This window comes from Methylobacter marinus A45 (assembly GCF_000383855.1).
GTDB classification, from domain to species: Bacteria; Pseudomonadota; Gammaproteobacteria; order Methylococcales; family Methylomonadaceae; genus Methylobacter; species Methylobacter marinus.
Genome location: NZ_KB912877.1, coordinates 403,701 through 634,386, shown reverse-complemented (window position 1 = coordinate 634,386; position 230,686 = coordinate 403,701). Strand labels below are relative to the sequence as shown.

The window sequence follows — 230,686 nt, the reverse complement described above, 5'->3', positions numbered from 1 at the left end:
CGTGCCTGGAACGGCACAGTGGTTTAAAGGCAGGGGTAGACTTCCATGTGGCCTACAGTCCGGAACGCGTGAAGGCAAACCATGTGCTGGCGCGACTGGAGACCACGCCCAAAATTGTCGGCGGTCTGGACTCTGATTCATGCGCAAAGGCGGTGGCATTTTATCAGCGCTATCTGGGGGCGCCGGTTGACGATGTGGGCACTATCGAAGCGGCGGAGATGGCCAAATTGCTGGGCATGCTCTACCGGGACGTGAACATTGCCTTGTCCAATGAGTTTGCGGCTTTTTGCGAAATCGCCGGCGTTGATTTCGAGCGGGTGCGCTTGGCCGCCAATACTGACGGCGAGGCAAATCTGCTGTTGCCGGGCATTGGTGTAGGCGGTCATTGCGTGCCGGTCTATCCGTATTTCCTGACCCGGGAATCGCGGCGCTTGGGCCTGCCTCAACGTATTTCAGAAGCCGCCCGCGAAATCAACGATTCCCAGCCCGCCAGGCAATTGAAACGGATTGAAGCAAGATGGAAGAACCTGAATGGCAAAAACGTGCACATCCTGGGGCTGGGCTTCCGGCCTGGCGTCAAGGTGGACACCTTCAGCCCAACCTATGCACTGCGCGACGAACTCCAGCGATTGGGCGCGCGCGTGACGATCGAGGATCCCCATTACACCGATGAAGAAGTTCGCGATGCCGGGTTTGAACCGGGCACGATAGAGGCTGCATGCGTCGTCGTTCTGAGCACGGCCCACGCTCAATTCGCTGATCCTGATTTTATTGCGTGGCGAAAGCAAGGGGTGGAAGTGGTGCTGGATGGCCGTAATTTCTGGAACCAGCAGGACGCCGAAGCGGCCGGCGTGCTTTACTTCGGAATCGGGCGATCTTCGCGCGCGGAACGCACTGTCCTGGAAACGATCTCTACGGTGAACCCGCCGCATGGGCTTGGCTGAGGAGGCTATTGTCCAATGAGGCGTTCTACAAGATCGGTATAGACCTTTTTGTGCGCGCTCCAGTGGTAAACCTTTGCGAAGCGTTCGGTCGCGTTACGGGACAGAGCGCTTCGTTTACCGGCGTCCCGATAAAGCGTAATCATTGCCTCGGCGAGGGAGCCGGCGTTTTCCGCCGCGAAGAACTGCACCATTTCCTCATCGAAATAGCGGCTGATCGTGCCTGTTTCAGGCACGATGCAGGGGATTCCCATCGTGACGTATTCGAGCAACTTGGTGGGCAGCATGATGTCCGTGCCGCTGCTGATGCGCAAAGGAATCAGGCCGACATCCGCGTCGTGGATCATCGAGGGAATCTTTTCCACCGGCACGAAGCCGTCGCTGAACTTGACCGTATCCTGCAGGCCGAGCCGATCGCTCAACGCCAGTAAGTGCTCCCGTTCCTCGCCCGCGCCGATAATGCGGAGCTCCATGCGCGGTATCGCGTCTTGAGCTTTCGATACCGCCTCTAAGGCGATATCCAGTCCGAGTCGGCGGGCAAGGGTGCCATGGTAAACCATCACGAACGGCGCGTTTTCGGGCTTGGCGGGCAATTGTCCGCGCGCCGCGAAAATGCGGTCATCGGGCAGATTCATCAGTATGTGGATTTTCTCGCGCGGGATGCCTCTTGCGGACAGAATATCCTTCAGGCGATCCTCGACAGTAATCACGGCCGAGGCGAATTTTCCGGCCCAGCGTTCCTGCAGTTTCAGTGCCCTGACGATCCAGTGCTGTTCTCCGGAAGAAAACTTCTCCAGATAGAGTTCGGGCATTAAATCGTGTACGTCATGAATTACCGGGACGCCGAGCAGACGCGGCAGGCAGGTTGCGAATACCAAAAAATCAGGCATGTTGTTGATATGAATCAGCTGATAGCGCAACGGGCGCAGCGATAAATGCGCGAATATCATTAAAAAGAATACAAGGTAATCGATCATGTATTCGAGAAATGAAGTGCACTTGTTCTTCAAGCCGATGGTTTTGATGATATCCACGCCGGCGATGGTTTCACGGTGCGGTTCCCCGTGCTGGCGCCGCGCCAGAAACACGACATGATGACCGCGCTCCACCAGGGCCTCTGCCTCGCGTTTCACTCTGGGATCCCGGCGGTAATTGGTATAGGCCGCCATGAAAACACATGCCATAGGCTATTTCCTCATTGATCAATATTGGCAATCCCGCGCCATTGCGCGGCTAACATTCATCACGCTTCATGTACCTTCAACCATCTTCTTTATAGCCTTCGCCGAAGCTTATGTAATTTTTCGCTTGCCGGCGCCAGAAATCATTGATGGTTCTGCCATCTGTAGCGAGACCGTTCGTCTCAAGCGTATAGCCGACCATTTTCCAGAACAAATGGTCATAACCGGGGTCGCGCGCGCCTTTGAAAACGATCGGATGCCATACGATCGAGACGCAACCCCGCTTGCGGCGCAGGGTGTCGAGCGTAGTCCGGATGACCTCCCACGCGCGTGCGCCTTTCAACCCCAGATAGCCCCGCAAGGTAACGTCCATCAGGAACAGGTTGAGCTGAAGCACGTTATAAGGACGATCCTCGGCGAGGCAGTAAGGGAAATAAGGATAGGAAAATCCGGCACGCGGCCCCGTGCGGTCCGGGAATCCCATGGACATGTCATACTGGATGCCTGCCTGTTCCTGCGCGCTAAATAAGGCGTCATAGTGGAATGAAAGAAAGTGCTGGCGCGAGCCGGACGGCCGGCCCAGGCGCCGCGCCAGAAGTGCCGCTTCCTCTACATACCAGACGGGGTTTTCGGTGGACCGGTAGCTGCCGTGCAGACACAGGTCGAAACCGGCATCGGGAATCGCGCGCAAATAGTCGCGGATGCGGTCGTCCTCGATGCGATAGTTGACGTCGTTGGGATGCCTGTGACCGACGGCTACCTGGAACGATGCACGCACCCCCAGTTCTGTCTCCCGCTCAATGATATCGGGCACGCAGCCATAAGGATCGTCTCTATGCATCAGCGCGCGTGCCAGTCCTGCCGCAGCCCGCCAGGCGTCAGCCGGATCGCGGTGGCGGACGAGGTGGCGCAGCACCGTTTTCGCGCCCTGTTTGACGATATCGATGAGATTGGCCGGAATGAAATCGATATCATGCGACAGGATGAGCGCATAGGCGGCATCTTGCGGCCATGCGAGCGCGTGCCATGGTTCTGTTTCAAGCCTGCCGCAGAGCGCATGCAGCTGTGTCATGAGCGCATCAAGGTACTGATCGACGATATCTTGCGGCACGCCCAAACGGGCAAAGATACTGTTCGAGTACAGGCTTCGCGTTTCATCCTTGTCCGGCCCGAGACGTTCGGACCAGGCGCTCAAGAAATAAAAGGCATTGGCGGCGAGATCGAAAGGGATGTTCAGTGCGGTCTCGAAACCGGCGGCTGTTTTTGGGAACAGGACGATCGATCCATCGACGGCGACAGCGGCCTCGATAGCGGCATGGCTTTCGAGAAATAGCCAGGATTCCGGACAATGGGCAACAGCCAGACATCGTTCGAGCGGCCATGAAGGCTCCTTGGAAGAACTATACAAGAGCCAGGGACCGTGCGCCGGCGGCAAAGCGGAATACACCACCGGAATCCCCCGCGCCATGAATAATGTATCAAACACATAACGGACTTTGGGCAGTAATGGGGCATTACAGCGCAATACGATATGAAGTGGTTCGCTCATGTCAGGGTGTTTCCCTCCGCGCGGTGAAAGCATTCATTTTTTGTCCAAATGAATAACCACAGAGAGCACAGAGTTTACTCGTTTCCACGCTCCTGAGGCTGTGAAAGTATTCAATTTAAAGGATTTAACCACGAAGGACACGAAGAGCACGAAGTTTTAAGTTTTTGATTAACTTAATTTTTTTCTTCGTGTCCTTCGTGATCTTCGTGGTAAATAAGGCTTTTTATGATGTTTTTACTAATTCTTTCACACTCTCTCCTGCGTGGGAATGCATAAGGGCACAAGTACCCATAGGGCATAAATGAATTCGCACCTACAATTTACCCGCCATAATGAAATTGACTGACTATAGACACATCATATTGCTTAACCGTAGCCAGATCATTAAGTGCTATTGCTTAGGTGTTTATACCAACTTTAACGTTGTGCTAAACCAGAGGACAATAATCCCTAAGGATTTGGTCGTAAATAATTTCCCTGTTTAAACATAGGATGCGCCGACGCCAGGAGGCGCATCGTTCGCGAGCGATGCGCTTCACTGCGCCGCCTGGAGCGCCTACTTTTGGTCAGCGCATCCTATGCAAGGTTCCAGTCTCAGGAAGTCTTTTTAGCCAGATCATAAGTCAACGAAAATAAAGCGGATAACAGTTCGCGCACAATATCTGCAACGTCAGCCGCTGGGCATTTCAACAACCTGGGGTGCATCCGCAACTACTACAGAATAAAGGGGCAGGTTCACGCGCACGCGCGTGAATTAACAGAGACTTAACGCAGGTATTCGCATGAATGGCATTGTTGCTAAACAGCAAAGTTCGGCTGACCGCACGGTTGCTCTCAACAGGAAAGCTGGTGCGATGAGTTCTATCGACGTAATGGTGCCATGTTATAACTATGGTCGCTTTCTGCGGGAATGCGTCGAAAGTATCCTAAGCCAATCGGGGGTTGATATCCGGGTTCTGATCATCGATGACGCCTCCCCCGATAACACGGCGGAAATCGGGGCTCAGCTGGCGCGAGAGGACGCGCGCGTCAGCTTTTATCGACATTCCGGCAACAAAGGACATATCTCAACCTTTAACGAAGGCGTCGATTGGGCTTCCGCCGACTACTTTTTGCTTATCTCAGCGGATGATTTCTTGTTTCCCGACGCCTTAGGCCGGGCGGTTGGGCTAATGAACAGACATCCGGAAGTGGGTTTTATTTTTGGTAAAGCGGTTGATTTCATTCTCACTGACGGCGATTACATCAGTCAACCGCAAACCTTCGTTAATAAGGTCATCACACAAATCACTGATAATTTGGAGTCCCGCACTCTGAGTGGGGTCGAATTTCTTAAGCTTATCGAGACCAGTCGATCGGTAAATATTGTGAGGACTCCTACCGCAGTGGTTCGGACAGAACTACAGAAGCGTGTGGGGGGATACCTTTCTGAGCTACCGCATAGTGCCGATATGGAGATGTGGTTGCGTTTGTCCGCGCATGCTTCGGTAGGGATTTTGAACGAATACCAGGCGGCGACCCGTTACCATGGCGGCAACATGCAGTTTAACTACTACAAGGCGAAAGGTTTGGCGGATCTTGAGCAACGGAAAGAGGCTTTCGAGTGCTTCTTCAAGGCCTATAGTCATACCTTGCCTGAAGCTCAACAACTACACGGCAGATTACTCAGCCATCTTGGCTTGCAGGCGGTTAGACAAGCAAGCCATGCGTTCAGCGATAAAGAGGTGGCACTCAGCGAGCAGCTCGCTGAGTTCGCGCTCAATAGTTATCCGGAAGTCAAGAAATCACTGCCTTGGGCTATTTTGACGTGCAAACGAATGATGGGTGTTGAATTATCCAGTTGCTTGGCCCCTGTTATCAGACGGATCCGCCAAGTGGCGCCGGCATTGTTGAGGCGCGACTCGTAAAGCGAGCAGAGGGCTGTAATGGCCTTGTTTTTCACCTTGCAATTGGCTTAATCGAGAACGGGTTAGCGGGTATGGGCCGTATAAAATACTCTACTGTTATCAGGACCTTTAATTCTGAAAAAACCCTGGCTATTACTTTAGATTCATTGCAGCGCCAAACACTGGCGCCTAGCGAATATATCTTTGTCGATTCAGGTTCGACTGACGGCACGCTTGATTTGTTGCCGGCTGATTCCGTGATCCATAATTTTGTGGGGACTGAGTTCAATTACGCCGAAGCCCTGAACCAGGGCATCAGTCACGTTTCCACGGCGTATGTATTAATCATCAGTTCTCATACCGCGCTAGGGGTGGATAATTCGATCGAGTTCGCGCTTGACTTGCTGCGTTTGAATGAAAATATAGGAGCGGCATATTTTGATACCTATAATCAAGAGGATCTTGGCGCCTTAAGGTATGAGCTGATAGATGAAAGCAATTTCGATGGATTTTGCGGGCTTTCGAACACCTGCTCGATCATCAAGGTTCCGCTGTTGCGGAAACGAGGATTCAGGCCCGAGGTATTCACGGCGGAAGATCAGGAATGGGCAAAGTGGCTGTTTTTCAGCGAAAAAAAGGCAGTTGCCCGGATTTTAGGGTCCGGAGCGCTAAATCACAATCCTAGAAAGGACTCGCTGAGAAAACGGCTCAATGAATATGTGAGCGTAGCTTATTATACGAATAGGGATTTGCTTGGTTTTCATAATATTGCAAAGCTCGCTTTAGGTGTCCTTAGACAGCCCGGTCCCCGGCCAAGACTAAGGCTAAGGCTATTCAATCTTGTACTTTGCTTTCGTCTGATTGCCTGTCATTTCGTCAAGCCAACTCCGAAATCCAGATATTTTTAGCTGATGTGCGAAACAGCACGGTTTTTAGTCATATCGATTTTGGAATCATTCTGGCGACATGCCTGGCTTTGTCTTTCACCTTGCAATTGACTTAATCGAGAACGGGTTAGCGGGTATGGGCGGTATAAAATATTCTACTGTTATCAGGACCTTTAATTCTGAAAAAACCCTGGCTATTACTTTAGATTCATTGCAGCGCCAAACACTGGCGCCTAGCGAATATATCTTTGTCGATTCAGGTTCGACTGACGGCACGCTTGATTTGTTGCCGGCTGATTCCGTGATCCATAATTTTGTCGGGGCTGAGTTCAATTACGCCGAAGCCCTGAACCAGGGCATCAGTTACGTTTCCACGGCGTATGTGTTGATTATCAGTTCTCATACCGCGCTAGGGGTGGATAATTCGATCGAGTTCGCTCTTGACTTGCTGCGTTTGAATGAAAATATAGGGGCGGTATATTTTGATACCTATAATCAAGGAGAAGATTTCGGTGTCTTAAGGTATGAGCTGATTGATGAAAGTAATTTCGATGGATTTTGCGGACTTTCGAACACCTGCTCGATCATCAAGGTTCCGCTCTTGCGGAAACGGGGATTTAAGCCCGAGGTATTCACGGCGGAAGATCAGGAATGGGCAAAGTGGCTGTTTTTCAGTGAAAAAAAGGCAGTTGCCCGCATTTCAGGTTCTGGAGCACTATATAACAACCCTAGAAAAGGCTCGCTGAGAAAGCGGCTCAATGAATATGTGAGCATAGCTTATTATACGAACAGGGATTTGCTTGGCTGTCATAATATTGCAAAGCTCGCTTTATGTATCTTTAAACAGCCCGAGCCCCGGCCATGGTTAAGGTTAAGATTATTCCATCTTGTACTGTGTTTTCGTCTGATTGGCTGTCATTTTGTCAAGCCGACTTCAAAGTCCAGATATTTTTAACCGGCTTCGGGCGCCCTGATTATGAGTCGCAGGATTAGCCGTTCTCATAGGTATGACAACGTGGCTAGCGTGTTTTTAACAATGTTTCCCCGGAGGCAGAGCATGGTTTCCATAAACACAATCGGGTTGCAACCGCCATATCGGGATAAGCAGTGTTTAGCGGCGGCTAATGGAACGTAATTGAGTGAATAACTCGATGATGACTCCACGGGTCTCAGTCGTGATGCCTGTCTACAATGGCGAGCGCTTCTTGAGCGAAGCTGTCGAGAGTATTCTCGACCAAAGCTTTCAGGAGTTCGAGTTCATCATCATTGACGACGGTTCCACCGACTCCACTGCCTCTATACTTGACAGCTACCATAAGCAGGATGCGCGGGTACGCGTTTACCGCCAGGAGAACAAGGGCTTAGTGGCGTCTTTAAACTACGGTTGCGAGCTCGCACGGGGCAAGTATATTGCACGGATGGATGCCGATGACATCGCTATTGGAAACCGCCTGATGTGGCAGGTGGAGTTCATGGAAAAACATCCAGAGGTCGGGATTCTGGGCGGTGCCGTCGAAATAATCGACACAATAGGCAACTCCTTGAGGATTTCCGGCAATCCGGTTGCGGATCACGAACTCAGACGGGCCTTCCTTGAATATTGCGCGTTTTGGCATCCCACCATTCTTATGCGAAAAGACATCCTTGCTTTAACCGGTGGTTACCGAAAAGCTTTTTTCGGCGCTGAAGACTACGAATTGTGGTTGAGAATCGCGGATCATTCCCAATTGGCCAATCTTGACGCAGTGCTGCTGAAGTACCGGCTCCATCTTTACCAGGTCACGGTTGGCAAGGTCAGGCAGATGGCTTTTAGCACCCTTGCCGCCCAGGCGGCCGCGGCGCTCAGGAAAAAAGGACTCCCCGATCCATTAAGTTCGGTTGAGGAAATTACCCCGGCGGTGCTGGCCGGGCTTGGTGTGAGCGAGGCCGCGCAGCAGGCCGCCCTCGCCCGGAGATACCTGTGGAGTATCGGCACGCTATACGACAATGGCGAGTACGCCCGCGCTTTCGATGTGCTGAATGAAATGTTAAGGCATTGTGACTGGAAACAGGCGGAGAAGCGGATAATTGCCGACCTTCGCCTGCTGGAAGCACGGCTATACTGGAGGCAAGGACGGTTCGCGAGGAGCATTGCGAGCGCCGGTCGCGCGGCCGGCATCCGGCCGATCATATTGACACGCCCGCTCAAGCCATTGTTGCGCCGGCGTTGACATTTTTCGATTAATCAAACTGGAAGGCATCAAGGAACGTGCCCGTTTATTTGAAAAATATAATTTATGAACTCAAAAATACCGAAACGAATCATTCAGATATGGGGTGGAAGTCCCGATTTGCCGTTGTTAGCGAAGGCCTCTGCTGCCAATGTGAGACTGCTCAATCCTGAATTCGAGTACTTGCTTTTTGATGATGATCGCATCGAGAGCTTTATCAATGAACAATTCCCTGAATATCGAGGCGTATTTGAGTCGTTCCGGTATCCTATCCAACGGTACGATTTTCTCAGGTACTTAATTATTTATCGTTATGGCGGCTTTTACTTCGATCTGGACGTCTTCCTCGCGTTTAACCTGTCAGAGCTATTGGATTTTGGTTGCGTATTTCCTTTCGAACGGCTGACCTGGAGCGACTTTTTACGCAACGAGTATGGGATGGACTGGGAAGTCGGCAACTATGGGTTTGGAGCGGCGGCAGGGCACCCTTTTCTGCGGGCGATCATTGAAAATTGCGTGAGAGCGCAACATGACAGGAAATGGAGCGAAGCCATGACGCATTCCCTTCCGCGCCTGCTCCGGCAAGAATTGTTTGTTATCTACACAACCGGGCCGGGATTGGTATCCAGGACGCTGGCAGAATACCCTGATGCCGCCAGCCAGGTAGAAGTGCTTTTTCCGGATAATGTTTGCGACAAAAAAAATTGTTGGAATCTGTTTGGAAAATATGGAATCCATTTGGGAGGCGGCAGCTGGCGTACTCAACATGGCTTCTTGGGAAAACGCCTGATCAATTTTTGGGCGGGACGGAATGAAAAACGGGCCATAGCATACGCCCGCGGGCTCGGCGGGAGCAGGTCCCTGGAACATAACACCATGACCAGCGGTTGATGGCATTGCCAGGCCGTTAATGTCAGTTCATGCCTCTCAGCCTTGTTCTGACGAGTAAAAATCTGCAACTTATTCAAAGTGTGCAAATAGTGCGAATAAATTCGCACCTACAAATTAACCTTCATGATTAAACTGGCTGACAATGTAGGTATGTATATGAAATGTATGGTAATAACAACGTGAAAAACGCCTATATCTATCCCATCAGCGCCAGAGCCGAAAAGGTTGCCACACATAACCCTTATCTTGACGACTTTGTTGAAGCCATGGGAACGCAGTTCAATTTTGTCAATAAGGACAATCCGTCGGCATCTGGCATCTTCGGCATGCTCAAATATTTATTCCAGATCGATTATGTTTTTTTTAATTGGATTGAAGATGTTCCGGACAAAAAAGCCGGATTGGCTCAGGCAATCTTTCTGCTCTTTTTTCTGCACATTTCGAGCTCATTGAAAATTAAAGTGATCTGGACGATGCACAATAAGCTTTCTCACTCCAATGAGCATTTTTTGCTGAAAAAAATAATATTCCGAACTTTGCTGCGCAGAGCGGACGGGATACTTACCCATTCGAATGAAGGCGTCCGATACGCGGAAAGCATGGTGCCCGGCAGCCGGGAAAGAATCATCTACTTGCCGCACCCGGTAAAAAACAGAATAAGCCAGCGAGACAGTCAGAAAAAATTCGATCTGTTGATCTGGGGGACAATAACCCCCTATAAAGGCATAGTCGAATTTCTTGAATATCTTTACAGGAACAATTATCAAAATAAATACGAAATCTTGATAACCGGTAAAGTGGCCTCAGAAAAACTACTGGATCTATTACTCGGCTGCTCCAATCAGAATATAGTTATCAAGGATGAATGGACGGACAATGAAGCCTTGCAGTCTTTAATCGGCCAGTCAAGGCTTGTTCTTTTTACTTATGCCAAGTCCAGCGTTTTGAGTTCAGGCGCGCTAATGGATTCGCTTGGATTCGGGGCCCGGGTCATTGGACCGGATGTAGGAGCATTTGCCGATCTCGAAAAAGAAGGCCTGATAAGGACTTTCAATGATTTCGATGATTTAGTTGCAATATTGGATGATGAACTACATAACGCAAGCGGCATTTGCAACGACAAGCTGACGTTTTTTTTGGGCGATAATTCATGGTTTAGATATGCCGAGAAATTAGGGAGTTTGCCCCTCTTCAGTTAATTTCCGGAGCTATTCGATAGAACGCTTGTACAATGCTAAGCCGGCGTTAAACACGCCACGTTTTTGACGCATCGTCTCTGTTTGGTTGAGTTGTTTTATCAATCTATCGCCTGTCCACTTGATTGGATAAGCCATCAACAGATCATTAGTAATATTGCTTAGGTGTTTGTACCAACTTTTATGTTGGGGTAAAACTGGAGACAATAACCTCTCAAGCACACAAAATGCGGGGCGATTAAGGCGGGCAGCTAGTAGTCAGTCAATTTAATTATGACGGGTAAATTGTAGGTGCGAATTCATTCGCACTATCCGCAAGCTATGAATGCTCTGCAAATTTTACTCGTCAGAACAAGGCTGACTGAGTACTAGAGTGCCGGGCGCTAAAGATGAAGGGGACGAAAGATTCCTGAAATTTCAAATGCTGTCATTTGATTCGACAAGGATGAAGAATGCAAGCGATGCATTAACAGGGTAAACGGATATCTCAGGCGCTTGAAACGCCAAAAACACCTTGAGATAGAACGTCGACCTAACTGTGGGTCTTTTTGAATGGTTCCCCCCTTTAAAAGTCCAGTGAAAAAACAGGACGGCGATGTAAGTGAAGTTGGCGTGCCCCGCTTATCAGATCTTTAAAACCGAGTTTGGCTCAACCATGCATCGTTCGAATGCAGATATTTGGAGACATTTATGGCGCTTAGGAGCGATATCCGTAAGTTGGTTAATCGGGTAAGTCTTCCTGTTTTTCGGCTCAGAAATTCAAATAAAGAAAAATTTGAGTGCCCGGTCTGTAAATATTATGGCCCGTTTATGGATGTCAAGCCTGCGACAGGCATGAGAAAGCATGCGAAATGCCCTAATTGCGATGCCTTGGAACGGCACAGACTGCAATACCTGGTACTAAACAGGCTTTTACTCGACTTGCATGCAGAAGAGCTAAAGATACTGCATTTTGCCCCGGAGGCTTTCTTCAGGCACTTTTTTGCTGAACGCTTCGGCCAATATCATACGGCGGATCTGGATATGGAAGATGTGGATTTCAACGTTGATCTGCAAGCGCTCCCGTTTGAGGATGCAGCCTATGATTTCGTCTTTGCCTCGCATGTCCTGGAACATATCCCGAATGACAAGAAGGCCATCTCGGAAATAAGGAGAATTCTGAAACCGAACGGTATAGCCATTCTGCCCCTGCCGTTAGTTGCAGAAACAACGGTTGAGTATCCTGAGGCCAATCCAAAAGAGTTCTATCATATACGCGCGCCCGGATACGACTACTTCGACCGATTCGAGCCTTATTTCTCCAGGGTGGAGAAAGTTTATTCCTATTCACTACCGGCTATACACCAATTATTTATTTATGAGGATAGAAGCCAATGGCCAACGGAGGAATGTCCTTTGCGGCCTTCGATGCAGGGCGAAAAACATCCGGATATAGTGCCTGTCTGCTATGTTTGACCCGCCAGGTTTCCACCGAATCTCGCATCTTGCGTGGAGGGGTACTGGTACCCGGCTTTATGCGCAAGGCCCTTTGGCGGGTCGATTGCGCTCATGAACTCTCGTTACGCTGAGCCAGTGCATCTGGCGGCAAATACAAGCTTCCTTCTCATGAAAACTATTGCAGAAGCAGACGCAGGCAACGCATGAAGAGTCAGTCAATCGATACCATTCATTCAGCCCTTCACCGTTTCATGGACTGGCTCGATGATTACGGGGAGACCTCGCATGATCACCAGAGTTTCTTCGCAGGCCCCGTCGGCGGCGGAGCGAAAGCGCTGTACTACCGCAAACCGGCGCTAGGGACCCTGGCTGTGGCGCCGATTATTTTCTGTGAGGCCTTTATTCCGTCGGCACGGCGGTTTTTTTGGAAAAAACAGCGCTTTCCCATTGCCGATGCCCACTACGCCATGGGCTTCGCATTGCTGGCACGGTTGACAGGGCAGCAAGCATACTATGATCGTGCGGTCCATTTTTTACATGTACTCGAACAGACAAGGTCTCCGGGATTCAGCCATTTTGGCTGGGGATACCCCTTCGATTGGGTCACAAGGACCGGCGTGATGGCGACCGGCACGCCGCTGATCACAACGACCCCGTATGTGTACGAAGCTTTCTCTTACGTGCATGAGATAGATGGCGAGGACCGGTGGCTTGAGACCATGTATTCCGCGGCGGAGCATGCGGCCAACGACATAACGGACAGGGAAATCTCCGTGGACGTTGCCACGGCGGGTTATAACCCGTTCGATTCGGAAGGCGGAGTAATCAACGCCAGCGCTTACCGGGCTTTTTTGCTCATCAGCGCGGCGCTGCAATTCGGGCGCGATGACTATCGGCGCATTGCCGAGCGCAATCTTAACTTCGTTCTTGAAGCACAGCAGCCCGACGGCTCCTGGTATTACTCCGTCGACGGGGTCAGGGATTTCGTCGATCACTTCCACACCTGTTTCGTGCTCAAGGCTCTGGCCAAGATCGAACAATTGACCAGCCACGAAGGCTGCCGCAAGGCGATCAAGGCGGGTACGGATTACTACGTGCGCCACCTGTTCGACCAAAACGGATTGCCAAAACCATTCTCGCGCGCGCCGCGATTGACGGTGTATCGCCAGGAGCTTTATGACTACGCCGAGTGCATAAACCTGGGCGTTCTGCTGAAAGGCCAATCCGCTGAACTCGACGATCGTGTGCAGGCTGCCGTGAATGACTTGCTGGATAATTGGCAAAAGCCCGACGGTTCCTTCCGGTCGAGGCGACTGCTGCTCGGCTGGGACGATGTCCCCATGCACCGCTGGGCGCAATCTCAGTTATTCAGGAGTCTCTGTTTTCTGCTTTATTCCCTGAAGGAAGGAGAGCGGGCGGCATGATTGATTTTTATAAGGGTTGGGCAGTTTGCCGCGTTCCGCCGGCGCGTATGCTGCATTCCGACTCATGGCATCTGTGGATTTCCTGATATGTGCGGTATCTGCGGTCAATATAATTTCATCGATCAGCAACCGGTCATGCCGGCCAGGATCAAGGACATGGCCAGAACCCTGACGCCCAGAGGGCCGGACGACGAGGGGTATCTGTTTTCCGGTCCGCTGGGCCTGGGTTTCAGGCGCCTGTCGATTATCGACCTTGAAGGCGGGCATCAGCCCATGTCCGACCAGGATGAATCGGTCTGGGTGGTGTTCAACGGCGAAATCTATAATTTCCCCGAACTGCGCCGTGAATTGCAGGGGGTTGGCCACATCTTTCGCACACGCTGCGATACGGAAGTGATCATACATGGCTACAAACAGTGGGGTACCGATGTCTTCAATCATCTCAACGGCATGTTCGGCCTTGCCATCTGGGATGACCGGCGCAAGCGGCTGATTCTCTCCCGCGACGCCATGGGCATCAAGCTCGTGTACTACCGCGTCGATGCCGCAACCGTCCTGTTCGGATCGGAGCTTAGAGCCATCCTCGCCGCATTGCCGGAACGGCCTGACGTGGACATGACGGCCCTGAACCTCTTCCTTCGGTATCGTTACACGCCTTCGCCGATGACGCTTTACAAGGGAATCCGCAAGCTTGCGCCGGGCACGATGGCGATCTTCGAGAATCAATCATGGCGCGTTGAGCGCTGGTATCAAACCAGGCCGCGGCATTTTTCGCCGGCGAAATCGGATGCGGAAGCGAAAGAGGAACTGCTCGATATCTACAAGCGGGCGCTAAAGCGGCACCTCATCAGTGACGTGCCCTTGGGCCTCCTGTTGAGCGGCGGTATGGATTCGGGACTGCTGCTGGGCTTGATGTGCCTCTATGGCGATGCCTGGCCTACCTATACCGTCGGTTACGGAAAATCCGCCTATAAAGACGATGAACTGACCGATGCCGCGGAGACGGCGCAGCTCTTTTCCGCCAGGAATATATCGGTAGAGCTTGGCAGGGCGAGTTTCGAACAGTCGCTCTCCAGGATCGTTTCCATCCTCGAGGAGCCCGTCGCCGCATCCTCCATCGTACCCATGTATTTCGTCTGCGAGCGCGCGCGTCAGGACGTCAAGGTTGCGCTCATGGGGCAGGGGCCGGATGAACTGTTCGGCGGCTATAAGCGTCACCTCGGCGTTCACTATGGCGGCTATTGGAGAGGTTTCCCAAGCTGGTTGAGAAAAAGCATGGCCGCGAGCATCACGCATCTGCCGCGGAATGAAACCCTCAAGAGGGGCGTTTATTCATTAGGCATTGAAGATCGAATGCAACGGTATCGGCAGGTATTCTCGATCATGCCGGGCAGCACCGTTGACAGCCTGTTCAGAGAGGGCGTGCTTCCCGACAGGGCAGGGGACAGTATCCGCGGGTTCTGGAAAGATCTGGAGCCGGAAATGGAGGGTCTCGATGAACTCGGCGGCTTCCAGGTTCTGGAGGTCAGATCATCCCTGCCCGATGAACTGCTCATGTACGCGGACAAACTGTCCATGGCGCACGGCCTTGAAGTGCGCGTGCCTTTTCTCGACCGGGAGATCGTCGAGTACGCCGAGCGGCTGCCTGCCGTCTTCAAAGTCCGGCATGGCCAGAGAAAGTGGCTGCACCGCAAGGTCAGCGAAGGTTTTCTGCCGCATGCGATCCTGAAAAGGAAGAAGCGGGGCTTTGCTGTGAATGTCGTTGACGAGTGGTTCCATCATTCTCTCAGCCATAATATGGAAGGTCATTTGCTGGACGACAGTTCGCGGATGTTTCAGTTTTTGAGCCCGCAAGCCGTACACCGTCTTCTGGACGATCACCGCTCGGGCAGGTCAGACAATCACAAGATGCTGTTCAGCCTGGTGGTTTTCGAGGAATGGCTGCGCGCGAATTAAACGGCGGACTGTCATGTTCGCGGCATAAAGGGCCGTGCGGCAAAGCCGACGATACTGGAACAGGAGGCAACATTTATGACGATTGAATATGTATTGATTACACCGGCCCACAACGAAGCCGCTTTTATCGAAAAGACAATCCAATCCGTCATTCAGCAGACGGTGCCGCCCAAGCGCTGGGTGATCGTGAGCGACGGTTCCACGGACGCTACGGATGAGATCGTCAAAAAATACCTGGACGGCAGAAAATGGCTGGAACTGGTCAGGCTTCCGGAGCGGAAGGAGCGCAACTTCGCCGCCAAAGTGCAGGCGTTCAATGCCGGCTATGAACGGGTCAAAGACCTGTCATTCGATGTCATCGGCAACATTGATGCGGACATTTCCTTCGACAATGACTTCTTCGCCTATCTCCTGGGGAAGTTTGAGGAGATGCCCAACCTGGGCGTCGCCGGAACCCATTACATCGAAGGCGGTTTTCATTCCTATGCGGACAGCTATATCAATGTTCATCATGTCAACGGGCAGTGTCAGCTTTTCCGCAGGGCCTGTTTCGAGGATATCGGCGGCTACGTGCCGATAAAAGGCGGCGGTATCGATTGGGTGGCGGTAACGACGGCGCGCATGAAGGGGTGGATGACTTACTCCTTCGCGGACCGGGTCTTCCATCACCATCGAAAAATGGGAACAGCCGGCAGCAACGAGCTTATGTCCCGCTTTAATTACGGGAAAAAAGATTATTTCCTCGGCGGTCATCCGCTTTGGGAACTCTTTCGGGGGGCTTTTCAAACTCTTAAGAAACCCTACCTGGTCGGCGGCATGGCGTTGCTGTGCGGCTATTTCTGGTGTTGGCTGACCCGCTTTGAAAGACCGGTTTCCGAGGAACTCATGAAATTCCATCGACAAGAGCAGCTCGGCAGACTTCGGCAGCTTCTCTCGGCGCCCTTGAACCTGCGCGGCAGGTGATCGGTGCGCAGCCAGGGCTGCGTTTTTCACGGTTTAACAGGAGGATTGAATGTCAAAAAACATGGCCGCATCCCTGCCGTCCGCAAGCCGGATTTTCACCAAAGAGACGCTGATAAACGGCAGACCCGCTCAGACTGAGCACATTAAAATCGGCAAGCAGACGTTTTCGATCGAGCGAGGCCTGCTCACTGTCGTCCGTCTCGAGGATGAGTGGTATGAGGATATTGACGAGCCGCAAGCAGTGGCCAGGGCGTTACAGGAAAATCCCGGCTTCAAACCCGATCTTTTCACTTTTTGGCAACGGATGCCGGATGTCGAGCCCAGGTACGCCTATTATCAGGAATCGGAAGATTTGGCCGTGATCCCGATTACGACTTATGACCACTGGTGGAGCCATCAAATCAAGTCGCGAGTGCGCAGTCAGATCAGAAAAGCCGAAAAGGATGGCGTGGTGGTCAGGGAAACAGTGTATGACGACGACTTCGTGCATGGCATGACCGCTATCTTTAACGAAGCGCCGATCCGTCAAGGCCGGAAATTCTGGCATTACGGCAAGGACTTCGAAACGGTCAAGCGCCAGTTTTCCCGCTACCTGTTCCGGGAACACATGATCGGCGCCTATTATCAAGGTGAAATGATCGGGTTCATGATGCTGGGCGATGCCGGCCGGTTCGGCCTCACGGGGCAAATCATCTCCAGCCTCAAGCATCGCGACAAATCACCCAATAACGCTCTGATTGCCAAAGCCGTGGAAGTATGCGCGGCGCGAAAGCTGGATTATTTGATCTATGTTTTCTGGAGTGATGATTCGCTCGCCGAATTCAAGCGGCGCTGCGGTTTTCAAAAAGTGAGCATGCCTCGCTACTACATTCCGTTGACCTGGAAGGGTGAGTTCGTGTTGAAGTGCGGCGCGCATCGCGGATGGCGGGCGATGTTGCCGCAATCCGTCAAAAAACCGCTCAAGCAGCTCAGAGGAATATGGAACGGATTGCGCCAGAAATGAGCAGGCTGCGCGATTTTGTATCCGGCCGGCTTCGCGGACCCAACCTTTGGTTTTTTAATTAAACAAGCACGGGGAATACAATGCCTGGAATAGCCGGAATAGTCAGTCGTCGACCCGCCGAGGAGTGTCAGCGCCTTGTGGACGCGATGATCAAAAGCATGAAATATGAGCCGTTTTACGCATCGGGGACCTGCTTCGCGCCGGAAATCGGCGTCTATGGCGGCTGGGTGGCGCATGACGGTTCCTTCGCTGCCCGTCAGTCCGCGCACGGTGATCGCGACGCTGTAACCCTGCTGTTTTCCGGCGAGTGCTTCTTTCCCTCTCCGGACACGCGGGCCGGGGCCGATGTGGATCGGTTGCCGCGCCGGTATGAGGCCGAGGGTGAGCGCTTTGTCGAGCAGCTCAACGGGCTTTTCAGCGGTTTGCTGATAGACCGTCAACAGAAGCGTGCCTTGCTTTTCAATGATCGTTACGGCATCGAACGGATATACGTTTATGAAGACGGTGACGGCACGGTTTTTTTCGCCAGCGAGGCGAAGGCGCTGCTGCGGGTTGTGCCTGCGCTGCGGGCCTTCGACGATGAAGGGGTGGCACAGTTCCTGACGTTTGGCTGCACCCTCGCCGGACGAACGTTGTTTAGCGATCTGCGCTTTCTGCCCGGCGGTTCCGTTTGGACTTTTGGCAAACATACCGGCAATCGTAAAGAGCAATATTTCCGCCCCGAACAATGGGAATCGCAAGCGGCTTTAACTGAGGAGGCTTTCGAACGGGCGTTTTTGGAGACCTTCGCCCGGATACTGCCTCAATACGTGTCCTCGGATTCCCTGACCGGCATATCGCTCACCGGCGGGCTGGATACCCGAATGATCATGGCCGGCATCCACGGGAATGCGTTCAAGCCGACCTGTTACACGTTTTCAGGCTTAACGGAAGACACGCTGGATGTTCGGCTGGCGGCCCGCGTGGCTCAGGTTTGCGGTCTCGAACACCGCGTTCTGCGCATCGGCACGGATTTTTTAACCGACTTCGGGCGCCATGTCGACCGGACGGTGTTCGTGACGGACGGCTGTGCCGGCGCTTTGACGGCTCACGAAATCTACTTCAATGAACAGGGCCGGGCGCTGTCTCCGATTCGCCTGACCGGAAATTTCGGCAGCGAAATTCTCAGAAGCATGTCGACGTTCAAACCGGCCAATTTTCCGGCGGCACTGATCGATGCGGACTTTAACCGACTCATTGAGTCATCCGTGCAGCGCGTGTTTGATAAGCAAAAAGCGCATCCGGTCGCCTTTGCGGCTTTTCAGGAAATCCCCTGGAACCTGTTCGGCACGCTTGCCGCCGGCAGGTCTCAAATGACTTTTCGCACTCCTTATCTTGATAACGAAGTCGTCGCGCTCGCGTTTCGAGCGCCGGCAAGCGCCCGCCTGTCTCCCCGGTCCGCCTTGCGCTTCGTGCATGAGAACAACCCGGCGCTTGGCGGAATCCCCACTGATCGGGGGGTAATATGGGGCGGCCGCGGTCCTTCTTTCATGGCAAGGCGGCTTTTTTCCGAATTTACCTTCAAACTCGATTATCTGCACAAGGAAGGGCTGCCGCATACTCTCTCACCATTGGACCCGCTCATTGGGGCTCTTTCGAAATTCGGGCTGCTCGGGCTGCATAAGTTTCTGCCTTACAGAAGCTGGTTCAGGCGAGAGTTGGCCGCCTATATCGGTGAGGTGTTAAACGCTGCACAGACGCGGCAGTCGCCCTATTGGAATGCTCAATTCCTGGCATCGATTGCCGCGGACCATAGCGGCGGGGCGAAAAAACTACATCAGGGAGATTCATGCCATACTGACGCTGGAAGCGACCGAGCGCCTTCTGATTCGGGGTTCTTCGGAGCCTTCCGGAACAGCCGCTGACAGGGGCAATTGAAAAAACCGGACGCCTTTGCATTGGGATTATTGAACTTCATATTCATAGATTATGCCGCCATCCTTAGCCACTTTATTGACAGTCTCATTCATTTTCGTTCTCTTTCGCCGGGATTTTCACAGGCAGGGCGAAGTCAGTGCGGCATTGTGGCTGCCGGTGTCATGGATGACGATTACGACAACGCGGTTCGTCTCTCAGTGGATCAACCTCGGGTCAGGGCAAAGCGTCAGCATGGCCGAAGGAAGTCCTGTCGATGCGCTCTATTTTTCAATACTGATCATGGCGGGCATTCGCATCCTCGCTCTCCGGCGTGTGGTCGTCGGCGATATCCTGCGAAACAATCCCTGGTTGGCGGCATTTTTTATTTATAGTTTTCTTGCCATCGCATGGTCTGATTTTCCGTTTGTCGCCTTCAAGCGCTATATCAAAATCCTCGGCCATCCGGTGATGGCCTTGATCATTCTCTCCGATCCCGATCCTGTTAATGCTTTCAGGACGGTTATGAAGCGATGCGCTTATATCATCATGCCGCTCTCGGTTCTGCTCATCAAATATTACCCTCAGTACGGCAGAGGCTTTGACGCCTGGGTGGGCGGGGCCACCAACAACGGGGCCATGCTTACCAAGAGCGAACTCGGCTTAGGGTGCATGTTATTTGGCTTGTTCTTCTTGTGGAATTTGTTAACGGCGCGACGCATTGAGGATTCCCGTATCAGGCGAGAGGAACTCCTTCTCAGCACCGGGTTTCTCTGCATAATCGGATGGCTGTTGCACATGGCCCAAAGTTCAACTTCTCTCGTCACCCTCCTGATCGGGGCGGCCACGATCAGTATGATAGGCATGCCGATCATCAACAAGCGATTTATTGGAACCTATGTGGTTGTCGCGGGCCTCGTGGCTGTCTGGGCTGAGTTTACCTTCGATGTGTATGATACTGTCGTGAAGTTGCTAGGGAAGAATCCGACGTTGACCGACCGGACCGAGGTTTGGGAGGATTGCCTGGCCCTGGCTAGTCATCCCCTGTTCGGCGAGGGGTTTGAAAGCTTCTGGTTGGGTGAGCGACTCGATATTCTCTGGGCGAAATGGTGGTGGCAGCCAAATCAGGCGCATAACGGCTATATTGAAACGTACCTGAACACGGGAATCATCGGGGTGTTTCTATTGGTCGGACTGCTCATATCGACTTTCCGCAAGATCCGTATCGATCTGTTGAGTGATTTCGACTTTGCCCGCCTGCGGCTCGCCTTTTTGTTTGCCATTATTTTCTATAACTATACCGAAGCCACTTTTAAAGGCGTTTCCATTGTCTGGACGGTTTTCCATATAATCGCCATTGAGTACCCAAGGCCGCTGCAAACGCGTACCGAGCAAGTCGTTCAGCATCAGAGACGATTCCGCTACAGTCAATTCCGCTATAAAAAAACGTCGTGACAAAGAGCGGTAGGCTATTTGATTTGTCTGGCAAGCGGGGAGGTTAGCCTCTTGTGCCGGGTTTCCGCAAAGCTCCAACCCAGCCTACCCGCTGTCTCTGATGGGTGCCTATTGGCTGGATGACATTAAATCGGTTAGGGAATAATTCGAAGATTCGGTGGCGGAGCCATCGGCATTGCCCCGGCGGAACCGTATTCATAAGCCCCTATATCCCAGGCCGCCCCTTGCGGGCGTGGAATGCTATTGATGCTGTCAGCGAAGGCGCCGGCAAGGGCTGTTCCTCCGTCTATCGCGCTGCTTCCGGCATTCAATGACAAGCCATCGGTGTTGGGGCGAAGATCTGTCCCGTAATCGCCGATGAAGCCGGTGGGTTTTTTGCTCGTATCCTTAAAGCCGGGGTCGGCGCTGACCAGTAAGTTGTTCGACCGGCTCTGTATGGCGCTAGCATTCCGTAGCGGGTTGCCGGCATATTGCACAATGTTATTCCTGAACTCGAAGGTGTTCACTGTTGACGAATGTCTGCCCAGATCGATGAAGGTATTGACGAACGTGTTGTTGTAGACGAGGAGGTCGAGGGTTCCGGCATTTTCGCTTAAATTGAAGGCGCCGCTGGTGTTGTTGTCGTATAGGATATTGCCATGAAATTTCAGCTGCTTGGCGCCATTTTTGTAGAGTCGGACAATGCCGTTATTGGACGGGGTCGTAAGAATATTGTTTTTGACGGTAACATTATCAGCGCCACGCTGTTTGCCATTATTTTCAGGTCCGCTGACAAATATGGCCGACGAGTTCACATTGTGGACATAGTTGTTCTCTATCGTCGAGTTATAGACCCAGCCCTTGATGACGAATCCATGGCCTCCATTTCCCGCGGCATAATCCCGGTCTAGTCCGGTGTTATATACGTTACATCCCCGGACGGTAATGTTTCCTATTCTTGAATTCGGATCGTCGTTAGGATATAGGACGATGGCGTCTCTGCCGATGTCATGAACCGAGCAATTGATGATTTCGACATTCTCGAGAATGCCGCCGCTGCCGCCGAAATTACTCATCGCGATGCCATATTTATATTCTCCTTTCGACTGCTCAGTGAAAACATGATGGACTTCGACGTTTTCAACCTTCTTTGTTGCTCCGTTCATCAAGCTCCAAAAACCATGATTGATGTCGATACCATTCGCGGACATGTTATTCACATCCACTTCAAATCCCTTGAAGAGAGTCTGAATAGTGGGATGATCTCTAAATCTGATAACGCCATTATCGTTGAAATCATGGCCCGCCGTTATTTTTGCCCTGTATCCGGTCGTCCCGGAATCGGCTTCCCATTGGTCGCCGATATAACTGACGCCGCCTGCCAGAAAAAGTCCCTGGGGACTGCCGGTAACCGTCCAGTTGTCGTCCCTGTCAAAGTAGACAGTATCGCCCGCTTTTAACTGGCCTGATCCGGTGTATGCCGCCATTCCCGGAGAATGCTTCCAGGGACTGCTTGGGCTGGTGCCGCTATTGCCGTCGTTTCCGCCTGTCTGATCAATATAGTAAACAGCGGCATTGGCGGCTGGATCATAGGTTAACAGTATGAATGCCAGTAAGGTTTTGGATGCGGTCATTTTGTCGATCCCTCCAATTCAGGGCGTAACGCGCTGAATCGGCTAAGCCCGGCAGGTACAGAAATCCGGGCCAGGGAAGCCGCCGGCTTTCCTGGCTCCTAAAGGCTGGAATTTATAAGGATCTGGCTAGAGCGGCTTCCTGAAATGAGGGCCTGGCATAGGTTGTGCCGGCCAGGAGCAGGCGCTCCAGGCGGCACAACCTGTGTTTAAACAGGAACTGATTGACGGCCAAATCCTAAGGAACGTGAATTTTATAACTCCCGCAGTTGACTTGTCTTTCTGTCCCTCTTCAGCGTTGCGCAAACAGTTACATAGCTTGCTATGCGCCTGTTTGCGCGCCTTGAACAGGAACAGAAATCCTGCCTCAATCGCGGGTTTTATTTCATTCCCGTTCCTAAACGCTTATTGGATGCGCAGATTGGACGGAGGTTGCATTTCGTTCGTCGGTCCCGTTGTTGGCCCCGTTGTCGAGCCCGTTGTTTGGGTCAACGGATGAGGGTAGGTGTAAGGAGTGTAGCCGGGCTTGCTCGAGCCATTGACGGCATCGCGTCCCCACTTGAAATAGGTCTCCCAGTTGTGTCCGCAAGGGTTTCCCCATCTCCATCCGTCCTGAATTGCTACCGTTCCCGTATTACCCCATATATAAATAGGGTCGGTAAAATACTTGCTTCCATCATAGTTCTGGCCAAGCTGCCGTGGAACCGGATATTTTACATTCTCGCAACTGCCTTGCGGCCTGGCATCTTCCGCTCCGCGAATAGAGAAGTGAAGCTCTGCTTTATTGCCCCAGTAAGACCCGGCAAGATTTGCTATCTGATTATTAAAAATAACGCCGGTCCCGCCGCGAATCCAGACAGCCCAGTTCTGATTGGCGATCTGGCTGGTGCCGCCGTCATGTTTCCAGGTATTGTTATAAACCTCGAAATGCCTGACGCCTTGAGAAGATGTTGCCAACCCGTGGCTGTTAAACGATGAATACGTCAGGGTGTTGTATCTATAAACGCAGCGAGTGGAATCATCGCAATCAATGCCTTGGTTTGCGCCGCCATAAAAAGTATTGTTTTCGATATAGTGATTCCGCTTTCCTGTCGTATCCTTACTCCCCATGGTATCGGCCGTGCCCCACGAATTTCCGGAATCCTGGGAGTCTTTGGGCTGAATAAAAGAATCATCCTGCTCGCCGGTAAATGAGTTTCCGGCGATAATGACCCCGCCGGCCACATTCAGGCTGAACAAACCGGAGTTGCTTATCGTAAAGGCATTGTCCTGGATGACCACGGGTTCAGTATTTTGCCATGAACCGCCGATCGTCCAGCCCTTGCTCCCATTGCCGCCGCCGCTTTTTGAAAAGCTGAATCCGGAAACACGGATAGTCCCCGCGGCCTGTTTGGTAATTGTATTGTTGCCGGTCAATGTGATTTTTGTCTGGCCAACGCCAGCCCCTTTAAGATGGATTGCCTTGCTGATCGACAAACCGGACCATGAGCACGAACCGGCGGGTACTTGCACCGTGTCGCCGGCAGTCGCCGATGAAATTGCACTGGATACATGGGTTTGCGAGCAACTTTCGGCACTGACAGTTGCCGCCCATGATTGATTGGTTACACCTGCCATACCTATTGCTAATACAGTAAGGCAGCGGATTCGAAAGATTGACATATTCACAGAATTTTTCCTGGCTCTTTGTTGCACGAGCTCGTTTGTTTATTACTTACAACGGTTGATCATGAAACGGCAATAATGCGCTATTCATGATCACGTCGGTAGTTGATTGAAAGTTAGGGAGTTGATAATGCAGGATCATCGCGCTTTCCTTGATTATTAGCCTTTGGCTTTTAGTGAATCCGGACCGATAAAGCGATAAAAATCAGCTCCATTACCGGTTAAGTGGTCTTGGAAATGGCAAGCGCAAATGGTTATCCGCGTATTCATTGGGTTCATCTCGATGTGCGTGTCAATGATGCTGAGACAGAGAATGCTGACTTCTTCATGCTAAACGTTAAACCGGCATGCACCCGACTTCGGGCGGCAGACGGAACGGACATCGCACCGGGCGATGCACGCTCCATCATTATGCCACTTAAGCCGTCAGTGATTCAGTCAATAGCCATTCCCATAGACCGACATCGACGCATTGGCTTTATAGCCATCGCCCGAACCAGTCCATGTGCCGGGCAAGTCTCTCAGACTGCGGCCGGAACTCTGCTCTATCACGCCTGTTCCTGAACCCACTTGGTTCAGAAATCCGATTTCTCCATTCAGCCCCAGTATCGCAATCCAATAAGGCTGGTTCGCGGTAACAGAGGCGCTGGCAATGGATACCGAGTTCCATGCATCAGGTTTAAGCGTTTTCAATGTACCTCTGCCGATAAGCTTTCCGGGATGGCCATTATTATCGGAATAAATACCGGCAGCCAACTGTGTCGCGGTTGTGCTGGCATCCAGATAGACCTGTACATCCGTTACCATGCCGGCCTTCTCGGGTACCGTTTGGTAAGCTTGTGCAACGCCTTGCGGTCTGTTTTCGACCCAAGGTTCTTCATTCCGGTCGCCCATGACAAACTGAGGCGGATTGGAAACGCTGATTGCGGTTGTTTTGTTGCTATTGATTTCCGTTGCGGTCAAGGCTCGATTATAGATCCGCATCTCATCAATATAGCCTTTGAAGTACTCGCCCCAGATGCTGTTTCCACCGATGCGTAACACGCCGCCGGATTGGCGAATCAGGCCTTTTTGTTCCTGCTGGGCCACTTCGGCGCCGTTCACATAAAGCCGTTGATATTGGCCGTCGTAGGTCGCCACAAGATGCGTCCACTGATTCGCCGGCAACTGGTTGGGGCCGGAGATAATACGGTAATCTCCATTATTGATATAAGAAACAGGCAGATTGGCATCTTCATTGGCATAGAGGCTGTAATCATCGCTACCGCCAGCTATTTCTTTAAAGAATACCGTTTTTCCGCCAATTGTCAGCGATTGCGGGTATACCCATGCTTCGAGGGTCATGCCGGTTGAAAGTGCCAGCGATGCGCTGTTTTCGATAGTGACCCAATCGTTTACGCCATCAAACTTCAGGGCTTTCCCATACCGGCCGCTGAAGATTCTGACGGCCTCCTTGATAGTGCCGTGGTTGCCATTGCCCGAGGCATCGACAACAGTTTTGCCATTGGTTTCCTCAAATCCATAGGCTGCCACCAAGCCGTCATTGCCGGAATCTGTACCGGCATTTTCGCCAGTAGACCCGCCGGGGCTTTCGGTAGTGCCGCCCGTTCCAACGCCAGTTCCTCCGTCGGTTCTTCCATCTGTTCCTCCGCCGGTTCCGTCTTCATTTTCATTGTCGGTTCCGCCGGTCGTTGTGGTGACCGGCACCGTCATACTGACTTCATTGGAATAGCCGCTTTCGGTGGATCGGGCCGAATCGTAGGCCTTCACTCCGAAAAAATATTGAGTACCCTCTTGCAGTCCCGATACCGTGAGGGTGTTTTTGTTACCGACATCGATGCTTGAGTCGTAATGGCCGCTGCTTTGACCGTAAGACACTATATAACCGCCGATATCGGGCGAAGTGCTGGCGTCCCAGGCGAGGTTTGTGCTTCCTGCGAATGAATGGCCACTGAATGAGAACAGGGCAAGCCCGATCGACCCAAAGCGCCTGCACAATCCGCTCAAGGAAGTATTTGTAAAATAGTTGTTCATAATAATTTTTATGGCCCTCTTATATTGTAGGAATTGGGCTTAAGATTAGTAGATGACTTTGCAACAGGTTGTGATGAAGTTCATCAAACAGAAGGTGGGCTAGTATTGTTTTGCGTTTGGAGATTGAGGTGAAAAATTGAAATAGCACAATTTCCGGTGAGCTATTCAAAAGCGCCTGTCAATTTAATGAGCATCAGACACATCATAAGTATTCGTGCTAATAGGCATTTGCATTAAACAGCAAGATAATTGGGCAAAATTCTTTTCTTCTTATGGCGCAATACAATAGCTAGCTGGGATTGATAAAAAGTTTACGCACTCAATCTCAACTGACCACGATCTCCAGTGAACCCAGCATGTAAAAACCGTTTGTTAAAAGTACTGAATAAATTAAAAAGACCTTGAAGTACGTATTCCCCCGTAAAACTAAAGCACAGCCATGGTAAGGCGCATTAATTAAAAACGTCTTAACTACGTAAAATTACTTAGATTGAGTAAGGATTAATCAAGCGATTATGGTTGGACTTAAGCAGTGGATCCTAAACAGGCGTTCTGGCAGTCAATTCCCTTGGTACGGGCCATGGAATGCAATTCCAATCAGGACTGCTGGAATGAAAAAATTGACCTTCAGGTCATCTGCGGGAAACAGCGGCTAAGCCGCGCGATTAGTGTTTTTTGGATAGTGAAAATAAATGCAGGCAGTGTGTGAACGATAATCAGAAGAATTTATCTAAAAAACACAGGATTATGATAGGCGAAAGCTAACCACCATGGCGTTAAATTGCGTTTAGTGGTTAGGCTTTTATCTGTAAACGAAGAGGACGCGTAAGGAGGACCAATGAATATTCAGCAACTGATATTGGCGGGTGTAATGGTTATGTTCCTGGCCGCAGGCAATGCTTGGGCAGAAGATAACGAAAACAGCCGGAATACGTCGATTTCATCCTCTCAATCAACATCACGCCAGGTATCTCAAACAATACCTATACAGTCATGGCTAGATCAGCTAGACGCCTGGAGGGAGCAACTGGCTGCCTGGAGGGAGCAGTTGGCTGTTTGGCGTTATCAATTATCGCAAATTGATCCTGACCGGTCAGGTGTGGGTTCCGGACCTGTACCGGGTGGAGTTCGTGATGTCGTTCCCGAAATTGATGCCGCATCTGGAACCAGTGCGATAGCTCTGCTGGTAGGCGCTTTACTGCTGGCAGGCGAAAGGTCCCGGTCTCGACGCTCTTAGCATTCCCTGGCGTTGACCATTAAAACCGGAGCAGAACACTGTTTTCTGATTCGGTTTTCTTTGTTGAGCGGATAATGCTTGAATATGTGGTGTAATTTCGCCGGTCCGCCGCTTCAAATCAGGTCCGCTGCCGCAAAGCAGTTAGCGGTTCGCTGGCTATTGCTGTTAGAACTCATGGCATTTGAGCTCGTGGCGATAACAGCCCGCTATGAGGCACCGCGTTTCCTGGCAGAGGATGCCGATTGGTCAGCGAAGCTGTTTCATTCTTCGAAAGGGATTTGGCATGCGGGCCTTTGGGTTGCCTGCGCTTGTCTCCTGATGCTCAGTCCGCGGCTTAAGGCTATTCTTGTCAAGGCACGTGAACAGTCAAAAGAATACCACTGGTTGGTTTGGTTGGCGGTTCACGTACTCGCTTTCGCCGTATTCGCGTTTGCCACGGAGCTCATATTTGAAGACCCCCTCAATCCCTCGCGTCTTTCGGGGCCCTGGTTTATCAGCTGGATTGTGCTGGCCGGCACAAAATTGTTGTCATGGCTCTTGGCTTTAGCCCCAGGATATTTCTGGTTGCGATTGATTCGCCAGGAATATGCGGCATTATTCATGGGCTGCTTGTTAGGATTAGGCGCCTGGATACTCGTAGCGACCCTTAGCCGTTACGACACCTCTCTGTTGGGTCAGGAAAATTTTTGGAATTTCCTGGCCGTGCCTACTTTGCAGCTCGTCTATTCCATGCTTGGCTGGGTATATTCCGACCTTGTCTACCAGCCAGAAGAATTCCTGTTAGGCACGTCTGTTTTCCAGGTTGAAATCACGCATTTTTGTTCGGGTATCGAAGGTATTTCCCTGATCACTATATTTCTTGCCGTTTATCTTTGGCTGTTTCGTAAAGAATTACGTTTTCCGCATTCCTTCTGGCTTTTTCCGCTCGGTATAACCGTGATTTGGTTAGCCAACGCCGTGCGCATCGCCCTTTTGATCGCGATCGGCACGTCCATGTCGCCCGAAATAGCCTTGCAAGGCTTTCATGCGCAAGCCGGCTGGATAGCGTTTACCGTAATTGCGCTAAGCGTAATTGCCCTGTCGAATAAGATGCGGTTTTTTGCCGTTGCCGGGCCAGACTTGCCGGTTGCTACAACCGGTAAATCTCTCGCCGCCGCCTTGCTCGTGCCTTTATTGGTTATGATGGCAGCCACGATGATGACCTCGGCTTCCTCCAGCGGCTTTGACGTCCTCTATCCCATGCGTATTGTGGCTGTCGCTGGCATGCTTTGGTATTTCCGCAAGGCTTATAATGGCCTGGGTTGGCGGTGGACCTGGCAGGCTCCGGCCATCGGGGGCGCGGTGTTCATGATCTGGATGCTGCTGGAGCCAAATGTCGACAGCAGCAAGACGGCGTTATCACAAGGTTTGGCGGCACTTGCCGATGAGATGGCAGCGGTCTGGCTGCTGTTCCGTGTATTCGGGTCGGTCATCATCGTGCCTCTGGCCGAGGAACTGGCCTTCCGCGGTTACTTGATCCGCAAGTTGATTTCGAAAGATTTCGAAAATGTACCACTCGGGCGGTTCTCATGGTTTTCGTTCATACTTTCATCTATATTGTTCGGGCTATTGCATGAACGCTGGATTGCGGGGACTTTAGCGGGAATGGGATATGCCCTGGCTCTTTACCGCCAAGGGCGGCTGGCCGATGCCGTCATTGCGCATATGACGACTAACGCATTGATTGCTATTTGGGTTTTGGCGCAGGCGCGATGGTCTTTATGGTCATGACCAAGGATGCAAGGTGATAGTTAGTTAATAAGTATAAGTCCTGTTTTACGGCCTTCTTTCAATAAGAATAAATCTATGATAAGAATAAGGCCGTGATTAAAAATCATGTTGAGAAATTTGCTCCGTTCCACAACCAAAGCCAGCGATGCCGCCCCTCGATAGCGTTCTTTAGGATGCGGGCTTGCAGCATCGATTTTTTTTCATCTTGAATCAGTAGAAATCGACATCTTGCATATTCAGCTTGTTGGTGAATATATTAATGAATTAACGCGACGGTTCCGGATAACTAGCGAATGAATACATTCATCTTGAAGAGATTGACACTCCCGTATTTTAAAGGCCGTCATTTAGTGCTGTTCCTCGGCTGCTTACTTTGGTTGTCAGCTCAGCCTTTTGCCCTGGCAAACGCGATTTACCACCTCAATCCAGGCGATAAACTGGAAATTACCGTTTGGGAAGAGGATAAGCTAAAACAGGATGTTGTGGTGCTGCCGGATGGCACCATCTCTTTTCCCCTGATCGGACACGTGGCCGCCGCCGGCAAAACGACCGAGGATCTGGCCAGCTTGCTGCGAAAGCGTCTTAGTCAGTATATTCCTGACTCTGAAGTAAACGTCAGGCTGCTTGCCGCGGACGGCAATATGATTTATGTCACTGGCGAGGTTGCCCATCCGGGGGCGTTTGTGATGGCAAGACCTACGGATGTGATGCAAGCTTTGGGCATGGCCGGCGGTTTAACGGAGTTCGCTGAAAAAAACAGCATACTGGTCCTGAGGCGTGAAGCAGACGGTCGGCTCAAATCCTTGCCTTTCAAGTACGGTGAAGTTGAGGATGGTGAGAATATAGAATCGAATATATTGTTGCAAAGCGGCGACACTATCGTTGTGCCTTGAGTTTTTTTCAAAAAACATGTGTCGCGGCCGGAAAATCATATTAGTTGTTATGGCCTGCATTGGTTTCGGGAAGGACGCGGCAGCAGTCGAATGGATGCTGAAAGGTTCCTTGAACCAACAGGTGGAATACAATGACAACATTTCGATGAATCCTGTTCGTAATGATTCTGTTGTCGGATACGTTTTGACGCCAACCTTACAAGCCAGCCGAAAAACCAGGGTATTGGATATCGCTTTCGAAGGCCAAGGGGACATTCGTCGCTATGATGATTCGCTTTGGGATTGTGATAAATACAATCTAAGACTGAACAGCGATTATCGGACCAAACGCAGTGTTTTCAGTTTAAAAGGCGAGTACGCCGTTAGTTGTACCTATGCCCAACAAATCCTGGATACAGGACTGCTTTTACCCAACAGCCAGACTGATAACTATCAGCTGGCACCTTCATGGGTCTGGCAGTGGACTCCTCGTGATCAATTGATCCTGGATGCTTCGTATTCCAGGACAAGTTACAGCATTCCACTTGACGGTATCGATGCAAGTGTTAGTAATGATTTCTTGAATTTCAGTGGCAATGAGACCTATACCGTCAATCTGGGTGGGAATCATGAATGGAGTCGACGTCTTTCTTTAAATGGAAAATTTTATTTTTCTCACATCCGATATACCGGGGGGGTGGACGCCTCGGCTCAAAACCTGTTTGGCTTTCAACTGGGCGCGAATTATACAATCAATCGCAGCTGGACAGTGAGTGCCGCTGGAGGGCCGATATGGATTGATGAAACCAGAAGCAACTCGGCTGACGTTCCGTCTGGGCAGAGTCCTTCATTGTCCTTGGGAAGTGCTGCCAACATCACTTTAAGCTATGATGATCGGCTGAGCCAATTCTCCGCCGGTTTCTCCAATGCTGTTAACCCAAGCGCCATCGGCCAAACGCTGCAAACCAACTCAATCTTCGCTAATTATTCGTACCATTTAACCCGGCATCTTGTGCTGGATTTCACGAGTAATTTTACCCGTAGTGAATCGATCGAAGGCCAGCCGAGTGGAGATCTGACCGGTCAATTTGATCGCAGTTATTTTTCCGTAGCCGCGGGTATTGCCTGGGAGTTCGCGAAAAACTGGCGGCTCAAAGGCAGCTACATTTACAGTTGGCAGGATTTTCAGCAGGACAATCAGGATTTTCAGTCGGACCTTCAGGCGCGGAACTTATTTGTGGGAACGAGTGATTCTAACGCCGTGACGGTTTTTCTGAATTATTCCTGGGATGGAATCCGGCATTCGCGTTAGCGGTACTGAAAATCAGCTTCGTTTGCTTGCCGGGCGTCAATGCAGGCATTTTGCGGAATTTGCAGGATTAATCGCCTGCACAATGACTCTGTGATAGCCCAGTGTTCATGCCAGTTTAAGTTGGTGTGCCTGAAGATCAGGCACATAACCCTAACAGGGTAAGCTTCTTATCAAAGCCAATCTGTCGGGTTGTTCTGAAGGACCAATGAAGACCTGGTAACGGTAATCATTCAAAATCAAGTCCGGCTTTTCTCCAGGCGTTTGCGCCGCCTTCAAGATTGGTCAAGTCATGGTAACCCAGTTTATATAAAGACTGGGCCGCCGCATTGCCCATGGGACCGCCTTCGCAATAGAGGTAGATAGCGGTATTTTTATCTTTGGGCAGCAGGTCTTTGTATTTCTCTACTTCGTCGTAAGGAATAAACAGGTCGGTTCCTTTTATATGCCGCTGTTTGGGGGTGTGAACATCAACAAGAAATATGTCCTGCTGCTGCATGATCCGGTTTAACTCCGCCGGGGTTACAACTTTCACATAGTCCGGCTTTTGAAATGTACAGCCGGAAACGAGAATAATAAAAGCGATGATGAGATGGTATTTTTTCATAACGACGGGATTGGGCTTCATTAAGACAAATAATACAGGGATGCCGGTCGATGAGTATATTGGCTTTGGCACTGGCCCACAACTTTATCTAAACCGGCCGACCAAAAACGATCAGACGCTATCCTGTCGCGCCAGGGCTTTACCAATTTATTTGAGAGAAGTACCGCCGTATTGGTTTGCACGCTATAGTTTATCTACGCTTCGCTTAATCCCATCTTACTGCCAGCGGGCACGCTTGCGGCTGTGAAGACGCATTAATTACACTCTTTGCCAATTTTCACTGATTATTCCGTTTTTAATCGTTGATGATTAACAGGGATAGCGATTTCATGCTAGGCTAAACCGATACGAATCCATACAGAGATGCCTGCAAATTTGATCAGTGTTGATTACCGACAGACTTAATCCCTTACTTTGCCGGGCAAATCCAAATTCAGAAAAATCACGCAATGTCCCCTATTATCCGATTCGACCAGGTATCGGTCAGCGTCCATGAAAAAATGTTGCTGTCCGATGTCAGTTTTGATCTTTTCGCCGGCGAGAAAGCCGTGCTATGCGGCAAGTCCGGTTCCGGTAAGAGCAGTGTGCTAAGGACTTTGCTAGGCCTGCATCCATTAAGCGGGGGCATGGTTTACTTTCAGGGGGAACCTCTTGACCCCGCTTCGATTTTGACTATCCGAAACCATACCGCTTATGTCGGGCAAGAGCCGATACTGGGGGCTGAAAGCGTGCGGGAAGCTCTGCTATTGCCCTTTGGGTTCAAAGCGCATCAGAGCCATAAGCCCCGGGAAGATCAGATCATTGAGGTATTGCGGCGCTTGCACTTGCCGGCGGATATTCTGCATCAGGAAAGCAGCCGTATTTCCGGCGGGGAAAAACAGCGAATTGCCTTGGCACGCAGCCTGCTGCTGGGCAAAAATCTCTATCTGCTGGACGAGGTTACCAGTGCGCTGGATACGGCAAGCAAACAAGCCGTGTTCGATGTTTTCTCCGATTCCAGTCTGACGGTTTTGTCAGTAGCCCACGACCCCGATTGGATGGCGCGGTGTGATCTCGTTTTTGAGCTTGAAGAAGGGCGTCTGACAAAACGTAGCGGGCGGTCCGGTAAAGTGTCCAATATGCAGGATACCGGTGTATAGCAACTTTTAGATTCGTTACAGGCAAAAGGCAATGGAAACACTCGATATCGCGCTACCCCGGATGGCGATGCTGTATGGACTCTGTTTGTTACCCTGGCTGCTGCTCTGGCTGACGGGCCTGCGTTTGAGCCGCGATATCGGTATCGGCATCCTGCGCATGAGTATCCAGTTGGTGCTGGTTGGCATCTATCTGAAAGCGCTGTTCGACCTTAACAATCCCTGGCTGAATGGGTTATGGATATTGCTGATGCTGCTGGTCGCTGATTGGAGCATTCTGCGCCGGGCAGGGCTTAAAGCCCGTTATTTTTTTCTCGCTACCTTTATGGCTGTGGCCTCCAGCATAATATTTTCCACCGCCTATCTGGTGGTTCTGGTCATTCAGCCGGAGCATTATTACGATGCCCGGTATATTGTGCCTTTGGCCGGCATGATTCTCGGCAACTGTCTGCAAGGAAACGTTATCGCCTTGGAACGGTTTTATTACGCCCTGCGAAAAAACCAGCTGGAATATGAGACCTTCCTGATGCTGGGAGCGACTCGTTGGGAGGCGGTGCGCCCTTACTATCGCGCCGCGATCAAAGCGGCAATCAACCCGGCCATTGCCAGTATGGCTACCATGGGACTGGTATCACTGCCCGGCATGATGACCGGCCAGATTTTGGGCGGTAGCGATCCCTGGATAGCCGTGAAATACCAGATCGCCATCATGATCTGTATTTTCACCAGTACTGTCATCGCCTGTATTTTCAACCTGAAGCTCAGCTTGAATATTGCGTTTGACGCGTTTGATGTCTTAAGGACTGAAATGGTTGACAAGCATTGACCGAGGCCGGAGGCATTATGCAGTGGTCGAGTTATTTTATCGACATCACGAGATGCCTGCTTTTGTCAGGGCGTTTGATGATAATGAAAAGGTGGCGCTGAGCCGTGCCGGAGAACGGATGGAAATGCTGAAAGGATGAGGTGTTGTGGAAAAGGAGAGCCTATAAACAAAAAACTTCCAAGGCCGTGAAGCCTTGGAAGTCATTAAGTTGCTACATGAAAAATTGATCCGGGCAGCATATCAGGCAAGATGGTCATTCGCATTGCATGTGTCCTGCATGGGCCCGTTTACGGTTCAGGTTGACGTTGCTGGCAATGGCTGCCGCCGCGAACAGGGTGGACGAGATGATAAATTCTCCTGAAACAAAACCCAGCAGGCCGGTAACAAATACCACGCCAGTCAAAATATCTTTATAAAAGTCACTCATGTGTAAATCCTCAATCAAGTAAAAAGGTTGCTTAAATTGCAGCTTAAATATACGTTAGACTTTTATAGGTAACAATAGCGCAAAAATTATATTAATTGTTTCTTATTTGTATGCAATAAATTAATAGTCTTTTAATAGAGGCAGGGTAAAGTAGTCAAGGATTGCCATGACTCGTTCAACGCCATGCTTTTATGGCAACTGGCCCGAAAACGGCAGTCATGGCTGCTTCTGTTTATATTTGGTCTTAGTATGCTGGCGATTGCCTAAAGAACGCGCATAAAATAACTTCCTCAAGTGCGCGGACGAATTTCCGGTGTAGGTGCGAATTCATTCGCACCTACAATTCCCTGATTTATTCCATGCCCATTACTAAGGCTTTTTACCTGGGCGAAATGCCGGCCAGGCTGGCGTGCCAATTAATCCTGACGGGCCGCCCCGAAACGGGACCATCTTTAGCTTTTCCTTATACATCTCTATCGAGCTACCTGCTGCTCTGGGGAACGCTTGCCGTTATAGGCGAACCGATATCGCTGAGATGAAAAAGTGCATCCGCCGCTATCTTTATAAAACCCGGACAAGTTTCTAATCCCCAGCTTCAGTTCAATCCTCGGCAGAGTCATTACTGGTAAAGGCATTGTGCGTTTTATTATCAAACCGGTACTCACCGGCTTTTTTCTTCAATCTCCATAAATGACGCAAAAAAAGACTATCGCATAAAGCGGTTGGAAAATATATTTTAGAAAATAATAAAATGCTAATATACTATGAAAAAGAGAGCCGGGTCTGTTGCCAGGCAATCTTGGGGCTTTTAACCTCGCTTTCAACACTAATCGGCGAATCGGTTAAGGATTGATAAAGTCCCGTATTCTGCTTTAATGGTTAATTTAGGGGAGCCTCAATGGCAAACTCAGCCAAGATAAATCGGATTCTGCCGCATCCCGGATTGCTGCGATGGGAAATCGGCATTGCGTTATTGATCAAAATCATTTTGTTGACGGGGCTTTGGTTCCTGATTTTTCGCTGGGAAGGCCAACCGGCGCCGGCAAAACCCGATATTGCGCAGCACTTTGCGTTGCCCGCCAAACACGCGGCAATCACCTCCGGTCTTTCATCTCAATCTTATAAGGAGTCCAGCCATGTTCGGTGAAGATGTTGTCATGCTGTCGAGAATGCAATTCGGTCTGACGGCGCTTTACCACTTTCTGTTCGTGCCGCTAACCCTGGGCATGACATTTATCCTCGGTATTATGGAATCGGTCTATGTCATGACCGGTCGCGAGGTCTACAAGGACATGACCAAATTCTGGGGCAAGCTGTTCGGCATCAACTTTGCCATGGGCGTGACCACCGGTTTGACGCTGGAATTCCAATTCGGCACCAATTGGGCCTATTATTCGCATTACGTTGGTGATATTTTCGGTCCGCTGCTGGCAAGTGAAGGGTGGATGGCGTTTTTCCTGGAATCAACGTTCGTAGGGCTGTTTTTTTTCGGCTGGGACAAACTCACCAAGGTGCAGCATTTGGTCGTGACCTGGCTGCTGGCGGTAGGCACCAGCCTGTCGGCGTTATGGATTCTGATCGCCAACGGCTGGATGCAGCACCCCGTGGGGGCTGAATTCAATTATGAAACCCTGCGCATGGAAATGACCAGTTTTGCCGATGTGTTTTTCAATCCGGTCGCCCAGGTCAAGTTTGTTCACACCGTCGCCGCGGGCTATGTGACCGGCTCGATGTTCGTGTTGGGCATCAGCTCCTGGTACTTATTGAACAAGCGCGATATCGGCTTTGCCCGCCGGTCGTTTTCGATCGCGTCAGCGTTCGGACTGGCTTCGGTCCTGTCGGTGATCGTGCTCGGCGACGAAAGCGGCTATACCTCCGGCGAAACGCAAAAGATCAAGCTGGCGGCAATCGAAGCGGAGTGGGAAACCACGCCGGCGCCAGCCAGTTTTACGGTATTCGGTTTTCCCGATCAGGATAATGAAAAAACCGATTTCGCGATCAAAGTGCCTTATCTGCTGGGGTTGATAGCGACCCGTTCAGTCGATGAAGATGTGAAAGGCTTGAAAGATTTGCGTAATGAGAGCGCCGAACGCATCAAGCGCGGCATGGTGGCTTACGCCGAGCTGCAAAAACTGCGCAGCGGCGACAGCAGCGAGCAGACCCGCCAGCGCTTTGATGCGTATAAAAATGACCTGGGCTATGGATTGCTGCTGAAGAAATATACCGACCGAGTCGTGGATGCCGATGCGGAGATGATTCAAAAAGCGGCCAATGACACGATTCCGAAGGTGGCGTTGCTGTTTTGGTCGTTCCGCATCATGGTGGCCTGCGGATTTACCATGCTGTTTATTTTTGCCATCGCCTTTTACCACTGCGCCGTGCGCAATGCCGACCAGAAACCCTGGTTGATGCGGATGGCGGTTTGGGGCATCCCATTGCCCTGGATCGCCGCGGAAACGGGCTGGTTTGTCGCTGAATACGGCCGTCAGCCATGGACCATTTCCGGCATTTTGCCGACCCATATGAGCGTTTCCAGTCTCAGTAGCGAGCAGCTCTGGTTCAGCATAGGCGGCTTCGCGTTGTTTTACACGGTGCTATTGGTTATCGAGCTATACCTGATGTTCAAGTATGTGCGCCTGGGCCCCAGCAGTCTTCATACCGGACGGTATTACCATGAACTGCAAGCCGGCCAGGCCCACTAGTACGACAAGCTTCAATCATTCAATAAGGGTCACATTATGTTCGATTATGAAACCATCCGCCTGATCTGGTGGCTGTTTATCGGTGTCGTCGCCATCGCCTTTGCGCTGACCGAAGGCTTCGATTTCGGCGTTTGTACGTTACTGCCGCTGCTGGGCAAGAGCGATGTCGAGCGCCGCGTTATCATTAATACGGTAGGCGCCACCTGGGAAGGCAATCAGGTTTGGCTGGTGCTGCTGGGCGGGGCTATCTTCGCGATCTGGCCCGCCGTGTATGCGACGCTGTTCTCGGGGCTGTATGTTGCGATGCTGCTGGTATTGTTTTCCTTGTTCTTCAGGCCGGCAGGCTTTGATTATCGCGGCAAAATCGAGAATCCGGTCTGGCGCAACGCCTGGGATTGGGGGCTGTTTATCGGCGGAACGCTGCCGCCGGTGCTGTTGGGCGTTTTGATCGGCAATTTGCTGCTGGGTCTGCCGTTCCACCTCGATCAGGATTTGCGCGCTTTTTACGACGGCTCGTTCTGGGACTTGTTAAGTCCGTTCGCCTTGCTATGCGGAGTGGTCGGCTTGCTGGCCACGACATTTCATGGCGCGCTGTTTCTGAAATGGCGCACGGAAGGTGTCATCCATAACCGTGCCAGAACGGCCGTGGCCGTGCTCGGCCCATTGCTGCTGGTCAGCCTGGCAATGGCGATGTCATGGATGTTGACGGCAGTCGACCGTCCTGAAATTACGCACATGGCGGGCACGTCCGCGGCTTCAAATCCGCTCAACAAGACCGTTGTCGCGGCCGGCGCCGGCTGGCTGAGTCATTTTCTTGCCGAACCCTGGATGCTGCTGGCGCCCATGCTGGGGTTTGCTGGACTGGTCCTGGCCTGGCTGCTGGGCAAAGGGCGATCCACGGCCGGAGCTTTTCTGATGAGCAGCCTCGGCATCGCCGGCGTATTGTTGACGGTGGGGTTTGGACTGTTCCCGTTTCTGCTGATTTCTACCACGGATCCGCGTTCCAGCCTGACCTTATGGGATGCCAGCGCCAGCCATGCCACATTATTGCTGGGGTTCTGGATTACCGTGGTGTTTTTGCCGATTGTGCTGCTTTATACGCGTTGGGTTTACAAGGTGATTTGGGGCAGCGTCACTGAAGCCGGCGTGCTGAAAGATTCACACACACTTTATTAATTGGGAGATACAAATGTGGTACTTCACCTGGATACTGGGCGTCGGTTTCGCGGCCACTTTCGCCATCATTAATGCCATGTGGCTGGAATCGAACTGCGATATCGATAACCAGGGTATTGATCCGACTTGCGACACGCCGCATAAAAACGATGCGTAACCGAATATAAAGGGCCGGACCTGGCCCTTTTTTTATGTCCGAAACCAGAAAACGGCCAATGGCTTCCAAGGAACTTCTCGGGTCGGGCGTAAGTCATTTTGTCATGGATTAGAGACAACGGTTTGACGACGGTTATTGCTAAATCCTGATTAACCCATGGCAGGAGACCAACATGAAGCAGCGGGAAGTCTACGTGCATAAATTGCAAACACAGCTGGATGAATGGAATGCCGCGATTGATCAGCTGAAAGTCAGGGCGGATCAGGCCGAAGCCGATGTCAAAGCTGAATATGACAAGCACATTGATGAGTTACGGCAAAAGCAGCAGAGCGCATGGAGCAAGCTGGAGGAGCTCCGGCAGGCCGGCGATGAAGCCTGGGAAAATTTAAAGGCTGATGTCGAAGCCGCTTCGAATAGTCTGGGCGAATCGGTAAATCTGGCGACGACCAGGTTTAAATAAGGAGCGGTGGCCGGAATTTATCATCGAATTCTTGATTCGGGAGGAGAACATGCCTTACAAGCGTTTAAGTGATTTGCCGGACAATGTCAGGAATCATTTGCCCACGCATGGCCAGGAGATCTATCTGGCGGCCTATAACAATGCTTGGGACGAGTATAAGGATCCCGAGGACCGTTACGGTGATGATGACCGGGAGACCGTTGCCCATAAAGTGGCTTGGGCGGCCGTCAAAAACAAATACGAAAAGCGCGGCGATGAGTGGGTCGAAAAAGAGGATTAGCCTCGTCAAAACCTATACGCAAACAACAATCGCTTCAAACGACACATCAATTCAGTTTTCTCTTTTTTGCCTTTTACCGCCGGACCTCATCAAAATCAGGCATTGACAGGCACTTTCATTTTTTCTGATTGCCCGGCACAGTAAACCATAAAAAATCTCACCGGCATCCTATCGGTTATATAATGCCGAGCTGGCTAACCGCAACCGCGTTGGCATCTTAGGAACGTGAATTTTATAATTCCCGCAAATGACTTGTCTTTCCGTCCCTCTTCGGCGTTGCGCAAACAGTTACATGGCTTGCCATGCGCCTGTTTGCGCGCCTTGAATATGAACAGAAATCCTGCCTCATTTGCGGGTCTTATTTCATTCCCGTTCCTTAGATTCCGGAGCGGCTCAGTCGGCTCGCGTTCCCTGCGAATATTTCTTTAATCGATCAACAGGATCAAATGGGCATTATAAGAAAACTGGCATCCCAAACCGCAATCTATGGCTTGAGCAGTATTTTCGGGCGCTTTCTCAACTATTTGCTGGTGCCGCTGTACACCTATTATTTTTCGGCGGCGGAATATGGTGTGGTGTCGGAGTTTTACGCCTATGCGGGATTTTTTTCCGTGCTGTTGCTGTTCGGGTTCGAAACAGGCTTTTTTCGTTTCCGCGACAAGGAATCGCCCGGCCGCGATGTGGCTTATTCAACGGCGCTGATTTTTGTCGTCCTGGTCAATCTGGGCTTTTTTCTGCTGATTCGGTGGCTCAATGCTCCGCTGTCGGCGGCACTGCATTATGCCGATCATCCGGAGTACGTGCTGTGGTTTGCGACTATACTGACGCTGGATGCGATGACGGCTATTCCGTTCGCCCGATTGCGGGCCGAGAACAAGGCGCTGCGTTTCGCCAGCATCAAGGTGATCGAGATCATGATAACGATCTTGCTAAGCCTGTTTTTCATCGTTTATTGCCCCAAGGCGCTCGAACAGAATCCCGAATCCTGGATAGGGCGGGTTTACGATCCGGCTGTCGGCATAGGATATATCTTCATTGCCAATTTACTGGCCAGCCTGTTTAAGTTTTTACTGTTGACGCCGCAGCTGAAAGGACTGGCCTGGGGCTTCGATTGGCAATTGTTTAAGCGCATGCTGCGCTATTCGCTGCCGATGGTCGTGATTGGCTTCGCCGGTATTGTCAATGAAATGCTTGATCGCGCCCTGCTCAAATACCTGCTGCCCTATGACGAAGTCACTAATTTGAAAATGCTCGGCATTTACAGCGCCTGCTACAAGCTCTCTGTTCTGATGTCATTGTTCATTCAGGCTTTCCGTTATGCTGCCGAACCGTTTTTCTTCGCCTATGCGGACAATAAGGATGCGCGCAAGGTCTATGCCGATGTGCTCAAGTTTTTTGTGATTTTCTGCGTGTTCATTTTTCTGATGGTGACGCTGTTTATCGATTTCTTTAAATATTTTATCGGCGAGGAGTTTCGCGCCGGGCTCGATGTCGTGCCGATTCTGTTGCTGGCCAATCTGTGCCTGGGCATTTATGTCAATCTGTCGATCTGGTACAAGTTGACTGATCGCACCGTGATGGGGGCTTTTGTCTCGTTTGCCGGCGCGGCCTTGACGGTCGTGCTTAACGTCTGGTGGATTCCGACTCTGGGTTATGTGGGGTCGGCATGGGCGACTCTGGCCTGTTATGGCATGATGGTCGTTATCTCTTATCTGTTGGGCAGGAAATATTATCCGGTGGCTTATGATGTCAAGCGCGTGATCGGCTATGCCGGCCTCGGCATTGCCCTGTATCTGGCGCATGACCGGTTGCCGGTCAATGCCGGTCAGCCGGCATGGCTGTCCGGCATAGGATTGATGCTGGTTTATATTTTAAGCGTCGTGCTTTTTGAAGGGCGCCGGATAGCGGTCAGGCCTGCTTGAAATAGAACCTCCGACCAAAAGCGGTGTCGTAAATTGTAAACGGCTGGTTTGCGGTTTGTTGGCAAGAAGGGGATGGCATGGCTTATCGTGGAATTCGGAATTACGGACTTTTGGCGTTATTGGCCGGCTGTTTGCTGGCCGGCTGCAGCACGTATAAAGAACGAGTATCGCCTGTGCTCTTGCCATCGGCTTCCGTCGGCCATATCAATATCAGAGGCGCCAGGATTGCGGCAACCTCCTATGTCGATGAAAAAAAGGCTAAATCGGTATTCGGGTATGACGTCAGAGGGATGGGCTTGCTGCCCGTCCGTCTGGTCATCGATAACCAAAGCAGGGAAGAAGTCAATTTACAACCGCAGCAAACTTTTCTGATCGATAATCTGGGCCAGGCATGGCCGTTGTTGACGATCGATCAGGCCTACCGGCGGGTTAGCGAGGATGTAGAGTTTGGCGAAACCTTGAAGGGTACTATAAGACCGTCGGTCTTGATGGGCGCGGCCGGCGCGCTGGCAGGACTGGCAATCGGCATCATTAGCGGCAGCAATATCGGCGATACGACCGGCAAGGGCGCCATGGCAGGAGCCGCGGCCGGCGCGTTGTACGGCGGAGCCACTACGCATGACGAATACGGCCAGCAAATTCTCAATGATCTGGCACGCTATTCCCTGCGGACCGAACGCGTATCGCCCGGCGAGCTGGCCTACGGTTATTTGTTTTTTCCGGGCCGCGATGAAGCCCGGTCGGCCAAGGCATTGCGCCTGGGCGTCATGTTCGGAAAGGACATGCAAGTCGTGACCATTCCGTTGTTTGAACAATAAACACTTCGCTGCAACATGCGTTTCTGCTAATGGCTCGTGTGTTTTCCATCGGTGCCGGTCTTATTTATTGGCCCGATGATCGATAATGTCGGTAACGACGGAGGGGTCGGCCAGCGTTGACGTATCGCCCAGGCTGCTGATGTCGTTAGAGGCCACTTTGCGTAAAATGCGGCGCATGATCTTGCCCGAACGCGTTTTCGGCAGTCCCGGCGCCCATTGAATCACATCAGGATGGGCAATGGCGCCGATTTCCTGTCTGACCAATTCGATCAGTTCCTGTCTGAGTTCTTCCGTTGGTTCCACGCCGACATTTAACGTCACATAAGCATAAATGCCCTGGCCCTTGATATCGTGCGGATAACCGACCACGGCCGCTTCGGCGACGTCTTCGTGCAGCACCAGCGCGCTTTCGATTTCCGCCGTGCCCATCCGGTGACCGGAGACATTGATGACGTCGTCGACGCGGCCGGTAATCCAGTAATAGCCGTCCTGGTCGCGGCGAGCGCCGTCGCCGGCAAAGTAATAGCCGGGATAATTTTTAAAATAGGTATCGATAAAACGTTGATGATCGCCGTAAATCGTCCGGGCCTGGCCGGGCCATGAGCGGCTGATGACCAGAATGCCTTCGGAGACGCCTTCCTGCAGGCGGCCTTCATTATCCAGAATCTCGGGCTTGACGCCGAAAAACGGCAAAGTGGCGGAGCCCGGTTTTAGTGCGATGGCGCCGGGCAGGGGTGTGATCATGATGCCCCCGGTTTCGGTTTGCCACCAGGTATCCATGATTGGGCACCGGCCATTGCCGACCACGTGATAGAACCATTCCCAGGCTTCCGGATTGATCGGTTCGCCGACGCTGCCGAGAATTCTGAGGCTGCCGCGGTCGGTGCGTGTGACAAAATCGTCGCCCTGCGCCATCAGGGCGCGGATAGCGGTCGGCGCGGTATAGAAGATACTGACCTGATGCTTGTCGACGACGCGCCAGAAGCGGTCGGCTTCCGGATACGTCGGCACGCCTTCGAACAGCAGCGTCGTGGCGCCATTGCATAAAGGGCCGTATATGCTGTAGGAGTGGCCGGTTACCCAGCCTATGTCGGCCGTGCACCAGTAAATATCGCCGTCCTGGTAATCGAAAACATATTTGTGGGTCATGGCCGCATACAGCAGGTAACCGCCGGTCGTATGCAGAACGCCTTTAGGCTTGCCGGTGGAGCCTGAGGTGTACAGGATGAACAGCGGATCTTCCGCGTCCATGGATTCGGCCGGGCATTCGGGTGACGCCTCGGCCATGGCTTCGTGATACCAGAGGTCGCGGTGTTCATGCCAGTCTATGGCGGCGCCGGTATTCTTGATGACGATGACTTTTTTAAGCCCGGGGCAATGCGCGGCTGCGTTATCGACATTGACTTTCAGAGGTGTGGCCTTGCCGCCGCGGTTGCCTTCGTCGGCGCAGACCAGGTATTGGCAATCCGCATCGAGTATGCGGTCTCGCAACGCATCGGCGGAAAAACCGCCGAACACGATCGAATGCACGGCGCCGATGCGCGTACAAGCCAGCATGACGGTGGCCGCCTCGGCGATCATGGGTAGATAAATGCAGATGCGGTCACCTTTCTTGACGCCTTGCGCTTTTAAAACATTGGCAAATTTACAGACCTGCTCATGAAGCTCGCGGTAAGTGATTTTTTTATCCTGAGCCGGATCGTCGCCTTCCCAGATAATGGCTGTCTGATCTCCGCGCGTCGGCAGGTGGCGGTCCAGGCAGTTGACGCTGACGTTGAGCTTTCCACCTTCGAACCAGCGTATATAGCCTTTAAGATAATTGCATTCCATGACCTTATCCCAGCGCTGATTCCAGTCCAGAAACAGCTCTGCCTGCTCGGCCCAGAAGGCTTCGGGGTCATCAATAGAGCGTTGATAAAGCGTTTTGTACGTTTCGGCGGAGATATGGGCGCGAGCGGCGATTTCCGGTTTTATGTCGTAAATTTTAACGTCTGTCATGTTTTAATCCTTATCCGGCAAACGAGTGGCGACTGGTGTGTGGGGAATGAAGTACCTTAATTAATTCATCGGCTGATTGCACGTAATTTCTCCAGAGGGGTTGGGTCCCAATGCGCTATGGCCCAGTCAAGAAGTTCGATGGCTTCGACGCCCTTAAGCTCGTCCGGGGGCTGTTGCTTTAGTAAAGTCAACAGCTCAAAAATCAGTTTGTGCGGAGCCTTTAAATCAACTGCTTGAGCCAGGGTTTGCTTGCTGAGTTTATAGCCCTGGGTATCGATAATGATCGGTACATGCATGTATTGAAGGGAGGGCAGTCCCAACTGCTGTTGCAGATAGATTTGCTTGGGCGTCGAGTCGAGCAGATCAAAGCCGCGTACGATGTGATTGATGTATTGCCTGCAATCGTCAATCACGACAGCAAACTGGTAGGCGATAATGCCGTCTTTTCTTTTCAGGATGAAATCGCCATGCTGATCGGCCAGGTTTTGCGAGATCAGGCCTTGCAACTCATCCTGAAACGAAATGATGCGATTGTCGGTTTTGATGCGCAAGGAATGCGGTGTGCGCGGCGGAGGCATTTTATCCCGGCAGATGCCGGGATAAATATCGGGCCGCGTCTGGGCCGGATTGGCTTCGGCCAGCGTTTTTCGGCTGCAGGTGCAGGCGTAAACAAGCCGGTTTTCCATCAGCTCATGGAGCGTATCTTTGTAAACGTCGAGGTGCTGGCTTTGATAGTAAACGGTGTCATCCCAATGCAGGCCGAAAATCTCCAGCGTTTTCAGGATATGGTCTATCGAACCCTGGGCATTTCGCGGCGTGTCGAGATCGTCGATGCGCAACAGCCATTTTCCCTGTTGCGAGCGGGCTTGAAGAAAACCGGCCAGGGCCGTATATAGAGATCCAAAATGAAGGGGGCCGGTAGGTGAAGGCGCAAACCGGCCGATATAGGGTTGTTTGTCCTGAGACAGGCTCACCCCATCTGTTTTTCCCGAATTTCGTCCAGGGTTTTGCAGTCTATGCACAGGGTAGCCGTCGGCCTGGCTTCCAAGCGGCGTACGCCGATTTCGATGCCGCACGATTCGCAATAACCGTAATCACCTGATTCAATATCTTTCAGGGATTCATCAATTTTCTTGATCAGTTTCCGTTCGCGGTCGCGGGTTCTTAATTCCAGACTGAATTCCGACTCCTGGGTGGCCCGGTCATTAGGATCAGGGAAATTAGCTGCATCGTCTTGCATGTGATGTACGGTACGATCCACTTCCTGCATTAATTCAGCTTTCCAGTTTCTTAGAATGGTCTCAAAATGTTTTAATTGAGCCTCATTCATGTACTCCTCGCCTTCTTTTTCTTTGTAAGGCGTAAAACTGAAAGGTGATGCATCAGTTTTAGAACTATCGGTCATCCGTTAACTCCTAAAGACAAGATAAATAAAAAACTGCGCATTTTTAGCAGAATCATAATAAGATGGCAAGGATTATCAGCAATATTAAACATTTTAACGGGTGGTTAAGATTATGGGCAAAAGGCTGGCAGCGCGGATTCAGACTATTTCTCCGTTTTATGTCATGGAATTGTTGCGGCGCGCCAGGCAAATGGAAGGCGAAGGCAGGGATATCATTCATATGGAAATTGGCGAACCCGATTTTACTACGCCGCGGACTATCATTGAAGCTGCTGTCAAACACATTCAGACCGGGGAGATTAAGTATACGCCGGCAGCGGGCCTGCCTGAATTACGCGAAAGAATAGCCGATTTTTACCGGCTGCGTTACGGGGTATCCGTAGCGCCAGAGCGAATTTTTATCACGCCCGGCGCTTCCGGTGCTTTTCTACTGGCGCTGGGCACCAGTTTGAATCCGGGCGAAGAACTGCTGATGGCTGATCCTTGTTATCCCTGTAACCGTAATTTCGTCAAGGTGTTTGAGGGCAAAACCCGAGCCGTGCCCGTGGATTCGACCACCCGTTATCAGCTAACCGCTGAATTGATAAGAGAGAACTGGACGGAAGCGACCAAGGGCGCGTTGATTGCCTCGCCATCCAATCCAACCGGCACGGTTATCGACCCGGCGGTATTGAACTCAGCCATTCAAACCGTTGGTCAGCTGGGCGGGTGTTTTTACTCCGATGAAATTTATCATGGCCTGGTTTATGGCAGCAGAGCGCCGACGGCTCTGGTATTCAACGATGATGTGTTCGTCATCAACAGTTTTTCCAAATACTTTGGTATGACCGGCTGGCGGGTCGGGTGGATGGTTGTACCTGATGAGTTTGTTGAAGCCACGGAGAAACTGGCGCAGAATATTTTTATTTCCACTCCCACGCATTCTCAATATGCCGCACTGGCCGCTTTTGACGAACGTACGCTTGACGAACTTGAACTCAGGCGGGCGGAGTTTGCCGCCCGGCGCGATTTTCTTTACGACACGCTATTGCAAATAGGTTTTGATATCCCGAGCAAGCCGGAAGGGGCTTTTTATGTGTATGCCAATTGTGCGAAATTTACCGATGACAGCTATCAATTCGCGCTGGATTTTCTGGAGGCCGAAGGCGTGGCAGTCACACCGGGCAAGGATTTTGGCGAATATGAATCAAATCATTACATTCGTTTTGCTTATACGACTTCCATAGATAGAATGGCTATCGCCATGCAGCGTTTAGAAAGATTTATCAATAAAGGTTAACAATGTCAGTCAAACAAATTTCAGCGACAGAATTGAACAATAAAATTCAAAATGAAGAGGCTTTATTTTTGCTGGATGTCAGAGAGCCGAATGAATTTCAATATGCCCGTATCGATAAGAGCGTGTTAATACCGCTCAATCAAATTCCTCAAAGAATCGGTGAGTTAGACCCGCAGCAAAATATTGTTGTGATTTGCCATCACGGTGTGCGCAGTCAGCAGGCCGCAAATTATCTGGTCCATTGCGGCTTTGAAAAAATTTCCAATTTGACAGGCGGTATCGATGCCTGGTCCCGCGAGTGCGACAGCTCGGTGCCTCGCTATTAACGGTCCTGTAGCAATAGACTGAACGGTTCGACGACCACTGGCGCGCCGGCTTCCACGCCCGTGCAGTCGGCTGGTAATACGATATAGCAGTTGGCCCGGCTGATTGATCCGAGCAGATGCGAGCCCTGTTTGCCCGATGAGCTTACAAACAATTCCCCGTTGTCGTTTTGCGTCAGTATGCCGCGCTGGAACTCCTGCCTGCCTGGCGTTTTTTTCAACGGACTGGTGCAGATAGCCGTTAACCGCAAAGGTTTTGCAACAGGTTCGCCGGTCAACTGTTGAAGTGCCGGCTTGACTAGCTGGTCAAAGGTCGCGATGACGGAGACCGGGTTGCCGGGCAGGCCGAATACATAACAGTGGCCGATTGTACCGAATATCAGCGGTTTTCCGGGCTTCATGGCAATTTTCCAGAAATTGACCTGGCCGCGGCTTGTCAATATATCTTTGATGAAATCGGCTTCGCCTACCGAAGCGCCGCCTGTGGTAATGATGACATCGTGGTTTTCGGCGGCCTCGATCAGGCTGTTTTCCAGCTTGTCACGGTCATCGGCTATCACGCCTTTATCCGTTATGCCATAGCCCGGACCGCTCAACAAGCCATTCAGTATATAGCGGTTGCTGTCATATATTTTGCCGGGTTTCAGCGTCTGTCCTATGGCCGCCAGTTCATCGCCGGTAGAAAAGAAAACAATGTTTAAGCGCCGCCTGACGGTAATCTCATGAATACCGGCGGAGGCCAGCAATCCCAGATCCGCGGCAGTCAGTTTTTTGGGGGGCGAAATCAGGCAGGCACCTTGCTGCATGTCTTCGCCGATTTCACGGACATGCCGATAAGGACGTACATGTGCCGGAAAATGAACGGTTTGTCCGTCGGCTTGCACGTGCTCTTGCATAATGACAGTATCAGCTCGCTCCGGCAATATCGCGCCGGTGAAGATCCGGATGCATTGGCCCGGTTGCATCTTTCCCTGGAATGGTCTTCCGGCCCAGGATGTGCCCGCCAGATTCAGAGAAAAAGCCTGATCCGGCACGATATCCCTGGCGGCCAGGGCGTAGCCATCCATGGCAGCGTTTCGATCATGCGGTATATTGACCGGAGAATATACCGGTTGCGCCAGCACGCGGCCCAAGGCACTTTTCAACGCCACTATTTCAGTGCCGGCGACAGGCAGCAGGGCGGCTTTAATTCTGGCCTGGGCTTCCTCGAGCGAGAGGACAGAGGTTGCGTCTTCGCTGCAGGGGTCAATCATGGGGTTTTCCTCATGACTTGGTTCAGGATAAACTCGGCAATCATTTCAGGCTGGTTGATATCGAGCCGGGCCAGATGCGGCGGCGTCTCCAGGGCGCAATCCGAGGCTATGGCGATGATGTGCGGATCATCGGGATAAAGCAGCGGTTTGTTGAGCGCGGGGCGGTGCAATTCAATTTTGGGAAAGGCTTCGGCCTTAAAGCCCTCAACCAGAATGAGATCCAGTCCGGACTGATCAAATATTTTCAGCTGATCATCGAGCCGTGGTTCTTGCTCGGGCGTGATTTCGGTAATGATGGCGCGTCGGGACTTTGATATCAGCATGACCGGCGAAGCGCCGGCTGCCCGCAAGCGGAAGCTGTCCTTGCCCGGTTTGTCTATTTCAAAATTATGATGGCTGTGTTTGATTAAACCTATGCGCAGGCCATGCAATTTAAGGATCGGGATCAATTGCGCCAGTAACGTTGTTTTGCCGGTGCCGCTAAAAGCGGCGAAACCTAGAATTGGAATTTTGGCATTCTGCATGAAATCAAATAGTCAGGCTGTTATCGTGAGAAGGCCTATTCTAAGGTATTATTCATTTAACCACTAAGAAATAGCGGTTTGATAACGGATATAAATCCCGGAGATAACATTGATTCGAATTTATCTGGTTTTATTGCTGATCATTATTTCATTTTTTGTCCTGCGTAAGTTTTTAAAAACGCCGCCCGCCCAAGTAGCCCGTTACATTAAGCTTTCCGCTCTCGGCGTTATCGGCATGTTCTTGCTTTATTTAGGCGCGACCGGTCGTTTAACCTGGCTTTTTGCGTTGTTAGGCGTCGCCATTGCCTTCATGTTCAGGTTGATGCCGGTGCTGCTGCATTATGCCCCTCAACTGCACAGGCTATGGGCCGAGTTTAATGCCGCCAGGCAAGGCACATCGCAACGCCAGCGGCCTTCAAGCGCTCCCGGGAGAATGTCGATTGAGGAGGCCTATGAAGTGCTGGGCCTGAAAATGGGGGCCTCCAAGCAGGAAATCATCGCCGCTCACCGCAAATTGATGCAGAAACTGCACCCCGATCGGGGCGGTTCCGATTACCTGGCGGCGAAAATAAACCAGGCAAAAAAGATTTTGCTGGCCCGATAACGCATGCATTCCCGTCGTACCCGGCCGATTCATATCGTAAAACTGATGCTGGTGTCTTTATTGAGCGCCTGTTCGGAATATGAAAATTTTGCGCCGGTTAAATCCCATGGTATCGATTCTTCTGAAAACCAGACCAAGTCCGCGGCAAGCAAGGCCGAGGCGAAAGCTAAGGTAAAATCCATCCCCGCCGGCACAAATTACTATGTGGTACAAAAGGGCGATACGCTGTATTCGATCGGCTTGCGTTCCGGCCATGGCTATCAGCGTCTGGCGCGCTGGAATTACTTGGTGCCGCCCTATACCATACTGGTTGGCCAAAAACTAAAGCTATTCAATTCCGATCAGGTAGATAAGGTGCCGGTTGAAAAGGTGTCGAATAAGAAACCTGTCAAAAAAACAGGACGTAGTTCACAAAAAAAGCCTATTTTTTCAAACGATAAGAAAATAGTGTTAAAGTTGAACTGGCAGTGGCCGATTGAGGGAAGGATCATAAGGAACTTTACTCAGTCGGGTAACAAAGGAATTGATATCAATGGAAAAACAGGACAGAAAGTCAGTGCTGCCGAAGCTGGAAAAGTTGTGTATAGCGGAAAGGGCCTGATTGGCTATGGTAATCTACTGATTATCAAGCACAATGAAATGTACTTAAGTGCTTATGCCAATAATAGCCGTTTGCTGGTTTCGGAAGGACAAGCCATAAAAAAAGGCCAGGCTATCGCCTATGTCGGAAAAACCGGAGCCGAGCAAGCTTCGCTGCATTTTGAAATAAGAAAAAATGGAAAATCCGTAAATCCATTAAATTATTTACCAAAAAAATAATGGTACTTCGGCTTAGGTCGACTAGCCAAAAAGGGGGGTATATGCAGGAAGAAATGTGTGATGTATTGGACGACGAAATCTGTATAGCATTTGAAGACGAGCTGGAGGCAGATCCAGTGCTTGACGAGGTCATGGGGAATGAAGAATCCATTTCCATGGAGGCTCATAATGATAATAGTTTCGATGCGACGCGATTCTATTTGAATGAACTGGGTAAATCGCAATTACTGACCGCGGATCAAGAAAAATACTATGGAAAGAAAGCGTTGCGGGGGGATGAACAAGCTCGCAATATCATGATCGAAAGCAATTTGCGCCTTGTGGTCAAAATCTCCCGTCGCTATCTGAATAGAGGTTTGCCGTTACTGGACTTGATAGAGGAAGGTAATCTGGGGCTAATCCGAGCCGTTGAGAAATTTGATCCTGACAGAGGCTTCAGATTCTCAACATACGCCACCTGGTGGATCCGGCAGACCATCGAGCGGGCCATCATGAATCAGACTCGCACGATCCGCTTGCCGATTCATATCGTTAAGGAAATGAATGTTTACCTCAAGGCACAGCATCATTTGACTCAGGTGATGGATCATGAACCGAGAGCCGAGGATATTGCCGAGCACCTCGACAAGCCGGTCAGTCTGGTTAAAAAAATGCTCAAACTCAATGAGCGGGTGACTTCGGTGGACATGCCCTACGGTAAGGATTTCGATAAACCTTTGGTGGAATCGATTTCAGATGCCGAAAGCCTGTCGCCGACCGAAAAATTACAGGAAGACGGCATCAAGCAGAATATTGCCCATTGGGTGTTCCAACTGCCCGAAAAGCAGCGTGAGGTGATCTGTCGCCGGTACGGCCTTTGCGGCTATGAAAACGCAACTCTTGAGCAGGTCGCTCAAGAGCTGGGCGTGACACGGGAGCGGGTCAGACAAATTCAAATGGATTCCTTGAAAAGGCTGAAAGAAATCCTGGAATTAAACGGCTATTCTTTCGAAGCGATTTTTTAATCAGCTGAATGCTTTTTGCGATGGCCAGTCCCGGTAATTAAAGACTTGACCTTGTTGCCGGACGGTCTCGCAGGCATTGAGAGAAATATCAGCCATGACCCATTGGGGTTTGTTGAGTTTACCGATGGCCAGAATGCCATTATCAGGGAAACCACGGTCCACGGGAGTATAAACTGCCGCCGCGCCGATATTGACATCGACCGCCTCGGACCAGGGCGCCTCGCCTACTGTCGGGGATTGCACGACATAGCACTGATTTTCCAGGGCTCTTGCCTGGCAGCCGATTTTGACTCGATGGTAGCCGGCAAGCGTGTCCGTGCAGCTGGGCACCAGTATCAGATTGGCTCCGGCTTCGACCTGTTTGCGCGCCAGCATCGGAAATTCGCTGTCATAACAGACATTGATCGCGATTTTTCCGTATTCGGTATCGAAACACTTTAGCTCTTCGCCGCTATTGATCAACCATTGCTCGTTTTCGAAGCGAGTCATCATCAATTTGTCCTGGTAATCGAACCGGCCGTCGGGCATGAACAGATAAGCCCGGTTGCGATAAGCGCCGGATTCGATTCTCACCGGAAAAGTACCGGACTGGATATAGCAGCCATGCTTTTGGGCCAATGTCCGAAACAGGCCGATATAATCGTCCAGCAAGGATTGCATGGATGCCAATTGCTTGTTGAGCGATGAGTAGATCTCCTTTGAAAACAGCGATGCCAGTTCCATGCTGCCATACTCGGGGAAGAGCAGAATCTTCGCGCCTTGCCCGGCGGCTTCGGCCACCCAGCGCTCAATCTTGGCTTGATAATTCCGCCAGTTCTCCAGAAAACTGATGTCGTATTGGGCGGTAGCGATCTTAACTTTCATGTTTCAGCCAGAATGTCATCGGTTTAGGGGTTTCTTCGACGTCGTCCAGATCCTTCCAGCTGTAGGTCGTCGTTAATTCTGGATGTTTGACATAGCCGCGTTTGTTCCAGAATTTATCAAGCGGCACATGATCGGCCGGACGGCGAGGATGGTCGGCCGGCCGTTCCACGCAGCAAAAACAGATATGCTTGAAGCCGCCGAGTTCCCGTGCATGCGCCTCCCTTTCCTCGAAAAAGCGCACGCCGATGCCGAGGCCGCGATAATTCTTGTTCAGCACTGATTCACTGCAATAGAACACTTCGTCCAGATTGTAGCCATGCTCGATAAACGGTTTTTTAAGTTCATCCGTTTCGTATTTCATCGGAATCGCGGTAGATGCACCGACCACTTTATCGCCGTCAAATGCGATCACGATGACGCTCTCCGGGCAGTTGATATAAGTCTGCAGGTACTTTTCTTCATATTCGTAAGTACCGTCATACAAATAGGGGAAATCCCGAAACACTTCAATTCTTAACCGGGCCAGTTCGGGAATATAGCGTTCCAGGGCTTTGCCGCTACATCTTTCAATGCGAATGTTTTTAGACATGGAAATATAAACGTGGATAAAAAATCAATATTTTAGCCGAACTCATGTCAGTATGCGTAGTTTATAGAGTAAAAATATAGCCATGGCCGCGCCAGTGGTATCGGCGATCCAGTCCACGATGTCCGACGTTCGACCTTTGACAAAAGACTGATGCCACTCGTCGTGTAGGCCGTACAAACTGCAGAAGGCAACTACCAGAACAGCCAGTATAATAGGGTGCCCGACCCAGTGTCTGAGGCTGCGCCATGCCAGCAGGGACATGACGAAATAGGCGACGGCATGATGGAGCTTATCCTGATGGGCAAACCACTGGGGCGTGTGCAGAGAGGGGCGATCGGACAGCCAGTAAATAAGCAGGCAATACGCTACCAACAAAGTGAAATCTAAAATTTTAATCATTCTTTCGCTGCCATTTAATGAGAAACATATTTGAGTTTGCCGAAGCATGCTTGCATCGGACCAATATTGACGAAAAGTTAATGCTTACGCATGAAGCCTGGCAATTATTACAAGCAGGACGATTAAGTGTCAGCCCGGACCGGCCGGTGTTGCCTATAGCCAATGTAAAATTTCCGGAACGGCCGCGTTTGCTGGCGCCACGCAATATGCCACAACGAAAATTGACTAATGCCGATGGCATTATGGCTTTTTTTCATGCCATCGCGCATGTCGAATTCGTCGCTATTTATCTGGCCTGGGATATGCTTTATCGTTTCCGTGGCTTGCCGGAACAATTCTATCAGGACTGGCTGCGCGTTGCCGATGAGGAGGCGCAACACTTCGCGTTGATTCGGGCTCATCTCCGGGACATGCGCATCGATTACGGCGATCTGCCGGCGCATAGCGGCCTATGGGAGCATGCCACGGATACGGCCGATAATTTACTGGCCAGACTGGCCATGGTCCCTCGCTGCATGGAAGCGCGCGGCTTGGATGTCACCCCGGCCATCATCGAAAAGTTCAATAAAATGGGGGATGACAACAGCGTGGCGATTTTAACGCGGATTCTAACTGATGAAGTGGGGCATGTGCGGTTGGGTTCTTACTGGTTCAAGTTTGTCTGCCGGCAACAGGGCTTTGAACCCGAGGCGAAATATCGGGAATTAATCGGCCAATACTATAAAGGTGGCAAACCAAAAGGCCCATTTAACCGAGAAATGCGTATAATTGCGGGTTTCTCGAATGCTGAACTGGACTGGTTGGAAAATTGATCAACATGAAATCACCTGCTATCTTCGATTATCCCCTGTTTGCCTTGGGATTTAGGGCTTTCTTCGGCTTGGCCGGTTTATCGGCGCTGCTTCTGATCGTGCTCTGGAATGCCATTTTCAAAGGCGAATTAACGCTGGATAATTATTTTGCTAACACTTATTGGCATGCGCATGAAATGCTGCTCGGTTATTCCGTCGCCGTGATTGCCGGGTTTTTATTGACGGCCGTCAGAAACTGGACAGGCCGGCCGACATCGACCGGCGACCAATTGGCCGGCTTGTGTCTGTTGTGGCTATACGGGCGCATCGTGCCGTTTTATGCCGGCCTGTTGCCGGATGCGTTAATTGCCTTGATCGATTTTTCCTTTCTGCCGGCTCTCGCGTACCAGGTCAGCAAGCCGATCTTGCAGGTCGGGCAATACAGGAACCTGATTTTTATCGGGCTTTTGCTGCTGTTGACGCTGGGTAACGGCTTGATGCATGCGGAGGTTCTTGGTCTGATGAGCGGCAGTGCATGGCTGGGTATTCAGATAGTCGTCGCGACTATCATTATCATGATTCTGGTTATTGCCGGCCGCGTTTTTCCTTTTTTCACGGAGCGCGGCTTGCCGGGAACGTTGGCTTTAAGAAATCCGGTAATGGATGCGCTGTCGATTGGGATGGCGGCGCTGGTATTCGGCTTGCAGTTGTTTAATATTTCGGGCGCGGTATTGGCATCGACAGCAGTGCTGGCCGCGGTTATCAACATTGCCAGGGTATCGGGCTGGTACGTGCGGCGCATCTGGTATGTGCCGTTATTGTGGGTGCTTTATATAGGTTATGGCTGGATTATTTTAGGCTTTGTGCTGATGGCGTTTTCCGCTTACGGGCTGGTTGCGCCGACTTTGGCCTTGCACGCCTTTACCGTCGGTGGCATCGGGGTATTGACGTTGGGTATGATGGCGCGGGTATCGCTAGGTCATACCGGCCGGGCGCTTCGCGTTTCCAATGCCATGGCGATCGGATTTGTGCTAATCAATCTGGCGGCCTTGTTCAGGGTTTTATTGCCGATAGCATTGCCGGATTGGTACGGCATCCTGGTGTACGCATCGACGCTAGCCTGGCTGGCGGCGTTTTCGCTGTTCGTATTCGTTTACGCACCGATCCTGACTACGGCCCGGATCGACGGTCAGGAAGGTTGATTAATGACACCGGCTGAACCTATTATTCAGCCGGTGAACGACGCGTCTCAGGCGCTGTAATGCGATTCGATGTAACGTTGCACTATTTCCTGAAATTCTTCAGCAATCCGGTCGCCTTTCAGGGTGACTGTCTTTACGCCGTCCTCATAAACAGGCGCTACCGGTGATTCGCCGGTGCCGGGCAGGCTGATGCCGATATTGGCGTTCTTGCTTTCGCCGGGACCGTTGACCACGCAGCCCATGACCGCGACTTCCATGGTTTCAACGCCCGGGTATTGATTGCGCCAGACCGGCATGCTTTCCCGCAGGTAGGTTTGAATTTCCAGCGCCAGCTTCTGAAAATAATCGCTGGTGGTGCGGCCGCAGCCGGGGCAGGAAATGACCAGCGGCGTAAACGAGCGAAAGCCCATCGTCTGCAGGATCTCCTGGGCGACAATGACTTCCTGGGTTCTTGCCGAGCCGGGCTCAGGTGTCAGGGAGATGCGAATGGTATCGCCGATACCCTGCTGCATCAGCACCGATAACGCGGCGGACGAAGAGACGATGCCTTTCGAGCCCATGCCGGCTTCGGTCAGGCCCAGATGCAGGGCGTAATCGCAGCGTTTGGACAGTTCCTGATAGATGCTGATCAATTCCTGCACATTGCTGATTTTACAGGACAGGATGATTTTGTCTTTGCCAAGGCCGAGTTCTTCGGCCTTGGCCGCGCTTTCCAGTGCCGAGATGATGATCGCTTCGCGAGTGATGGCCGGCAATTCTTCCGGATTCGGTTTGTTTCTGTTTTCATCCAGCAAGCGGGTAAGGACCGATTGGTCGAGACTGCCGCCGTTGACGCCGATGCGGACCGGTTTGTTGTAGCGGCAGGCAAACTCGATCATTTGCTGGAATTGCGGGTCGCGGCTTTTTCCGCGGCCGACGTTGCCGGGATTGATGCGGTATTTGCTTAATGCTTCAGCGCAGTCCGGGTACTTTTCCAGTAATTTGTGGCCGTTGAAATGGAAATCCCCGATAAGCGGTACGTCACAGCCTTTCCGGTCCAGTTGATTGCGAATTTCAGCGACGGCTTTAGCCGCTTCTTCTGAATTAACCGTAATGCGGACCAGTTCGGAACCCGCCGTGGCCAGTTCGATAATTTGATTAACGGTAGAGGAAACATCGGCCGTATCGGTATTGGTCATCGATTGAACCACAATAGGCGCGCCGCCGCCGACTTTAACATTGCCGATTAAAACTTGCTTGGTGATTTTTCTAGGGCTAATAGACATATAAAATCTTTATGGAAAAGGTTACGGTTATCTGAAAGAATAACCGTAAATTATACTCTTATACAGGATATTGAGCAGATTAAATCGTGAGGATAAATTATTTTTCTGATATACATTTGGAATTCGGGGCATTACGAGCGCCGGTTAATGATGCCGATATTATCATTGCCGCGGGGGATATCGGAGTTTATACGCAAGGCCTGGAATGGCTGAAATCCTTCAAAAAACCGGTGATTTACATTGCCGGTAATCATGAATTTTATGGTCATGATCATCAGGAAACGCTGCAAATGCTTAAAGAGCAATGCCAGGGCAGCAACGTGCAGTTTCTCGAGAATAACCGGCTTTTATTTCAGGGCGTGCGTTTTTTAGGCTGTACAATGTGGACCGATCTGTTTGTCGAAGGTGAGGAAAAAGCAGGGCTTTTAGGCGAAACGCTCAACGATTTCAGGAAAATCAGGTTTACTGAAAAACCATTTGACAGCACCGTTTTTACGCAATTGCATCAAAAGTCCAGAACCTGGCTGGAGCGCGAATTAGCCAAGCCGTTTTCAGGCAAAACCGTTATCATAACGCATCATGCGCCGTCCCAATGGAGTTGGAATGATTCACCGAATGCCGTGAGAAAACTGGCTTATTGCAATGACTTAAAGCCCTTATTGTATGAATACGAGATTGCCGCCTGGATTCATGGGCACGTTCACAGTACGTCGGATTATCGAATAGCCGACGCCAGAATATTATGTAACCCCAGAGGTTATGCCGGAAAAAAAACGGTGCCGGATTTTGATTTGAACAGGACCGTGGTTATTTAAAACCGCCCGATAGAGTGGGCTGTTATCCGGTCACGCATTGCCAAATACGGCGCGCCAGAAATTTATAGAGAACCTGACATCAATTAGAGAACCACATCGATGATAGTGATGCCTGAAATTATTGGCTATATTGCTGCAACACTGACTACGGCTTCATTTTTGCCGCAGGCCATTTTGACGATAAGAACCAGAGACACGGAGTCGCTGTCTTTGAGCATGTACAGTATCTTTACGTTAGGCGTGCTGTGCTGGCTCATCTACGGCGTTTATATTGCCGACTCGGCTATCATATTCGCTAACGCGATAACGCTGCTGCTGGCCGCCTCGATACTGTCCTTCAAGATCTACAATACGGTCTGCAAGAAAAGTTAAGTCCTTGTTTCTGTTTTGCCAATGCTTGCGGCCGCCCCGGGCCGCGTTCTGTTTGTTGTTGAAATTCAAAACACGGCAGATATCATATAATAGCTTTATTTGCCTTGATTGCTCTGGATGTCCACTCTCGATCTGATTAAACAACTCATCTCCCGATTACCTCAGTGCCTGAGCCAGGACAGGCATGGATTCAAGCGGCAACTGGACCGGTTGCGCAGTGACTGCCAGAAAGGCAAGGACCCGCTTGAACCCGTTAGTGCGCTGAAAAACCGTATTGACAGATCAATAGCCCTGAGCAACAAGCGACTGGCCAGTATTCCGGCGATCAATTTTCCCGATCTGCCGGTCACGGGTAAGAAAGACGATATCGCCGAGTTGATCAAAGCCAATCAGGTTGTGATCGTCTGCGGCGAAACCGGCTCGGGCAAGACCACGCAATTGCCGAAGATCTGCCTGTCGATCGGGCGCGGCGCTTCCGGCTTTATCGGCCACACGCAGCCCCGGCGCATCGCCGCGCGCACCGTCGCCGACCGGATCGCCGAAGAGCTGGGCGAGCCGATCGGCAAATCCGTTGGCTACAAGGTCCGCTTCAACGACAAGAGCCATGCCGAGTCATTGGTCAAACTCATGACCGACGGTATTTTGCTGGCCGAATCGCAAAACGATCCCTACCTGACTCAATACGATACGATCATCATCGACGAAGCGCACGAGCGCAGCCTGAACATCGATTTCCTGTTGGGCTACATGAAATGGCTGCTGCCCAAGCGCCCCGATCTGAAACTGGTCATTACCTCGGCCACGATCGATCCGCAGCGTTTCGCCAACCATTTCAACAATGCGCCGATCATCGAAGTATCGGGGCGTACCTATCCGGTCGAGATTCGCTACCGCCCGATCGAGCAGCGGGAAGAGGATGATGAAACCAGCGACGATCTGCAGCAGGCCATCCTCGATGCCGTCGATGAACTGCAGCGCGATATCCGCGGCGATATCCTGATCTTCCTGAGCGGCGAGCGCGAAATCCGCGAGACGGCCGATTCACTGAAAAAGCATCATCCGACCCAGTATGAAATCCTGCCGCTGTATTCGAAGCTCAGCGTCAGCGAACAGGAGCGCGTGTTCAAGCCCAAAGGCGGCAAGATCCGCATCGTGCTGGCGACCAATGTCGCCGAAACGTCGCTGACCGTGCCGGGTATCCGCTCTGTGATCGACACCGGCCATGCCCGCATCAGCCGTTACAGCCACCGCAGCAAGATCCAGCGCCTGCCGATAGAGAAAGTCTCGCAGGCCAGCGCCAACCAGCGCGCGGGCCGTTGCGGCCGTGTCGCCGAGGGTATCTGTATCCGGCTGTACTCGAAGGACGATTATCTGGCTCGGCCCCTGTTCACTGAGCCGGAAATCATGCGCACAAACCTGTCGTCGGTCATTCTGCAGATGACGTCGCTGAATCTGGGCGATATCGAGAAATTCCCGTTCGTCGAGCCGCCTGAAGACAAAATGATCCGCGACGGCAAGAATGCGCTGCATGAAGTCAACGCGCTCGACAAGCAGGGCAAGCTGACCGAGATCGGCAGGCAACTGGCCAAATTCCCGACCGACCCGAAACTGGCGCGCATGCTGATCGCGGCCGAAAAGCAGCATTGTCTGACCGAAGTGGCCATTATCGTGTCGGCCCTCAGCATTCAGGACCCGCGCGAAAAGCCGGCCGATAAAATGCATCAGGCCGAAGCCAAGCACGCGGCCTTTCGCAAGGAGGATTCGGACTTTCTGACGATCCTGAATATCTGGAATACCTTCGAAGAGCAGAAGAAGCATTTGTCCAATAATAAATTGCGCAAATACTGCACCGAGAACTTCCTGTCCTATATCCGCATGCGCGAATGGTACGACATCCATGCGCAGATCATGCAGGTGATCAAGGGCGAACTGAAAATGAAGCCGAATATGGTCGAAGCCAGCTATGAGGAAATTCATCGCGCGTTATTGCCGGGACTGTTGTCGAATATCGGTTTCCGCCACGAGCAATACGAATATCTGGGCGCCAGAGGTCTCAAGTTCTTCATTTTTCCGGGCTCGGGCCTGCATAAAGCCAGGCCGAAGTGGATCATGGCGGCCGAGCAGGTCGAAACCAGCAAGGTCTACGCGCGCAATGTCGCCAAAATCGAGCCGGAATGGATAGAACAGTGCGCCGAGCATCTGATCAAGCGTAACTATTACGATCCGCACTGGGAAAAGAAAGCCGGGCGCAGCGCCGTCTATGAGCGTACCCTGTTGTTCGGCCTGACCTTGCAGGCCGGCCGCAAAGTGCCGTACGAGCGCGTCGACCCCAAGGCCGCGCGCGAGATCTTTATCCGCTCGGCATTGGTCGACCAGGATTACCATAGCAATGCGCCGTTCTTTGTCGCCAACCAGAAACTGCTCGAAGAGGTCGGTTACATCCAGCATAAAGGCCGCCGCGTCGATCTGATCGAGGATGAAGAATGGCTGTATCAGTTCTACGACAAGAAGCTGCCGCCCGATATCGTCAGCGGCATCGCGCTCGATCAATGGCGTAAAACCGTCGAACGGGAGAATCCGAAAATCCTGTTTCTGACCCGGGAGGACCTGACCCGCGGGCAGGACAATCAGGTCAGCGAGTGGGATTTTCCCGACAGCAAAAAAGTGGGCAACCTGACGATCGCGCTGCAATACCGGTTTGAGCCGGGTCATGACGAAGACGGCGTCACGGCCGTCATTCCCGTGCATCAGCTGAATCAGGTCTCGCAAGCGCCGTTCGACTGGCTGGTGCCGGGCATGCTGGAAGAAAAACTGGTCGCATTGATCAAATCGCTGCCTAAAAACCTGAGAAAACATTTCGTGCCGGTGCCGGAAACCGTCAAGCAGTGCCTGGAAATCGAGCCCGATTTTAAAGGCTCGCTGTATGAGTGGCTGAGTACCCGGCTCAGAAAGCTGACTGGCGAAGCGATACCGCTCAATGCCTGGAATTCGGACATGTTGCCCGAGCACCTGAAAATGAATTTCAGAGTCATCGATGAGGAAGGCAAACTGCTCGACTACGGCCGCGATCTGAAAAAATTGCAAGGCAAGTACACGCAGACGGCCGGCGAAAGCTTCGATCAGCTGGCCGCCGACGAACTGAATTATACCGGCTGCATACAATGGGCATTCGACGATCTGCCCGAGACCTGGCAATTCATGCAGAAAGGGCAGGCATTTGTCGGCTATCCGGCCATTGTCGATGAAGGCGATGCCGTCGGCGTACGCATTTTCGATACCGAGTCAAAAGCCGCGCGCCAGCACCAGGCAGGGCTCATGCGCCTGTTCCAGCTTTATCTGCGCAAGGAGTGCACTTATGTCGTCAAAAACCTGCCCAAGTCCGCGGCTGCGGAGTTAACTTATAACCAGTTGCCCAAGCATCCGATCGTAGAGGCAGAGGCGGCGGCTTCCTATAAAGACGATATGCTCTATCTGATCCTGTACACGGCATTTGTCGAAGGCAGGACGATACGCGCACAGCAGGCTTTCGAGCAAAGCTTAACACAGCACAAGGGCGAGTTGGTTGGAATTGCCAATGAGGCCGGCAAAATCGTTATGGAGATCATGGAGTTGTACGGTGCTGTCAAAGCACAGCTAAAACGCTTCAACGCCAATGATCCGATGGTTCAGGATATCAATGAGCAATTGAGGTTTATGATTTATGCGGGCTTTGTACGTCATACGCCGTTCCAGCAGCTTAAAGCCATGCCCCGCTATCTAAAGGCAATCCTCTATCGCATCGATAAACGCGATAACAGTGCGCAAAAGCTGCAGGAGATCAGCCGCTACTGGACGCGTTACTGGAAAGACGTCGAGAAGAAAGCCAAGAAAGAACCCGTCATTCCGGAGCAGGATAATTACCGCTGGATGCTGGAAGAATTCAGGGTTTCGCTGTTTGCGCAGCAGCTCAAGACGGCTTATCCCGTTTCAGCAAAACGTATGGACAAAGCTTGGGATGAACGAGGGTAAAACCGGCCGATGATGAAAATGGTTTGGACTCAACATTAGTTGCCCACAGGCTGAATCAATGACTTAGAGCTTGCGCTTATCTAGATTTCAACATGTTTGGAATTGGCCTGTAAGTTATTGATAACAATAAAATTAGCGGATTGTTTTATTTTTGTACAATTTAACAAAACTGTAATAAAAACGGTAATTAAGCGACAAATAAAACAATCAATCCACAGAGTTATCCACAGGTTTTGTGAATAACTGGAAAAGCGGTCGACCGGATGTTGACTGACGGAGTTTCGCCCAGGAAAGGCCGCATCCGCCCATCTTACCTGAGACGCTGTAATAAAACCGAATTCACTTTATACAGAGCACCGCTTGATCAGCATCAGCATGGTTTTGAGTCAATATCAGTTGCCCACAGGCTGAATCAATGACTTAGCGCGTGCCTGTCTAGGCGCCAGCATATGGGGAATTGATCTGTAAGTCATTGATAAAAATAAGATTACCGCATTGTTTTATTTTTATACAATTTAACAAAACTGTAATAAAAACGGTAATTAAGCGACAAATAAAACAATCAATCCACAGAGTTATCCACAGGTTTTGTGAATAACTCTGCAGTATGCTCGGTGCGGCTATTTTGTCCGGTTGTTGCTGAAACTGAAGGCTTCCATAGGCCCGAAAGTGTATAATACCCGGCTGCAAAAAGGCATGCCTGCCGCCGGCTTTAAGTCAGCTAAACAACTTCGCGCATTTCGTGGTAACAAAAAATGATGTTCTGCTGTTCAAGATTTTTGTCTGTCTAGCCTCGCTTTACGGCTTTGACATACTTTCTACTTACACCTGATTCTGACAAAACCATCCATGCAACCTGCATTTGTTCATTTAAGGCTCCATACCGAATTTTCCCTGGTTGACGGCATCGTCAAAATCAAGCCATTGGTCAAGCGTCTGGCCGAATTGAACATGCCGGCCGCCGCTGTGACCGAACACACCAATCTGTTCTCGCTGGTCAAATTTTATAAGGCGGCGCTGGGGCAGGGAATCAAACCGATTGCAGGTTCGGACGTACTGATATTCAATCCGGAAGAGCCTGCCACGCCTTACCGGCTGACCTTGCTGGTCAACAATCACGCAGGCTACATCACGTTGACCGAACTCATTTCCAAAGCCTATCAGGAAGGGCAGCACCAGGGCGTGCCGATGCTGAGACAGGAGTGGATAGAAGCCAATCATGCCGGCTTGATTGCCTTGTCGGGAGCCATGAGCGGCGACATCGGCAAGGCCTTGCTGGCGGAAAACAAGGATCTGGCCAGACGCTTGGCCGAGCAGTGGAGAGCGTTGTTCGACCAGTGCTTTTATCTGGAATTGCAGCGCGTCGGCAAGCCCGATGAGGAGCGTTACATCGCCGCGGCCGTCGAGCTGGCTCTGGCCGCCGATCTGCCGGTCGTGGCGACCAATGACGTCAGATTCATACACCCGGAGGATTTCGAGGCACATGAAGTCAGGGTCTGCATCAACCAGGGGCGCGTGCTCGATGATGCCCGCCGGCCTCGGGATTATACCGATCAGCAATACCTGCGCAGCAGTGAGGAAATGCAGGCGCTGTTTGCCGATATTCCCGAGGCGCTGGAAAACACGGTCGAAATCGCCAAGCGCTGCAATTTGCAGCTGACGCTGGGCAAGAACTTTTTGCCCGATTTTCCGGTACCGGCCGGCGTATCGCTGGGCGATCATCTGATCGATTCAGCCAAGAAGGGATTGGAGGAACGCCTGGTGCAATACCCGGCCGTCGGCAAGGGCACGGATGAGGAAAACCGCCAGGTCTATTACGACCGCCTGGACATTGAGCTGAAGGTGATCGTCCAGATGGGGTTCCCTGGCTATTTCATGATCGTTGCCGATTTTATCCAGTGGGCGAAAAACAATCAGATTCCGGTCGGGCCGGGTCGTGGATCGGGGGCCGGCTCATTGGTGGCGTACGCGCTTAAAATCACCGACCTCGATCCCATTGAGTTCGATCTGCTGTTCGAGCGTTTCTTGAATCCGGAACGTATCTCCATGCCCGACTTCGACGTCGATTTCTGCATGGACCGGCGCGATGAGGTGATCGATTACGTGGCGCGTCATTACGGCCGCGATCACGTCGCGCAGATCATTACCTACGGTTCGATGGCGGCCAAGGCGGTTATCCGCGATGTCGGGCGCGTGCTGGGCTTTTCCTACGGCTTCGTCGACCGGTTGGCCAAGCTGATCCCATTCGAGATCGGCATGACGCTGGAAAAGGCGCTGAAAGACAGCCCCGACCTGAAGCAGTTGTACGACACAGAAGAAGAAGTCAAAACGCTGATCGACATGGCGCGCGCCCTGGAAGGAACATCCAGAAACGCGGGCAAGCACGCGGGCGGCGTGGTGATCTCGCCGACCAAGCTGACCGATTTTACGCCGCTGTATTGCGAGCAGGGCGGCGGCAATCTGGTCACGCAGTTTGACAAGGATGACGTGGAAGCGGTTGGTCTGGTTAAGTTCGACTTTCTGGGGTTGCGCACGCTGACGATTATCGACTGGGCGCTGCAGACGATTAATCAGAAGAAACAGCAGGCCGGCGAACCGTTGGTCGATATCACGACCATTCCGAGGGATGATTCGGCATCCTACGAGTTGTTGAAAAATGCCCAGACGACGGCCGTGTTCCAGCTCGAATCCCGAGGTATGAAAGAGCTGATCAAGAAGCTCAAGCCGGACTGTTTCGACGACATTATCGCGCTGGTGGCGCTGTTTAGGCCGGGACCTCTGGAATCGGGCATGGTGGACGATTACATCAACGTCAAGCACGGAGCCAAGGCCGAATACGCGCATCCCTTGCTGATACCGATCCTGAAGCCGACCAACGGCGTTATCCTGTATCAGGAGCAGGTGATGCAGATTGCGCGGGAAATGGCGCAATACACTCTGGGCGGCGCCGATATGCTGCGGCGCGCGATGGGTAAGAAAAAGCCCGAAGAGATGGCCAAGCAGCGCGAAGTGTTCACGCAGGGCGCCGTCGCTAACCAGATCGACGAAAGTATCGCAACCTATATCTTCGATTTGATGGAAAAATTCGCCGGTTACGGTTTCAACAAATCGCACTCGGCCGCCTATGCGCTGGTGGCGTATCAGACGGCCTGGCTGAAAGCGCATTACCCGGCTGCTTTCATGGCGGCGGTATTGTCCTCGGATATGGACAATACCGACAAGGTGGTGGTGCTGATCGAAGAATGCCGGCAGATGAAGCTGACCATCTGTCCGCCTAACATCAACGTGTCCAATTTCCGTTTTACCGTCAACGACAAGGGGCACATCGTCTACGGTATCGGCGCCATCAAGGGCGTCGGCCAGGCGGCCATTGACGATATGCTGAAGGAACGGGACGAAAACGGCCCGTTTACCGGCCTGTATGATCTATGCAAGCGCGTCGATTTAAGAAAAGTCAATCGGCGCGTGCTGGAAGCGCTGATTCGCGCCGGGGCGTTCGATGAGTTCGACGATAACCGGGCCGGCCATCTGGCAGAACTGTCCACGGCTTTAAGAGTGGCCGAGCAGCACGGCAAAATGGCGCAAACGGGTCAGAATGATCTATTCGGTTTGATGGTCAATGCCGAGGATAATGTCGAGGAAACCGAAGCTTATTCCACCACTGTCGAGCCATGGTCCGAAAAGGATCGGCTGGCTGCGGAAAAATTAACCCTGGGTCTGTTCCTGACAGGGCATCCGATTGATCAGTATGAGTCGGAATTGAGGGAGTTCACGCATGGGAAAATAGCCAGTCTGGTTGAGAAAGTCGAACGTTCCGGTTCCCAGCGAGGCATGAGAGGCAAGATGGAGGCGCGTGTCGCCGGGTTGGTCGTGGAAATCAGAACCCGTCAGACCAAGCAGGGGAAAATGATGGGCTTTGCGACGCTTGACGACAGATCCGGCCGGCTCGAAATTGCCGCGTTTAATGATATTTACGAAAAATACCGCGATATTTTTGCGCGCGATACGCTGCTGGTTGCCGAAGGCCCGTTGGCGATTGATGATTATCTGGGAACATTGCGCCTGACAGTAGAAAAACTTTACAGCATGGATCAGGCCAGGGATGCCTTCGCCAGAGGGATTCAGCTAACATGGCAGGCAGAGGAAAATGATGGCGTCTTCATCCGAAGCTTAGGAGAGGTATTGACGCCTTTCAAGGGCGGCGCCTGTCCGGTGCTGATCAATTATAGATCACGTTATGCTCAGTCGACGTTGCGCCTCGGTGACGAATGGCGCGTGCAGGCAACGGATGAACTGCTTTTGCGCCTGAAGCGGTTGCAATGCGCTAGCGCGGTAGAGGTGAAATACAGATAGTATCTGCCGTGGAGCTTCAATGTTTAAGCTCCACGGCAGCGTAATATTGCTGGAATGAATTAAGAGTCGGTTCCGGACTCTTGCGTTACGGGTTTGGCCGGTTTTGCCGCCGGTTCAGCGGCCGGTTTCGGAGTCTCTGAAACCGGTTTAGCGGGATTTTCAGCATTATGCGTTTGAGATTCGGGACGCTCTGCTTTCTCGTTTCTCTCGGCAAAGTCATGATCATAAGGCCGCGACTCGCTTTTGGCTTCTTTAGGCATCTCGTCTGAAGAGGCACTGGCGTCGCCATTGCCATTGGATTCAGGTCGTTTGTAGTTAGGATTGCGCGGCCTTCTGCGATTAGGGCCTCTCCTGCTTCTGCCATTGGATGGCTTTTGCGGTTGCTGTTCCATAACCGGCGTAGTGGCCTCAACGGGCTGGTCTGCGATTTCCGGTTCGGCGACAGACTCACTGTTAACCGGTTCAATTTTTGTCTCAACCGAGGGCGGTGCGGTATCGGGACCGCGCTTGCCGTTTCTGCCTTGTCCAGCGCGCCCATTCCGGGTGGGACGGGGCGCGCGCCTGGCGTCACGGCTTCTACTTGGCTGGGCTTCGTCGGAACCTCTAGTTTTTTCAGGGGCTGCCGTTGAGGTTTCTTTTTTCTCGGGTTCTATGCCTGGACCAATCAGTTTATACCAGAAGCGCTTGATCAGGCTGGCGGACGAATTTTTGTTTTGCATCGGAGCGGGTGAGTCCGGCAGGAATTCTTTAATCGCCGCCCGCTCAACCTTTGGCTTCAATTGTTGGGCAAATTCCGGAATCGTGATTTCTTCTTCTTTTATTTGCTGATAGCTGGGTTTTTCTTCGGGGGCATCTTTTTCCTTGATCCGCTCGATGTCATAAGCCGGTGTTTCCAGGTGTTTGCTGGGCAGAATCACAATGCCGACTTTCAGTCTCGATTCAACTTGCTCAATGGCATGGCGTTTTTCGTTCAGCAGAAATGTGGCGCACTCGATCGGCAGGTGAGCGATGACTTTTTCCGTGCCTTTTTTCATGGCTTCTTCTTCAAGAATACGCAGCACGGACAGCGCTACCGATTCCACATTGCGGATAGTGCCTTGGCCTTTACAGCGGGGGCAGGGCAGTTGCGTGGAATCGCCCAGAGATGGGCGCATTCTCTGCCGGGACATTTCCAACAGGCCAAAGCGCGAGATACGGCTGGTCTGAATCCGCGCACGATCAATTTTCAGCGCATCGCGCAGACGGTTTTCTACTAATCTCTGATTTTTATTCGACATCATGTCGATGAAGTCGATGACGAACAGACCGCCCAGGTCGCGCAATCTGAGCTGGCGGGCAATTTCATCAGCCGCCTCGAGGTTGGTGTTGAGCGCGGTTTCTTCAATATCGCTGCCTTTGGTGGCGCGCGCCGAGTTGATATCGATAGAGGTCAGGGCTTCGGTATGGTCGATTACCAGCGAGCCCCCGGAAGGTAAAGGTACTTCGCGGCCGTAGGCCATTTCGATCTGCGATTCGATCTGATAGCGGCTGAATAAGGGGACAGAGTCCTGATACAGTTTCGCTTTCGGCAAAAAGTGCGGCATGACCTGTTTCAGGAACTTCTGCACCAGCTTGAACGAGGATTCGTTGTCTATCAGGATCTCGTCAATATTGCCGCGCAAATGATCACGCAATGCGCGAATGATGACATTGCTTTCCTGGAATACCAGAAACGGCGCCGTTTGTTCGCCGGAAGTACGTTCTATGGCCTCCCATAACTGCAACAGGTAATTTAGATCCCATTGCAGCTCTTCGGCATTTTTGCCGCACCCGGCCGTACGTACGATCAGGCCCATGCCGTCCGGAATGTCCAGCGCCGCCATGACTTCGCGCAGTTCGCTGCGGGTATCGCCTTCAATGCGGCGCGAAATGCCGCCGGCTTTCGGATTATTGGGCATCAGTACCAGATAGGTGCCGGCCAGACTGATATAGGTTGTCAGGGCGGCGCCTTTATTGCCGCGTTCTTCTTTTTCAATCTGAACCAGAATTTCCTGGCCTTCTTTAATCAAGTCTTTAATGGCTGGGCGGCGACCTTCGGTTTCCGCGCCGTCGCGGGGTTGGCGGTAGGCGGGAGAAATTTCCTTAAAGGGTAAAAAGCCGTGTTTTTCAGCGCCGTAATTAACAAATACTGCTTCGAGGCTGGGTTCTACTCGAGTAATGATACCTTTGTAAATATTGGACTTTTTTTGTTCTTTAGAAGGAACTTCTATGTCAAAATCATAGAGTTTTTGACCGTCTACCAAAGCAACTCGCAGTTCTTCTGCCTGCGTGGCATTGATAAGCATTCTTTTCATTCAATTATCCTTGTGGTTTCCTGCTCCATTATCAGATTTTACTGATCAGACTGGGTTCGGGTCATAGCGCTAAGTAGGTTTGTAAAGTCAAACTAGAGTGATCATTCTGCCAATAACGCGTCAAACTTGTTTTTTTACGGTTTTGTTTTCCGTTATCTGGGCGTTGCTACTGGTATCTTGACCTTCAAGATGTGAAGGCAACGATAATTGGCACGGACAACTACTAAGCAAACAAATATTCTTTTTTTCAGTCTTGCTGTAAATTCTGTCTTAAACAGGAGTTATAAATCGTTCGTCATGGGTCGAACGCTACCCGAAAATCTTATTCGAAGACTCAGCATTGTAAACGGCTGTTTAATCTTCAGTTTGGGTTGCCGGCTTAGTTGCATTTTGAAAAATACGCCTGGCAAAAGTATGTTTTTTATATTAAAACTTGCTTAATATAGCAACCTTATCGTTCTACATCAATTTAAAGAATCAATCATAACGAGATGCTGGTATCATCTATATCATGAATACTGAAGAACAAAGCGCGCCAAAAGTTCAATTTGTCGAAATTACAGAAGAAAATAGCGATCAACGATTGGATAATTTTTTAATTGCCCGCTTGAAAGGAGTGCCTAAAAGCCGCATTTATCGGATTGTTCGTAAAGGTGAAGTCAGGGTCAATAAAGGGCGCGTGGACGTTAAGTATCGCCTGGAAGCTGGCGATATCATCAGGATTCCGCCGGTTCGGGTCGCGGAAAAGGCCGAGGAAATGTTTGTCGGGCAGAATCTGAAGGATGCCTTGCAAAAAAATATCTTGTTTGAAGACGATGCCTTCCTAATCTTGAACAAGCCCTCGGGCTTTGCCGTTCATGGTGGCAGCGGCGTTAATTCGGGGATTATCGAAGGTCTCAGGCAGATCAGGCCGGAGGCTCATTTTCTGGAGTTGGTGCATCGACTGGACAGGGATACTTCCGGCTGCCTGTTGATAGCGAAAAAACGTAGTGCTTTGCGTAAGTTACATGAACTTTTTCGTGATGATAAGGTTCATAAAACCTATGTGGCGTTATTGGCTGGCCAATGGGCCAAAAAACAGGCCGTGGTTACGGCGCCTTTGCAAAAAAATGTCAACAAAGGCGGCGAACGCATGGTAGTCGTCAGTCAGTCCGGCAAGCAGGCCGAAACGGTTTTCAAACGTCTGAAATTATTCCGAAATGCGACATTGGTTGAGGCCTCGCCGAAAACGGGGCGTACTCATCAGATACGGGTTCATGCCGTCTGGTTGGGACATCCTATTGTCGGTGACGAGCGTTATGGCCTGGATGAGGTGAACAAGGCATTTAAAGGCAGGGGCTATAAGCGTCTGTTTCTTCATGCGCAAAAGTTGAAATTCCAGCATCCGGTCAGTGGTGAATTGCTCAAAATTTTTGCTCCTCTGCCGCAAAATCTGGAGGAATTGTTAAGCCATGAAGAACAGGTTTGATTTGATTATATTTGACTGGGATGGCACTTTGGTCGATTCCATTGATTGGATCGTCAATTGTCTGCAAAAGGCCGCGGAGCGTTGTAATTGCACTATTCCGGAACGGCAAGCGGCAAGGGATGTGATTGGCTTAAGCATTAAAAATGCAATACAGACCCTGTTTCCGGGAACCGATGAGCAAACCCGCAATCAATTAATGGCCTGCTACAGTCAGGCGTTTTTCACCAGACAGATCGGCCGCGATGATTTATTTGCAGGCGTTTACGAGATGCTGGTGCAGTTGAAACGGATGGGCTTTCAACTGGCCGTGGCCACCGGAAAAAGCCGCGCCGGGCTGGAGCGGGCTCTGCAGGCGACAGGAACCGAAGATTTGTTCCATATCACACGCTGTGCCGATGAAACGGCTTCAAAACCCGATCCTGCCATGGTGTTGGACATTATCCGGCACATGGAAGCGGCCAATGAACGGACGTTAATGGTGGGCGATTCAATTCACGATATGCAAATGGCGCTCAATGCGCGGATTTCTTCAATTGCCGTATCGTGCGGAGCGCATTCAAAAACCATATTGCAACAATATCAGCCGTTGACATGCTTACGACAGCCGGCGGAATTACTAGCTATTATTGGAGGTTAATAAAGTAATGGAAAATCAACAAGTCAATGAAATTGAAACGGGCGCTAAACAAGAGGCCGGCTGGGAGCGTGAAGTCCTTGAAAAAGTAGCTTTAGCTGCCGTAACGGAACAAACAAGAGCCAGACGCTGGAGTATTTTTTTCAAGTCACTGGTGTTTTTGTATCTGTGCGCCATATTAGTCATGTTCATGTATCCGAACCTCAAACAGGATATGGGCGGTGACGGCAAGGAGCATACGGCCGTGATTGATGTAGTCGGCATCATTGCGGAAGGTAAGGACGTCGATGCCGATAGCATTATCAAAAGTTTAAGAAATGCGGTAAAAGATAAAAATACCAAAGGCATTATTTTGCATGCCAATTCGCCTGGCGGCAGCCCGGTGCAATCATCTTATGTTTACGAAGAAATCAGAAAGATAAAGAAAGATCATCCCGACCTGCCGGTTTATACCGTTGTCAGTGATATTTGCGCCTCGGGTTGCTACTATATCGCCTCCGCAAGCGACAAGATTTTTGTCAATCAGGCCAGCCTGGTGGGTTCCATAGGTGTGCTCATGGATGGCTTCGGGTTTGTTAACGTTATGGAGAAACTGGGCGTCGAGCGCCGACTGTTGACGGCAGGCACGCATAAAGCCATGCTTGATCCGTTTTCGCCGCCCAAGGAAGACGAGACACGCTATATGCAGAGTTTGTTGGATCAGGTTCATCAGCAATTTATCAGCGCGGTTAAAGCCGGTCGCGGCGACCGGTTGAAAGATACGCCTGAACTTTTCTCTGGCCTGGTCTGGACTGGCGAGGAAGGCGTCAGACTGGGCGTCGTCGATGCATTTGGCAGTGATGATTATGTTGCCAAGGAAATTATCGGTGTCGAGCATAAGGTTGATTTTACGCAGCCGGATCGCTTGCTTGACAGGATTGCGGGTAAACTGGGGGCTTCTTTCGGGCAGGCTATTGGCAGTATGGTTCAAGGAATATCATTACAGTAACGGGTTCAGTTCGGATTCAGCATAGTCATTTAAACTTCATTTTCGTTCTATATATTTTCCCGATTGTAAAAGTCCGGGCACGGTTACTTTTAACAATGGTTTAAATAATAACTTAAGCTCTGGATCGCCCATGAGAAATTTGATTAAACTGCTTGTACTGGTCTTGTCGTTTTCCAATATCTGTTATGCGGAAAGCGCTGTCATGCTGGCGCGCGTCAGTCTGGACCAGGCTACCAAACAAATCATTAAAAAGGGCGATAAAAGAGTGCTTGGGGCTCAAACTGAAATAATCAACGGAAGGGAAGTGCATGTGATTAAAGTTTTAACGCCTGACGGACGTATTCAGCATTATCTGATCGACGCCGAAACCGGTCAATTGGTTGGTTGATTGCACGTTAAGTAAAAAGAAGAAAAATATGCGTATTCTTGTTGTCGAAGATGAAGTAACGCTTTGCAAGCAAATCCAAGCGTTCCTGGCGGATAAAGGTTTTGCCGTCGATATCGCCCATTCGGGTAGCGACGGCTTGTACATGGGCAAGGAATATCCGCTTGACGCGGCTGTGATTGATCTTGGGCTTCCCGATTTTTCCGGTATTGAGTTAATTAAGCGTTTGCGTAAAAACCATATCAAGGTCCCCATTCTGATCTTGACGGCCAGAAGCCGATGGCAGGAGAAGGTGGAAGGATTGGAGGCCGGCGCGGATGATTATCTGGTCAAGCCTTTTCATTATGAGGAGTTGCTTGCCAGGGTCAATGCCTTGATCAGACGTTCCGCCGGGCTGGCGCATCCAGTTTTAACCCATGGCAATATCGAGCTGGATACGGTGGCCCAGGAAGTCACCGTATCCGGGGTAAAACTGGAATTGACGGCTTATGAGTACAAGGTGCTGGAATACTTGATGTTCCGTAAAGGCGAAGTCGTCTCGAAATCCGTTCTGACGGCGCATATTTATGATGAAGACTTCGAACGCGACAGCAATGTTATTGAAGTCTTCATTGGCCGCTTGCGAAAAAAACTCGATCCCGACGGCACGTTAAAACCCATTGAGACCCTGCGTGGACGGGGTTATCGCGTGCCGGTTATTTCCTCTTAGATTTCATCTTGCAGCAAAGGCGCCTAATGCGCTGTCGCCTCTTATTTTTTGTTCAAAGGCATTGAGTGCAAACTAGATCTTTAAGCTTTCGATTGCTGGTTTCCGCCGGATTGGTGCTGGCCGCCTTCTTTGCACTGGTGGCTATCGTCCTTGAACAGAGCTTTCGCGAAAGCGCCGAACAGGTATTAAAAGAAAGGTTACAGGTTCAGGTTTATTCACTTTTATCCGCTGCCGATCTTAAAAATTCCGGAGCACTGGTGATGCCGCCGGATTTGCCCGAACCGCGCTTTACCAATCCGGGTTCGGGTCTTTATGGATTTATTCATCAAATAAAAAAGAAAAAGCCCGCGCCGGTTTGGCATTCGGCATCGGCAATCGGCCTGGATCCCGTTGTGCCGCCAGCTGAGTTAAGCGCGGGTGAGTCGGCTTTTTTATTGGATGAACAGGGGCGTTACTACGCGCTTCATTATGATGTGATTTGGGAAAGTCGGGCTCATGTCGAGCGCGAATTTACCTTCACGGTCGCTGAGGATGCCGAGTTTGTCAGCGGCCAGGTGGACCGTTTTAAAGCGGCTTTGAGATTCTGGCTGCTGGCGATAGGATTGGTCCTGATTTTTATCCAGTTTGCCGTATTGCGCTGGAGTTTGAAACCGCTGCGCGTTATCGTCAGGGATCTTGAGGCGATAGAAAAAGGCAAAAAAAACCGCCTGGATGGCCGTTATGCGACTGAATTGCAGGGGCTGGCCGGTAATCTGAATGCTCTGATCAGCAGTGAGCGGGCGCATTTGGAGCGTTATCGCAATACCTTGGCCGATTTGGCGCATAGCTTGAAAACGCCGTTGGCTATACTACGGGGCTGCACTGAATCTTTCAATGATAATAAGGAGACCGTGCAAGAGCAGATTTTCCGCATGAACGAGATTGTCGAATATCAGTTGCAACGGGCTGCCGCGAAAGGCGAGCGTAAAATCACGCGTACAGTGGATGTCGGGGTCATTATTAAAAAAATCATCGCTTCACTAGGCAAGGTTTATATCGATAAAGGCATAACTTTCGATGTTGACGTGCCTGAGCCTTGCCGGATTTATTGCGAAGAGGGCGATCTTTACGAGATAGCGGGCAACCTGATGGATAACGCCTGTAAATGGTGCCGCCAGAAGGTCAGTATCCATGTTTCCCTCAATAATCCGAAAGTCAGTGCCGACTTTTCGGTGCTGCTGCGGGTTGAGGATGACGGCCCCGGCATTCCGCCCGATAAGCTTAAGGACATCCTGAAAAGAGGAGTCCGGGCCGATGAGAACATTCATGGTCACGGCATCGGCATGGCGGTCGTCTATGAATTAACAGGATTGCTGGGCGGCAAGCTGGAAGGAGGTCGGAGCGAAACCTTGGATGGTATGAGTTGGCGGGTTTATTTGCCGTAAGGTTTTAATTCTGAGCTATATGCCTTTGCTCCGGTTCTCCATGCGCCTTAGGAATTCGCTCAGAATCAACACATAGAGTTCGTCCCCGAGGTATTTGTCTTCAATGCCGCTGTCGATATTCGGATTGTCATTAACTTCGATTACGTAGCCCTTGCCGTCTTTTTCCTTGACATCCACGCCATACAAACCGTTGCCTATCGGCTGCGTGGCTTTCAACGCCGCGTCCAATACGGCTTTGGGTACTTCAAAAGTCGGCAAGGTATCAAAATTTCCACTATCGGTCCGACTGCTGCCATGGCGGTAAATCTGCCAGTGGTTTTTGACCATATAGTAACGGCAGGCGTATAAGGCCTTGTTGTTGAATATGCCGATGCGCCAGTCAAAATCCGTATATAAAAACTCCTGGGCCAAAAGCAGCGCCGATTTTTGGAATAATTCATCGACTTTAAGCTCCAGTTCCGGGCGACTATGAACTTTAACAATGCCGCGGGAAAAAGAGCCGTCCGGTATCTTGATGACAACCGGAAAGCCGGCTTCGACTTCCAGTTTATCCAGGTGTCCGGTATTGCCTTTATGCAACAGCCAGGTTCTGGGTGATGGCACGCGATGCGTGCGAAATAAATCGGCAAGATATACTTTGTTTGTACAGCGCAGTATGGAGGTCGGATCATCGATCACCACCAGGCCTTCGGCCTCGGCTTTCTTGGCGAAACGGTAGGTATGGTGATCTATGGCGGTGGTTTCGCGAATAAACAGGCCGTCAAACTCTGACAGACGGATATAATGCTGCTGCGATATCAGTTCCACGTCAATGCCCAGTTGTCTGCCGATTTTGATGAATTTTTTGAGGGCGGCGCGGTTGCTGGGGGGTAATTTTTCCTCCGGGTTGATCAGGATGGCGAGGTCGTAGCGCGCGGCTTTGCGGGCACGTCCTTTGCGCCAGACTTTTTTGCTGAATTGGTCCAGCGCTTCGGCAAAAAACGTTTCCAACTCGTCATTCAGGCCACGGTGCGAGATGGCTTTTAAAGCAGTGATTTCCCATTGCTGTCGAAAGCGCAGCGTGACTTCCAGAATCGGGCAGGGAAAACGTTCAAACAAGAGTCTGGCCAATTCTTGAAAAGCCGGGTCGCGGGTTGTGCCAAAATAACTCAACAAGGTTATTTCGTTCTCTTTGCTGTAGCTTTTAAAAGCACGGGTCAATGTCGGAGACAGGTCTTCAAGCTGTAGCCGGTATAAGGACTTCTTGCCCAGATCGTTCAGGACTTTGACGGAAGGGATTACGTGATGCCCCCTGGCTTCGGCCAGCAGGGAACAGTAATAGCCGTCCGAAAGATAGCGATAGCTGCTGCAGAGGTTGATGACGCGGGTGCGTTGCTGCGTGTCGCTTTGTTCGGTCGCCAGATAGCTTTCAAAGGCCATCACTTGATCACTGGGATAATAAGGTCCCCAGTCGGAAAGATGATCGACAACCAGAATGGTACGCGCCATAGCGAATAAAAGCCTCAAGCAAAATAAATGATAATTTTGGAACCAGACCTATTTTTCTACAAGGTGTTTTTTTGAGCCTGGAAAAATATTTCATATTGGTCTGACTGGCGCTATGCTAGAGAAAAATTATTAGGAAATTATTATGTCTTCTTATCTTCCTGTCGCCGCTCTTGATACAGACGTTTTTCCTGTCAGCTATGCGATTGCCAGGCAACGCTGGCGGATTGAACTGGCTGCATTATCGTGTTCTAAAAAACATACGGCTTATCCCTGTGCCGGGGCCGGACCTGAAGGTGAGGCGTTGTTTACCGATGCGGTCTGGCTTGGTCCGGAAGATGCTTGCAGGGTGCTGGTGCTGATTAGTGGTACACATGGCATTGAAGGCTTTGCCGGGACGGCGGTGGAGATCGATTATTTGCGCTTGCTCGCTGCCGGACATGTTACGCTGCCAGCCAATACTGCCGTGTTAATGATTCATGCCCTGACGCCATGGGGCTATGCCTGGCAGCGCCGCTGTGATGCCGATGGCGTTGATCTTAATCGGAATATGGTCGATTTTTCCAAGCCATTGCCTGAAAATCCCGGCTATGAATCGCTACGTTACGCCTTGTTTTTATCCGATGCCGGAGAAAGACGAGCGGCTTTTGCCGACTGGGAGCATAAGCATGGGCGCGAATCGCTTGAAAGCGCCATCAGTGCCGGACAGTATGTCGATGCGGACGGCCCTTTCTATGGCGGGCGGGCGCCTGCGCATGGCAGGCGGGTCGTTGAGGATCTTATCGATAAATATGGCCTGCGACAGCGCGATCTGGCCGTTATCGACTTGCATACCGGTCTTGGGCCTTATGGCTACGGTGAAATTATTTGCGACCATGAGCCGGATAGTCCCGGAACAAGCGTGGCTTGCCGTTGGTACGGCGATTCCGTGACCTTGCCTGCCTTGGGTACATCCAGTTCCGTGCCCAAACTAGGTTTGCTCGATTATGCCTGGCATGCCGTTATGAACGAAAGAAGTTGTTATATCACCCTGGAATTCGGTACGTTCAAAACCGATCAGCTATTTGAAGTCCTGCTGCTCGATCATCAGCTGTGGGCGCAGTCGGATAACCGGCAGGCCCGGTTAGGGCACGGCAAGCTTATGCGTCATCATTTCTGTCCCAATGATCAGGCCTGGAAAGAAATGGTGCTGTTCCGGGCCAGGCAGGTCATTGCGCAGGCATTGCAGGGTGTATCAGCCTGATGACTATCGATAATATTGTAATCCGTCATGCCGGATTGGATGATCTGGATCAATTGGTAACGCTTGAAAATGCCAGCTTTGAGACCGACAGACTGAGCCGACGCAGTTTCCGGCACTGGATAACCACGGAGCATCGCGCTTTGCTGGTTGCGGAAGTGGCCGGCAAGATCGTGGGTTATATTCTCATTATTTATCATCCCGGTACCCGCCTGGCCCGCATTTATTCGCTTGCCGTGGCGCACCAGCAACGAGGCTCCGGCATTGCCAAGTTGCTCATGGCGGCGGGCGAACAGGAGGCCATCGAGGATGGACGGTTGTACCTGCGTCTCGAGGTCGGCACCGACAATATAGCGGCGATTAATTTATATGAATCGTTGGGCTTCCAGAAATTCGGTGTTTACCATGATTACTATGAAGACCACAAGGATGCTTTGCGTTACCAGAAGCGCATCCGCCGTTATCGGGAAATACTGGAGCATAGGCCTGTGCACTGGATGAGGCAAACAACGCCGTTTACCTGTGGACCGGCCTCGCTGATGATGGCCATGCATGGACTTAACAAATCCTATGCGCCGTCTCAGGAGGAGGAGCTGAATTTATGGCGCGAAGCGACGACTATTTTCATGACTTCCGGTCACGGCGGATGCCATCCGGTTGGCTTGGCGCTGGCGGCGAAGCGCCGGCATTTTGCCGTTGAGGTCTGGATTAATCAGGCAGGGACGTTGTTTATTGACGGTGTGCGCAGTGAGGAAAAAAAACGGGTCGTCGAATTGGTGGATCATTGTTTTAAGCGCGAAGCCGAAGAGCAGGGCGTGAAAATACATTACGCCAATATCACCCAGACCGACCTGATCGATGCCTTTAATGCCGGAGCCATACCGTTGGTACTGATCAGTACCTTCCGCATGGACCGCAAGAAAGCACCGCACTGGGTGGTCATGAGCGGTTTCGATGAAGATTGCCTGTATATGCATGATCCAGACCCGGAAGAAGGGCGCCAAAATGAGCTCGACTGCCAATATATTCCAGTGGCTCGAGAAGATTTTGACCGCATGTCCTGCTTCGGTAAAAACCGTTTGCGTGCAGCCGTCATACTCTGGTCGGCCTAGTTTATTAAAAAAATATTGTCCAGGGCTTGTATTATTGGATGAATTCAAACATAATGTCACCTCTTTAGCCGCTACGGCTGATTGTTTCATGGTAACCGTGTCGGTCCTCTCGCAACGATACGCTGTAAACCCCGCCAGGCCCGGAAGGGAGCAACGGTAGCAGCAGATTCGTGTGCCGGGATGTGGCTGGCATGGTTGCCGCCCAACTCTATAATCATCTTTCGAGCCTGCAATGAATTACCAGGTTCTCGCCAGAAAATGGCGTCCTCATAATTTCACAGAAGTTGTCGGACAAGAACATGTTGTCAAATCGTTGATGAACGCTTTGCAGCATGACAGACTTCATCATGCCTATTTGTTTACCGGAACCCGGGGCGTCGGCAAGACCACAATCGCCAGAATCCTGGCCAAAGCCATCAATTGCCTGAATCTGCAGGGGTTTAATCCTTGCGGAGAATGTAGTGTCTGTCGCGATCTTGATGAAGGCCGGTTTCTGGATTTAATCGAGGTGGATGCGGCATCCCGTACCAAAGTCGAAGATACGCGGGATTTACTGGATAACGTCCAGTATGCACCCAATCAAGGCCGCTATAAGGTCTATCTGATCGACGAGGTGCATATGTTGTCGGGGCATAGCTTTAATGCCTTGCTCAAAACCCTGGAAGAACCGCCTCCGCATGTCAAATTCCTGTTGGCGACCACGGACCCGCATAAAATTCCCGTCACCGTACTGTCGCGCTGTCTGCAGTTTAATCTGAAGCGCTTGCTCCCGACCCAGATCTTGCAACAGATGGAGTTTATACTCCAGCAAGAGAAAATCGAATCTGAAGACGCGGCTCTGAAATTACTGGCACGCGCCGCCGATGGCAGTATGCGTGACGGATTGAGCCTGCTGGATCAGGCCATCGTCTTCGGTAACGGTAGAGTGAGTGCGGAACAAGTTAGCGCCATGCTGGGCACCGTTGCCCAGCAGCCCGTGGACGATCTGTTAACAGCCCTGGCCGACGATGACGCTGCGGCTATTCTTGATAAAATCGATGAAATCGCCAATTTAACCCCTGATTTCAGTGATGTTTTGCAACAAATCCTGCAGTTTCTGCACCGCATAGCCATGGTTCAGCAAGTGCCTGGAGTCATCAATCATGAATTTGATGCCGACATGATTGCGGCGCTGGCCTCACGGTTCACGCCTGAAGATGTTCAGCTTTATTACCAGATTGGCTTGATAGGACAAAGAGATCTGGATTTGGCGCCCGATCCGCGCAGTGGCTTCGAAATGGTTATGTTGCGCATGCTGACGTTCAGGCCGGCAGCGCAGGAGCCGAATCCCGTCAAGCCGACCCAGTCTCCCCGAACTGTCCTCAAGCAGGAGACCAAGCCGCAGCAACCGCCTGTCACAGCAGTTAATCAGACTGAGCCAGTGCAAGCGTCAGTGAATGGCAAAGGCGACAATGACTGGGCTGAAATGATTGTTGCCATGAGGATTGGCGGCATGACCCGGGAGCTGGCCAATAACTGTATTCTGGAAAATATAGATGATAAAGTGTGCACATTAATATTGGATCCAGGGCACAAACAACTGCGTAGTGCGGTCACAGAAGAAAAATTGCAAAACGCCCTGCGGCGTTACCGCGGCACATCACTGAAACTGGTGATTAATACCGAAAAAACCGTAATCGATACACCGGCGGTACAATTGATTAAGGCGCGGGAAGACAGGCAGCAGGCGGCTGTTGATGCTATTAATTCAGACGAGAATATTCAGGCTTTGAAAGAACATTTTGATGCCAGGGTGCTGCCCGGTACGATAGAGCCTGTTTAACAATATATTAGGAGTGAAACAATGAAGAATGCGCTGGGTAATCTCATGCAGCAAGCCCAAAAAATGCAGGAAGATATCAAGAAAGCTCAAGAAGAACTTGCATCCATGCAGGTGATGGGTGAAGCCGGTGGCGGCCTGGTGACTATCTTGATGACCGGCAAGCGGGAAGCCAGAAAGGTTACGATCGATGATTCTTTGCTGGCTGAAGACAAGGATATGCTGGAAGATATGGTTGCGGCCGCTATTAATGATGCCGTCAATAAAGTGTCAAAAATGAAAAAAGAAAAAATGGCTGATATAACAGCCGGCATTCCGTTGCCGCCCGGGTTCCAGATGCCTTTCTAGACATGCAGAAAAATGGCTTATTGGGCCAGTTGATACAGAGCTTGTGCTGTCTGCCCGGCGTAGGTCCCAAAACCGCTCAACGCATGGCTTTTCAATTACTCCAGCATAACCGCAACGGCGCCAGATTGCTGGCTGAAACACTGTTGCGGGCTATTGATGAAATCGGCTACTGCCGTGAGTGCCGCACGTTGACCGAAGATAGCCTATGCGGAATCTGCGCTGACAATTCACGCGACAGTTCCCTGATTTGTATCGTTGAGAATCCGGCTGATGTCTGGATTATTGATCAGGCCGCTGTGTTTAAAGGGCGTTACTTTGTCTTGCACGGACGACTGTCGCCGTTAGACGGCATCGGGCCGGATGAACTCGGCCTGGATATACTGGAACAGCGCCTGGCGACAGGCAGCGTAAATGAATTGATATTGGCCACGAGTTCAACGGTAGAGGGTGAGGCAACCGCATACTTCATTGGAGAACTGGCCGGAAAATATCATGTGCAAGCCAGCAGAATCGCCCACGGCGTACCGATGGGCGGCGAATTGGAGTTTATCGACAGCGGCACGTTATCTCATGCATTTAACGGAAGAAAACAAATTTAGATCCAAAACTCAAGGTGAAAACTATGGCTGATTGTTTGTTTTGCAAAATGGTTGCCGGCGAAATTAAACCGGATGTGGTTTTTGAAGATGATCGTATATTGGCATTCAGGGATATTAATCCGCAGGCTCCTGTGCATATTCTGGTTATCCCTAAAGTCCATGTCCCGACATTGAATGACTTGGATGATACCGAATTGGCCGGCCGACTGTTACAGACCGTCGTGAAACTGGCAAAGCAGGAAGGGTTGGCTGAAGACGGCTATAGAACGGCAATCAGTTGCAACAAGCGAGGCGGGCAGGAAGTCTATCACTTGCATCTGCATCTGCTGGGCGGCCGCCAAATGAAATGGCCGCCGGGCTGATCCTGGTTGCAACTATTAACGACAGGCCGTAATCCGGCAATTCCCCCGCTTTTATTACAGCACAGTTTATTATGAAACAAGGCGGCTCACTCATTGATGCGTGCCTGATTTTCCAGATACCTGACTTCTACCTCGGCCTGGCCTCGCAAGCCGATTTTTTTGGCGGCTCCTTCAGATAAATCAATCAATCTGCCCTTTTTAAACGGACCGCGATCATTTACCAGGACATCAACGTAAAGGCCATTACGCAAATTAGTGACGCGTACTCGGCTTGGTAGTGGCAGCGTTTTATGTGCGGCTGACAGGCCGCCTGGTTTGAAACGGGTTCCCATGGCGGTACGGTTGCCGGATTCCGATCCATACCAGCTGGCGATGCCCCGTTCTCTGTAACCTTCCGCGGAATGCAATGGATAGTAGGTCTTGCCTCTTACTTTATAAGGACGGTTATAAGGCGCCTTGTGAGAATTAAGGGCGCCTTTATAAGCGGGAGGCGGTTGGTGGAATGGCTGAAATGGTGGTTCCGATGCGCAGCCATTGATTAAGCCGGCAAGCAGCAACGTCAGCCCGATATATCCATGTTGTAAATATGTTCTGCTAAAGCTGAAAACGGTTACTTGCCTATGCATAAATCTTCCTGTCAATCATAGTAATCTGTTGGGCTTTTATCTTTTTTCTTAGTGCTCAGACGGGAATGATTGTAACGGCCATTCTGATCTTTCCGGTGTTCGGCTAAAGCTATAGTTTAAGCTTTGATTTTTAAACAGCCCTTAAGAAATTCCGCCGACCCTTGATAAGAATCAGTTATTTCTAATGCTTGCCTGCATGTTTCATGACAAAATATGATTTAACTTATATGTGAGGAATTACTCTTTTATGAAAATTGCTATTTTGTCTCGTAACTCTAAATTATATTCAACCGCTCGATTGGTTGAAGCCGCCGAAGCACGCGGACATGAGGTACGGGTTTTGGATGTTTTGCGCTGTTATATGAATATCACGTCGCATAATCCGTCCATCCATTATCGGGGCGAGGATCTGACAGGATTTGATGCCGTGATTCCCCGTATTGGCGCTTCGGTCACTTTTTACGGTACTGCGGTGTTAAGGCAATTTGAAATGATGAATGTATTTCCATTGAATGAGTCTGTGGCTATCTCACGTTCGCGCGATAAATTACGCTCAATACAATTGTTGGCGCGTAAAGGTATCGGCCTGCCGGTAACCGGTTTTGCCAATAATCCGGATGACATTGAAGATCTGATCTCTCAAGTAGGCGGTGCGCCGTTAGTCATTAAATTATTGGAAGGCACGCAAGGGATAGGCGTAGTGTTGGCGGAAACGCATAACGCGGCCGAAAGTGTTATTCAGGCTTTTATGGGGCTTAAAGCCAATATTATGGTGCAGGAGTTTATCAAGGAAGCCGAAGGCAGCGATATTCGCTGTTTTGTCGTTGGCGATAAAGTAGTGGCTGCCATGAGGCGCCAGAGTGCGGCGGGCGAGTTTCGCTCTAATTTACATCGCGGCGGAACAGCTACGCTGGTCAGATTGACTCCGGAAGAGCGCTCTACTGCTGTAAGGGCCGCAAAAATCATGGGGCTCAATGTTTGTGGCGTGGATATGCTGCGCTCCAATCATGGCTCCGTCATTATGGAAGTCAATTCATCACCAGGGCTGCGGGGTATCGAACAAACCAGCGGCAAGGATATTGCCGATCTGATTATTCAATTTATTGAAAAACGTTTTGAAGCGCTGGGGGCGGCCAAGGATAAATCACTAGGCAGTAACCACCGTACACGTACACGGGGCAAAGGTTAGTTTTATTAGGTCGCTGAAGGTCGGTCCAACCGCCGGCCATGGGTATTTGCCCTTTAGGCGCGGGCAAAAAATCAAGTTGAGGTAATGCTAAACTTATTCTTAACTACGATGTCTTTGTAGCGATAATTAAAAAAATCTTAACGGAGATTGATAAAAATATAAGCGGGTTCTTTATTGAGTTAAAGTTAAAATTTTAATGGTAATGTTTTTATTCTTTGCATGTTTTCATGGCAAGAATTAATAAGAAAAATTCTTTAATGTGAGTTTAAAAAATGTCTAAAACATCTTCTAAATCAGTTATCAAAACCAGTTCAAGAAGAAATGGCGCAGAAATTGAGCATGATGACAACGATCTGTTTGAAGATAACGAATATGCTTCATTTTCTGATGGTATTAAAAATGAGACTATAAAAAGGGATGCCCGAAGGAAGATTGAAATCTATTGGGAAAAGAAGCGGTTGAAGGAACAGTTGGATGATTTCGATGAGTCTGAATTCGATTTCTAATGATTTCGCTGATGCTGGATTGAAATTAAAAAAATATTAGAAACATTTAATTTTCAGAAGGGCGACCGGTTGGGTTGGTCGCCCAGTATTGGCTGTTATCAAGCGCAATAAGGTTTCGCGTAACCGTCTGTGTGCTTGATAGCCAGACATGGAAGCGCAAGGAGAAAATCAAGTATCAGCATCTTGCAGGCATAGGCGTGCCTGATCCTCTATCCATAAATCCGGCAGACCGTGTGTATCGATCGCTGGCGTTCTGTCGCTAAATCCGTTTTTGCATTGCGCTTCGGCAGATAATCGAATTCTTGCGCTATTAAACGCATTATTTATTAGAAGATCGCTCGCTTATATTGCAGTAATGCCGTATGGGTTCGCCGACATAGATCTGACGGGGGCGATAAATAGCAACGCGCTCACCATGGATCATTTCTCGCCAATGAGCTAGCCACCCTGGCATGCGGCCAATAGCAAACAGGACGGTAAACATATTGGTAGGAATGCCGGCTGCGCGCAATATCAGGCCGGAATAGAAATCCACATTCGGATACAGCTTGCGTGAAATGAAATAGTCGTCTTTCAGCGCGACTTCTTCAATTCGTCTGGCAATATCAAGCAGAGGGTCTTTGATGCCTGGCTTGTTGAGTAATATGTCGCAATGTTTTTTCAATACAATGGCCCGAGGATCATAATTCTTATAAACCCTGTGACCGAAGCCCATCAGGCGCTTGGCCGAGTTCTTGTTTTTGGCCTCGTTGATGAATTCAGTGCCATCGCCACCCTCCGCATGTATTTGTTCCAGCATCTTAATCACTTCCTGGTTGGCACCGCCATGACGAGGCCCCCAGAGTGCGGAAATACCGGCGGAAATAACGGCATAGACATTGGCCATGCTGGAGCCTGCGGTGCGGACAGAAGAGGTGCTGCAGTTTTGTTCGTGGTCGGCATGTAATATCAGCAGCATATCTATCGCGCGCACGATATCATCGTCCAGTTGATAATCGCGTACCGGTGACGAGAACATCATGTTCAGAAAGTTGCGCACATAGGTGAACTTGATGGAGGGATAAACCAGCGGTTCGCCTATCGATTTTTTATAGGAAAACGCCGCAATGGTGCGTACCTGCGAAACCAGGTTCGCTACAATTTGTATTTCAGATGCTTCATCGAGGCGATCAAACACCGGATAAAAAGTCGATAACGACGCGACCATCGTTGCCAGAATCCCCATGGGATGCGAGCCGCGCGGAAAACCGTTGAAAAAATGGTGCATGTCTTCATGAATGATCGAAGAATCATTCAATGCAGTCGAGAAGTGCCGCAGCTGATCCACGGTCGGCAATTCGCCATACAGCAATAGGTAGGCGACTTCGACAAAACCTGAATGCTCGGCCAATTCTTCGATAGGATAGCCCCGGTAACGCAGAATACCTTTTTCGCCGTCAATAAAAGTGATGGCGCTTTCGCAAGCGCCTGTATTTCCATAACCGTCATCAAGTGTCACATAACCGGTCTGGCTGCGAAGTTTGGAAATATCAATCGCTTTCTCACCTTCAACCCCTATATAAGTGGGCAATGTGTAGGTCTTGTCGTCCAGGGTCAATATAGCCGGGGTTAGCGGCCTTAATCTATCGGTCATATATACTAAATCTCCAAAAACTAATGGGTAACCTGGTAATTGAAAATTATCTTGGTTACTGCAAGCTACTCACTTACTAATTGTCCATTATATCCGGTTCTTTCTTTCAACTTTCAGTTTTCGTTAGCCCTTTGCCGAGAAAATAGGCCTTTCGCATGAAAGTAAGGTAATCTATTTTTCATGATCGTTGTGCTAAAGGAACCCAGCGCTTAAGCGTTACAAGTCATGTCAGTCATATGACAGGGAAATAAAGGTTTTCAACAATTCGGCGGCATCAGCCATGCCTTTATGCAGATGTTGCTCAATTTCCGCCATGGTAATTTCGCCGTCGGTTTTGCCGGCAGCCCAGTTCGCCACAACGGCAATCGTGGCATAATCCATATTCAGTTCTTTGGCCAAAGCCGCTTCCGGCATGCCGGTCATGCCCACCAGGTCGCAGCCGTCACGCTCCATGCGCCGTATTTCCGCGGCTGATTCCAGTCGCGGGCCCTGTTTGCAGCCATAGGTGCCCAATGGGGTTATTTTGAGGTGGGCTTGGGCCGCGGCGGTGATTAAACGGGAGCGCAGCTTTTGACTGTAGGGATAAGTAAAGTCTATATGAGTCACCTCATTGTCGTCTTCGAAAAAAGTATGCTTGCGGTCATAAGTGTAATCGATAATCTGATCCGGAATGGCGATATGCGCGGGCTCCATTTCAGAAGTAATGCCGCCGACCGCGGCCACGGCAATGATTTGTTCGACGCCCAGTTCCTTAAGTCCCCAGATATTGGCGCGATAATTGATTTTATGAGGCGGTATGCGGTGGGGATTGCCATGTCTGGCCAGAAATATCACTTCAGTATGGCTCAGCTCGCCGGTAATGTATTCGGCCGAAGGCAAGCCGTAAGGCGTGGTGACGCGATCCCGCCTGATGATTTTCAGGTCATGCATTTGGGTGAGCCCCGTGCCGCCGATGATGGCCAGTTTGGTCATGATGTCATTTCCTCATTTTGTTCTTTGCAGGCATAAATGCCGGCTGCATTGCGTAAGTAGCCCTTGTAGTCCATGCCGTAGCCGAACAGGTAACGGTTCTCAACTTTCAGGCCGACAAAGTCTGCCGTTATCGGTTTTTCATGGTCGAGAATTTTATCAACCAGCACGGCGGTGAAGACCTCCGTAGCGCCCTGTTCCAGGCAATATTGGTAGACTGCCTGCAACGTGATGCCTTCGTCGAGGATATCATCGACCAACAGTACCGTTCTGCCTTTAAGCGGTGTGTCCGGTTTAAGAACCCATTTAATGTGGCCGCCCGAAGTCTGGTTTTGATAGCGGCTGGCATTGATGGCGTCCAGGGTAAGCGATATCTGCAAGCGGGTCATCAATTTGCCCGCCGTGACCAGGCCGCCGTTCATGACACAGAGGAATAACGGATTGCGCTCGGCCAGCCGGGCATTGATTTCTTGAGCCATTCTGTCCAGGGCGGCCTCAACTTCCTGTTCGCTATACAGTAAATCAGCGGTGGCTTGTACGTGTTTGATTTCTTCAAGCATGATTATAAATTTGATTGATTTGAGCTGAAATTTTTTGCCATTTCTCACAGTTGATTAACTGCTCGCGGTTCATTTGCGGTTTACCACGCATGTTGTTGAGCCGTTGCTCCCTGAGCGGGTCCTGGGTGATGGGCAGCGTATCGAGCACTTGTTCCGCGGCGTGCGGATTATTACAGATCAGTATCATATCGCAACCGGCTTGCTGTGCCAGCCTTGCGCGTTCAGGGAAATCGCCGACTGATGCGGCCCCTTCCATGCTTAAGTCATCACTGAAAACCGTGCCGTTAAAGTTAAGTTCCCTGCGCAAAATCTGCCGTATCCAAAACGGCGAAAAACCGGCCGGGCTGGCATCAATGTTCGGATAAAGCACATGTGCGGGCATAATGCCTTCCAGTCCTTCGGCGATGAGCTGCTTGAACGGCATTAGGTCTTTGTTCCGGATACTGTCCAGGTCTCTTTCATCGACAGGAAGGGTAAGATGAGAATCCAGCGCTACGGCACCGTGGCCCGGAAAATGCTTTCCCGTGGCTGCCATGCCGGCGGCATTCATGCCTTTTCTAAAGGCGCTTGACAGCCGCGTCGCCAGTTCATGGTCTGTGGAAAACGAGCGGTTACCGATAATTTCGCTGATGCGGCAATCGATATCAAGCACCGGCGCAAAGCTGAAATCGACGCCGACGGCCAATAATTCGGCGGCCATGAGCCAGCCGGCCGGCTCGGCCAGTTCAGGCGCCTGTGCATAACAGGCTGCTGGCGGCAGGCGGGTGAAGCCGTTTTGGAAACGCTGCACTCTGCCGCCCTCCTGGTCAACGGCAATCAGTATATTACCCTGACGCGCCGCGCGAATGCTCGCGATCAGTTCAGTGACTTGCTCGGGGCTTTCATAATTGCGTGAAAAAAGTATAACCGCTCCGGTATTCGGATGGTTTATTATTTCTGTTTCATGCGGAGCGAGAGTCAAACCCTCAACATCCAGCATGATGGGGCCGATAGGATAGTTACGTGTCATTGCCTGGTATTATTTTGAAAAGGTCTATAAGGCCTGATATTTAAGTTAAACGGAGTTGGATGTGCGTTTGTTTGTTTTATTATTAAGCCTTTTATTCATCCCTGCTTATACCGCTGCCGGAGATGAAGAAAAAATAGGGGCAATTATAGAATATTTGGAGATGAATCCTAAATTTACTGTTAATTTGGCCGAGCCGAGAAAATATCTTCAGGTAAACATCCAGTTAATGGTCGAGGGTGAAAAAGCGCTGGCAAGCATAAAAAAACATCTGCCGGCATTAAGACATGAGTTGATCATGCTCTACAGCGGCCGGTCTTTTGATACCTTGCAAACGATGGAGCAGCGTGAAGGGTTGCGGCAGGAAAGTATTGTCGCGATACGCGAGACATTGGAAAGACATGGAAGCAGCGAAGGGTTTAAGGACGTGTTTTTTACCGAATTTTTGGTTAATTAAGCCAGTCTAACCGGTCCCTAAGGCGCATGAGATTTTCCGTGATCTGCTGTTGCGTATAGGGAACGGCATCAAATTTTCCCCAGACCGGTGCCGGCCAGGCTTTATCGGTCTGGTAGCGGACGATGTGATGAATGTGCAGTTGCGGCACCTGATTGCCGATAGAGGCGATATTCATCTTGTCGGCTTTGTAAAGCGCGGCCAGGTTTTCCGCCAGATAACTGGATTCGTCAAGCAACAGTCCCCGCTCGGGTTTTGTCAGTTGATAAATCTCGCGCAGCCCCGCTTTTTCGGGCACCAGGATAAACCAGGGATACTGGCTGTCGTTCATCATCAGCAAGCGACTCAGTTGAAATCGGCCGACTTCGACGCAGTCTTGCTGGAGGCGAGGGTGCAGCTCAAATGCCATGGTTTTTATAACGATGCTTGAATTAATCGGAAAATTGGGGTTAATTTACTATTTTTAAAAAATTATAACAAACAGTAAAAAGGTCGTTCCATGTCCGCGCCAACCATTCCAATTCAAGACCTGCCTTCTGAGAATAAGCTGGCCGTATCGTTCCGGCTGCTATTGGGATTGTATGCCATTATTCCCGCTTGTTTACTGCTTCAGTTGCTTGATGTCGGATTTTGGCAAGGTTTTCTGCAGCGCTATTTGCCAAGCAGTCCCCACCATTTCATATTGTTTCAAATCGTTTTTGGCACGCCTCACATTATCGCCAGCGCCATTGTCATGGCAAGCAATAAGGAGTATCTGAAGTTTTATAAGCTGAAAATCATTTTAATGACTGTCGCGATAGCGGCTTTCTTCGGCATCGGTAGCCTGTTTATTCCCTATCTGGTTTTTTATGTGCTTGTGGCCTGCTGGACCGTTTACCATGTGCTTAAGCAGCAGCACGGCGTGGCCCGAGGCGTTTGTCATCTGCCGTCATGGGCGTTTTACCTGTTGTTGTGGCTGAGTGTGGCGGCCGGTATATTTGTTTATGTCGGCATATTCCTGAAAAACACCCTGGATGCACAGCAAACCGAATGGGTCAAGCATGCGGCGGCCGGCTTGTGCATCGGCCTGGCGCTAAGTACGGTGTTGTGTCAGCGCTATGCCACCACTCTATTTGGCAAGCTGTTTCTATGGGCCAATACCTTGCTTGTACTGAGCAGTTTTTATTTTTACAGCCAGCAGTATTATTTTCTCGCTATTCTGGTGCCAAGACTGGTTCACGATGCGACGGCTTATGTCTTCTATGTGACGCATGACTACAACAAGCATCATTCGCATCCCGGGAATTTTATCTACCGTTATGCCGCGCGCTGCAACGTACATGTTTTTGTCGTGCTGCCGGTGCTCTCCTTTGCGCTGGCGTTTACCTTGCAGAACTACGGAGATGATGCGGTGAATTTAATAACCATCTACCTTTTTGATGTGGAATTTCGTAAGGTCATTACCGTGGGTTTATTGGGCTACCTGGCGTTAATGCATTATTACACGGAGGCTTTTACCTGGAAGCAGGGTTCGCCTTATCGGCGGTTTATCGCTTTTACAAAATGAATGAAGGGGTAAATAACAATTAAAAACTGATGTTACGCATGGTCGGTTTTTATTCCCGTTTGCCGCGCTGGGCGCCGCGGCTTTTGGACGTGTATTGCGGGTAATCGGCGGGGGCATGTCTGTGATGGATGCGAATTCACTTGAGCCCTATAGTTCGCATAGTGCGAATAGTGCGAATAGTGCGAATAGTGCGAATAAATTCGCACCTACATTGGAATCCAGAGGCATAGCGCCGTAGTGTAAAAGCCCTGCATGGGATTTTAGCTGGAAACAGGGCTGCCGCTTCGGCGTTTTATGGCCTGTTCTAAATGGACGGCGGGTGAGAGAGAGGCGGTGTCGATGCCTCTCTGAAGATTTCTTATTCGGTCAGTGAAAACCCGACTTTTATCGTTACTTGCCAGTGAGCAATTTTACCGTTTTCTATATTTCCACGGGTTTCGACAACTTCAAACCAGCGCAGATCATGAAGGGTTTTTGCGGCCTTGCTGACGGCATTTTCGATGGCTTCCTGCATGCTGACGGTTGAGGAACCAGTCAGTTCTATTTTTTTATAGATATGGTCAGTCATGATTGCTCTCTCTTTGCTTGTAGTAAAGGTCCAGTTCTTTTAGGCGCTGCGGAGTGCCTATGTCCATCCAGAAACCATCGAATTTTTGTCCCGATATTCTGCGTTCCCGGATGGCCGTCCGCAGCAACGGCGCTAGTTTAATTTTTCCGACCGGTGTATTGCCAAATAGTTCAGGACGGTAGAGTCCGATTCCGCTAAAGGTGAATTTTTCCAAGCCGTTTTCAATGACCTTGCCGGTCTTATCAAGGCCGAAATCGCCCTGTCTATTGTGCTCCGGATTGCCGACTAATACCAGATGCGCCAGATCAATATTGAGGTTTTTCAGTTCTGCAAACGGGAAGTCCGTGGCAATATCGCCATTGACGACCAAGAATGCCTCCTTGCCCAACAAGGGCAGGGCATTGATAATGCCGCCGGCCGTTTCCAGTCCCTGCTCGCCTTCGGGCGAGTAGCGAATTTCGGCGCCGAACCGTTCGCCATTGCCAATCCGCTGTTCAATTTGCTGGCCCAGATGGGCGTGATTGATGATGATTTCATGGAAACCCGCCGCGACCAGTTGCGTGATCGTGTGTTCGATAAGCGCTTTTCCAGCAGCGGGCAGCAAGGGTTTGGGGGTGTGATCGGTCAAGGGGCGCATTCTCTCACCGCGTCCTGCCGCTAAAATCATGGCTTTCATAGTCTGGGCAAGACCTGTTCGTGTAGAAACCGGCCAAAATCGGCTAATTCAGGGTAGCTAGCGCAAACGGCAGTGACGTAATTCAGCGTGCGAGGTATGTCTTTCAGATAGCCGGGTTTGTTATCCCGGATATGCAGGCGTGAAAAAATGCCGATGGCTTTCAGGTGCCGCTGCATGCCCATCAGGTCGAACCAGCGTTTAAAGCGAGGCGGATCGCAATCGATCAGGCCTGCCTGCAGGAGGCGGTGATAATACCGCGTCATCCACTGGTCGACCTGCTGTTCGGGCCAAGCTATATAACAGTCGCGCAGCAGCGACACCAGATCATAGGTGATAGGCCCGATAACGGCATCCTGAAAATCGATCACGCCGGGTGAATCGGCTTCCAGCACCATCAGATTGCGCGAGTGAAAATCGCGATGCACGCAAGTAGTCGGCTGCTCCAGCGCCGAGGCGATCAGTATTTCATGCACCGCGTTTCGCAGTTGCTCCGGCATGGCGATGTCCAGCGATCGCTCTAGAAACCAGTCATCGAAAATAGCCAGTTCCCTTTTCAGTAACGGCTCGTCGTAGGCGGGCAGGTCGCTGCCGATTTGCGGCGTTTTGGTTTGCAGCTTAAACAAGCTGTCAAAGGCGCTTTGATATAAATCGGCGGCGGTATGCTCATTCAATTGATCCAGTAAGCACTGGGAACCGAAATCTTCCAGCAATAAAAATCCGTCGCCGGGGTTTTGTTGGAAAATAGTCGGTACATTGACTTCAGAACGCGCCAGCAAACCAGCGATTCTTATGAAGGGTTCGGTGTTTTCTTGGGGCGGAGGCGCATCCATAACGATAAATTGGCCTTGCGGCGCCTTGATTCTGAAGTAGCGCCTGAAACTGGCGTCACTGGAAGCAGATTCACAAGAGCGAATATCCAATAATAAATCGTTTTCGAGCCAGTCGAGCATGGATAATGCTCTTAAGTCTTCGGGCATCATGAGGAATAGAAGAGTTTAGTTATAATGCTGCAGTAAATAAGGTAAAATGCTGAATTCAGCATTTTATCGATTTGTGATTCTTTAAGCTACTAAACTTCTATCCTCTATGCGGCGCCGCTTATTTCTGGTTTTCTTACCCTCTTTTTACGCATCTCTCGGTTTTGCCAATGAAGCAGTTTGGAATTGCGAGCAAAACAAGGACAGCAAGGAGTGGGTTTGCGTTGGCGAAGCGAAGCCAGCCGGGAAAACCGATGAGGCACAAGCGGCAACTCAACCCGCACCGGTTGAAGAAACGCAGCCACCGGTTGTTCCTGAACCTGTTCAAGCCGCACAGCCAGCAGTTCCCGAGCCTGTTGAAGAGACCGAACCGGTTTTGGCCAAACCTGTAGAAGACCTCGAGTCAGCCGCCACTGAGGTAGTGGAAAACGAAACACCGGTTGTAGTCGATCCTGAAGATAAGCGGCGGGTAGTTGTCAAACGCCCCGTCGTTATCGATCCGAATGAACCGGTTCCGGTTGATCTGGGAAGCACCAAAACCGTCAGCGTTGCAAAAGCACAGCGGCGTCCGGGATGGAGTTGCGCGCCCGGTGAGGAAAACCAGAACTGGAGTTGCAAGCTGGAGGGTAATGATCCGAAAGGCCAGGCGCAGATTGTTGCCACGGATGAGACTAAACCGGGGCTGCTGCTGGATCCGGCATTTGATTGGCAACAGGAACAAATCTTTACCACCTTGCACTCGCAGTTGAAATATGATCCGTGGGAAAATTGCATGGTGGATACCCCGGTATCGCCGACGTTTGTGCCGGAAAAACACTTGCGGGAGACTTCGCCGCTGGAGGTTCGGTCGGACTATTCGGAACTTTTCGATACCGAAATCAGCAGCTATTTCGGCAATGTCCAAATTAATCGTGCCGATCAGCACATTCTGTCGGATATGGCTAATTATGATACGGTTTCGGAAACGCTCGATCTGCAGGGCGATGTTTATTACAGCGAAGATGAACTGGCCTTGTACAGCGATACGGCCGTACTTAATTTGGCCACTGATCAGGGCAGGCTGAGGGATACGATGTTTATAGCGCCGGCGGCACCGATCAGAGGGCGGGCGCAAGTCGTTTACCGCGACAGCAAGACCCTGTCCCGCTATAAAGAGGTCGCCTATACCAGCTGTCGTCCCGGCAACCAGGATTGGGTGGTCCATGCCTCCGAATTGAAACTGAATGATATAACCGGCCAGGGCTCGGCCAGAAATGCCTGGCTGGAGTTTAAAGGCACGCCTGTATTCTATTCGCCTTATCTTTCGTTTCCTATCGATGACAGAAGGTTGTCCGGTTTCCTGGCGCCTTCTTTCGGCAATACGCAACGCGGGGGATTCAATGTATCCGTGCCTTACTACTGGAATATCGCCCCTAACTACGATGCGACTTTAAGACCTCGTTACCTGTCAAAAAGAGGCATTTTACTGGGCGGCGAGTTTCGTTATCTGACCAAGATGACAGAAGGCAAGTTAAATCTCGAATTCATGCCCGACGACAGGTTGCGGGATCAATCACGGTATTTTGCCAAGATTTTAAACAGCACCCGGTTCACGCCGCATATCAGTTCATATCTGGATCTCAGTTATGTATCTGATAAGGACTATTTCAATGACCTTGGAAATGCGCTGAGCCTGACTAATTTAAGCTATTTGCACAGCCAGGCGAATGTCAGTTATGTCAACAAGGGCGTTTCATTTATTAACCGGGTTGAGAATTATCAGGCGATTGACAAGGCAATACGGCCGCAAAACCGCCCTTATCGGAGATTGCCGCAAAGTATTTTGAATCTGAACCACAGCTTCGATTTCATGCCGCTCGATGCTGCCATGAACACTGAATATGTCAATTTTCAGCATGATCATCTGGTAAATGGCCAGAGGATCAATGTCAAGCCATCAGTCAGTTTCCCGCTGGAAACGGCCGGTGCTTTTTTAAGGCCGAAATTTTCCCTGCAGCATACCCAATACCTGTTAAGCAAGCAGGAAACAAGAAATTTAGGGCAACCGGATTCCATTTCCAGAACCCTGCCTATCGCATCCGTCGACGGCGGCCTGTTTTTTGAGCGTGAATTCGACTTTGGCGAGAATTCCTTCAGGCATACGATAGAGCCGAGGTTATTCTACCTGTATATTCCCAAAGACGATCAGGACGACATACCGTTGTTCGATACCTCGCTCTATGATTTCAACTTCAGCAGTTTGTTCAGGGAAAACCGCTTCAGCGGCAACGACAGGGTACAGGATGCAAACCAGATCACGGCCGCCCTTACTTCGCGTCTGGTCGATTCTGAGACCGGCAGGGAAAGACTCAGATTCGATATCGGTGAGATTTTCTATTTCCGGGATAGGGAAGTCGGTTTATGCGGCAGCTATTACTCACCGTTATGCACAGTTAACCGGCCGCTTGAAACCAGCCGTTTTTCCAACCTGGTGAGTGAACTAAATGTCCGGTTAACGGATCATTTATCGGTTGACAGCGGTCTACAATGGAGCCCGGATGTCAATGACATCGTCCGAGGTGATGTCATGCTGCATTATATTAATCATCCCGGTGAAATTATCAATATCGGTTACCGGTATAGAAAAAATACGGTCGTGACTTTCCCTGACCGGCGCAATGATATTATCCAAAGCGATATTTCATTCCATTGGCCCATATACAACAACTGGTATGCGGTGGGGCGCTGGCAGTACTCCTTGCTCAATAATGCCACGCGGGAAAGCTTTTTCGGCTTTGAAAAAGAGAACTGCTGCTGGCGTTTCCGCGTGATCGGCCGGCGCTGGGTGAACACTGCCGTCCTTAATGTGTTTGGCGATACCGCTATCTCTAATGTCGATTTCGCTAATCTCGATCCGGAAGGCGAAAGCCAGACCGGCGTATTTTTCCAAATAGAGCTTAAAGGCTTGACCGGTGTGGGAGAAAAACTGGATGAGTTCTTTGAAGAGAATATTTATGGTTACCGGAAACCGACGAAATAATTTTTCAAAAAAATATGAAAAAATTGATTGTACCTGTACTGCTTTGTAGTTTATTTTTCAGCGCTTTTGGCGCAGTGCATGCGGAAGTGCTGGATAAAATTGTTGCTGTCGTTGAAGATGACGTGATTCTTGACCGTGAACTGGAGCGGGAAGTCGCGGCTGTCGTGCAGCGAATCGAGGCCAATAATGCCGTTGTGCCGCCGAGTTATATCCTGCGCAAGCAGGTGCTGGAAAGAATGATTATCGATATGCTGCAACGTCAGATGGCTGAGAGAGCCGGCATCACGGTGACCGAGGAAATGCTGAACAGCCAGGCGACTGAGATTATGCGAAGAAATAATATGACTGCCCGGGAGTTTCGGGCCGAGCTGGAAAGTCAGGGCATCAGCTACCAGGGTTTTTTGGATACCATGCGTAATGAGATTATTATCAACCAGTTGCGCGGACGGGAAATTGGCGGGCGCATCAAAGTGACCGACAGAGAGGTTGAACACTACCTGGAAACCCAGGGCAAGATTGGCGAGGAGGCGACTCAGTATCATCTTGGCCATATCCTGATTGCCGTTCAAGAAGCCGCGTCGGCGCAGGAAATACAAAAAGCCTGGGCCAAAGCCAATGAGCTGGTTGAAAAACTGCGCGCGGGCGGCGATTTCGCGCAGGCGGCGATGAGCTATTCAGATGATGCCAATGCCTTGAAAGGCGGCGATCTGGGCTGGCGCACCAAGGGCGATATACCGACCATGTTTGCTAGTGAGGTCGGGGACATGAATCCGGGCGATATCGCCGACCCCATTCGCAGCCCGAGCGGTTTTCATATTGTGAAATTGCTCGAACAAAAAGGTTCGGAGCAGCATATCGTCACTAAAACCAAAGTCCGGCATATCCTGATCAAAACCAATGAGCTGATCGATGATGCCGAGGCAAGAAAACGCTTGCTGGCCTTGAAAGAGCGGCTGGCAAACGGCGAGGATTTTGCAGCGTTGGCGCGCGCCCACTCCGACGACAAAGGATCGGCATTAAAAGGCGGTAGTCTCGACTGGGTCGGCCCCGGCGATTTGGTAAAGCCGTTCGAAGACGCCATGGAGCAACTGGCTACCAATGAAATCAGCGAGCCCGTGCAGACACAGTTCGGCTGGCATTTAATTCAGGTTCAGGATAGGGAAAACAAGGATAATAGCGACGAGTACAAAAAGAATCAGGTCAGGGAAGCCATACGCAAACGTAAAATTGAAGAAGAAACCGAACTTTGGATGCGCAGGCTGCGTGATGAAGCATTTGTGGAAATTTACCAGGATAGACTCTAAAGTAGTGCGGTTAACAGCGATCGATCGTAAAACAGGATGAATGACAGGAATAGTGTAACGGCTGAAGCGGTCAGCCAAGCCGAACCGTTGACAAAACGTTTGCGGCAGATTTTAAGCAGCCAGAACCTGGAGGCCCATCGTGCCGTCATCAAGGAAATAGCCGCTGAACTGGATGCGGATATTTTGGATTGCGCCGCGGCTTTGGTTTATTTAAACCAGTCGGCGGCGACTATATCGTCCATTGGTTTATGGGAGGAACAAAAGCCGGCCATCAAACCGCCGCCGTCACCCAGTCTGCCGCCTATCAAAATGATACGCTATCGCCTGGACATAGGCCGAACCCATCATGTCACGGTAGAAGAAATCAGAAAGGTTCTGGTTGAAGAATCCGGCGTTGATAAGAATAATATCAACAGAGTCGATATTCATGGTGTCTATACCATTATCGAATTGCCGGCCGGCATGCCGCCGGATATCTTTCAACACCTGAAAACAGTGGAAATCAATCAGCAAAAATTGAACATAACGCGTATAAAAGCGCGCAGTAAAAAACGTGGAAAAGGCAATTTTCGGCGCGGGCGGCAGCGTTCCGCGCAATTGGATAATCAGGGCACCGACCTGTCGGGCATCGTAGGCTAAACACCGACATAAGGATTGCGGCGCATTTCCTCGCCAAAGGTAGACATCGGGCCGTGGCCGGGAATGAACGCGACCTGTTCGCCCAAAGGCCATAAATTATTTTTTATGGAACTGATCAATGTATGAAAATCGCCTTTAGGAAAATCGGTCCGTCCGATTGAGCCTTTAAACAAGACATCACCCACAATCGCCAGTTGCGACTGACGGTGATAAAAAACCACATGGCCGGGCGTATGTCCCGGACAATGCAATACCTCTAGCGTTTCTTCCCCGACTGTGACCTTATCGCCGTGCACCAGCCAGCGTGTCGGTTTGAACTTATGGCAGGCAGGAAAGCCGAAGGTCCGGCATTGGGCCGCAATGGCATCAATCCAGAACTGGTCGTCGCGGTGAGGGCCGACAATGGGAATACTAAAGGAAGAGGCCAGTTCATAAGTGCCGCCAATGTGATCGAGATGGCCATGCGTCAGCAGAATGGATTCCAGCATCACCTGTTCCTGCTCGATGGCGTCCAGAATCAGGTCGACATCACCTCCCGGGTCAACGACAGCGGCCTTGCCGGTTCGCTCGCAGATCAGCAGGGAGCAGTTTTGCTGAAAGGCCGTGACGGGAATAATGCGGTATTTCATATAGACACACTCTAAATAAAACGATTTTACCATCAACCTATCAGATGCAGTTCGATCAAATTCATGACCGAGGTAGGTTAAAAATAAAAAAACTGTTATTGTGATAATTATGACTACTATTCAATATATTGATACGCCGGAAAAGCTAAGTGCGTTGTGCCGGCAAATCTTGACAGAACCCTGGCTGGCGCTGGATACCGAGTTTTTGAGAGAAAAAACCTACTTTCCAAAGTTCTGCCTGTTGCAGATTGCCACGCCCGAATGGGTGGCCTGCGTCGATCCCATCGCGCTGCCCGATTTAAGCGAACTTTTCGACGCATTGTACAATCCCGCCATTATCAAGGTCTTCCATTCCTGCAGACAGGACCTGGAGATCTTCTTTCAATTAAGAGGCAGCATCCCCGAGCCGATTTTCGATACCCAAATAGCCGCGCCTTTGCTGGGCTTTCAGGATAATCCCGGTTATGCCATGCTGGTGTCCAGCTTTCTCAATATCAACCTCAGCAAAGCGCATACGCGCACCGACTGGACCGTACGGCCGTTAAGCGAGGAGCAGTTGCGCTATGCGGCCGATGACGTGATTTATTTGTGTCAGGTCTATCTGATCATGCGCCAGAAGCTTCAGGAGCTTGGCCGTTTCGACTGGCTGAAAAGCGATTTTGAGCTATTGAAGAATCCCGAACTCTACCTGGTGTCACCGGAAAAAGCCTGGTTAAAGGTCAAGGGTAAAAACAAATTGACAGGTCGGCAGCTGTCGATTGTCCAGGTACTGTGTGAATGGCGCGAACGTACCGCGCAGGTTGAAGACAGGCCCAGAAGCTGGCTGATGCGCGATGATATGTTGCTTGAACTGGCCAAGCTTCAGCCCGGTACCGTCAGCGCCCTGGCCGAAGTGCGCGGCATTAACGAGCGCACCGTCAACCGATACGGAAAGGTGCTGTGCCAGTTGATCAACGACGCCAGGCAACGCCCGCCCGTTCCGTTGCACGAAAAAGGCAGACCCGCCCGGAAAACGCAGCAGCAGGAAGCCATACTGGATATTTTGACGGCGCTGGTTCGGGTCAGGGCCGAAGAGAACTCGCTGAATCCAGCCATTCTTGCCACACGCAAAGACCTGGAAGTACTGCTATTCAACGATGACGACGAGTGCTCGTTACTGCACGGCTGGCGCTTCAGCATGGCGGGCAGGGAACTGGTGGGACTGCTGAAGGGCGATTTTTTGATCGGCATCGAATCCGATAAACTGAATATCGTCAATAAACCCGCCTTATAACGGCTGTCATGCGCTAGCCTGGGGATATTTGCCTCGAACGAACAGAACTGTCTGGATACAGGCGCCATGACCTGCGGGCGACTTTCCCTACCGTATGCATAAGCCCCAAGGAAAGTGTTTATGCCGGGCAATGACTGAATCAGTTCCCGTCCAGGCAGTCGTTCGCGGTTTTATGCCTTGAATTGATGAGATGAGACAGCAGTCATCAAATGCTTGATGGCAGTGATTAATCGTGCGCTGCCAGCGGATGATGGGCGACATCTTCCTGACGGATCACTTCCTCGGCTGTCGGCGTGCCCTCAACGGCGCGCTTGATCGCCAGCATCGTGGCCTCGTAATTCCAGTCCTGGATTTTATTATTGTCCTCGGCTTCCCAGTGGATAAAAACGCCGACACAGATAAAAATATCGTTGGCTTCCTCCAGCGGTATGACGCCCGTTTTAACGCTGTCGGCAACCGCCTTGGCGACGCCGCGCTCGGCCGGACCGAACATTTGCGTGGCCTGTTTCTCGTTTTTGATTTCGACTTTATTGAACATGACCGTATTGGGCTTGGCCATCAGATTGGGCGCCACCAGCGCCAATAAAGCGTTATCCCCGCGCTTCTGATTAGTCAGTGTAATGCAGAACGCCGTTTCGGCGGCGCTGCCGCGCGGCCCCATGATCAGGTCGACATGCGCCAATTCATTGCCTTCACCTACAAGAGCTTCACCTACCAGTACTTTGTCGATTTTTGACATTTTCATTTCAGCCTCTCCTGTTAAGGAACGTGAATTTTATAACTCCCGCAACTGACTTGTCTTTCTGTCCCTCTTCGGCGTTGCGCAAACAGTTACATAGCTTGCTATGCGCCTGTTTGCGCGCCTTGAAAATGAACAGAAATCCTGCCTCAATTGCGGGTCTTATTTCATTCCCGTTCCAAAGTTCACAAACCAAACATGAATTAAAAAGAAGACAGGCCGGCGGCAAAATAGTTTCGCCCGGAAGAGGTTCGCAATGCGCGTCAATCCAAGGGCCGCAAGCGCCGCCTTGTCCTGGCAGTGGTTTTCCGGACGAAATAATTCGTCATCCTGTCGAAAAACTCATGCAAAACCAGCGCCGCCAGTATCAGCGCCGTACCGGAAACGATTTTCATGGTCAGCGGTTCATGATTGACCGTATGGCCAAGCATCAGTGCCAGTACCGGCGAGAGCAGGGTAATCAAGGCCACGCGCGTCGCGGCCAGATGGGCCAGCACATAGTAATAAAGCACGAAGCCGATAGTGGTCGCGATAACGCCTAAATAAATAATCGAGGCCAAACTGGCAAGCGGCAAGGAAACCGGCCATTGCCCATCGGCCAGCCACCAGGTCAGCCAATAGGCCGGCACCGCCAGCAGCAAACCGCCGGCGACCTGTGACAAAGCCGGCAGTTGCGCGCGGATGCGCTGCACCCAAACGGCACTGGCCGATTGCAGGCCGGCGGCCACCAGTACGCCGGCGATACCCAGCACCGCCTCAGGGCCGAATTGCAAGGCCGAACCGAACATGACGGCCAGACCGCCGACGCCTAGACCGTAAGACAACAATTTGCCCGGCGACAGGCTGCGTTCTTTCAGCCAGAGCGCCGACAGCAGCGCCGTGATCAGCGGCGACAAACCGAATATCACCGAGATCCAGCCGGAAGGAATGAACTGCGCCGCCCAGTAAACCGACAGCATGGCGCCGTACATTTGCAGGGCCACGGCCAGATAAGTCAGCAGCGCCTTGCCGTGCCAGGCCAGACGTTGCCGCAGCATTAACAGCAGCGTTAATACACAGACAATTCCGATGCTCATGCGGCCGGCCACGCCGAATAAAAATCCCGGCCCTTCGCCGCTCCATTTGATCGCCAACGGCGTAGTGGCCCAAATTAAAATGATACTGAGGTAGGCTAATGTGATGCGCATCAGAATAAAATCGCGGTAGTTAATAAATTAGTCGGCATGATGTTTCAAAGAGGTGGGATAAAGCAGTGTTAGTGGTTTAAATCAACTGTTATTAATCAGGAACTTGATGGTTTTTTGAGTTTCCAATAATCATAAAATCTGTCCAGTCCATAATCAGCATAAACGGGTGATCAAGATGGCGACACGCAATTCCAGAATAACCGAGTCCAGTTATGAAGCCGCGCGCGATTATCTGCAAAGACAGCTGGAGGCGCATTCCTGGTGGCCCACGGAACAGCCCGGACTGGCCCGGCAAGAGTTTAAGCTGATGCAGGGCGATGCGCGGGCGCTGAACGTCTGGTGCAAGAAGTGGCTGGATGCCGGGCAAATGCGGCAGCTGTCCAAAGCCATGCAAAACCATGAATGAACAGCCGGCGGCACTTGTATTGCTGTCAGGCTGTTTTTTTACGCGCGACAATCACGCCGTCCCGCGTCGGGTTGATAAAACTGTCAAAATCGGGATCGTTAAAGATCAACAGATTGTGCTCCAGTATCGCCTCGGTCCAGCCCGGCACAATATCGACAAAATTTTCCGCCGCCACGCGGCCGTGCCAGAGCACATTATCGGCAATATACAAGCCGCCGGGGCGGACGCGGTCTCGGGCCATTCTCCAGACCTCCGGATAATCGCCTTTATCGACATCGTTGTAGCAGATGTCAAACAGTCCTTCGGTTTGAGCGAAGATGTCCTGTGCCGATCCGGTATGAAAATCGACCCTGTCCCATAACCCGGCGGCGCTGAGATAGTCCCCCGCTTTCCGCAGATTGATGGCATCGCCGTCGCTGCAGATCACGGTGCCTTCAGGACCGACCGCGCGCGCGAACCAGTAAGCCGAATAACCGTAACCGCTGCCGAACTCGAATACGCGCCGGGCACCGATGCTTTTCGCCAGCGTTTCCAGAAAAATACCCACCAGACGATCGACGATGGGGAAATTATGCTGCCTTGCATACTCTTCCATCTCGGCCAATACCGGGTGATCGGTAGGGCCGGTGAGGCTGAGCAGGTAGTTCTCGATGGCCGGATTGACCGGAACGATAACGGAGGGATTCGCTATCGTGGGGGATTGCCTGTTGGCCATTATCTGTTCCTCGCTGTGAAATGATGGGAGAGTCATTGTATTTTATTATTTGCGGACGCCAGGGGAAAAATTTGCTTGCGAACGCCCCCATCTGACATCGTAAGCCCTCGGCTCGTTTAACAGAGCGCTAAAAAATTTATCCAGTCCCGAAACGACCAGAACTTAGCGAGCCGATTGCGGGTCACAGGCCATAATGGGCGCGAGGACCGCTTTATGATCAACAAAGAAGTTTCCGACAGATTGCGGGAAATTGCCCGATTGCTTGAGGATCAGGGCGCCAATCCGTTCCGTTCGACCGCCTATCTACGGGCCGCAGTTACGGTTGACGAACTCGACCGGCCGGTGTCCGAGATCGTCGAAAAGGAGGGCATCGACGGCCTGACCGAACTGCCCGGCATCGGCTCCGGCATCGCCCGCTCGATATGCGAATACGCCACCACAGGGCGCATGAGCCGGCTGGACAGCCTGAAAACCGGCCATGATCCCATCGAACTGTTCGAGCAGATTCCGGGCATCGGCCCGACCCTGGCGCATCGCTTGCTGGAAACGCTGCATATCGACACGCTGGAAGAGCTGGAAATGGCCGCGCATGACGGGCGGCTCGCGGCCGTGCCGGGCTTTAGCCGGAACAAAACCGAGATGATCCAGGCCTGGCTGGATCGCATTCTGGGTTATCGCCGTCCGCGTAAAAAAACGCAGGCGCCGACCGTCGAGGTGCCGATCGAATTACTGCTGGAAATTGACTATCTTTACCTGATCAAAGCCGACGAGGAAGAACTGCCCAAAATCGCGCCCAAACGCTTCAACCCGTCCGGCGAAGCCTGGCTGCCGATCATGCACAAAACCCGCAATGGCTGGCATTTCACGGCCTTGTACTCGAACACCTCGCGCGCCCACCAACTCAACCGGATCAAGGACTGGGTGGTTATTTACTTCTACGACGACCAGCATCATGAAGGGCAATACACGGTCGTCACCGAAACCAAAGGACCGCTGCAGGGCAAGCGCGTCGTGCGCGGCCGGGAGCGCGAATGCCGCGAGTTTTACGCCCGGAGATCGTCTGCTTCGAATGCAGGCTGATTACTGAACCGGATCAAACCGTAATTTTTCACTGATGTTATGCATCAGTTGAATTGCGACGGGTTTAAAAAGTACCGCCAGCGCGACGGTTGCTTGAATTCAACTGTAGGGTCGAATTCACTTGTGCCCTTTAGGGTATTCGACCCGAAACGCTGCTATCTTTTAAAGATGGCTAAGTGCGAATGAATTCGCACCTACACACGCGCATCACTAATTCAGGCGGCAAGGTGCTGCGAGTTGAATGAAGATCGGTTTCACAACCTATCGCCAGCGCGGCAGGCAGGATAAAAAACAGTCCATGCTTAACATCAGTTCCTCACATTCATTTAATACTTCGCGCAGCGGCAACCACCGCCTGTCCCAATGCCAGACCGCCGTCGTTCATCGGATAGCGCTGCGGCGACAGGACGGTCTTGCCGGCCAGCCGCAATTGCCGGGATACGGCTTCCAGCAGCAGCCGATTCTGGAATACGCCGCCGCTGAGCACGATACAGTCGGCGCCGGTCTGACGGCAGCGCCGGTTCAGCAGGTCGACGGTCGCGGCAATCAGGCTGTGATGGATGCGGGCGGCGATGCGGGCTTTATCGGTGCTGCATTGGAGATCGGCCAGCACGGCGCGCCATAAGCCGTGCCAGCTTAATACCTGCAGGCCGCCGTCGTTATCGACTGTCCAGGCTTGCGGGTAGGGCCGTTCATCGGCGAACAGCGGCGTTGCCAGCGTTTCCAGCGCAATCGCGGCCTGGCCTTCGTAATGGACCTGTTCGGCATGCAGGTCCAGCGCGGCGGCAAAGGCGTCGAACCAGCGGCCGCAGGAACTGCTGGGCGGCGAGTTGAGCTGTCTGGCAATCATCGTCGCCAGCGTATCCAGCGGCTTGCCGGTCAGCAATGTGATGATGTTCAGCCCGTCGAATTCCTGCTGCAGCGCCGGCCAGTCAAAATAATGCAGCAGTTGCGCGTAAGCGTTGCGCCAGGGCTCGCGCATGGCCTGGGCGCCGCCGGGCAGGGCAATGGGCTGGAAATGGCCGAGCCGGGCGCAGCTACGGTAATCGGCCAGCAAGAATTCGCCGCCCCATAGCGCGCCGTCATCGCCCAGTCCTGAACCGTCGAAGATCGCGCCCAACACCGGGCGCGTATCCAGGGGTATGCCATGCTCGGCCAGACAGGCGGCCAGGTGGGCGTGGTGATGCTGTACCGCGACTAGCTCCGCTGGTTCTGTTGCCGCCAAGGCATGCCCGTACTCTGTAGACAGATAGCCTGGATGCAGATCGACGGCGATGCGTCTGGGCGTGAAGCCGAATAACCGCCGGTACAGCGTAATGGCATTGCGGTAATCGTGCTGCACGGCGGCGTTTTCCAGGTCGCCGATATGCTGGGAAACGATAGCCCGGCCGTTGTTCAGCAGACAGAAACTGTTTTTCAATTCCGCGCCCATGGCCAGAATGTTATCGGCCGCTTCGAAGCCCGCCGGCAGGGGCAGCGTCTCCGGACTGTAACCGCGCGCCCGCCGCAGCAGCCGGATGCTGCCGTCCATCAGCCTCGCCACCGAATCGTCCAGCCGGTTGACGATGGCCCGGTCGTGCAGCAGCCAATAATCGGCGATGCCGGCCAGCTTTTCCCGTGCCTCCTCGTTGTCCGTGCATTGCGGCTCATCGCTGATGTTGCCGGAGGTCAGCACGATAGGCGCGTCCAGCGCCTGCATCAGCAGACTGTGCAAAGGCGTGTAGGGCAGCATGAAGCCCAGCTTGTCGTCATCCGGTGCGATGCCGGGCGCCAGCGTCATGCCGTGCGCGGCCAGCAGCACGATAGGCGCGGCTTTGTCATGCAGAGCCCGGCTTTCCTGTTCGCCCAACCGGGCGTGGCGGGCGATCATGTCCGCATCGCGGGCCATCAGGGCGAACGGTTTGGCATAGCGCCGCTTGCGTTGCCGCAGCCGCGCAACGGCGTCCGGATCGGCGGCATTGCAGGCCAGATGAAAGCCGCCCAGGCCCTTGATGGCGACAATAAACCCCTGCCGGATCAGTTCGGCCGCTTGTGTGACCGGATCATCGCAATGCCAGGTTTCCCTGTTGTCATTCTCCAGCCACAGCCTGGGACCGCAGTCGGGACAGCAATTGGCCTGGGCGTGGAAGCGGCGGTCGTTTGGGTCGTCATATTCCTTCCGGCATCGCGGGCACATCGCAAACTCCGCCATGCTGGTGCGGCAGCGGTCATAAGGCACGCCCCGGACGATGGACAGCCGCGGGCCGCAGTGCGTGCAATTACTGAACGGATAGCGGTAGCGGCGATTGGCGGGATCGGCGATTTCGGCCAGGCAGTCGGGGCAGGTGGCGGCATCGGCGGCGATCGGGGTTTGGGCGCCGTGATTTTCGCGGCTGGCAACGATGCGGAATTCGTGATCCGGCGGTGCGTTTAAATCCTGCGCCTCCAGGCTGTCGAGCTGGGCCAGCGGCGGCAGTTGCAGCGGTATTTGCCGGATGAAGGCGTCGATGTCTTCGTCGCTGCCGAAGGCGTGGATCATAACCCCCTCGGCGTCGTTCCACACCGAGCCGGTCAGCCGGTGCAGCCGGGCCAGATGCCAGATCGCCGGCCGGAAGCCGACGCCCTGGACTACGCCGCGCGCCCGAATCGCCTTGCCGGCCATCAGCAGATGCGCGGCAACTGCTCGCCGACCGGCCAGTCGACGATGCGCCTGCCGCCGAAAGCGGTGAGCATTTGCACGAAGCCGTGCGGATCGTCGACGACTTCGCCGATGATTGCGGCGTCACGGCCCAGCGGGTGCCGCTGCATCACCGCCAGCAGGCGTTGGGCGGCATCGGGAGCGCAGATGCAGACCAGTTTGCCCTCGTTGGCGACATACAGCGGGTCCAGGCCGAGAATTTCGCAGGCGGCTTTGACTTCAGCTTTTATGGGAATCCGCGTCTCGTCGACGACCATGCCGACCCCGGATTGCCGGGCCAGTTCGTTCAGGGCCGTCGCCAGGCCGCCTCGGGTCGGGTCGCGCAGGCAATGAATGGCGTCCGGCGCGATCGCCACCATCTCGGCGACCAGACCGTTCAGCGCGGCGGAGTCGGAGACGATGCTGGTACCGAATTGCAGGTTTTCCCGCCCGGCCATGATGGCGACGCCGTGATCGCCGATTGAACCGCTGACCAAAATTGCGCAGCCCGGCCGCGCGCGGTCGCCTGAAAGATTGACGCCCTTCGGCACGATGCCGACGCCGGTCGTGGTGATGAAAACGCCGTCGCCCTTGCCGCGCTCCACCACTTTGGTATCGCCGGTGATGACAGGCGTGTTGGCCTGGCGGGCAGCGGCGGCCATGCTGGCGACGATTCTTTCCAGATCGGCCAGCGGCAATCCTTCTTCCAGGATGAACCCGGCCGCCAGATACAATGGCCGCGCGCCGGACATCGACACGTCATTGACGGTGCCGTGCACCGCCAGCGAGCCGATATCGCCGCCCGGAAAAAACAGCGGCGAGATCACATGGCCGTCGGTGCTGATCACCAGCCGTCCCGCCGGTACGGCAAACAGCGCCTGATCGTTGCGCTGCCGCAGCAGGTCATTATCGAAATGCCTGATGAACAGCTCGTCGACCAGTTGGGCCATCGCTCGCCCGCCGCCGCCGTGGCTCAGGTCGACCTTGCCGGTTGTCAGGTTAAGGGATGATGTGTAGGGTTTGGGCATTGAATGGATTCCCGTATTGCAAAGTAGCTTGATAAAGGTAGCGGCAAATGTCGGGTTACGCTGCGCTAACCCGACCTACGACTCAACCGTCCATACGACCAGTATGCCGCGCAAGCTCCCTCCGACGACACCATACAAGACCCCATCGGATTTTCCGGCGTGCAGACCGTGCCCAGCAACTTGCAATCCTGCGGCTTTTTCGCGCCGCGCAGGATCGCCGGGCATTCGCAGCCTTTGACGTCGGATGCCTGAATGGCAGGCAGGCTGAAACGCTGTTCGGCGTCGAAGTCGGCGTAGTCGGGTTTCAGCTTCAACGCGCTGTCAGGAATCAGGCCCAGGCCGCGCCATTCGAATTGCGGCCGCAACTCGAACACTTCCCGCATCAGCGCTTGCGCCTTCACATTGCCTTGCCGGGTGACGGCGCGGCTGTATTCGTTTTCGACCTCGTGCCGGCCTTCGTTCAGCTGTCGGATCAGCATCAGTGCCGACTGCATCACGTCCAAGGGTTCGAAGCCGGCGATGACGATGGGTTTGGCATGGTGCTCGGCGAACGGCTCATAGGCCTGGCTGCCGATGATCGTGCTGACGTGGGAAGGTCCGAGAAAGGCATCGATAGAAACCGGCTGCGGCGCGTCCAGTATCGCCAGCATTGCGGCGGGCGTCAGCACGTGGTTGCAGAACACCGAAAAATTGGCCAGCCGTTCGGCCTGCGCCTGCCTGATGGCGACGGCGGTCGGCGGCGTGGTGGTTTCGAAGCCGATGGCGAAGAACACCACGGGGCGATCCGGATTGTCGCGGGCGATTTTCAGGACGTCCTGCGTGGAATAAACCATGCGGATGTCGCAGCCGCCGGCCTTGGCTTTCAGCAGGCTGTTGCGGCCGGTGGCCGGCACGCGCATCAGGTCGGCATAGGTGCAGAGTATCACCTCATGCCGTTCGGCCAGCTGGATGGCGTTGTCGATGCGTCCGGTCGGCAAAACGCAGACCGGGCAGCCGGGACCGTGGATGAATTCGACATTGGCCGGCATCAGGTCCTGCACGCCGTAGCGGAAAATGGCATGGGTATGGCCGCCGCAGAACTCCATCAGCCGGTAACGGCGGCCGGGATCGACGGTTTGCGCGATGGCCCGGGCTAATTGGCGGGCGAGGTCCTGTTGCCTGAATTCGCTGATGTATTTCATGGCTTTGACGTGAATCCGGCTTCGGCGAACAAGGCCAGCGTTTTCAGGGCTTCGTCCTCGTCGATTTTGTTCAGCGCATAACCGACATGCACCAGTACGTAGTCGCCGACCGCGACATCATCGACGAGGGCCAGCGACACTTCCACCTTGACGTTGTCGACCGAGGCGGTCGCCATCCCCGAGTCGGGATCGATGGCGATGATTTGAGCGGGCAGAGCCAGGCACATAACTTTCGATTTCCTCAGACGTAGGGTACGCATTGCGTACCGGCTTCAAATTGCTCGATCAAAATCCAGAAGGTACGCGCTGCGTACCCTACGGTAGCGATCATTAAGCATAGGCGATGCGCTGCAGTTCCAGTTCGGCCTTCAGCCAGCGCAGCCAGTTGTCCATGCCTTCGCCGGTTCTGGCCGACAGCGACAGGACCTTGATGCGCGGATTGACCTGTTTCGCGTAGCGGATGCATTGTTCGCTGTCGAAGTCCAGATACGGCAGCAGGTCGGTCTTGTTCAAAATCATCAGGTCGGCGGCATGGAACATGTCGGGGTATTTGATCGGCTTGTCTTCGCCTTCGGTGACCGACAGGATCACCACCTTGTGCGCCTCGCCCAGATCGAACGACGAAGGGCAGACCAGATTGCCGACGTTTTCGATGAACAACAGGCTATGGCTGTCCGGCTGCAGGCTTTCCAGCGCATGCCCGACGCGGTGCGCGTCGAGATGGCAGCCTTTGCCGGTATTGATCTGCACCGCCTGCACGCCGGTGGCGCGGATGCGCTCGGCGTCGCGGGCGGTTTGCTGGTCGCCTTCGATCACCGCGATGCCGGTGTCGTCTTTCAGCCGGGCGATGGTTTCGGTCAGCAGCGAGGTCTTGCCGGAGCCGGGGCTGGAGACCAGATTCAGCACCAGCATGCCGCGCTCATTGAAATAGCGGCGGTTTTCCGCGGCGTAACGATTGTTCTTGGCCAGAATATCCTGTTCGATCCGCACCATGCGCGCCGGGTTCAAATCCGGGGCGTGAGCGTGCGCCGCGCCGTGTTCGTGGTCGTGATGATGGTGATCATGGGAATGGTCATGATCGTGCGAGTGGGAATGGCCCTCGCCGCAGCCGCATACGCCGCACATTATTCTACCTCCAGTTCTTTGATTCGCATTTGATCGCCGCCGTTGATCTGCAACTGATGACTGCCGCAGCGCGGGCATTGATCGTATAACTGCCGCACGGCCACGTTACGCCCGCACGGCAGACACCAGGCCTGGCCCGGCACTTCGATGATTTCAAGGCGGGCATGATCGGCCAGCGACCCTTGCATGACAATATCGAAACTGAAACGCAGCGCCTCGGTCTCGACGCCGGCCAAGGCACCGATTTCCAGCCAGACCGTTTTGACTTTGCGGTATTGCTGGGTGTCCGCCTGTTGCTCCAGTATCTGCAAAACGCTTTCGCATAACGACATTTCATGCATGGCAATCCCTGCCATGCACCCTTCGGATAAATGCAAATCCGCTCCCGGCGGATTTGTCATGCATGGCAATCCCTGCCATGCACCCTTCGGGTAAATGCAAATCCGCTCCCGGCGGATTTGTCATGCATGGCAATCCCTGCCATGCACCCTTCGGGTAAATGCAAATCCGCTCCCGGCGGATTTGTCATGCATGGGAATCCCTGCCATGCACCCTTCGGGTAAATGCAAATCCGCTCCCGGCGGATTTGTCATGCATGGGAATCCCTGCCATGTACCCTTCGGGTAAGTGCAAATCCGTTCTCGGTAGTTTGTCATGCATAATTTTTTGTCTCGCTATCGCTGTCCGTCAGCTTTAAATTGTATCGTACGCATGGGTCCACGGCATTGATCAATAGTTCCGCCTGCCGCCGCAGCGCGTTCGGATCTTCGGCTTCCAAGCGCTTCAAGCCTTGGGCAACGGCGCCTTCGGGATGGAAATTCCATTCCGTGGGCGCGACGATCCGGTAATCATACACCCGCCCATGCCGCAGTTCCAGACGATGAATCAACAGGCCGCGCGCGGCCTGAACCTGGGCCAGGCCGATGCCGCCGATACCCGGGGCGAACTCCTGCTTAACTTTTTGCTTGTCAAACCGGCTTAACTGCTTCGGTATCGCCGCCGCTTCCAGTAAACGGGCCAGAAAACGCACCATCAGACTGTTGCCGTAACGGTTTTGCAATCCGACGATCAGTGGATGCGACCGTTGCCGCGCCAATGGCGTCGATTCAAAGCAGCGGCCCTGCCAGCGCGGCGTGCGGCAGAACGCAGTCAAATCTTCATTCCGCATCTGCCGGTTTAAAGCCTCCGGCTCAAGTTCGGGCAGGCAGGCGATGTCGTTTTGTCCTATCGCCGTCCAGTTCCGGCTATACAAATCGCTCAGCAGGCTGGCCGGCAGCGCATCGTTTTGGCGCAGCCAGTCGAGCAGCTGCGTTTCGCCGGTTATCATCCGAAAACCGGCAAGCCGACCTTTAAAAATTGCGGCGTCGATCAGCGCTTCCAATTCGGCCGTCAGCCGCGTAAATGGCATGGCATCGATGTCGAGCCGGCTGTCGAGCCTGTAGGCCTCGCCATCTTGAAACAGATGCCGCTTGAAAAGCGCATCGAATTTCAGCAGCGCCGCCACGTCTTTTTTATCCGGTTCCAGGCCGACCAGGCCCGGCCAGTCCAGCAAAATCCGCCAGGCGTGCTCGCGCAGGGTTTCCTGTTGCACCAACAGATCGCGGGCTGCATCGGCTTCGGGTTCGGCCGCCATGCCCAATGCGGCGCGGCAGGCCAGCAGCGCGGCGTAGGCTTGGGCATTGCCGCACAGCGTAAACAGCAGCGGCACGCTGGACAGGACTTGTTCCGGTGTTTTGCCGAGCAATGCCCGCGCCGCTTCGGGCCGGGCGGAGACGACGCGCGCTTCCATCGCGCGTCCGGCGCGGTGATGCAGTTCGATATGGACAGCGCCGGTCGGCATCGCTCAACGGCTTCCGAAAGCGCCGCGCAGCAGGTCCCGCCGGCTGACGGCGCGCGCCGCCGGGACGGTCAGCAAGCCTTGCAACGCGGCTTGCGCCGCAGCCAGAGCGGCTGACTGATTCTCGAACTGAAACATCGGCGAGAACAGCGAACACAGCGCATAAGTCCCTAATTGCGCTTCGCGGGCCAGCGTAAATTCGAATGTGCCATACGGGAAAGACTGCTGAAATTTGCCGCCGGGCGGCTGTTCACGCCACTGGCTGTCCAGTCCCGGCAACAACAGCAGGTTCATGAACCAGGGTGTAATCAGCACGCCCAGCCAGTCTCCGTTAAACGGATTGAAACCGATGGCCTGCACCGAAAGCGCAGGGTTGATAATCGGCACACCGCGCATGCGTGTTTCCAGAACGCCGTTGAATACTGTCTCCAGCGCACAGCTGATTTGTTCGACATTCCGCCACTGCATGTTCAGTCGTCCAGCACCAGAAAATCCTGTTTGGGCGCGCCGCACTGCGGGCAGCTCCAGTGTTCGGGTAAGTGAGAAAAAGCCGTGCCGGGCGGTATTTGCCAGATCTCGTCGCCATCTGCCGGATCATAGACATGCCAGCAGATTTTGCATTCCAGCCGGGTCTCCTGCGGCAATCCGGAAGCATCGCCGCCAAAGGCGCCGGCAAAAAAGGCTGTGCTCATGAATACACCTTCAGTATTTCCTGCAGGCGCTCACGGCTGTCTGCTATGTCTTCCGGCGAGGCGCAGGCCACGCTGGGCACATCGCTGACTTCCAGGGTGTTGAGAATCAGGGTGTCCTGGGAATTGAAATACCGTACCCACCAGACGAAACGGGTGCCGGTCGCGGTGATCCGGCAGTTGCCGTAGCCTCGGGACAGTATCGTCACCGGGCCTTTACCCAGTCGTTGTTCCAGAAACGCCAGATCCTGTTCGGTCTGCGGCAGCAGGCTCAAGTTGATGATGTGCGCCTCGCCGCCTGGCCGGTATTCGGCGATTTTGGCATTGAGTTCGGCCAGCAGCGGCGGCGCATTCATCACGCCTTCCGGCAGTGCCGTCCAATGCGTGTCGATTTGGCCGGCTGCGCCGTTGAACGATGATTGAACTGCGTGCTGCGGAATAATGCCGACTTCCACCGTATCGGCGACGATCTGTTGTTGGCCGTCGAGCTGTTGCAGGCGCCAGACGCCGGCCAGCACCGATTCCTGAATGCGGATGTCCTGCCTGCCGGAACAGATCAGGCTGACTTCGCCTTCGCCAAGCAGTTCGTTGATGAATTGCCGGTTGGGCTGATTCAGCGTGGTCAGGTCAATAGCTCCGGAAGTTGAAGGAAATGCAGCCAGGTTCTGTTCCAGTTGCCGCAAGGCATTTTTTGCCTGCGCCAGATCCGCCGCGTTTAACTCCGCCGAAACCTGCGGCATGCGGTAGCTCGCCATTTCCTGCGGCATTTGCAGGTAGTCCAGTTCTACGCCGTCTTCTTCCGGAGGCTGGCTGCCCTGGCCGAAAATTGGGAGGGAGATTGATGTCATAGTTTTCGAATTTGTTGATATTCGGTTGTTTATTAAATGTAGGGTACGCATTGCGTACCAGACTGTGAAAGAATTAGTGAAAAGCGTCATAAAAAGCCTTATTCACCACGAAGATCACGAAGGACACGAAGAAAAAATAAAATTAATCAATAACTTAAAACTTCGTGTGCTTCGTGTCCTTCGTGGTTAAATCTTTTAAATTGAATACTTTCACAGTCTCGTACCTTTGTTTAGATTTTGAATGCCTGGAACGTTTGGGAAAGGTACGCGGTGCGTACGAGACTGTGAAAGTATTCGTTTTTTGAAATTTTCACCACAATATGTTGTGCATTTGATATTTGTATATAACAACATATAGACATTGAGGAGAAAAATTCTGAATACTTTCACAGTCTGGTACCCTACGGGTTCCAAAATTCAACGTGCTCCACAGACTTTATCCAGATCGAAAACGGGCGGCTCGCCGGGCGCGGCGGCCAGAATCCGCGCGGTTTCCTGCCTGTATTCCTGCCAGTCCTTGATGCCGGTGATGGCGCCTAAATACTCGCCGTTACGCAAAAACACCAGCGACGGCCAGCCGGTAAAGCGGAATCTTGCCTGTAACTCCCGCTCTATGGATCGGCCGATGACCGCAGCCTGCAGCCGGCCGCTGAATGCCTTGACCAATTCCGGCAGGATCACCGCGACATCGTTGCTTTCCGGAAACTGAACGGGATCGTTACAAAAAAACAGCACCACGCTGTCGTTGCCGTAAACGAAATGATCGTAACTGTCCGCATCCAGCAAAGGATAGCCGTGGCGGGTTTGCAATTGGGTAATCAGCGGCGATGTCATGATTTTAAAAACTCCGGTAATTGGGGTTCCCTGTCGACCAAGTCGGCAAATAAATGGTCTATCCGGCTCTCGCCCTGCATCGCCAGATGCACGGCTTCCAGCGCATCGGCGATTTGCCGGGCTTTCTGTTCGCTGAGCACTTCACGCGCGGTGTCGAGAAAAACCAGCAGCCAGGTGCCGGCCGGCTGCGGGCCGACCAGCATCATGTCGATCAGGCTTTCCCGGCCATTATGAACGCACAGCGCCGATTCGCCGCGCGGCTCGATGATCTGCATGGGGATGCCGATACACATCAGTATTTGCCCCGGTAATCGACATCGACTTGCAATGTGTTTTCGTCCGCGGGTTGCGGCGGGCGCACCTCAAATGCATCGGACAGCAGGATACGTTCGTCGCCGATGCGGCAGGCCTGGTCTGCCGGGGGGCGTTCCTGTTCATAGCGATGCATGTCCAACACCGGGTCGGCCAGCTCGCCATCCGTGCAGGTCGTTTCGGCCGTAATGCCGAAAGCCTTCAGAAAATCAAGCGCCATGTCGATCGCCGGTTGAATCTGCGCCTTGACCGACGGCCGCAGGCTGCCGCCGTAGTCGTCCAGTTCCTCAGGCTGTACGCCGATCAGCAGCAGGTGCCGGGGATAATCGCCCAGCATTTGCGCCATCGCCAGCACTTCCTGAAATCCGGTTTGATGCAGGCTCATCTTTTTGGCGCCGAGAAAATGCGGCACGTCATCGTTTTCGACCCGTTTCAGAGTGCCCGGCGGCAGGCCGTAATCGACGGCATCGAATACGATCAACACATCGGCGGCCTGTACGTGTTCGACCAGGTAAACGCCCTGGGTGCCGCCGTCCATGACCTTGACCCGGTCGGGGAAGCGGTAGTTTTTTTGCAGATGTTCGATCACGCGGATGCCGAAGCCTTCGTCGGCCCACAGCACGTTGCCTATGCCTAGCAGTAAAATGTTCATGGCCAATGGATGTCGTCCAGCGGTTTGTCGTCCTTGAAGGTGCGCCAGCCGGTCGCCATCGTCGACAGAATGCTCTGGCGGGACAGTCTGTCCTCGCGCACGGCGACGTAAACGTGGATCAGCACGAAGCACACGATCAGCCACATGACCAGATGGTGCCAGCTGTGCAGGCTTTGGCTGTCGCCGAACACCGGCAGCACCCAACTGCTGAACAGCGCGTATTGCCAGCTGCCTTGCCCGGTGCCTTCGCCGTACAGCGCAAAGCCGGTGATTATCATGAACAGCGTGCCCCAGACGAAGGCGAAATGCATGGCCAGCAAGGCCAATGGATTGTGGCCGGTGTATTTGCGCGGTTCCTTGACGAGCAGGGCATACCACAGGATTTCATGGCCGACGCCTTGCCAGAAACGCCGGTTCAACAACGGCGGCAGGAAGATTTGCCGGGCATGTTCGTTGCCGGCATAGGCCCAGTACAACCGGAACAGCAGGCCGATCGCCAGCAGGTAGCCGGCGGCGAAATGCACGAACCGGATAGTGCCCATCAGGAAGTGATCAGACGCCTCGCCGCTCACCGACGCGAGCGGATCGGCGATCAGGTAGCCGGTGACGGTCAGGGCGACGATGGCCAAGGCGTTCAGGCCGTGCCATAGCCTTACCGGTTTTTCGTAGACATAAACGGCTTGAGTGGAAGATGCAGGTTGAGTCATGGCGGATTCCTTACGCGAGCAACAGCCAGGCACCGATCAGGCCGGTCAGGGTGCCATAGACGCGTATCAAGCCGGCCGCATTGATGCGCTTGAAGAGCAAGCCCAAAGCTAATCCGGAAAAATGCAAAACCGCCGTGCCCGAGACAATTCCGGCGATATAGGCATAGGCCGATGCAGCAGCCGGCATTTCGCTGCCGTGCGCCAGTCCGTGCATGGCGGCAAAGATTGCAATCGACGTTAAGATGATTGCCTGACTAAATCTTCCTGGTTTCTGCGAGCCATGTTTTATCGTTCCCACGCTCCGGCGTGGGAATGCCGTGACAGACGCTCCAGCGTCCCGCACCCGCAACGCTGGAGCGTTGCAGACTGAATTTCCACGCCGGAGCGTGGGAACTATTGGAAAACTCAGCGCTATGCCAACCGGCAATAGCGAGACCAAAATAGCCGTTTCGACATAAGCGAAACCAATCCCGCTTAAACCCAGTAGCGCCCCTATCGCCATGAATAATAAAAACATTCCTATCGCTTGCTTGCAAAGCAAACGGCGTTGGCTGCTCGCCCATAACCCCAGGCCCAGCATGACCAGGAAATGGTCCAGGCCCAGAAACGGGTGCTGGAAACCGTCGCTGAAACCGTCGGTCGGCAGCAGGCCGGTATGCGCCGATGCGGCATGGGAAAACGCGATAAGACCGGCGGTCAATATAATTCTTTTCATAATCAGGCTCCTCAGCGAACTTTGACTTGGGTTAATTCGGTGCCTTCCGGGCTGATGATATGCGTGGAGCAAGCCAGGCAGGGATCGAAACTGTGCAGGGTGCGCAGGATTTCCACCGGTTCCTCGGGACGCTCGACCCTGGTGTTCATCAAGGCCGCCTCGAAAGCGCCGATGTTGCCTTGTTCATCGCGCGGCGAACCGTTCCAGGTGGTCGGCACCACGCATTGGTAATTGGCGATTTTGGTGTTCTCGATTTTCAGCCAGTGGCCCAATGCGCCGCGCGGCGCTTCGGTAAAGCCGATGCCTTTGACGCTGTCCGGCCAGGTTTCCGGGTCCCAGCGCTCGACATTGGCCGTGGCCAGATCGCCGGCCTTGATGTTGGCGATCATCTTGTCCATGAAATAGCGCATCTTGCCGGCCGCCCATTGCGCCTCCAGGCCGCGGGCCGCGGTTCTGCCCAGGGTCGAGAACAGGGCCGTGACCGGCACGTCCAGCGTTTTCAGGACGAAATCGATCTGCTCGGTGATTTCCTTGTTGCCTTGCGCATAGCCGATCACATAGCGCGCCAGCGGTCCGACTTCCATCGCATGGCCGCGCCAGCGCGGGGCCTTGATCCAGGAGTATTTGGCGGACTCGTCCAGTTCCTCGATGTGGGTGCGGCTGCCTTTGGTTTTCGGCCCTATGCGGTAATTGGGTTCGGTGACGCCGTCCCACGGATGCAGGCCCAGCGATTCGTCCGGGTATTTGTACCAGGAATGCGGCACGAATTCCTTGATCTGCTCGGGATCGGTCAAATCCACTTCATGGACTTTCGACAGGTCGCCGTTGATGATCGCGCCGCGCGGCATCAGCAGGTTGGCCGCCGAGTAGTCGTTGGCGTTGTCGGGGATGTCGCCGTAGGACAGCAGGCTTTGCCCGGAAATGCCGCCGCCGTACAGCCAGCCTTTGTAGAACTGGGCGATGGCCAGCAAATCGGGGATGTAGACCTGATCGATAAAATCGATGGTGCGGTCGATAAGCGACGAAACCAGATTCAGCCGCTCCATGTTGATCGCGCCGCTGGCGCCGACGCTGTCGATATTGATCGCGCAAGGCACGCCGCCGACCAGCCAGTTCGGATGCGGGTCCTTGCCGCCGAAGACGGTACGGATTTTCATGATGTCTTTTTGAAAATCCAGCGCTTCCAGATAATGGGTCACGGCCATCAGGTCAGCTTCCGGCGGCAATAGATAAGCCGGATTGGTCCAGTAGCCGTTCTTGAACGGGCCCAGCTGGCCGGATTCGACGAACTTCAGCAGACGATTCTGCGTGTCGCGGAAATAGCCGGGCGAGGATTTGGGATTGTGCGGCGAAATCGATTGCTGCAGCGCCGAAGTCGCGGCCGGATCGGCCTTCAGCGCATTGACCGGGTTGACCCAGTCCAGCGCATGCAGATGATAAAAATGCACCAGATGGTCCTGCACCTGCAGGCTGAGTTGCATCAGGTTGCGGATCGAATTGGCGTTTTCGGGAATTTTGATCTTTAGCGCGTCTTCCACCGCGCGCACCGAAGTCAGGGCATGGGTGCCGGTGCAGACGCCGCAGATGCGCTGCACGAAAGCCCAGGCGTCGCGCGGGTCGCGGCCTTTCAGGATCACTTCCAGGCCGCGCCACATGGTGCCGCTGGAGACGGCGTTGCGGATGATGTTGTCGTCGTCGATATTGACTTCGCAGCGCATGTGTCCTTCGATGCGCGTGACCGGATCGACCACGACGCGGCGGCCGGCATCGTTCAGATGGAAGCCGTTGGGGGTGTTTCTGACTGTCATTGTTGTTCAGCTCCTGATTGTCTGGCCCGTTTCAATGCCGTAAGGCCCGCATGCGCGGCAATGCCGGCGCCGACCACGGCCGCCGCAGTGCCGCCGACGGCATCGGCGTTGGCCTCGATGCCGAATTGGTTGATGTCGGTGAGGCGCTCGTAGAAACTGCCTTTATCCCAGAAACCGTCTTCGGAACAGCCGATGCAGCCGTGGCCGGCCTGGATCGGAAATGACGTGCCTTCGTTCCAGCGCACCGTCGAGCAGGCGTTATAGGTGGTCGGCCCCTTGCAGCCCATTTTGTACAGGCAATGGCCCTGGCGCGCGGCTTCGTCGTCCCAGTGTTCGACGAACTGGCCGGCGTCGAAATGCGGCCTTCTATAGCATTTGTCATGAATGCGCTGGCTGTAGAACATCTGCGGCCGGCCTTGCTTGTCCAGCGTCGGCAGCTTGTCGAAGGTGAGCAAGTACGCCACCACGGCGGTCATGACTTCGGCAATCGGCGGGCAGCCGGGGACTTTGATAATCGGCTTGTCGGCCAGACCCGGCACTTTGTGCACCGGCGTCGCCCGGGTCGGGTTGGGTTTGGCGGCCTGCACGCAACCCCACGATGCGCAGGAGCCCCAGGAGATGATGGCCTTGCAGCTTTCAGCGGCATATTTCAGCTGCTCGACGAACGGCTTGCCGCCGATGATGCAGTACATGCCGTCCTCGGCCAGCGGCGGATTGCCTTCCACGGCCAGGATGTAGTTGCCTTTGTATTTTTCCACGATCTCGTCGACGATGGCTTCGGCATTATGCCCGGCCGCCGCCATGATGGTGTCGTCGTAATCCAGCGACAGCATCGACAGGATCACGTCCTTGGCCAACGGATGCCCGGAACGGATAAAGGATTCCGAACAACAGGTGCATTCCAGACCATGCAGCCACAACACCGGAATGCGCGGCTTGGTCTCCATCGCCTGCGCGATTTTGGGGGCGAAAGCGGGAGAAAGCCCTAACGAGGCAGCGGTCAGGCTGCAGAACTTGAGAAAACTGCGGCGCGTGATGCCTTGCCTGCGCATGACATCGTAAAAGGTTTCATTCATTCAGGAACTCCTGGCGTTGTTATCCGGCTACTCGATGAACGCACGGCCGGCGGCGGTTCGTGGACGTTCTTCAGTGCCTGTTTTTATCCAGCGCGGTGACCGGCATGACTCCCCCGCCGACACTGCTCCGCAATGCTATTGCAACATTCATACCGGATTGACGGGTTAGAAAAACCTTTTTATCAATGCGGAAAATAACGCCGGCAAGGTGGCGATAAAACCACAAATTAATGTCGGTTATACGACAAATGCGACAAAAATATCGGGGGATTGCAGGAAAGATGACATAAACAGGAGCTTATTACGTACATTCAGACTTGAGCGCTTGGCTGTTTAGAGCAATCAGTCGTTACTTGAAAGCAACGACTGTTGTGAACATTGAGTTTTGTTATTGACAAGCCTGCCTGAAAAATACCGTAGGGTACGAGAGTGTGAATGTATTATCCCTGCCAGGTTAAAAAAATGATTTACCACAGACGACCGCATGGACAGGAAATGATCCCGTCATTTCTCTGCATTCACCCCATCCATGGGGATTATGCGGGAGGTAGGTCGAAAACTGCTCCTGCTCACGCTAAGTACCTACATCCCTGTAGGCAACGCAGGAGCAGTTGCCGAGAGCACAGAGGACACGGAAAAATAATACTAATTAATCATTAGGTAAACCCCCGGCTATGCCGGGGAGACTCTCATAGGTTTTACCGATACGGCAGTTTTTCTTACCTTTAAATTTCGACCAAGAAATTTGAAGGAAAAGAACTATGAAAGACTATAAAAGTCTGTCGCATACGCGATGGGATTGTAAATACCACGTTGTATTCATTCCGAAGAAAAGGAAGAAAGTCATCTATGGCAGTTTAAGAAAATATTTGGGTGATATTCTGCATGAGCTGGCGAAGCAAAAAGGCATTGAAATTTTAGAAGGGCATTTGATGAGAGACCCTGTTCATATGTGTTTAAGTATTCCGCCTAAAATAGCTGTATCGAGCGCAGTCGGCTATTTGAAAGGGAAGAGCGCAATTGCCGTTGCCAGGAAATTTAAGGGACGACAGAGAAATTTCAATGGCAAACACTTTTGGGCACGGGGGTATTTCGTTTCAACGGTGGGTTTGGATGAAGTCGTTGTTAGAGAATATATCCGGCATCAAGAAAGCCAGGATGAATATTTTGAGCAATCAATGGATGTGAGTGGCGGCTTGGCCGCAATAAGAGCCCTTTGAGGGCGGGCATAACCCAATAAACCTCCGGCTATGCCGGAGGTAACTTAATTTCATCGTAAAGGTGCTCGTCAGTGCGTATCGCTTTATCGCTGGTTTTGGGCCGGCTGTATTTGCTGATCCAGGTATGCAACGTATTGACATTGATACCGAGATCCTTGGCAGTCTGGACAATCGACTAGTCCGACTCGTCCGCCAGTTTAACGGCTGACGCTCTGAATTCCGCACTATAGATTTTTTGTTTTTCTTGATTCATTTTGGGCACACGTTCTCTGTTTACTTAATTTTAAATTGTGTGTCCGGTTTAGTGTAGCCATATCAAAGCGGGATGCCTATCCGATCACGCACGAAACAGAAGTCTATCTTCCGGCACGGACTCGACTTTCTCCGCAGTATTTCTCCATGCGATTTGCCGACTTTCTTTAGGCTTTGAGATTTTTGCCCTGTACTTAGATGAGCAATATTTTGGCTTAGCGGTTTTTGTACCGCTGGACTTCAAACCCTTTTAGTGAGAAGCCATGTATAGCTAAATGGGTTCTTATTCAACCTCAAGTTTCTTGAAGGACGCCCCTTCTATCGATAAATCTCCCATCAGGCCCTTCTCACCGAAGACGAATGAAACAACAGGACTTTGAAGATTGGTGGTATCCAGTGAACCGCCAGCTCCTACTTTACCCACCACTACGGAAATATCGGCACCGATCTCAAAGTCACGTTTGCCGGTCCGGAAAAGGTCAAGAGTCGCTTGGTCGTTGAAAACCAGAATCAGTGAATACCACTGTATACCGGCTAGGAAACCGAACTTCCCGGCACGGTTGGTGTAATATCCAACTGGCTTTCCCCCGATCTGCATCACGCATTTTCCGCCCTCAACGCCTATAATGAAGCCGCCCTTGGTAATCTCTGGGCAGACAAGAATACCCTTAGCGTTATTAAACAACGTCTCTGCTCCCTGGGTCTCACTCTGGAACCGCGCTACGGCTGCTGATGCATCCGTTTCCAGTTTTTTTGCATCCGCGGCCGTAAAAGCTGCCAGTGCCTGTCCTGTCAACAGCATGCTCGCTGCCAGTATCGTGCCTTTTATAAGTTTCATATTGTTTTTCATATCGTTTCTCCGTTGTGCAAAAAATGTCATAAATATTATCGATTCGATAGTCCGTTGCTTTAGTTTCCAGTATTTCGTTAATAAATTTATTTTTTGATGAGGAAGGATTATGTGTATTGGGACTATTTTGTTTTTTTCTCTTGGGTGGTCATGACTTTGTCCTTCTTACATTTGAATTGTTAAGCAAGCATGAACTAAATTTCGTTAATTTAGCAATTGGTATGACTACTGAGCTTGTACCCTAGTACTCAGTCAGTCTTGTTCTGACGAGTAAAATTTGCAGAGTATTCATAGCGTGCGAATAGTGCGAATACCCTGAAGGGCATAAATAAATTCGCACCTACAATTTACCCGCCATAATTAAATTGACTGACTACTAGGATGCGGTGAGGGACGAACCGGATCATTTGAATTCGACAACAGTGATACGAGGGACGTAGAGCATAAACAGTAGGCTGAGATTGGAGTTTGTACTACCGAACGCCTGCTTCATACCTGATAGCAGACACAAGAGAATGAGAATCCGAACTTCCGCATTGGGTCTACTTGAGCCATTCAACGTCTTGTGCAGTTAAAACTAATTTTGTAAGTTGTCAGAACAAGTTCAGAGTTTTACAAATTATCAGTTCAAAACTTCTGTTTCCCAGTGTGGATGGGCGCAAACTATTGATAGCTTGGCATTCACAGGAAGCAGTTCAGCGCTATCCTAAATCGATAGAGCCTATTCTGCTCATAGCGCAAATACCAGAACGGGGCAAGGTTGCCTAAACAAAAGGCCGTAGGGCTAAAGGTTATTAGAAGAGAGCGGTGGCAATCTTTATCAGTATGTCCTTGATCGGGATTTGGATAGAGAATAGGGCGGCAATGGGAATCAGAGCCGGGACCACTATGGCAATCAATGAGGACTTATCGATCGGTACCAGGCGCATCTTTCTGACTGCTTCGTAAAGTGCCAGGGTATCAGCCACCGGCCCGAGTTCCTCTGCTTGTAGAAGTGGATCGTCTACTTCCGTTTGACCCAGGATCCAGCGCCGGCGCACTAAACGCCCGTGTTCGCCGACCAAGGCGCCATACTCCAGCAATGCACGGCGTTTGGCGGCGGCGAGAGGGATGACGAATGTCAGAAGCGGCGCCAGACAAATCCCGACGAGGACAATCAGAAAAACTGTGAGCATTAGCTTTAAGGATTGAACGTCGACTCCGTGGTACAGCACGTTATGAGCCAGACGTGAAGCCAGTACCGCTGATACGGCAAAGGCGAACAGACTGAACGCTTTTGGCAATCGTTTAAGGAAGCCCAAACCACCGGCTCCATCCGGATGGGTGGGCACAATCGCGAGATCGAGCCGGGCAATGCGCTTCAGCAGGATGAACATTAGGATCAGGCGCCAAAGCCAAGCAGCCAGGAGGGCGATGAAGATAGGACGGCTCACATACATGAACCACCAGCCCCCGAACCCGAGACGGCCAGCGCCACCGATTGAGGCCCAGTTGACTTCATGGCCCAGATCAGACCCGGCGGTCACTGACCCCAAGATCGTCCAGGCAACAATAAGCGCGGTAATCAGCACCCAAGGCAGGGTCCGATCACGCAGGCGGGTAATGCCCCTGATGATGTTTACGAAATCCTGCCGCTGAGCCGACTGTACCAGGCCCGAGGTCAGGAAATAGGGGGTGAGGGTCGTACTCTGCTGATGCAGCATTCCCTCGCCCAGAATAAACAGCGGTACGGCGAGCAAAAAGCGGACATGTACACCGAAGTGCCTCAGTAGAGGCTCGTCCACGGTACCGGGCAGTATCCGGCTCGTAAACATGGCCCAAACGACGATGGGCAACCAGGCGAGCAAAGCAAAAAATACTGCCCGCGGCGCATTGTGCCCAATCCCTGTTCGGGAATCAGCCCCACGCGGCGTTGGAGCCGAAACGGCAGGTCATCCCGGACCAGGGAGAGTGCCAGTGATTCGTCGTCGGTTTGTTTCATGGTTTGGCTCCTTGCTGAGCAAAACTGCAAGTGGTGCCTTGGAGGGCAATTGGCTGTGAGAGCAGGGTCATACTTTAGCAGCAAGCCGCTAGTACTCGGTCAGCCTTGTTCTGACGAGTAAAATTTGCGGAGTATCCATAGCCTGCGAATAGTGCGAATGAATTCGCACCTACAGTTTATCCGCCATAATTAAATTGACTGAGTACTAGGCGCAAATTTAGGCCCACTGGCCAAAACAATCCGAGCCAGAACGAAACAACTTGAAACCATGCTTATATGATGTCAGAACCTATGGTTTCCTGTTTTTACAAAATCCTGTCTGCTTTCTCGAACTCGGGTTAATTTACGTGGTCAACTTCGATGTGATTTATTGGCAAATATTCAATGCTGAATAAACATATCCTCAATTCATTATTAAGGAGTAGCCAATGAAATATAAACATCTGGCCTTTATTTGCGCTATTGTCGCCGTTAATCTTCCTGCGATAAATACTACACAAGCAGAAACAGCTACACCCGTCGAAGCTCATGACAAAGCTGTGGAAGAAGCAGCCGCAACTGCAGCAACGGATGATGAAGGAGAGACACTGGATATGTTCCGTTTCAGTCTGCGTATGGAGAAATTGGACGTCATCAAGAAAGCGATGAAACTGCCTCCAGAACATGAAGGAAAGTTTCTGGATCAATACTATCGTTATGACACTGAATTGAAACAGTTAAATGACGAGCGTCTAGCAGCCATCAGTGATTATGCGGCTAAGATTGACAACATTAAGGGTGCTGAAGCAGACAAACTGGTCAAGCGTATGTTTGATTTCCGCAAAAAGCGCACGGCACTGCTTGAAAAATATTATGGCAAAATCGCAAAAGCAACATAAAAACCATTGCTGCACGTTTTCTGTAAATAGAAAACATTTTGCAAGCTATTAGCGACGTGAAAATTGGTTCTACACTTCCTTTGATGCCTGAATAACGAATAACCTGCGTGGGGCGTTACAGAATGCGGTGTTATTACTTCTGTATTGCTCCACGCTAACTTCATCCTGAAAAGCTACCGCGTAGTGTGCTTAGACGAAGTGAAGACATTGAAAAAAACAACGGTCGGCCTGTCACATACGGGAATAGCTTTGCCTTTCGTGCTGCTGGCCGTCGGTTTGCTCGGCGGTTGCCAGATTGAGCCTGCTTATATAGACTTTTCACCGCCTATTATAGCCTCCCTGCCGGATGTGGTAGACGAGCGCCAGCCGAAACTTTCCGGCCGTCAGCCGAAACTTGCCGACATCGCCACCCGCAAATTCGCTATCGACAAAGACCACAGCATCGTTGGCAGTCTTGCCATGATCAGTGCGCGCGATGGAGATACCTTGCCCGACATCGCCCGGCATTTCGGCCTGGGCTATAACGAGATCGCCATCGCCAATCCCGCTATACCTCCTTGGACGCCTAAAGCAGGCGCACGCGTGCTGCTGCCGTTGCAGTTCATCCTGCCCGATGTGCCGCGCAAAGGCATCGTGCTCAATTTGGCGAACATGCGGATGTTTTATTATCCCCCGAAACAGCCGGACACCGTGTTTACCTACCCGATCGGCATTGGCCGCCAAAACTGGAATACGCCATTAGGGCAAACCACTATCGTCGCAAAAACAGCCAACCCAACATGGATGGTTCCGGAGTCCATTCGCCGCGAACACGCGGCAAAAGGCGATCCGCTGCCCGAAGCAGTGCCCCCTGGCCCCGACAATCCCCTCGGCAAATATGCGCTACTGCTAGGCTTTAAACGCTACCTGATCCATGGCACCAACAAGCCCTATGGCGTCGGTCTGCAAGTCAGCCACGGTTGTGTGCGCCTTTACCCCGAAGACATTGAAGTGCTGTTCAAAAAAAGACCGGTCGGGATGCCGGTGCGCATCATACACCAGCCTTATATGACGGCATGGGACGGGGACAGGCTTTACCTGGAAGCCCATGAGCCGCTGGAAAAATGGGCCAGGCAAAAGCCTAAGCTGAAAAAGAAATTGATCAATGACCTGAAGCAAATCGGCACTAAGCAAAACGCAGCTATCGATTGGGAAAAAGTCGACCGCATCCTGCAACGCGCCGACGGCATCCCCACCCCGATCCTGATGGCCAGCCCGGGCTTACCGGAACTGGTCGCGAGTGCGCCTGAATTGGAGCATCCTGAGCATTTCTACGGGGCGCCAGTGGTTTCAGCATTGACCGACAGCGACTGGGCGATTTTAGTCGCCGACTTAGACAACGAGGTGCAGGCGCAACAACTGGTGGCGATGCTCAATCATCAAGGTCCGCCAATCCCGGCGCGAAAAGTTGAAACAGACGGCTCTTATCAAGTGATCGCCGGCCCCTTCAAAAACCAAAAAGAAGCTGAATCGGTTGTACGTCGCATCAAAATGGATTTTGAGCTGGATATCAAACTGTTATCGCCTGAGATAGTGGCCGCGCCATAGCCCTCGCGTCAGTCAGGAAAAAATGATCAAAACGACGCACAAAACCGGCACCGACACTATTTAAAGATAAAGAATAAAATATAACTGGTCTCCGGTTTTGGCCCAGGCTAATGCAGGCACCGATGCAAAACTCAAGAATCTGTTAATTCTGAAATAACGGAACCGGGGTTAATGTCGGTTAGACAGGCCGTATGCCCTAAAGGGCAGATCCTTTTGAAACAAGGGGAACATTCAAGAGCGGAATAAAATATTCTGGCTTTGTCATTAAGTGGCGGCGTAAAGTTGGGATCTGAAGATCCGTAGATTGCAAGCACTTTTTTATTTAAGGCGCTGGCAACATGCATCAAACCGGAATCGTTACTGACGGCCACCTCAACCAGCGACAATAAATCAACGGCTTCGCCCAGACTTGTCTTGCCGGCAAAATCCAGACAAGCGCCGTCCGTCAATTGATTGATCTGATCAGTCACAGCCTGATCTTTGCCGGAACCCAAAAGCCAGACTTGCCAGCCATAGTCTATTAGTTGACGTGCAACTTCAGCATAATGACTGATTGGCCAGCGTTTTGCCTCTCCATACTCCGCGCCCGGACATAAGGCTGCAATTTTACGGTCTTTCGACAAGTGATATTTTTGAATGACCTGATTCTGACGTTCCGGATCAACTTTAAAAACAGGCTTAGGAAAATCCTCCACATCAGCTTTCGACATAGTCGCCAAGGCGACAAAACGCTGAACGGTCTTAGTCAGTTTGGTTTTATCCAGCAGACGTGCGTCATTGAGCAATCCCCAGCGACATTCTCCAACATAGCCTGTTCGCTGGGGGATGCGAGCAAAAAATGGCGTCAACGCCGACTTCCAGGTATTTGGCAATACTATTGCTTGATCATAATAATAATCGCGTAGATTCAGCCCGGATTTGATGCGGGTCAGCAATCCCAACTTACCGCGTTTGACTGTCATTTCAATGCCCAATGACACTTCGGGCATATAATCCAGTAAAGGGATCGTTGCCAAAGGAGCGATCACATCAATTTGGCAGTCCGGGTACTGTTGTTTGAGGGTGATGAATAAACTCTGCGCCATCACCATGTCGCCTACCCAGGAGGGTGCGATAACTAAAACGCGCATTTTTTATATCAGGTAGCGAAATTAAAATGATCGTCGACCCACTCGATTTGAAACACTCGATTCGGCATTCGTGTATTGTAGACCTTCTCTCGGCCTTTCTTGTCGCGCTCGCGCAAATTAAAGGTATTGCAATCGGCGATAAGATGGGTTCCAAAAGGCGTTTCAATCGCATCCTGCACCCATTTAACAGGAAAAAAGCGGCTCGTGCCGGGAATGCGGCGCGTCAAGTTGAAGTTTTCATCATATAAAAGTACTTCCCCTCTGCGCGAATTGGATAACATATATCCACCTGAATGAGGCCGGATGTGATGCGCTCCGTTTAAGTTACTAATGACAACTTCATGCTCCAGGGTTTTTCTATCAATGCGGATCACTTTGCCTTGATAGAACAGTATGGTCAGTATTTTGCTTTCATCATAGGGGTCGACGATGGCGGAATTTAAATGAGTTGTTTGCAGACGACCGGGATAATTCTTGAAGCGATGGTCCATTTGCTTGTCGATAAGGCGCTTTCCGCCGCCATAGGCTGTGTCATAGCCATGTTCGGTGGCCCACCAGGACCAGATCAATTGGCCTGTTAAATCAAATTCCAGCAGGGCATCAACGCCACTTGCCGTGATCAATAACCCCCGCTCGGTCCTGCGCAACGAACGTACCTGGGTCATATAAGGGCTACGAATTTCCAAATCGATCTCGCCTTTGTCATTGAGCCTGGCGATATGCTCGTCTCCCGTTACGCCGTCTTCACTACAAGGTAAACCTGTTATGAAATATAAACCTTCCCCCGAGACATACTGCATCCCAAACGGCTTCACAGGCGACATTTCACCCAGATATTTTATGCCGCCTAATTCGCCAGTATGCTCGAATAACTCCAGTTTTCCGCCGGGTAAACCTCTGAAAACATCATTGGATCGGTCTTTGCCTCTGATGATGCGGTTTAATCTAAACTTGACATAATCCCAGTTGGTTTGGGGATAAGAAACGACAAATCTCATAACACTTTTTTCGCTTAATTATTTTTCATGACAGACGTGATCGAATCTGAAGTTTTACAAACACTTCGGTCACATCCAATTTGAGCCTTACTTTCAATGTTCTTGTTCAGCGTTGCTATCACTCAGGCCCTAGCGTCTGAAATCAGCGTCAAGAGTTCAATCGTTGGATAAAGGATCAGTGATTTATAGAGAGACAGTAAGATTTAGACCTCTATTGCTCGCGGCGTATGCTACTACAGTATGAAGATAAGGTGTTAATCTAAATCAATTGCTTCCATTGTTTTGAACATATCGTTCCACTACATCCTAATCCAGTAGACAAAAGTCACAGTAGCCGCGATGCCGTCCATCTGGCTTAATTGAAGAATATCCCCAGCTATTTGGACAGAATACGGTTTTATAGAACAGAGAATTGCACTAATTTAAGGCATGAGGTGGAGCGATTGATATTGCCCGGCAAGCTGCTCGATTTCCGTCATGTATCGTTCATAATCAGGTGAATCAGCACGGCTGTAATTCCAGTTTTTATAAAGCCCGGTAATTCGGGTAAAAAAATCGCGCGCGGCCTCTTTGTCCTGAAATTTAAATTCGGTCGTCAACAGCTTTTTCAATAAGCGGAAACTGGCCAATTGCCGCTCGCGCGGCATGTTGGCATCCACTTCGTCAAAGGCGTCTTGCTGCAGATAGGCCATGTCTAAAAGCACCGATTTTTGCCACTCGATGAAATCTTCGAGGGAAATGCCTTCTTCGCCGGTAACCTGCATGATTTGATAAATGCCATCGCCGCGCTCCAGTAAGGCCATCATGTCTTTAACGTCGTCAACCCATTGCGCATCGAGTTCTTTCTTGAACCACGGCGCCAACTGATCCAGATACCGCGACCACGACAGCAATGGATCGATGGCCGGATAAAAGCGTTTATAGGCGCGGTCGGCGGACAGACCAAGAAAAGTTTTGACGGTGCCCAAAGTGGATTGTGTCACGGGTTCCTCGAAATTGCCGCCCGCCGGAGAAACCGTACCGATCAATGTCAGCGTGCCGGTGGTACCATCGGTGCAACGGATAACGCCGGCGCGCTCATAAAGATTTTTAATGGCCGAATCGAGATAGGCCGGAAACGCTTCCTCGCCCGGAATTTCCTCCATCCTGCCTGATGTCTCACGCATTGCTTGCGCCCAGCGCGAGGTCGAGTCGGCAATGAGCAGGACGTGATAACCCATTTGCCGGAAGTATTCCCCGAGGGTGATGCCGGTATAGATGGAGGCCTCGCGCGCCGCGACCGGCATCGAAGACGTGTTGCAGATAATGATCGTCCGGTCCATCAACGTTCCGCCGGTACGGGGATCAGCCGTTTCTGGATATTCGTGAATGGTTTCGACGACCTCGCCGGCACGTTCGCCGCAAGCGACGATAATCACGATATCGACGCTGGAGTAACGCGCGATCAGACTTTGCAGGACCGTTTTACCGGCGCCGAATGGCCCCGGAATACAACCGGTGCCGCCTTGGGCGATGGGAAAAAAAGTATCGATGATACGGGTTGCCGTAGTCAGCGGTATGGCCGGAAACTGCCGTTCGACATAGCGCTTGCGTAGCAGGTTTTCCGGGATCGGCCGCCGGATTGGCCAGCGTTGGGCCAGGGTTAATTCCCGCTCCTCTCCGGCAGACGTTTGATAGCGTGCGACAACCTCATCGATGCTGAAACTGTCTCCACGGATCCATGTTACCTTGACTGGCCCCGCCTCATTGAAAGGAATCATGATCTTATGCTTGAAAGGGCCTTCCGGTACCGATCCCAGGACCCCGCCGGGAGGCAATGTCCCCCCCAATTTCTATTTCCGGCGTGAACTGCCACTTTTTATTGGTGTCCAGCGGCGAAACAGAAACGCCGCGCGGCAGAAAAAAGCCATATTTTTTCGCCAGCACATGCAAAGGGTTCAACAAGCCGTCGAAAACTTGCCCAAGCAGGCCGGGTCCTAAGGTGGCCGAAAGCGTCTTCCTGCCCGCGAAGCACCCATCTTGCGCCAAAAGAAGAGCAGCAGAGTGCCCAGCAGCAGCGCATAGCCGGCATCGGCCAGAATCATCGCGAAAAACAGTGCAAAAGAGATGAATACGACTGGAGAAGGGGCCCAGGTACGGTAACCCGGTGTCATGTAGAAATTGACCAGATCCTCGCCGGCCGAAAGCCAGGATGGATTCTCCATACAAGTCGGCGGGTTGTCGTCAGGCTCTGCTTCCCGGGTATCAATATGCACCCGATGGCGACGCGCATAATCGGTAAGTTGCGGGAGGCGATTCTGCGGCACCCAGCCGCGTAACCCGAACATTTCGTGGCGCGTGTAAGTCTGATTCAGCGCGGCTGTCAATGCGGCTTGATCTTCCAGTGTGGCGATATTGTCCTTGATCAGTGTATACCAGCGGGTCAAATAGGCGCGTTCCGCTTGCACATCCTCGATAGCCAGTTCCACGTCTTCAAGGAGAGCCTCCAGGACATGCCGGGGCTGGTAGCCTATATGCGTGCGATTGACGGGCATGCCTTCAGGCTCGTTTTCGGAAATGACTACGACATAACTATTACGGTTATCCTTTTTGACGATCTCATAGGGCAGCCCCAGTTCCGCCACTTTGGGCATATCGCGGTGCGGCACTACATAGAACCAGAAGCGGAGATTGCCCATTTCATGCAGCGGCGAAAAAACGAAATCGCCCCACGGACGCATGTCCTGAATGCGCTTGATCAGAAAATCGCGTTCATCGGTGAACTCCAGCAACCGCCGCCGGACATCGAGCGTCTTGCGTTCGACTTCTAAGGCATCGAAACGGCTGATGTCCCGGCTTTGCCGTCTTCGATGCGGATATTCGCGTAAGAACTGCAAGGTAAGCTGGAACTGCACGAGTTCGAGTGCACCCGACATGGGACGCAGACATTGATAGCCAACTTTGCCAGCTCAATACTCATAAATCGGCCTCACTGGTGGAATGCGTGGCCGGATTGTGTGGCGTAAAACAGCACTGGGTGAGAAAGGCAAGTCCGGTATTCTGCTCAATATGGGCTCTCGCGCAGAGTTCTTGCAAGACATCGGGTAGCGTATCCGTTTTGTGTATACCCCAAAACATTGCTCATGGCTCAACCAGGTTGAAATCTGGTTCGGGATCCTGAGCCGCCGGTTTCTCAAACGCGGTAGCTTTGCTTCAACTGAAATTTTGAATCAGCGTATCCTGGCTTTTATTGAATTCTTCAACGAGACCTTGGCAAAGCCGTTTCTCTGGACTTACATTGGCAAGCCTTTGCTCGTATAGGTTATCGGATATATTTCGGAAGCTGGGTGCTAGTACTCAGTCAATTTAATTATGGCGGGTAAATTGTAGGTGCGAATTCATTTATGCCCTATGGGTACTTGTGCCCTTCAGGGTATTCGCACTATTCGCACGCTATGAATGCTCTGCAAATTTTACTCGTCAGAACAAGGCTGACTGAGTACTAGCCCGGATATTTCATGAAACCACAGAGAACACGAAGAACACGAAGAAAATCATGGCATTATCATTTCTCACAGATAACTTCATGAGCTCATTATGAAATATTTGCAATTAATTGAATTGAAAAGCCTTCGTGTACTTCGTGTCCTTCGTGGTGAAATATTCAGGCTAGGTTGGTTGTAGCAGGGTGGAATGATGCAAAGGCCGCGGCCGTGAGCCGGAAATCGGCCCAAAGCCGCAAGCATGCCGTGCAACCCGACATGGCTGTTTGTATTTCAATCGGCTAAAGCGGCCAGACGATTCTCCAGTTCGGCGGCGACCAGGGCATCGTAATGGCGCTGCAAAGTGGAGTCGCTAGGACGCGGAAACAAAGCGGCTTCGATTTCACTTTGCAGATGAGTCAGAAAATGCCGTCTGAGCATTGAGTCCTCAGGGATTTTCGGCTTTGAAACGGACGCCGATCCGGATTTGCCGGCGGCGGATTTGGAAAAATGCAGCATGCTGTAACCTAAAGGCAGAAAAGCGCATGCCGCAATTAAAAACATGACGAGAAATAATAGTATGACTTCGAACATATCAACACCTCGTTAACCAGGAAAAAAACGCCCGGATATACACCATTAGGAGGCTGGCAATCCGGCAATTCCCTAGGAAGCAAGTAAAATGCCATGCTGATTGTTATTTATAATACATTGATTTTATTATGGATTTGAGGATTTTTGGAGGTCGTGCGTGGTGGCTTTCGAAACAATTTGTCGGTAATCCCTCAACCGCTCCAGGGAGCGGGTGGCGATGCGCGCAGAAGCCGGTTCAAGCGGGAGTTATAGTGATTAGCGCGTCTGATTCTTAATTCATGGCCTTAAATCCGCTGACTTGGATCAATTCGTTGATGCGTAGTAAAATTCCTGGTTTTTCACGTTCGAACGGCTGCCGTGTGAGGGCAGCGCCCCATGCATCATTGCAGTGCGTTTTCTGGAGTCGGAATTTGGCTATTCCAGTACAACCTTCATTTTTTTTCTACAATTTTCTATCCGCTCAATCATGAGATTTGCGCCATGACTCAACCTAAAAGCAAAATCGTTCGCATTGCTACAAAATCCGATGGGAAAACCACCTTATCCGCCGCCCAAAAACAATTCAATAGCCTGACCAAAAAGATTGATCGCCAGAAAAAGCGCCTGATCGAGTGGAAAGAAACCATTCCCTTGTATTACCAAAAGGTTGAGCGGGAATACGAGCCTGCCGTAGAGATCTTATATAACCAGAAACTGGAATGGGTGCGGTTATTGGATCAGTTTTACGGTAAGTCACTGTTTAAAAAATCCTACAAATTGAAAATGAAGCAGCTTATTTGCGAGGTATGCGAGCAGTTGATTCCCGAGTTGAATAACGATGAACCGAAGTCCTTGTTCAATAAATACAGTGACGATGATTACGATACCATTCATCAAGAGACGGAAGCCGCGGTTGGCGAGCTGATGAAAAGCCTGGCGGAAGGTATGTTCAATGTGGACTTGGGGGATGACGTCGATATCAGTTCGCCGGAAAAATTCCACGCCCACTTGCAGGAAAAGCTGCAAGAGCAGGCGGAAGTCCAATCAAAAGAGCAACCGGCGGAGCCGGTTAAACAGCGTAAAAAAACCAAAAGGCAATTGGAAAAAGAAGCGCGCCAAAAAGAGGAAGAGGCATTGGCGAGCAAGTCGGTTCAGGAGGTTTATCGGAAATTGGTCGCCACACTGCATCCCGACCGCGAGCCGGATGCACAGGAACGCGCCCGCAAAACGGAGTTGATGCAGCGCGTCAATACCGCTTACGGCAAAAAAGACTTATTGCAGTTATTGGAATTGCAGCTGGAAATCGAGCAAATCGATCCGGCCCACTTAAGCCGGATGGCCGACAGCCGTTTAAAGCATTTCAACAAAATACTGAAAGAACAATTATCAGAGCTGGATCAGGAAATCGATCAAATTGAAGGGGCGTTTAAATTGCAAATGGATCTGCCTTTCTATGCGCTTCTATCGCCCAGGCAACTGATGGCAATGCTGGTGCAGGATATTAAAAAGCTACAGGCGGATATAACGGTCATTCGAAAAGAGATTGAAACCTTTCAGGATCCTGCAGCGCTTAAAGCATGGCTGAAAAGCTATAAAATGCCAAAAAACTCAGTGCCGGATGATTTTGATGATTTCTTTTTCGAGGGCATGATGCCGTTCGATTTTAAGTAAATCCCACCTCATGAACCACAGGGAGTTCAGGCGAATCCGGGGGCGGATAGTGGTGAAATATTCAGGCTAATGCTTCCCAGCCGGAAAATTTTCGGTATAGTGGCGCGTTTAGTTGAATCTTGCTGTACAGTTGTCTAAAAATGCAGAATAAATACATACGTTTATTAAGTCTTCTCCTGATTGTTCTATTAATTCCCCTGGCAGTTTGGTTGCGACCCGGCAAATTCGAAGAAGCCGATCTCAATTCCCCTTCCACGCAGTCCAGGCTGGCCAGACCGGCCGGCTTTGAAAAGCCCTGCAAGGACGAGCATCCCGAATGGCGCCAAGCCCAGACTATCGACGGCGTCGAGATCGCCGAATCGCTGGCGTGCAGTCCCGACAATCCGTACGACATCGCCGCCTTCGTCAAGGGCGTCAATAACGTTTCCATGCCTACCCAGATGAGCACGCATCTGTCCGAAGACGCGCTGACCAAAACCGACGACCTGGACGGCGACGGCGACCCCGATATCATCCGCATCAAGCTGGAGGTCATCGAGCTTAACGGCAAATCGCCCGACGGCGATTTCCTGATCCCCAGTTATGATGTGTTGCCGGGCGTGCAGCCGGGGCTGTGGGTATTCGCGCCCAAGACCAGCGACATGGCGGTGAAGCATTACGGCTCCAACCAGGCCAATTATTTCCTGCGCGCGCCGTCGCCGGTGATTCGCGTCGAGCAGGGCGATCAGGTCTATATCACCCTGGAAAACACGCATTACTTCCCGCACACGATTCATTTGCACGGCGTCGATCACCCCTGGAGAACAGCGGACGGCGGCGAAAACGACGGCGACGCGCACGGCGGCGACATGGCCGTTTTTCCGGGCGACAGCCACACGTATGAACTGAAGCCCCGGACGGCCGGCACCATGCTTTATCACTGCCATGTACAGACCGACAAGCACGTCATGATGGGCATGGCGGGCATGTTCATCGTGGAAGAGAATCGCCCGAACAACTGGCTGCAGACCTTCAATATCGGCGGGGGGCACGTGCGGCATCCGTCGGTCGGCGTCAGGGCGGAATATAATCAGGAATATGACTTGCATTATCAGTCCGTCGACAAGCGCCTGGCGAAAATCATCCAGGAAGCCAACGATCCGCGTCTGATCGAGAAAAAAATGAACCGCGAATTCAACATGACCGAATCGCGGGAAAACTATTTCCTGCTGAACGGCCATGCCTTCCCGTACACGCTGCGCGACGACCTGATCGTTACCGGACCCAATGAAAAGATCAAATTGCGCGTCGCCAATACCCAGAACTCGGCCGTGGCGCTGCATTTCCACGGCCATAAGGCCACGGTCACGCATTACGACGGCATCGAACAGCCCGAGGCCATGCAGATCATACGCGACGTGGTCGATATTTCATCGGCGCAGCGCGTCGATATCAAGCTGGACACGACCAATGACGGTCTTCATAACGATGGCGAAGGCGTCTGGATGTTCCACGATCATGTCGAAATCGGCACGACCAATGACGGCGTGGAGCCGGGCGGGAATATCTCTCTGGTCGTATACCGCGATTACATCGACGGGCAGGGCATGCCGAAATTGCATGACGGCGCCTTCGATCGGTTCTTCACCAGTGCTTACTACGCGCGCCAGACCCCGATGTGGGCGACGGGCGAATTTGCGCAGCTGCTGGGCGAAGCCGGCCTTCTGGCACCGAATTATCTGAAAATCACCGCCTTCGGCCTGACGGTCGGGTTGCTGTTCGCGCTGGTGTTCTACCTCGTGCGCGGCTTTAAGAAAGGAGCAGCGGAATGAGTTTTACCAAGCATTTGATTTTATTGATGGCGCTGGCCGGCGCTCAACCGGCTCTGGCCGCCATGAACCATAACGGCATGATCATGGACGAAACCGGCATGATCATGAACAGCAATACCGACAAGTTGCCGCGCGACTGCCAGAAAATCGCCGGCGACGTCAATATTACGGTCCGCGCCGGCCATAAATACGCCAGGAAATTCAACGGCATCATGTACGCGTTCGACCAGCAGCAGTGGGAAGCGCCGCCCTGTTCGCGCATCAACGTCACGTTCATCAACGAGGACAAGATCCGGCACCAGTTCATGATTCACGATCTGCCGGGCTATATCTACCCGCAAGGCATGTTCACGATGGAAATCTACGGGCCGGGCCAGAAGACGGCGTCATTTATCGTGCCCAGTCAGCGCAAGACCTATCTGGTCCATTGCGAAGTGCCCCAGCACATGGAAAAAGGCATGAAGGCGCAGTTGAAAGTGGACGGCGGCGATGGCGATTTGCCGAGCATTCCGGGCCTGTCGGCGGCCGTGATACCGGATTCCTATGAGGTGGACTGGGATAAAAGCGCCTGGGGCGCCTTGCTGGTTTCGTTTTTTGCCGGGGCTGCGGTGCTTTTATTGCTGAACAGGATCAAGCGCTAGAGCAATCAACCCTTACTTGAAAGCAACGATTGTTGTGAAAATTGAGTTTTGTTATTGACAGGCCTGCCTGAAAAATATAGTAGGGTACGCAGTGCGTACCTTTTCCAGCGGTTCCGGTGTAAACCATCCCAAAAGGTACGCGATGCGTACCCTACCGGAATTATGAATACCGCTGGCGTCCTGCCGGTCAGTGAATGGCTTGTCTTTCAAGGCGGCGAATGCCTGAAGGTAATGTTTTCGACTAATGAATAAATGCACTAGCCTGGAGCGGAAGGTTTCGGGATAGGGAAGAAAAAGAAAAAAAAAGACCACCAGAAATTGTGGGGGGGTGGTGGGAGGTGGTCTTTATAAAGTAGAGACAAAATTGTCGAAGAGCATGGGAGCTATTGCTCTTCGACGGTGGTTATACTAGCAAAAGGCCACTGAGGAGTTTATTCGTACGAATACTTATTTAACTGATGTTACGCGGCCAGTAGAAGTTAGATCGATTTAATAAAGTGTCGCTAGCGCGACGGTTTTATTTAATCGGGTTTATCGCACCCGAAGGCGAGTTACTTTCTTTTGCGCGGCCAAAAGAAAGTAACCAAAGAAAAGGCCGCCCGGTTGCCGCTTGCATCCTGTGCTCCTCGCTTTCGCCAAGGGTTGCCAAAAGGGACTCCTGTCCCTTTGGCAACGCGCTTCATCCATGAAGCGCCCCTTCGGGCTATTCTCGACGAAAGCTGCGGTGCTCGGCGCGGCAAACGGGATGAAATCACCCGTGCGTAACATCAGTTATGGTAACGTTTATCATCAGCCGCGCTGGTCCTGATTGGTAAACCCGGCATTTCGGCCCGTCCAGGCCGGGCTTCCGCTAAAGCTTCAACCCGGTCTAAATGCTTTTGCCTCTGAGGTTATGCTCATAGTGCGAATGAATTCGCATCTACGTTGGAAAATCTCCGTGCACCGGAAAGCTATCCTCCTGGAGCGTTGGCGTAAAACGGCGCGGGCTGAATGGCTCGGTCGCCAGAATGCAGCGCACCGGTTCATGACGGGTTGGCTTTGACCGGCCTGATTCCCAGATGGTCGATCATTTTTTTCAAGACTTCTTCAGCGGTCAGGTCGTTGAGGCGGATGCTTTGGTCGTCAGCCCGGGTTTCGATCAGGTAGGGGAATTCCAGGTCGAGGCCATAATGGTTCTCGCGCTGGGCATAACTGTAAACATAGGCGGACAACTCCCGGCGCGTGGGCGGGTATATGATACGCACCGCCTTTTCGTTCAGGAGGCTTTCGTCCAGCAGCATGAATCCGTTCGGACCGACTTCATGCTGCAGCATGATGAGAATGGCCTTGATGGCGGGGTCCTTATTCAGGCTCCAGATATTTTTTACCGTTTCTTTCATAATTCATTCCAGTACACGGGCAGGGCATGTCAGGCGTTTTTTACGATGGCCGGCCGGGACCCGTTACGGGTAAGGGGTGAAGCAGGCAAGCCAGGGGCGCTATTGAAACAAGGATGAATAGCCTTCCTCCATCAATACCTGTCTGACCGCCCGTCGCTTGAGCATGCGCTGGTAATGGGCCAGGCAGTGTTCCGGCAGGTTGATGCCGATGCGTACCGCCCAGAATTCGCAATAAAAGAGCGCGGCGTCGGCGATGGAGAATTCGCCAGCTACGTAGGCTTTGCCCGCCAGTTGCTTGTCGATGATGGCAAAGCCTTTTTTGACAATGGTTTCGCCCTGGGCCTTGGTGCGTTCCATATCGGCTTCGTTAAAGGCGTAATGGTCGGTAGTGAAAATACGGGTAAAGCCCTGCATGTGAATGGCGCTGACAACGTAGTTCATGGTTTCGAGCACGAATGTATCGCCGTCCGCATCGCCCGGCATGAGCCTGGCCTTGGGATGGGTGCGCGCCAGCCAGTAGGCGATGGCACAGAATTCGGTGATGGCCGTGCCGTCGGGTTTGACCAGGGTCGGGATCGTGGACTTGGGATTGATGGCCGTGTAGGCCGGTTTGAATTGATCGCCGGCCGGCAGGTTGACGATATAAGCCTCGAAGATGAGCTCCAGTTCTTCCATCAGGATATGGATGCCCGTCGAGCAGGAACCGGGGGTCATATAGAGTTTCAGGTTCGCCATCGCGCCTAGCCCATCAGTTTTGCTTTATTGGCATCCATGAATGCGACGGTGACCGTGCTTTCGCCGGCGGCCTTGGCGGCTTGTTCGATTTTACTCTTGGCCATGTGGCGGACGAACACGGGAATTTTTTCCAGGCGCTTGAGCGCCTCTTCATCCCAGGGCAGTAACTCGTTGTTCATGTGATTCTCCTTGGCGGATTGGTGACGATGGTCGTGCGCCGCCGGGTGGTCAGGTAAAAAACGCGCTTGAATTTTTTAGGGTGATCCTTTCTATATTTTTCCATCCTCGAACAGCCCCCGTTGCCGGATCATTGTTTTGAAGCCTTTCATGACGGGACGGGAAATCATGGTCTCCGCCAGAACGCGTTGTTCATAAATAAAGTTTTTCATCTCATCGGTGAGTTGGTCGCGGGCGCGGGCGATCAGCTCATGCAGATCATCGCCCAGCCGTTCGCCGCGATGGGTTTTCACCTGATCATAAAGCAGTGTCATGATGATCTTTTCCTCCGTCTTCATCTTGCATTTGCCGTCGAGGATTTTGAGCATTACCGTCGTGGCGCAATCCACATGCTCGGGGGACAGGGGATTGGCCGTCGCCCAGCGGGCGACATAATCCGCTAACGCCGCTTCGCCGGTACTGGCAGGGCCGGCGTCCATGCCCGCATCCTGGCGGGATAGGTTGTCCGGTCCGGTGGTTATGATAATGGTTTCATTCATGCTGAAGTGCCTAGCAAACAGGATGCCAGCTGTTGAGCGGAACCTAAGTTTATTAGGGAGGAAATGAGTCGGAAACCGGTTAAAGCCTGCGTCCCGGCAGGGAACCTTGCCTGGAAACCCCCCATCAGGCAGGCGGGAGGCCGGGCACTTTGTTGTATTTCTTGCATTCCACGGGCGACACAGGGCTTTATATTGTCGTAAATGCGACCAGGCGCGCGAACGGCAGCACGGTAAACCTGTCACTGGCCGGAAGGCGCCAGCACCTTACGGAAGGTCAGGTTTATCCGTTCCCGACTGACATTTTTCTGCATTGGAATGCTGTGCAGCCAATGGTGCTGGAAATCAGGCTGCATGACTAATAATGAACCGCTGCGCAATAACACCTGACCCTGTTCGAATGATTGTTTATGACGGAAGGCAAACTGCCGCTCGGCGCCGAAAGTCAATGAGGCGATAAAGGGGCGGTCGCCCAGTTCCGGTTCATTATCCGCATGCCAGCCGACATAATCCTCACCGTTCCGGTACAGATTAACCAGAACCGAATTGAAACGGTAATTCAGCCGGTCCTCGATTTTTGCCCGGATAGCGTATAACAACGGCGTCCATGGCCGGGTTTGCAGCAGGTTGTTACTGTAGCTGTAGACAATGCCCGGGTCGGCATGCCAGGTCTGCAAACGGGGCAGGGTAAATTGCCGTCCGGCGACGGTGTATCGGTTATCGGGCCAATTTTGTTCCCGCAGCAGACGTTGATAAAGTCGTTCGCTTTCGGAAGCACTGTAAAAGGCTTCAATAAGCTCAAGCTCGGCGCAGAAAAACTGGTTCATGCCCCCACCCTTGATTTACCCTTGAGACCGCGTATTCAGGTGCGCGGCCAGCACGCTGTCCATGGTCGTGACATGCAGTTCGAACCATTGCGGCAGGCGCTCCCTGGCAAACGAGCGTCCGAAGGCGATCATGCCCTTATCGACCCGCTTCTTGAATTGCTTGAATTCGCCCAGAACCCGCAGGTGTTCCCCTTTATGTTCGGTTTGCGCCGGAAAAGCCGATTGTTCCATGAGCCGGTTCTCTCGCTCAAAATGCTGCTCGGTATGTTCAAACAATTCCTGAAACAAGGCCGGGAAATCATTGTTATCGGCTGTATTCAGCCGGCTCAGCAGCATGACGAATTCATCATGATCGTAATCGATCGGATCATGGCCGACCAGAATAAAGCCGTTTTTTTCGATTAATGGTGTCATCTAATAGATACCTTCGCGTTCCAAAATTCAAGGGGGGGCGATTCAATGATAAGCAGATTTTATGCCAGCCTTAGGATTGTGGCGGCCGGTTGTCGGCGGATGCATTGTAGGGGCGGACCTGCGTGTCCGCCCTGTTTCGGGTGCACAATAAATTATCGGAGAACCGCTGGCCAAAGGTGAACCGTTGGGCAAGGGCGAACACACGGGTTTGCCCTTGCCTGCCTGTTCATTTTACGAGCAATCGCACCTAATTGGCGTGGCATGCACCAGCGTAGCGCACGCTATGCGTATCCTGCGCATGCCGTTAGCAACCAGACAATCAGTAATTCACTGTTGAATCAATGTGTTATATATCATGGCATAGCCCTTGCAGATTGCATGCATACACGTATTCACATGAGATATTGAGGTGGTCATGAGCATGAAACAAACACTGGTTGTCATCGGTAACGGTATGGTTGGGCAGTATTTTCTGAGTGGTCTGATGAACAGTCCGGCCAGGGAACTTTACGACATCGTTACTTTTTGCGAGGAGCCGAGACCGGCTTATGACCGTGTTCATTTGTCATCTTTTTTCTCGGGCAAATCAGCTGAAGATCTGGCTCTGGCGGATCGGGACTTTTTTGACCGGAACGGCATCAGCCTGCATCTGAACGAGAAAGCGGTAAAAATCGACAGAGTCAATCAAACCGTCACCTCGGCGAAAGGCGAAATTGTTTCTTATGACAAACTGGTGCTGGCGACGGGTTCCTACTGCTTTGTGCCGCCGATACTGGGAAACGGCCGGCCGCAGTGCCTGGTTTACCGCACCATTGATGACCTCGAGGCCATTGCCGCCGCGGCCGAGAACGCCAAAGTCGGGACCGTGGTCGGCGGAGGCCTGCTGGGGCTGGAAGCGGCCAAGGCGCTGAAGGATCTGGGGCTGGAGACGCATGTGATCGAGTTCGCGCCGCGCCTGATGGCGGTTCAGCTCGATGAAACCGGCGGCGCGCTGTTGAAGCGCAAAATCGAGGAGCTGGGCGTGATTGTCCACACCGCTACCAACACCCGCATGATTACGGAAGGCGAGCGCTGCGTGAACAAGATGTCCTTCGCCGACGGCGGCGAACTCGAAACCGATATCGTGCTGTTCTCAGCCGGCATCCGGCCGCGCGACGAAATCGCCCGAGATTGTGGCCTGGACGTGGGCGTCAAGGGCGGCATCGTGATAAACGACCAGTGCCGCACGTCCGATGAATCCATTTATGCGATCGGCGAGTGCGCGCTCTGGAACGACACGATTTTCGGCTTGGTCGCGCCCGGTTACGCGATGGCGCGCACGGTCATCGACGACCTGGCCGGCGAGGCCGCCGCCTTCACCGGCGCCGACATGAGCACCAAACTGAAGCTGATGGGCGTGGATGTGGGCAGCATCGGCGACGCGCATGCCAATACGCCGGGTGCGCTGGTTTACAGCTATCAGGACGGCGCCCGGGAAATCTACAAGCGTCTGGTGGTCAGCGAGGACAGAAAGCAGCTGCTGGGCGCCGTGCTGGTCGGCGACACGTCGGATTACGATACCTTGCTGCAATATTGCCTGAACGGCATTACCCTGCCGGAAAATCCCGATTCCCTGATCCTGTCGCATGACGCCGCGGCGCCTGCCGCGCTCGGTCCCGATCTCCTGCCGGCTTCGGCCCAGATCTGCTCCTGCTACAATGTGTCCAAGGAACAAATCTGCGGGGCCGTGCAGGCCGGATGCACCACCGTCAACCAGCTGAAAGCGGAAACCAAGGCCGGAACCGGCTGCGGCGGCTGCGGCGCTCTGCTGAAATCGGTGGTGGACAGCGAGCTGACCAAGCTGGGCTTCGAGGTCAACAACCACCTGTGCGAGCATTTCCCCTATACACGACAGGATCTGTACAACCAGATAATGGTCAAGCAGATCAGGACTTTTGCCGAGTTGCTGGAACAATTCGGCCAAGGCGACGGCTGCGATATCTGTAAGCCGGCCGTCGGCAATATTCTTGCTTCGTACTGGAATGAGTACGTTTTGAAGCAGGAGCATCTGGGATTGCAGGATACCAACGACATTTTCCTGGCCAACATGCAAAAGGACGGCACTTATTCCGTGGTCCCACGCATCAGCGGCGGGGAAATCAGCCCCGACATGCTGATCGCGCTGGGACAGGTCGGCAAGAAGTACAAACTCTATACCAAAATCACCGGCGGCCAGCGCGTCGACCTGCTAGGCGCACGGGTCGACCAATTGCCGGCGATATGGAGCGAACTGATCGCCGCCGGCTTCGAATCCGGCCATGCCTACGGCAAAGCCCTGCGCACGGTCAAATCCTGCGTCGGCAGCACCTGGTGCCGTTACGGCGTCGGCGACAGCGTCGGTCTGGCGATCGAGCTGGAAAACCGCTACAAGGGCTTGCGCTCGCCGCACAAGATCAAATTCGCCGTCTCGGGCTGCACGCGCGAATGCGCCGAAGCGCAAGGCAAGGATGTCGGCGTCATCGCCACCGAGAACGGCTGGAACCTCTATGTCTGCGGCAACGGCGGCATGAAGCCCCGTCATGCCGATCTGTTCGCGACCAATCTCGACAAGGAAACGCTGATCAAATACATCGACCGTTTCCTGATCTTTTATGTACGCACCGCCGACCGTCTGCAACGGACATCGGTGTGGCTGGAAAACATGGAAGGCGGCCTGGACTATCTGCGCTCGGTCATCATCGATGACCGGCTGGGCTTGGGCGAGGATCTCGAGCAGCAAATGCGTCGAGTGAGGGAGACTTATCAATGCGAATGGAAAGCCACGCTGGCCGATGAGGAACGGCTGAAACGGTTCCGCCACTTCGTCAACAGCGATCAGGCAGACGATAACATCGTGTTCGTCGAGGAGCGCGGCCAGATCCGGCCGGCCGACGAACAGGAACGCAAACACTTTAAGTTACTGGAGATAGCATGATGACTCAATGGGTAGATATTTGCAGTGTTGACGATTTGCAGCCGCATGCCGGTGTTTGCGCCCTGGTTGCCGATCAGCGGCAGGTGGCGGTTTTTTATCAGCCAAACAAGGCGGCCGTTTACGCGGTCAGCAACTACGATCCGATCGGGCGCGCCAACGTGCTGTCGCGCGGCCTGATCGGCGACATCAAGGGCCAGCCGATGGTTGCCTCGCCGCTGTACAAACAGCATTTCAATCTGGAAACCGGCGTGTGCCTGGAAGATGAAAAAGTCGGCATAACCGTTTATGGTGTGCGCATCGAGGACGGCAGGGTCCGTATCGGTTTGCCGGCGGAATCGGACAATGAACTATAACGCGTATCGATGAGACCGGAGCAGGAGCACTTATGAACAGCAAGAAACAGCGACTGGTCGTTATCGGTAATGGCATGGCGGGCATGAAAACCGTGGAGGAACTTCTGTCCGCCGCGCCCGACCAGTATGAAATTACCGTGTTCGGGGCCGAGCCATACGGCAATTACAACCGCATCCTGCTGTCCTCGGTGCTGTGCGGCGAAAAGACCATCGAGGAGATCGTCATCAACGACCGCCAGTGGTACGCCGACAACGGCATCCGCCTGCACGCCGGACCGGATAAGGCCGTGGTGCGCATCGAGCGCGGCCTGAACAGGGTCTACGCCAAGGACGGCACCTGCGCCGAATATGACCGACTGCTGATCGCCACCGGCTCCAGGCCCATCATTGCCGATATACCCGGCAACGACCTGGAAGGCGTGATCAGCTTTCGCGATATTGTCGACGTCAACACCATGCTGGACTACAGCCGCAGCCGGCAAAGAGCGGTCGTGCTGGGGGGCGGACTGTTGGGGCTGGAAGCGGCGAGCGGCTTGGCGCGGCGCGGCATGGACGTAACTGTCATTCACAACTGCGACGTATTGCTGAACCGGCAGATGGATCGTCAAGCGGGAGAGATGCTGCGAATGGAGCTGGAACGGCGCGGCATCGGGTTCAGGATGGCGGCGAAAACCGAGTGCTTGCTGGGCGACGACAACGGGCATGTCCGGGCCGTGCTGTTCGCGGACGGCGGCGAACTGCCCTGCGATCTGTTCGTCATGGCCATCGGCGTGAAACCGAACATGACGCTGGCGCGCGAGGCGGGCCTTTATTGCGAACGCGGCATCGTCGTCAACGACACGCTGCAAACCTACGATCCCAGCGTTTACGCGGTCGGGGAATGCATTCAGCATCGCGGCGCCACGTTTGGCCTGGTCGCGCCGCTGTTCGAGCAGGCCAAAGTCTGCGCCAATCATCTGAGCGCCCACGGCATGGCCGGCTATGTCACGCTGCCGACGTCGACCAAGCTCAAGGTGACCGGCATCAACCTGTTCTCGGTCGGCGATTTTACCGGCGACGACGACAGTTGCGACAGCATCCGGTTTACCAACCCGGAACTGGGCATCTATAAAAAGCTGGTGATCGATGACAACCGCATCATCGGGGCCGTGCTCTACGGCGACACGGTGGATGCGCTGTGGTATCAGGAACTGCTGGAGCAGCAGGAAAATATCGCCGGCATCCGGGATGGACTGATTTTCGGCAAGGCTTATCTCGACGGCAACCGTCCAATCCTGAAGGAGGCCTGTTGATGGATGCCCTGGCGACGGAAACGATAAAAACCACGTGCCCTTATTGCGGCGTCGGTTGCGGCATTGAAGCGCAGGTCAACGCGCAGACCCGGCAGGTGCGGATTCAAGGCGATCCGGAGCATCCGGCCAATTTCGGCCGGCTCTGTTCCAAGGGCTCGGCTCTGGCCGACACGCTGGAACTGAAGGACAGGCTGCTGCAGCCCAGGATTCAGGGCCGCGACAGCAGTTGGGACGAGGCGCTGGGCTTTGTGGCCGGCGGGTTTCTGGGCATGATAGCCAAATACGGACCGGAATCGGTGGCCATCTACGGCTCCGGCCAGCTGCTGACCGAGGATTACTACGTCGCCAACAAGCTCATGAAAGGCTTTATCGGCAGTGCCAACATCGACACCAACAGCCGGTTGTGCATGTCGTCCTCGGTCGCGGGTCATAAGCGCGCGTTCGGCGCCGATACCGTGCCCGGCTGCTATGACGATTACGAACAGGCCGAACTGTTCGTACTGGTCGGCTCCAATGCGGCCTGGTGTCATCCGGTCAGTTTCCAGCGCATCCGCGCCGCCAGGGAAGCCAACCCGGCGGTAAAAGTCGTGGTCATCGATCCGCGCCGCACCGCCACCTGCGATATCGCCGATCTGCATTTGCCGCTGGCCAGCGGCTCGGACGCCTTGCTGTTCAACGGCCTGCTGCATTATCTGCATGAGCAGGATGCGATCAGCCACCGCTATATCGACGCGCACACCGAAGGTTTCGCCGCCGCCCTGCGGGCTGCCGCGGCCGGCATCGACCAGGTGGCCGCCGGCTGCAGGCTCGATCCGGACGATGTACGGCGCTTCTACAGCTGGTTTGCCGGCCATGAAAAAGTCATGAGCCTGTACAGCCAGGGCGTCAACCAGTCCTCGTCCGGCACCGACAAAGTCAACGCGATCATCAACTGCCATCTGGCCACTGGCCGAATCGGCCGGCCCGGCATGGGGCCTTTTTCGCTGACCGGCCAGCCGAACGCGATGGGCGGGCGCGAAGTGGGCGGCCTGTCGCATCAGCTGGCCGCGCATATGGATTTTTCCAGCGCGGCGGACATCGAACGCGTCGCGCGCTTCTGGGGCAGTCCGAATATCGCGCGCAAGCCCGGCTATTCGGCCGTCGAACTGTTCGATGCCATCGACGAAGGCAAGGTCAAGGCGGTATGGATCATGGCGACCAATCCGGTCGTCAGCCTGCCCGATGCCGACAAAGTCAAGCGGGCGCTGCAGCGCTGCCCGCTGGTCGTGGTCTCCGATTGCATGGCCCGGACCGACACGGCCGCTTTCGCCCATGTGCTGCTGCCCGCGCAGGGCTGGAGCGAGAAAGACGGCACCGTGACCAATTCCGAGCGCCGCATCTCGCGGCAGCGGGCCTTGCTGGACCCCGCCGGCGAGGCCAGGCCGGACTGGTGGATTATCACGCAGGTTGCCCGGCGCATGGGCTTCGGGCAGGCGTTTCCCTATCAGAGCGCGGTCGAGATTTTCCGTGAACATGCGGCCTTGTCCGGCTATGAAAACGATTGCGAGCATGGGCGCCGCGATTTCGATATTTCCGCGCTGGCCGATCTACAGCCCGCGGCCTACGAACAATTGCAGCCGATACAATGGCCGGTCAATCAGGCGCATGCGCAGGGCAGGGCGCGCCTTTTCGGGGATGGGCGGTTTTTTACCGATTCCGGCAAAGCCCGGTTCATAGCCGTTACACCCCGGGCGCCCGTTAATCCGCCCGATCAGGACTACCCGCTGATCCTGAATACCGGCCGCCTGCGCGACCAATGGCACACCATGACCCGTACCGCCATCGCCGCCCGGTTAAATCAGCACAGGCCCGAGCCTTTTGTCGAGGTGCATCCCGACGACGCGCGACGCTACGGCCTGGAGAACAAATCCCTGGCGCGCCTGGAAAGTCGCTGGGGCGCCATGATCGCGCGCGTGCAGGTCAGCGACGGCCAGCAGTCGGGCAGTGTTTTTGTGCCCATGCACTGGACCGGGCAATACGCCAGCCAGGGGCGCATGGGCGTGCTGATCAATCCGGCGCTCGATCCCGTCTCCAAACAGCCGGAAAGCAAGCATACGCCGGTCCGCATCCGGGCCTGGCAGCCGCGCTGGCAGGGCTTTATGCTGTCCCGCGCTGAGCAGGCCATCGACGGGCCGGAATACTGGGTCAAGATCAAGGGCAAGCAGTTTTATCGTTACGAACTGGCCGGCGATACCACTCCCGGGGAGGATTGGCCAGCCTGGTTGCGCCAGCATCTGGGGGATGCCGGAACGGCGGCAAAATGGCAGGAATTCCAGGATACCGGCGCCGGCAGTTACCGAATGGCGCAGGCGGTCGATAACCGGCTGGAAACCGTGTTTTTCGTCTCGACCGATAACGGCCTGCCCGAGCGCAGCTGGCTGACCGGCCTGTTCAACAAGCCGCAGCTGGCGCCGGAGGAAATAACCGCGCTGCTGACCGGCATGCCGCCCTTGGGCACGCCCGATACCGGCGCCGTGGTCTGCTCCTGTTTCAACGTCGGCGAGAAAACCCTGCGCTCGGCCATCCGCGAAAAAGGCCTGAAAACCCACCAGGAAGTCGGCCGCTGCCTGAAAGCCGGCACCAATTGCGGCTCGTGCATACCGGAGATCAAGGCGTTGTTGTTGTAGGTTAGCCGGGTTGGCGCTTTGCGAACAACCCGGCATTTGGTGCCGTAGAAATGCCGGGTTTCTGTCGAATGCGTGTCAAGCCTGTGCTGCGCCTACCGCTTTGGCCAATTCGGCCAGCAAGCTTCGCTCGTGCTCGCTGACCCGCTCGCCGCCGAAGCCCAGGAAGTCGCCTTCTTTCGCGGCACTGGCGACCTTGTCGCCGAGCGTGACGAGGAAATTTCTGTACGCGGCTATATCTTCAGGCGATCCTTTTTGCCGCAAAATATCGAGGGCGGTTCGTGATTTGGCAATTGCTTCCTTGCGAAAGGCGGCCTGGATGTCGGCAAAACTGTCTCCGGTTTTTGCCAGGCCTTTGATTGACTCGATCGATGCCTTCACCTCCTCCTTTCCGCAAACCTCACGTAATAGCTGGTTGCTGCCTTTCAAGGCGTCAACAATAGTCCCGGACGGTGCTATTGCCTCGGCGATGCTTCCGAAAATCCCGCTGCTACCGGCAGCGGCGACCGCAAGAACGACAAGATGAGGAGCATCCCGCAGAACTTCCCATTCAACAGAAGAAAAATCGGTTTTTGTACTCATGTCAGTTCTCCTTGAGTTGGATTACTTTATATGAATCGTTCACGAAGCGATAAGGAGTCGGGCCGGAAACAGGGCGACAGGCATGATCAAGAAACGGATGGCATTTAACGGCACCAGCCTCGCTTTTCATCGGATTAATCGACGTAATATGAAATAAAATTTGTTCGATTATCATGATTAATGTTTTTCAGCCGGGTCAGTGTCCTGGGGAATTGCCTATGTTCGCCAAATTCCGGCTAATAATGGACGGATGCGAGTTTCATAGCGCTCTCGTTCAAGACAGGCATTCTTGAAAAATAAAATTTTGAGTTTCGATTCAGCGGCGAGTTCAGTCAACATAGCAGTGCCAAAGCCTGATGCAGCCTGAAACGCATTCGAAATGCAGGGTTTGGGAACCTAACCTCGACCCTTGCATTCCATAAAACTAAAATCACAGGCAGCCCACTGGGTAAGCAGCCATAGATATGTGATGCGGCGGAAAGGATTTTTCTGGTAGTCGATGAACGCATTAATCAGGACCATGCCCACAATCACGCCGCTGTCTATCCAGTGCCCGATCGCCGCCGTGATGGCGCCGGCAATCAGCAATACATAAATCAGTACATTATGGAACTGGCTGAGGAAGCGCCTGATCGGGCTGCGGCCTCTTGCTGCCGTCAGCTTGTTCGCGCCGTGGCGGCTAAGGCGTTGTTCAGCTTCCTGCTCGCTTAACCCCCGCTCGGAACTGGAAAGAGCTTCATAAACGTCTTCGACAGGCAGGGCATGCCATGGCCGGTTTTTCGGATGCTTTTTTGCTTTCATAATTTTTTTGTTTTTTATTTACTTGGAACAACTTTCTAGAGTGGCTTCCAAGTGCCGGTTTTGTCAACCCGGCGCACGATGCTTACATGCCGGAGAAGGGGAGGGTGATCTGGCTGAGTCGTCGGTGGCGTATTGCGAAAAACACTATCGGCGGCGCCGAAATGCCGGAGGGCAAGCCGGCCTGAAGCCGCCAACGGTTTGTCAGGTATCAGTATTTTGCTTGAGCGTCAGTCTTCCACGCGCAGTCTCTCTATATCCCGTGGCCGGCACGAGCGTCCCGGCGGCGCCCAGGCCGAATCGTGGCATGCCGCTGTACGCGGTCTCGTATTCGCCGGCTCTTATCTGGTAGGTCTCATGCCATATGCCAACGTCGCCGCGACTCTTGCTCACCGAATCATTAAAGGCTTTCCAGGCGGGAAGATGGGCGTTGTCTTTACTTCGGGCATAGGCTTCCAGCTGGTCGAACGAGCGCCAGTACTGAACGCTCAAGCGGAGGCCGCTGATGTGGTTCAGCATTCCGAGTTCCGGGTGGGCCTCAAGCTCCCTGATCATTTTCGGCATGGCGGAAAACACGGGCCACCAGCTACGCACTTTCCAGGGCTTGTTAATCCGCATGCCGATGAGGAAGACGACGAAATCGCCTTCGATTTCGGCGCTCATGCGGTCGGTGAATAAATTGTCTATGGCATCGCTCATTCGTTTCTCCGCAGAACCGTTAGAATTTGTAAATTCAAGGCAATCAGAAACAGGCCCGCGCGCGTGGCATGGGAGTATTCCCACTGTTTTCGGAGATCCGCCCAGTTGCCGGGCAAGCGCGTCCAGTTGGCCGTCTGCTGATTGGCCGGATAGGTGAACAGGAAGAACACGGCCAGGGCGGCCGCGATACAAAGCAAGGCCGACAGCGTTAAACCGAATACTTTCGGATCACGCGAGACCTTAAACGCTAAAGCCAGGGTAGAGAGCAGGGCGGCAATTTCAATAATGCCTAGCAGGGCCCAGCCCCGGTAGATTTGCTGGACGGTCAGGTAATCCTCGCGGGACAGAGTGATTTTGTTCGGCAATTCCAGCGCGTGAGCCAGCGCGACAGCCAGCGCCAGCGCCGTGAACAGGAAACTGACAAAACGCAGGGTCTTCAACATCGTCGTTCACCTTTTTGCATAAGCGCGTACCGCGGCTTGAGATGTCGGATTTGTTTTATGATGCCTGGTCCTCGCATGTTATCCAGCGCTCCCGGGGGCGGGCGAGAAGCGCGATGAGCTGGCGGATGGTTTCGGAATTCTGGTATTTTTCCCGGACGGCATCCGCGTCCGCGCGGCTTCGCCAGTCGGCGATGGCGATGATGTGCCCCGGCTCGTCCTGATCGATGAAAAGCCGGTGCGAAACATAACCGTCAAAGCGGCGCATGTCCGACCATACCTGACGCGTGAGGCGGAGGCCTTGTTCTTCCGTACCCGGCTTTAACCAGGTATCCCAGATAACCGTAATCATTTGTTTTCTCCGATATATTTCAGCGTAATGTAATTCGGCTGTCCGCTAACCATTAAACTAAGCGGCCAGGGATGCGTCTTCGGCAGTCGCCTGCCAATTATTCAAGTGTTGCCTTGAAACCTTGCCCGACAAACGGGCTTAATGAAGCTCAGTTCATGGCACATGAGACACAGCGCTGATAGGAGTGTCTCTTGATGCTCTGGATCTTGCCGCCTATTCTGCCTGATGTTCCGCAGGGATCGCTTATATCCTGCTTGCCGCGCTGGCGACAGATTGTTAGAGCGATCTTTATTCAATTTACACTGACCACATCGCTTGAGTGGCAGTGCGCGCGTAGGTGCGAATTTATTCGCACTAAACTGTGTAATAGCAGGCGTTTGGTGAATTCGAGCCACCCGCAACCTGATGCCTCCAGATCCGTGAATTTTTACCCCAAGTATTCAGCCGGGGTCAAGCCATTCAATTTTTGCGCATGGAGTCGCCGTTCGGATTGATCCTGTGCTGGCAAGGCACCGGCCAGGGCTTCACGGATTTTGATCCGTTTCATGAGGCTTGCCGTTCCGTCCGGCTGAACGGGCCTTTTTCAAATCACGCAGGGCATCGACGATGCGCGCCGGACGCGGGATTTCGCCTTTGCCTGGCGGCCAGCCCTCGCGCTGGCGGGAACGGTCGCCGTCGGATTCCTCGGTCTGGTCATGGAAAAGAATCTGCTGAGTCGGGAACGGCAGATCGAAGCCTTCGGATATCAGCGCGTTGGCAACCTTTTCCAGAACAACATCCAGGGCGTTGAGGCTTTCGAACCGGCGCGGCGGCTGTACCCACCAGCGTAAGCGGATAGTGACGCTGCTGTCTGCCAGGTTAACGACCAGCGCATCGGGTTCCGGGTAATCGAGCGCTTCGGGAATCTCGCGCACGGTGTCGAGCAGGATACGCTTGGCATGGGCGATGTCGTCGCCGTAGCCGATGTTGATGTCATACTGGAGGCGCCGCTTCTTGTAGGCGGTATTCACCGTGACCGAGTTGGTGAAAAGATTGGAATTGGGAATCACGACACGCCGCCCGTCGTAGGTTTTGATGAAGGTGGCGCGGGTCTGGATGTCCTCGACCGTGCCCTCGAAATCGTTGAGGATGATCTGGTCGCCGATGCGGAAGGGCTCGGCCAACAGCAGCAGAATCCCGGCCAGAAAATTTTGCAGGATGTCGCGAAAGGCAAAGCCGATGGCGACGCTGGACAGCCCCAGAATGTTGACGAGCTCGCCGGGTGTAAAGCCGGGAATGGCGATGACCAGGGCAATGAGCAGGCCGAAGAAGATAATCAGGCCATAACTGAGCCGGCCCATGACCAGGCCCAGATTGTAGTGGCGGCGGTTGCGCTGCGTGACGGCGCGCACGGCCGCGCGTATGCCCTTGCCGATGAACAGAAAAATAACAAAGACAACGACAGCGATAGCGAAATAGGGCAGCCTTTCAATAAAGCCGTTGACCATCGCCTGCACGGAGCCGGTCGCTTCGCTAAGGTTGAATTTCATAGCCTGCCTCCATCGCTGTTTCGCGGCAAAAGACCGTTTGGCGTGAAAGGGCGGCTACCGGTGCCCGGATTGTCAGGCCCAGGCGCGCGGAACGGCGACGTCCCATCGGTTTCCTTCACGGCCGGGCGCATGTTTGCCAGCCTTTCTTCATGACCGTTCGGTCGGGTTCACTCTTTTCGAGTTTTAATCATGTTGCTGGCGCTGTCGCGCAAGCGCTCAAGCCGGCCCTGGAAAACTACTTCCTGACGTTACGCACAGACAGAGGCTCATGCCGTCCGCAGCGTCGAACATGGACATTGTTTCCCTGACCGGCCGGGTTTATAAATGGGGGCAACCGCAGTAGTGGGAGCGATGCCTACATCGCGATTCAATACCACCCGGCAAGTCGCGATGTAGGCATCGCTCCCACAGGGACGGCCTTAGGCCTGAAGGAATGGCGGAGGAAGTTTTTTGACCGAATCCGCCCCTGCCGGCGCCTGAGTCAATTGTCTGCGTAACATCAGTTACTTCCTTGGACAAGGCGGTAACGCGCAAATTCCACTGGTTTGGCATCGCTTGTGCCAGCCGGTTTCAGCCGTTGTCCGGATCTGTTCGATGGGCTGGTTGTTGATTGGGTTCAAAGCGATATGCCGGAGCCCTAACAAAAAAATAACAAGTCAGTAACAACTTACAATAGTAAATTAGCTTATACTGATGCTCAGCACCAGTTAAGAACCGTTGACTGAGAATTAACGGCTATTAAATTGTGCCGCGGGCCTTTAGCGGCGTTATTGATCATTAACTAAGGAACGTGAATTTTATAATTCCCGCAACTGACTTGTCTTTCCGTCCCTCTTCGGCGTTGCCTACAGGGATGTAGGTAAGGGGCGTGAGCAGGAGCGGAAGCTTTGCGCAAACAGTTACATAGCTGGCTATGCGCCTGTTTGCGCGCCTCGGCAACTGCTCCATGCGTTGCTCTACCTCCTGCATCCATGCAGTCGTTGAACAGGAACAGAAATCCTGCCTCATTTGCGGGTCTTATTTCATTCCCGTTCCTAATCAACAAATAATACGAAGCCGGCATGTAATAAATGAATATATTCAGTTCCATTTGAGCACTAGTACTCAGTCAATTTAATTATGGCGGATAAGCTGTAGGTGCGAATTCACTTGTGCCCTTTAGGGTATTCGCACTATTCGCATGCCATGAATGCTCTGCAACTTTTTACTCGCCAGAACAAGACTGACTGAGTACTAGTTTAACCAACTTTTACAGCCCTTGGTCGGGCCGGCTCTTTGCTGAAGTCCGGCTAAGGTGTTTCTGAATGCCGGGTTTATCAACCTGGCTTACCAAGGGGGTAAAACCATGCACAACAAACAAATACTTCAAGGATTACTGATCGTTTCGGCTTTAGTGTTGACGGTGCCTGGCCATGCCGGAGCCGGTGGCGGCGGCAGGGGCGGCGGGCAAGGCGCGGGCGCGGGTGGCGGCCCCCAGCAGGGACGCTTTGACCAACTGCGCCAGCGTCAGGAAAATCAAATGCGCGAACGAGGGCAAGATCAGCAGAAGCGATTTGAAGAACAGCGCGGCAATCTGCGGCAGGATACTGACAAATTCCAGGAAAGGCAGGAGCAACAAATTCGGGAAAGAATTCATCAGGATCAGGGTAGCGGGCAGCAAATCCGCGAGCGCAGCGAACAACAAATCAGGGAAAGAACTGATGCGTCTGGCATGGAGCAAAGACAGCGGCAAATGGAAAACATCCGCCAGCGCACCGAGGGTAAAGCCAATGGCGACGCGCCCGGCGCTCAAAAACGCTGGTGGTGGCCATTTGGAGAATAAAGTTTTATCCATTCGTTAAGAGAAAAGGTGAAGTACAAGGCGAGTGCTTCACCTTTTTTTGTTTTCAATGTTTATCATTCCTGAGCCAGCTTTTTATCCCATCAGCCTTTATCCATACATCGATGGCAGCATAACTCTCGTCGAATATCCGCAAGGGGCACAAGAGCGAGGAGTACAGGACAAATCGGCAGGACTGCCGATTTGCAGCACGACATAGTCGCCTGTTAAGGCGAAAAACAGGGATGTTTTTCGTGAAACCCGATTAAACCAAACCGTCGCGCTAGCGACGCTTAGCTAAGTAATGGGCATGGAATAATTCAGGGAATTGTAGGTGCGAAGTTATTCGCACTGTGCGAATAACTTCGCACCTACACCGGAAATTCATCCGCGCACTTGAGGAAGTTATTTTATGCGCGTTCCTAAACCGATCTGAATTCAACCTACTGCATAACATCAGGTAATAATCAGAACAGCGATTGTTTATGCTGAATTCCCGGAACTGATTATGCGCCGTAGCACTCGTTACTGGTAATGAATAGCAATGCTCATAGTCGGTCTAATAAGGTTGTTATTGGTGCTTTCAGGTAAAAATATTATTTAAGTTGAGCGATTCGCTCAGTTGTGAGGGGGAATTCCATGAGAATCAAGTTTCCATTTGATTCATCCAGGCCGGTCGCCGGCGAAGCCAGCATTGAAATCGACAAGTCAATTCACGATGTTTTTTCGTTCATCGGGGAGCATTTTTTCGACAACTATCCCAAATGGGCGCAAGAAGTTGTTGAATTTGAGCCCCTGGACGGCAAACAGGTTTTTGTCGGCGCCAAAGCCAAACAAGTACGCAAGGACAGCGGCGCGGAGGTCGAGTCGGTTTTTGAAATTACCGATTATCAACCGTTTATCAAACTGATTTTTCAAGGCTTGACCGCGCCCTACAAGCACAGCTATTTACTGGCTAGTGGTGAACAAGCACAACCTACGCACCTGACCTTTCGCTTTGAATTACTGGAACTTGAAGTTTTTATGCGTCCGTTTGAAAAACTGATACGGGTCGCCATTGAAGATGGGGCGGAAAACACAGTTGAGAATATTAAAAATTTAATCGCCGCCGAATGCAACTAACTTGACTGGCTGTTATCAGAAATACTGGAGTTTAATCATGGTTTTTATCGTTGAAAAAGACAGCGGGCTTATTCCGCAAGTGCTGTCCGCTATTTTGGATGAATGTGTTAACGGCATAACGTTGGCCGATCCGGATCTGGATGACATGCCGATCGTTTATGCGAATAAGGCGTTTGAACGCTTAACCGGTTATAGCCAGGCGGAGATCATCGGCCATAATTGCCGATTTCTGCAAGGCGATGATAGAGATCAGGATGCGCGCTATCAAATTGCCGAAGCGATCAAAAATCATCAAGCTGTTGAAGTGACCATACGAAACTATAAAAAAGACGGCACATTGTTTCATAATCGTTTAAAAATCATTCCGCTATTCGATAAAAAACAGCGGGTTATATACTATCTGGGTGTCCAGTACGATATAACCAGTCAGGTTGACGCAGACAATGAAATCAAAGCCTTGACCGGTTTATTAAACGCCACGCCTAACAAATCATGACGTTTTTATGAAGGTGAATTTATGAATTCAGCGGTAAATATCAAGGGTGACGGCGGCCTGCTTTTTAATGAAGCCTTGTTTGGTCTTGCTATCCTCGCTTTTGTTTTGTTGCTAGTCGTTGAGAAGATTAAACCTTACCGGCACTTTTCCGCCAAGGCTTATAAAGAATCGATAGTGACCAATACCAAGGCGTTTCTGTTTAACAATCTGGTTTTGACGGTATTAAGGGCCTCATCACTGTTTCTTGTCGCGCAACAGTTTGCGTCTTACGGACTATTGAGCGGCATGGAAAATGGTCCGCTGAAATGGTTATTGGCTTTCGCTTTTTTTGATCTGGCCATTTACCTTTGGCACGTGGCGAGCCATAAATATGAGTGGCTGTGGCGGTTTCATAAAGTGCATCACAGCGATAAGAGCTTTAATGTGTCCACCGGCTTCCGCTTTCATGTGATCGATTTATTGCTGGAAATCGTCTATAAATCGATATTTGTTGTCGTCATTGGCGTCAATGCCTATTTAGTGTTGTCCATCGAGATTATCGAGCTATTGTTCATATTCTTCCATCATGCCAATATCCGGGTGCCCAAGGAAGATCTGATTTCGAAATTCATTATTACGTCATCACTTCATCGGGCGCATCATTCGACCTTGCGTAAGGAGCATGACAGTAACTATGGCATTGTTCTATCGATCTGGGACCGCATGTTCGGCACGCGAAAAGAGCTGGTGCCTGAACATATCGGTCTGGATCTGATTGAAGCTGAAAATTTTATCCAACTGTTTTCGCTGGCGTTTATTACCGAACGCAAAATCCGGCAATTATTAGGCTGGATTCCAAAGGGCAGAAAACCGTGAAAGTCTGCCGTGTCGAAAGGCCGGGCCGCTCACTCGCCGCGCTGCGAGACACCTTTTAGTGATGTAAGCGCCTGACCTTCCTGACTTTGCAGGACGGTCAGGCTGCCGTCGGTTTCCAGTATAACGGCGGCGACGGATTCCATGCTCGGCATGCCCTGCGAGCGCACGGCGGCGCGGACTTCGTCTTCAGTGACGCGCTCGCGTCGCAGCGCCCCATGAAGAAAGTGTCCGCCGGAAAACAGCAGCGACGGCTCGGCTTTGACCAGCTTCGCCACGCGCTGCGAGCGTACCGACAGCCACGTGATGATGTATTGCAGGCCGATCAATAGCGCGAAGGCGGCAATGCCCTCGGCGAGGGCGGTGTTTCTGGACAACAGCACCGTCGCCAGCGTGGAGCCGAGCGCCACCGTCACGATTAGGTCGAAAGCGTTCATCTTCGACAGCGTGCGCTTGCCTGAAATGCGTAATAAAAACACCAGGGCCAGATACGCCAGAATACCGACGATAACGACGCGCAGCAAGCCGGTCCAATCATTGAAAAACATGGTTTATTCCTCCTTGGCAGGATTTTTTGTCAGGGCGCGCAGGGTCTTCTGCAGGCAATCGGCCACGCGCCGCCGATCGGTTTCGTTGATGATTTGCGCGGCATCCTCGCCGATGAGCCGGGCGTGCTGCATTAACGCGATGCGGTCCAGGTCACGGTGCAGATCAGGCGCTATTTCGATCATGATTCCGAGCAGGCGCTGCATCACATCGGGATTGCTGGCGCCGTAAAGGCGAATCGGATCGAAAGCGGCGTGTACCAATTCCTCGAAATCAAGCGCGCTGGCAATCACGCGCAACCGGCCGTCTTCATCCTGGCGCAAGGGAACTGGTAGTTCGCGTTTTGCCACGCCGCGCAACGACGCGCCCAGCCAGTCGATGCAGGTCAGGGCGGTAAAGGGTTCGTTAATGCCCGGCGAAAGGGCGTGGGCCGCGATTTCAACCAACTGCTGCACCACATACAGCGCGTCCTGATACGGTGTGCGGTGCGAGCCCAGGCTAAAGCAGGCACGCAAATCGGCCTCGATGTCATCGGTCATGTGCGAGGACGGCAACACGCGCAACAACGGTTCATCGCCGGTTATAAAAGCGCCGGGGCGCTTGACCAGTTTCAGTATCAGGTCGTGTCTGGTCGCCAGACTCATCAGCTGATCGTCATCCACGCCCTGTAAATAGCCGTTCTCGGATGCTGCCACAATATGCGCGGTTTGCCATTGGCTTTCGTCAGGCAATTGAAGCGGATTCGCATCCTCGCTTTGCGGCTGCCCGATTTCTTCGGGAAACAGGACCGGCAGCAATTTTTGAAACTCCCTGCCGACATCGGCGATCAGCTTTTCGGCCTGAATGCTCTGCGAGACATGGTGAATGAAATAGATCAGTACCGCCAGAGACGTCAGCGCCAGCAGCATGCCGATATTCACCGAGAGATATGGCACGAAGGCCGATTCCTCGACCGAGTGCTCCGTGCGCACGGTTCGCAGCACCAGCAGGGAGTAGACAAAGGTGGCGATATACGTGCCGAGCGTGAATTGCACGCCGCGGTCGGAAGTGAAATTGCGCAGCACGCGCGGCCCGAAATGCGATGACGTCTGCGCCAGCGTCGTCACGGTCAGCGAAAACACAATGGAAACCACAGTCATGATGGAGCCGGCGACGACCGACAAAACGCTGCGCGCGCCATCGGCTCCGCCTGACCATACCCAGCCCATGTCCTGCACCCAATCGCTGCCGAGGGCATGATCGATGGCGACGCTGCCGAGCGCCGCGCCGGTCGCGAGCAGCGCCATCAGCGCCGGCAGAAACCAGAACGAGTCGCTCAGAGTGTCGCGGATCTTGATCAGTTGCAGTTTCATGAAGAGCGCTCTTTTCGACTGAACGGGGCTTACAGATTACGAGGCGGGCGGGGCTGGAGGTAGATGGGAACCTCCGTATTTATGCCACTACGATGGTCTGGATTTTTTCGCTCGATGCCGGTCAGGATGTTCATTACTTTTCGAGCTGAACGGAGACCGGTATCGGCTTGGCAATGCTGTTGAAAACCGGGGAATATTTTTGCGCCATCTTGACGAGCTCCGCCTTCTGGTCCTCGGTAATATCCGCCTCGATTTTGAAGTACACCCGGATATTCTTATAACCGACGGGAACCTCTTCCGATATGCCCAGAAAGCCGCTAAGGTCCAGGTCGCCCTCGTATCGGGAGGCCACTTTTTTGATTTCGATGCCCCGAGCCGCCGCATGTGCGACAAGGCTGGTCGTCAGACACCCGGACAGGGCCACGAGCAGATATTCCACGGGATTCGCGCCCAGGTTCCGGCCGCAAAGAACGGGGGGCTCGTCTATCTCAAAAGTCAATGGTTCCCGCGAGTCATCTTCCTTTAGAGCACCATAGAAGTCCTTGACGGTCGCACGATTGTGGGTGCCGTCGACCCAGGTGTTGGCGGCACGAAATTTGAACTGGGCAATTTCGGGGTTCTCCTTAATCTGTTCTATGGTGTTGAATAACTGGTCTACGTTTACGCCATTGATTATCTGTTCCTGTGCCATCTTGATTGCCTCTTTAGACTGTATGGTTGCGCGATTATTTGAGTTAGAAAATCGTTGGCCCATGGTCTAACGTACCGCATGGCCGGATACACGCGGGGCGCCGAATGATGCGCACCCCGACTGGATGCGATAGTTATTGGGGTTGAATTTTCGCCGTTATAGCGGCCATTATTCATTTTCTGGGCTGGATTGCTATCCGTAGCGTCACTGATAGACCCGCCAGTACATTACGCGCTCTAGCGATTGGCCGGTTGACAGGTTTTTTAGACGAATGGTTACGCCACTATGATTTTCATGAAATAAATGTAATCGGCCAGCGTCCAGGTCTCGGCAAAGAAATTCGATTTCAGTCATGCCCGAGTAATTGGGCTGGATTTCACAAAAGATTGGCAAAAACTCCGGCTCCGACATTGGCATTGAATCAGTCAGGAATTCGATGAAATCGTAACCTTCCGGTGCTGAAACAAACACATCAAATCTCTGGTTTATATGCAGATTGCCGTGTCCCGGCCAAACCGCAAATGGTCCGTTTAGTTCTTGTATATTCACAATAGAGGTCACATCCGCATCAATCCAATATCCATTCGCGTCGATAAACAATCGTCTCATGGCAAATTTGCTTAAATCAGGCGTTAGCCAAGGCGTATAAGTTTGATATGGAGAGCCGTCGTTATGATGTTGAAGGTCGAGTCCAATAAATCGAACATCTGGAGCAGGATTACCGTTGTTTTCAAAAGGACCGAGGCCGCCCACATGGTAGGTTTGGACGCCGTTGCCATTATTGGGGTCAAAGCCGACAAAATGATGAATCATCGACTGAGACAGTGAGGTTTTTAGCGTTACGTTTGACCAACTGATCTGCACACTACCTTCGTTTTCATTGAAGCTGTACGCGATATACCAATCGTCCTGATAGTCGGGAGATTTTGCATCATCCAGCACATAAGTCATGTTGATCTCATCACCGATCTGCAGTGGCGCCGGCAAGCCATCAGATAGATATTCAGATACGGATGAAACCCTTGCTGTGACTTTATAGGTCTGCGGAGCAGCCCAGGCCGAAAGTGATGTAATAAAAATAATGAGTGAAATAATGAAATTTTTAAACATATACAACTCCTTTTTGCTTTTTTGTTTTAATTAAAAAAAATAGATTGAAAACCTGTATCCTCAGTCACATCGGCATGGCCAGGTAGCGATATGATTGACCAGCGGCGTCCGCTATCTCTACCGCTGCGCTGGTCCTGAAACGGAAGGGCCTGGTTTGGCGAGAGTCATTGGAAATGTATTGGCTGACAGGGTAAAACCGGAAAGAAAACAATGAACAAAGCATCGAATACGCTGCATAATCCAACTTATGCCGGTTTGCACTGATAATTAAAACTGTGCCTTTTCAATTCCTTATGTCCGCAGTGCAACGACCGCTTTCGTAAAATTCCTTACCTTTTGATCGGCCGATTGAGATCGCCGTATTTCGGTAGGCCTGTTTATTTAAGTTGAATTTAAGGGAAATTTTAGCTGAAAACTATAAAGGGTTGAGCTTTGCGTCAATTTGAACCTATGAAAATGTGATAGAGTTCACACACAAGAATCCAAATATCCGGCTGCCGCTCTAGCCTGCTGATTTCATGGGTTGCAGTCGCCATTGCCGAATGGAGAGAGAGGATGCGACACCGTAGGCTGATGATCTGTGCTGATCCAAGATGGCTTCAAGCAATCGCGCTGTCATTGCTGTTAAGCGCCTGCTCCGGCCGTGAGGAAACGGGGCCGCCGGTTTTGAACTGGTATGTGTTCGACGAAAAATCCGGTGCCTTCCGGGATGCCGTTCGCCAGTGCACGGCACGGGCCGATGGCCGTTACCGGATCAGGATCACGCCGCTGCCGGCCGATGCCGATCAGCAGCGCGAGCAGCTGGTCCGGCGCCTGGCGGTCCGGGACCGGGATATCGATATCGTCGGCATGGACGTCATCTGGACAGCCGAATTCGCCCAGGCCGGCTGGATTCTGCCCTGGCGTGAGGCACAAGCGGCCGAGGCCATAATGGGCATGCTGCCGGCCGCCGTTAAAAGCGCCGTTTATCAGGGCCGGCTCTGGGCCGTGCCTTTCACGACCAATGCCCAGCTGCTCTGGTACCGCAAGGACAAGGTGGACAGGCCGGCTACCTGGGACGAGCTGATCGATGCCGCCGAGGCCTTCGACGTGCCCGGCGCGCTACAGGTGCAGGGGCAGCGCTACGAGGGCCTGACGGTGTTCTTTATCTCGCTGCTGGCTTCGGCGGGCGGCGCCGTGCTGGATCATGACGATACCGAAGTCTCCCTGGAACCGGTGCCGACCCGGCGGGCGCTTGAACTGCTGAAACGAATCGGCAATTCGCCCGCGGCCGATCCGGCGCTGTCCACGGCGCGGGAAGACCAAAGCCGACTGGCCTTCGAAACCGGCAAGCCTGTGTTCATGGTGAACTATTCCTATGTCTGGCCCAGCGCCCGCCAGAATGCGCCGGCCGTCGCCGGGCAGATGGGATGGATGCGCTGGCCGGCGGTTGTGGAAGGCTTGCCGGGCCGGGTAACGATCGGCGGCATCAACCTCGGCATCGGCGCCTATACGCGGCATGCCGGCATGGCATTCGAGGCCGCCCGGTGCCTGGCTTCGGAACCCAATCAGATCAATGCCGCCCAAAAAGGCGGTCTGCCACCGACCATCGAAGCGCTGTACCGGACGCCAGAAGTCAGGGCGCGGTTTCCCATGGCCGATACCTTGCTGGCGACGCTGCAAGATGCCATGCAGCGGCCCCGAACGCCGTTTTATTATGATCTTTCCCTGGCCATCAGCCACACGCTGCACCCGCTCAAGGACATCGATCCCGACGCCGATGCGGTCCGGTTGCGCGAGGCGGTCGGCCGGGCGCTGAAATCGGAGGGCTTGTTTTGAAGGCGCGCGGCAATGCCGAACGGCGTCTGGCCTGGCTGTTGTGCGCGCCGGCCGTGACGGCGATGCTGCTGGTCACGGCCTACCCGATTCTGTATGCGTTCTGGCTGTCATTGTTCCGCTACGACCTGCGCTTTCCGCAGCACCGGCAATTCGTCGGACTGGACAATTATGTCAGCGTGCTGAGCTCCGAAATCTGGTGGAAATCAGTGGTGAACACGTTGATCATCACGGCCGGCTCGGTGGCCGTGGAACTGGTGCTGGGCATGCTGCTGGCGCTGTTGATGTTCAGGGCCACGCTCGGCCGCCGCACGATCCGGACCGTGATCCTGATTCCCTACGGCATGATCACGGTCGTGTCGGCGCTGGCCTGGAAATTCGCCTTCGATCCGACCACGGGCTTCGTCAACGCGCTGCTGAATCTCGACAACGCCTGGCTGACCGAACGCTGGTCGGCCTTCTTCGTGATCATTTTTACCGAAATCTGGAAAACGACGCCGTTCATGGCGTTGCTGCTGCTGGCCGGGCTGACGCTGATTCCGCGGGATCTGATCAGCGCCGCCCGCGTCGACGGCGCCTCGGCCTGGCAGCGGTTCGTGCACGTTACGCTGCCGCTGATGAAACCGACGATCATGGTCGCGCTGCTGTTCCGGACCCTGGATGCCTTCCGCATTTTCGATACCGTGTACGTGCAGACGCGCGGCGCCGGGAATACCGAAACCGTGTCCCTGGTCGGCTATAACGTGCTGATAGCGAGGCTCAACCTGGGGCTGGGATCGGCCGTGTCGGTGCTGATCTTTATCGGCGTGCTGATTATCGCCTTGCTGTTCCTTAAAGGTTTCGGCACGCCATTGACGCGACAGCAAGGAGAATGACGATGGATAACAGACAAAACCGGCTGGAGGCGCTGCTTTGGAGCGGTTTTGGCCTGCTGGTCCTGGGATACGCCCTGATTCCGGTGCTGTGGATTCTGTCGCTGTCGCTGAAATGGCCCGCCGATCTGAACGACCGGCGCCTGATCCCGGCCCGCATCAGTTTCGATAATTACCGGGCCGTGTTCGAGGATGCCCAGTTTCCGGCGGCCTTGTGGAACTCCTTCGGCATCGCGCTGCTGGCGACCGGGCTGTCGATCTTGCTGGCGATGTTTGCCGCCTATGCCATCGTGCGCCTGCGGTTTGCCGGCAAAAAGCTGGTGCTGGCGGGCGTGCTGGCCATCTCGATGTTTCCGCCCGTTTCGATCATCGGTCCCTTGTTCAATCTCTGGCGCGGCATAGGGCTTTACGATACCTGGGCCGGGTTGATTATTCCTTACATGACCTTCACCCTGCCGCTAGCCATCTGGACCTTGTCGGCGTTCTTCCGCGAGATTCCCTGGGATCTGGACAAGGCCGCGCGCGTCGACGGCGCGACACCGTTTCAGGCCTTTTTCCATGTCATTGCCCCGTTGGCGGCGCCGGGCGTGTTTACGGCCGCGATTCTGGTTTTTATCTTCGCCTGGAACGACTTTCTGTTCGCGACCTCGCTGACGTCCACGAATGACGCGCGCACGGTGCCGGCGGCCATCGCCTTCTTCACGGGCAGTTCGCAGTTCGAGCAGCCGACCGGATCGATCGCCGCGGCCTCGGTGGTCGTGACCGTGCCGATCATCGTCATCGTGCTGTTATTTCAACGGCGTATCGTTGCCGGACTCACCGCCGGCGCGGTCAAAGGCTAGGAGGAGCAATGGCCGAAATCGTTCTCGACAATGTCAGCAAGCAGTTTGCCGACGGCACGCGGGTGTTAAGGAACACCAGTTTCACGATCCACGACGGCGAATTCTTTATCCTGGTCGGCCCGTCCGGCTGCGGCAAATCGACGCTGCTGAACATGATCGTCGGCCTGGACTCGGTCAGTGCCGGGGAAATCCGTGTCGACGGCCGGGTCATCAATGACCTGGACCCCAAGAATCGCAATATGGCGATGGTATTCCAGAGCTATGCGATTTATCCGCATATGACGGTGGGCGAGAATATCGGTTTCCCGCTGCGGCTGGCGGGTCTCTCCAAGGCGGAAATCACCCGAAAAGTCTGGGATGCCGCGGCACTTCTGGAACTGACCACCTTGCTGGAGCGCAAGCCGGCCAGCTTGTCCGGCGGCCAGCGCCAGCGCGTGGCCATGGGGCGCGCCCTGGTGCGCAACCCCGTGGCGTTTTTGCTGGACGAGCCGCTTTCCAACCTCGACGCGCGATTGCGCGTGCAGATGCGCGCCGAAATCGGCCGCCTGCAGAAGCGGCTCGGCACCACGATGATTTACGTGACTCATGACCAGACCGAGGCGATGACGCTGGGCGACCGCGTGGCGGTGTTAAACCAGGGTGTCGTGCAGCAGGTCGGCACACCCCGGGAGCTGTATCAAAGGCCGGCCAATCTGTTCGTCGCCGGCTTTATCGGATCGCCGGGCATGAACTTTGTGCCGGCCCGACTGGAAGGAAAGAGGCTGGCGCTGCCGTTCGGTGAAGCCGTACTGCCTGACCGGTTGGAAAAAAGCCGGCCTGGAGACGGGCTGGTCATCGCCGGTTTCCGTCCCGAAGCGGTCAGTTCGGCCGGACAGGGACACTCGCATGATCTGGCCTTTGAGGCGCGTATCGATGTGGTCGAATGGCTGGGCGCCGAGCTGTTCGTTTATTTCGATATCGCCTGGTCGGAAAAATGGGATTTGATTCTGCCGCATCTGAGCGCCATGCCGGAAAAAGGCACAACGATGTTCGTAGGCCGCCTTGATCCGTCGCTCAAGGTAAGCAAAGGCCAGACGCTCAGGTTGCAGTTGAAGCGTCAGGACATCCATCTTTTTGATGGCCGGACCGGGCGTAATCTGGCCATGATGGCATGATGCCTCCGGCGACTGAAGTCGCCCCCCACGGGTATGGCAAGCGCTATGGGGATATCTCGGGCAGGACGGAATTTGCGAACCCGTCCCTAACGGTTCAGGGATGGCTGAACATCTAATTCATGCAAAACATTTCGGACGCGGCAGGCAACATGTCCCGTCCGGTTGCAAAGATTCGGGCGCAACGCAATATTCCAGTTGTCGCCCACAATCTTGAGCCTGCCGGGCCGCATCAATAGCATCATCGAACCGCAAGCAATTGTCGCCTTTGGCGATCAGCTGTTTCTCTTGGAACTGACGGGATCCGTAAAGGATCGTATTTTATGAGTTTGATAGGTTAGAGATGAATAGACATGAGCCTAACGACGGAAAAAACAACCGACGATCTCCAGGAGCAACCTCTCGCCAAGATTCCCTCGGGCATTCGCGGCCTGGATGAGATTACCCATGGCGGCCTTCCCAAGGGACGCACCGTGCTGGTGGCGGGCGGTCCGGGTTCGGGCAAAACGCTGCTGGCCATGGAATTCCTGGTGCGCGGCATCATCGATTACGATGAGCCGGGCGTTTTTATGGCCTTCGAGGAAACCGCCCAGGAGCTGAGCAGCAACATGGCTTCGCTCGGGTTCCGCGTGGACGAACTGGTTGGCAAAGGGAAAATGCTCATCGATTACATACACCTGGAGCGCAGCGAGATCGAGGAAACGGGCGAATATGACCTGGAGGGGTTGTTCGTCCGGCTGGGTTACGCCATCGACTCGATCGGCGCCAAACGCGTCGTGCTCGATACGATCGAAATGCTGTTCGCCGGCCTGCCTGACGAGGGGATTCTGCGCGCGGAATTACGCCGTCTGTTCCGTTGGCTGAAGGCCCGCGGCGTTACCGCCATCATGACCGCCGAGCGCGGTAATGAGACGCTGACCCGCTATGGCATGGAGGAGTATGTCTCCGACTGTGTCATCACGCTCGACCATCGCATTTATAACCAGATCTCCACGCGTCGCCTGCGCGTGCTGAAGTATCGAGGTTCCCTCCATGGCACTAACGAATATCCGTTCCTCATTGACGAGGATGGGATCTCCATTCTGCCGATTACCTCCATGAGCCTTGAGCATACCGTCTGCAACGACCGCATTTCCACCGGCATCGAGCGTCTCGACAACATGCTCGGCGGCATGGGCATATACCGGGGCAGCAGTGTGCTGCTCAGCGGCACGGCGGGCACGGGCAAAACCACTTTCGCGGCATTTTTCGCGGACGGGGCCTGCCGCCGGGGCGAGCGTGTTCTCTATTTGCCGTTCGAGGAGGCGCCTCACCAGATCATCCGCAACATGCAGTCGGTAAGTCTCGATCTGGCGCCATGGGTAGCGCAGGGGCTGCTGCGCTACCATGCGGTGCGGCCGACAATTTATGGTCTGGAGATGCACCTGGCCAGCATCCACAAGCTGGTGGAGGAATTCCAGCCCAGCCTGGTGGTGGTCGATCCGGTCACCAACCTGATATCCGTGGGTACCCTCTCCGAGTCCGAGGCGATGCTCGCCCGCCTGATCGACTGGTTGAAAAGCCGGCGGATCAGTGCCGTGTTCACCAGCCTGACCTCCGGCGGGGGGGCGCTGGAACAGACCCAGGTGGGTATTTCCTCGGTGATGGATACCTGGTTGATGCTCAGCACCATCGAAAGCCGCGGAGAGCGCAATCGGGGCATTCAAGTCGTGAAGTCGCGAGGCATGGCGCATTCCAACCAGATACGCGAGTTCCTTATCAATGATCAGGGCATCCGCCTGCGCGACGTCTACATCGGTCCGTCGGGAGTATTGACCGGCGCCGCCCGCTTCGCCCAGGAGGCGCGGGAAGAGGCGGAGCGTATCCTGCGCGATCAGGAGATCAAGCACCATCACAGTCAACTGGCGCATAAGCGTGCCGCCCTGGAAGCGCGGATTGATGCTCTGCGCGCGCAATTCGAGACGGAGGAGTCGGAGATCAATCTGGCGATCGTGCAGGCACAACAGCTGAAGACCCGGGCGGCAAGCGAACGTGAAGAAATGGCCCGGATACGCCATGGCGATGACGTTTCGGGCAACAAGTAGAGGAGAGCGAACCATGTCAGACAACCACGAGCATACAGCAGAAGATAAATCCGAAGATAGCGAAGAGATGTGGAAGCTGCGTCTCTACGTGGCCGGGCAGACACCCAAGTCGCTGACTGCGTTCGCCAACCTGAAACGGATCTGCGAAGAGTATCTGAAAGGCCGTTATAGCGTCGAGGTGATCGACTTGCTGGAAAACCCGCAGTTGGCCGCCGGCGACCAGATCCTGGCTATCCCTACGCTGGTGCGCAATCTGCCTGAGCCGATGCGCAAGATCATCGGAGATCTATCGAACACCGAACGAGTATTGGTAGGCCTGGATCTGCGTCAACGGAAGGGGACAATATGAGTCCGCGCGATAAGACAGGGCAGGTCAGCGAACACCCTGAGCAAGCCAAAAGCGCTACCGAAGCATTTCAGGACGCGCTCCTGAATAAAGAGCAACAGTATCTGCTACGCCTTTACGTAGCCGGTACCACGGCGCTCTCGGTGCAGGCCATCGCCAATATCCGACAGGTATGTGAGCAGGAGCTGGTCGGGCGCTATGATCTGGAGGTGGTCGACATCTACCAGTCACCGGAGCGAGCGAAAGACGACAATATCGTCGCCGTTCCCACCCTGGTCAAGCAACTTCCCCGCCCGTTGCGCAAGTTGATTGGCGATCTCTCTAATTGCGAGCGCATTCTCGTGGGCCTGGACCTGCGTCCGAAACCTTCCACCAGAGCGGAGCAGAACGGTGAAATCCGGCAATGAGGCACAGCAGGAGCTGCTACTTAAAATCCAGGACCTGACGCTGCGCCTGGAGGAAGCGCAGGAAACCCTGGACGCCATCCATACCGCCACAGTGGACGCGGTGGTGGTGAATCACGACGGCAAATACCGGGTTTATACCCTGGAAGGGGTCGATACCATCTACAGACATTTGTTCGAAACGCTGAACGAGGGGATCCTCATCGTCGCCGCCGACCGGACGGTTCTTTATGCCAACCGGCGATTCGCGGACCTGACAGGCATGGCGCTGAGTAGAATCACCGGTGCCGGCCTCGAACGCTTTTGGCCCCTGGATCAGGCGGCGGATTTTGCCTCGCTCCTGGCAAGAGCGGAGGAAAGGCCGCACCGCGACAATCTGTCGCTGATCCGTGCCGACGGCAGCCGGGTGCCCGTGATGGTTTCGATCAATCCGGCCCCGCTGGAAGCCCCCGAGGCTGGCTGCGCGATCGTAGTCACGGACCTGACGGAACTGCGGCAGGCACAGGAATCCCTGCGCAAGGCCAATGAGGAACTGGAGACGCGGATCAGGGCGCGGACAGCGGATCTTCAATGCGCCAACATGGCGCTGGAAATCGAGATCGCCGAGCGTATGCGGGCGCAAGAGGCCCTGCAAAACAAGGATAGGCAAAAGGACGAGTTTCTGGCCATCCTGGCCCATGAACTGCGCAATCCTTTAGCGCCGCTCAGCAATGCCGTGCAGATTATGAAACGGCCCGATCTGGACGAAAAGCGGCTCGCCTGGTGCCATGATGTCATAGACCGCCAGATCGAACACATGGTGCGCCTGGTGGACGACCTGCTGGATGTTTCCCGCATCAGTCGCGGCAAGATCGAACTCAAGAGGGAATACCTCGAATTGTCCGCTATCATCGACAGTGCCGTCGAAAGCACCTTGCCCTTCATTGAAGCCACCGGCCACCAGTTGACGGTTTCCCTGCCCGATGAACCATTGGTTCTCAACGCCGATCCGGTGCGGCTCACTCAAGTATTCGCCAATCTGCTTAACAATGCGGCGAAATACATGAAGGCGGGCGGAGACATTTATCTTTCGGTACGAAGACAAGACACTACCGCCAGGGTGAGCGTGCGGGACACAGGTATCGGCATCCCTGCCGAGGCGCTGCTTTCGATATTCGACCTGTTTACCCAGGTCGACATTGGCGCCAGCCATGCTCAGGGCGGCCTGGGTATAGGGCTGGCCCTGGCGCGCAGCCTGGTACAGATGCACGGCGGCAGCATCGAGGTTTATAGCGCAGGTCCCGGCCAGGGCAGCGATTTTGTCGTTTATCTGCCGCTAGTGGCTGAATACCATGACGATGCCAAGGCATCGCAAGACTCGTCTGCCGGGCACCACTCCCCTCAGCGTATCCTGGTGGTGGACGATAACCGCGACGCCGCCGACAGCCTTGGCATGCTGCTGGAATCCCTGGGCGCCGAAGTGCAGGTCGTTTACGACGGGAGGACGGCGCTGGAGACTCTCAAGGTCTTCACGCCGTCCATGATACTGTTGGATCTGGGCATGCCGGAGATGGACGGCTACGAGGTAGCCCGGCGGATCCGGAAGCAACCCTGCTTGCGGGATGTGGTACTGATTGCGCTGACCGGTTGGGGACAGAAGAAGGACCGCGAGCGTACCCGCATGGAGGGATTCGATCACCATCTGATCAAGCCGGTGGATATCGAGGTCCTGAAGACGCTGTTGAGGTTGTAGTATGAATCTTTCGAACGAATGGCTGTAAAGTTGAATTACTTGTGCTCATAGTCCGGATTTTTCATGAAACCACGAAGGACACGAAGAAAATCATGGCATTATCAATTCTCACCGATAACTTCATGAACTCATTGTGAAATATTCAGACTAAAGTCTCTTTGTGATTTATGGCGCCAGGGAGCGCTATGCTTTTGTATCCAAACTTCAAAACTGATGTTACGCGGCCAGTTGAAGTTAGATCGATTTAATTAAGGTGTCGCTAGCGCGACGGTTTTATTTAATCGGGTTTATCGCACCCGAAGGCGAGTTACTTTCTTTTGCGCGGCCTCGGCAATTGCTCCTGCATTGCTCTACCTCCTGCATCCATGCAGTCGAAAAGAAAGTAACCAAAGACAAATCTGTCTGGAACAGATTTGGATGCGAAGCACGCGCAGCGCGAGTGCCTGGATGGCACGAGTCAGCAGGCCGCCCGGTTGCCGCTTGCTTCCTGTGCTCCTCGCTCTTGTGCCCCTTGCGGGTATTCGCCGAGGGTTGCCAAAAGGGACTCCTGTCCCTTTGGCAACGCGCTTCCTCCATGAAGCGCCCCTTCGGGCTGCTCACTCGGCACATCCCTGTGCCTCGCCCTTTGGGTGCGATGCATGCAAATCGGCTATCCTGCCGATTTGTCTCGGCGAAAGCTGCGGTGCTCGGCGCGGCAAACGGGATGAAACCGCCCGTGCGTAACATCAGTTCAAAATTTATCAAACAAAATATTCTTCGAATCGACGCCCTGATTGATCAGCATATTGACCACGGCATCGATCATCATCGGCGGGCCGCACAGGTAATACTCGCAGTCTTCGGGAGCCGGGTGGTCTTTGAGATACTGATCGTACAGGATCTGGTGAATGAAGCCGACGGGGCCGGTCCAGTTGTCTTCGGGCAATGGACTGGACAGGCCGATGGCCCACTCGAAGTTGTCATGCTCCTGCGCCAGCCGGTCGAAGTCTTCGGCGTAAAATACTTCGGCCAGACTGCGGGCGCCATACCAGTAGGATATTTTCCGGCCGCTATGCAAGCGTTCCAGCTGATCGAAGATATGCGAACGCATGGGCGCCATGCCCGAACCGCCTCCGACGAAGATCATTTCGTTATTGGTCTCCCGGGCGAAGAACTCGCCGTAGGGACCCGATAGGCTGACCCTGTCGCCGGGCTTCAGATTGTAGATATAGGACGACACCTTGCCGGGCGGAGCGTCGGGATCGGAGGGCGGCGGCGAGGCGATGCGGACGTTCAGCATGATGATGCCTTTTTCGCCCGGATAGTTGGCCATGGAGTAGGCGCGCATGACCGGTTCGTCGACTTTGGAAACATATTGCCACAGGTTGTATTTGTCCCATTCCGGCCGGAACCGCTCGTCGATGTCGAAATCGCTGTACCTGACGGTATGGGGCGGTACGTTGATCTGGACATAGCCGCCGGCCCGAAATTCCATGTCTTCGCCGGGCGGCAGTTCCAGGACCAGTTCCTTGATGAAGGTCGCCACGCTGCGGTTGGAGCGCACCGTGCAGTCCCAGTTGCGGATCGCGAACAGTTCCGGCGGCAGGCCGAGGCTCATGTCGTCCTTGACTGAAACCTGGCACGACAGCCGGTAGTTGGCGTTGATCTGTTGCCGGTTGAGTTTGGCCCGTTCGGTGTCCAGGAGATCGCCCCCGCCTTCCTTGATCACGACCTTGCATTGTCCGCAGGTGCCCTGGCCGCCGCAGGCCGAGGGAATATAGATTTCATTGTCGGCCAGGGCATTCAGCAATTTGCCGCCCATCGGCACGGACAGGCTGAGCGCCGGATCATCGTTGATATCGATCGTGGCGTTGCCTTTGGCGACCAGCCGGTCTTTGGCCAGCATCACGACAACAGCCAGCACCAGCACGATCAACGTGAACAGGGCCATGCTGATAATGATCAGGATGATATCGCTCATGCCGGTTCACACTGGACGGCTGAAGCCGCTCCCATATTGACTGAACGGTTCGTCTTCATGGCTACAGCTCGATGCCGGAAAACAGCATGAAGGCCATGGCCATCAAGCCGGCCGTGATGAAGGTTATGCCGAGTCCTCTGAGGCCTTCGGGTACATTGCTGTACTTCATTCTTTCGCGGATGCCGGCCAGCCCAATGATAGCCAGCGCCCAGCCCGTGCCGGTGCCCAGGCCGAACACGGCGCTCTCCATAAAATTGTAATTGCGCTCAACCATGAACAGGCTGCCGCCGAGAATGGCGCAATTGACCGTAATCAGGGGCAGGAAGATGCCGAGCGCGATGTAGAGCCTGGGGATATATTTGTCCAGAAACATTTCCAGGATCTGCACGATGGCGGCAATGACGCCGATATAGCTCAACAGCCCGAGAAAAGTCAGGTCGACGCCGTGCAGTCCCAGCCAGGACAGGGCGTTTTCCTTGAGCACATGCTGGTAAATGAGATTATTGATCGGCACGGTGATCGATTGCACGACAATGACGGCAATACCTAGTCCAATGGCGGTCGCCATGCGTTTGGAGACGGCTAGAAACGTGCACATGCCCAGAAAAAAAGCCAGGGCCAGATTTTCAATGAAAATGGCGGTGAGAAACAGGCTCAGGTAATGTTCCAGCATTGCTTACTCCAGCCCGCTGTTACGGGCAACATCTTCCGGTATTTGCCCTTGTTCGAGATTGTCCAGAAACGGGCTATATCCGTGTTCGCCCAGCCAGTATCTGACCAGATTATTGACGCCGCGACTGGTTATGGTCGCGCCGGAAAGGCTGGCGACTTGATGGTCGGCCTGGTCTGAAGCCGGATCGATCTCGCCGCGCGTGACTTCGATAATCACCCGACCCTGCTCATCGTATGCCTGTTTGCCCTCCCAGCTGTTTTTCCATTGCGGATTATCGACTTCTCCTCCCAGCCCCGGCGTTTCCTTGTGATCGTAAAACGTGATGCCGGTGATCGTGCGCAGATCCTTGTCCAATGCGATAAAGCCGTAAAGGGTGGACCACAGTCCCTTGCCGTAGACAGGCAGGACCAGCTTTTGCAGTTGCTGGCCGTCCTTGACCTGATAGACCACCATGTACTTGGGTCGCTGTTTTATCCGGGCCTGATCGTGTTCCGGCGGAATGGCTTCGCCGTAATCGGGATCGAAAGCCAGCGCTTGAATATCGAAGGTCTCGAGGTTGAGTCTTTCATCGAATTTTTCCTCGTCGACGATCTCTCCGGACTGCAGGTTTATCATCAAGGGCTCGATTTTTTGTTCATAGATCGCATCAAGATCGGCGCCTTCCTCATACAGATCGGCAACGATCAGGATATTTCTGATCCTGTCCAGGCGCTGGTTATGCTTTTGCGTGGCATGCAGCAATATCGCGGCGGCGGACACGAACAGGGAGCAGACCAGGCTAACGCCCAATACAATCTGCAACGCATGCCGGACGCTATCCTTTTGCATCGAGCCTCCGCTGCCGTCTGCGGATATGCCGGCTGACGAATAGCTTGTCTATGGTCGGCGCGAACACGTTGCCGAATAAAATAGCCAGCATGATGCCCTCCGGGAAGCCGGGGTTGATGACTCTGACCAATACCGTCAAGGCGCCGATCAGCATTCCGTAAACATACTGGCCGGGCAGGGAATGCGCGGCCGATACCGGATCGGTGGCCATGTAAACCGTGCCGAAGGCGAATCCGCCCAGCACCAGGTGCCATTGCGGCGTGAGCTGAAACATCGGGTTCGACGCGCTGCCGACGTAATTGAACAGCAGCGACAGGCCGGCCATGCCCAGCACGACGCCGGCCATGATGCGCCACGAGCCGACGCGGCTGACGATCAGAATGAGCGCGCCGATCAGGCAGGCCAATGTCGAGGTTTCGCCCATGGAGCCGGGCATTAAGCCATAGAAGGCGTCCTGCCAGGAAACCGACAGCTCCAGCGCCGGATCGGGCAGTTCCGCCAGGGGCGTGGCCCGGCTGTAGCCGTCGACCGGCACCCAGACGGTATTGCCGGTCATTTCCCGGGGATAGGAGAAAAACAGGAAGCAGCGCCCGACCAGGGCCGGGTTCAGTATGTTCATGCCGACGCCGCCGAAAATTTCCTTGCCGATCACCACGCCGAACGAGATGCCGATCATGACCTGCCACCAGGGTATGGATGGCGGCAGGATCAGCGCGAACAGCAGGCTGGTGACCAGAAACCCCTCGCTGATGGTTTGTTGCCTGACGCAGGCGAACAGCACTTCCCAGAAGCCGCCCGCGAGCACGGTGACGATATAGACCGGCAAAAAATACAGCGCGCCCAGCAGCATGTTGTCGAGCATGCTGGCCGGATCGCTGCCGGCGCCCATGAAAGTCAGCAGGGCGCCGCGCCAGCCCGGGGCATATTCGGCGCTTTGCTGTTGCAGCGCCAGGTTGACTTGCAGGCCGGTATTATAGAAAGCCATGACGACGGTCGGTATCAGCGCGACGATGACCGTGACCATCATGCGTTTCATGTCCATGGCGTCGCGCACGTGCGGGGCGTCCGCGGTAACGGTCCCGGGCGTATACAGAAAAGTGTCCACGGCCTCGTACAGCGGGCCCAGCTTCTGCCATTTTCCACCCTTGCCGAAAAGCGCGCCGAGTTTGCCGGGTTTCTCGCTCATGCGCCGACGCTCCCTGAAATCTCTTCCTCGATCATTTCCAGGTTTCGGCGCAGCAGCGGCGCGAATTCCAGTTTAGACGGGCAGACAAAGGAACATAAGGCCAGATCTTCCTCGGCCAGTTCCAGGCAGCCGAGGTTTTCGGCTTCTTCGATATCCTGGACGGCCAGCGCGCGCAGTAAAAAAAGCGGCATGATATCGAGCGGCATGACGCGTTCGTAATTGCCGTTAGGGATAATGGCCCTGATATCGCCGTGCGTCGAGGTGGTGAAATCGTAGGTGCTGCCGGGGATAAATTTGGATAGCACGACATTTTTAATGGAATAGAGATGAAGGCCGGGATTCAGCCAGCCCAGGAATTCGCGCCGCCGATGTTCCGGCAACACGGAAATCTGCTGATGGTAGCGGCCCAAAAACGCCGTGGCGCCTTCGGCTTTATGGCCGGACAGTACCGAGCCGGAAATGATGCGGTTACCGTTTCTGCTCAGTTCGCCCTGGCAGTGTTCATCAAGGCAGGCGCCGATTCGGGTTCTGATCAGGCAGGGATTTTTGACGGACGGGCCGGCCAGGGACACGATGCGGTCGACATACAGCCGGCCGGTGGTGAACAGTTTACCCACCGCGATCACATCTTGAAGACCGAGGTGCCAGACGGTTTTGCCGAGATGGACGGGGTCGAGAAAATGGATATGCGTGCCGACGTTGCCGGCCGGATGGGGGCCTGAGAATTCGGCGACAGTCAGGTTCTCGATGTCCATGTCCGGCAGCCGGGTTTTCGGATGTTTGCACAGAAAGATCTTGCCCTCGGGCAAGCGGGCCAGGATGCGCGCGCCGTTGGCGAAGTCCTGTTCGTGGCCGGCCAGCAGCGGTTCGATGGCCGGTGCCAGCGGATTGGTATCCATGGCCGTGATAAAGAGGGAGTGAGGCACTGTTTCAGGATCTGCCGTTCTATTGAACGGCCGTGCGCGCAGTGCCGTCCACAAACCGGACTCCAGCAGTTGCTCGATGATCTGTTGGCGGTTTAGCGAGGACAGACGGTCTTCGGCATAGGACTGGAAGCGAACTTCCTCCTCACTGTCAGTCAGTTCGATCACGACCGACAGCAAAGCGCGTTTTTCGCCGCGATTAATGGCTTTTACATAACCTGTCCCGGGCGAGGTAAAGCGTACCGCCGGCATTCTTTTATCGGTGAACAATAGTTGGCCTTTAATGACCGTATCGGACTCCTTGACCGCCATTTGCGGCTTTAAACCGATACTGTCAAAACCGAGTATCGCAACGGTTTTAGGGGGGGGCGTGGTTTTGATAATCTGTTCGGGGCCGCCTTTGATGGGCAGGTCCAGGCCTTTTCTTATTTTAATCATTGAGTGATAAGTGCTGGATGGATGCAAGACTGGCACTGGTATTATTTCTTAATGGACGAGCGCGATAAATCAGTAGAACTACCTATGGATAGCGTTGCCAAATACCGCCGGGTCGGCTGATTGCCGGTGTTATTGTTAAGTGCTTCGTCGAGACTTTGAAAATTATTCGGGAACTTTCGGGTTTTGGATAAAATCTTTGTATCAATTGATGGGCAAGTCTTATATCTGGCAAGGCTTACCTGATGCTGATCAGAAAAGCCTTAGATAAATTACTCTGTTCCCGATTTGTAAAAATAGCGATATACAAAAAATTGAGAGTTGATACAATCAAATATTTAAGGTTTTGATTATAAAGCTGAGATTCAGTAATTCAGAGTTGTTAATAATAAAAAACACTAGCGATGGAGCCTGACTGATATCGTGTAATTTTTGTAATTATCCTTTTCCATTATCTAAGCGCTGTATTTCTTAATAACAAACAGACTTCGGATTTTACGGTCTTGTAGAGGTGTTTTATATGTGTCAAACCAGTCAACGGGTTTCATTTGGATTTACCGAGCAGACGTTTCCGGTAGGGATGCACATCTGCTACTTGTACAATAATGAGAACGAGCGGCGTCATATTATTGGCCGGTTTATCCAAAGCGGACTGCGTGCCGGCGAAAAAGTAGGTTATCTTGCGAATATTTCTTCCACGGATGAAATCGATAGGCAGCTCTCTCAACTAGGCATAGCGCCTCCATGTGATATTAAGCCGGAGCAACTGCTTCTGAAGCCGGCAGAGGCAACTTATTGTCCCGATGGGACTTTCAGGCCGGAGCGCATGATTGATTATTGGCGTTCCCTTTATGCCCAGACCCAGCATGAAAGCTTTTCAGGCATGCGCCTGACCGGGGTAACAAATTGGATAAACAAGGGCCTGCCCGGCATTGAACGCTGGATCGAATATGAAGCGATGCTTAACAACCTGCTGGAAGAGTTGCCTATCCATGGCATTATTTGTCAGTATGACGTCAATAAAATAGACGGCGCTACGCTTTTTGACGTGCTGAATGTGCACCCGATGATGATCGTGGCCGGTCAGATTGTGCATAATCCTTATTTCCAGCAACCTCAAAACCATCATGAGCTGACCCCCGCGATACAAGCATAGATTTTATCGGTTATTCCCCCGTTAGCTGATGGTATTTCCCTATGGCACATAATTGTTTTGCAGCAAGCTTCATCCATGATGACCACTCAATGTAGAGCCGAGGTTCTTGGCAAACTGTTCGTTATTCCCGGAACCCTGTGCATTCTTCCGGACCAGCAAACTATTGTTGATTTTGTCAATAAAGCGCTAAATCAGATCGTGCCCGGCCTTGCCTCGGTATATTTCTGCATGGAAGGTTCTATAAGCGTAACAACATCGGATCCCGTTATTAACTGTACAGGCTGCGCCACTAACTGGGACAGGGCCTTTGCCTCTGCCGAACCCTGTGCACTGGATCGGGCAGGCACGCGCCGTCTGCCGCTGCGTACCGCGTCGAGGCTATACGGGTTCTTGATCTATTCGATTGATAATCTTGAGGAGTTTTTACCTTATGAGCCCTATGTCGCGAATCTTGCCAATATCGTTACCACGGAACTGGAAAGGCGCTCGTTGGAATTGACGAGGCGGACGGTCCAGGAACAGCTTCATCAAGTGCTACAGGAACTGGAGTCCGAGGTTGTCGACCGTACGACGGAGTTAGCGCAACGCAATGCCGAGCTTGAGAAGGAGATACAGTCCCGAAACAGCCTGGAAAAAGCGTTGCGGCTCAGCGAGGAACGCTACCGGTCCCTGACGATCGCCACGACACAGGTCACCTGGACAGCCAGCCCTTTGGGGGAAGTCATCGAGGATATCCCCAGTTGGCGGCTATTTACGGGCCAGAATGAGGAGGAGGTTAAAGGGCATGGCTGGATCAATGCCGTGCATCCGGAAGATCGTCAGCAGGCCATGATGGGCTGGCTGCAGTCGGTGAAGACCGCTTCTATCTATAACACGGAGTATCGCCTTTATCGACATGACGGCGAATATCGTTATGTTTCCGTTCGCGGGGTGCCTATATTGGAAGGGGACGGAAGCATTCGGGAATGGATAGGAACCTGCACGGATATTACCGAGCAGAAGCTGGTGGAAGCCGCGCTGCAGAAATCTCATGAGGAACTGGAAATCCGAGTGCAGGAAAGAACCGCGGAACTGGCGCATACTAATGAAATCCTGAGTAATGAGATTGCCGAAAGAAAACGCATGGAACAGGCGCTGCGCGAAACTGACCGCCATAAGGACGAATTCCTGGCCATGCTGGCCCACGAGCTGCGCAATCCGCTGGCGCCGATCCGCCACGCGCTGCATGTATTAAAGAAGCAGGGTCACACGGATCCCACGCTGGAATGGGGGCATGCGCTGGTTGACCGGCAAGTCACCCATATGGCGCGGCTGCTTGATGACCTGCTGGATGTGGCCCGCATCATTCAGAACAAAATCCGGTTGAAAATGGAACGTTGCGATTTAAACGATATCATTACCCATGCCGTGGAGGATTGCCTGCCCTTGATTGAAGAGCGGAAGCATCATCTCGTGCTTTCCCTGCCGGAAGAGCCTCAGTGGGTGGAAGGCGATGCGACACGGCTGGAGCAGGTTATTACTAATTTATTGAACAATGCCGCCAAGTATACGGAGGAAGGCGGTAAAATAACCCTCAGCGCCATGCAAACGGGCGTTTATGCACTGATACGCGTGGAAGACACCGGTGTCGGCATCGCCCCGGAACTTCTGGCGCATGTTTTTGATCTTTTTACCCAGGCCGATCGTTCCCTGGCCCATTCTCAGGGCGGACTCGGACTAGGACTGACACTGGTGCGCCAGTTGGTCGAGAAGCATGGCGGCTCGGTCACGGCGGCGAGCGCCGGCGTCGGTCAGGGCAGTTCATTCACGGTACGGCTGCCACTTCTGCCGACCATTCAACCTGTTATCGAATCAACGAACGAATCTATGCCTAATACATCTATTTCTTTATTATCCGATCTACGCATTCTGGTCGTGGATGACTATGTCGATGCGGCTGAAAGCCTGGCGATGCTGCTGCAAGCGGAAGGCCATGAAGTCGAAACGGTCCACTACGGCCTGAAAGCGATCGAACAGGCGCAGCGTTTCCGGCCGCAGGTCGTGCTGCTCGATATCGGCCTGCCCGATCTGGACGGCTACGAGGTCGCCAAGCGGCTGCGGGCCTTGCCGGAAACCCGCGATACGATCCTGATCGCCTTGACCGGTTACGGACAGGCTGAAGACCGTAACCGGTCACAGAACGCGGGGTTCGACCATCACCTGCTCAAGCCGGTTAACTTTGAAAAGCTCTCGGATCTGCTGGCTTCCGCATGACTGCCGGCATAATGACCAGCTTGGGCGGCCGAAGACTAGCCAATATTTTTCATGCGGCCACACATTGGGGCAGTTAGTTCGATTTACTGCAAGTATCATTTTTTGAGTCGCTTCGGACAAATACGCGCTTAGAGGCGAATTCATTTATGCCCCCGGGTCGTACCCATGGAGCACAAGCGAATTCGACCCTACAGTGGCCGGCGTCAAAATCAGTGGTAACAAAAGGCGGCTCTCTTCCTCTTATCCTACATTCCGCGGCAAAATTTGACCCAATCAGCATTATTTCAGTATCGATTGTTAATCGGCCTGTCCATTTTCCTTGATTCCCAGGGTTTTAATCTGGCAATTCCTACGGATTGATCCCTGATACCGTAATACGCAGGGGCGAACCTGTGTGTTCGCCCTTGCCCAACGGTTCGCCTTTGGCCAGCGGTTCCCCCGATAACCTGTTGTGCACCCGAAACAGGGCGGACACGTAGGTCCGCCCCTACAATGCGTCCGCACGATACAGGCTCCCTCTTTGATTTCCATGTTACCTATTATTCCGGTAATGGCTGATTTGGCTGCGGAATGTCGGTCTTATTCTGAATTCAGGTTATTGATGGCTCAGTGGGTTCCCATACTGAATTTTTTAGTCAAGACAAGGCGGCGTTATGATGCCGTCAGCAAGGCTGATAACTTCTCGAAGTTAACCGGCTTGAGTAAATGGTGATTGAATCCGGCCAATTCCGAACGTTCGCGATCTTCGGTTTGTCCGTAACCGGTCAAGGCGATCAGGGTCGTGTCGCGGGTTTCCGGCAAGGCCCGCAGCCGCTTGGCGACCTCGTAGCCGTCCAGATCGGGCAGGCCGATGTCGAGCAGCACGACCTGCGGCCGGAAACGCTGCGCCTGTTCGATCGCTTTCAGGCCGCAGTCGGCGGTTTCGACTTCATGGCCTTCCGCTTGCAGCAGCATGGTCAGGCTTTCGGCCGCGTCAAGATAGTCATCCACGACCAGGATGCGAAATTTGGGTATCGGTAACATGGATTGGGTCTGTGTGGATTCGGTATCGGTGGATTTCATTGTCAAGGCCGGCAGCCGTACCGTGAATGAACTGCCCTGGCCGACGCCGGCGCTCGCCGCCGTGACCGTGCCGCCATGGATCTCGACCAACTGGCGCACCAGCGTCAGTCCAATGCCCAATCCGCCCTGGGAATGGGCTAGGGAATGGTCGGCCTGGGTAAAAAGATCGAAAATCTGTGGCAGAATGTCCGGAGCGATGCCGATGCCGGTGTCCTGGATCTTGATGACGGCGTCGGAATTGTCCCGCATCACGCTCAGCGTGATTGTGCCGCCTTCGCTGGTGTATTTGGCGGCATTGTTCAGCAAGTTGGACAAAACCTGCTCCAGTCGAACCCGATCGCCCTCGATCCACTGGGGAGTTGTGGTCTGGGAGACGATCAACTCCTGACCACGCGATTCGATCAGGGGGCGGCTGGTTTCTATGGCATTATTGACAATATCGGTAAGCTCGAAACGCTCGGACTTCAGGGTGATTTTGCCTTGCATGATGCGGGCCACATCCAGCAGGTCATCGAGCAGCCGCGCCATATGGGTCACCTGACGGTCGATGACATTACGGCTCCACACCAGCTTGGGATCCTCATCCTCCCGCATTTTCAGCAACTGCACGGCATTGCGGATGGGCGCCAGCGGATTGCGCAACTCGTGGGCCAGCATGGCCAGGAATTCGTCCTTACGGCGATCCGCGAGGCGCAATGCTTCCTCGGCACGCTTGCGCTCGGTAATGTCGGATGCCACTCCCAGCAGTTTGTTACAACTATTGTCGTCATCGAGCAGTGGGATTTTGACGGTGCTGTACCAATGCACGATGCCGTCGCAGCAGGTGACCTTTTCCTCCGGGATGCGCTTTGGAGTGCGGCTGCTTATTACCTCGAGGTCATCCTGCAGGAAGCGAGCCACTTCATCAGCATTGGTATTGAAAATTTGATCGGATTGACCGATCAAATCTTCAGGATTGGTGCCGTAGCAGCGGGCCAATGCCTCATTTCCTAAAATGAACCGGCTCTTCCGGTCCTTGACGAAAATCATGCTAGGAGCGGCATCGATGACCTGTCTGAGGAACATGCGCTCATGTTGCAATGCTTCCTGGCTGCGTTTGATGTCGGTGATGTCCTTGGTTGTTCCGAAACCTCCGGTCAGCGAACCATGCTCGTCAAATTCAAGCTCGGCCTGTTCGCGCACCCATTTTATCTCCTGGCCGACTATAAGCCGGTGTTCTATATCGTAGGGCTTGCCGGTAAGCGCGGCTTTCCATGCCTTATCGACTAACGCCCGATCGTCCGGATGAATAATCTCAAGAAATAATTGATAGGTTAGGGACGTGCCCTTGGAGATGCCAAAAATGCGGTAATTTTCATCGGACCAGTCCAGAATATTGTTCCCGATGTCCATGCGCCAACTGCCGATATGAGCGACGGCCTGGGCGCGATTCAGATTGATCTGGCTCTGGCGCAATGCCTCTTCGGTTTTCTTGCGTTCAGTGATGTTCGTACTCACCGTGGCCAAGCCGGCAAGATTTTCGTTTGGATCCTTCAGGACAAAGACGTTGCAGATCATCCAGAAAGCTTCGCCGGTTTTGAAGTGCCGGAAGCGGATTTCAATCTCGCCGCGGCCGTTCTGAATTACGGCGGGAAAGAACTCATCCATCATGAATGCCTGGTCTTCCGGAAAAAAGAATTCCCTGATCGGTATGTCAAGACCCTGTTCGAGGCTATCCAGGCCTACGAGACGCAGGCCGGCATCGTTGATAAAAAAAGGCGCGCCTTCCGTATCGCACATGCCGATAAATTCAGTGCTGCTTTTAGCCAGAAACACATATAAATCCCGCTCTGCTCTCGTTTTGTTGCGCTCGGCGATTTCTTGCTTAAGCTGCTCTTCCCGTTCCATGACCGTATGCAGTGCCCGTTGTTGTTGCTTGTATAAGAGCGAAATTATCAGGCTGCATATTGCGCCTACACTAGCCAGAAGCACGACGTGCAGCATTTCGCCGGGGCTGGCGACAGCGATGAGCTTGTAGGGCTCGAATAAAAAATAAATGCTTGCCACCGCACTCACTAACGTGGTGAAAAGTCCCGCCAGCAATCCTCCGCACCAGGCGGCGAATGCAATTACGACCAAAAAAAGCAGCAGTTGCGGCGTATATCCGAATATAAGCTGAAGGTCTTTCAAAATATACAAGATCACCGCAACCCCCAGTATTGAAGCGATATAGACATTGCGGAAAAAATATTTAAGATGAATCATTTTTATCTGTAGCGATCTATATTGACATTCGTGAGTTTAATCCAAATCGTAAGAGGGGGCCTGAAATCAAAATGGATAAGGTTGTCCTTATTAACCTGTCACAGTCCGGAAAACAGCAATGGGTTAATCGTCCAGTTGCACCATCATCTTTTTCCTTACCTGGAAAGATGCGATGATAGCCAGAGTAACTTTTAGGGCTGCTATTTTTTCATAACTAAAGGTAGAGAATTTTTTAAATCTTATAGTTCAATGAGAAACAGTATAATCATTGGCCAAACAGAGAAATTGCGGAGAAATTGATGCTTAATAAAGTGATATTGATAGGGAATTTAGGGGCTGACCCTGAAGTGCGATATATGCCGGCAGGTGGCGCTGTCACTAATATCAGTCTGGCGACCACAAGACGATGGAAGGATAAGCAAACCGGCGAAAGGCGCGATGCCACTGAATGGCATCGGATTGTATTTTTTAACCGTTTAGCGGAAATAGCCGGCGAATATCTCAAGAAAGGCAGTCAGGTTTATGTTGAAGGCCGTTTGCAAACCAGAAAGTGGCAGGGGCAGGACGGACAAGATCGCTATACGACTGAAATCATAGCGGAAGAAATGCATATGCTGGGCAGCCGTAGCGGCGGTACTTCCAGTTTTGGCACGGATCAGCCGCAGGCGGGTTATTCCGCTCCGTCATCGAAGCCTCAGCCGCCGCAAGGCAATGCGCCGTCCATGCCGTCGCCGCCCGAGTATGATGATTTCGATGACGATATCCCGTTCTGATGGATACTTGAGATAGAGTCTGTAAAGAATACACTTAAGCCCCTGATTAAAGGGGCTTTTTTATTTTTAAATAATGCACTTTTATATGCATTAGCGGACTGGTGGCGTGATTTTTAATGAATTGATCACAATCATTATAAATTTTATCCAATCAGTCATTATTATTGTTCATGCCTTGTCGCTCGGGCTTCTTATCTTTCAGGTTCAGGAGGCGCCATGTCAGTAGGAACAATTTGTAATCGTGAAGTGGTCATTGCCGAAAAAGAATCCTCTGTCTCAGAAGCCGCAAAGCTTATGCGCGAGTATCATGTCGGTAATGTGATCGTGACTGAAAATCGTAATGGCTTGAATTATCCGGTAGGTATGGTAACCGACAGGGATATCGTGATTAAACTGATCGCCAAGGATATCGACATCGATGCCGTTAACGTCGGCATTATCATGGCCGAGGATCTGGTCGTGGCAAGGGAAGACGATGATCTGATCGATACTGTCAAGAAAATGTGCGGCAAGGGCGTTCGGCGCTTGCCGGTCATCGATGCGTCCGGCGCGTTAATCGGCATTCTGGCGATGGACGATCTGGTAGATCTGTTTGCAGAGCAATTAAGGGATCTGGCCGGCTTGATCAGAAAAGAACTGCTCTACGAAAAAAATCTCAGGCCATGATTGTTATTCCTGTTTCAGGCGTTTTCGCAGCCAGTCATCAATAAGGCCAAGGATCTGCTCGCGTAACGGAGAGGCTGAAAAAAGCTGTTCATGATGGCTGATGCCGGCGAGTAAAACGAGCCGGTTATGCGGGTGATGTTGACGGGTTGCGGTGGCAAAATCAATGCTGCCCCAGGCCGGGGTAATGGGGTCGTTTTCGGAATAAATGAGTAGATAAGGACTGTCGAAATGATTCATTTGGCGACGGAACCGGATGATTTCCTTTTCAACCGCCAGCACATAGCGTAGGACAGTCTGTCTTATCATGTACTTATCCTCGCTCAGCCGGCGTTTTTCTTCCTCGGAGTCGGTCAGGTATTCACTCACCCAATCCGGTGCAGTCGGCGAAAACAAATTGCGCATGCCAGGCAGCGACAGCAATTCAATCATGGCGTCTTGCAGCGGCACGCTGATCAGGGCCAGCAGTTGATTGAAGAGCATGACCGGGAAGGGTTCGTCCTGCGGATTGAGAAAATGTTCATGGGTATGAAAACTGAAACGGACTAGCGGATTTTGAAACCAGCCTCGCCAGCCCGGCACTTCCGTGACTGAAAAGGCCGGGGCGCTGAACACGATGCCTTTTATTCGGGTGGTGATGGCCTTATTTTCAGCCTGCAGCAGATAAGAGGCGGTAATCAGCGAGCCCAAACTGTGGGACAGGATGAATATGGGCAGCGGTTTATCGCCAGGGATGGTGTGTATGCCGCTAGCCAGCCGGGAGCTGGCGCGGCGATCGCCAGGGATGGTGTGTATGCCGCTAGCCAGCCGGGAGCTGGCGCGGCGATCGCCAGGGATGGTGTGTGTGCCTTCAGTCTGTGGGGAACTGGCGCGGAGATGGCAATGATCGGACAGGTAATGCAGGGCCGAAGCGAGATCGTCGCGCATCGACTGCAGGTCCCGGAATTGAGCTTGTTCAAGATAAGCATGACTGGCATCATAGGCCGCCGCGCCGGCGGCGATGCTTTCATGGGCTTTCGACAATACCGGGTTGCTCAGGCCGTGCGCCGTCAGGTCCATGCCCAGAACGATGAAGCGGTCGGCGAAGTATTCGGCCACATGACCATAGCGGCCGACATATTCGTTCATGCCGTGCACAATCAACAGGCAGCCTTGAATCGCGTCCGGCGACGCCGGCCTCAGGAGCTGCATGCTTCGCCGGGCGTCATTTTCCGCTGTCTTTAGATAGGTCGGTTCGCCCCATAAAGGATAGGGCGCCGTCACCGTTTGCTGGCGCGAGCAGGCGCTGCAAAACAGCAGACATGCGGTGAAACAGACGGCGGCCGGCTTAGTCATGAACGGGCAGCGAGGATTGATAAAGCCGGCACAGGGAGCCTCGAATGCCGGGTTTACCAATCCTGCCTGCAGTTTTAATCAGTCTGAGAATAGGTCTGTACATGGGGCTTACTGGCGCTGATAAGTGCCGATCAATTCGGTCTGATCGATTATGTGGCCTTCCATCGCCTTCTCGAGCTGGGCTTTATCAGGCCAATGCAAATCCGGCAGTTCTATGTCCAGGGCGTAGAGCTTGTGAAAATAACGGTGCCGGCCTTTGGGCGGACAGGGGCCGCCGTAACCGGTGCGTTTCCAGTCGTTCTTGCCTTGCAGCGTATCCGGCGGCAAATCACTCGGCGTTATGCCTTGCGGCAAGCCGGCCGCCGCCGGCGGGATGTTGTAAAGCACCCAGTGCACCCAAGTCATTTTGGGCGCGGCCGGATCGGGCGCATCCGGGTCATCGACGATCAATACCAGCGATTTGGCGTCTTGTGGAATATCCGACCAGGTCAACGCCGGCGAAACATCCTCGCCGTCGCACGTATACTGCTTGGGAATTTCGCCCTGGTGGGCAAAGTCGGGAGACTTCAAGGTCATGGTCATGGATTTTTCTCCTTCAACCGGGAAAGCCGGGATGGTATAAAAGCAGAAAATTAAACAAATCGAATAGACGGCTCTATTGATTGCCTTCATGGGTCACCTCGTTTTCTGTCAATGGCATAGTATCGGCGTGGCTGTTTAAATGCCGCAATGAGGCGAATCAATAATGCCGCCATTTCAATACGCCGCAACTCTTGGGAAGATACGATACTCTTAACGTTATTCGACATTTTTTATTGCACTGATAAAACAGCCGAGGTATCGCATGAACAATGCATCAACCAAGAATAGCAATAGGCCGGCCGGCGCAGGTGATGCCGTTTATCCGCCGCTGATTCAGGCATTGCACAGAGCCAATGCATATCCGCATGCCATCGAACCGATCCGGCTGGTTGAAACCCATATTTCCTGGCTGCTGCTGACAGGAGAATATGTATACAAAATCAAAAAACCGGTTGATTTCGGTTTTCTGGATTTCTCAACGCTGGAGCGGCGGCGGTTTTTCTGCGAAGAGGAGTTGAGGCTTAACCGGCGCCTCGCGCCTGAGTTGTATCTCGATGTCGTGCCGATTACGGGAACGTCTGAGCATCCGCAAATAGCCGGTACGGGGCCGGCTATCGAATATGCGGTCAAGATGGTGCAGTTCCCCGCCGGGCAATTGCTGAGTGAGCGTGCCGAACGCGGCCAGCTGGAGACGGGAGAGATCGATCAAATAACCCGGCTGATCGCGGCATTTCATGAAACCATTGAACGGACCGGGGAGGAGTCCATTTATGGTAATAGTGATGTCATCCAGCAATGGTTTATGGAAAATATCGATACGGTCAAGCCGCTGCTGGCCGATGCTTCGCAATTGCGGCAGCTTGAGTCCATTCAGGCATGGGGGGATGCGCAATGGCGCAGCAAGATCGCGCTGATGCAGCAACGCAAGCGGCAGGGCTATGTGCGTGAATGTCACGGTGATCTGCATCTGAATAACATTACCTTGATTAACGGCAAGGTCACGCTGTTCGATTGTATCGAATTCAATCCGACGCTGCGCTGGATCGATGTCGTTAGCGAGATAGCCTTCCTGTTTATCGATCTGCTGCACGTGGGTTATGAGCGTTTGGCCAATCGTTTTCTCAATCAATATCTGCATTACACGGGCGATTACGGCGGTTTGGCTTTGCTGCGTTATTACCTGGTCTATCGTGCCATGGTGCGCGCTAAAGTGACACTGCTGCGCATGGCCCAGCAGCAGAATAATGAGGCCGTTTGTGCCCGCGCACGCGCCGACTATGCGGTCTATGCGCATCTGGCCGAACGCTTTACTAAGGATGGCTGGCCCGCGTTGATCATCACTCATGGTTATTCGGGATCCGGCAAGTCCACGCTGGTCAGCCAGTTGGCAGAACGGCTGGGCGTGATACAGATTCGTTCCGATGTCGAACGTAAAAGATTGTTCGGCTACCGGATGCTGGAGGCGACTCGTAGCGGCGTTGATCAAGGGCTTTATACGCAAGAGGCGGGGCGTCAGACCTTCCAGCGCCTGGCCGGGCTGGCCAGGTCCGTGATTGAGGCGGGCTTTACGGCGGTTGTCGACGCGACCTTCATTGCCGCCGCACTGCGTGAGCAATTCCGAGCGCTGGCAAACGACTGCGGCGTGCCCTTTCTGATCATCGATTTTCAGGCATCCGAGCAGGAGTTATACAGGCGCATAGAACAGCGGCGGCAATTGAAGAATGACGCTTCCGAAGCGACTATAGAGGTATTGAAACAGCAGCTTGCCTCGGCGCAGCCGCTGTCCGCGGATGAACTGGCCTTTACGATAAGTGTGAATACCGAGAGCGATAACACCCTAGATCAGTTGCTCCATGATGTAAATAAATTTTTATTGCATTAAGGATTTGGTCGTCAATAATTTCCCTGTTTAGACATAGGATGCGCCGACGACAGGAGGCGCATCGTTCGCGAGCGATGTATTTCACTGCGCGCCGCCTGGAGCGCCTGCTTTTGGTCAGCGCATCCTATGCAAGATTCCAGTTTCAGGAAGTCATTTTTAGCCAGATCCTAATAACAGCAAAAGGCACCACAGATCGAGTGATTATCCTGTCTGATTTCCTTATCAGTGCCTTATTATTAAAATCATCATAGGTCTATTGGTTTATTGGATGTAAAATGGTTTTGATAATTATTATAAAAATGCTCTGTTATTCATGACACCCCAATCCTCATTAATAAGTTCAAATTTCTTTAGAGACTGTTTTAAGCGTTTTTTGCCCAATTCCCAAGCTGTCGCGCTGGCAGTTATTTTGATCGTCAGTTTTGTGCTGATTTTTTCATTGTCCGGTTTATTGATGCCGGTCTTCTCATCCATTGTTTTGGCTTATTTACTGGAAGGACTGGTGGGCAAGGCTGAAAGCATGCGTCTGCCGAGATTGCCGGCGGTTTATCTGGTGTTTTCCGGCTTTATGGCATGTCTGGGATTTTTACTGTTTTATCTCATGCCGATTGTGTCGCAGCAAGCCGTAGAGCTTGTCCAACACATCCCGCTGATCATCAATCAAGTGCAGAACGGCATCATGCGTTTGCCGGAAATGTATCCGCAATTTATTTCGGAAAGCAAAATCAGGGAGATGATGTTTGCCGTTCAGCGAGAATTATTAACGTATGGCCAGAATATGCTGTCGGTTTCGGCGGCATCCGTGATGAGCCTGGTCAGTGCCATGGTTTATCTGTTTCTGGTGCCGTTAATGATATTTTTCTTTTTGAAGGATAAAGAAATACTGGTGGACTGGCTGTTGCAGTTCATGCCCCGGGATCGGCATTTAACCGTGCGAGTCTGGAAGGAAGTCGATGTGCAGATAGGCAATTATGTACGGGGAAAATTTGCCGAAGTTTTTATTCTATGGTCGGCCAGCTATGTAACGTTTTCTACGATGGGCCTGAATTATGCGATGCTGCTGGCTGTCCTGATGGGCTTGTCGGTTATTATTCCGTATGTGGGCGCCACATTAGTGACTTTTCCGGTTCTGGGCGTGGCTTATTTTCAATGGGGGCTGGCCGGCGATGACTTTATGTATGTCGTGATCGCCTATTCGATCATCCAGGCATTGGACGGCGTGGTGCTGGTGCCGGTGCTGTTTTCCGAAGCGGTCAATTTACATCCGATAGCGATTATTGTGGCTATTCTGTTATTTGGCGGCCTGTGGGGTTTTTGGGGCGTGTTTTTCGCAATTCCGCTGGCGACAGTGGTTAAAGCCGTGCTGACGGCCTGGCCGCGGATCGAGGATAACCCTGATCACATGATTTATTAGATTTCAGCACCAGGGCGAAAGCGGTCGACCTTCGCCCTGGTCTTTGGACTCCTTACAGAATATCCGACGCGTAATCGGCCAGGCGCGAGCGCTCGCCCCGACGCAGGGTGATGTGCGCGCCATGCGGCCAGGTTTTGAAGCGATCGACTACATAAGTTAAACCGGAAGTAGTCGCGGTTAAATAGGGCGTGTCTATCTGTCCCAAGTTGCCGATGCAGATGATTTTTGTGCCGGGCCCCGCGCGCGTTATCAGGGTTTTCATTTGCTTGGAGGTCAGGTTCTGCGCCTCGTCAATAATCAAAAACCGGTTAAGGAAGGTCCGGCCGCGCATAAAGTTGAGCGACCTGATCTTGACCCGGTTCATGATCATGTTCGTGGATGCGCCTTGTTCCCAGTCAGTTTGTCCGGAACGGCTGCCGAGCAGTTCAAGGTTATCGATTAACGCCCCCATCCACGGCGCCATTTTTTCTTCTTCAGTACCGGGCAGAAAACCGATATCTTCGCCAACCGGAATGGTTTCGCGCGTCATGACGATTTCCTGATAAGTTTTATTTTCTATGGTCATGACAAGGCCAGCGGCCAGGGCCAGTAAGGTCTTGCCCGTGCCTGCCGTGCCCAGCAAGGTGACGAAATCTATTTCCGGATCCAGCAGTACGTTAAAGGCGAAGTTCTGTTCGCGGTTTCTGGCCGTAATGCCCCAGACATTATTGTGTTTGGAACGATAATCCCTCGCCAACTCCAATATGGCCACCTGTCCCTCGACAGACCTTACGATGGCTTCGAAATTGGATTCGTCCTCTATATATAAGTACTGGTTGGGATACCATTCGGCAACCAGCGGATCTTCCAGTTTGTAAAAAGTACGGTCTTTTTCCTGCCACGATTCCATTTTACTGCCGTGCTGTTCCCAGAAATCGCTGCCTAATGCCTTGGCGCCGCTGTATAACAGATCGATGTCTTCCAGCGTCTGGTCGTTATGGTAATCCTCGGCGGGCAATTGCAGCGTCGCCGCCTTGATGCGCATGTTGATGTCCTTGGACACCAGAATGACATTATTGTTGGGCAGTTCTTTGGTAAGGGCCAGGACAATGCTCAAGATAGAGTTGTCGGGGATATTGCCGGGCATGCTTTCCGGCAACAGTGCCGTCATGGCACTGGTTTGAAAATACAGTCGCCCCTGGCTTTCGACGCCCTCGGCCAAGCCGTGTTCTATGCGCGACAAGGGCAGGCCATCGTTAATGGTTTGCGTATCGGCATCACTTATCAATTCATCCAGAAACCGGCTGACTTGTCTGACATTACGGGCAACTTCGGTTAAACCTTTTTTAGAGTGATCCAGTTCTTCCAATACGATCATCGGGATAAAAATATCATGTTCCTGAAAACGGAAGATGGCGGTCGGATCGTGCATCAGTACATTGGTATCTAAAACAAATAGTTTTTTCTCCGGTGGAGTTTGAATATTCATGGCTGGTTTCCTGTGAGTTCCGCCAATGCTTGCAGAACTTCTTCTATATGTGTTTTAACTTTTACTTTGCGCCATTCGCGGACAAGTAATCCCTGTGGGTCGATGAGGAAAGTGCTGCGTTCGATGCCGCGAACCTCTTTGCCGTACATCTTTTTCATTTTTATGACATCAAATTGTCGGCATAGTGCTTCATCCTGATCCGACAGCAGATCGAAAGGAAACGCCTGTTTACTCTTAAAGCCTTCATGAACGCGGACCGTATCGCGCGAGACGCCTAATACAATGGCATTGAAGCGGGTAAATTTATCGATATTGTCGCGGAAGCCGCAGCCTTCCTGTGTGCAGCCGGGGGTATTGTCTTTGGGGTAAAAATACAGAACAATGTATTTACCCGGGTAATCCGATAATTTGACGGACTTGTCGCCGGTGGAAAGGGCCTCAAAATCAGGCACAGGAATGCCTATGCTGGGTGGAGTCATGACTAGACCTATCGTTTTATGGGTTCAAGGATTGAATCGATATTCAATTGATCGCAGAAATCCAGGAATTCCTCGCGCAGTGACAGCAGGTGCAGATGCGGCGGGATTAATATGACAAACTTGGTTGAGAAGACGGAGGTTTGAATGTAGGGCGCCTGATAACAGCTGCCGGATATTTCCTCAATGCCGATGTCGCGGTCAAACAGGAAAGTCGCGATTGATTCCATCACATTATCGCGATCCAACGATATCGTTTCTAAAGAATAAGGCACATAATCACAGCCCTTGTCTTTGTGTTCGATGCGTAGTTTATGAATATTAATCTCTAGCCGTTTCTGGATGACATCCAAAGTGCTTTCGAGTTTGGCAATATGATTCCAGTTTCCTTGAATAAGCAGATAAGCGGCTGTAGCCTGAGCCAGGCGGGATGACCTTATTTCGAGGATGTTGCATTTACAGTCGCGTACGGCGGGTAATATTTCTGCAATAAAATTAATCTGGTTGTCGCCTAAAACGGTGATAGCTAGTTGCATATTATTCTTAATCAAAGTTTTTATTTGAAAGTTTAACATCAAATGAGCGAAACTTTGCGAACATTAAGTTTTATTGGCCCTAAAATAAAGTAATTTTTTTCAAGTCGGCAAATACCGGCATTAATTTCAATTTTATGGTGATGTTACTCCTCATTATAAGGATTCAAATATGACAGATTCAGCAAATAATAACCCCAAAAACAGGCCTCATAGCTTCAATGAGGATTTGGATGCCATGCTGGATAAAGCAAAGTCATCCCTGGCTTCATCAGATAACCGGGAAGATGATGAGGATGCTATTGACGGATTGCTCATGGCTGATGGGCTTGATGCCGCGGAGGCGCAACAGGCTGACAGCAGTAAAGATCTCAGCGATAACGATAACGATTTGTCGGATGAGTTTGACGATTTTAGCGATGACTTCGCGGAATTAATACTCGTTCAGGACGAGGAAGAAGAAAAATTCGACCCATTTGCCCATGTCGTCATTGACGATGAAGCAAGCGCTTCAACTGATGATGAAATGCCCAGTGGCATTGAGGGTTTTTTTGAATTCGATGATTTTGATGGGCAGGCGCCTGATGTTGAACCAGACAAGCCGATAGCTCAAGCTAGGCATCAGGAAGCGGTACTGGATGAAGGCTATCAGGACGATGACTTTCCTTTACCGGAGCGGGCGTCTGATAAAGGAACATTTTTGAATCTAAATAACGAGCCGGAAAATCAAGACACTCATGCCGCGTTCCAGGAGACAAAAAGGCCTGAAAAAAAGCCGGGCATGGAACTGCCGCCGATATCCATGCCGAATATGGAAGACGTGATGGCTGGAATAAAGCCGAGGCGCGGTGCGGATATACCCTTTATGTCTGATAGCGCCGACACGGCGGTACCGGGGCGATTCAATCCTGATCAGGAATCCATTAACCGGCTTCAGAAAGCGTTGAGAACCGAATTTGAAAGTAAAACTAAAAAAATAAGGCTGTTCGCTTATGTTGCCATGGGGGTGAGCTGCGTTACATTGGTTTCCGCGCTTGGATTCGGTTTAATGGCCTACAGTGCGAAAAAGGAAGCTTTAAGGCTGAGCGAACTGGTTGCCACGCTTGAAAAAGCGGAGGGGCGGGCTGCTCTGCAAGGTTCAGATCAGGAACTGGATGATATCAAATCGGCCATAGAGCAGTTGAACCAGAGAGTCGATGGCATTATGGAGCAGTTATCAAACAAGGTTCCATTATCAACGGAAGCAGAGACAAACGAACCGACAGAGGAACTGGCGGCAGCAGAAACGGAACAAGATATGCTGAGAGACTTGCAGGCCAGACTGAATGCATTGGAAAGAAAAGCGCTGGCGGTACAGGCAATAAAACCGGGAGACGCAAAGGCGGAAGTTATAAAACCGATAACTGTCTCCGTAAAAGAAAGCAATGCCAAGAGTTCTAAAAGCACCTCCGGAAAAGTCAACACAACAGCCGGTTGGTCGGTCAATCTGGTTGCCTACAGGCAGCAATGGTACGCTAAAAGCAAAGCGGCTGAATTCGGACGAAAAGGCATCCCTGTTGAGGTGGTCAATGTCAAAGTGGACAACACTATCTGGTATCGGCTGCGGGTAGGCGGGTTTAAAAATAGAGAAGAAGCCACTTTATATGCAACGAAAGTCAAGAAAACCCTTAATTTAAGCTCGGTCTGGGTAGGCAATGCCCAGGGTTAAGGACCGGATATTGATCAGATAAGGCATGAGCAGGCAAAAACTCGTTGTCGCGGTTTCATCCAGAGCCTTGTTCAATCTGGACGATTCCCATGCGATATTCCAAACCCAGGGCAAAGAAGCTTTCTGCCGTTATCAAATTGAGCATGAAGATGAAGTGCTGGCTCCCGGTTACGGATTTTCCCTGGTACAGAAATTCCTGGCGATCAACGAGCGTTGTGTGGATGAGCCGCTCGTTGAAATTGTCCTGGTATCGCAAAATAGCGCCGATACAGGGCTGAGAGTCTTCAATTCAATTATTCATTACGGTTTGGATATTACCCGTGCCGCATTTACCAGTGGCATGTCTCCTTACAATTATATTTCGGCATTCGGCGCGCAATTATTTTTGTCGGCCAATGCCGATGATGTCACCCAGGCGCTGGATGCCGGTTTTGCCGCCGCGACTATACTTTGCGGTTCCTCATTGACTAACCCGTCCAGCCAGTTGCGCATCGCGTTTGATGGCGATTCCGTGTTGTTTTCGAATGAATCGGAGCGTATCTATCAACAGCAGGGGCTGCAAGTATTTGCCGAGAATGAGCGTAATGAGGCCAAAACGCCTTTGCCGGGCGGCCCTTTTAAAGACTTCCTGGCCGCGCTGCATTATATTCAGACGCAGTTCGATCCGCAGTCGTCACCGATCAGGACGGCTTTGGTGACCGCGCGTTCTGCACCCGCTCATGAACGCGTGGTCAGAACCTTAAGGGCTTGGGGCGTGCGTATCGATGAGGCGCTGTTTTTGGGCGGCATGGCCAAAGGACCTTTCCTGAAAGCTTTTGGCGCCGATATTTTCTTCGATGATCAGAAAAAACATTGTGAATCCGCGGCCCAGCATGTGGCCGCGGCGCATGTGCCTCACGGCATTGCCAATCAAGTAATCGCGGATTAGTGCCGGCCTGGGAGACTGCAATATAAACCGGATGGTCAGCGATAGCCGCTGGCGTCATTCAGCACGTACTGTTTGGAGGCCATGCCGGCCACTTCCTTAACCAGTTTCGGTACAAGATAGCCGGGCAGGATCGCCTGGACCTGCCGCATTAGCGTTAACGCTTCCTGTTCGCAGACTTCAAAATGGCCCGTTCCGATCGCCTGGTCGAGCAAATGCAGATAATAAGGAATGATGCCATGGCTGAATAAGCGCTCGCTCAGCTCGCATAGCTGTTCCGCCGTATCATTGACGCCTCTTAACAGTACCGATTGGTTGAACAGTGTGATGCCGTTATTTTTGAGCGCCGCACAGGCGGAAATCACGCGCTCATTGATTTCATTGGCATGATTGCAATGTATGACCAGGATGATTTGGGCAGGACTTTGTCTCAGAGTGTCAATTAATGCTTCGGTTACTCGGGCGGGTAGCACGACGGGCAGCCGGCTATGTATCCGGATGCGTTTTAAATGCTTGATACGGCCCAGTTGCTGAATAAGTCTGGATAATCGGGCGTCGTTGAGCACTAGCGGATCACCGCCGCTTAAAATCGCTTCCGAAATGCCGGGGTTCTGTTCTATATACCGGATTGCGGCGTCTTCCTTTTGTTTGCTCAGTTGCAGGTCGGCATAAGGAAAGTTCCTGCGGAAGCAATACCGGCAATTGATGGCACAGCTGCCGGTATTGATGAACAAGACACGGCTTTGGTATTTGTGCAGTACGCCGAATTCGGTCGCGGCCTGAAGATCGCCGACCGGATCGGCGCTGAAACCCGGGTGGGCAAGCAGTTCATCGTTGACCGGCAATACCTGTCTGAGCAAGGGGTCATGCGGATTGCCTTTTTCCATGCTTGCAGCAAAACTGAGCGGAACGCGCAAGGGAAAGCGTCTGCCGGCCGCTGCCGAAACCGGCAGGATATCCTGTGGCAAGTGTAAATAATGACATAAATCTTCAATATTATTAAAGGCTTCGGCAAGCTGCTGTTGCCAGCTTGAATTAAAGTGTTCTGTTTCGCTTTGTTGCTCTGACATGAAATGGCTTATTTTAAAGTTTCTATCGGTAGTGGCCATCTATTATAATGGTTAAGTTTTAATTATTGTTTGTAGTCTCGAGGATAAAATGGCTAGTTATAGTACTAATGAATTTAAAGCCGGGTTGAAAGTCATGTTGGATAATGACCCCTGTGCAATTATTGAAAATGAATTTGTCAAGCCGGGAAAGGGACAAGCCTTTAATCGGGTAAAAATCAGAAACCTCAAAACTGGCCGTGTGATCGAAAGAACATTTAAATCAGGCGAGTCTTTAGAAGGGGCCGACGTTGTCGATGTGGAAATGCAATACCTGTATAACGACGGCGAATTCTGGCATTTTATGGTGCCGGATACGTTTGAGCAGTATCAGGCCGATGGAAAAGCGGTAGGCGAAGCTAAAAATTGGCTGAAAGACCAGGATTTTTGTACCGTAACGTTATGGAATGACGCGCCGCTTTCCGTCGCCCCGCCCAACTTCGTCGAATTGGCCATTACCGAAACCGATCCTGGCGTGCGCGGCGATACTTCAGGCGGCGGCGGCAAGCCGGCTACGCTGGAAACTGGCGCGGTAGTCAGAGTGCCTTTGTTTGTCCAAATCGGTGAGGTTGTCAGGGTGGATACGCGTACCGGTGAATATGTCTCGCGCGCTAAAGACTAGTGCTGAGTGATTGGCGGCCGACATGTCCCGTAGAGCATTTGCGTCTGAGAGCGCAAATGCTCGCTGCAATACGTGGCTTTTTTGAAGAAAGATCCGTGCTTGAGGTGGAAACGCCTTTATTAAGTCATGGCATCGGAACAGACCCGCAGTTAGAGTTTTTCACCACAGAATATTGTTTATCGCCCCGGAAGCAAACACTGTTTTTGCAAACATCGCCTGAGTTTGCCATGAAGCGGCTGCTCGCAGCCGGCAGCGGTTCTATTTATCAAATAACCAAAGCCTTCAGAAACGGTGAGTCAGGACGCTTCCATAATCCAGAATTCACATTGCTTGAATGGTATCGGGTTGGCTTTAAGTTGCCGGATTTGATGAATGACTGCGCCGACTTGATAACTCTGTTATTTGCTAACCGCAGACCGCTGCGGGCAACGCAGCGATTCAGCTATGAGGAAATATTTCACCGCTATACCGAACTGAATCCGCTTGAGTTTTCTTATCGGCGGTATTGTGCCTATGCACTGGCTAATCAATTACCTGAAGCCGTCAGCATTTGCGGGCACGATCATGCGCTATGGCTGGATTTTATTTTCAGCCATAAAGTCCAGACGCATTTGGGCCAAAATGCTTTATGCATGGTATACGGCTATCCCGCCTGCCAATCATCATTAGCGAGAATCAATGCGCAAAATCCACTGATCGTCGATCGGGTCGAGCTGTTTATCAATGGTGTTGAACTGGGCAATGGCTATTTTGAATTGACCGATGCCGAAGAGCAGGGCAGGCGTTTCGATAAGGAACTGGATATCAGGCGGCAAAAAAGCCTGCCTGCTTCAGTCAAGGATGGCCGTTTTGTTGCTGCGTTGCAGGCCGGCTTGCCGGAATGCTCGGGCATGGCCATCGGTCTGGATCGTTTGCTAATGCTATTGTCGGACAGCGCGTCGATTAATGATGTACTGGGTTTTCCTATTGATAGGGCTTAACTCGTTTAAAATCTTTACTGTGCTATAATCCTGCGAGTTTTTATACCTGACAATATGTTTTTCATTAGATGTTTACATGAGATCAAATACTTTTTCGCGCTTGCTGTTGCTATTACTACTCGTTTCCCAAGCGGTTAAAGGTGACGAAGAATTTGTTGTTGAGAATATTCAGGTTAAAGGACTTCAGCGTATCTCTGTCGGGACGGTTTATAACTATCTGCCTATTAATGTAGGTGAAAGATTTTCTCTGGACAATGCCGGAGCGGCAATCAGGGCATTGTTCAAAACCGGCTTCTTTAAAGACGTCTCTCTGGAAAGAGAAGGTTCCACGCTGATTGTTAATGTCGTGGAACGCCCATCAATAGCAAAAATCATTTTTGAAGGCAATAAGGACCTCAGCAAGGATGATTTGACCAAAGCCTTAAAGCAGATCGGTTTGGCCGAAGGCAAGGTATTCGACCGGCAGGTGCTCGATAAGGTTGAGCAGGAGTTGAGTCGCCAATATTTCAGTCACGGCAAGTACGGTTTAAAGATCGATACGGAAGTCTCCAACCTGACTCGGAACCGGGTCGGTATTCATATTAAAATCTCCGAGGGACGGGTCGCTAAAATCAAGCAAATCAATATCGTCGGCAATACCGTCTTCGACGACAAAACGCTATTGAGCAAATTCGAATTAAGCACTTCGAACCTTCTATCCTTCTATACTAAAAACGATCAGTATTCCAAGCAGAAATTATCGGCGGATTTGGAAAAATTACGATCTTATTATCTTGATCGCGGCTATATCAATTTTTCGGTGGAGTCCACCCAGGTTGCAATCACGCCGGATAAAAAAGACATCTATGTCACCATCAATGTCAAGGAAGGCGATGTGTATACGCTTGAAAAAGTAAAGTTGGCCGGCAATCTGGTCGTCAACCCGGAAGAGCTTATAAAACTCGTCAAAGTCGGACCCAAGGAAATCTTTTCCAGAAAAAATGCCACGGAGACTTCGAAAGCGATATCCGACCGCTTGGGCGATGAAGGCTATGCGTTCGCAAACGTCAACATGGTGCCGGAAATCAAAGAAGATACTAAAACAGTTGATATGACTTTTTTTGTCGATCCGGGTAAACGCGTTTATGTAAGACGTATCAACATGAGCGGTAATGTTAAAACACGTGATGAAGTATTGCGTCGGGAAATGCGCCAGATGGAATCGAGTTGGGCATCAAGTTCAAAAATTGAGCGATCGAAAACGCGTCTGGAACGATTGGGCTATTTTGAAGAGGTCAATGTTGAAACGCCGCCGGTCCCCGGGACTTCGGATCAGATTGACGTGAATTATTCAGTCGTGGAGAAAGCCTCCGGCAACTTGATGGCCGGGATTGGCTTTTCTCAAACGCAGGGGATCGTCCTGAATGCCAATATTTCTCAGGACAATGTTTTTGGTTCCGGCAAGCGCGTGAACCTGACCTTTAACAACAGTGATTATTTCACGCAATACCAGTTCGGCTTTTTTAATCCTTATTTTACATTGGACGGCGTGAGTTTCGGCTACGACCTCGGCTATACAACGCGAGATGCTACGCAAGTCAACCTCGCCAACTACACTACTGATGTTATCAGTACCGGCGTGAACTTCGGTATCCCATTGAATGAATATGACCGGTTGCAGTTTAATACCGACCTAAAGCATACCAAATTAAAAACGACCGACTTTACATCCACTAAAATACGGGATTTCATGAATAAAGAAGGTGATAAGTATCTGACTTTGGCGCCATCGCTGGGATGGACGCACGATACTTTGAATCGGGCGATATTTCCTGACAGAGGCGGACAGCAACGATTTTCTACTTTGGTGACAGTGCCCGGAAGCGATCTCCAGTATTACAAGGTCAGTTATAAACAACAGCAGTATTTCCCCTTGGCCAAGGATTTTACCCTGCGTTTGCATGGAGAGATAGCCTATGGCGACGGTTATGGAAAGACGGATGACCTGCCTTTCTTTGAGAACTATTTTGCCGGTGGTTGGGGATCTGTGCGCGGTTACGATACCAATACATTGGGTCCACGCGATTCGCTAGCCCGTCCTTTTGGTGGCTCAAGTAAGATAATCGGCAATGCCGAGTTGTTTTTCCCCGTACCTTTTATGCCGGAGACTAAATCAATCCGGTTGGGGACTTTTTTTGATGCCGGAACGGTTAGCGACGGTTTTAAAGTTGATAACTTAAGATATTCGGCCGGACTGTCAGGTGAATGGCTGTCACCGTTTGGCGCTTTGTCGGTCAGTATTGCAGTGCCTTTAAATTCGGGTAGGAATGAGTACATTGATAATAATAATGTCACTCAATCCATAGAAGATGACAAAAAATATTTCCAATTTAACTTCGGACAAAATTTTTAGAAGAAGTTTTTGGTTTAATAGGCTTATCCCCTATAATTTAACTAATATATCAACAATTTTTACCAACTATTTAATTTTAACTACAACCGGAGATAGGTTTAACAATGAAAACAAAAATTGCTTTATTTGTAGGACTATTGCTGACTGCGAATGTGAGCTTCGCCGATCTAAAGATCGGTTTTGTCAATATACCGGCTGTTCTTGAAAAAGCTCCACAAGCCGAAAAAGCTAAAAAACGTCTGGAACAGGAATTTTCACCTCGTGATAAGCAGCTGGTTGCCCAGCAAAAGGAAATTCAAAATCTGGAAGAAAAAATGGCCAGGGATGCTTCCGTCATGGGTGAGTCGGAAAGACGGAATCTGGAAAAAGACATTTTAAATAAGAAAAGAGACGCCAAGAGAGCTCAGCAGGAATTTAGCGAGGATTTCAATATCCGTCGCAATGATGAGTTAGGTAAACTGCAACGCCGCATTGTTGAAGCGATCCGTGAAATAGCCAAAGACCAAAATTTCGATTTATTACTGACGGATGGCGTTATCTATGCCAGTGAACAAATCGACGTCACCACTCAAGTTCAAGAAAAACTTTCAAGACTGCCAGATTAATCTGAATTTTCCATGCATATCATTATAACTCTTAAGTGAAGCACTCCCAGCCATGTCTGTTAAGTTAGATATTTTACAAATTCAAGAATTTTTACCTCACCGTTATCCATTTTTATTGGTTGACAAGGTTGTTGAGTGTGAACCTGGAGTAAGATTAGTTGGCGTTAAAAACGTTACTTATAACGAACCGTTCTTTCAAGGTCATTTTCCGCAAAAGCCTATTATGCCAGGCGTGCTGATTCTGGAAGCATTAGCGCAAGCTACGGGATTACTGGCCTCGGAAACCGCGCCCGATGTGCTGGGCAAGGGCATGATTTATTATTTGACCGGCATCGATAAGGCTAAATTTAAACGACCGGTTGTGCCTGGCGATCAATTGGTGCTGGAAGCAAAATTTATTAAAAGCAAACGTAATATCTGGGCTTTCGATTGCTGTGCCGAGGTTGAAGGCGAGTTTGTCGCGAGCGCTGAAATCAGATGTGCGGCAGTGGTGGAATAGCTTTGATCGATCCAACGGCCATTATTGATATTAAAGCCGATCTGGCGGGAGATGTCTCTGTAGGTCCTTTTTCTGTGATAGGGCCTGATGTCAAGATTGATTCCGGCACAGTTATCGGTCCACATGTGGTTATCAAGGGGCCCACGTCAATCGGTAAGCAGAATCGCATCTATCAGTTCACATCGATAGGCGAGGATCCTCAGGACAAGAAGTATGCATCCGAGATAACCCGACTTGAGATTGGCGACAGGAATACCATTCGGGAGTTTACCTCCATGCACAGGGGCACCAAGCAGGATCACGGCGTGACTCAGATAGGGAATGACAACCTGTTCATGGCGTACACACATGTAGCCCATGATTGTATTATCGGCGACCATGTGATTATGGCTAACGGCGCCTCATTAGCCGGGCATGTGCATCTAAATAGCCATGCGATCCTGGGCGGATTCACATTAGTGCATCAGTTTACCCAGATAGGGCAATACAGTTTTGCTGCCATGGGCAGTGCCATCACGCAGGATATTCCGCCGTTTGTTATGGTCGGCGGAAAACCTACCCGTCCTCATGGCATTAATTCAGTCGGCATGGAGCGCAATGGTATTTCTCCAGAAGACATTCGATTAATCAGAAAAGCATATAAGATTATTTACAAAATGAATTTACGGCTGGAAGATGCGATTGAACAAATGGAAGATATGGCGGGGGACAGTAAACAGTTATCCGATATGGTCAGTTTTCTGCGCAATGTGACCCGGGGTATTTTGCGCTGATTGCATGAACAGGCGAAGCAAAAAACAGGTTCAATTATAAATTCTTTTAACTTAATTGATCGCCAATTGTATGGATGACCACTATTCAATAAAACACGCTCAAAAGATCAATATCGCAGGCGTTGATGAGGCTGGTCGAGGGCCGCTGGCAGGCCCTGTTGTTGCTGCTGCTGTCATTTTGGACCCTTTATGTCCGATTGATGGACTGGCCGATTCTAAAAAACTGAGTGAGAGCAAGCGGAACAATCTGTGCAAGATCATTAAGGAAGTCGCTTTGGGTTGGGCAGTGGCGGAAGCCAGTGTCGAAGAGATCGATGAACTGAATATTCTTCAGGCTACGTTGCTGGCCATGCAACGCGCCATAAATGGACTGCCTGTGCGGCCGGACGAGGTTCTGATAGATGGCAATCAACTCCCTGTTTTACCCATGCCTGCTCAGGCCATAGTCAAAGGCGACTGCAAAATAAAGGCCATCAGTGCCGCTTCTATTTTGGCGAAAGTCGAGCGGGATAAAATCATGTGTGATTATCACAAAAGATATCCTGATTTTTCGTTTCATCTGCACAAAGCCTACGGTACTAAACAACACTTGGCCGAGATAGAGCAATTCGGCTATCTGGACGGCGTGCATAGAACGTCGTTCAATCCGGTAAGAAGCATGATACTCAGACAACGGATAAAATAGATCAGTTGTACGGTTAAACCGCTTCCAGAGGTGCTTCATCCATGAGAGCTGTCTGCTCGCGCAATTCAATGATACGATCCTGCCAATAACGCGGCGAACTGAACCAGGGGAATGCCATAGGAAATGCCGGGTCATTCCAGCGTCGCGCAATCCAGGCGGAATAATGAATTAAACGTAATGTGCGTAACGCTTCCACCAAGTGTAATTCGGCAATGTTAAAGTCATAAAAAATTCTGTAACCGGTGAGCAGGTGTTTTAATTGCACGGTCATCTCGGCGCGATCTCCCGCCAATAGCATCCATAAATCCTGAATCGCCGGTCCCATCCTGCAATCGTCAAAATCAACAAAATGCGGGCCATCATCGGTCCATAAGATATTGCCGGGATAACAGTCGCCATGCAGCCGCAAGTAATTCACCTTGCCGGCACGTTCGAAACAGTATCTCACGCTATCCAGCGCATAGGCTGTAACACTGCTGTAAGCATCGATCAAATCTGTCGGGATAAAGTCGTTCGTCAACAGATAGGCTCTCGGTTCATCGCCAAAGCTGTTGATGTCCAGAGTAGGGCGCTCTTTAAAAGGTTTTAATGCGCCGATGGCATGTATACGGCCAATAAACCGCCCCATCCATTCAAGTTTTCCGGGATCTTCCAGTTCAGGAACCCGGCCGCCTTGCCGGGCAAAAACGGAAAAACGAAAGCCGTCTATCCGCTGTAATGTCTTATTGTCGTCAAATGCCATTGCCGGCACGACGGGGATTTCATTTTGAGCCAGTTCCTTTACGAAGCCATGTTCTTCAAGAATAGCGGCATCAGTCCATCGATCAGGCCTGTAAAATTTGCTGACAACGGCCGAACCTTCTTCCATGCCGACCTGATAGACGCGATTTTCATAACTGTTGAGCGGGAGCAGGCGGCCGTCGCTATGCAGACCAATGCGATCGAGTGCATTTAAAATAACATCGGGAGTTAGTGCCGAGAAGGGGGCAAGATTAGTATTCATAAGCTTATTGTAACTTGGAATGCCGTCCCTTGCTGTAAACCGATGCAATAACTACCGTGCATCCAGTGAGTATCCAGTATTCTATAGGGATAGTTGCTCGAAGGAAAATATCATTGCGATACATGTGCTCGGGAGAGATCCGTCATGCCTCCGATATTTTTCAAGAGACATGACAGTTATCTCGGACAGGTTAGACTACGTCGTCCAGTTCTTCGGCCGATTGTAAGGTTTTTTTCGATCGGTAATTTGGCGCTATGCTGATCAGTAACGTCAATAAGGTTGCCGCATAGGGAACAGCCTGTACTGATAGCACAGCTGTCCATAGTCTGCCGCTCAGATTATCGAAATGGTCCAGGGACAACATTAAGGTAATGGCTGCACCTAATAAAATCAGCAATATCAATTCTTGACGTATGGTCATTAAACCTTCGAACAGAGGGCCTTGCTTTTCGTATTTAGGCGTACGCATAAATGGCTTGTTGGATGTGAATAATCCCTGGATCGTGCCCTTGGCGACTGTATGCGTCAGGGCTAATCCAGATAAAGCCGCTCCTAGCGAATGCCAGACCGAACAAGGGACACGCGCCTGATACAGCCATAAGCCGCGCAGGACTTTAAAGCTGAATATACCGATCGTCGGCAACAGGAAGGCATTGACCGGCAGCTCGCTGTGTGTCGGATCCAGTGCAATAAAGCCGGTCAATATCAGACTTGCCGTGGTAAATAACAAGGCTAACGCATCCGAAAACCAAGGTAACCAGCCAGCCACAAAATAATACCGCTGCGCGGATGTCAGTGGTGATTTTTTCGTAGGCAGGAAGCTGCGCCAATGAGCTTTAATAATCTGCATCGCGCCATATACCCAGCGATACCGCTGAGTCATATAACCGGACATGGTGTCAGGCATCAAGCCGCGTCCAAACGAATCCTTGACATAGACCGAGTCATAGCCCGCTTCATACAGACGCAGCCCCAGTTCACTGTCTTCACAAATACACCATTCGGCCCACTTACCGACCTTTTCCAAGGCCGATTTCCGAATCATGGTCATTGTGCCGTGCTGGATAATGGCATTGTATTCATTCCTTTGTACCATGCCGATATTGAAGAAACCGGCATATTCCCAGTAACAGAAGGCTTTGAAAGTGCTCACATGCAGGTCACGGTAGTCTTGGGGCGATTGTACGAAGCCGACGTTTTCATTGTCGAAATAGGGCACCATGCATTTAAGCCAATCAGGTGAAAGAATATAATCGCTGTCGATGACAGCGATGATTTCAGCATCTTCAGCGGTTTGTTCGAGCGCATGATTGATCGCGCCAGCTTTAAAGCCCGGCCAGTTTTCCAGATGAAAGAAGCGGAATCTTGGCCCCAGGCGCTCGCAGTCATCACGCACCGGCTCCCAAACCGCAGGGTCCGTGGTGTTATTATCCATGATCAGCACTTCCAGATTGGGGTAATCGACTACCGCCAGCGCTTCAAGCGTTTTGCGCACCATGGCCGGCGGTTCATTGTGGATAGGCAGATGCAGCGATACTTTCGGGTATCTGAAATCAGGTCCCGGCGTCAGCGGTTCGAAGGTCCTGGCGGTTTTTTTATGCCATACCACTTCCGCGATCTCCAGGCTTTCAATCATCAGGATAATCACCGCCAATATCTGCATCAATATCAGTATGACCCAGAAGGCGATAGTGAGAGGCGAGTGGTATTGTTGGGCGCCAATTGACGCGGACCAGAAAATTACCGATGCAGCAAGGTTGGCCATGACGCCGAAAAAAACCATACCGGGCAGTTTGATGCTACGGCGCGTGAACAGGAAGACAGCCATTAATAAGACACTGAAAATGGCCGCACCTGCCGCCCAGTGTTTCCAGGCCGGCAAGGCCAGTACGTCGCCCTCTAATGGGAATTTCGGTTTACGGTCGGCATCGAACACGCCCCAATAAGCGCCGGCAGAACCTTCCAGTGCCATTTTCCAGGGTTGGTCAAAGGCTTCAACTATGTAGTAAACGAGTTTTTCATCTGTGGCGCGGTTCAGGAATTCGCGTAGGAATTTTGCTTGGTTGGACCGCGATGCCGTTGCGTGCTTGAAAGGTTGGCCATTGGACGGCCAGCCTACTTCGGTAATAACGATAGGCTTATTCGGATAGTGTTGCTTCAGTTCATTATAACGGTAAAAAACATAATCAACCGCATCATCGATATTAATTCCTTCCCAATAGGGCAGGATGTGAACTGCGATGTAATCCACTTCATCGACTAAATCCGGATGTTTAAGCCATAGATCCCATGTTTCAGCAGTGCTGACCGGCCGCCAGGTACGTTTACGCACCTCGCGTAAATATTCAATCAACTGTTGCTTGGCTTGCATTTGTTGCTCTTCATTCTTCTGGTGGCGCAGCAGAAACTCATTGCCAACCAAGAGTCTGACGATTTTGGGATTGTCCTGGCGACTGACTTGAATAAGAGTTTCGATTTCTTGCCGATTCGCTTCCAAGTCATCATCAATCCAAGCGCCGAGCGATACATTTAAGTTGTGTTTGGCGGCGAGTCCGGGAATTTTATCTTGTCCTCTTAATACGCTATAGGTACGGACGGCATGTACTTTTCCGGAAAGCAGAGCCAGATCTTCCTCGATTTCAGCTGTAGTGGGGAATTGATTATTTTCCGGAGAATGGTTTTTTCGCCTGGGATCGAAGGTCAATCCCATCATGGGTTTGTTCCATGACTTTAACTGCAGGGGGTTATTGGTGTAGCTCCAAATACTGAAATTTATGACGACTAGCAAGGCGAGTGCAATAACAGTAACTATTTTTTTCATTCAGTTGCTCGAAAATTAACGCTAAAGCGAAAAAATTTTGGGTTGAGGGACTTGTAGGGTATACGGCTATTATTTATGTAAACTTAATTTTCCATCATAAGGTTTAAACCACCGGCTTTAGCCGGTCAGCTTTAGCTGCGATAATCTGGCCAAGGCGGTGGCAATGGACTATAGATATGGCAGCCATACGGTTTATCAAATTGAGTACCATTTTGTTTGGGTAACCAAGTATCGTTACAAAGTGCCGAGTGGTGAAATAGCAGAGCGAGCAAGAGACTTGGTGCGCCAAACCTGCGAAGCGTTTGAGATACGAATTATAAAAGGCGTAGTGAGGAGGAGTTTCCGCACTTGAAGAAAGCGGTACTGGAGAAGACATTTTTGGGCGCGCGGTTATTTTTGCGCCACCGTTGGCCAGATGACCGATGAGATGATCAAACAGTATTGGAGCATCACTTTGAACCTAGTCCAAACGATAATTTTAAAATGGCGCCTGATTAAGACGCGTCGTTTAGTCGACGCGTATCCGGACTTTCAGTCCATTATTCGAACCCACCCGCTTGAGCGGGTGGTTGTTTAGTAACCATGGGTGGAGTAAACAATCATTCCTTTGGTGAATCGAAATGACTGATTTTGATGGTTCTTTTAAGTTTATGGAATGTGTCGAATCGATTTAACCACCATTTTACACCTGTTCCAAAACTGACAAGAATTTATTTGCTGGCGTTGCGCATGGAGCGCTTTTTTCCGTGCTTGCGGCACTTTATTAAATCAATCTCAATTCACTCACGAGTAGCAATAAGTGAGTGGTTATGCATCGCATGCTGTTTGCCTGCCGGCTTTACGTTCGGCATCCCGGGACTAATCCGCTTGCGGCTGCGTGACCTTATTCAGTCGGGTAAGAGGAGTTATAAATCCTGCTTCACGCCAGGTTTTAAATTAGGCCAGTGACTGAAAGCAAACACCCAGACCATTATAATGTTAACGACCGGTATCAATAGGCAGAAAACCCAAGCCTTATGCAAGCCTGCTTTATCCAGTATTTTGGCTCCCAACCATAAGACAAAAGCAACGAACACGATTATCAGGGCCGCTTCCATTTCATCCCTCCATCAATGTCTTTTTGATTGGGCCAAGGCGCAAAGGCAAGCTGCAAAAAAATCAGCAACAATCCAAATCCAGGCAAGAACACCAATAATGCCCATGCCGGATGGAAGCCCGCTTTTCTGTAAATCAGACCAACGGGCAGGACTATCATTAAGCCGACAATAATGACGCGACCTATTTCAGGGAACATATTCTTTAACGGATATGATGAATGGAAGCTGAATATTTTTTAAAATTGAGCTTAATCCTTTTTTATGTAAAGGTCGGTGATCGTACCGGCAATCATTTCGGCGGCAAAAGCGAAAGTTTCGGATAGTGTCGGGTGAGCGTGCACGGTTAAGCTGATGTCTTCCGCATCGGCGCCCATTTCCAAAGCCAGTACCGCTTCGGCGATTAATTCGCCGGCATTGGGCCCCACTATGCCGGCTCCGAGAATCCTGCCAGTCTCTTTTTCGCAGAGTATTTTAGTCAAGCCTTCCTTGCGCCCCAGGCTTAACGAGCGACCGCTGGCCGCCCACGGAAAAATGGCCCTGTCGTACTCGACGCCTTGCTGTTTAGCCTGATTCTCAGTCAATCCCATCCAGGCTACTTCGGGGTCCGTATAGGCAACGGAAGGGACGGTTAATGCATCAAACCCGGCTTTTAAGCCGGCAGCCACTTCCGCGGCAATTTTGCCTTCATGGCTCGCTTTATGGGCCAGCATGGGGTTGCCGACTATATCGCCTATGGCAAAGATATGCGGGACATTGGTGCGTTGTTGTTTGTCGACGGCGATAAATCCCATGTCATCAACCTGGACACCTGCTTGTTCGGCAGCAATGGACTTGCCGTTTGGCCTGCGCCCTACGGCTACCAGAACCGCATCGTATAGATCTGAATCAGGAGCGCCTTTACCCTCAAAAGACACTTTCAAGCCTTCTTTAAGCGCTTCAACAGAGGATACGCGTGTTTCAAGCCAGATGTTTTTGTATTGTTTTTTAATACGTCGATACAAAGGCGTAACCAGATCGTTATCGCAGCCAGGTATGATTTGATCCATCAGTTCAACAACACTGATTTCCGAACCCAAGGCATGATAGACGGTGGCCATTTCCAGTCCGATAATACCGCCGCCGACAATCAGCAATTTTTTCGGAATCTCTCTTAATGCTAGTGCATCGGTTGAATTCCACAAACGCGGGTCATCGTTAGGGAAGGTCGGTATTTTGGTCGCATGTGATCCTGCGGCTATAATGGCTTGATCAAAACGGATGGTTTGTGCGCCGGCTTCGGCTTGTACTTCGAGCGTATTGGCTGAAGTAAATTTGCCGGTGCCCTGTATCACGTTTATTTTGCGCTGTTTTGCCAATCGAGCCAGACCATCATTCAAAGCGCCTGATACGCTTTCTTTCCATGCGCGAATCTTGTCGATATCGAACGTTGGCTTGCCATAATGGACGCCGTGATGTTCGAATTCCTCCGCTTCATGGACGATCTGTGCAATATGCAGTAAGGCTTTGGATGGAATACATCCGACATTCAGGCAAACGCCACCTAAAACGGCATGACGTTCGACCAGTACCACCTGTTTACCCAAATCAGCCGCGCGGAAAGCGGCTGTGTAGCCGCCGGGGCCGCCGCCCAGCACCAGAACTTCTGCGTGCAGTGATTCATCATTAATCGCCGGATTAACATCCATCTTATTTCCCCTGATTAAAGTAGCAAGCGACGGATATCGCTTAAGTTTTGTTTGATGACTGCCATGAAACGAGCACCTTCCGCGCCATCAATCACGCGGTGATCATAAGTCAGATCCAGAGGCAACATCAGGCGAGGTATAAATTCCTGTCCATTCCATACTGGCTGCATTTTAGAGCGGGTAACGCCGAGAATAGCTACTTCAGGAGCATTAACAATAGGTGTGAAAGCCGTGCCGCCGATACCGCCGAGACTGGAAATCGTGATACAGCCACCTTGCATATCCGCCGGCATAAGCTTGCCTTGACGCGCTTTTTCGCTTTTTTCAGCCAGTTCAGTCGATAATTCGTTGATGCCTTTCGTATCGACATCGCGAATCACTGGCACGACAAGGCCGTTCGGTGTGTCGACTGCAATGCCAATATTGAAATATTTCTTATAGATCAATTTTTCGCCGTCGGCAGATAAAGAGGCGTTGAACTGAGGGAATTGCTGCATGGCGGCAACCAGAGCCTTGATGATAAATACCAATCCGGTGATTTTTGTGCCGCCAGCTGCTTTTTCGGCGTTGAGCGTATTGCGGAATGCCTCCATTTCCGTAATATCAACCTCTTCATGATACGTGACCATTGGCAGGTTCAACCAGGCGCGACTCAGATTTTGTCCAGTCAAACGTTTTATTTTGCTGAGCTTTTGTTCTTCAATGGCGCCGAACTGGGAAAAATCTACCGCCGGTATTGATGGAATTCCCGCGCCGCCTTGAGCAAAACCTTCCGTCATCATTTGTTTGACGAAGCTTTTTACGTCTTCTTTTAATATGCGTCCTTTCCGGCCGCTGCCTTTTGTGATTTTGCTGATATCCACGCCCAGTTCACGGGCAAAAAGCCGGACAGCCGGCGTGGCATGCGCGACTTTGGCGGGGGAGGGTTCTGCAATTGGCTCAGGTGCGGATACAGGCTCTGGAGCTGGCTTGGATTGGGGGGGCGCTTGAACTGGTTGTTCGGGTGCCTTTTTTTCCGGAGCAACTTCTTTGGATTCTGGTTGTGCCGGTTTTTCAGCGGCAGCCTGCTCCGTACTTGGCGACACAGTTGCAATTAATGAACCTTCCGAGACTTTATCGCCGACCTTTATAAATACTTCTTGTACAGTACCTGCCGCGCTGGCGGGCAGGTCCATACTGGCCTTATCGGTTTCCAGTACTGCCAGAGTCTGATCCAGTTGTATAACATCACCTGGTTTAACCAGGACATCTATAACATCGATATCCGAGAAATTGCCAACATCAGGCACTTTTAATTCGATTAGAGAAGCCATTTTGATTCCTTTTCTCAAGTTAACCAGGGAGCCGTAACATCGGGAGCTATGCCGTACTTGGCAATGGCCACCTCTACTTTTGCCGGGTCAAATTGTCCCAAATCCGCCAGGCTTTTCAGGGCCGCAACGGCAATATGATAACGATCAACTTCAAAGAATCGGCGCAGTTGCTCTCGCGTATCGGAGCGGCCAAAACCGTCGGTGCCGAGCACGGTATAAGGCGCTTTGATATAAGCCCGAATTTGATCGGCAAAAGCACGGTTATAATCACTGGCGGCAATGACTGGTCCTTGAGCATTGTTCAGGCAGTTGGCGACATGCGATTGTTTCGGAGTTTCGGTCGGATGCAACCGGTTCCAGCGCTCGCAGGCCCGACCCTCTCTCGCCAGTTCGGTAAAACTCGGACAACTCCACAGATCGGATTCGACGTTCCAGTCATTACGTAATAATTCAGCGGCAAACTCGACTTCACGGAAAATAGTCCCCGAACCCAGTAATTGTACTCGCGGATTATTTTGTCCGGCGCCGCGGCGGAAGCAGTACATGCCCTTAATGATATCCTGTTCTATACCTTTGGGCATCGCCGGATGGGCATAGTTCTCATTCATCACGGTAATGTAATAGAACACGTTTTCCTGTTCGACATACATGCGCCGCAGACCGTCTTGAATGATTACTGCCAGCTCATAGGCATACGTTGGGTCGTAGGAGACACAATTGGGTACGGTCGCTGCAATCAAATGGCTGTGCCCGTCTTCATGCTGTAGACCCTCGCCATTCAATGTCGTTCTTCCAGCTGTGCCACCCAGCAGGAAGCCACGAGTACATTGGTCGGCGCCAGCCCAGATCAGGTCGCCCACACGCTGAAAACCGAACATGGAGTAATAGATGAAAAACGGAATCATCGGCACGCCATGGGTCGAATAAGAGGTGCCCGCAGCAATCCAGTCACAAAGGCCGCCGGCTTCATTGATACCTTCCTGCAGTACCTGACCGTGCTTGTCTTCTTTATAGAACATGAGCTGGTCGGCATCCTGCGGCGTATATAATTGTCCGACTTGTGACCAGATGCCCAGTTGTCTGAACATGCCTTCCATGCCGAAGGTGCGCGATTCGTCAGGTACGATAGGAACGATGCGTTTGCCGATATTCTTGTCTTTGATCAGTATGTTGAGCAGGCGCACGAAAGCCATGGTTGTCGAAAATTCGCGACCTTCGCCGCCGGCTTCCAGTAGCGGTTTAAAGTCCGCCAGTACCGGCACATCCAGCGCATGGGATTTGGTTCTTCTAAAGGGTAAATGGCCGCCTAAGTTAAGGCGCCGTTGCTTCATGTATTCCTTCTCTTTCGAACCCTCGGGGAAAGTGAGATAAGGTAAGTCATTCAGCTCTTCGTCAGAGACAGGCAGTTCATAGCGATCGCGGAACCGGGTCAGCGAAATTAAACTCATCTTTTTCTGTTGATGAGTAATATTCTGCGCTTGTCCCGACTCGCCCATGCCGTAACCTTTAATGGTTTTAGCCAGAATAACAGTCGGCTGTCCTGTATGGTTGGAAGCGGCATGGAAAGCCGCATAAATTTTGGCAGGATCATGGCCGCCACGATTTAATTCCCAGATGTCGCGGTCAGACCAGTCGGAAACCATGGCCTTCAGTTCGGGCGTGTTAAAGAAATGCTCGCGTACATAGGCGCCGTCTTTGGCTTTAAAAGTCTGGTAGTCGCCATCGACACACTCCATCATGCGCGCTACCAGTAAACCGTCTTTATCGCGTGCCAGCAGCGGATCCCAATGATGCCCCCAGACCAGCTTGATCACATTCCAGCCGGCGCCGCGGAATTCGCTTTCCAGTTCCTGGATGATTTTGCCGTTGCCACGTACCGGGCCGTCGAGTCGCTGCAAGTTGCAGTTGATGACAAAAATAAGATTATCCAGTTTTTCACGGCCGGCCATGCCGATTGCGCCCAATGATTCTGGTTCGTCTGTTTCACCGTCGCCGAGAAAGGCCCAGACTTTTCGTCCTGTCGTATCGGCAAGGCCCCGGTCCTGTAAATAGCGCATGAAGCGTGCCTGATAAATGGCCATAATCGGGCCTAATCCCATCGACACGGTCGGGAACTGCCAAAAATCGGACATCAGCCAGGGATGGGGGTATGAGGATAAACCGTTGCCATTGACTTCCTGGCGATAGTTATCAAGCTGTTCCTCGGTGAGTCGCTCCAGCAAAAATGCACGGGCATAATCACCCGGGGCTGAATGGCCCTGAGTAAAAATCAAGTCGCCATCGTGCTGCTCGGATGGGGCATGCCAGAAATGGTTGTAGCCGACATCGTATAAAGTCGATGCCGATGCAAAGCTGGCGATGTGGCCGCCGACATTAGTATGTCTATTGGCTCTTAGTACCATCATCATTGCATTCCAGCGGACATAAGAGCGGATTTTATACTCTATCGTGGTATTGCCGGGGAACTGTGCTTGTTGGGCAACGGGAATGGTATTGATATAGGCGGTGTTGGCGCTGAATGGAATGTCCAGACCAGCGTGACGGGTTGCGGCGACTAATTGCTCAATCAGAAAATGTGCGCGAGCACCGCCTTCCCGCTCTAATACGGCTTGCAGAGCTTCAATCCATTCTTTGGTTTCTGCCGGATCGACGTCATCCTGCCCGGTAATCTCTGAAATTAAAGTTTTGTTCATGTCTGATCCTAATTGGAGCGGGTATACATAGCTTATTAAAATTATTATTTGGAATTGTATCCAGTGATTTTGCCGTAATTTTTACAGGCTTAAAATTGCGAGTCCAGAAACAACATGACTGTAAATCAAGGTCAAAATATGCCGATGATAGCTAAAGGCGAAGCCCCACACCAGCTGTCAAGCCGGATAAAATAGCATTTTTGACGCCAAAATTAAATAGTGAATGGTTTATATTTAAGTGTTTATCAAGCTCGACTCTTTTATTGTTTACAAAGTATTATGCATTTGGTACCAGTTGTTATGAATAAGGATTTGGTTGTAAATAATCTTCCTGTTTAAACATCGTTCGCGAGCGATGCGCTTCACTGCGTCGCCTAGTGAGCCTGCTTTTGGTCGGTACATTCCATGCAAGATTCTAATTTCAGGAAGTCATTTTTAGCCAAATCCTAAGTGCATAAATTGTGAGTCCATAGACCCGAAGTGCGATTCGGATTGATGATATAGAGCCTGAATGAGGGCAGGCAAAAAAACGAAAGCTATAAAATTGTGCACAAAATTAGAATATGCTAATATTCTATTTGAGTATTGTTCTTACAGTTAAACAGGCGCAATATAGTCTTGGATTATGTTGATTATTATTTAAAGCAAAAATGTAAAACAACCAGCAAGAGGGTGTAACATGGCTCGTATAGTGATTTTAGGTGCCGGTATTGGCGGCGTACCGATGGCTTATGAAATGAAGGAAACAGTAGGGAAAAATCATGATGTGATTGTGATTTCCGATACGCCTACATTTCATTTCGTGCCATCGAATCCTTGGGTTCCACCTCGGTGGCGTAAGCCGGAAGAGCTGAAGATTGAATTGGCGCCGGTTATGAAAAAAAAAGGTATAGAGTTCATCCAAAAAGCAGCATCAAAAGTTGATCCTGCAAACAATCAGGTACAACTGGTAGATGGTTCTGCCGTGCCTTATGATTTCCTGGTTATTGCGACCGGCCCCCGCCTGGCATTCGATGAAGTGCCCGGATTGGGTCCTGAGGGCTATACTTCATCGGTCTGCCATGTCGATCATGCTGAAGTTGCAGTCCGTGATTGGGATAAATTCATGGAAAATCCGGGCCCTATTGTTATCGGCGCAGTCCAGGGCGCATCCTGCTATGGTCCTGCGTATGAGTATTTAATGATTATTGAAACGGAATTGCGTAAACGTAAGATTCGCGATAAGGTGCCGATGACTTTTGTCACGGCTGAGCCGTATATCGGTCATTTGGGTCTGGGGGGTGTAGGCGATACCAAAGGATTGCTTGAAAGCGCACTGCGGGATAAGAGCATTAAGTGGATAACCAATGCCAAAGTCGACAGGATTGAGGATGGCATGATGTATGTCACGGAAGTCGATGATGAAGGCAAGGAAAAGAAAAAACACGAGTTGCCGTTTAAGCATTCGATGATGTTGCCTGCTTTCACCGGCGTTGATGCGGTACGTAATGTCGATGTGTCAGGCTTGGTGAACCCGCGCGGTTTTGTTCTGGTGGATGAACATCAGCGCAATCCAACCTTCAAAAACATCTATTCAGTCGGTGTCTGTATCGCGATTCCGCCGGTTGAACCAACGCCGGTACCAGTAGGTGCGCCAAAAACCGGCTATATGATTGAATCCATGGTAACGGCGACTGCCCATAATATCGCCAGTGAACTGGAGGGCAAGGAGCCGACTTATGTGGCTACGTGGAATGCTCTGTGTCTGGCTGATTTTGGCGATTCCGGTGTCGCGTTTATGGCCAAGCCGCAAATCCCGCCGCGAAATGTGACTTGGTCATCGGAAGGCAAGTGGGTGCATCTGGCGAAAATCGGTTTCGAGAAATATTTTATGCGCAAGATCAGAAAAGGCATCAGTGAGCCGTTTTACGAGAGACTGATGCTTAAGTTGATGGGTGTTGTACGCTTAAAGTAGAGGAGAATAGATGACTATTGATCGCATGGTGTTTGCTGTGGCGGGCAGCTTTATTCTGATCAGTCTGCTGCTGGCGCATTATCATTCTGAAAACTGGCTGTGGTTTACGGCGTTTGTCGGGGCAAACTTATTGCAGTCGTCTTTCACTGGTTTTTGCCCATTGGCTATGGTATTAAAAAAGCTGGGCTTTAAGTCCGGCTGCGCTTTTTAAACATAGTGTTTGCAGAAACGTAGCGGCATGTGAATCTTCGCTTGCTTCGTTTCTGCGGCAAACTTTGTTTTCCGGTATAATTCACCTATTTTTTAACTCAAGGTTAAGGCGTTATGTCGGAAATCAATAAAGTAGTACTGGCTTATTCCGGAGGTTTGGATACTTCCGTCATTCTCAAATGGTTACAGGATGTTTATTCCTGCGAGGTTGTCACTTTCACTGCCGATCTGGGCCAGGGTGAAGAGGTCGAGCCGGCCCGGGCCAAGGCGCAAGCACTGGGCATCAAGGAAATCTATATTGAGGATCTGCGTGAGGATTTCGCGCGAGACTATGTTTTTCCGATGTTCCGGGCCAATACGATTTATGAAGGTGAATATCTGCTCGGCACATCGATTGCCCGTCCTTTAATCGCCAAACGGCTCATTGAAATCGCCAATGAAACCGGTGCCAGAGCGATTGCTCATGGCGCAACCGGTAAAGGCAATGATCAGGTACGCTTTGAGTTGGGCGCCTATGCTCTGCGTCCTGACATTCAAGTTATCGCACCCTGGCGCGAATGGGATTTAACTTCCCGGCAGAAACTGCTGGCTTATGCTGAACAGCATGGCATTCCGGTTGAAATGAAGAAAGGCAAGGCATCGCCTTATTCAATGGATGCCAATCTGCTGCATATTTCCTATGAGGGCCGAATTCTGGAAAATCCCTGGACCGAGCCTGAAGAAGATATGTGGCGCTGGACCGTTTCGCCCGAAGCGGCTCCTGATCAGCCGACTTATATCGAATTAACATATCGTCAGGGCGATATTGTTGCGATAGATGACGTTCCTCATACGCCTGCCGAAGTCTTGCAGAAGTTAAACAAAATTGCCGGAGAAAACGGCATAGGACGTCTCGATATCGTCGAAAACCGTTATGTTGGCATGAAGTCGCGAGGTTGCTATGAAACACCGGCCGGCACCGTCATGCTGAAAGCGCATCGTGCGATTGAATCATTAACCCTGGACCGCGAAGTGGCACATCTGAAGGATGAATTAATGCCGCGCTACGCGTCGTTGATCTATAACGGCTACTGGTGGAGCCCCGAGCGCAAGATGTTGCAGCAAATGATCGATGCGTCTCAGGAGCATGTTAATGGCAAAGTCAGACTGAAACTTTACAAAGGCAATGTCATCGTGGTCGGTCGGTTATCTGAAGCTGATAGTCTGTTTGATGAAAGTATTGCTACATTCGAAGAAGATGAAGGTGCTTACAATCAAAAGGATGCTGAAGGTTTTATCAAGTTGAACGCATTGAGGTTGAGAATAGCAGCTAAAAGAAAACGCTGACTCAAAAATTCAGTCGTATGGATTTAGTCTGTACGGCTATCCTTTGCATTTTAATAGGGTAAGAATGCTTTCGTTTTCTTAATTTATTTTTTTAATAATAAATAACACGTATACCCGTAAGGGTATGCGTATGGGCTGTCGATCCACTACATGGACAGGAGAAAGCAGTCAGTCATTTCCTCTGTTCACTCTGTTCTTGATGATGAGCTTCTTGCGGTCGCGGTTCCCCATGTCAGGATACGAAATGAACTTTTGGCCAAAAGGTCGGCGATGCATTGAATATTTGCGATGAAGTTGATCGGTGGTGAAGGCTATTCCATAAAACACAGGACAAATTGCATTAAACTTGTATAATTACCTGATTAGGTAGTGGTGCTACCAAATTATAAAAATAATATTTTTTCGGCCGGACATTGTTTTTCATTGGCTCCCGGTTGAGAGGAAGTGAATAATGAGCGATATGCGAGAGATAAATTCAGAGATTATTGATGCTCATGGGCGTCGCTCTGTGATTCTGCAAACAATACCGTCGCACCAGGGATTAATGAAAATTAACAAGTTGTTGCTGATTGTAGTGTTTATCTTGATGACTGTTGTTTTTATATTAGGCTTTTTATTATTTCCCGCGCACGATGTTATGCCTAATTATAAAAAAATCACGCCTTCCGAAATCTATACCTCCGGAATGAATTCGGTGTTATCTGCTGAAGTTAATACGTTAAAAGGGCAACTTATCGGTTTGGTCAGTGGTTCAATAGAAAGTAAACTAAGAATTTTGGAAGAGAGTATACGCTTGGGCGCTGTTTCGAGTTCTTTGGGGACAATAGAAGATTTAAAGAATGATGTAAGAGTATTGCGATCTTATTCAGATTCCGCTAAAAAAGAGCCGGCGGAAATTGACAGTGAGCGACTCATGCAGGAAATGTCGCACCTGAAAAACCTTATCTATCTTAGCCTTGCTTCTTGTGGATTGATGCTTGCCGCAATTGCCGGAATCTGGATCAGAAACAGTAACCGGTTACCTTATAATAAGGAAGTAAAAAGGGGATATTTAGGTAAGCGTTGAATTTTGTTGATAGAAATAAAAAAGCCACCCTAATATAAATTAGGGTGGCTTTTTTTATGTTCGTCTATCTAGGGGATAGATAGCTTATTATTTGCTGCCCAGATATGCATATAAAGCGTCAAGAGCTTGATCTTCGCTATAACCTGCTTTTTTGACGGGACCAACAGCCATGATAGCATCCATGGCTTTTGGCATGCCGCCTTTACCTTCTCTAATAACAGTTTCGAAAGTGGCTCTGTCCAGTTTTCCGGATTTAACTAATTCGAACAATTGTGGATTTGAAGCGATGTCATGGCAAGTGCCGCAGCCACGACCGAAAGCGCGGTCATAGATTTTTTGGCCGACTTTGATATCTTCCTGAGCAAATGCTTGTGAGCTTAAAGCGATTAAAGCAATGCCCGCTAATGAACCTAATGATTTTTTCATATTGACCTCTCTTGGTGATTAAAAAAGACTGCAATATTTTACTAAATACAGCCCAATTAAAAGTTAAACCCGCAAAGGATAGGGAATTTAGCAATAAAATTCAATCCTTTTTATTAAAATATATATTTATTATTTGCTTGGGGTCTATTATCAATAAATTGTATGAATAATAACTGAATCGTTCAGATTGTTTTTTGCCGCTATAAAGATTTATTGGCCGAAATGATAAAAAACTTCACTATTTATTTAAGTGCAGAGTGGTGGCTGTGAAATCACCGATTATGGCCGCTTATGAAGTTGCAATGAGATAGTCCAGTCAGTCAAATTCAACGGCTTGAATAATTATCTATTCTGTATGCTATAAGGTTGACAGCGTCTATAGACAGATGATTTTAAACTGGCTGATCCGTATGAAACCATTCCAGTTTGTCATGCAACATTACGACGGTGCCGATAATAACCAGTGTTGGCGGTTTTATGTCCTGGCCGGCCACTATGCCAGGCAGGGATTCCAGGGTGCCGGTAATAACCCGTTGGTTACTCGTGGTACCCTGCTGCACCAGAGCAACAGGCAAATTTTTCGGGCTGCCGTGTTCAATTAAAGACTGACAGATTTTTTCCAGCCCGACCAGACCCATATAAATGACAATGGTTTGATTGGGTGCGGCCAACTGTTTCCAGTTTAGGTTGATGGAATTGTCTTTTAGGTGGCCGGTCACGAATGTGCAGGATTGGGCGTGATCCCTATGGGTCAGTGGTATACCCGCATAAGTGGCGCAGCCTGACGCTGCAGTGATGCCCGGAACGACCTGGAAATTGATGCCCTGCTGCATCAAGGTTTCAATTTCTTCTCCGCCGCGACCAAAAATAAAAGGGTCGCCTCCCTTCAGTCGTACCACCCGTTTCCCTGCTTTGGCCAAATCCGCCAGCAGGCTGTTGATGGATTCTTGTGGGAGTGCATGGTTATGCCGTTGCTTGCCAACATAGATTTTTTCGGAATCCCGGCGGGCTAAATCGATAATTTCGGGCGAAACCAGTCGGTCATAAACTATAACATCAGCCTGTTGCATTAACCGTAATGCACGGAAAGTTAATAAGTCAGGCGCACCGGGGCCGGCTCCGACCAGATATACTTCGCCAACATTAACGTTTTCTTTCTGATTAATGAGTGTCTGCTCAAGCTGTGCCTCGGCTTCCTGTTCCTTGCCTGAAAAGACCAGTTCGGCAATGGAGCCTTGAAGTATGTTTTCCCAGAAGATTCTGCGTTGCGCAGGCTCTTTAATGATTCTTTTGACGAATGGTCTGAATTTTTCAGCAATATGAGCCAAGCGACCATAGGCAGGGGGAATCAAGCCTTCTATTTTCGCGCGAAGCAATCTTGCCAAAACCGGCGAAGCGCCGCCGGAGGATACCGCGGCAACGACCGGTGAGCGATCAATGATGGCCGGAAAGATAAAGGTGCAAAGTTCGGGGTTGTCAACTACATTAACAGGGATGTTCTGTTCAGCTGCCGTTTTGGCAACTAGTCGGTTGGTATCGGCATTATCAGTGGCTGATACAACCAGTCTGAATCCATGCAAGTCGACAGTTGGGGAAAAAGTCTTTTTCTGTATATTCAGGTTATGAGTGACCTGTAGGTTGGAAACGGCTGCGCTTATTTCATTGGCGATGACAGTGATTTTTGCATCGGCCCGTGCTAATAATTCAATTTTACGGGCAGCAATTTCACCAGCGCCGACAACAAGGCAATCTTGATCTTTAAGTTTTACAAAAATTGGAAAATAATCCATTGTATGTCTATGATTCGCGGATTAAGTAGAGGATGGTATTATAAGCATTCTGAAGTGACTTAAGAACATTTAAAACCAAACAATGATTGAATTTAACCTAGAATTAGATGCTAGCGGTTTGAATTGCCCTCTGCCATTGTTGCGCCTGAAAAAAGCGCTGATGGAAATGGCCAGCGGTGATGTTGTCAAGGTAATCGCGACAGATCCGGCAGCCCACTTGGATTTTGGCGTTTATTCCGACCAGACAGGTCATCAAATCATTAAGCTTATAAGAGAATCGGACAGGCAGATTTTTTATATCAAAAAAAAATGATCGGCTTGCTTCAAATAGAAAAATGCAGGATATTCGGTTGCTGTCGGAATCTGCGGATATTGAAATATAAAGTCATGAGCTATAAAAAATGGAAATAATAAATAAACTCTGCCTTGCTTCAATGTATCCCGCTTCGGCTAAATTGTTTGCCTCATGACGCTCAACTTCAAAACATCCACGACATTATAAGCATGTAAACTCTATCCAATGTTGTCACATTCAGGCAAACTTATATGATCGATAATTTTATCTATTTTCTATAATCACTCCCAGACGTTATATGCGCGATGGGGAATCCGGAATATCCGCAATTTTTACGACGCAATCCGGCGTCAGATTTTTTACGCTTAGTATATTTGCATTCTTTCTCATCAGCAGTCCGATTGCTCATGCCGAGCCTGAAGCGAATCCAGTCTTAAACAGCAACACGCTTTATTTTTATAATTCGGAAACAAATATTAATAATTACGTTTCCTTGAAGATCGCATTTGATACCTATCTTTCAAAATTTGGGGGCTTTCGTTTTCAACCGTTTAGTAACAAAGATGTTTTTGAGAAAACGCTCATGGAAACGCAAGACGGTGGATTCCTGCTTTCTAGCTGGCATTATCATATTTTACAAAAAAAAGTGTCGATAACACCGGTTTTAGTGGGAATCTCTCACGGCAAATCGACCCAGCGAAAAGTCTTGTCAGCAAAAAAACAAATCAATAAGTTTGAGTTATTAAAGGGAGGGAGAATAGCTTCCGCAGCTACCGAAGCCTATACGCGAACTATTCTTAGTCAGATTCTGGGTGATGACGGTGCTGGGATTCTGGCGCAGATAGAGTTGATTCTGGTTCCCAAGGATATCGATGCCTTGATGGCTGTGGGCTTCGGCATGGCGGACGCGGCATTGACGACGGAAGACAGTCTCGAGAATCTTGCCAAAATTAATCAGAAGCAGTATAGCTTGTTGACTCGGCTGGGCGTCAGCGAGAAACAGTTCCTCACCTTGGTCGTGGTCCCGAACAAGGCGACTGCAAGCGCAGAGGTCTTGCTGGATATATTGGAAGGCATGGATCAAGCCCCTGAAGGGGAAAGTAGGTTGAAAATGCTCGGTCTTGACGGCTGGCGGAGGCTCACGCAGTCTGAACTCAAGGAGCTCGGGCCCTAGTATGACAGTAAATATGGCAAGCGTTATGACAGACTGGCTTTTGATTTGGCGAACACCAATCGTCAGGACAGGATGCCTGCTGTTATTTGTTTTAATGCTGTTATCATTTCAGACAGGTGAGGCCATTGCTGAAGAAAGCGGAGGTACATTGGTTCTTAATTCAAATGCGGCGGTAAAAAATTATGAATTGGCTCAAGCGGCGTTTACAGCAAATACAGTAGGGATAAGGGCAAAAATTAATTTGGGGGATAGTTCAGTCGACATCGATCAGGTTAAGAAACAGATTCGGCAAGTCAATCCTGACATTATTTATGCGATTGGTTCAAAAGCTTATTTATTGGCGCACGAAATTGCTGAAGATAAAAAAATAATTTTTTCATCTGTGCTGAATTGGCAGCGTTTACCGATGAGCGAAAATTCCTATGGCGTCTCCAATGAGTTATCACCGGGAATGCAGTTGATGACTTATCGTTACCTTTTTTCGGCGGTAAAGAAGATTGGGGTAATCTATAGTGAGAGATATAACAAAGAATGGTTATCGGGAGCTATTGAAACCGCGGAAGATGTGGGAATGGAAATTATTAGCACTCCCATTGCCGAATCAGCAGAATTAATGCCGGCCTTGGAAAAACTGTTGCCGGAAGTGGATGTTTTATGGCTTATTTCGGATCCTGTTGTTCTTGCAAGCCAAGAGTCTGTGCTTGAAATCTTTAGCGAGAGCGCGGCGATGAAAAAACCGGTCATTGCCTATGCTGAAATATTTTCCACATTGGGGGCAACGCTGGTGATATCGGCTGATATTTCCACGATGGGCCTGCAAGCCGCAAGTCTTGCGAGAGAGTTGCTAGAGCATAAAAAAGTCTTGCAACCCGTGGTTGATCCCGCAGGTTCCTATATTATGCTTAATATGAAAAAAGTGAAGGAATATGGATTGGATTTGAATAACGAAGCTTTGGGCTCGGTTAATCAAATTATTGAATAATCTTTGATAGATCAGCCTGAGAATATAACAAATGGTTAAACGGAGTATTTTTAAAAAGCTTCTCGTGACGATGGTGGGTTTAATCATCGCCTTGTTGACTATGTTGACCTTTGTTCAGATCGAGTTTCAAAAAGATGTGTTTGAAAAAGAGTTGGAAAAACGCATTGCATTGATAAAAGGAAAATTAATCGATAGAGGACAAATTTTATCCGATAGTCTATCCGGTCAAGTCAAAAATGGCATTGCTTCCGTTAATCTCTCGCATGTTTCCGACCTGCTAAGAAATGCAGTGAAAGAAAATGAGGGCCTTCATTACATCATTCTAATGCAATCCTCCGGTATGGCGTACATCCATACCCTAAAGCCTCAGTTGGAGTTGGAGATCTTATCCGAAAAAGAAGACTTATTCGCTGCGAGCCAAAATACCGCGACAGTCAATGAATATGCCAGCAATGGTAAGTCCTTTATGGAGTTTATCATGCCTATCCAAGTAAGTTCGGAGCCTTGGGGGGTTCTTAGGCTGGGATTTTCACTGGATCTTCTTAATCAGGAGATCACTAAGTCAAAGCAGGAAAGTCTCGGACAAATCCGTGAAATGATAACGCGGTTATTAATAATCACGGCTATTTTTATTCTAATGGGGGTCGGTATCGTATTATTCGTATCCGAGCGCTTGTCCAGGCCGCTAATGCATTTAACTCGTCTGGCAAATCAGCTGGCTCAAGGTAACTTTGCGGTCAGCGAGACCATTAACGAATACCAGGAGGGTGAAATCGGTGCGTTAACGACAGCGTTTGCTCAGATGGCCAGAAATCTAAAGGCTTCTTACGATAAGCTTGGAGAATATAGCCGGACATTAGAGCAGAAAGTCATAGAACGTACATCCGAACTGGCGGAGGCACGGGATCAGGCAATTGCTGCCAATAAAAGCAAATCAGAGTTTCTTTCGATCATGAGTCACGAAATTCGAACGCCGATGAATGCGATTATCGGTATGACCCGCTTGGCGCTGCAGACGGAGGTCACCGCCAAACAGTATGATTATCTGACAAAAGTTCAAGCTTCCTCGCATGCATTGCTTGGAATAATTAACGATATTCTGGACTTTTCCAAAATCGAAGCCGGGAAGCTGGAATTGGAAGCCATCGCATTTAATTTGGATGATGTGCTGAATAACCTTTCAAATCTGATGAGTGTCAAAGCGGAGGAAAAAGGCCTTCAGATACATTTTATCACTGACTGTAACGTACCTTTGTATTTGATAGGGGATCCGTTGAGACTGGGTCAGGTATTACTTAATTTGGTCAATAATGCAGTGAAATTCACCCCATATGGCGATATCGTCGTTAATATTGCTTTGGCTGAACATGCTGGAAAGGTGTTGGAACAAAACCAGATCATGCTTGAGTTCTCCGTCAAGGATACCGGAATAGGTTTGACGAAAGAACAAATAGGCGGGTTATTCGAATCTTTTAGCCAAGCCGATAAATCCACTACTCGTCGATACGGGGGGACTGGCCTTGGATTGGCGATCTGTAAACGAATGGTGGATATGATGGGAGGAGATATTCATGTAACCAGCGAAGTAGGAAAAGGAAGTACCTTTACATTTACCGCCGTCTTTGAGCAATACCAGGGAATTGATGAAAAATATATTGCATCGTTTGGTGATTTTCACGGCATGAAAGCATTGGTGGTGGATGATAATGCAACATCCAGAAATGTTTTACGTTCTCACCTGGAGTCATTTTCCTTTCAAGTCGCTCAAGCCAACACAGGGGAGCAGGCGATTCAGATGTTGGAAAACGCATCCGTTGAAAGTCCTTTCCGACTTGTCCTCATGGACTGGAAATTACCCAAACTGGACGGTATCACAGTCGCGCGCCGTATTAAGAATAATCCCAGGATTACCCATGTGCCTCGCATCATCATGATAACTGCTTACAGCAGGGAGGATGTTATACAACAGTCTAATGACGCCAACCTGGACGGGTTTCTTATTAAGCCGGTGCATCCGTCGGTGTTGCTGAATGCGATTACCGATGTATTCGGCCAAAATCGATTTGACGATTATCCTGCTTTACAGAATCCCTGTTCGACAATGAGGCATGAAAAATTGTACGAAACCAAAGGGGCGAAACTGTTGTTGGTAGAGGATAATAATATTAATCAACAAGTTGCGAAAGAAATACTGGAGCAGGAAGGTTTTGAGGTCGTTATCGCCACGGATGGATTGGATGCCGTGCAAAAAATACGGACCAACCGCGTTGACGCTGTGTTAATGGATTTGCAAATGCCGGTGATGGACGGTTATGAGGCAACACGAATTATACGTTCCGAGCCTCAGTTTGATGACTTGCCTATTATCGCTATGACGGCTCATGCCATGGGCGATGTTAAAGATAAGTGTTTAAGTGTCGGCATGAATGGATATGTGGTCAAGCCCATAGACGTTGATGAACTGATGACTCACTTATTGGCTGTTGTCGAGCCGAAAATGCAGAAAATATCATCAGATAGGACTTTGGAGGAAAACATAGAGCTACCGGCGGCTTTGCCGGGTATTGATATGCAATTGGGATTAAAGAATGTTGCGGGAAATGCTCAGTTATTTCATGAATTGCTGGTGAAGTTCCATGAGAATTTTAATGATGCAAATGTCCGGCTAGAAGCCTATCTGCAAGCAGGCGATAATGGAGCGGCTTTGACTTTACTGCATTCATTAAAAGGTGTAGCGGGCAATCTTGCCATGTCCGAGCTGAACGACAGAATAGGTGCGCTGGAACAAGCCATTAAAAAACAGCAGGCATGTGTTTCTGAATTGGCAATTGAATTTTCAAGAGCTCAGCATAAAGTGCTTGAGTCGGTATCACGGTTACGCGCTATCGAGTCTGGAGATCTGCCCGATGGTGATAACCCTGTTGACCTCGATTTGTCGCTGGTAAGGCTTGTATTAGAGAAACTGCTTAATGCTTTGGATGGAAGTCGCCTGGATGCGGATTATTATTTTAAAGAACTGAAAATGATTGTCCGCAATGCATGGCGAAGTGAAAAGCTCAAGCTGCTTGGGCAGACAATTAACGAATTTGATTTTGCCGCCGCCCAATCTGTTTTACAAGACATTGCTCTGAATTTATTTGATACGGAACTCGAGCAAACATCCGCATCTTCCAGCGCGGATAACCGGCAAAAAATATTGATTGTCGATGATATGCCGATCAATATCAGGGCATTGGGAGAGGTTTTAAGGTCGCGTTATGATATCATTGTGGCAATAAGCGGGGAACAAGCTTTGCTTATGGCGGAGTCGGATCAGCCGCCGGACCTGATTTTGCTGGATATCGAAATGCCGAGTATGGATGGGCGGCAAGTGTGCAGATGCCTGAAATCCAATGAAAAAACGCGTCATATCCCAGTGATTTTTATTACCGGGCATGATGAAGTGTCGGAAGTGATGGCGGGCTTTGAGTCAGGCGCCGTCGATTACATCAGCAAACCGTTCAATATATCTGTCGTTCAGGCCAGGGTTCAGACACACCTTGAACTTAAGAAACAGCGTGACTTACTGAAACAGCTGGCCAGCATAGATGCATTGACGGGCATTCCCAATCGCCGCATGTTCGATGAATATTTTGCCAGAGAGTGGCGCCGCTCCATGCGGTCAGCGTCACCCCTGTCACTGATCTTCATGGATGTGGATTATTTCAAACCTTTTAATGATAACTACGGGCATGCGGAGGGCGATCGGTGCCTGGAGAATATCGCGGCAATACTGAGCGATACGCTTAAGCGGGTCACTGATTTTGTGGCTCGTTATGGAGGCGAGGAATTCGTCGCTGTATTGCCGGAAATGAATTTTGATGGGGCGGTGGAAATTGCCGAGGCCATGCGTAAAAATGTAGCTGATTCCAATATTCCTCATGCTTATTCCGGTGTGGCCGATCGGGTAACGTTAAGCCTGGGCGTGAGCAGTGTCGTGCCTGCTACGGACCTATCGCCGGAAGACCTGATAAAAACAGCCGATGAGGCACTTTATATAGCGAAAGAAAATGGCCGGAATCAGATCGGCGCAAAAATGCTGAGGGTTAAAGATGCAATGCCTGATGTGTAACAAAATCGGTTTTCCATTCCTTATGTCCGCGCTGGAGCGCCAGACATGTCATGGCGCTTCGGTTACATGTTTTTACCTTTAGAAAAGAACTCATAATCTTCATCGACTATGAGTAAACAATTCCTGGCTTTATCCATATACGCCGTTTCATTGATCCAAATGGCACCGGTATCCGCCGGAGCACCTTCCATCACGCCGCAAACAGATATCGCAAATTCATTAGATGAGGAACTCGGCTGGCTGCAGGAAGAAGCTGTCATTTTTTCCGCATCCCGGCGCGAACAAAAGGTTTCGGAAACATCGGCCGCTGTATTTGTTATTAACAATGACGACCTTCTACGGTCCGGCGTTACGTCCATTCCCGATGCATTGCGAATAGTTCCCGGTCTTCAGGTCGCGCAAGTGAATGCGAATACCTGGGCAATTACAGCCCGCGGATTTAATGGAGAGAATGCGAACAAGCTGCTGGTGATGATTGACGGCAGGACGGTTTATCATCCTACATTTTCCGGAACGCTCTGGAGGACAAAAGACGTATTGCTCGAAGATGTAGAAAGAATTGAAGTGGTTCGGGGGCCTGGTGCCGCCATGTGGGGCGCCAATGCAGTGAATGGTGTCATCAACGTCATCACCAAAAGCGCGAATAATAGTCAGGGTTTGTTGGTTACGGCCGGCGGAGGTACAGAGGATAAGGGGTTGGGTGCTGTTCGTTATGGTGGAAAGATTGCAGATAGTCTGCATTATCGGACATACCTGAAATATGCCGACAGAGATGATTTGAAAGTCTTGGGAGGCGGAAACCCTCAGGATAACTGGGAAAAATTTCAGGGCGGTTTCAGGGTGGATGGCGAATTGACAGAGCAGGATTCCCTGACCTTGCAAGGTGATCTGTATACTGGCAACGGGGGCAGTTTGCGGAGTATTACGGCACCTATGGCGCCTTTTACTTCTCTGGCTAATGTGGGGGAGGATTTTTCCGGCGGCAATATTTTGAGTCGGTGGCGGCATCGGTTTTCTGATACATCGGATCTGTCGCTACAGCTGTACTTTGATCATACCCGGGATAAAACTACTTATTCCGCATTTAATGAATCATCGAAAGCGGTTATCAATACATATGATGTGGATTTACAACATTATTTCCAGCTTGGGGGGCGGCAGGAAGTAACTTGGGGGCTTGGATTTCGGTATATAACGGACGATCAAAATAATGCCATCAATTTTGCATTTGCCCCCGCAAGTCGCGATTATCTCCTGTACAGCGCATTTATACAGGATCAGGTCGCGCTGGTCCCCGACACGCTAAAGTTCCTGTTTGGCTCGAAGTTTGAACATAATGATTTTAACGGTTTTCAAATTCAGCCTAACGCCCGTCTGATTTATACGCCCGATAATCAACAGACCCTGTGGGCGTCTGTTTCACGCGCGGTACGCACGCCCAACCGTTTAGACCATGACACGAGTTTGCTCTATTTCAGCCAGGAAGCCCCCGGCGTTTTTGCCGCTTTACAAGGTAACAAGGATTTCGAATCGGAAGAGCTGATGGCGTACGAATTAGGCTATAGAATAGCGCCGGCGGAAAATATCTCAATTGACGTCGCGGCTTTTTACAATGTTTATGACAACTTGAGCAGTGTGGAAGCCCGCAGGCCTTTTGTTGAAACGATTGATGCCGCACCTCATCTGGTTTTCCCTGTTTCTTACGGAAACAACGCCCAGGGCGAAACTTACGGATTGGAGATGGCAGTGCAATGGCTGCCATTGGAATGGTGGCGTCTGCAAACGAATTATTCTTATCTGCAAATTCAGATTCATACTGCCACGGGTTCGGTGTCCCAAGATGTCGAGGAAGGACAATCGCCGCATCATCAATTTAATCTCAGGTCTTCCATGGATTTGCCGCACAATGTGCAAATGGATACTTTTTTTCGCTATGTGGATAGCTTGCCTGAACGGAATATCGACAGTTATCTGGAAATGGATGTCCGCCTGGGATGGAAACCTGTAAAAAATATAGAATTCTCCCTTTCCGGCAGAAATTTACTCGATAGCAGTCACGCCGAATTCCAGGCCGTGGGGACAGCGGTACCTGTCATCGAGGTACAGCGCAGCCTGTTCGGACAGATAAGTCTGAATTTTTGAAGAGCCGGCCGGCTTTCTTTCTCAGCTTATCCTTGCGGAAGGCAATATTAAAATTTCCTTTGTCATGCAACCGACCAGGGAATGCAAATTTCAATTCCTTCCCAGGAAAGCTTGCTTGATAGGTTTGCCGGAGGCTATCCAGATTTTAATGGCCTCATAAATAATGACTGTTGTGAACGTGACAGCCATCCATACCAATACAGCTTCAATAGGCAGGGATGTCCAGGCGCCGATCGTTATGCCCAGCATTTGATCATAGTTGTATCCCCACCACTGATAAGGTGAGGCGAGTGTCACTTCCCACAGCAAGCTGATCAATAAAATGAAAAAGAAGGTGGAACTGAAAGCGCGCCAGTTGATAAATCGGTAAGTTGTCTTAAAAAAAGCCATTGAAGGAACAAAACTGGCGACTACGAGAAAAATAAAATAGCCGGGAAGACCGCCTTGATAGGGATGAGGATAAAAATTCTTGTAGATAATGGCTGATATAATCAAGACCAGACCAATCATGAGCGATTGCGTATGGAAAAGCACGATGCTTTCTATCTTTTTACTCTCGACTGAATAGTCAGGCACATTATAAGCGGCAAGCCAATATTCATCACACCAGATATAGATGAGCAGAACCGCAATAAATCCGGTTAGATAAAAGACAAATTCCTCAAGCGGCAATGCCATCCGCCAGTTCATCTGGCTGAAGTCAAAGCCGGGCAGGTATATCTGGAGGGTGGCTTCATGGTTCGTAAAGGTAAAAAAAACAAGCCCGAAAACAATATCCAGAATAAAACCGAGCGGTATGAGCACGATTAGGGCCAGCCAAAAAGATTTACGGATAAATTTTTCATCGTGATTGATATAAAGCCAGATGATAATTGCCAAAGCCGGAACAATAAAAAGCAGAAGGCTCCAGGTATAGCCCAGAGGGGAAACGCCGGCAATAGGATCGATGACATTTTGAGCTTTTTCAATGGTCAGCAGCGTTAATGTGGCTGGCAAGACCAGGATGACGATCATGACAAAAAATATTTTAAAATCTTTTACTGACGTGAAGTTCATTTTCGCTCTCTGTTGCTAAATAATTATAAGGATTTGAAATACTTGTCAAATTTGTCGGTCATGCGATGGCTCCATCGGTTTCGCCAGAGGGAATTCCATAGCATCGGTACGAGCGAAACAGATGGGTTGACTTTAAAAAAGCTAGCACAAGCTCTGCATTTTGTCAGTTTTTATAATGGAAATGCGGAACCAGCGGTTATATCATTGGGCGGGACAGTCAACAGAGACGAGGCTCAAGCGCTATAAATGCTTTATTGTTGTCGCCCGCCGGAGCATGGCCGTATGGCAATTGATGCCTTTTTATTGTTCGGGGATATGGATTCTAGCTAATGTAATGAGCCGCCTCCATGCTTCGTTTGATTTGGCAATTCAGAATCGAACGCTTTGGGTCCAGGCGGGTATGCGGTATATCATCGAAAGAATCCGTTATTCAATGTACTCATAAATGCTAAATAACTTCAGCGCTTCCTTGCTGAAGTCCGTAATTCCGGTTCGAGAACAATCAAGGTGTTATCAGTACTCAACAGCGATAATTCTTGCTGGGCGGTTACCCCTTGGTTGGTTTGATGGCTATTTATGAAAATGATGCGTCGGACATTCGCCGTTTCTTAGGCTAATGATCGGCCACCGGGCCGCCTTGGCAAATTGGGTCAGTTTTTCATCAGGATCAACCGCGACTGGATTGTCGACTAGTTTAAGCAATGGCAGATCATTGTGTGAATCGCTATAAAACCAGCTGTTTTTCATGGTTTCCGTCGAATTTTTCAGCCAGGCTTCCAGTAGTTTAACTTTACCTTCCTGAAAACAGGGGATGCCATCAAAATCGCCTGTATATCGCCCTTCTTTATATGACGGCGTGGTCGCCAGCAGGTTATCAATGCCATACAGTCCGACTATCGGTTCGGTAACGAAGCGGTTGGTGGCCGTAATAACCAACAAGGTATCGCCCCGGTCCCTGTGTTTGGTAATCAGTTGTTGCGCGGATTCCAATAACAGCGGTTTGATGGTTTCTTCAATAAATTGGTCGCGCCACTGGTAAAGCTGCTCGGGTTCGTTGTTGGCTAAAGGCCGCAGGGAAAAGCGCAGGAATGCTTTTATATCCAGCGTGCCCCGCTTGTAATCGTCATAGAATTTTACGTTAGCACTGGCATACTGATCTTTATCGACAATGCCCCGGTCGACAAGAAACTGCCCCCACAAGTAGTCACTGTCATCGGCAATCAGGGTATTATCTAAATCAAAAATCGCTAAACTCACGGTTGAACCTGTCTGAAATAATTAAAAAAATCACGCCCTATGGCGTCGGTAGTTTTTTTATGGAACAATGGAGGTCATTACAAAACAACCTGACCTATTTTTTGCAATTCTACCACACGCAAGATTGAATTTAGGAAAGGACAAGACACAGGTTTTTTAAACATGATTGACTCTAAAGGATACCGGCCCAATGTCGGAATCATCCTTTGCAATGACGAGGGTCGCGTGTTTTGGGCAAAACGGATGGGCGTGAACTCATGGCAGTTCCCGCAAGGCGGAATTCATCAGAATGAAGATCCTGAAACAGCGATGTATCGAGAATTGTGGGAAGAAACGGGGCTGCAACAACAGCATGTACAAGTGCTTGGTCGTACGCGATACTGGCTGAGGTATCAGTTGCCCGAGCGTTATATTCGCAAGAACACACTGCCGGTCTGTATAGGTCAAAAACAAATCTGGTTTATTTTGCGGCTGATAACGCAGGAATCCAATGTGCGTTTCGATCGTTGCGCCAAGCCGGAGTTTGACGGTTGGCGCTGGGTGGATTATTGGGATCCGCTTAAAGATGTCGTTTACTTCAAGCGTAAAGTCTATCAGAAAGCGATGACCGAGCTGGGAGCGCTTCTGACTATCGATTCTGTTCCCGTTAATGCGGAAGGGTATTTATCGAAAGAGAAACAATACAGCGGGGCCAAGCATCAATAGCCTTGTGTATCTGTTTGCAACCCGGTCAGCGGCTTGGGTAAATGGTGAGTCTCGGATTTGAGCTTGCCATCGGCAAACAGTCGGATCACGCGATAACCCGGAGGCGTATTAGCGACTGTGAGTTGTTTGCTTTCGGGCTGAAACTGGAAACAGGTTGAAGGTGCGCCCCATACGCGAACCGGCCCGGCTTCAAGCGTTATTGCCTGATGGATGTGGCCGAATGTGACGGCTTTAACTTGCGGGTGTTTGTTGATTATGGCAAACAGCGCCTGCGCGTTTTCTATCATCATGGTGTCCATCCAGGGACTATTGATGGATTGGCAATGGTGATGCATGGCAAGCAACGCATAGTGATCCGGCTGGCTGCCCAGGCACCGTTCAAGAAATGCCAGTTCCTGATCAGACAGGCGGCCTCCGGGCGCGCCGGGAATCTGGCTGTTCAGACTTATGATTTGCCAGTTGCCTAAGAAAACCTGTTTGCGGCAGTTGACGAGTTCCGTATTCAAGATCTGCTGCATCAACTCATAATCATCGTGATTGCCAGGCAGGCAGACGCAGGGTGTTTGATAGGCCTCCAGCGTATTAAGAATGCGCTGGTAATTTAACGGGCTTGGGTGCTGCGCTAAGTCGCCCGTGAATAGAATTAAATCAAACTGTTGCCCAGGCGCGAAAGCCTGTTCAAGGACAGCCTGAAAATAGTAGGCTGTATCAATTCCCAGCAATGTCTCTCCAGGCTCGGGAAGGATGTGCGAATCGGATATTTGCAGTATAGACAGGCAACCGGGTGTATGCGCCATGGTCGAGACCTCATTCGATATTTTTGCATAGAACTTTGGAGTTTCTCTGCGGATTGTATAGCGCCTTGAGCGGGTCGGGTAAACTGTTGATGTCTGACGGCAAGAATCCCCGTTCAATAAACCAGTGCATGGTTTGTGTTGACAACACGAATAATTTTTTCAGTCCCAGCTTATTTGCCCGACGGTAAGTATACTCAAGCATGCGATTGCCCCGGGCGGAACCTTGATAATCCTGATGCACGGCCATGCAGGCGATAACGCCCGATTCCCGTTGCTCATCAGGATGCAGTGCCGTGCAGCCTATGATCAGGCCGTCTCTTTCAATCACGATATAATCGGCAATTTCCATTTCAATTTTTTCCCTGGAACGCTTGGTTAATTTGCCTTGCTGCTCCAGCGGCTTTATCAATTCCAGTATGCCGCCTATGTCGTTCAAAGTGGCGGGGCGCAATTCCTCAAACGGTGTTGAGCTGATCAAGGTACCGATACCGTCGCGGGTGAAAAGCTCAAGCAACAGGGCGCCGTTATGGGTGCGGTTGATCAGATGAACGCGGTCTATGCCGGACTGGCAGCTTTGGATCGCCGCTTTCAGAGGCAGGCTGATCGTGTCGGCAAGGTCGGGGTGCTGCTCCAGAAAAGTTCTGGCTTCCGCAGTGGTCATCTGCTGGATTTGCGCGCCGTCATCAGGATTGCAACAGCTTTGTTCAGTCAATAAAATCAGTTTTTCGGCTTTTAATGCAATCGAGACGGCTGTTGCGACTTGTTCGGCGGACAAGTTGAAAATTTCCCCGCTCGGCGAATAAC

The 230,686-nt window shown here is 51.7% G+C and carries 205 protein-coding genes, 1 other RNA gene and 2 pseudogenes (2 of these 208 only partly in view); 112 read left to right on the top strand and 96 right to left on the bottom strand.

What is annotated here, in order from left to right:
• Window positions 1–944: the 3' portion of a nucleotide sugar dehydrogenase gene (locus tag METMA_RS0102770; RefSeq protein ID WP_051114322.1), read on the top strand. It extends 397 nt beyond the left edge of the window; only the last 944 of its 1,341 coding nucleotides appear in the window; the start codon falls outside the window, past its left edge; its stop codon occupies window positions 942–944.
• A gap of 5 nt (window positions 945–949) precedes the next feature.
• Here METMA_RS0102770 and METMA_RS0102765 read toward each other — a convergent pair whose 3' ends face one another.
• Complete coding sequence (locus tag METMA_RS0102765) at window positions 950–2,125, bottom strand: glycosyltransferase family 4 protein (RefSeq protein ID WP_020157540.1); 1,176 nt, start codon at window positions 2,123–2,125, stop codon at window positions 950–952.
• Window positions 2,126–2,201: 76 nt separating this feature from the next.
• A complete protein-coding gene (locus METMA_RS0102760) occupies window positions 2,202–3,671 on the bottom strand; it encodes a polysaccharide deacetylase family protein (RefSeq protein ID WP_020157539.1) in 1,470 nt (489 codons plus the stop codon).
• 782 nt (window positions 3,672–4,453) lie between these two features.
• Between METMA_RS0102760 and METMA_RS0102755 the strand changes: the two genes are divergently transcribed.
• From METMA_RS0102755 to METMA_RS0102695, 13 genes are all read left to right on the top strand, one after another.
• The gene (locus METMA_RS0102755) at window positions 4,454–5,578 is read left to right on the top strand and encodes a glycosyltransferase family 2 protein (protein ID WP_020157538.1); all 1,125 of its coding nucleotides are present in this window, start codon (window positions 4,454–4,456) and stop codon (window positions 5,576–5,578) included.
• A 71-nt stretch (window positions 5,579–5,649) separates the two neighbouring features.
• On the top strand, window positions 5,650–6,465 hold the full coding sequence (locus tag METMA_RS0102750; protein WP_020157537.1) for a glycosyltransferase family A protein: 816 nt from the start codon (window positions 5,650–5,652) through the stop codon (window positions 6,463–6,465).
• Between the two features lie 58 nt (window positions 6,466–6,523).
• Window positions 6,524–7,399 (top strand): glycosyltransferase family A protein, encoded by an 876-nt coding sequence (locus METMA_RS0102745; protein WP_232216312.1) that lies wholly within the window; start codon window positions 6,524–6,526, stop codon window positions 7,397–7,399.
• 184 nt (window positions 7,400–7,583) lie between these two features.
• Window positions 7,584–8,654: a glycosyltransferase gene (locus METMA_RS23790; protein ID WP_156830440.1), complete on the top strand. Its 1,071-nt coding sequence runs from the start codon at window positions 7,584–7,586 to the stop codon at window positions 8,652–8,654.
• A 66-nt stretch (window positions 8,655–8,720) separates the two neighbouring features.
• Window positions 8,721–9,545 (top strand): glycosyltransferase family 32 protein, encoded by an 825-nt coding sequence (locus METMA_RS25650; protein ID WP_020157534.1) that lies wholly within the window; start codon window positions 8,721–8,723, stop codon window positions 9,543–9,545.
• Window positions 9,546–9,724: 179 nt separating this feature from the next.
• Window positions 9,725–10,744 carry a glycosyltransferase family protein gene (locus tag METMA_RS0102730; protein WP_156830439.1) on the top strand — a complete coding sequence of 340 codons (1,020 nt, stop codon included), beginning with the start codon at window positions 9,725–9,727 and terminating at the stop codon, window positions 10,742–10,744.
• A gap of 687 nt (window positions 10,745–11,431) precedes the next feature.
• Window positions 11,432–12,196 carry a class I SAM-dependent methyltransferase gene (locus METMA_RS0102725; protein WP_027146991.1) on the top strand — a complete coding sequence of 255 codons (765 nt, stop codon included), beginning with the start codon at window positions 11,432–11,434 and terminating at the stop codon, window positions 12,194–12,196.
• Between the two features lie 185 nt (window positions 12,197–12,381).
• Window positions 12,382–13,602 (top strand): AGE family epimerase/isomerase, encoded by a 1,221-nt coding sequence (locus tag METMA_RS0102720; RefSeq protein WP_020157531.1) that lies wholly within the window; start codon window positions 12,382–12,384, stop codon window positions 13,600–13,602.
• 87 nt (window positions 13,603–13,689) lie between these two features.
• Window positions 13,690–15,558, top strand: coding sequence for an asparagine synthase (glutamine-hydrolyzing) (gene asnB / locus METMA_RS0102715; RefSeq protein WP_020157530.1), 1,869 nt, complete (start codon window positions 13,690–13,692; stop codon window positions 15,556–15,558).
• A 75-nt stretch (window positions 15,559–15,633) separates the two neighbouring features.
• Window positions 15,634–16,521 carry a glycosyltransferase gene (locus METMA_RS0102710; RefSeq protein ID WP_020157529.1) on the top strand — a complete coding sequence of 296 codons (888 nt, stop codon included), beginning with the start codon at window positions 15,634–15,636 and terminating at the stop codon, window positions 16,519–16,521.
• A gap of 49 nt (window positions 16,522–16,570) precedes the next feature.
• The gene (locus METMA_RS0102705) at window positions 16,571–17,524 is read left to right on the top strand and encodes an N-acetyltransferase (RefSeq protein ID WP_020157528.1); all 954 of its coding nucleotides are present in this window, start codon (window positions 16,571–16,573) and stop codon (window positions 17,522–17,524) included.
• Window positions 17,525–17,604: 80 nt separating this feature from the next.
• Window positions 17,605–19,428 (top strand): asparagine synthetase B family protein, encoded by a 1,824-nt coding sequence (locus METMA_RS0102700; RefSeq protein ID WP_084254074.1) that lies wholly within the window; start codon window positions 17,605–17,607, stop codon window positions 19,426–19,428.
• 157 nt (window positions 19,429–19,585) lie between these two features.
• A complete protein-coding gene (locus METMA_RS0102695; RefSeq protein ID WP_232216311.1) occupies window positions 19,586–20,872 on the top strand; it encodes an O-antigen ligase family protein in 1,287 nt (428 codons plus the stop codon).
• Between the two features lie 134 nt (window positions 20,873–21,006).
• Here METMA_RS0102695 and METMA_RS0102690 read toward each other — a convergent pair whose 3' ends face one another.
• The 3 genes from METMA_RS0102690 to METMA_RS0102675 all read right to left on the bottom strand — a co-directional run bounded on the left by METMA_RS0102690 (window position 21,007) and on the right by METMA_RS0102675 (window position 26,181).
• On the bottom strand, window positions 21,007–22,485 hold the full coding sequence (locus METMA_RS0102690) for a choice-of-anchor Q domain-containing protein (RefSeq protein ID WP_020157526.1): 1,479 nt from the start codon (window positions 22,483–22,485) through the stop codon (window positions 21,007–21,009).
• A 402-nt stretch (window positions 22,486–22,887) separates the two neighbouring features.
• A complete protein-coding gene (locus tag METMA_RS0102685) occupies window positions 22,888–24,150 on the bottom strand; it encodes a right-handed parallel beta-helix repeat-containing protein (protein ID WP_198014450.1) in 1,263 nt (420 codons plus the stop codon).
• Between the two features lie 435 nt (window positions 24,151–24,585).
• Window positions 24,586–26,181, bottom strand: coding sequence for a LamG domain-containing protein (locus tag METMA_RS0102675; RefSeq protein ID WP_020157523.1), 1,596 nt, complete (start codon window positions 26,179–26,181; stop codon window positions 24,586–24,588).
• Between the two features lie 838 nt (window positions 26,182–27,019).
• Between METMA_RS0102675 and METMA_RS0102665 the strand changes: the two genes are divergently transcribed.
• The 4 genes from METMA_RS0102665 (at window position 27,020) to METMA_RS0102650 (ending at window position 31,372) form a co-directional block, all read left to right on the top strand.
• Window positions 27,020–27,418 (top strand): VPEID-CTERM sorting domain-containing protein, encoded by a 399-nt coding sequence (locus METMA_RS0102665; protein ID WP_020157521.1) that lies wholly within the window; start codon window positions 27,020–27,022, stop codon window positions 27,416–27,418.
• Window positions 27,419–27,502: 84 nt separating this feature from the next.
• On the top strand, window positions 27,503–29,188 hold the full coding sequence (gene xrtE, locus METMA_RS0102660; protein WP_020157520.1) for an exosortase E/protease, VPEID-CTERM system: 1,686 nt from the start codon (window positions 27,503–27,505) through the stop codon (window positions 29,186–29,188).
• 293 nt (window positions 29,189–29,481) lie between these two features.
• A complete protein-coding gene (locus METMA_RS0102655) occupies window positions 29,482–30,081 on the top strand; it encodes a polysaccharide biosynthesis/export family protein (RefSeq protein WP_020157519.1) in 600 nt (199 codons plus the stop codon).
• Between the two features lie 49 nt (window positions 30,082–30,130).
• The gene (locus METMA_RS0102650; RefSeq protein WP_020157518.1) at window positions 30,131–31,372 is read left to right on the top strand and encodes a hypothetical protein; all 1,242 of its coding nucleotides are present in this window, start codon (window positions 30,131–30,133) and stop codon (window positions 31,370–31,372) included.
• Between the two features lie 226 nt (window positions 31,373–31,598).
• On the opposite strand, the gene METMA_RS0102645 is transcribed toward METMA_RS0102650, so the two are convergent.
• Window positions 31,599–31,976 (bottom strand): rhodanese-like domain-containing protein, encoded by a 378-nt coding sequence (locus tag METMA_RS0102645; RefSeq protein WP_027146987.1) that lies wholly within the window; start codon window positions 31,974–31,976, stop codon window positions 31,599–31,601.
• Window positions 31,977–32,425: 449 nt separating this feature from the next.
• Here METMA_RS0102645 and METMA_RS0102640 point away from each other — a divergent pair, with 449 nt between their 5' ends.
• Together METMA_RS0102640 and METMA_RS0102635 are read left to right on the top strand one after the other, a co-directional pair.
• Window positions 32,426–33,115 carry an ABC transporter ATP-binding protein gene (locus tag METMA_RS0102640; RefSeq protein WP_020157516.1) on the top strand — a complete coding sequence of 230 codons (690 nt, stop codon included), beginning with the start codon at window positions 32,426–32,428 and terminating at the stop codon, window positions 33,113–33,115.
• Between the two features lie 31 nt (window positions 33,116–33,146).
• Window positions 33,147–33,938 carry an ABC transporter permease gene (locus METMA_RS0102635; RefSeq protein ID WP_020157515.1) on the top strand — a complete coding sequence of 264 codons (792 nt, stop codon included), beginning with the start codon at window positions 33,147–33,149 and terminating at the stop codon, window positions 33,936–33,938.
• 253 nt (window positions 33,939–34,191) lie between these two features.
• On the opposite strand, the gene METMA_RS27360 is transcribed toward METMA_RS0102635, so the two are convergent.
• A complete protein-coding gene (locus METMA_RS27360) occupies window positions 34,192–34,365 on the bottom strand; it encodes a hypothetical protein (RefSeq protein WP_020157513.1) in 174 nt (57 codons plus the stop codon).
• A 359-nt stretch (window positions 34,366–34,724) separates the two neighbouring features.
• On the opposite strand from METMA_RS27360, the gene METMA_RS26845 reads away from it, so the two are divergent.
• The 9 genes from METMA_RS26845 to METMA_RS0102585 all read left to right on the top strand — a co-directional run bounded on the left by METMA_RS26845 (window position 34,725) and on the right by METMA_RS0102585 (window position 41,880).
• Complete coding sequence (locus METMA_RS26845) at window positions 34,725–34,904, top strand: hypothetical protein (protein ID WP_152565095.1); 180 nt, start codon at window positions 34,725–34,727, stop codon at window positions 34,902–34,904.
• A 359-nt stretch (window positions 34,905–35,263) separates the two neighbouring features.
• On the top strand, window positions 35,264–35,512 hold the full coding sequence (locus tag METMA_RS0102620) for a hypothetical protein (protein ID WP_020157512.1): 249 nt from the start codon (window positions 35,264–35,266) through the stop codon (window positions 35,510–35,512).
• Window positions 35,502–37,067, top strand: a complete 1,566-nt coding sequence (locus tag METMA_RS0102615; RefSeq protein ID WP_020157511.1) for a cytochrome ubiquinol oxidase subunit I — start codon at window positions 35,502–35,504, stop codon at window positions 37,065–37,067. The genes METMA_RS0102620 and METMA_RS0102615 overlap by 11 nt, the downstream gene beginning before the upstream one ends.
• A gap of 36 nt (window positions 37,068–37,103) precedes the next feature.
• On the top strand, window positions 37,104–38,243 hold the full coding sequence (cydB, locus tag METMA_RS0102610; protein WP_020157510.1) for a cytochrome d ubiquinol oxidase subunit II: 1,140 nt from the start codon (window positions 37,104–37,106) through the stop codon (window positions 38,241–38,243).
• Between the two features lie 13 nt (window positions 38,244–38,256).
• Window positions 38,257–38,400 (top strand): cytochrome bd-I oxidase subunit CydX, encoded by a 144-nt coding sequence (gene cydX, locus METMA_RS26200; RefSeq protein WP_020157509.1) that lies wholly within the window; start codon window positions 38,257–38,259, stop codon window positions 38,398–38,400.
• A gap of 172 nt (window positions 38,401–38,572) precedes the next feature.
• Window positions 38,573–38,860: a sll1863 family stress response protein gene (locus METMA_RS0102600; protein ID WP_020157508.1), complete on the top strand. Its 288-nt coding sequence runs from the start codon at window positions 38,573–38,575 to the stop codon at window positions 38,858–38,860.
• A 49-nt stretch (window positions 38,861–38,909) separates the two neighbouring features.
• Window positions 38,910–39,140: a ChaB family protein gene (locus METMA_RS0102595; RefSeq protein ID WP_020157507.1), complete on the top strand. Its 231-nt coding sequence runs from the start codon at window positions 38,910–38,912 to the stop codon at window positions 39,138–39,140.
• A gap of 446 nt (window positions 39,141–39,586) precedes the next feature.
• Window positions 39,587–41,062 carry a lipopolysaccharide biosynthesis protein gene (locus tag METMA_RS0102590; RefSeq protein ID WP_020157506.1) on the top strand — a complete coding sequence of 492 codons (1,476 nt, stop codon included), beginning with the start codon at window positions 39,587–39,589 and terminating at the stop codon, window positions 41,060–41,062.
• 77 nt (window positions 41,063–41,139) lie between these two features.
• Entirely contained in the window at window positions 41,140–41,880 is a 741-nt protein-coding gene (locus tag METMA_RS0102585; RefSeq protein WP_020157505.1) for a hypothetical protein, read from the top strand.
• Window positions 41,881–41,940: 60 nt separating this feature from the next.
• On the opposite strand, the gene acs is transcribed toward METMA_RS0102585, so the two are convergent.
• From acs to dksA, 3 genes are all read right to left on the bottom strand, one after another.
• A complete protein-coding gene (acs, locus tag METMA_RS0102580; RefSeq protein WP_020157504.1) occupies window positions 41,941–43,878 on the bottom strand; it encodes an acetate--CoA ligase in 1,938 nt (645 codons plus the stop codon).
• Window positions 43,879–43,943: 65 nt separating this feature from the next.
• Window positions 43,944–44,852 carry a tRNA glutamyl-Q(34) synthetase GluQRS gene (gene gluQRS / locus METMA_RS0102575; RefSeq protein WP_020157503.1) on the bottom strand — a complete coding sequence of 303 codons (909 nt, stop codon included), beginning with the start codon at window positions 44,850–44,852 and terminating at the stop codon, window positions 43,944–43,946.
• Window positions 44,849–45,283, bottom strand: coding sequence for an RNA polymerase-binding protein DksA (gene dksA / locus METMA_RS0102570; RefSeq protein WP_020157502.1), 435 nt, complete (start codon window positions 45,281–45,283; stop codon window positions 44,849–44,851). Before dksA ends, gluQRS begins: the two co-directional genes overlap by 4 nt.
• A gap of 112 nt (window positions 45,284–45,395) precedes the next feature.
• On the opposite strand from dksA, the gene METMA_RS0102565 reads away from it, so the two are divergent.
• On the top strand, window positions 45,396–46,562 hold the full coding sequence (locus METMA_RS0102565) for a pyridoxal phosphate-dependent aminotransferase (protein WP_020157501.1): 1,167 nt from the start codon (window positions 45,396–45,398) through the stop codon (window positions 46,560–46,562).
• A 2-nt stretch (window positions 46,563–46,564) separates the two neighbouring features.
• On the top strand, window positions 46,565–46,888 hold the full coding sequence (locus METMA_RS0102560; protein ID WP_020157500.1) for a rhodanese-like domain-containing protein: 324 nt from the start codon (window positions 46,565–46,567) through the stop codon (window positions 46,886–46,888).
• Here METMA_RS0102560 and moeA read toward each other — a convergent pair.
• On the bottom strand, window positions 46,885–48,138 hold the full coding sequence (moeA, locus tag METMA_RS0102555) for a molybdopterin molybdotransferase MoeA (protein ID WP_020157499.1): 1,254 nt from the start codon (window positions 48,136–48,138) through the stop codon (window positions 46,885–46,887). The genes METMA_RS0102560 and moeA overlap by 4 nt on opposite strands.
• Window positions 48,135–48,662 (bottom strand): molybdopterin-guanine dinucleotide biosynthesis protein B, encoded by a 528-nt coding sequence (gene mobB / locus METMA_RS0102550; RefSeq protein WP_020157498.1) that lies wholly within the window; start codon window positions 48,660–48,662, stop codon window positions 48,135–48,137. Before mobB ends, moeA begins: the two co-directional genes overlap by 4 nt.
• Before the next feature lie 109 nt (window positions 48,663–48,771).
• Here mobB and METMA_RS27685 point away from each other — a divergent pair, with 109 nt between their 5' ends.
• From METMA_RS27685 to rpoS, 3 genes are read left to right on the top strand one after another with little or no spacing between them, the layout of a single operon-like run.
• On the top strand, window positions 48,772–49,266 hold the full coding sequence (locus METMA_RS27685) for a DnaJ domain-containing protein (protein ID WP_020157497.1): 495 nt from the start codon (window positions 48,772–48,774) through the stop codon (window positions 49,264–49,266).
• 3 nt (window positions 49,267–49,269) lie between these two features.
• On the top strand, window positions 49,270–50,085 hold the full coding sequence (locus METMA_RS0102540) for a peptidoglycan DD-metalloendopeptidase family protein (RefSeq protein ID WP_020157496.1): 816 nt from the start codon (window positions 49,270–49,272) through the stop codon (window positions 50,083–50,085).
• Between the two features lie 41 nt (window positions 50,086–50,126).
• Window positions 50,127–51,089, top strand: a complete 963-nt coding sequence (gene rpoS / locus METMA_RS0102535; RefSeq protein ID WP_020157495.1) for an RNA polymerase sigma factor RpoS — start codon at window positions 50,127–50,129, stop codon at window positions 51,087–51,089.
• Here rpoS and METMA_RS0102530 read toward each other — a convergent pair whose 3' ends face one another.
• The 3 genes from METMA_RS0102530 to METMA_RS0102520 are packed head-to-tail and all read right to left on the bottom strand — an operon-like array spanning window position 51,090 to window position 52,941.
• Window positions 51,090–51,953, bottom strand: coding sequence for a carbon-nitrogen hydrolase family protein (locus METMA_RS0102530; RefSeq protein ID WP_020157494.1), 864 nt, complete (start codon window positions 51,951–51,953; stop codon window positions 51,090–51,092).
• Complete coding sequence (locus tag METMA_RS0102525) at window positions 51,943–52,542, bottom strand: GNAT family N-acetyltransferase (protein ID WP_020157493.1); 600 nt, start codon at window positions 52,540–52,542, stop codon at window positions 51,943–51,945. Before METMA_RS0102525 ends, METMA_RS0102530 begins: the two co-directional genes overlap by 11 nt.
• A 42-nt stretch (window positions 52,543–52,584) precedes the next feature.
• Window positions 52,585–52,941, bottom strand: coding sequence for a VanZ family protein (locus METMA_RS0102520; RefSeq protein ID WP_020157492.1), 357 nt, complete (start codon window positions 52,939–52,941; stop codon window positions 52,585–52,587).
• 17 nt (window positions 52,942–52,958) lie between these two features.
• On the opposite strand from METMA_RS0102520, the gene METMA_RS0102515 reads away from it, so the two are divergent.
• Together METMA_RS0102515 and METMA_RS0102510 are read left to right on the top strand one after the other, a co-directional pair.
• Window positions 52,959–53,753 carry a ferritin-like domain-containing protein gene (locus METMA_RS0102515; protein ID WP_020157491.1) on the top strand — a complete coding sequence of 265 codons (795 nt, stop codon included), beginning with the start codon at window positions 52,959–52,961 and terminating at the stop codon, window positions 53,751–53,753.
• 5 nt (window positions 53,754–53,758) lie between these two features.
• Window positions 53,759–54,934: an NnrS family protein gene (locus tag METMA_RS0102510; RefSeq protein ID WP_027146986.1), complete on the top strand. Its 1,176-nt coding sequence runs from the start codon at window positions 53,759–53,761 to the stop codon at window positions 54,932–54,934.
• A gap of 47 nt (window positions 54,935–54,981) precedes the next feature.
• Here METMA_RS0102510 and ispG read toward each other — a convergent pair whose 3' ends face one another.
• A complete protein-coding gene (gene ispG / locus METMA_RS0102505; RefSeq protein ID WP_020157489.1) occupies window positions 54,982–56,199 on the bottom strand; it encodes a flavodoxin-dependent (E)-4-hydroxy-3-methylbut-2-enyl-diphosphate synthase in 1,218 nt (405 codons plus the stop codon).
• Window positions 56,200–56,285: 86 nt separating this feature from the next.
• Between ispG and METMA_RS0102500 the strand changes: the two genes are divergently transcribed.
• The 4 genes from METMA_RS0102500 (at window position 56,286) to dnaE (ending at window position 65,747) form a co-directional block, all read left to right on the top strand.
• Complete coding sequence (locus tag METMA_RS0102500; RefSeq protein ID WP_020157488.1) at window positions 56,286–57,014, top strand: metallophosphoesterase; 729 nt, start codon at window positions 56,286–56,288, stop codon at window positions 57,012–57,014.
• 99 nt (window positions 57,015–57,113) lie between these two features.
• Window positions 57,114–57,386 carry a SemiSWEET transporter gene (locus METMA_RS0102495; RefSeq protein ID WP_020157487.1) on the top strand — a complete coding sequence of 91 codons (273 nt, stop codon included), beginning with the start codon at window positions 57,114–57,116 and terminating at the stop codon, window positions 57,384–57,386.
• Window positions 57,387–57,503: 117 nt separating this feature from the next.
• A complete protein-coding gene (gene hrpA, locus METMA_RS0102490) occupies window positions 57,504–61,394 on the top strand; it encodes an ATP-dependent RNA helicase HrpA (protein ID WP_027146985.1) in 3,891 nt (1,296 codons plus the stop codon).
• 849 nt (window positions 61,395–62,243) lie between these two features.
• Entirely contained in the window at window positions 62,244–65,747 is a 3,504-nt protein-coding gene (gene dnaE, locus METMA_RS0102480; RefSeq protein ID WP_020157485.1) for a DNA polymerase III subunit alpha, read from the top strand.
• Between the two features lie 59 nt (window positions 65,748–65,806).
• Here the strand turns inward: dnaE and METMA_RS0102475 are convergent, their stop codons facing one another.
• A complete protein-coding gene (locus tag METMA_RS0102475; protein ID WP_020157484.1) occupies window positions 65,807–68,080 on the bottom strand; it encodes an Rne/Rng family ribonuclease in 2,274 nt (757 codons plus the stop codon).
• A gap of 511 nt (window positions 68,081–68,591) precedes the next feature.
• On the opposite strand from METMA_RS0102475, the gene rluC reads away from it, so the two are divergent.
• The 6 genes from rluC (at window position 68,592) to METMA_RS0102445 (ending at window position 73,688) form a co-directional block, all read left to right on the top strand.
• Complete coding sequence (gene rluC / locus METMA_RS0102470; protein ID WP_020157483.1) at window positions 68,592–69,548, top strand: 23S rRNA pseudouridine(955/2504/2580) synthase RluC; 957 nt, start codon at window positions 68,592–68,594, stop codon at window positions 69,546–69,548.
• Complete coding sequence (locus METMA_RS0102465) at window positions 69,532–70,185, top strand: HAD family hydrolase (protein WP_020157482.1); 654 nt, start codon at window positions 69,532–69,534, stop codon at window positions 70,183–70,185. The genes rluC and METMA_RS0102465 overlap by 17 nt, the downstream gene beginning before the upstream one ends.
• Window positions 70,186–70,192: 7 nt before the next feature.
• Entirely contained in the window at window positions 70,193–71,170 is a 978-nt protein-coding gene (gene sppA / locus METMA_RS0102460) for a signal peptide peptidase SppA (RefSeq protein WP_020157481.1), read from the top strand.
• Window positions 71,171–71,300: 130 nt separating this feature from the next.
• Window positions 71,301–71,558, top strand: coding sequence for a PepSY domain-containing protein (locus tag METMA_RS0102455; RefSeq protein WP_020157480.1), 258 nt, complete (start codon window positions 71,301–71,303; stop codon window positions 71,556–71,558).
• 28 nt (window positions 71,559–71,586) lie between these two features.
• On the top strand, window positions 71,587–72,264 hold the full coding sequence (locus METMA_RS0102450; protein WP_027146984.1) for a response regulator transcription factor: 678 nt from the start codon (window positions 71,587–71,589) through the stop codon (window positions 72,262–72,264).
• A 65-nt stretch (window positions 72,265–72,329) separates the two neighbouring features.
• On the top strand, window positions 72,330–73,688 hold the full coding sequence (locus tag METMA_RS0102445) for an ATP-binding protein (protein WP_027146983.1): 1,359 nt from the start codon (window positions 72,330–72,332) through the stop codon (window positions 73,686–73,688).
• Window positions 73,689–73,703: 15 nt separating this feature from the next.
• On the opposite strand, the gene METMA_RS0102440 is transcribed toward METMA_RS0102445, so the two are convergent.
• Entirely contained in the window at window positions 73,704–75,176 is a 1,473-nt protein-coding gene (locus METMA_RS0102440; RefSeq protein ID WP_020157477.1) for a RimK family alpha-L-glutamate ligase, read from the bottom strand.
• Window positions 75,177–75,318: 142 nt separating this feature from the next.
• On the opposite strand from METMA_RS0102440, the gene METMA_RS0102435 reads away from it, so the two are divergent.
• From METMA_RS0102435 to METMA_RS0102410, 7 genes are all read left to right on the top strand, one after another.
• Window positions 75,319–76,416 (top strand): DUF2817 domain-containing protein, encoded by a 1,098-nt coding sequence (locus METMA_RS0102435; protein WP_020157476.1) that lies wholly within the window; start codon window positions 75,319–75,321, stop codon window positions 76,414–76,416.
• The gene (locus METMA_RS0102430) at window positions 76,416–77,525 is read left to right on the top strand and encodes a GNAT family N-acetyltransferase/peptidase C39 family protein (RefSeq protein ID WP_020157475.1); all 1,110 of its coding nucleotides are present in this window, start codon (window positions 76,416–76,418) and stop codon (window positions 77,523–77,525) included. Before METMA_RS0102435 ends, METMA_RS0102430 begins: the two co-directional genes overlap by 1 nt.
• A 98-nt stretch (window positions 77,526–77,623) precedes the next feature.
• Window positions 77,624–77,720: signal recognition particle sRNA small type (ffs, locus tag METMA_RS26195), an RNA gene on the top strand.
• 37 nt (window positions 77,721–77,757) lie between these two features.
• Entirely contained in the window at window positions 77,758–79,347 is a 1,590-nt protein-coding gene (dnaX, locus tag METMA_RS0102425) for a DNA polymerase III subunit gamma/tau (protein ID WP_020157474.1), read from the top strand.
• A gap of 21 nt (window positions 79,348–79,368) precedes the next feature.
• A complete protein-coding gene (locus tag METMA_RS0102420; protein ID WP_020157473.1) occupies window positions 79,369–79,692 on the top strand; it encodes a YbaB/EbfC family nucleoid-associated protein in 324 nt (107 codons plus the stop codon).
• Between the two features lie 2 nt (window positions 79,693–79,694).
• A complete protein-coding gene (gene recR, locus METMA_RS0102415; protein ID WP_020157472.1) occupies window positions 79,695–80,291 on the top strand; it encodes a recombination mediator RecR in 597 nt (198 codons plus the stop codon).
• Between the two features lie 23 nt (window positions 80,292–80,314).
• A complete protein-coding gene (locus tag METMA_RS0102410; RefSeq protein ID WP_020157471.1) occupies window positions 80,315–80,653 on the top strand; it encodes a histidine triad nucleotide-binding protein in 339 nt (112 codons plus the stop codon).
• An 86-nt stretch (window positions 80,654–80,739) separates the two neighbouring features.
• Here METMA_RS0102410 and METMA_RS0102405 read toward each other — a convergent pair whose 3' ends face one another.
• Entirely contained in the window at window positions 80,740–81,279 is a 540-nt protein-coding gene (locus METMA_RS0102405; RefSeq protein WP_020157470.1) for a septal ring lytic transglycosylase RlpA family protein, read from the bottom strand.
• Between the two features lie 247 nt (window positions 81,280–81,526).
• Here METMA_RS0102405 and rimK point away from each other — a divergent pair, with 247 nt between their 5' ends.
• Window positions 81,527–82,468 (top strand): 30S ribosomal protein S6--L-glutamate ligase, encoded by a 942-nt coding sequence (gene rimK, locus METMA_RS0102400; RefSeq protein ID WP_027146981.1) that lies wholly within the window; start codon window positions 81,527–81,529, stop codon window positions 82,466–82,468.
• A gap of 272 nt (window positions 82,469–82,740) precedes the next feature.
• On the top strand, window positions 82,741–82,974 hold the full coding sequence (locus tag METMA_RS0102395) for a PA3496 family putative envelope integrity protein (protein ID WP_020157468.1): 234 nt from the start codon (window positions 82,741–82,743) through the stop codon (window positions 82,972–82,974).
• Between the two features lie 319 nt (window positions 82,975–83,293).
• On the opposite strand, the gene METMA_RS0102390 is transcribed toward METMA_RS0102395, so the two are convergent.
• From METMA_RS0102390 to nagZ, 4 genes are all read right to left on the bottom strand, one after another.
• On the bottom strand, window positions 83,294–84,607 hold the full coding sequence (locus METMA_RS0102390; RefSeq protein WP_036251328.1) for a citrate synthase: 1,314 nt from the start codon (window positions 84,605–84,607) through the stop codon (window positions 83,294–83,296).
• Between the two features lie 228 nt (window positions 84,608–84,835).
• Window positions 84,836–85,579 carry an S-methyl-5'-thioinosine phosphorylase gene (locus METMA_RS0102385; RefSeq protein WP_020157466.1) on the bottom strand — a complete coding sequence of 248 codons (744 nt, stop codon included), beginning with the start codon at window positions 85,577–85,579 and terminating at the stop codon, window positions 84,836–84,838.
• Window positions 85,576–86,136 carry a hypoxanthine-guanine phosphoribosyltransferase gene (locus tag METMA_RS0102380; protein WP_020157465.1) on the bottom strand — a complete coding sequence of 187 codons (561 nt, stop codon included), beginning with the start codon at window positions 86,134–86,136 and terminating at the stop codon, window positions 85,576–85,578. Before METMA_RS0102380 ends, METMA_RS0102385 begins: the two co-directional genes overlap by 4 nt.
• Entirely contained in the window at window positions 86,129–87,145 is a 1,017-nt protein-coding gene (nagZ, locus tag METMA_RS0102375; RefSeq protein ID WP_020157464.1) for a beta-N-acetylhexosaminidase, read from the bottom strand. Before nagZ ends, METMA_RS0102380 begins: the two co-directional genes overlap by 8 nt.
• 61 nt (window positions 87,146–87,206) lie before the next feature.
• On the opposite strand from nagZ, the gene METMA_RS0102370 reads away from it, so the two are divergent.
• A complete protein-coding gene (locus METMA_RS0102370; protein ID WP_036297604.1) occupies window positions 87,207–87,599 on the top strand; it encodes a flagellar basal body-associated FliL family protein in 393 nt (130 codons plus the stop codon).
• Here the strand turns inward: METMA_RS0102370 and METMA_RS0102365 are convergent.
• Window positions 87,592–88,005: an HIT domain-containing protein gene (locus METMA_RS0102365; RefSeq protein ID WP_020157462.1), complete on the bottom strand. Its 414-nt coding sequence runs from the start codon at window positions 88,003–88,005 to the stop codon at window positions 87,592–87,594. The two genes, METMA_RS0102370 and METMA_RS0102365, sit on opposite strands and share 8 nt — an antisense overlap.
• A 90-nt stretch (window positions 88,006–88,095) precedes the next feature.
• Between METMA_RS0102365 and METMA_RS0102360 the strand changes: the two genes are divergently transcribed.
• Complete coding sequence (locus METMA_RS0102360) at window positions 88,096–89,142, top strand: hypothetical protein (RefSeq protein ID WP_020157461.1); 1,047 nt, start codon at window positions 88,096–88,098, stop codon at window positions 89,140–89,142.
• A gap of 358 nt (window positions 89,143–89,500) precedes the next feature.
• Here METMA_RS0102360 and METMA_RS0102355 read toward each other — a convergent pair whose 3' ends face one another.
• Genes METMA_RS0102355 through METMA_RS0102345 form a run of 3 tightly spaced genes read right to left on the bottom strand, consistent with a single transcriptional unit; the run spans window position 89,501 to window position 91,336 of the window.
• Complete coding sequence (locus METMA_RS0102355; protein WP_020157460.1) at window positions 89,501–89,710, bottom strand: dodecin; 210 nt, start codon at window positions 89,708–89,710, stop codon at window positions 89,501–89,503.
• Complete coding sequence (murU, locus tag METMA_RS0102350; RefSeq protein ID WP_020157459.1) at window positions 89,703–90,386, bottom strand: N-acetylmuramate alpha-1-phosphate uridylyltransferase MurU; 684 nt, start codon at window positions 90,384–90,386, stop codon at window positions 89,703–89,705. Before murU ends, METMA_RS0102355 begins: the two co-directional genes overlap by 8 nt.
• Window positions 90,383–91,336, bottom strand: coding sequence for an aminoglycoside phosphotransferase family protein (locus tag METMA_RS0102345; protein WP_020157458.1), 954 nt, complete (start codon window positions 91,334–91,336; stop codon window positions 90,383–90,385). Before METMA_RS0102345 ends, murU begins: the two co-directional genes overlap by 4 nt.
• 136 nt (window positions 91,337–91,472) lie before the next feature.
• Here METMA_RS0102345 and lptD point away from each other — a divergent pair, with 136 nt between their 5' ends.
• Genes lptD through METMA_RS0102330 form a run of 3 tightly spaced genes read left to right on the top strand, consistent with a single transcriptional unit; the run spans window position 91,473 to window position 96,325 of the window.
• Entirely contained in the window at window positions 91,473–94,382 is a 2,910-nt protein-coding gene (gene lptD, locus METMA_RS0102340; RefSeq protein WP_020157457.1) for an LPS-assembly protein LptD, read from the top strand.
• Window positions 94,383–94,396: 14 nt separating this feature from the next.
• On the top strand, window positions 94,397–95,686 hold the full coding sequence (locus METMA_RS0102335) for a peptidylprolyl isomerase (protein ID WP_020157456.1): 1,290 nt from the start codon (window positions 94,397–94,399) through the stop codon (window positions 95,684–95,686).
• 36 nt (window positions 95,687–95,722) lie between these two features.
• Window positions 95,723–96,325, top strand: a complete 603-nt coding sequence (locus METMA_RS0102330) for a DbpA RNA binding domain-containing protein (RefSeq protein ID WP_020157455.1) — start codon at window positions 95,723–95,725, stop codon at window positions 96,323–96,325.
• Here the strand turns inward: METMA_RS0102330 and METMA_RS0102325 are convergent.
• Window positions 96,322–96,954: an MBL fold metallo-hydrolase gene (locus METMA_RS0102325; protein ID WP_020157454.1), complete on the bottom strand. Its 633-nt coding sequence runs from the start codon at window positions 96,952–96,954 to the stop codon at window positions 96,322–96,324. The genes METMA_RS0102330 and METMA_RS0102325 overlap by 4 nt on opposite strands.
• A gap of 109 nt (window positions 96,955–97,063) precedes the next feature.
• Here METMA_RS0102325 and rnd point away from each other — a divergent pair, with 109 nt between their 5' ends.
• Window positions 97,064–98,227: a ribonuclease D gene (gene rnd, locus METMA_RS0102320; RefSeq protein ID WP_027146977.1), complete on the top strand. Its 1,164-nt coding sequence runs from the start codon at window positions 97,064–97,066 to the stop codon at window positions 98,225–98,227.
• Window positions 98,228–98,453: 226 nt separating this feature from the next.
• On the opposite strand, the gene fae is transcribed toward rnd, so the two are convergent.
• Complete coding sequence (gene fae / locus METMA_RS0102315) at window positions 98,454–98,966, bottom strand: formaldehyde-activating enzyme (RefSeq protein WP_036251419.1); 513 nt, start codon at window positions 98,964–98,966, stop codon at window positions 98,454–98,456.
• 263 nt (window positions 98,967–99,229) lie between these two features.
• Window positions 99,230–100,153: a DMT family transporter gene (locus METMA_RS0102310; protein ID WP_020157451.1), complete on the bottom strand. Its 924-nt coding sequence runs from the start codon at window positions 100,151–100,153 to the stop codon at window positions 99,230–99,232.
• 175 nt (window positions 100,154–100,328) lie between these two features.
• On the opposite strand from METMA_RS0102310, the gene METMA_RS0102305 reads away from it, so the two are divergent.
• Window positions 100,329–100,559, top strand: coding sequence for a hypothetical protein (locus METMA_RS0102305; RefSeq protein WP_232216309.1), 231 nt, complete (start codon window positions 100,329–100,331; stop codon window positions 100,557–100,559).
• A 25-nt stretch (window positions 100,560–100,584) separates the two neighbouring features.
• Here the strand turns inward: METMA_RS0102305 and METMA_RS0102300 are convergent, their stop codons facing one another.
• On the bottom strand, window positions 100,585–101,274 hold the full coding sequence (locus METMA_RS0102300) for an O-methyltransferase (protein WP_020157449.1): 690 nt from the start codon (window positions 101,272–101,274) through the stop codon (window positions 100,585–100,587).
• Between the two features lie 213 nt (window positions 101,275–101,487).
• Here METMA_RS0102300 and METMA_RS0102295 point away from each other — a divergent pair, with 213 nt between their 5' ends.
• Window positions 101,488–102,354, top strand: a complete 867-nt coding sequence (locus tag METMA_RS0102295) for a helix-hairpin-helix domain-containing protein (protein ID WP_020157448.1) — start codon at window positions 101,488–101,490, stop codon at window positions 102,352–102,354.
• Window positions 102,355–102,676: 322 nt separating this feature from the next.
• Here the strand turns inward: METMA_RS0102295 and hypF are convergent, their stop codons facing one another.
• From hypF to METMA_RS0102210, 17 genes are all read right to left on the bottom strand, one after another.
• A complete protein-coding gene (gene hypF / locus METMA_RS0102290) occupies window positions 102,677–104,995 on the bottom strand; it encodes a carbamoyltransferase HypF (RefSeq protein WP_020157447.1) in 2,319 nt (772 codons plus the stop codon).
• A complete protein-coding gene (gene hypE / locus METMA_RS0102285; RefSeq protein WP_020157446.1) occupies window positions 104,995–106,038 on the bottom strand; it encodes a hydrogenase expression/formation protein HypE in 1,044 nt (347 codons plus the stop codon). Before hypE ends, hypF begins: the two co-directional genes overlap by 1 nt.
• 65 nt (window positions 106,039–106,103) lie before the next feature.
• Window positions 106,104–107,219 carry a hydrogenase formation protein HypD gene (gene hypD, locus METMA_RS0102280; protein WP_020157445.1) on the bottom strand — a complete coding sequence of 372 codons (1,116 nt, stop codon included), beginning with the start codon at window positions 107,217–107,219 and terminating at the stop codon, window positions 106,104–106,106.
• On the bottom strand, window positions 107,216–107,446 hold the full coding sequence (locus METMA_RS0102275) for a HypC/HybG/HupF family hydrogenase formation chaperone (protein WP_020157444.1): 231 nt from the start codon (window positions 107,444–107,446) through the stop codon (window positions 107,216–107,218). The genes hypD and METMA_RS0102275 overlap by 4 nt, the downstream gene beginning before the upstream one ends.
• 103 nt (window positions 107,447–107,549) lie before the next feature.
• On the bottom strand, window positions 107,550–108,344 hold the full coding sequence (gene hypB / locus METMA_RS23775; RefSeq protein WP_020157443.1) for a hydrogenase nickel incorporation protein HypB: 795 nt from the start codon (window positions 108,342–108,344) through the stop codon (window positions 107,550–107,552).
• On the bottom strand, window positions 108,344–108,745 hold the full coding sequence (gene hypA / locus METMA_RS0102265; RefSeq protein WP_020157442.1) for a hydrogenase maturation nickel metallochaperone HypA: 402 nt from the start codon (window positions 108,743–108,745) through the stop codon (window positions 108,344–108,346). Before hypA ends, hypB begins: the two co-directional genes overlap by 1 nt.
• Window positions 108,746–108,996: 251 nt before the next feature.
• Entirely contained in the window at window positions 108,997–110,184 is a 1,188-nt protein-coding gene (locus METMA_RS0102260; RefSeq protein ID WP_020157441.1) for a nickel-dependent hydrogenase large subunit, read from the bottom strand.
• Between the two features lie 3 nt (window positions 110,185–110,187).
• Complete coding sequence (hybE, locus tag METMA_RS0102255; RefSeq protein ID WP_020157440.1) at window positions 110,188–110,649, bottom strand: [NiFe]-hydrogenase assembly chaperone HybE; 462 nt, start codon at window positions 110,647–110,649, stop codon at window positions 110,188–110,190.
• 2 nt (window positions 110,650–110,651) lie between these two features.
• Window positions 110,652–110,873: a rubredoxin gene (locus tag METMA_RS0102250; protein WP_020157439.1), complete on the bottom strand. Its 222-nt coding sequence runs from the start codon at window positions 110,871–110,873 to the stop codon at window positions 110,652–110,654.
• Complete coding sequence (locus METMA_RS0102245; protein WP_020157438.1) at window positions 110,870–111,718, bottom strand: hydrogenase expression/formation protein; 849 nt, start codon at window positions 111,716–111,718, stop codon at window positions 110,870–110,872. Before METMA_RS0102245 ends, METMA_RS0102250 begins: the two co-directional genes overlap by 4 nt.
• Window positions 111,719–112,135: 417 nt before the next feature.
• Window positions 112,136–112,552 carry a thioredoxin domain-containing protein gene (locus METMA_RS0102240; RefSeq protein ID WP_020157437.1) on the bottom strand — a complete coding sequence of 139 codons (417 nt, stop codon included), beginning with the start codon at window positions 112,550–112,552 and terminating at the stop codon, window positions 112,136–112,138.
• Window positions 112,549–112,845: a HypC/HybG/HupF family hydrogenase formation chaperone gene (locus METMA_RS0102235; RefSeq protein WP_020157436.1), complete on the bottom strand. Its 297-nt coding sequence runs from the start codon at window positions 112,843–112,845 to the stop codon at window positions 112,549–112,551. The genes METMA_RS0102240 and METMA_RS0102235 overlap by 4 nt, the downstream gene beginning before the upstream one ends.
• Window positions 112,845–113,516: a HyaD/HybD family hydrogenase maturation endopeptidase gene (locus METMA_RS0102230; protein WP_020157435.1), complete on the bottom strand. Its 672-nt coding sequence runs from the start codon at window positions 113,514–113,516 to the stop codon at window positions 112,845–112,847. Before METMA_RS0102230 ends, METMA_RS0102235 begins: the two co-directional genes overlap by 1 nt.
• Complete coding sequence (gene cybH / locus METMA_RS0102225; RefSeq protein WP_020157434.1) at window positions 113,513–114,223, bottom strand: Ni/Fe-hydrogenase, b-type cytochrome subunit; 711 nt, start codon at window positions 114,221–114,223, stop codon at window positions 113,513–113,515. Before cybH ends, METMA_RS0102230 begins: the two co-directional genes overlap by 4 nt.
• Before the next feature lie 10 nt (window positions 114,224–114,233).
• Window positions 114,234–114,938: a HupE/UreJ family protein gene (locus METMA_RS0102220; RefSeq protein ID WP_020157433.1), complete on the bottom strand. Its 705-nt coding sequence runs from the start codon at window positions 114,936–114,938 to the stop codon at window positions 114,234–114,236.
• A gap of 11 nt (window positions 114,939–114,949) precedes the next feature.
• On the bottom strand, window positions 114,950–116,746 hold the full coding sequence (locus tag METMA_RS0102215) for a nickel-dependent hydrogenase large subunit (protein ID WP_020157432.1): 1,797 nt from the start codon (window positions 116,744–116,746) through the stop codon (window positions 114,950–114,952).
• Complete coding sequence (locus METMA_RS0102210; protein WP_020157431.1) at window positions 116,743–117,822, bottom strand: hydrogenase small subunit; 1,080 nt, start codon at window positions 117,820–117,822, stop codon at window positions 116,743–116,745. Before METMA_RS0102210 ends, METMA_RS0102215 begins: the two co-directional genes overlap by 4 nt.
• 761 nt (window positions 117,823–118,583) lie before the next feature.
• Between METMA_RS0102210 and tnpA the strand changes: the two genes are divergently transcribed.
• The gene (gene tnpA / locus METMA_RS0102205; protein ID WP_020157430.1) at window positions 118,584–119,042 is read left to right on the top strand and encodes an IS200/IS605 family transposase; all 459 of its coding nucleotides are present in this window, start codon (window positions 118,584–118,586) and stop codon (window positions 119,040–119,042) included.
• A gap of 43 nt (window positions 119,043–119,085) precedes the next feature.
• On the opposite strand, the pseudogene METMA_RS28305 reads toward tnpA, so the two are convergent.
• The 3 genes and pseudogenes from METMA_RS28305 to METMA_RS23770 all read right to left on the bottom strand — a co-directional run.
• Window positions 119,086–119,295, bottom strand: a pseudogene (locus METMA_RS28305) (transposase); the annotation flags it as partial.
• A gap of 282 nt (window positions 119,296–119,577) precedes the next feature.
• Entirely contained in the window at window positions 119,578–120,144 is a 567-nt protein-coding gene (locus METMA_RS0102200) for a lipid-binding SYLF domain-containing protein (RefSeq protein ID WP_020157429.1), read from the bottom strand.
• A gap of 794 nt (window positions 120,145–120,938) precedes the next feature.
• Window positions 120,939–121,928: a hypothetical protein gene (locus tag METMA_RS23770; RefSeq protein WP_198014449.1), complete on the bottom strand. Its 990-nt coding sequence runs from the start codon at window positions 121,926–121,928 to the stop codon at window positions 120,939–120,941.
• Window positions 121,929–122,553: 625 nt separating this feature from the next.
• Between METMA_RS23770 and METMA_RS23765 the strand changes: the two genes are divergently transcribed.
• Entirely contained in the window at window positions 122,554–123,003 is a 450-nt protein-coding gene (locus METMA_RS23765; protein ID WP_020157427.1) for a hypothetical protein, read from the top strand.
• Between the two features lie 207 nt (window positions 123,004–123,210).
• Window positions 123,211–124,590 carry a L,D-transpeptidase family protein gene (locus METMA_RS0102185; protein ID WP_020157426.1) on the top strand — a complete coding sequence of 460 codons (1,380 nt, stop codon included), beginning with the start codon at window positions 123,211–123,213 and terminating at the stop codon, window positions 124,588–124,590.
• Between the two features lie 131 nt (window positions 124,591–124,721).
• Here METMA_RS0102185 and waaF read toward each other — a convergent pair whose 3' ends face one another.
• The 4 genes from waaF to METMA_RS27680 all read right to left on the bottom strand — a co-directional run bounded on the left by waaF (window position 124,722) and on the right by METMA_RS27680 (window position 129,633).
• Window positions 124,722–125,720 carry a lipopolysaccharide heptosyltransferase II gene (gene waaF, locus METMA_RS0102180; protein WP_084254073.1) on the bottom strand — a complete coding sequence of 333 codons (999 nt, stop codon included), beginning with the start codon at window positions 125,718–125,720 and terminating at the stop codon, window positions 124,722–124,724.
• 8 nt (window positions 125,721–125,728) lie between these two features.
• Entirely contained in the window at window positions 125,729–126,718 is a 990-nt protein-coding gene (locus tag METMA_RS0102175; RefSeq protein ID WP_020157424.1) for an RHS repeat protein, read from the bottom strand.
• Between the two features lie 422 nt (window positions 126,719–127,140).
• Window positions 127,141–128,535, bottom strand: coding sequence for a V-type ATP synthase subunit A (locus METMA_RS23760; protein ID WP_269634169.1), 1,395 nt, complete (start codon window positions 128,533–128,535; stop codon window positions 127,141–127,143).
• 159 nt (window positions 128,536–128,694) lie between these two features.
• Window positions 128,695–129,633 (bottom strand): V-type ATPase 116kDa subunit family protein, encoded by a 939-nt coding sequence (locus METMA_RS27680; RefSeq protein ID WP_020157421.1) that lies wholly within the window; start codon window positions 129,631–129,633, stop codon window positions 128,695–128,697.
• Window positions 129,634–129,817: 184 nt separating this feature from the next.
• Here METMA_RS27680 and METMA_RS28170 point away from each other — a divergent pair, with 184 nt between their 5' ends.
• Window positions 129,818–130,018: a transposase gene (locus METMA_RS28170; RefSeq protein ID WP_198014448.1), complete on the top strand. Its 201-nt coding sequence runs from the start codon at window positions 129,818–129,820 to the stop codon at window positions 130,016–130,018.
• A 455-nt stretch (window positions 130,019–130,473) separates the two neighbouring features.
• On the opposite strand, the gene METMA_RS0102160 is transcribed toward METMA_RS28170, so the two are convergent.
• The gene (locus METMA_RS0102160; protein WP_020157420.1) at window positions 130,474–130,773 is read right to left on the bottom strand and encodes a hypothetical protein; all 300 of its coding nucleotides are present in this window, start codon (window positions 130,771–130,773) and stop codon (window positions 130,474–130,476) included.
• 480 nt (window positions 130,774–131,253) lie between these two features.
• Here METMA_RS0102160 and METMA_RS0102155 point away from each other — a divergent pair, with 480 nt between their 5' ends.
• The 3 genes from METMA_RS0102155 to METMA_RS0102145 all read left to right on the top strand — a co-directional run bounded on the left by METMA_RS0102155 (window position 131,254) and on the right by METMA_RS0102145 (window position 134,875).
• The gene (locus METMA_RS0102155) at window positions 131,254–132,423 is read left to right on the top strand and encodes a J domain-containing protein (protein WP_020157419.1); all 1,170 of its coding nucleotides are present in this window, start codon (window positions 131,254–131,256) and stop codon (window positions 132,421–132,423) included.
• A 209-nt stretch (window positions 132,424–132,632) separates the two neighbouring features.
• Window positions 132,633–134,234: a multicopper oxidase domain-containing protein gene (locus METMA_RS0102150; protein WP_020157418.1), complete on the top strand. Its 1,602-nt coding sequence runs from the start codon at window positions 132,633–132,635 to the stop codon at window positions 134,232–134,234.
• Window positions 134,231–134,875, top strand: a complete 645-nt coding sequence (locus tag METMA_RS0102145) for a cupredoxin domain-containing protein (protein WP_020157417.1) — start codon at window positions 134,231–134,233, stop codon at window positions 134,873–134,875. Before METMA_RS0102150 ends, METMA_RS0102145 begins: the two co-directional genes overlap by 4 nt.
• A 1,022-nt stretch (window positions 134,876–135,897) precedes the next feature.
• Here the strand turns inward: METMA_RS0102145 and METMA_RS0102130 are convergent.
• The 6 genes from METMA_RS0102130 to METMA_RS0102105 form a co-directional block, all read right to left on the bottom strand.
• Window positions 135,898–136,254, bottom strand: coding sequence for a hypothetical protein (locus METMA_RS0102130; protein ID WP_020157414.1), 357 nt, complete (start codon window positions 136,252–136,254; stop codon window positions 135,898–135,900).
• A gap of 99 nt (window positions 136,255–136,353) precedes the next feature.
• Entirely contained in the window at window positions 136,354–136,989 is a 636-nt protein-coding gene (locus METMA_RS0102125; protein ID WP_020157413.1) for a glutathione S-transferase family protein, read from the bottom strand.
• A 5-nt stretch (window positions 136,990–136,994) separates the two neighbouring features.
• Window positions 136,995–137,168: a PCP reductase family protein gene (locus METMA_RS0102120; protein ID WP_020157412.1), complete on the bottom strand. Its 174-nt coding sequence runs from the start codon at window positions 137,166–137,168 to the stop codon at window positions 136,995–136,997.
• Between the two features lie 90 nt (window positions 137,169–137,258).
• A complete protein-coding gene (locus tag METMA_RS23750) occupies window positions 137,259–137,705 on the bottom strand; it encodes a hypothetical protein (RefSeq protein WP_020157411.1) in 447 nt (148 codons plus the stop codon).
• A 239-nt stretch (window positions 137,706–137,944) separates the two neighbouring features.
• On the bottom strand, window positions 137,945–138,529 hold the full coding sequence (locus METMA_RS0102110) for an alpha-ketoglutarate-dependent dioxygenase AlkB family protein (RefSeq protein ID WP_020157410.1): 585 nt from the start codon (window positions 138,527–138,529) through the stop codon (window positions 137,945–137,947).
• A 15-nt stretch (window positions 138,530–138,544) separates the two neighbouring features.
• Window positions 138,545–138,943: a bacteriohemerythrin gene (locus METMA_RS0102105; protein ID WP_020157409.1), complete on the bottom strand. Its 399-nt coding sequence runs from the start codon at window positions 138,941–138,943 to the stop codon at window positions 138,545–138,547.
• Between the two features lie 415 nt (window positions 138,944–139,358).
• Between METMA_RS0102105 and nirB the strand changes: the two genes are divergently transcribed.
• From nirB to METMA_RS0102085, 4 genes are read left to right on the top strand one after another with little or no spacing between them, the layout of a single operon-like run.
• Window positions 139,359–141,896 carry a nitrite reductase large subunit NirB gene (gene nirB / locus METMA_RS0102100; protein ID WP_020157408.1) on the top strand — a complete coding sequence of 846 codons (2,538 nt, stop codon included), beginning with the start codon at window positions 139,359–139,361 and terminating at the stop codon, window positions 141,894–141,896.
• Window positions 141,896–142,249: a nitrite reductase small subunit NirD gene (nirD, locus tag METMA_RS0102095; RefSeq protein ID WP_027146973.1), complete on the top strand. Its 354-nt coding sequence runs from the start codon at window positions 141,896–141,898 to the stop codon at window positions 142,247–142,249. The genes nirB and nirD overlap by 1 nt, the downstream gene beginning before the upstream one ends.
• A gap of 32 nt (window positions 142,250–142,281) precedes the next feature.
• A complete protein-coding gene (locus METMA_RS23745) occupies window positions 142,282–143,541 on the top strand; it encodes an NAD(P)/FAD-dependent oxidoreductase (RefSeq protein ID WP_020157406.1) in 1,260 nt (419 codons plus the stop codon).
• Window positions 143,541–146,207, top strand: a complete 2,667-nt coding sequence (locus tag METMA_RS0102085) for a nitrate reductase (RefSeq protein WP_020157405.1) — start codon at window positions 143,541–143,543, stop codon at window positions 146,205–146,207. Before METMA_RS23745 ends, METMA_RS0102085 begins: the two co-directional genes overlap by 1 nt.
• 75 nt (window positions 146,208–146,282) lie before the next feature.
• Here the strand turns inward: METMA_RS0102085 and METMA_RS0102080 are convergent, their stop codons facing one another.
• From METMA_RS0102080 to METMA_RS0102055, 6 genes are all read right to left on the bottom strand, one after another.
• Window positions 146,283–146,786, bottom strand: coding sequence for a hypothetical protein (locus METMA_RS0102080; RefSeq protein ID WP_020157404.1), 504 nt, complete (start codon window positions 146,784–146,786; stop codon window positions 146,283–146,285).
• Window positions 146,787–147,182: 396 nt separating this feature from the next.
• Window positions 147,183–147,587: a cation-transporting P-type ATPase gene (locus METMA_RS0102075; RefSeq protein ID WP_027146972.1), complete on the bottom strand. Its 405-nt coding sequence runs from the start codon at window positions 147,585–147,587 to the stop codon at window positions 147,183–147,185.
• Between the two features lie 201 nt (window positions 147,588–147,788).
• Window positions 147,789–148,283: a DUF4188 domain-containing protein gene (locus tag METMA_RS0102070; RefSeq protein ID WP_020157403.1), complete on the bottom strand. Its 495-nt coding sequence runs from the start codon at window positions 148,281–148,283 to the stop codon at window positions 147,789–147,791.
• A complete protein-coding gene (locus METMA_RS0102065) occupies window positions 148,280–148,726 on the bottom strand; it encodes a DUF1772 domain-containing protein (protein WP_020157402.1) in 447 nt (148 codons plus the stop codon). The genes METMA_RS0102070 and METMA_RS0102065 overlap by 4 nt, the downstream gene beginning before the upstream one ends.
• A 55-nt stretch (window positions 148,727–148,781) precedes the next feature.
• Window positions 148,782–149,075 carry a putative quinol monooxygenase gene (locus METMA_RS0102060; protein ID WP_020157401.1) on the bottom strand — a complete coding sequence of 98 codons (294 nt, stop codon included), beginning with the start codon at window positions 149,073–149,075 and terminating at the stop codon, window positions 148,782–148,784.
• Between the two features lie 524 nt (window positions 149,076–149,599).
• Window positions 149,600–150,604, bottom strand: coding sequence for a mechanosensitive ion channel family protein (locus METMA_RS0102055; protein ID WP_020157400.1), 1,005 nt, complete (start codon window positions 150,602–150,604; stop codon window positions 149,600–149,602).
• A 1,345-nt stretch (window positions 150,605–151,949) separates the two neighbouring features.
• Here METMA_RS0102055 and METMA_RS26830 point away from each other — a divergent pair.
• From METMA_RS26830 to METMA_RS0102030, 4 genes are all read left to right on the top strand, one after another.
• Window positions 151,950–152,426 carry a hypothetical protein gene (locus METMA_RS26830; RefSeq protein WP_152565112.1) on the top strand — a complete coding sequence of 159 codons (477 nt, stop codon included), beginning with the start codon at window positions 151,950–151,952 and terminating at the stop codon, window positions 152,424–152,426.
• Window positions 152,427–153,062: 636 nt separating this feature from the next.
• Window positions 153,063–153,545 (top strand): SRPBCC family protein, encoded by a 483-nt coding sequence (locus METMA_RS0102040; protein WP_020157397.1) that lies wholly within the window; start codon window positions 153,063–153,065, stop codon window positions 153,543–153,545.
• Between the two features lie 37 nt (window positions 153,546–153,582).
• Window positions 153,583–154,041, top strand: a complete 459-nt coding sequence (locus METMA_RS0102035; RefSeq protein ID WP_020157396.1) for a PAS domain-containing protein — start codon at window positions 153,583–153,585, stop codon at window positions 154,039–154,041.
• Window positions 154,042–154,062: 21 nt separating this feature from the next.
• Window positions 154,063–154,896, top strand: a complete 834-nt coding sequence (locus METMA_RS0102030) for a sterol desaturase family protein (RefSeq protein ID WP_020157395.1) — start codon at window positions 154,063–154,065, stop codon at window positions 154,894–154,896.
• 29 nt (window positions 154,897–154,925) lie between these two features.
• Here METMA_RS0102030 and METMA_RS0102025 read toward each other — a convergent pair whose 3' ends face one another.
• The 4 genes from METMA_RS0102025 to METMA_RS0102010 all read right to left on the bottom strand — a co-directional run bounded on the left by METMA_RS0102025 (window position 154,926) and on the right by METMA_RS0102010 (window position 158,592).
• Entirely contained in the window at window positions 154,926–155,441 is a 516-nt protein-coding gene (locus METMA_RS0102025) for a DUF421 domain-containing protein (protein WP_020157394.1), read from the bottom strand.
• Window positions 155,442–155,444: 3 nt separating this feature from the next.
• Window positions 155,445–156,791, bottom strand: a complete 1,347-nt coding sequence (locus tag METMA_RS0102020; protein WP_020157393.1) for a DUF2254 domain-containing protein — start codon at window positions 156,789–156,791, stop codon at window positions 155,445–155,447.
• A 133-nt stretch (window positions 156,792–156,924) separates the two neighbouring features.
• Window positions 156,925–157,482: an OsmC family protein gene (locus METMA_RS0102015; protein WP_020157392.1), complete on the bottom strand. Its 558-nt coding sequence runs from the start codon at window positions 157,480–157,482 to the stop codon at window positions 156,925–156,927.
• Between the two features lie 204 nt (window positions 157,483–157,686).
• A complete protein-coding gene (locus tag METMA_RS0102010; RefSeq protein ID WP_020157391.1) occupies window positions 157,687–158,592 on the bottom strand; it encodes a hypothetical protein in 906 nt (301 codons plus the stop codon).
• Window positions 158,593–159,147: 555 nt separating this feature from the next.
• Between METMA_RS0102010 and METMA_RS0102005 the strand changes: the two genes are divergently transcribed.
• The 8 genes from METMA_RS0102005 (at window position 159,148) to METMA_RS25645 (ending at window position 167,838) form a co-directional block, all read left to right on the top strand.
• Window positions 159,148–160,410: an ABC transporter substrate-binding protein gene (locus METMA_RS0102005; RefSeq protein ID WP_156830437.1), complete on the top strand. Its 1,263-nt coding sequence runs from the start codon at window positions 159,148–159,150 to the stop codon at window positions 160,408–160,410.
• On the top strand, window positions 160,407–161,282 hold the full coding sequence (locus METMA_RS0102000; protein ID WP_020157389.1) for a carbohydrate ABC transporter permease: 876 nt from the start codon (window positions 160,407–160,409) through the stop codon (window positions 161,280–161,282). Before METMA_RS0102005 ends, METMA_RS0102000 begins: the two co-directional genes overlap by 4 nt.
• Window positions 161,283–161,284: 2 nt before the next feature.
• Window positions 161,285–162,121, top strand: a complete 837-nt coding sequence (locus METMA_RS0101995) for a carbohydrate ABC transporter permease (RefSeq protein WP_152565111.1) — start codon at window positions 161,285–161,287, stop codon at window positions 162,119–162,121.
• Between the two features lie 8 nt (window positions 162,122–162,129).
• The gene (locus tag METMA_RS0101990; protein ID WP_020157387.1) at window positions 162,130–163,275 is read left to right on the top strand and encodes an ABC transporter ATP-binding protein; all 1,146 of its coding nucleotides are present in this window, start codon (window positions 162,130–162,132) and stop codon (window positions 163,273–163,275) included.
• A gap of 350 nt (window positions 163,276–163,625) precedes the next feature.
• The gene (gene kaiC, locus METMA_RS0101975) at window positions 163,626–165,356 is read left to right on the top strand and encodes a circadian clock protein KaiC (RefSeq protein WP_020157385.1); all 1,731 of its coding nucleotides are present in this window, start codon (window positions 163,626–163,628) and stop codon (window positions 165,354–165,356) included.
• Between the two features lie 13 nt (window positions 165,357–165,369).
• Window positions 165,370–165,705, top strand: coding sequence for a circadian clock KaiB family protein (locus METMA_RS0101970; RefSeq protein ID WP_020157384.1), 336 nt, complete (start codon window positions 165,370–165,372; stop codon window positions 165,703–165,705).
• Window positions 165,702–166,109: a circadian clock KaiB family protein gene (locus tag METMA_RS0101965; RefSeq protein WP_020157383.1), complete on the top strand. Its 408-nt coding sequence runs from the start codon at window positions 165,702–165,704 to the stop codon at window positions 166,107–166,109. The genes METMA_RS0101970 and METMA_RS0101965 overlap by 4 nt, the downstream gene beginning before the upstream one ends.
• Window positions 166,093–167,838, top strand: a complete 1,746-nt coding sequence (locus METMA_RS25645; protein WP_020157382.1) for a hybrid sensor histidine kinase/response regulator — start codon at window positions 166,093–166,095, stop codon at window positions 167,836–167,838. The genes METMA_RS0101965 and METMA_RS25645 overlap by 17 nt, the downstream gene beginning before the upstream one ends.
• A gap of 730 nt (window positions 167,839–168,568) precedes the next feature.
• Here METMA_RS25645 and nqrF read toward each other — a convergent pair.
• The 5 genes from nqrF to METMA_RS0101935 all read right to left on the bottom strand — a co-directional run bounded on the left by nqrF (window position 168,569) and on the right by METMA_RS0101935 (window position 173,846).
• Window positions 168,569–169,798, bottom strand: coding sequence for an NADH:ubiquinone reductase (Na(+)-transporting) subunit F (nqrF, locus tag METMA_RS0101955; protein WP_020157381.1), 1,230 nt, complete (start codon window positions 169,796–169,798; stop codon window positions 168,569–168,571).
• Between the two features lie 61 nt (window positions 169,799–169,859).
• On the bottom strand, window positions 169,860–170,471 hold the full coding sequence (nqrE, locus tag METMA_RS0101950; RefSeq protein ID WP_020157380.1) for an NADH:ubiquinone reductase (Na(+)-transporting) subunit E: 612 nt from the start codon (window positions 170,469–170,471) through the stop codon (window positions 169,860–169,862).
• Between the two features lie 3 nt (window positions 170,472–170,474).
• Entirely contained in the window at window positions 170,475–171,299 is an 825-nt protein-coding gene (locus tag METMA_RS23735; protein ID WP_020157379.1) for a Na(+)-translocating NADH-quinone reductase subunit C, read from the bottom strand.
• Complete coding sequence (locus METMA_RS0101940; protein ID WP_020157378.1) at window positions 171,286–172,485, bottom strand: NADH:ubiquinone reductase (Na(+)-transporting) subunit B; 1,200 nt, start codon at window positions 172,483–172,485, stop codon at window positions 171,286–171,288. The genes METMA_RS23735 and METMA_RS0101940 overlap by 14 nt, the downstream gene beginning before the upstream one ends.
• A complete protein-coding gene (locus tag METMA_RS0101935; RefSeq protein ID WP_020157377.1) occupies window positions 172,482–173,846 on the bottom strand; it encodes a Na(+)-translocating NADH-quinone reductase subunit A in 1,365 nt (454 codons plus the stop codon). Before METMA_RS0101935 ends, METMA_RS0101940 begins: the two co-directional genes overlap by 4 nt.
• A 517-nt stretch (window positions 173,847–174,363) precedes the next feature.
• On the opposite strand from METMA_RS0101935, the gene METMA_RS0101930 reads away from it, so the two are divergent.
• A complete protein-coding gene (locus tag METMA_RS0101930) occupies window positions 174,364–174,999 on the top strand; it encodes an MEDS domain-containing protein (protein ID WP_027146968.1) in 636 nt (211 codons plus the stop codon).
• Between the two features lie 75 nt (window positions 175,000–175,074).
• Entirely contained in the window at window positions 175,075–177,252 is a 2,178-nt protein-coding gene (locus METMA_RS26175; protein ID WP_020157375.1) for a hybrid sensor histidine kinase/response regulator, read from the top strand.
• A gap of 651 nt (window positions 177,253–177,903) precedes the next feature.
• Here METMA_RS26175 and METMA_RS0101920 read toward each other — a convergent pair.
• Window positions 177,904–180,558, bottom strand: a complete 2,655-nt coding sequence (locus METMA_RS0101920; protein ID WP_020157374.1) for a PAS domain S-box protein — start codon at window positions 180,556–180,558, stop codon at window positions 177,904–177,906.
• Between the two features lie 299 nt (window positions 180,559–180,857).
• On the opposite strand from METMA_RS0101920, the gene ssb reads away from it, so the two are divergent.
• A complete protein-coding gene (gene ssb / locus METMA_RS0101915) occupies window positions 180,858–181,331 on the top strand; it encodes a single-stranded DNA-binding protein (protein WP_020157373.1) in 474 nt (157 codons plus the stop codon).
• A gap of 216 nt (window positions 181,332–181,547) precedes the next feature.
• Window positions 181,548–181,997 (top strand): CBS domain-containing protein, encoded by a 450-nt coding sequence (locus tag METMA_RS0101910; RefSeq protein WP_027146967.1) that lies wholly within the window; start codon window positions 181,548–181,550, stop codon window positions 181,995–181,997.
• A gap of 3 nt (window positions 181,998–182,000) precedes the next feature.
• Here METMA_RS0101910 and METMA_RS0101905 read toward each other — a convergent pair whose 3' ends face one another.
• Window positions 182,001–183,329, bottom strand: coding sequence for a serine aminopeptidase domain-containing protein (locus METMA_RS0101905; protein ID WP_020157371.1), 1,329 nt, complete (start codon window positions 183,327–183,329; stop codon window positions 182,001–182,003).
• Window positions 183,330–183,437: 108 nt separating this feature from the next.
• The gene (locus METMA_RS0101900; RefSeq protein WP_020157370.1) at window positions 183,438–184,001 is read right to left on the bottom strand and encodes a YbhB/YbcL family Raf kinase inhibitor-like protein; all 564 of its coding nucleotides are present in this window, start codon (window positions 183,999–184,001) and stop codon (window positions 183,438–183,440) included.
• A 172-nt stretch (window positions 184,002–184,173) separates the two neighbouring features.
• On the opposite strand from METMA_RS0101900, the gene METMA_RS0101895 reads away from it, so the two are divergent.
• Window positions 184,174–185,793, top strand: coding sequence for a bifunctional aminoglycoside phosphotransferase/ATP-binding protein (locus METMA_RS0101895; RefSeq protein WP_020157369.1), 1,620 nt, complete (start codon window positions 184,174–184,176; stop codon window positions 185,791–185,793).
• A 313-nt stretch (window positions 185,794–186,106) separates the two neighbouring features.
• Window positions 186,107–187,207, top strand: coding sequence for an AI-2E family transporter (locus METMA_RS0101885; RefSeq protein ID WP_051114321.1), 1,101 nt, complete (start codon window positions 186,107–186,109; stop codon window positions 187,205–187,207).
• Between the two features lie 52 nt (window positions 187,208–187,259).
• Here the strand turns inward: METMA_RS0101885 and METMA_RS0101880 are convergent, their stop codons facing one another.
• The 3 genes from METMA_RS0101880 to METMA_RS0101870 are packed head-to-tail and all read right to left on the bottom strand — an operon-like array spanning window position 187,260 to window position 189,726.
• On the bottom strand, window positions 187,260–188,675 hold the full coding sequence (locus tag METMA_RS0101880; RefSeq protein WP_020157365.1) for a PhoH family protein: 1,416 nt from the start codon (window positions 188,673–188,675) through the stop codon (window positions 187,260–187,262).
• A complete protein-coding gene (locus tag METMA_RS0101875) occupies window positions 188,672–189,154 on the bottom strand; it encodes a peroxiredoxin (RefSeq protein WP_027146965.1) in 483 nt (160 codons plus the stop codon). Before METMA_RS0101875 ends, METMA_RS0101880 begins: the two co-directional genes overlap by 4 nt.
• An 8-nt stretch (window positions 189,155–189,162) precedes the next feature.
• Window positions 189,163–189,726 (bottom strand): glycine cleavage system protein R, encoded by a 564-nt coding sequence (locus METMA_RS0101870; protein ID WP_020157363.1) that lies wholly within the window; start codon window positions 189,724–189,726, stop codon window positions 189,163–189,165.
• Between the two features lie 196 nt (window positions 189,727–189,922).
• Here METMA_RS0101870 and METMA_RS0101865 point away from each other — a divergent pair, with 196 nt between their 5' ends.
• Complete coding sequence (locus METMA_RS0101865; RefSeq protein ID WP_232216423.1) at window positions 189,923–191,392, top strand: SPOR domain-containing protein; 1,470 nt, start codon at window positions 189,923–189,925, stop codon at window positions 191,390–191,392.
• Window positions 191,393–191,417: 25 nt separating this feature from the next.
• The gene (locus METMA_RS0101860; RefSeq protein WP_020157361.1) at window positions 191,418–192,320 is read left to right on the top strand and encodes a 5'-nucleotidase; all 903 of its coding nucleotides are present in this window, start codon (window positions 191,418–191,420) and stop codon (window positions 192,318–192,320) included.
• 35 nt (window positions 192,321–192,355) lie between these two features.
• On the opposite strand, the gene epmB is transcribed toward METMA_RS0101860, so the two are convergent.
• Window positions 192,356–193,387, bottom strand: coding sequence for an EF-P beta-lysylation protein EpmB (gene epmB / locus METMA_RS0101855; protein ID WP_020157360.1), 1,032 nt, complete (start codon window positions 193,385–193,387; stop codon window positions 192,356–192,358).
• A gap of 88 nt (window positions 193,388–193,475) precedes the next feature.
• Between epmB and efp the strand changes: the two genes are divergently transcribed.
• The 7 genes from efp to rnhB all read left to right on the top strand — a co-directional run bounded on the left by efp (window position 193,476) and on the right by rnhB (window position 199,979).
• On the top strand, window positions 193,476–194,045 hold the full coding sequence (gene efp / locus METMA_RS0101850) for an elongation factor P (RefSeq protein WP_020157359.1): 570 nt from the start codon (window positions 193,476–193,478) through the stop codon (window positions 194,043–194,045).
• Window positions 194,045–195,025, top strand: coding sequence for an EF-P lysine aminoacylase EpmA (epmA, locus tag METMA_RS0101845; RefSeq protein WP_027146963.1), 981 nt, complete (start codon window positions 194,045–194,047; stop codon window positions 195,023–195,025). Before efp ends, epmA begins: the two co-directional genes overlap by 1 nt.
• Before the next feature lie 76 nt (window positions 195,026–195,101).
• Entirely contained in the window at window positions 195,102–197,417 is a 2,316-nt protein-coding gene (bamA, locus tag METMA_RS0101840; RefSeq protein WP_020157357.1) for an outer membrane protein assembly factor BamA, read from the top strand.
• A gap of 104 nt (window positions 197,418–197,521) precedes the next feature.
• The gene (locus METMA_RS0101835) at window positions 197,522–198,022 is read left to right on the top strand and encodes an OmpH family outer membrane protein (RefSeq protein ID WP_020157356.1); all 501 of its coding nucleotides are present in this window, start codon (window positions 197,522–197,524) and stop codon (window positions 198,020–198,022) included.
• 52 nt (window positions 198,023–198,074) lie between these two features.
• Window positions 198,075–198,521 (top strand): 3-hydroxyacyl-ACP dehydratase FabZ, encoded by a 447-nt coding sequence (gene fabZ / locus METMA_RS0101830; RefSeq protein WP_027146962.1) that lies wholly within the window; start codon window positions 198,075–198,077, stop codon window positions 198,519–198,521.
• Window positions 198,500–199,294, top strand: coding sequence for an acyl-ACP--UDP-N-acetylglucosamine O-acyltransferase (lpxA, locus tag METMA_RS0101825; RefSeq protein WP_020157354.1), 795 nt, complete (start codon window positions 198,500–198,502; stop codon window positions 199,292–199,294). Before fabZ ends, lpxA begins: the two co-directional genes overlap by 22 nt.
• 70 nt (window positions 199,295–199,364) lie before the next feature.
• Complete coding sequence (gene rnhB / locus METMA_RS0101820) at window positions 199,365–199,979, top strand: ribonuclease HII (protein WP_027146960.1); 615 nt, start codon at window positions 199,365–199,367, stop codon at window positions 199,977–199,979.
• 13 nt (window positions 199,980–199,992) lie between these two features.
• On the opposite strand, the gene METMA_RS0101815 is transcribed toward rnhB, so the two are convergent.
• The gene (locus METMA_RS0101815; RefSeq protein ID WP_020157351.1) at window positions 199,993–200,982 is read right to left on the bottom strand and encodes a serine/threonine protein kinase; all 990 of its coding nucleotides are present in this window, start codon (window positions 200,980–200,982) and stop codon (window positions 199,993–199,995) included.
• 190 nt (window positions 200,983–201,172) lie between these two features.
• Window positions 201,173–203,803, bottom strand: coding sequence for a glycosyltransferase (locus METMA_RS0101810; protein ID WP_027146959.1), 2,631 nt, complete (start codon window positions 203,801–203,803; stop codon window positions 201,173–201,175).
• Window positions 203,804–203,960: 157 nt separating this feature from the next.
• Between METMA_RS0101810 and METMA_RS26170 the strand changes: the two are divergent.
• Window positions 203,961–204,301 (top strand): annotated as a pseudogene (locus tag METMA_RS26170) (transposase).
• Window positions 204,302–204,884: 583 nt separating this feature from the next.
• Here METMA_RS26170 and METMA_RS0101800 read toward each other — a convergent pair.
• From METMA_RS0101800 to aceE, 4 genes are read right to left on the bottom strand one after another with little or no spacing between them, the layout of a single operon-like run.
• Window positions 204,885–205,097, bottom strand: a complete 213-nt coding sequence (locus METMA_RS0101800; RefSeq protein ID WP_020157348.1) for a hypothetical protein — start codon at window positions 205,095–205,097, stop codon at window positions 204,885–204,887.
• A gap of 51 nt (window positions 205,098–205,148) precedes the next feature.
• The gene (gene lpdA, locus METMA_RS0101795) at window positions 205,149–206,585 is read right to left on the bottom strand and encodes a dihydrolipoyl dehydrogenase (RefSeq protein WP_020157347.1); all 1,437 of its coding nucleotides are present in this window, start codon (window positions 206,583–206,585) and stop codon (window positions 205,149–205,151) included.
• A 14-nt stretch (window positions 206,586–206,599) separates the two neighbouring features.
• Window positions 206,600–207,898 (bottom strand): dihydrolipoyllysine-residue acetyltransferase, encoded by a 1,299-nt coding sequence (gene aceF / locus METMA_RS0101790; protein ID WP_020157346.1) that lies wholly within the window; start codon window positions 207,896–207,898, stop codon window positions 206,600–206,602.
• A 14-nt stretch (window positions 207,899–207,912) separates the two neighbouring features.
• Window positions 207,913–210,591, bottom strand: a complete 2,679-nt coding sequence (gene aceE, locus METMA_RS0101785; RefSeq protein ID WP_020157345.1) for a pyruvate dehydrogenase (acetyl-transferring), homodimeric type — start codon at window positions 210,589–210,591, stop codon at window positions 207,913–207,915.
• 679 nt (window positions 210,592–211,270) lie between these two features.
• On the opposite strand from aceE, the gene METMA_RS0101780 reads away from it, so the two are divergent.
• The 4 genes from METMA_RS0101780 (at window position 211,271) to METMA_RS0101765 (ending at window position 215,147) form a co-directional block, all read left to right on the top strand.
• Window positions 211,271–212,545, top strand: coding sequence for an NAD(P)/FAD-dependent oxidoreductase (locus METMA_RS0101780; protein ID WP_027146957.1), 1,275 nt, complete (start codon window positions 211,271–211,273; stop codon window positions 212,543–212,545).
• Between the two features lie 10 nt (window positions 212,546–212,555).
• Window positions 212,556–212,756: a YgaP family membrane protein gene (locus METMA_RS0101775; RefSeq protein WP_020157343.1), complete on the top strand. Its 201-nt coding sequence runs from the start codon at window positions 212,556–212,558 to the stop codon at window positions 212,754–212,756.
• 113 nt (window positions 212,757–212,869) lie between these two features.
• Window positions 212,870–214,081 (top strand): argininosuccinate synthase, encoded by a 1,212-nt coding sequence (locus tag METMA_RS0101770; protein ID WP_020157342.1) that lies wholly within the window; start codon window positions 212,870–212,872, stop codon window positions 214,079–214,081.
• Between the two features lie 451 nt (window positions 214,082–214,532).
• The gene (locus METMA_RS0101765; RefSeq protein WP_020157341.1) at window positions 214,533–215,147 is read left to right on the top strand and encodes a hypothetical protein; all 615 of its coding nucleotides are present in this window, start codon (window positions 214,533–214,535) and stop codon (window positions 215,145–215,147) included.
• Between the two features lie 87 nt (window positions 215,148–215,234).
• On the opposite strand, the gene METMA_RS0101760 is transcribed toward METMA_RS0101765, so the two are convergent.
• On the bottom strand, window positions 215,235–215,573 hold the full coding sequence (locus tag METMA_RS0101760; RefSeq protein ID WP_020157340.1) for a c-type cytochrome: 339 nt from the start codon (window positions 215,571–215,573) through the stop codon (window positions 215,235–215,237).
• Window positions 215,574–215,965: 392 nt separating this feature from the next.
• Window positions 215,966–217,363: a siroheme synthase CysG gene (cysG, locus tag METMA_RS0101755; RefSeq protein WP_020157339.1), complete on the bottom strand. Its 1,398-nt coding sequence runs from the start codon at window positions 217,361–217,363 to the stop codon at window positions 215,966–215,968.
• Between the two features lie 82 nt (window positions 217,364–217,445).
• Between cysG and METMA_RS0101750 the strand changes: the two genes are divergently transcribed.
• From METMA_RS0101750 to METMA_RS0101725, 5 genes are all read left to right on the top strand, one after another.
• Entirely contained in the window at window positions 217,446–217,676 is a 231-nt protein-coding gene (locus METMA_RS0101750) for a sulfurtransferase TusA family protein (RefSeq protein ID WP_020157338.1), read from the top strand.
• Between the two features lie 280 nt (window positions 217,677–217,956).
• Window positions 217,957–218,832 carry a PhnD/SsuA/transferrin family substrate-binding protein gene (locus METMA_RS23725; RefSeq protein WP_020157336.1) on the top strand — a complete coding sequence of 292 codons (876 nt, stop codon included), beginning with the start codon at window positions 217,957–217,959 and terminating at the stop codon, window positions 218,830–218,832.
• A gap of 25 nt (window positions 218,833–218,857) precedes the next feature.
• Window positions 218,858–219,814, top strand: a complete 957-nt coding sequence (locus tag METMA_RS23720) for an ABC transporter substrate-binding protein (RefSeq protein WP_162181867.1) — start codon at window positions 218,858–218,860, stop codon at window positions 219,812–219,814.
• Window positions 219,815–219,845: 31 nt separating this feature from the next.
• Window positions 219,846–223,925, top strand: a complete 4,080-nt coding sequence (locus METMA_RS25640; RefSeq protein WP_084254069.1) for a response regulator — start codon at window positions 219,846–219,848, stop codon at window positions 223,923–223,925.
• 108 nt (window positions 223,926–224,033) lie between these two features.
• Complete coding sequence (locus METMA_RS0101725; RefSeq protein ID WP_020157333.1) at window positions 224,034–226,067, top strand: TonB-dependent receptor plug domain-containing protein; 2,034 nt, start codon at window positions 224,034–224,036, stop codon at window positions 226,065–226,067.
• A 90-nt stretch (window positions 226,068–226,157) separates the two neighbouring features.
• On the opposite strand, the gene METMA_RS0101720 is transcribed toward METMA_RS0101725, so the two are convergent.
• Window positions 226,158–227,123 carry a hypothetical protein gene (locus METMA_RS0101720; RefSeq protein ID WP_020157332.1) on the bottom strand — a complete coding sequence of 322 codons (966 nt, stop codon included), beginning with the start codon at window positions 227,121–227,123 and terminating at the stop codon, window positions 226,158–226,160.
• 570 nt (window positions 227,124–227,693) lie between these two features.
• On the bottom strand, window positions 227,694–228,380 hold the full coding sequence (locus METMA_RS0101715; RefSeq protein WP_020157331.1) for a histidinol-phosphatase: 687 nt from the start codon (window positions 228,378–228,380) through the stop codon (window positions 227,694–227,696).
• A gap of 162 nt (window positions 228,381–228,542) precedes the next feature.
• On the opposite strand from METMA_RS0101715, the gene METMA_RS0101710 reads away from it, so the two are divergent.
• Window positions 228,543–229,085: an RNA pyrophosphohydrolase gene (locus METMA_RS0101710; RefSeq protein ID WP_020157330.1), complete on the top strand. Its 543-nt coding sequence runs from the start codon at window positions 228,543–228,545 to the stop codon at window positions 229,083–229,085.
• Here the strand turns inward: METMA_RS0101710 and cpdA are convergent.
• Window positions 229,079–229,882 carry a 3',5'-cyclic-AMP phosphodiesterase gene (gene cpdA, locus METMA_RS0101705; RefSeq protein WP_020157329.1) on the bottom strand — a complete coding sequence of 268 codons (804 nt, stop codon included), beginning with the start codon at window positions 229,880–229,882 and terminating at the stop codon, window positions 229,079–229,081. The two genes, METMA_RS0101710 and cpdA, sit on opposite strands and share 7 nt — an antisense overlap.
• 10 nt (window positions 229,883–229,892) lie before the next feature.
• Window positions 229,893–230,686: the 3' portion of an amino-acid N-acetyltransferase gene (gene argA, locus METMA_RS0101700; RefSeq protein ID WP_027146955.1), read on the bottom strand. The gene runs 520 nt beyond the window's last position; the window shows 794 of its 1,314 coding nt (coding positions 521–1,314); the start codon falls outside the window, past its right edge — the gene reads right to left on this strand; the stop codon is at window positions 229,893–229,895.

Bases quoted from the DNA above. Each gene is read 5' to 3' on its own strand.
- METMA_RS0102765 (WP_020157540.1), bottom strand. From the start codon at position 2,125: ATGGCATGTGTTTTCATGGCGGCCTATACCAATTACCGCCGGGATCCC.
- METMA_RS0102760 (WP_020157539.1), bottom strand. From the start codon at position 3,671: ATGAGCGAACCACTTCATATCGTATTGCGCTGTAATGCCCCATTACTG.
- METMA_RS0102755 (WP_020157538.1), top strand. From the start codon at position 4,454: ATGAATGGCATTGTTGCTAAACAGCAAAGTTCGGCTGACCGCACGGTT.
- METMA_RS0102750 (WP_020157537.1), top strand. From the start codon at position 5,650: ATGGGCCGTATAAAATACTCTACTGTTATCAGGACCTTTAATTCTGAA.
- METMA_RS0102745 (WP_232216312.1), top strand. From the start codon at position 6,524: ATGCCTGGCTTTGTCTTTCACCTTGCAATTGACTTAATCGAGAACGGG.
- METMA_RS25650 (WP_020157534.1), top strand. From the start codon at position 8,721: ATGAACTCAAAAATACCGAAACGAATCATTCAGATATGGGGTGGAAGT.
- METMA_RS0102725 (WP_027146991.1), top strand. From the start codon at position 11,432: ATGGCGCTTAGGAGCGATATCCGTAAGTTGGTTAATCGGGTAAGTCTT.
- METMA_RS0102720 (WP_020157531.1), top strand. From the start codon at position 12,382: ATGAAGAGTCAGTCAATCGATACCATTCATTCAGCCCTTCACCGTTTC.
- asnB (WP_020157530.1), top strand. From the start codon at position 13,690: ATGTGCGGTATCTGCGGTCAATATAATTTCATCGATCAGCAACCGGTC.
- METMA_RS0102710 (WP_020157529.1), top strand. From the start codon at position 15,634: ATGACGATTGAATATGTATTGATTACACCGGCCCACAACGAAGCCGCT.
- METMA_RS0102705 (WP_020157528.1), top strand. From the start codon at position 16,571: ATGTCAAAAAACATGGCCGCATCCCTGCCGTCCGCAAGCCGGATTTTC.
- METMA_RS0102700 (WP_084254074.1), top strand. From the start codon at position 17,605: ATGCCTGGAATAGCCGGAATAGTCAGTCGTCGACCCGCCGAGGAGTGT.
- METMA_RS0102690 (WP_020157526.1), bottom strand. From the start codon at position 22,485: ATGACCGCATCCAAAACCTTACTGGCATTCATACTGTTAACCTATGAT.
- METMA_RS0102675 (WP_020157523.1), bottom strand. From the start codon at position 26,181: ATGAACAACTATTTTACAAATACTTCCTTGAGCGGATTGTGCAGGCGC.
- METMA_RS0102665 (WP_020157521.1), top strand. From the start codon at position 27,020: ATGAATATTCAGCAACTGATATTGGCGGGTGTAATGGTTATGTTCCTG.
- xrtE (WP_020157520.1), top strand. From the start codon at position 27,503: ATGTGGTGTAATTTCGCCGGTCCGCCGCTTCAAATCAGGTCCGCTGCC.
- METMA_RS0102655 (WP_020157519.1), top strand. From the start codon at position 29,482: ATGAATACATTCATCTTGAAGAGATTGACACTCCCGTATTTTAAAGGC.
- METMA_RS0102650 (WP_020157518.1), top strand. From the start codon at position 30,131: ATGGCCTGCATTGGTTTCGGGAAGGACGCGGCAGCAGTCGAATGGATG.
- METMA_RS0102645 (WP_027146987.1), bottom strand. From the start codon at position 31,976: ATGAAAAAATACCATCTCATCATCGCTTTTATTATTCTCGTTTCCGGC.
- METMA_RS0102640 (WP_020157516.1), top strand. From the start codon at position 32,426: ATGTCCCCTATTATCCGATTCGACCAGGTATCGGTCAGCGTCCATGAA.
- METMA_RS0102635 (WP_020157515.1), top strand. From the start codon at position 33,147: ATGGAAACACTCGATATCGCGCTACCCCGGATGGCGATGCTGTATGGA.
- METMA_RS27360 (WP_020157513.1), bottom strand. From the start codon at position 34,365: ATGAGTGACTTTTATAAAGATATTTTGACTGGCGTGGTATTTGTTACC.
- METMA_RS26845 (WP_152565095.1), top strand. From the start codon at position 34,725: ATGCCCATTACTAAGGCTTTTTACCTGGGCGAAATGCCGGCCAGGCTG.
- METMA_RS0102620 (WP_020157512.1), top strand. From the start codon at position 35,264: ATGGCAAACTCAGCCAAGATAAATCGGATTCTGCCGCATCCCGGATTG.
- METMA_RS0102615 (WP_020157511.1), top strand. From the start codon at position 35,502: ATGTTCGGTGAAGATGTTGTCATGCTGTCGAGAATGCAATTCGGTCTG.
- cydB (WP_020157510.1), top strand. From the start codon at position 37,104: ATGTTCGATTATGAAACCATCCGCCTGATCTGGTGGCTGTTTATCGGT.
- cydX (WP_020157509.1), top strand. From the start codon at position 38,257: ATGTGGTACTTCACCTGGATACTGGGCGTCGGTTTCGCGGCCACTTTC.
- METMA_RS0102600 (WP_020157508.1), top strand. From the start codon at position 38,573: ATGAAGCAGCGGGAAGTCTACGTGCATAAATTGCAAACACAGCTGGAT.
- METMA_RS0102595 (WP_020157507.1), top strand. From the start codon at position 38,910: ATGCCTTACAAGCGTTTAAGTGATTTGCCGGACAATGTCAGGAATCAT.
- METMA_RS0102590 (WP_020157506.1), top strand. From the start codon at position 39,587: ATGGGCATTATAAGAAAACTGGCATCCCAAACCGCAATCTATGGCTTG.
- METMA_RS0102585 (WP_020157505.1), top strand. From the start codon at position 41,140: ATGGCTTATCGTGGAATTCGGAATTACGGACTTTTGGCGTTATTGGCC.
- acs (WP_020157504.1), bottom strand. From the start codon at position 43,878: ATGACAGACGTTAAAATTTACGACATAAAACCGGAAATCGCCGCTCGC.
- dksA (WP_020157502.1), bottom strand. From the start codon at position 45,283: ATGACCGATAGTTCTAAAACTGATGCATCACCTTTCAGTTTTACGCCT.
- METMA_RS0102565 (WP_020157501.1), top strand. From the start codon at position 45,396: ATGGGCAAAAGGCTGGCAGCGCGGATTCAGACTATTTCTCCGTTTTAT.
- METMA_RS0102560 (WP_020157500.1), top strand. From the start codon at position 46,565: ATGTCAGTCAAACAAATTTCAGCGACAGAATTGAACAATAAAATTCAA.
- moeA (WP_020157499.1), bottom strand. From the start codon at position 48,138: ATGATTGACCCCTGCAGCGAAGACGCAACCTCTGTCCTCTCGCTCGAG.
- mobB (WP_020157498.1), bottom strand. From the start codon at position 48,662: ATGCAGAATGCCAAAATTCCAATTCTAGGTTTCGCCGCTTTTAGCGGC.
- METMA_RS0102540 (WP_020157496.1), top strand. From the start codon at position 49,270: ATGCATTCCCGTCGTACCCGGCCGATTCATATCGTAAAACTGATGCTG.
- rpoS (WP_020157495.1), top strand. From the start codon at position 50,127: ATGCAGGAAGAAATGTGTGATGTATTGGACGACGAAATCTGTATAGCA.
- METMA_RS0102530 (WP_020157494.1), bottom strand. From the start codon at position 51,953: ATGAAAGTTAAGATCGCTACCGCCCAATACGACATCAGTTTTCTGGAG.
- METMA_RS0102525 (WP_020157493.1), bottom strand. From the start codon at position 52,542: ATGTCTAAAAACATTCGCATTGAAAGATGTAGCGGCAAAGCCCTGGAA.
- METMA_RS0102520 (WP_020157492.1), bottom strand. From the start codon at position 52,941: ATGATTAAAATTTTAGATTTCACTTTGTTGGTAGCGTATTGCCTGCTT.
- METMA_RS0102515 (WP_020157491.1), top strand. From the start codon at position 52,959: ATGAGAAACATATTTGAGTTTGCCGAAGCATGCTTGCATCGGACCAAT.
- METMA_RS0102510 (WP_027146986.1), top strand. From the start codon at position 53,759: ATGAAATCACCTGCTATCTTCGATTATCCCCTGTTTGCCTTGGGATTT.
- ispG (WP_020157489.1), bottom strand. From the start codon at position 56,199: ATGTCTATTAGCCCTAGAAAAATCACCAAGCAAGTTTTAATCGGCAAT.
- METMA_RS0102495 (WP_020157487.1), top strand. From the start codon at position 57,114: ATGATAGTGATGCCTGAAATTATTGGCTATATTGCTGCAACACTGACT.
- hrpA (WP_027146985.1), top strand. From the start codon at position 57,504: ATGTCCACTCTCGATCTGATTAAACAACTCATCTCCCGATTACCTCAG.
- dnaE (WP_020157485.1), top strand. From the start codon at position 62,244: ATGCAACCTGCATTTGTTCATTTAAGGCTCCATACCGAATTTTCCCTG.
- METMA_RS0102475 (WP_020157484.1), bottom strand. From the start codon at position 68,080: ATGAAAAGAATGCTTATCAATGCCACGCAGGCAGAAGAACTGCGAGTT.
- rluC (WP_020157483.1), top strand. From the start codon at position 68,592: ATGAATACTGAAGAACAAAGCGCGCCAAAAGTTCAATTTGTCGAAATT.
- METMA_RS0102465 (WP_020157482.1), top strand. From the start codon at position 69,532: ATGAAGAACAGGTTTGATTTGATTATATTTGACTGGGATGGCACTTTG.
- sppA (WP_020157481.1), top strand. From the start codon at position 70,193: ATGGAAAATCAACAAGTCAATGAAATTGAAACGGGCGCTAAACAAGAG.
- METMA_RS0102455 (WP_020157480.1), top strand. From the start codon at position 71,301: ATGAGAAATTTGATTAAACTGCTTGTACTGGTCTTGTCGTTTTCCAAT.
- METMA_RS0102450 (WP_027146984.1), top strand. From the start codon at position 71,587: ATGCGTATTCTTGTTGTCGAAGATGAAGTAACGCTTTGCAAGCAAATC.
- METMA_RS0102440 (WP_020157477.1), bottom strand. From the start codon at position 75,176: ATGGCGCGTACCATTCTGGTTGTCGATCATCTTTCCGACTGGGGACCT.
- METMA_RS0102435 (WP_020157476.1), top strand. From the start codon at position 75,319: ATGTCTTCTTATCTTCCTGTCGCCGCTCTTGATACAGACGTTTTTCCT.
- METMA_RS0102430 (WP_020157475.1), top strand. From the start codon at position 76,416: ATGACTATCGATAATATTGTAATCCGTCATGCCGGATTGGATGATCTG.
- dnaX (WP_020157474.1), top strand. From the start codon at position 77,758: ATGAATTACCAGGTTCTCGCCAGAAAATGGCGTCCTCATAATTTCACA.
- METMA_RS0102420 (WP_020157473.1), top strand. From the start codon at position 79,369: ATGAAGAATGCGCTGGGTAATCTCATGCAGCAAGCCCAAAAAATGCAG.
- recR (WP_020157472.1), top strand. From the start codon at position 79,695: ATGCAGAAAAATGGCTTATTGGGCCAGTTGATACAGAGCTTGTGCTGT.
- METMA_RS0102410 (WP_020157471.1), top strand. From the start codon at position 80,315: ATGGCTGATTGTTTGTTTTGCAAAATGGTTGCCGGCGAAATTAAACCG.
- METMA_RS0102405 (WP_020157470.1), bottom strand. From the start codon at position 81,279: ATGCATAGGCAAGTAACCGTTTTCAGCTTTAGCAGAACATATTTACAA.
- rimK (WP_027146981.1), top strand. From the start codon at position 81,527: ATGAAAATTGCTATTTTGTCTCGTAACTCTAAATTATATTCAACCGCT.
- METMA_RS0102395 (WP_020157468.1), top strand. From the start codon at position 82,741: ATGTCTAAAACATCTTCTAAATCAGTTATCAAAACCAGTTCAAGAAGA.
- METMA_RS0102390 (WP_036251328.1), bottom strand. From the start codon at position 84,607: ATGACCGATAGATTAAGGCCGCTAACCCCGGCTATATTGACCCTGGAC.
- METMA_RS0102385 (WP_020157466.1), bottom strand. From the start codon at position 85,579: ATGACCAAACTGGCCATCATCGGCGGCACGGGGCTCACCCAAATGCAT.
- METMA_RS0102380 (WP_020157465.1), bottom strand. From the start codon at position 86,136: ATGCTTGAAGAAATCAAACACGTACAAGCCACCGCTGATTTACTGTAT.
- nagZ (WP_020157464.1), bottom strand. From the start codon at position 87,145: ATGACACGTAACTATCCTATCGGCCCCATCATGCTGGATGTTGAGGGT.
- METMA_RS0102365 (WP_020157462.1), bottom strand. From the start codon at position 88,005: ATGGCATTTGAGCTGCACCCTCGCCTCCAGCAAGACTGCGTCGAAGTC.
- METMA_RS0102360 (WP_020157461.1), top strand. From the start codon at position 88,096: ATGTCCGCGCCAACCATTCCAATTCAAGACCTGCCTTCTGAGAATAAG.
- METMA_RS0102355 (WP_020157460.1), bottom strand. From the start codon at position 89,710: ATGACTGACCATATCTATAAAAAAATAGAACTGACTGGTTCCTCAACC.
- murU (WP_020157459.1), bottom strand. From the start codon at position 90,386: ATGAAAGCCATGATTTTAGCGGCAGGACGCGGTGAGAGAATGCGCCCC.
- METMA_RS0102345 (WP_020157458.1), bottom strand. From the start codon at position 91,336: ATGCTCGACTGGCTCGAAAACGATTTATTATTGGATATTCGCTCTTGT.
- lptD (WP_020157457.1), top strand. From the start codon at position 91,473: ATGCGGCGCCGCTTATTTCTGGTTTTCTTACCCTCTTTTTACGCATCT.
- METMA_RS0102335 (WP_020157456.1), top strand. From the start codon at position 94,397: ATGAAAAAATTGATTGTACCTGTACTGCTTTGTAGTTTATTTTTCAGC.
- METMA_RS0102330 (WP_020157455.1), top strand. From the start codon at position 95,723: ATGAATGACAGGAATAGTGTAACGGCTGAAGCGGTCAGCCAAGCCGAA.
- METMA_RS0102325 (WP_020157454.1), bottom strand. From the start codon at position 96,954: ATGAAATACCGCATTATTCCCGTCACGGCCTTTCAGCAAAACTGCTCC.
- rnd (WP_027146977.1), top strand. From the start codon at position 97,064: ATGACTACTATTCAATATATTGATACGCCGGAAAAGCTAAGTGCGTTG.
- fae (WP_036251419.1), bottom strand. From the start codon at position 98,966: ATGTCAAAAATCGACAAAGTACTGGTAGGTGAAGCTCTTGTAGGTGAA.
- METMA_RS0102310 (WP_020157451.1), bottom strand. From the start codon at position 100,153: ATGCGCATCACATTAGCCTACCTCAGTATCATTTTAATTTGGGCCACT.
- METMA_RS0102305 (WP_232216309.1), top strand. From the start codon at position 100,329: ATGGCGACACGCAATTCCAGAATAACCGAGTCCAGTTATGAAGCCGCG.
- METMA_RS0102300 (WP_020157449.1), bottom strand. From the start codon at position 101,274: ATGGCCAACAGGCAATCCCCCACGATAGCGAATCCCTCCGTTATCGTT.
- METMA_RS0102295 (WP_020157448.1), top strand. From the start codon at position 101,488: ATGATCAACAAAGAAGTTTCCGACAGATTGCGGGAAATTGCCCGATTG.
- hypF (WP_020157447.1), bottom strand. From the start codon at position 104,995: ATGGCCGGCAAGGCGATTCGGGCGCGCGGCGTAGTCCAGGGCGTCGGC.
- hypE (WP_020157446.1), bottom strand. From the start codon at position 106,038: ATGCCCAAACCCTACACATCATCCCTTAACCTGACAACCGGCAAGGTC.
- hypD (WP_020157445.1), bottom strand. From the start codon at position 107,219: ATGAAATACATCAGCGAATTCAGGCAACAGGACCTCGCCCGCCAATTA.
- METMA_RS0102275 (WP_020157444.1), bottom strand. From the start codon at position 107,446: ATGTGCCTGGCTCTGCCCGCTCAAATCATCGCCATCGATCCCGACTCG.
- hypB (WP_020157443.1), bottom strand. From the start codon at position 108,344: ATGTGCGGCGTATGCGGCTGCGGCGAGGGCCATTCCCACTCGCACGAT.
- hypA (WP_020157442.1), bottom strand. From the start codon at position 108,745: ATGACAAATCCGCCGGGAGCGGATTTGCATTTATCCGAAGGGTGCATG.
- METMA_RS0102260 (WP_020157441.1), bottom strand. From the start codon at position 110,184: ATGCCGACCGGCGCTGTCCATATCGAACTGCATCACCGCGCCGGACGC.
- hybE (WP_020157440.1), bottom strand. From the start codon at position 110,649: ATGCAGTGGCGGAATGTCGAACAAATCAGCTGTGCGCTGGAGACAGTA.
- METMA_RS0102250 (WP_020157439.1), bottom strand. From the start codon at position 110,873: ATGAGCACAGCCTTTTTTGCCGGCGCCTTTGGCGGCGATGCTTCCGGA.
- METMA_RS0102245 (WP_020157438.1), bottom strand. From the start codon at position 111,718: ATGACATCAATCTCCCTCCCAATTTTCGGCCAGGGCAGCCAGCCTCCG.
- METMA_RS0102240 (WP_020157437.1), bottom strand. From the start codon at position 112,552: ATGACATCGCCGCTGATTACCCAATTGCAAACCCGCCACGGCTATCCT.
- METMA_RS0102235 (WP_020157436.1), bottom strand. From the start codon at position 112,845: ATGTGTATCGGCATCCCCATGCAGATCATCGAGCCGCGCGGCGAATCG.
- METMA_RS0102230 (WP_020157435.1), bottom strand. From the start codon at position 113,516: ATGAACATTTTACTGCTAGGCATAGGCAACGTGCTGTGGGCCGACGAA.
- cybH (WP_020157434.1), bottom strand. From the start codon at position 114,223: ATGACTCAACCTGCATCTTCCACTCAAGCCGTTTATGTCTACGAAAAA.
- METMA_RS0102220 (WP_020157433.1), bottom strand. From the start codon at position 114,938: ATGAAAAGAATTATATTGACCGCCGGTCTTATCGCGTTTTCCCATGCC.
- METMA_RS0102215 (WP_020157432.1), bottom strand. From the start codon at position 116,746: ATGACAGTCAGAAACACCCCCAACGGCTTCCATCTGAACGATGCCGGC.
- METMA_RS0102210 (WP_020157431.1), bottom strand. From the start codon at position 117,822: ATGAATGAAACCTTTTACGATGTCATGCGCAGGCAAGGCATCACGCGC.
- tnpA (WP_020157430.1), top strand. From the start codon at position 118,584: ATGAAAGACTATAAAAGTCTGTCGCATACGCGATGGGATTGTAAATAC.
- METMA_RS0102200 (WP_020157429.1), bottom strand. From the start codon at position 120,144: ATGAAAAACAATATGAAACTTATAAAAGGCACGATACTGGCAGCGAGC.
- METMA_RS23765 (WP_020157427.1), top strand. From the start codon at position 122,554: ATGAAATATAAACATCTGGCCTTTATTTGCGCTATTGTCGCCGTTAAT.
- waaF (WP_084254073.1), bottom strand. From the start codon at position 125,720: ATGCGCGTTTTAGTTATCGCACCCTCCTGGGTAGGCGACATGGTGATG.
- METMA_RS0102175 (WP_020157424.1), bottom strand. From the start codon at position 126,718: ATGAGATTTGTCGTTTCTTATCCCCAAACCAACTGGGATTATGTCAAG.
- METMA_RS27680 (WP_020157421.1), bottom strand. From the start codon at position 129,633: ATGTCGGGTGCACTCGAACTCGTGCAGTTCCAGCTTACCTTGCAGTTC.
- METMA_RS0102160 (WP_020157420.1), bottom strand. From the start codon at position 130,773: ATGTTCGAAGTCATACTATTATTTCTCGTCATGTTTTTAATTGCGGCA.
- METMA_RS0102155 (WP_020157419.1), top strand. From the start codon at position 131,254: ATGACTCAACCTAAAAGCAAAATCGTTCGCATTGCTACAAAATCCGAT.
- METMA_RS0102145 (WP_020157417.1), top strand. From the start codon at position 134,231: ATGAGTTTTACCAAGCATTTGATTTTATTGATGGCGCTGGCCGGCGCT.
- METMA_RS0102130 (WP_020157414.1), bottom strand. From the start codon at position 136,254: ATGAAAGAAACGGTAAAAAATATCTGGAGCCTGAATAAGGACCCCGCC.
- METMA_RS0102125 (WP_020157413.1), bottom strand. From the start codon at position 136,989: ATGGCGAACCTGAAACTCTATATGACCCCCGGTTCCTGCTCGACGGGC.
- METMA_RS0102120 (WP_020157412.1), bottom strand. From the start codon at position 137,168: ATGAACAACGAGTTACTGCCCTGGGATGAAGAGGCGCTCAAGCGCCTG.
- METMA_RS23750 (WP_020157411.1), bottom strand. From the start codon at position 137,705: ATGAATGAAACCATTATCATAACCACCGGACCGGACAACCTATCCCGC.
- METMA_RS0102110 (WP_020157410.1), bottom strand. From the start codon at position 138,529: ATGAACCAGTTTTTCTGCGCCGAGCTTGAGCTTATTGAAGCCTTTTAC.
- METMA_RS0102105 (WP_020157409.1), bottom strand. From the start codon at position 138,943: ATGACACCATTAATCGAAAAAAACGGCTTTATTCTGGTCGGCCATGAT.
- nirB (WP_020157408.1), top strand. From the start codon at position 139,359: ATGAGCATGAAACAAACACTGGTTGTCATCGGTAACGGTATGGTTGGG.
- nirD (WP_027146973.1), top strand. From the start codon at position 141,896: ATGACTCAATGGGTAGATATTTGCAGTGTTGACGATTTGCAGCCGCAT.
- METMA_RS23745 (WP_020157406.1), top strand. From the start codon at position 142,282: ATGAACAGCAAGAAACAGCGACTGGTCGTTATCGGTAATGGCATGGCG.
- METMA_RS0102085 (WP_020157405.1), top strand. From the start codon at position 143,541: ATGGATGCCCTGGCGACGGAAACGATAAAAACCACGTGCCCTTATTGC.
- METMA_RS0102080 (WP_020157404.1), bottom strand. From the start codon at position 146,786: ATGAGTACAAAAACCGATTTTTCTTCTGTTGAATGGGAAGTTCTGCGG.
- METMA_RS0102075 (WP_027146972.1), bottom strand. From the start codon at position 147,587: ATGAAAGCAAAAAAGCATCCGAAAAACCGGCCATGGCATGCCCTGCCT.
- METMA_RS0102070 (WP_020157403.1), bottom strand. From the start codon at position 148,283: ATGAGCGATGCCATAGACAATTTATTCACCGACCGCATGAGCGCCGAA.
- METMA_RS0102065 (WP_020157402.1), bottom strand. From the start codon at position 148,726: ATGTTGAAGACCCTGCGTTTTGTCAGTTTCCTGTTCACGGCGCTGGCG.
- METMA_RS0102060 (WP_020157401.1), bottom strand. From the start codon at position 149,075: ATGATTACGGTTATCTGGGATACCTGGTTAAAGCCGGGTACGGAAGAA.
- METMA_RS0102055 (WP_020157400.1), bottom strand. From the start codon at position 150,604: ATGAAATTCAACCTTAGCGAAGCGACCGGCTCCGTGCAGGCGATGGTC.
- METMA_RS26830 (WP_152565112.1), top strand. From the start codon at position 151,950: ATGCACAACAAACAAATACTTCAAGGATTACTGATCGTTTCGGCTTTA.
- METMA_RS0102040 (WP_020157397.1), top strand. From the start codon at position 153,063: ATGAGAATCAAGTTTCCATTTGATTCATCCAGGCCGGTCGCCGGCGAA.
- METMA_RS0102035 (WP_020157396.1), top strand. From the start codon at position 153,583: ATGGTTTTTATCGTTGAAAAAGACAGCGGGCTTATTCCGCAAGTGCTG.
- METMA_RS0102030 (WP_020157395.1), top strand. From the start codon at position 154,063: ATGAATTCAGCGGTAAATATCAAGGGTGACGGCGGCCTGCTTTTTAAT.
- METMA_RS0102025 (WP_020157394.1), bottom strand. From the start codon at position 155,441: ATGTTTTTCAATGATTGGACCGGCTTGCTGCGCGTCGTTATCGTCGGT.
- METMA_RS0102020 (WP_020157393.1), bottom strand. From the start codon at position 156,791: ATGAAACTGCAACTGATCAAGATCCGCGACACTCTGAGCGACTCGTTC.
- METMA_RS0102015 (WP_020157392.1), bottom strand. From the start codon at position 157,482: ATGGCACAGGAACAGATAATCAATGGCGTAAACGTAGACCAGTTATTC.
- METMA_RS0102010 (WP_020157391.1), bottom strand. From the start codon at position 158,592: ATGTTTAAAAATTTCATTATTTCACTCATTATTTTTATTACATCACTT.
- METMA_RS0102005 (WP_156830437.1), top strand. From the start codon at position 159,148: ATGCGACACCGTAGGCTGATGATCTGTGCTGATCCAAGATGGCTTCAA.
- METMA_RS0101995 (WP_152565111.1), top strand. From the start codon at position 161,285: ATGGATAACAGACAAAACCGGCTGGAGGCGCTGCTTTGGAGCGGTTTT.
- METMA_RS0101990 (WP_020157387.1), top strand. From the start codon at position 162,130: ATGGCCGAAATCGTTCTCGACAATGTCAGCAAGCAGTTTGCCGACGGC.
- kaiC (WP_020157385.1), top strand. From the start codon at position 163,626: ATGAGCCTAACGACGGAAAAAACAACCGACGATCTCCAGGAGCAACCT.
- METMA_RS0101970 (WP_020157384.1), top strand. From the start codon at position 165,370: ATGTCAGACAACCACGAGCATACAGCAGAAGATAAATCCGAAGATAGC.
- METMA_RS0101965 (WP_020157383.1), top strand. From the start codon at position 165,702: ATGAGTCCGCGCGATAAGACAGGGCAGGTCAGCGAACACCCTGAGCAA.
- nqrF (WP_020157381.1), bottom strand. From the start codon at position 169,798: ATGAGCGATATCATCCTGATCATTATCAGCATGGCCCTGTTCACGTTG.
- nqrE (WP_020157380.1), bottom strand. From the start codon at position 170,471: ATGCTGGAACATTACCTGAGCCTGTTTCTCACCGCCATTTTCATTGAA.
- METMA_RS23735 (WP_020157379.1), bottom strand. From the start codon at position 171,299: ATGCAAAAGGATAGCGTCCGGCATGCGTTGCAGATTGTATTGGGCGTT.
- METMA_RS0101940 (WP_020157378.1), bottom strand. From the start codon at position 172,485: ATGAGCGAGAAACCCGGCAAACTCGGCGCGCTTTTCGGCAAGGGTGGA.
- METMA_RS0101935 (WP_020157377.1), bottom strand. From the start codon at position 173,846: ATGATTAAAATAAGAAAAGGCCTGGACCTGCCCATCAAAGGCGGCCCC.
- METMA_RS0101930 (WP_027146968.1), top strand. From the start codon at position 174,364: ATGTGTCAAACCAGTCAACGGGTTTCATTTGGATTTACCGAGCAGACG.
- METMA_RS26175 (WP_020157375.1), top strand. From the start codon at position 175,075: ATGATGACCACTCAATGTAGAGCCGAGGTTCTTGGCAAACTGTTCGTT.
- METMA_RS0101920 (WP_020157374.1), bottom strand. From the start codon at position 180,558: ATGATTCATCTTAAATATTTTTTCCGCAATGTCTATATCGCTTCAATA.
- ssb (WP_020157373.1), top strand. From the start codon at position 180,858: ATGCTTAATAAAGTGATATTGATAGGGAATTTAGGGGCTGACCCTGAA.
- METMA_RS0101910 (WP_027146967.1), top strand. From the start codon at position 181,548: ATGTCAGTAGGAACAATTTGTAATCGTGAAGTGGTCATTGCCGAAAAA.
- METMA_RS0101905 (WP_020157371.1), bottom strand. From the start codon at position 183,329: ATGACTAAGCCGGCCGCCGTCTGTTTCACCGCATGTCTGCTGTTTTGC.
- METMA_RS0101900 (WP_020157370.1), bottom strand. From the start codon at position 184,001: ATGAAGGCAATCAATAGAGCCGTCTATTCGATTTGTTTAATTTTCTGC.
- METMA_RS0101895 (WP_020157369.1), top strand. From the start codon at position 184,174: ATGAACAATGCATCAACCAAGAATAGCAATAGGCCGGCCGGCGCAGGT.
- METMA_RS0101885 (WP_051114321.1), top strand. From the start codon at position 186,107: ATGACACCCCAATCCTCATTAATAAGTTCAAATTTCTTTAGAGACTGT.
- METMA_RS0101880 (WP_020157365.1), bottom strand. From the start codon at position 188,675: ATGAATATTCAAACTCCACCGGAGAAAAAACTATTTGTTTTAGATACC.
- METMA_RS0101875 (WP_027146965.1), bottom strand. From the start codon at position 189,154: ATGACTCCACCCAGCATAGGCATTCCTGTGCCTGATTTTGAGGCCCTT.
- METMA_RS0101870 (WP_020157363.1), bottom strand. From the start codon at position 189,726: ATGTTAAACTTTCAAATAAAAACTTTGATTAAGAATAATATGCAACTA.
- METMA_RS0101865 (WP_232216423.1), top strand. From the start codon at position 189,923: ATGCTGGATAAAGCAAAGTCATCCCTGGCTTCATCAGATAACCGGGAA.
- METMA_RS0101860 (WP_020157361.1), top strand. From the start codon at position 191,418: ATGAGCAGGCAAAAACTCGTTGTCGCGGTTTCATCCAGAGCCTTGTTC.
- epmB (WP_020157360.1), bottom strand. From the start codon at position 193,387: ATGTCAGAGCAACAAAGCGAAACAGAACACTTTAATTCAAGCTGGCAA.
- efp (WP_020157359.1), top strand. From the start codon at position 193,476: ATGGCTAGTTATAGTACTAATGAATTTAAAGCCGGGTTGAAAGTCATG.
- bamA (WP_020157357.1), top strand. From the start codon at position 195,102: ATGAGATCAAATACTTTTTCGCGCTTGCTGTTGCTATTACTACTCGTT.
- METMA_RS0101835 (WP_020157356.1), top strand. From the start codon at position 197,522: ATGAAAACAAAAATTGCTTTATTTGTAGGACTATTGCTGACTGCGAAT.
- fabZ (WP_027146962.1), top strand. From the start codon at position 198,075: ATGTCTGTTAAGTTAGATATTTTACAAATTCAAGAATTTTTACCTCAC.
- lpxA (WP_020157354.1), top strand. From the start codon at position 198,500: ATGTGCGGCAGTGGTGGAATAGCTTTGATCGATCCAACGGCCATTATT.
- rnhB (WP_027146960.1), top strand. From the start codon at position 199,365: ATGGATGACCACTATTCAATAAAACACGCTCAAAAGATCAATATCGCA.
- METMA_RS0101815 (WP_020157351.1), bottom strand. From the start codon at position 200,982: ATGAATACTAATCTTGCCCCCTTCTCGGCACTAACTCCCGATGTTATT.
- METMA_RS0101810 (WP_027146959.1), bottom strand. From the start codon at position 203,803: ATGAAAAAAATAGTTACTGTTATTGCACTCGCCTTGCTAGTCGTCATA.
- METMA_RS0101800 (WP_020157348.1), bottom strand. From the start codon at position 205,097: ATGTTCCCTGAAATAGGTCGCGTCATTATTGTCGGCTTAATGATAGTC.
- lpdA (WP_020157347.1), bottom strand. From the start codon at position 206,585: ATGGATGTTAATCCGGCGATTAATGATGAATCACTGCACGCAGAAGTT.
- aceF (WP_020157346.1), bottom strand. From the start codon at position 207,898: ATGGCTTCTCTAATCGAATTAAAAGTGCCTGATGTTGGCAATTTCTCG.
- aceE (WP_020157345.1), bottom strand. From the start codon at position 210,591: ATGAACAAAACTTTAATTTCAGAGATTACCGGGCAGGATGACGTCGAT.
- METMA_RS0101780 (WP_027146957.1), top strand. From the start codon at position 211,271: ATGGCTCGTATAGTGATTTTAGGTGCCGGTATTGGCGGCGTACCGATG.
- METMA_RS0101775 (WP_020157343.1), top strand. From the start codon at position 212,556: ATGACTATTGATCGCATGGTGTTTGCTGTGGCGGGCAGCTTTATTCTG.
- METMA_RS0101770 (WP_020157342.1), top strand. From the start codon at position 212,870: ATGTCGGAAATCAATAAAGTAGTACTGGCTTATTCCGGAGGTTTGGAT.
- METMA_RS0101765 (WP_020157341.1), top strand. From the start codon at position 214,533: ATGAGCGATATGCGAGAGATAAATTCAGAGATTATTGATGCTCATGGG.
- METMA_RS0101760 (WP_020157340.1), bottom strand. From the start codon at position 215,573: ATGAAAAAATCATTAGGTTCATTAGCGGGCATTGCTTTAATCGCTTTA.
- cysG (WP_020157339.1), bottom strand. From the start codon at position 217,363: ATGGATTATTTTCCAATTTTTGTAAAACTTAAAGATCAAGATTGCCTT.
- METMA_RS0101750 (WP_020157338.1), top strand. From the start codon at position 217,446: ATGATTGAATTTAACCTAGAATTAGATGCTAGCGGTTTGAATTGCCCT.
- METMA_RS23725 (WP_020157336.1), top strand. From the start codon at position 217,957: ATGCGCGATGGGGAATCCGGAATATCCGCAATTTTTACGACGCAATCC.
- METMA_RS23720 (WP_162181867.1), top strand. From the start codon at position 218,858: ATGACAGACTGGCTTTTGATTTGGCGAACACCAATCGTCAGGACAGGA.
- METMA_RS25640 (WP_084254069.1), top strand. From the start codon at position 219,846: ATGGTTAAACGGAGTATTTTTAAAAAGCTTCTCGTGACGATGGTGGGT.
- METMA_RS0101725 (WP_020157333.1), top strand. From the start codon at position 224,034: ATGAGTAAACAATTCCTGGCTTTATCCATATACGCCGTTTCATTGATC.
- METMA_RS0101720 (WP_020157332.1), bottom strand. From the start codon at position 227,123: ATGAACTTCACGTCAGTAAAAGATTTTAAAATATTTTTTGTCATGATC.
- METMA_RS0101710 (WP_020157330.1), top strand. From the start codon at position 228,543: ATGATTGACTCTAAAGGATACCGGCCCAATGTCGGAATCATCCTTTGC.
- cpdA (WP_020157329.1), bottom strand. From the start codon at position 229,882: ATGGCGCATACACCCGGTTGCCTGTCTATACTGCAAATATCCGATTCG.